This window comes from Acinetobacter seifertii, assembly GCF_000368065.1.
Classification (GTDB): domain Bacteria; phylum Pseudomonadota; class Gammaproteobacteria; order Pseudomonadales; family Moraxellaceae; genus Acinetobacter; species Acinetobacter seifertii.
Genome location: NZ_KB851200.1, coordinates 799204 through 1029889, shown reverse-complemented (window position 1 = coordinate 1029889; position 230686 = coordinate 799204). Strand labels below are relative to the sequence as shown.

Below are 230686 nucleotides of genomic sequence, written 5' to 3'. Positions count from 1 at the left end.
GTTGTTTGCTGGAGAAATACAACCTGTGTAATGGCTTAATTTTGTTTCTGTGCCATTAGGTTTAATCCAAGTAATGTAATAGCTAGACATGTCAGTTGCAGTTTGCTGGCAACCCGCAGTTTTTGATTGAGTTCCTGTTTGAGGACGATAAGTTTTTAATTCACTGGCAAGTTTTTGATAATCTTTTACGCTACCTTGGATTTCTTTAACACCAAGTGTTTTTGTATATTGTTTACCTTCAAATCGAATTAAACCAGTAGGTGTTACTTCTACAGAGTATATTGGACATGCACCAAAACATGGACTAGAAGCATAACGAATTGTTTCTTGTGTATTAGGTGCTTGCTGAACAGAAGCACAACCCATTAAAGCTAAACCAGATAAAGTTGCAAGAACTAAAAATCTCATTACATCACCTATTATTATCAAGTGGCTTTAATCTAACAAATCATATCTAAATTGTCATTAAAGACTCATTTTTCGTCTCTTTATTTAGTAATGCTTAGGCTATTTTCAGATTTTTATAAAATTAGGATAGAATGCACATAAAAAAAGGCCCATCTTTCGATGAGCCTTAAGCCAATTAAAGCTTAAATTCCTGAAATACAAATTATTACTGGGTAGTAATAACCTGCGCCAACCATTCTAGCGTAATGCAATAAATTATATAAATATAATATAAATATATATTTACGCTCGTTTTTCCAACAAAAAAAACTGGTTTTTGATGATTAAAAACTGAATAATGTTTATTTTTAATTAAAATTCACGATCTTAAGTTAAACAAAACTTAATAAATTTTTAAAGTTTATTTATAGTTAAAACATTATAAAAAATTGCTTAATAGTTAGGCTATGACTAGTGTTCGTGTCGAATCGTTTATAAGAATTTTCTAAGTTTAGTAATAACTTCAAGCACTTTTTTACTATTTGGTAAAGCTATCTAACTAAAAATATAGAATTTCCATAAATACCTTAATATAAAAAAGATATAAAAAAATAAGGGCAAAAGAAAATTTATCCTTTTGCCCTCTTTAATCACTTCTCTAAGCTATATGCGATTACATAATCACCGTGGTCAGGAGACTGACGTGCTCCTCCCGCAGAAACAACCACATACTGTTTACCTGTTTTAGGCGAAACATAGCTGATAGGTGTTCCTTGGCTACCAACAGGCATACGTGACTTCCAAAGTTCTTTACCTGTAGAAGAATCAAAAGCACGTAAATAGTAATCTTGAGTTGCAGCAAAGAATACTAAACCACCCTGAGTTGCCATTGGGCCACCAATAGTCGGCATTCCAATTGGTGCTTTCAAGCCCATCTTAATCCCCATAGGTCCCGTGTCTTCAACTGTACCCAATGGTACTTGCCATGCAACTTGACGAGTTTTCATGTCAATTGCCGTCATGGTACCAAATGGTGGTTTTTGACAAGGAATACTTAAAGCAGACATAAAGCGGTTTTTATTCACTTTATATGGTGTACCTTTCATTGGTACCGCGCCCATACCTGTATTTACTTTTTCACCGCCACTCGCCTGAATCTTAATATCTTCAGGGGTTTGTTTAAGAAGTTGAACCCACAAACCAAGACGCATATCGTTTACAAACATGTAACGATGTGTTGGATCGAAAGCAATACTACCCCAGTTCATACCACCTAAAGAACCTGGGAAACTTAATGAAATATCAGTACCCGGTGCAGTGAATAGACCTTCGTAACGCATTGACTTAAAGTTAATACGACACATAAGTTGGTCAAACGGCGTTGCGCCCCACATATCTGACTCAGTCAAAGTCTGATTGCCAATTTGAGGCATTTCAACAGAACGAGGTTGGGTTAAACTATATTGTTCACCCGGAATATTTGCAGCTTTAACAGGCTGCTCAATCACTTTAGTCAGTGGTTTGCCTGTAACTCGGTCAAGAACAAAGAATTGTCCAGATTTGGTTCCAATCACAACAGCTGGTTTCGTCGTACCATCTTTTAATGGGAAGTCGACTAGACTCGGTTGCATTGGTAAGTCAAAGTCCCATAAGTCATTATGAACAGTTTGATATACCCACTTCTCTTTACCAGTTGTTGCATCAAGTGCTAAAACTGAAGTGTTGTATTTATGGTCTAATGGATTACGGTTACCCCCCCAAATATCAACAGATGAACTACCCATAGGTAAGAAAACTGTATTCATTTGCGGGTCATAAGACATAGCAGCCCAAGAGTTTGCCGAGCTACGTTTATACGTTTCACCTGGTTTTAGAACATGATTAGGATCAGGATTACGAGGGTCAAATGCCCAGCGGAGTTTACCTGTAATCACATCATAACCACGAATAACACCACCCGGCATATCCGCTGCTACGTTATCAGCAATACGGCTACCCACCACAATGGTTGTACCTGCAATCGTTGGTGCAGAAGTGACTTCAAAACGTGGAGCTTTTGTTCCATCGCCTAAGCCTTCGAGTAGATTAACTGTTCCGTTCACACCAAAGTCTGCACAACGCTCACCAGTATCTGCATTCACTGCAATTAAACGAGCATCTGGAGTATTGGTATATATACGGCGTGGACAAGCTGTATTGGTCGCAACCGTAGTTACTGCATTCGCACCAGCCAAAGTTGGTTGAACAAGTGGTTTAGTCGAATCAAAGTATGCAACACCACGGCAACGTTCCCATGCATCGGCTTTAGAGTTTACTTCAGCTTTCCAGAGTTGCTTGCCCGAATCAGCATCGATTGCAAAAATATTGTTATGTGGTGTACATAAAAAGACTTTATTACCAATCTGTAGTGGTGTCATTTGGTCTTCAGCACCATTACCACTACCCGTTGTAAAATCACCTGTTCTAAAGCGCCATGCTTCTTTTAGCTTATGGACGTTGTCTCGGTTAATTTGATCGAGGGCAACAAAACGGCTACCACCCGTATCATTTCCATAATTTTCCCAATTCACCTGTTTTTTAGCTGGATCAACTGGTACTAAAGGTAGCTTTTCACCTGAACTTGCTACCGTTGGGTGCGGCTGGAACATTTGATAGAGCGCAATCAACATGCCTACAACAACTAGACCAGCAACACCATACGCTGGAGCTGCCGATCCATTTTGGAATTGATAACGTCGAATTGAAGGTAAGGTAAACAGTAACGCAGCAAAAAGACCAGCAGGAAACATTAAGCGTGAGAATAACGGCCAAAACTCCCAGCCGGCATCAACAAATGACCAGATTACCGTACCAACAAAAACAGCAGCAAAAATCCAAACACCCAGTGCTTTTTTACGGAAAATGCTAATTGCTGAAACCGTTATAAATAATCCTGAAATAAAGAAATACCAAGAACCACCAAGAGATACTAGCTTCCCACCACCTACAATGTAAAAAACACCGGTAGCTAATAAAACTAGACCTAATATAAAACACCATATTTTGAATAAGATATGAAACTTAGAATCTGACTCAGACATAGATCCTACTCCACATATACTGAACACAAATAGTTCAAGCATTTAGGCCAGTTAAACCATGTCTAACCAGCCATCATCATTGTTAAAAATTGACTTTCACACTCAGGCCCGCCACCCAAGCATCGTCAACCTCTTTTACACCAGCAGGTTGATGGATATATTGAATATTTGGACGCAACATGACAGCTGGAGACCATTGATAGGTATAGTTCAGCTCAATATTTAATTCGTCGTCTTGAATTGGAATATAGTTCGATGCGATCGGATCATAGCTATAATATCCACGGCTTTCGTTTGTTGCGATTTGCTTATCTTTAGCACGATCATTGACTACATAATTGGCAATACCAAATCCAATCGAATCATTTGGACGGCTGTCAAATGGCCCTTTATACCAAAGTGCAAGTTGTTGTGTACTTTGAACAAAAGTCGTTGCTTTATCATTTACAACGCCATTAAAAGTTACGTATAAACCACGTTTTGGATCTTGGCCAGCATGGCTAAGTTGTTGCTGTGCGTTAATCCAGAAACTTTGTTTCCCGTCATGAACCTTACCCGCAGTTTTAACATCATTCGCCTCTGCGGTTGAGTACAGTGCACCAACTTTATATTCACCCGGTAAACCATTAAATAGAGCAAGTTTTGGTTTCCATGCAAGCTCAACTGGTATGGTTGCACCTTTCACATTATTCATATCCAGATTAAAACCATCACTATTTGATGCTGTTTTAATATTGTCTGGATTGACCTCATACGCACCAATTCCAAAAGTCCACTCGGGTGCAAACTGATATTTAACGTTTGCACCCCAAATACCAACTGGTGAGTTATACCAAATTGAACCAATTGATTTTCCTAACTGTCCCCCACAAAGCAATAAGTTCTGAAACTCACATTGAGAACTATTAAAATCCTCTGACATACCCATACGGCCAACTTTGACTTGTACGGTATTATCAGCAAAACCCTTTTTGATCCATGCTTGAGATAAGCGCCAGATTTTTCCACGACCATAAATTTCTTGCGCGTTGCCTAGTTGGCTAGAGCGTGGGTCTTTAATACGCTCTAAAGTAAGCGCATTACCATCACGTTTAGTCACAACGAGACTCGCTGTTGTATCTTTCCACCCAGCGATTTTTTCTAAATCAAAGTTTGCACCTAAAGAAAGCTGTGCAGCATTTTCAAAAGTATTATTGTCGTTGTAGCCACCATCTAAGTTTGTAGCAGCTTGGCTCATGATAGAAGCTGTAAATTTATAGCCTTGTTGCTCTAGCTGTTGGCGCTCGCCATTCCAATCACCAAGTAACCATTGACGGTCTTGTGACCACGGTTCATTTGCAAGAACAAATTGGCTACCCATCACAGCAATCGTTAACACACTCAGTTTCATTAAATTTGGCATTTTAAATCCTTTTATCTTTTCTAAATGCGCCCCTGTTTGAGGCGCTTTATTTGTTGTTATTTAATTTGCGTAAAGCCAAGCTCAGAAGTGGCGCCAAAGTGATCTGTTACATTCGCTGTAATTGATGCAACTTTGACACTTGGTTTCCAATTGGCTTTTGCGTTGCCTTGTGTATCTGTAGCAACTGTTATTGTTCCTAAATATTGCTCAGCTTCTTTTGAAGTCGCTTTTTGGTTGCCAAAAAACTCAACTTGATAGCGCTGGTTTGGTAAACCATTAACCTCGATATTAACTGAACCATTATTTGCTGTTAACTTAGGTGCTTTAATACCCTGATTAGGTTGAGGATTACAGCCTTGTTCATTTGGTTGAGTACAAGTTTTTTGTAGTTTAGATGGCTCAATCACTACACCGCCACCACGTGAACCAACAAAACCTTCATGTTCAAGTGCAGGTACACCAAATACTATTGCACCTAAACGCTGATTTGGCACACATGATCCACCCGCTTCACAGCGTTTAATATCTTTAGAATTGTCCCAAATTAAGTTTTTAGTCAATGTAATTCTTGCATTTGCATCTTTTTCTGAGCGAATGGCAACACCAATACGGTTACCATGAACTTTATTGCTATCAAGAATATTGCCATCACCAGTCATATTTAGACCAATCGAGTTATTGGTCATTTCGTTGTAGGCAATATAGTTACGCTTGCCCCAATTAATCTGTAAGCCATCCGAATAATTTTCAAACTTATTACCAACTACAGCATTGTCGTTCCCCCACAAGATTTCAATACCTTGTGATGGCTCAGGGTTTACTTTAGTAGAAATAAAATGGTTATTTGCAATCAGGTTAAATGCAGCACCACGTGTTAGCTCTAAACCATCACCATTGTCTTGGAAAATGTTATCTAAAACTTTATTGTTATTTGTAGTGGTTGCTGTCGGATTACCTTTACCATCATCGCCCGTAATCATGACACCAGCACCACCATAGTTATTACTAATACGGTTATGCTGAATAAGGTTATTGCTTGAACGGTTAACCAATACCCCAATACAGAAGCGATGGATATCAAATCCTTTTAAAGTCACGTTATTGACATCACGTAGTACAAAACCCGGTAAAGTCATAGTACGGACATTGGTACCATACTGCTCAGGGTTTGCACCTGGGCATGCTTTTGCTCCTTCGCCTTTAATGTAATTTGAACCATCAATTGCGATGTATTCACCAGTTTTATCCCACTCTGTACCAATAATTTTGACAGGTGCTTTAATTTCAGGAAGTGCGCTATTTAATTTAATCGCATAAGGTGCTTTGCCTACCGCCTGGATCAAAATATCACTTGCTTCACTTGGGTTAGCATTAGCTTGCTCAATTGCCCAGCGTAAAGAACCTTTGTTGCTATCATCTTGATAACGGTCAACAACATAAGTTTGTGCTGCAGTTATTCCTGAAACCATTAAACCTAATGCAAGAGTAGTTAAACGTAATGTATTCATTTCATCATATCCTTATGATTTATGGGTTTGTTGGTTGAACGGTTTGTAAAATCTGTTTGAGCTTAGTCACATCGATTTGACCCGGCGCAGAAGCCTGACCAATCATGCCAAAGCTATAACTTCCGCCCATATTGGCAGTTGCAACACGAGAAATCGTACCTAATTGCCCCATCGACATTGTCAATAATGGCTTAGTGGTTTTCTGACTTACTTTTAAAGTGGCATTCATTAAAGTGAAGACGTCTTGTTTAGATTTCGGCATTACCGCAATTTTGAGAATATCTGCACCCATCTGATCTTGTTTTAACAAGCGTTTTTCAATTTCATCTTGGCTTGGTGTTTTTTGGAAGTCATGATTAGACATAACAACGAGCACTTTCTTTTGATGTGCTTTTTGAACAATTTCTGAAACTACTTTTTGATCACGGAACATTTCAACATCTAACCAGTCCATGAACGGATTTTTTAAATAAGCTTGATAAGTCTTCCCATAATCAGCATCGCTAATTTCGAGCTGACCACCTTCATTTTTAGTACGAATGGTGGCGATCATAGGCTTATGACCTAAAATCTTTTTCAATTCATGTCCTAATGCAATCACTTGTTTTGTATCACTTGCAAAACTGAGTAAATCGATACGAAACTCAGCTAAATCAGCATCCGCTGTATTTGCAATAACTTGAGCTTGAGCTAAAGCTTGCTCTTTAGTTTTTGCAGTGATCGGAACAATTGTTTTAACTGTTGTCATAGCAGGTTGTGTCTGGGCAGCCAAAGCAACAGGTTCAGCATTCACCTGTGCTACAAAAAATGGGAGTGTAAGCAAACTTAAGCTTAATAATGTTTTCATTTTCATATCATTCATCCTTAAAAAGGCTACACATATCCATGAATAATCAGGTGTAGCCTTAGGTGTTCCTTAAATATCAAAAAATACTGTTTCGTCATCGCCTTGAATACGAATATCAAAACGGTAAACAACTTCACCATTCTCTTCAGAACGTTTAGCAACAAGAGTTTGGCGACGCGGTGCCCACTCAATGCTATTTAAGATCGGATCATTAGCATTTGCCTCAGCTTCATCGTCAAAATAAACACGTGTATGAAGGCCTAAGTTAATACCGCGCGCAAAAATTACTAATGCAATATGCGGTGCCTGAGTTGAACCTTTACGACCTGCTGTTGCACCCGGTTTAATTGTATTAAAGCTCCAAACACCTGTTTCAAAGTCTGCCCCTGTGCGACCCCAACCTTGAAATGCTGGGTCAGCTTTTTGTTCACGCGTATCTGCCTGACTTGGGTAAATACCATTTGCATCGGCTTGCCAAATCTCAATGAGTACATCACGCAACGGCAACCCTAATCCGTCAAATACTTGACCTTCAAGACGAATACGCTCGCCTTTAGTCTGGTCTTGTACCAACTGGTTATTAAAGTTATTTTCAAATACTTCAATATTAGCCTGCTGTGGCAATAAACCAATGTGAACGTAAGGACCACCTGTTTGAGATGGAGTTTCTTTTAATTCCTGAAAATTCCAGTTGTTCATGCTCGTGCTCCCGATTAAGTCAATTCATTTTCGAAGTAAGTCGCTCGACGGCCACGTAAAGTGATGTCAAAACGGTAACAACGGCTATCGGCTTCGATAAAGTTGTTTTTATCTTCTAGTGCAATCAATGCACGACGTTGATCTTCAGAAGGAATTGTTTTTAAGATCGGGCAAGTGTCAATGAGCGTATCGCCTTCAAAATAAAACTGTGAAATCAGACGCTGAGCCCAACCATCAGCAATTAATGAGAAATGGATATGGGCAGGACGCCATTCATTAATACGGTTGCGCCATGGATATGGACCTGGTTTAATGGTACGGAAAATATAAAAACCGTTTTCGTCAGTTAAGGTACGGCCACAACCACCAAAGTTAGGATCCATTGCACCAATAAACTTGTCATTTGGATGGCGATAGCGACCAGAAGCATTGGCTTGCCATACTTCTAGAAGTGCATTTTTTACAGGACGACCAAATTGGTCACGAACATAGCCATGGACAATGACACGTTCACCAATTGGTAAACCATCTTTGGCATAGTTCAAAATCAAGTCGTTATCTTTTGGACCGAACAAGTTTGAAGAAAAATGCGGCGCAGTAACTTCGGTTAGAGTCTCGTTAATAGAGATCAATGCATTTTTTGGCGAACGCAATACACTTGTTTTATAACCTGGCGTATACGCTGGTGGATGATCATCTGTATTACGTTGGGCGTAAGCACCCCAGCTATGTTGTGACATCTTTATCTCCTTAATCCTGTTCTTTCGCTGCAATTGGGTTTACTTCTATTCCCAACTCTTTAAAGACTTCTTCAGCCATATGCATTGCAGCGTTTGCCGCAGGTAAACCTGCATAGAGTGAACTGTGTAAGATCAACTCTTTTAAATCTTCTTTAGTTACACCATTGTTGAAACAAGCGCGTAAATGCATGCGTAGTTCATCTTCACGGCCAAGCGACAATAAAATTGCGATAGTGACTAAACTACGTGTATGACGCGGTAGGCCCGGACGAGACCACACCTCACCCCATGCGTAACGGCTAATAAAGTTTTGAAAATCTTGGTTAAAGTCATTTAAGTTTTGCAAAGATCGACCAACATGCTTTTCACCCAAAACTTCCGTCCGCACCTCAATGCCTTGTTTATAGCGTTGTTCATCATTCATCGTGATAGACCTCTATTAAGTTGCATCGGTATGCGCAACAAGTGATTTAACAAATACAGCAACAGCAGCAGCAGACGCCGGAATTAGTAATAAGCTAAGAATGGCAGTAAATGACCAATCATTACCAAGTAATACAGCCCCAATCCAAGCACCAAATACCGCACCGAAACGACCAATACCTGTCATCCAAGACACACCGGTAGCACGGCATTGTGTTGGATAGAAACGAGCACTCAAAGCTGGCATTGAAGATTGTGCACCGTTAATTGCGATACCAGCACAAAGTACCAATACAGCAAGTAATGTTGAGTTTCCTAAGCTTTGACCAACAGCAATCGCAAATAGACCCGCTGCAAAGTAGAAAATGGCAATGACTCGGTTCGGGTTGAATTTGTCCATCGCCCAACCGATGAACAATGCACTCACCACACCACCGAACTGGAACAATCCACCGATAAATGCAGCACGTTCCATTGAAGCACCCGTTTCACGCATCAATGTTGGTAACCAGCTTGTAAGCAAGTAAACAACTACTAAGCCCATGAAATAGGTCAACCAAAGTAAAAGTGTTCCTTTCGCATAAGGTTTAGAAAACATAATTCCAAAGACATTTTTCTTTTGAGCTGTTTCAGTTTTCTCTTCAGGTACATGAAATGCAGTGGCATCTTGAACCTGAGTTGGTGCTATATGATTTAAAATTTTGCGTACTTTTTCTGGGTTTTTACCTTTAACAATCAAGAAGCGGTAAGATTCAGGTAAAACTAAAACCACTAGAACCATTAAAATTAAAGGTGACCAACCACCAAGTAAGAATAGACTGTGCCAACCATAGGTCGGAATGAGCCAACTACTAATAAAACCACCTGTTGCCATACCTAAGTTGTAACCACAGAACATACATGTCACAAGCAGTGAACGAATGCGAGTTGGACAGTATTCAGAAAACAATGTAGTGGCATTTGGCATCGCTGCGCCCAAACCAATACCTGTCAAAAAGCGTAAAATGACAAGACTATCTAAGTTGGTTGCATACGCAGATGCTAAAGTAAAACCACCAAACACAAGCATCGAAAAAGCTAAAACGATTTTTCGACCAAAACGGTCAGCTGTTGGGCCAGAAACCAAAGCTCCAATAATCATTCCACCAAGTGCAGCACTCATCACTGGGCCTAACTGAGAGCGATCAACACCCCAGTCTTGAGCCAAAGCTGGAGCGATAAAACCCATTGCAGCAGTATCGATACCATCAGTAAAAATAATTAAGAAACAGATGATTGCAATCATCCATTGATACTTACTGAGTGGAGCATCATTAATTAATGCTTGAGCATCGATACTTTTATTTGGTGCAGCGTAATCCTGAGACGCCATATTTGCCTCCTTAAGGCCAATTCCTTTTAAACTACTAAGCTATTAGATTTGCTGAATAAACCTAGTCAATTCCTGAGTAAATCTTTGCGGTTGCTCAATATTAGAAAGATGAGATGCTTCCAATTTAGCAATTTGACTGTTCTTAATAGCATTCTGCATAAACTCAGCATCTGCCACTGTTGTCACTGGATCTGCCGTTCCTGCAATGAGCAATACCGGCACTTGGATTTGCGTAATTTCATCTCTTAAATCAGCATGCGCTAAAGCACGACACGCATTGGCATAACCTTGTGCTGGTGTGTTTGCCAGACTTTGGATCGTCGTTTGTGCAACCACATTATGTTGATAGTCGAATTTTTCGCTAAACCAACGTGTATGCGTGGTTTTAACCAATTCAGCCAGTCCATTTTGCTCTACTGATTCTGCGCGACTCAACCACGCTTCAACCTGTCCAATTTTTGCCGCCGAATTTGCGACAGTAATGTTTAGAAAGCGCTCTGGGTAATGGATAGCTAACCAAAGCCCTGTAATTCCGCCCATAGAAATGCCACAAAAATGAGCTTTTTCAATATTTAAAGCATCTAAAATATCAGCAACATCTTCACCTAAATTTTGTAAAGATGTTTCAGCGATCACATCACTTTCGCCATGACCACGTGTGTCGTATGTAATGACATTAAAATGACTTTTAAGCTCATCTACTTGCGGCTTCCACATTCCATAATCTGTTCCTAACGAGTTAGATAGCACAAGTGCTGGAGCATCTTTTAATCCGTCGGTATATACAGCGAGCTGTTTACCTTGTCGATTGGTTATAAGCTGTTTCACTTTATGTCTCCTCCTTGTGCTTCTTGCAGAACAGCATCAATTTGAGCTTGAATGTTGCCCAAATAATTTTCTGCTTTAAATATTTCCAAAATTTCTGTTTGACTAAAATGTTCTTTTACTTCATCTAACTGACTAACAACTTCAGATAAATGCTGCTTTTGAGCCACGGCTGTTTTACAAGCGGCTTCAACAACATGATGAGCATTTAAACGTCCAATTTTTGGAGCAAGTGCCATCATCACAGCTTCTGCCATAATCAACCCGTTGGTACAGTCAAGGTTCTGCTGCATATGCTCAGCATTAACTTCGAAACCTTTTAAAACTTCACCAGTACGAGTTAATGCTCCAGCACAAAGCTGAAAAATTTCAGGGATTGCTAACCATTCTGCATGCCACGCACCTAAGCTACGCTCATGTTCCTGCACCATGCTTTGATAGATACTAGACATAAGTGCTGGTACACGATTTGCTGCTGCAAGTACTGAAGCTGCTGCAACTGGATTACGCTTATGCGGCATGGTTGATGAACCACCACGACCCTTTGCAGTTGGTTCAAATAACTCTGCAATTTCAGTTTGCATCATGAGTGACCAATCACGTGCCATCTTGCCGGTATTCCCGACAATCATGCCAAGCACACTTGCGATTTCTACAATACGATCACGCTCACCATGCCATGTGCTTGTCGGTACAGTCAGATTCAGTTGCTGAGCAAATGCACTGACTACAAGCGAACCTTGATCTTGCAAAGAAGCGAGTGAACCCACAGCACCACCTAACTGAGCAGTAAGTACACGTGATTTCATTGCATTTATACGATCTAAATCACGCTTAAATGCAGAAGCCCAACGAGCAAGCTTGTGTCCCAAGGTAATAGGCAAAGCTTGCTGTAACCATGTACGCCCAATCATGACTTGATAGCGATATTGCTTGGCTTGTTCTAATGCAGTCGCATAGCAGTGTTGAAGTTGAGCTTCTACAATATTCAACGCATCACGGCATTGCAAAATACAAGCTGTATCTAAAATATCCTGACTTGTTGCGCCCCAATGCACATAACGTGAAGCATCTTCATCAACATCTTTAACAATTGCCGTTAGTTGTTTTACGAACGGAATTGCAATGTTTCCAGCTAAGCCAGTTGCCACGGCTAAGGCTGAAAAGTCAAACTTTTCTATTGCTTGCTCAGCTACTTGGGTAATGGTGTTAGCCGCATTTTGAGGAATCACGCCAACTTGTGCCTGTGCTTGAGCTAACGCGACTTCAACCTCAATCATATATTTGATTAAAGATGAGTCACTAAAGATGTCGGTGACATCTTTTTGATAAAACAAACTGGCATATAACTGGCTCATGATTAGACTCTCTCAATAATCAAAGCAATACCTTGACCTACACCAATACACATTGAACATAAGGCATAACGACCACCTGTTTGTTCAAGCTGGTTTAATGCTGTAGTGACTAAGCGTGCACCTGATGCACCCAGTGGATGGCCCAATGCAATTGCACCACCATTTGGATTTACTTTGTTGCTATCGTCTGGCAAACCTAAATCACGGGTCACTGCTAAAGCTTGTGCAGCAAAGGCCTCATTCAGCTCAATCACATCCATCTGCTCTAAAGTCAGGTTGGCTTGTTTAAGTAGTTTTTTAATGGCTGGTGCTGGAGCAAACCCCATAATGCGTGGTTCTACACCCACCGCTGTTGAAGCAATGATCTTGGCACGAGGTTTGAGGTTATAAGCTTGAACTGCTTCATCAGAAGCAATCAGCAATGCTGCTGCACCATCATTAATGCCTGAAGCATTCCCCGCAGTGACTGTACCCTCTGCTTTAACCACAGGTTTAAGTTTGCTTAAAGCTTCAAGTGTGGTCGATGCACGTGGATGTTCATCAGTATCAATCACAACAGCATCACCCTTACGCTGAGGGATTTCAACTGCCACGATTTCTTTAGAAAAAAAGCCTTTGGCTTGCGCGCTTGCGGTGCGTTGTTGGCTCACCAAGGCAAACTGGTCCTGATCTGCACGATTGACGTTGAACTGTTCAGCTACGTTTTCGGCAGTCTGGGGCATGGTGTCTACACCATACAATTCTTTAAGTTTAGGGTTAATGAAACGCCAACCCATAGTGGTATCTTCAATCTTCTGGCTACGACCAAAAGCACTGTCAGACTTACCCATCACATAAGGTGCACGGCTCATGCTTTCCACACCACCTGCAATCACCAAGTTCGCTTCACCTGCTTTAATGGCACGGGCAGCAATAGCAATCGCATCGAGTGATGAACCACACAAACGATTAATGGTGGTTGCCGGCACCTGATACGGTAAACCAGCAAGTAGTGCTGACATACGGCCAACATTACGGTTATCTTCACCGGCTTGGTTGGCACAGCCATAGATCACATCATCGACGTGTTCCCAATCTACATTTGGGTTACGCTGCATGAGGGCTTTAATCGGTACAGCGCCAAGGTCATCGGCACGGACAGGTGCAAGGCCACCGGCATAACGGCCAAATGGTGTACGGATGGCATCGATGATATAAGCGTTTTTTAATGTCATTTCCCTACTTCCTTACCCTTGAGTGGCATCAATCAAAGTTGCACCAGTCAAAGCCTGTAACTCATCAAAGCTAAGACCTTCCACTTTCTCAATCACCTTTAAACCATCTTTGGTCACATCAATCACGCAAAGATCGGTGTAAATACGGTCAACACATTTTTTACCCGTAACCGGATAGCTCAGCTCAGCCACAATCTTCGGTTCACCTTGCTTAGTAACATGGTCTGTAGTGATAAATACTTTCTTGGCACCTACAGCTAAATCCATCGCACCACCCACGGCAGGAATCGCATCCGGTGCTCCCGTGTGCCAGTTCGCCAAGTCACCATTCGCTGCAACCTGAAAGGCGCCAAGCACTGCAATATCAAGGTGTCCACCACGCATCATGGCAAATGAGTCACCATGGTGGAAAAAGCTGCCGCCTTCAAGCATGGTCACGAACTCTTTACCCGCATTAATCAGTTCAGGGTCTTCTTCACCTGCCGCTGGTGGTGGACCAAAAGCCAACAGGCCATTTTCAGAATGAAGGAAAATATCTTTATCGTTAGGTAAGTAACTTGCAATCTTGGTTGGTAAGCCAATGCCTAAGTTTACATAGGCGCCATCGGGAATATCTTGTGCCACACGTTTTGCAATCTGGTCACGGCTGAGTTTCTGGTAGCTCATGTTCTTTCTCCTTATTGCTTACTGTGCTGGCGCTACTTGTACAACGTGTTGTACAAAAATACCTGGGGTAATGATGTGTTCTGGATCTAGTCCACCGAGTTCAACCACTTCAGAAACCTGAGCAATGGTGACATCTGCAGCCATGGCCATAATTGGCCCAAAGTTACGTGCAGATTTACGGTAAACCAGATTGCCCCAGCGGTCGCCCTTGTAAGCTTTAATCAAGGCAAAGTCTGCTTTGATTGGATATTCAAGTACGTAATCTTTACCATCAATCTCACGGGTTTCTTTGCCTTCAGCTAAAAGTGTTCCAAAGCCTGTTGGGGTAAATACAGCACCAAGTCCCATACCTGCTGCCTGAATACGACACGCCAGATTACCTTGTGGTACAACCTCAAGTTCCACCTTTCCGGCACGGTACAGTTCATCAAACACATAAGAGTCTGACTGACGTGGGAAAGAGCAAATCACTTTTTTAACTGAACCAGCTTTAAGAAGTTTAGCCAGACCGTAATCGCCATTACCTGCGTTATTGCTGACAATGGTTAAATCTTTAATACCCAGTTCAATAAGACCGTCAATGAGTTCAGCGGGTTGTCCTGCGGTACCAAAACCACCAATTAGAATGGTTGCACCATCTTTAATCTGCGATAGAACCTCGCTTAGTGAGGACTTACTTTTGTCAATCATTAGACAACTCCATTGTGCTCATTGAAGAAGAGAAAGGTAAGAGAATAGGCACACTGGGGTAATAAGATAGATAAATATTTCACTCAATCCCGAGTGTTTCCCTTAGATTTCCCTTTTGATTATTTTTGATAATTTTCAGATTTTGATCTAGTAAGCTACATACACTTTTGTTCGATTTAGGATTTTTTTGTTCGACTATCGAACATTATCTAATTAAATTACATAATGATGTTATCTACTTCCGCTATAAAAAAATATAAATTATTTCGAATAGATGTGTAGAAATGAAACGTATACTTAGGCTATTTTAAAATAAAATAGCCTGCTATTAAGTATATAAAATATTAAGATTGTGATTGCAGAATCAAACGCGCAAGTTCTAAATCATCGGGATAAGTAATTTTTATATTATCAGACCGTCCCATAACTACATGTACGCTCTCCCCCATAAACTCAAGCGCGCTTGCCTCATCAGTAATAGTCAAATTATTAATTAGCGCTTGTTCAATCGCCTTTTTAAGTGTCCCAATTTTTGCAATTTGAGGAGTTTGAGCCTGCCACAATAACTCTCGACTTACCGTTTTATTAATCTGCTGTTCTTTATCTACAAGCTTCAACGTATCGCGCACAGGAATTGCCAAAATAGCACTTTGATTTGAACTTATCGCATGCAAAACAAGAGCATTTAAGCAATCAAGGGTTACACAAGGTCGTGCAGCATCGTGTACCAACACCCAATCATCTTCATCTGTAATTTGTGACAGATAATTTAGCGCATTTAAAACCGAATGGACTCGCTCAGCACCACCATTACAAAAATGTGCCTTATGCTTTTCGCTAAAAGCTAAAGTAGAAGCAAGAGTATCCTGCGCACCAATTGCTAAGACATAGCCAGCTAAAGGAAGCTCAGCTAAACGCTTAACAGTATGCTCTAACACTGTCACATCTTGAATATATTGATATTGCTTTAATTCAGTTTTGGAAAAACGACTTCCTGAACCAGCAGCAGGAATAACTGCCCATAGTTTAGTCTGGGATATCTGGTGATGGAGGTGTCTCATTAGTTTCCAAATCTACTTTAGCGTTCGGGTCAATATAAATAGGTTTATAATTAGTACTGATCGTACTCATTTGAACAAATGTTTCGTGAGGCTTAACCAAACCAAGATCCAGACGAGCATGTTCTTCTATCGCTTCCGTACCATTTTTTAGGTCGAAAACCTCAGCTGCCAAAATACGGTTTCGCTCTTTAAGCTCATCATTTACTTCAGCTTGTTGTTGAATTTGCTGCATAAGTGCTTGATGAGGAAAATAACCACCCTCACCTAACCAGAACTGATATTGCAATATAGCTACTAAAACAATAACCAGTAGCAAAATAAGTTTGCTTGAAGTGGATCGAAATACTTCTAACATAGCATTAAGAGCTTTAATTAAAAACTTTATTAAGTTTTTGTATTGTATGACAATTTACAAGCGACATGCAAAATTCCTGCAACATTCCTGCAAAACTATGAATGGCCATATTACTTTAAATTGACCATTGTGACATGTTTCATTTTGTCAAAATTAAACTCAATTGGAAAGGAAAATAATGTTTATAAACACAACTGTTTATAAATCAATCTATGCATATAAAAGTTACTGTTAAGAATGATTAAAAACTGCCAATATCATCGAAAAACCAGCAACTACTAACATACAATCTAGCAATAAATCAAAAGTTTTCTCAGACATCTTTATTACAAAAGTTTTGCCAATATAATTGCCAATAATTAGAGAAAAACCAACAGCAACTCCCGCAATTAAAATATTTTGTTTTAAAACGCCTAGTGCACCAAAAGTTAAGCTTTTTGTTACGTAGATACCAAATGAAGCAGCAGCCTCTGTCGCCAAGAGAGCTCCCTTCGTTAAACCGAAACCATTAAAAACTGGGAGTAATAAGGGGCCTGTCGAAAAAACAACACCTGTGATATAGCCTAGCACTCCCCCAGCAATGACCATTTGCCATGAACTAAATTTAAAACTATGACGTTTGGCATAATGCCTAATCGGTATTAAACAGAAGAAAAATACACCTATACATAAGTTAGACAATACAGGTGACATCACCCATAATGTATTGGCTCCTAGTATCGTTGCTGGTATGCCCAAACTTGTAAATAAAAGAAATGCTCTAATATTAAGCTCTTTATGCCACATTATCACACGTGAAATGTTCCCCATAATTGCAGCAATTGCCATAATAGGTACAGCAAATTTGGCCCCAAAAATATAAGCAAGAATTGGTAATAAAATAATTGATGATCCAGTTCCAACCACTCCACTAATCAGCCCTGAAAGAACTCCAATAACAGCAAGTGCCACATAGATCATAGGCCAAACCAAAATAATTATTCTTAAGAGACTACAATAATCTATGTATTAAAATCGCACTACGAATTTCATTTATTTTTAATTAATACACGATCACACATCTTTTGTATTTTTAACCAATAACCACTTAAAAACTATAGTTTTTTGATTTTTATTTTGCTATGAATTTTAAATCTACCCTATCTGTAAAATTTGAAAAAGCGAGATAAAGATGGATCTTTCTAATATTTTTATTGGTGATACCACATGGAGCTTTGCTTTAGAAATTTTAATAAGATGCACTGTCATGTTCATTATTATCATTAGCTTTTTAAGACTATCTGGTAAACGTGGTATTCGACAACTCTCTTTATTCGAACTAGCTATCATTTTATGTTTAGGATCTGCAGCTGGTGACCCTATGTTTACTAAAGACGTTCCAATTGCACACGCTTTAGTGGTTTTTGTTGTAATCCTCTTTTTATATCGCCTTATCACTTGGGGTATGGTAAAGCACAAAAAAATTGAAACATTGTTAGAAGGAAGAGCTCTTTGCGTTGTCAAAGAGGGTCTTTTGGTCTACAAAGATTTTCAGAAACAAACATATTCTCACGATGAATTTTTCTCAGAAATGCGGCAACAGAATGTAGAACATTTAGGTCAAGTCAGAACGGCCTTACTTGAATCCGATGGGATTTTGAGCTTGCTTTATTATGAGGATGAAGACGTTAAATGGGGTCTTCCTTTATTTCCCGATGCCTATAACAAAGCTAAAATACTTAAGACGAATACTTTTTATTCTTGTATGAAATGCGGTGAAACTAAGGTTTTAAATAAACTCGATCAAGAATGTTCCCGTTGTCATCATCATAGTTGGGCTGAATCTTTAAAAACTCGGCGTTTAGGATAAATAAAAAAGTGCTATTTCTAAGAAGTAGAAATAGCACTTTATTTTAAATATTAATTTTTCATCAATATTTAAATAAGCAAAGCATTATTCAAAAGATTAGTTTAAACCTTTGAACTCAGCTTTACCGCGGTAAGCCGCTTTAGTCATTTCTTCAATACGAAGCAATTGGTTATATTTAGCAACACGGTCAGAACGGCAAAGTGAACCAGTTTTGATTTGACCAGCTGCAGTACCTACTGCCAAATCAGCAATAGTTGAATCTTCTGTTTCACCAGAACGGTGAGAAATAACAGTTGAGTAACCATTTGCTTTAGCAAGGTAGATTGCATCTAAAGTTTCAGTCAATGTACCAATCTGGTTGTATTTGATAAGAATCGAGTTACCAACTTTCTCATCAATACCACGTTGTAAAATCTTAGGATTAGTTACGAATAAATCGTCACCAACCAATTGGATTTTATCACCAAGGATTGAAGTTAAGTAGCTCCAACCTTCCCAATCAGATTCATCTAAACCATCTTCGATTGAAATAATCGGATATTGATTTACAAGACCAGCTAAGTAGTCTGCAAATTGATGACTTGTAAATGCACGGTTGCCTTCACCTTCTAAAACGTATTGACCGTTTTTGTAGAATTCTGAAGATGCACAGTCAAGTGCAAGCATCATATCTGAACCAGCTTTATAACCAGTTTGTTCAATTGCTTGAAGAATTACAGTAATTGCTTCTTCGTTTGAACGAAGGTTAGGCGCAAAACCACCTTCATCACCCACAGCAGTATTCAAACCTTGTTTCTTTAAAACTGATTTTAAAGAATGGAATACTTCAGCACCAGCACGCAAAGCTTCAGCAAATGAAGTGAAGCCTACTGGCTCAATCATAAACTCTTGAATATCAACAGTGTTATCTGCATGCTCACCACCGTTCAAGATGTTCATCATCGGTACAGGCATTGTCAAAATTGTTTGACCACGAAGATCTGCGATGTATTGGAAAAGAGGAAGTTTCTTTTCTTCAGCAGCAGCACGTGCAGCAGCCAATGACACAGCCAAAGTTGCGTTAGCACCTAATTTTTCTTTGTTTTCAGTACCATCAAGCGCGATCATTGTGTTATCAATGTCTTTTTGCTCAAAAACTGATTTACCCAACAAAGCATCACGAATCAACGTATTAACGTTATTAACTGCTGTACGAACGCCTTTACCTAAGTAACGTGATTTATCACCGTCACGCAGTTCTAAAGCTTCACGAGAACCAGTTGAAGCACCAGACGGTGCACATGCACGACCAACAACGCCAGATTCTAAAATTACGTCTGCTTCGATGGTTGGGTTACCACGAGAGTCCAAAATTTCACGTGCACGAATGTCAACGATTTGGCTCATGAACAATTCCTCTGTTGAATGAATAACGAGATGCAGATTACTGCATCAATGGGTGTCTAACTTTTTGAATCCTTTAACTAAAGTATCCAATTCTTTTATTTGCGCCAAGAATGGCTCAAGTTGTGACATACGTAATGCACAAGGTCCATCGCATTTTGCATGTTCTGGATCTGGATGAGCTTCCAAGAATAGCCCAGCCAAGCCAGTTGCCATTCCCGCACGTGCTAAAGTTGTAATTTGAGCACGACGACCACCTGCCGAATCAGCACGACCACCAGGAGTTTGCAATGCATGTGTCACATCAAAGAAAACTGGCACATTCATTTCTTTCATGATGTCAAAGCCAAGCATATCTACAACAAGATTGTTATAACCAAATGCTGAACCACGTTCACAAAGAATGAGTTTGTCATTTCCTGCTTCTAAACATTTGTGCAGAATATGACGCATTTCATGAGGTGCCAAAAACTGAGCTTTCTTAATATTAATGATAGCTTGTGTTTTTGCCATCGCTTCAACAAGATCAGTCTGACGACTTAAGAAAGCAGGTAACTGAATAATATCGGCTACTTCTGCAACTGGTGCAGCTTGATATGGCTCATGCACATCAGTAATGATCGGAACATTAAAATGCTTTTTAATATCACCTAACCATTCAATACCTTTTTCAAGTCCAGGGCCACGGAATGAATGTAGACTAGAACGATTTGCCTTATCGAAACTCGCTTTAAAAACATAAGGAATTTCTAAACGTTTGCAAATATCTACATACGTTTCTGCAATTTCAAAAGCTAAATCTTTTGATTCAAGTACGTTCATTCCGCCAAATAATACAAATGGCAAATGATTTGCCATTTGTATATCGCCTAAACGTACAACTTCTTGTGGTTTTAATTGTGACATTTAAACTTTCCCAGTTTATTTAAATCGCATTATTTACTTTTTTGATGCTGAGTTTTCGCAGCGTCAATAAAACTAGCAAATAATGGATGTCCATCACGTGGTGAACTTGTAAATTCCGGGTGGAATTGTACAGCAATAAACCAAGGATGTTCAGGAATTTCTACAGTTTCAACCAAATGTTGTGCTGAAGAATAACCAGAAATTTTCATACCAGCTTTTTCAATCGACTCGATGAAACGGTTATTCATTTCATAACGGTGACGATGACGTTCAGTGATCTCAGCTTTTCCGTAGACTTCACGTGTTTTTGTGCCTTCAACCAATTCTGATTTTTGTGCACCTAAACGCATTGTTCCGCCCAAATCAGATTCGAGACTACGTTGTTGTAATTCACCACGCTCATCCAACCATTCAGTGATTAAACCAATAAGTGGATATTTTGTAGAGCGGTTAAATTCTGTAGAAGAGGCTTCTGGCATACCTGCAACATGGCGAGCATATTCAATAACTGCCAATTGCATGCCTAAACAAATTCCTAAGAAAGGAATACGATTTTCACGAGCGTACTGAATAGCTTTCATTTTGCCTTCAGTACCACGTTCACCAAAACCACCCGGAACTAAAATTGCATCAGCTGTACTTAAAATAGATACATCTTGACTCTCAAGCTCTTCAGCATTGACGTAATCAATTTGTACTTTTACGCGATTCTTAATACCAGCATGTAATAATGCTTCATTTACAGACTTATAAGCATCTGGTAATTCAACATATTTACCAACCATAGCTACACGTAAAGTGTATTCAGGATTCAATAATGCTTCAACTACATTGTCCCAATCTTCTAGATTTGCTTCTGGAAGATCATTAAATCCAAAACGTTCACAGATCAAGTCGTCAACATTTTGCTCATAGAATGTACGTGGAATTTGATAAATTGTTTTCGCATCTTTACATACCACTACAGCACGCGCTTCGACGTTAGTGAACAATGCAATTTTGCGTTTAGTATCAACATCTACATCATATTCAGTACGGCAGATCAGAATATCTGGCTGAATACCAATTGAAAGTAACTCTTTTACAGAGTGCTGAGTTGGTTTAGTTTTTAACTCTGCTGCCGATTTAATATATGGCAACAAGGTTAAATGCATAAGCATGGTACGTTTATGACCAAGCTCAACCATTAACTGACGAACCGACTCCATGAACGGTAATGATTCGATATCACCTACGGTGCCACCAATTTCTACAATAGCAACATCATAGCCTTCGCCTGCGCGAAGAACACGTTCTTTAATATTATCGGTAATATGAGGAATAACCTGAACTGTACCACCCAAGTAATCACCACGACGCTCTTTATTTAAAACGTCTTGATATACGCGACCACTCGTAAAGTTGTTTAGCTTGGTCATTTTAGCGCGACGTAAGAAACGTTCGTAATAACCCAGATCGAGGTCGGTTTCTGCACCATCTTCGGTAACAAAAACTTCACCATGCTGGAATGGGCTCATTGTCCCTGGATCGACATTAATATAAGGATCCATTTTAACCATTGTGACTTTCAAGCCACGAGCTTCCAAAAGTGCAGCAACAGAAGCAGCAGAAATACCTTTACCTAGTGATGAAACCACACCACCAGTGACAAAAATAAAATGGGTCATTAAGTTTCTCATACAATCAAGCCGAAATCGGCCTACAATGTTTGGCAATTTTACTGTACTCTGCCCCTATAAAGCAAAGTCAAACCGCATCAATTCAAAGAACAATAAACAACTGGTTATTCTAGCAGCATTTTTAATAAAAAATTAGCTCAATCTCACATGATTTTTTCATTGCTATTTACTGTTATAATGTCAATTCCTCAATTAAATGTTGTTTAGGGCAATGGCAAATAAAAAACTTTTAATCTGTGCTGCAATTGCGGCTGGACTATTGTTAACCGCATGCGTTAAAAAAGAGACACCTAAAGAAGAAGAGCAAGACAAGGTTGAAACTGCTGTTTCAGAACCTCAACCAGCGAAGCCTGCAAAATTTGAGTCTTTAGAGAGTGTGGATACTCATCAAGAAGCTCAAGTTGAAGCACAACCACAAGTTGAAGTTCATCGTGAAGAAACAAACAACACTACAACTGAAATTCGCCGTGAAACTCGTCCTGCACATTCTGATGAATCTTCACAGACACAAGTTGCTGAACAACCTAAATCTGAGACACCAAAAGTAGAACCTAAACCAGAAAAGAAAACTGAGGCTAAAGCAGAACCTAAAGCTGAAAAAGCTCAGTCAAAACCAGCTAAGGCAACTGAATCTGCTAAGACAGAAGATGATGCAGTGGCTGCTGCAATTGCCGCTGCAACACCAGCGCTTAAGAACTAAGCGTGTCGTATAATGCCCAAATTAATTTTTTGATTTGGGCATTTATATAATATTCATAATAAAAATAAATTTAATTTCTTTGCTTTTATCTTCAAAACTTCTTTGTCTATCATTTCGGGACAATCTAGTTTCATCCATTCAAAAATCATTGACTCCAACCCTATCTACTTATACTTTTTATCAACAAGTTCCTTTTTGGAACTTACAAATAAAAAGATTGGAGCAAGAAAATGAAAACAGCTTTAAACCGTGCACCCGCCTCTTTTCCAGTACGTCGTATGGACTACAATTTTGAAAATATTCCACGTTATTGGTGCAATCACGATCCCTCACTCACCCATTATTTCACAGGTCTTTCTACTTTGTTTCCCGAAGGAGAATCATACTTTGTTAGATCTGTCCGCGCTTTACGTGCTAAGGCAAAAGAGAATGAAACTTTAGACAGAGAGATTGGTGCGTTCATTGGCCAAGAAGCAATGCATTCTAAGGAGCATCATGCTTTTCATGTTAGTGCACAGCAGCATGGTTTAAATCCTGAGTCTCTAGAAAAAGCAACAGGGATTATTCTTAAAGGTATTGAAAAAGTTTTTAGCAAAAAATGGAATTTACTCGTAACGGTTGGTTTAGAGCACTACACCGCAGTACTTGTAGTTAGCATGATGCAATCAGTAAATGAGCTTATGACTGATACAACTATTCGTAACTTATGGCTATGGCACAGCGTAGAAGAAACCGAACACAAAGCTGTTGCATTTGACTTATATCAGCATTTATATGGCAACGGATTAAGTGCTTATATTCCACGTATTTCAGTATTTACTTTTAGTTTAATCCTGATTACCGCTTTTTCGACCATTTACCAAATTGTTTTAATGAAACGCGACAAACAACTGACTAATTTTCAAACTTGGCGCAACTTTTTTGGTTTTGCAAGCACACAATATAAAACTTTAATTCCAAAGTTTCTTGAATATTATCGTTTTAACTTTCACCCCAACCAGACAGATGAGAAAGCTCTGGTTGCTGCTACCAAAGTAAAACTTGGAATAAATGATAGATCACTACTTTTATCTTAAAAAGTAAAAAAAAAAGCCCAAAGTCTGGGCTTTTTTATGCATCTGATGATTGCCTATTTATTACGTTCAATTAAAAAATAATCAGACATGAGACGTGCTGCCCATGAAGTGCTACGCCACCCTTCATAAAATGCACAATGACTCCCTTTTTTAGTTGTCACTACCGCTACAGTACTCATTTGTTGAATTGGCTCTTTATATGGCTCCAAATTTTTAATTGAACAAACTGGGTCATCTTCAGCATTCAGAATCATTAATGGAATTTTAATATTCTCGAAAACATAAATTGGATTAATAGATTTACAGTAAGTTTCGTAATCTTGAAAACCAGCCATTTCGAAGTATTCTTTTTCAAATTCTTCTAAATTGTTAGTTGATAAAACTTTTTCTAAAGATGCAATTTTGCTCCACGTATTTTGATACGGATAAATAAAATACTTAAAGAGCTTTTTGGTCATCATTTTACTGTAAAAAGGATGAACATTTTTAAAACCAATTTCCGTGTTATAACCTGGACACATCGCAAAGGCAGCTTTAAAAGGCGTATCTTCACCTTGCTCACCCAAATAGCGAACAAGCAAGCCTGTACCTGCCGATGAACCTACCGCATATAAATCTGATGCGGGAAATAAGCTTTGAATATGTTCAAGCTGTTCTTTTAAATCACGAGTAGAACCAAAAAGAGAAATTTGTGGCACAGGCATTGGTAAACCTGCGTGACCACGGCGAAGGCATAATGCAATTCGCCAGCCTGTATATTGATTTAAATCGCGTACCAACTCACGCATACTCTCAGGAGTACCTGTAATGGTATGCATGATTACAACCGTTGGTGTATCTGCTGGTAAATTATAGCCATACCAAGCAATTGCGGTAATACCGCCATCACTCATCGTAAGTTGATCAATCCGGTCATATTCCAATTTTATTGATTGTTTTCTAATAAGATCGAAATAGAGTAAATGAACATGATTATTCGTCAACCAAGGTGTAGGACGATATTTCTGCTTGAGTTGAGGGAGCTTCTCCAACACATCTTTTATTTGCCCTTGAGGATCATAATAAACTTTTGGATGCTCCGCCCCTAATACTAAATCGAACAACTCTGAACCGAAATCTTTAATTTTACTAAAAACAGATATGCCCATATCCAATGACTACCTATGACTATGAGTGAAATGATTGACGCACTAAAGCTGCAATCTGCCTTCCCCAAATTTCGTAAACTTCCTTACTAGGATGAAAACCATCACTTGCCATTGTCAAATTCATGGCTTGAAAAGTTTCAATATCATATTGAAGAAATTTAAACTGGCTCTGTGGTGCTAACCATTGCTATAATTTTTGATTCATTTGCTCTGCATATTGCCCAAATAACCAAGCCAATGGATTGGGTAAAGCTGGGAAATGTTGCATTGGAGGCACTCCAGAAACAATGATCAGTTTTGGTTGAAAACGTTTCTGAATATGCTCAAATAATTGTTTTTGTTGTTGGATCCATGATTTGGCAGAAGTCAACTTAGTAACATCATTTACACCAATAGATGTCACAATTACATCATACTTCCGCTCTTCCAAATGCTGTAAAGCATGAAAAACTTGTCGGGTCGTATCACCAGTTTTGGCATGAAGTTTCCATTGCAGGGAAAATTCATTTTGCAGTTCTTGAATAATAGCACCAGACAAAGCATCTTTCTGATTTTCTACACCAACACCTGCTGCTGCTGAATCTCCCAAAATAAGCAGAGATAAAGGCTTGCCTTGACCAATACCACCTTCTCGTTCACCTTTAGGCTCTAATAAACGTGGAGTATTCTTTCGGACTTTATTGCCTTGCACAAATAATATAGGCAATAAAAGCAATGTTGAAAGTTTTAACCACATTTAATATACCTCAAAAAACTTAGGCTATTTAATAAAAAACTATTGAGGTTTGAACTGAGTAATTCTTGCACCCATTTGCTCAGCCAATGCAGCTAAACCACTCATTGGACGAATCATTACTTCAAAGTCAATAATTTTACCGTGCTCATTAAAACGGATCATATCAATCCCTTTCAATGATTTGTCACCTACATTCGCACTAAACTCAAGCACTACATTTTCACCATCTTCTGTGTAGAATTCTCTGTGATAGGTAAAGCTTTCAAATACCTGAATCACGTTAGTAAGAATAAAGAAAACAACTTGTCTTCCCTCATAAGGTTTATAAGCAACCGGTGAACGGAAAACGACATCATCTGCGAGCAAATCATTTAAGTTCGATAAGTCGTTTGATTGAATCATGTGGTGCCATTTTTCTAATGACTGTTTCGTTGTTTCAAGTGTCATTTTTCTTTTCCTTCAAATTGGTTTTAATAGTAAGCATTCTCTTATTTAAGACAATGCTCACTTAACTCATTAAAGAACCGCTGCTAGTTCAGCACCTTGACGAATAGCACGTTTAGCATCCAACTCACCGGCTTCTTTAGCACCACCAATCAAATGAACATTCTTACCATCTGCTTTTAATTGGTCATACATTGCAGTAAATGATTCTTGGCCCGCGCAAATTACGACATTATCAACTTCAAGCACTGTTGGTTTTCCATCAACCGTAATATGAAGACCTTGATCATCGACTTTTTCGTAGTGTACGCCTGCTAACATTTTCACGTTTCTGTTCTTAAGCCCTGTACGGTGAATCCAACCAGTCGTTTTACCTAGTCCCGCACCTACTGAAGAAGCTTTACGTTGTAGCAAATAGATTTCTCGTTCAGAAGCTTCAACTTTCGGCTGCTTTAAACCACCAACGTGTTCATAGTGAGTATCAATACCCCATTCTTCATAGAACTTTTCAGGATTTAAACTACCACTTTCACCTTCATGGGTTAGGTATTCAGCTGTATCAAAACCGATACCACCTGCCCCAATAATGGCAACACGTTGACCTACTGGCACACGCTCTCTAAGTACTTGTAAGTAGCTCAGTACTTTTGGATGATCAATACCTTCAAATTGTAATTGACGAGGTGTTACACCAGTTGCAACTACAATTTCATCAAAGCCTGATTGGCTTAACTCTTCATAAGTCGCTTTATGATTTAATACAAGTTCAATGTTCGGACGTAATTCAATTTGACGATTAAAATAACGTAATGTTTCGTAGAACTCTTCTTTACCCGGTACAGTTTTAGCTATATTAAACTGACCACCAATTTGATGGCTTGCTTCAAAAATTTTAACTTGGTGTCCGCGATCTGCCGCATATACAGCAAAACTTAAACCTGCTGGTCCTGCACCAATGACAGCGATATTCTTCTGATTTTGTGCTTCTTTAAAAATCAGTTCTGTTTCATAACATGCACGAGGGTTCACTAGACATGTTGCGATTTTCATAGAGAAAATGTGATCGAGACAGGCTTGGTTACAGCCAATACAGGTATTGATTTCATCACTACGACCTTCACTTGCTTTTAAAACAAACTCAGGATCTGCAAGCATTGGACGTGCCATTGAAACCATATCAGCATGACCCGATGCTAATACATGCTCAGCCATTTCAGGTGTATTAATACGGTTTGAGGTAATTAATGGAACTGAAACTTCGCCTTTTAATTTTTCGGTGACCCAAGTAAATGCAGCTCTTGGTACTTTTGTGGCAATTGTTGGAATACGGGCTTCATGCCAGCCAATGCCCGTATTAATAATGGTAGCGCCTGCTTTTTCAATCGCTTTAGCAAGCTGAATAATTTCTTCTAAAGTAGAGCCACCTTCAACCAAATCAAGCATCGATAAACGATAAATAATAATAAAGTTTTCACCGACTATTTCACGTGTGCGTTTTACGATCTCGATAGGAAAACGAATGCGGTTTTCATAGCTACCACCCCATTCATCATCACGATGGTTTGTTCTGGCTGCTATAAACTCATTAATTAAATAACCTTCAGAGCCCATAATTTCAACGCCATCATAACCGGCATATTGCGCAAGTTTCGCACAGTTTGCAAAGTCATCAATGGTTTGTTGAACCTCAGCAGAAGTCATTGCTTTAGGTTTAATTGGGTTAATTGGTGCTTGAATTGCCGAAGGTGCAACAATTTCAGGCTGATAAGAATATCGGCCCGTATGTAATATTTGTAATGCAATTTTTCCACCAGCAGCATGGACGGCTTCGGTAATGACTTTATGTTTTTCAGCTTCTTCTGTGCTATCTAACTTAGAAGCATGAGCAAAGGTTAAACCTGCCTGATTGGGTGCAATACCGCCAGTAACAATGAGTCCAACATCCCCTTTAGCACGCTCTGCATAAAAAGCTGCCATACGTTCGTAACCACCTGGCGCCTCTTCTAGACCAACGTGCATAGATCCCATCAATACGCGATTTTTTAATGTCGTAAAACCTAAATCTAATGGTTTTAATAAATGTGGATATAACGACATAATAACTCCTTGGCTTGCTAATATGCTTGCTTAATGCAACTTGTTGCACAAATTTATAATCAAATTTTGACTTTTATGCAACATGTTGCATAATCTTATGAGTCACACTTTACTTTTGCTTACAAACGGATTGCCATGTCACTTCCCCATGTTTTACTAACCAGCTTACTAGAACGTCCAAGCACTGGCTTTGAACTCGCTCGCCGTTTTGACCGTTCTATGGGCTTTTTTTGGAATGCCACGCATCAGCAAATTTATCGTGAACTCAACAACATGCTTAAAAAAGGCTGGGTCTCTACTTTAGAAAATGAGATGGATAGTGGCCGAAAAAAAACTTATCAGGTCGAACAACTTGGGCGTATAGAACTGGCTTCATGGATGACACAGCAAAGTGAACCTGCACAGCTTAGAGATGACTTAATGGTAAGATTGCGTGCAGAAGCACAATTGAGCAATAATCAAATATTGCCCGAACTATTGCGACATCTTGGTTTACACAAAGAAAAGCTTAAGCTTTATCAAAGTATTTATGATAAAGATTTTAAAGATAACGATGACTTGAATAATCGAGTGCTATATATCCACAAAATGATTTTGGAGCTCGGTATTACCATGGAAACTGAATGGATCAAATGGTTAGAACAAGTCATTCCTCAATTAAAACTTTTTGCTCAAGATAACGTATCTGGAGAATAAACATGCCTTATTACACCATGCCCGATCAGGAAAGTTTATTTGTACGCCGTGTTGGTCGTGGTGAACCGGTATTAGTATTATCTGGATTAGGTATGCAGAGTTGGCAATGGCTACCTTTTATCTATGCAAATCGTAAAGAATACGAGTTTATTATTCCTGACTGGCGTGGTTTTGGCGGTTCAAAAAATTGTGCAATTCCCGAGCAAGATGCCATTTCTAGTCATTGGCAAGATGTCGCTCATTTAATTGAACAACTAAAACTTGATAACTTTATTTTAATGGGCTACTCAATGGGCGCTACCACAGCAATGCATGGTATGAAGCATGCTCATCTGGCGCAGCAATTAAAAGCTTATTTACATATCGATCAAACTCCAAAAATATCAGTAGATTCGACGTGGCAATATGGTTTATTTGGCCCGCTACATGTTCAATTTAAACAACTGCTCAATGATATTTATCAATTATTATCAAAACACAAAAATGCTAAATACCTTTATGAATTATCGCTTCCAGACCGTCAGGAACTTGTACGATTATGGGTAGATTTTATTGAATTGCAAAGCAACAATCCATTTAGCCCATTTGTTTTTAAAACGGCTTTAAAACAACCTTTTTTACAGAAGTATCTATTACCCATTCAACGTTTAGACTACTTATTTTGGTATGTCGAAAATTATCTTTTTCACAATGAAGATTATCGTGAGGCGCTTCAACAATTACAGTGCCCTACTACTTTCTTTATTGGTCGTAATTCGACACTTTACCCAGAAACTGGTCAAACACTTATTGCACACAGTGTTGAAAATGCAAAAGCAATTTATTTCGAGCGCTCAGGTCACACGCCATTATTAACCGAACCGAAAAAGTTCGGCCATGAAATCACTACATTTTTATCCGAACTGAAATATGCTTCTTAAAATAAAAAAAGGATCTGCTAAAACAGATCCTTTTTTTAAATCTATAAAATATTAAGCAGAATGAGCTAACTCATTTGCTTTTAATTGCTCAGCAACGCTTAACAAAAGCTGCTCCGTTTTATCCCAGCCTAAACAACCATCTGTCACTGACTGACCATAAGTCATTTCACATGAAATTTTCTGATTACCATCAACTAAATGGCTTTCAATCATGACACCCTTTACTTGAGTTTTTAAGCGCTCAGCAACGATTTGCTGTAAAACCTCTGGTTGACGTAAAGGATCTTTACCACTGTTGCCATGACTACAGTCAATAACTAAAGCAGGAAGATTTTGTTTATGTTTTTCACGTATTGCCTGAATTGAAGCTAAGTCATAATTAGGACCATGATTTGCTCCACGCAAAATCAAGTGCGGCAATGGGTTTCCAGCACTCTGAATGACAGAAGGCAAACCTTGCTGATTCATTCCTAAAAATTGATGCTCATTTTGTGCCGACTGAATAGCATCTAAAGCAATTTGAATTGAACCATCTGTGCCATTCTTGAAACCAATGCTGTATGACATGTGACTTGAGATTTCACGGTGAATCTGAGACTCGCTGGTACGAGCACCAATTGCTCCCCAAGCCAACAAATCATCGAAATAACCTGTTGCCATTGGACTTAAAATTTCGCTCGCAATTGGCAAACCCTTTTCAATAATTTGTAAATAAAGCTCACGTGATTTTTCTAAACCTAATTGTAGATTAGATGATCCATCAAGATTTGGATCATACATATAACCCTTCCAACCTACAGTTGTACGCGGCTTTTCAATATAAGCACGCATCACAATGAATATTTGATCTTTTACTTTTTCTTGTAATTTTTGCAGTTTTTCTGCGTATTCAAGAACCGCAACTGGGTCATGAATTGAACATGGTCCTGTAATAACCATTAAGCGCTGATCTTTACCAGCAAGAATATTTTGAATAATTTGGCGGTGTTCTGCAATTTGACGTGCGAAGGTCTGCACAAGCGGATATTTAGCTTTTAACTGGACAGGTAAACTAACTGGTGTTTCTTTTGTATTACTTTGAGTTAGTAGAGTATTTAAAGCATTCATTGGTCTTTTCCTTTGGACTGAAACCGAATCAGTCCGATCATTTATTTAAGCGTTTTGGATCTATTCGTTGGCAAAGGTAGGCAAAAGTAAAACCAATAAAAGTTGCTAAAGTATGAATAAGTCATGTTGTTCATTTTGAGTTCCTCGATTTGAAAAAGATAAAGCATAAAAAAACCTGATCGGGGTTGCCGATCAGGTATTAACTGTGATGGGCAACTTTCGTGCCCGAATACGCTCAGGCAACTATCTAAATTGCCAGAAATAAAAGTAAGCGTTAGAATTCACAGATTGATTTAACATCTTTATCTCAAATATTAAAAAATGTTCCTTAAATCTAAAATACGCATTGTTGATGAGTTTGACAAGTGTTTTTTGCGAAAATATTTCTTACTTTTTCACTTAAAACTTAACTGACCACTTTCATTTTTAGCGGATTAATCCTTGCGGCTGTAAAATAATCAAACTGGCACCACAAAGTACAATCAACCCACCTAAAATATCCCATCTCGTTAAAGCAACCTGATCGACAAAACGTAGCCACATCAGCGCGGTAAAAATATAAATACCACCATAGGCCGCATAAATTCGTCCAGAGGCTGCTGGATGTAATGTAAGTAACCAAACAAAGACAGCTAAACTTAAGACTGTCGGCAACCACAACCAAGCGGACTTCCCTTCTTTCAAAATAAGATAAGGAAAGTAACACCCTAAAATCTCAGCGATGGCAGTAATAATAAATAACCCGAACACACTGAGTATTCGGGTTATAGAAAGACTATCAATTAACATAAATTAAGCTGGTTCTGCCGTATGGTGATCTTCAAAAACTTCAAGTTTAAGACCAACTGCTTTGCCATCTTCTTTCTTCACTGATACCGCCACATTACCGCCATGATCTGCAAGTTCACCAAACAGAATCATTTCAGCTAATGGTTTCTTCAAGTGTTCTTGAATAAGACGTTGCATTGGGCGAGCACCCATTAAACGATCATAACCATTGGTTGCTAACCAGTCACGCGCACTTTGATCTACATCTAGAACCACACGTTTTTCATCTAACTGTGCTTGTAATTCTGTTAAGAATTTATCAACTACAGATTCAATTACTGTGGTTGGTAAAGCTTTAAACTGAATAACACTGTCTAAACGGTTACGGAACTCTGGTGAGAATGCACGCTTCATTGCATCTTGGTTATCTAAGCTATGGTCTTGCTCTGTAAATCCAATGCTTGCACGTGAAATACTTTCTGCACCAATGTTTGTGGTCAATACAATAATGACATTTCTGAAGTCTGACTTACGACCATTATTGTCTGTCAACGCACCATGGTCCATGATTTGCAACAACAGATTAAACACATCAGGATGTGCTTTCTCAATTTCATCAAGCAACAAGACACAATGCGGATTTTTATGGATCGCATCTGTGAGCAAACCACCTTGGTCATAACCTACATAACCTGGAGGAGCACCAATTAAACGAGAAACAGCATGACGTTCCATATACTCAGACATATCGAAACGAACAAGCTCAACGCCTAGCAATTTCGCTAATTGTTTAGTAACTTCAGTTTTACCAACACCCGTTGGGCCAGCAAACACAAAGCTACCAACAGGTTTATCTGGCGATTTCAAACCAGCACGTGACAACTTGATTGCAGAAGCCAAAGCAGTGATTGCTTCGTCTTGACCAAAGACAACACGTTTTAGGTCACGCTCAAGATTTTCAAGTACTGATTTATCATCTTTAGATACAGTCTTAGGCGGAATACGCGCAATTTTAGAAACGATGTCTTCAATATTTTCAACAGTAATTAAGCTGTCTTCACTTTCTGCTTTCAAGCGACGCTGAGCACCTGCTTCATCAATGACATCAATTGCTTTATCTGGCAAGAAACGATCATTAATAAATTTCGCAGAAAGCTCAACCGCAGAAACCAAAGCTTTGTCGTCATACTGTACGTGGTGGAAATCTTCAAACTTGGTTTTCAAGCCACGTAAAATATCGATAGTTTCAGAAATGCTTGGTTCATTTACGTCAATTTTTTGGAAACGACGAGATAACGCATGATCCTTTTCAAATACCTGACGATATTCTTGGAAAGTCGTTGAACCAATGCAACGTAAAGTACCATTTGCCAAAGCTGGTTTAATGAGATTCGATGCATCCATAGTGCTGCCCATACTTGAGCCTGCACCAATAATCATATGAATTTCATCAATGAATAAAATCGCGTTTGGATTTTTCTTCAAAGCATTCAGCAATTGTTTTAAACGTTTTTCAAAATCACCACGGTATTTTGTACCTGCTACCAATGCGCCAATGTCGAGACTATAGACTTCTGCATTGCTCAGTGGTTTTGGTGCTTTACCATTTACGATGAGCCAAGCAAGGCCTTCTGCAATGGAAGTTTTACCTACACCTGGATCACCCACTAGCAATGGGTTGTTTTTACGACGGCGGCAAAGAATTTGCGCTGTACGCTCAATTTCTTTTTCACGGCCAATAAGTGGGTCTGTTTTTCCTTTTTGCGCTTCAACATTTAAATTGAGCGTATAAAGTTCCAATGGCCCTGCATTGCCTGAATTGCTTTCACCCTCAATGTCTTCAACTTCTTCTTCAACCTGAACTTCGTCTTTACGCGTCCCATGAGACAAGTATTGAGTCAAAGTCAAACGATTAATTTGATGACGTTTAAGTAAATAAACAGCAAAAGAATCACGCTCTGAGTACATTGCGACCAAAACATCCGCACCTTCAACAGTACGATCACCACCACTCGATTGAACGTGGAAAATTGCACGTTGCAAAATGCGGTCGAAACTTTCAGTTGGATGTGGAGCTTGCTCGCTATTTTCGCCAAGCTTAGGAGTATGTTGTTCTACATATTCTTCTAATTCTTTACGTAAAGAAACAATATCAGCACCGCATGCCTTTAATGCATTCACAGCCGAATCGTTATCGAGTAAGGCTAATAGTAAGTGTTCAACTGTAAGAAACTCATGTCTCTTTTGACGAGCCATGCTAACAGCCAAACGTAATGATACTTCTAATTGACGACTGAGCATGTGACCCCCTTATGCTTTAGGCTCAATCTGGCAAAGTAATGGATGACCTTGCGATCGAGCGTAATTATTAACAAGGTTTGCCTTGGTTTCCGCGATGTCTCTTGGATATACCCCGGCAGTACCTTTACCTTCATAGTGTACTGTTAGCATTACTTGAGTTGCTTGGTCAAGATTCATTGCAAAGTATTGTTGTAAAATTTCAATTACAAAGTCCATTGGCGTGTAATCGTCGTTCAATAATACTACTGCATATAAGGGTGGACGCTTGAGTTCGGGAGGTGCTGTTTGAACAACAACCTCTCCGTCATGATCTTCGTTTTGCGAATCACTTAAGCGTGGATTGAAGTGCCAATCGACATAGCCAGACTGCTGAAAAGAAGCCTTAATATCTTTTAAATTTGTTTGACGCTTATTTGTTCGCATATGATGTTACTATTGTGAATTTGCTTCAGCTTGAGGAATTTCTGCAACAAAAGCAGAAGGTGTTTCGACAGGTTTACCACGCTGCCAACTAAAACGTTTAATCACTGGTGTCTCAGAACCACCTGTTAAACGCACTTCAATATATTGAGGTGTAAAGCCCTTAGGCATTGTCCAACGGCCAGTCAAACGCTCAAAATCAGTGAAGTTAAAGTTCTTATCTTCAAGTGGCACAACCAAGACTTCAGTATCTTTAATCAGTCTTATTTCAACTGAACCTGAAGCACGGCGTTTGCTCGGGCTAACTTGCACCAGATCAAGCTGATATTCATAAGCATTTTCTGGTAGTGGTTTAATTGCCAAATCCTGAATGGTTAAACTTAAACCACCACGTTGTCTTAAAATTTCACGGTAGATAGTACTCATACCTTGTTGTTGTGTTTTATCAGCATTGGCTTGATTAAGTGCTGTAAACAAGTCATTCGCATTTGTAACAGCAACATCACGCTCTTGTACTGCAGCATTCAGGCTTTTGTTAACTGCATCTAACGCTGTTTTTTGTTTTTGCACTACTTCAACCAATTGCTCTGCATCTGCATCGTAACCTACAACAGTTAAACCTTGACGGTGCCCAATTGTATAGCCGAGCGCAAAACAACCACTCATTAAAATAGCAGCACCAATAAACAAAGGCTTATTGGTGTTTAAAAATTTTTTCTTTTGCAACGAACTTTCTACAGAAGTCGTCTGTTCCGAGTTTTGCATCGTCATCTCAGTGTTTAAGATCAGAGTCAAGACACACATTTAAATCGAAATTTAAATGTGTGTGAAGCAAAAAAGAGTTTTTTATGGTAATAAACCAATCCCTTGTAAGCCTTCGTCTTCATTAAAGCCAAACATAAGGTTCATATTTTGTACAGCTTGACCAGATGCACCTTTTACAAGATTATCTTGAGCCGCCAAAATAATGAGTTTATTTGGTTGTGGTTTATACAAAGCAATACGTAATTCATTTGCTCCACGCACACTGCGTGTTTCAGGTGAACTATTCGCAGGCATGACATCTACAAATTTTTCATTTGCATAGAAGTTTTCATACAAAGCTTGTAAGTCTGCTTGCTTACCAGCCTCAGTCAAGTCCACATAAATTGTACTCAACATACCGCGAATCATTGGTACCAAATGCGGTACAAATAAAAGGCCATCAAACCCACCTTTTTGTCCAGCAATATTTTCTAATGCTTCGACAATTTCCGGATGATGACGGTGACCTGCAACACCATACGCTTTAAAGTTATCGGCATTTTCACTGTAAATCATGCCTAAGCTTGCTTTACGGCCAGCACCAGAAACACCTGATTTTGCATCAATAATAATATTCTTGGTTTCAATCAATGCTTGTGCAGATTTTAAAAGTGGAGCCAAACCTAATTGAACAGTTGTTGGATAACAACCTGGATTACCAATGACTTGAGCCTGTTTAATTTTTTCACGATTTAACTCAGTTAAACCATAAACAGAATCTTTTAGTACGTCTGGGCACGCATGTTCCATGCCATACCATTTTTCAAACTGTTCAAGATTTTGCAAGCGAAAGTCCGCTGCCAAATCAATAACTTTGGTCCCTGCTTCGATCAAATCTTTTGCATGCTGCATAGCAACACCGTGTGGAGTCGCAAAAAATACAACATCACATTCTTTTAATGCATCAATATTTAAATCTGAAAATTGAAGATCAGTATGCCCACGTAAATTTGGGAACATATCAGCAACTGGTTTACCTGCTTCTGTACGTGAAGTCAGAACTCGAACCTGCGCTTTTGGATGTCGTAATAAAATACGTAATAGTTCAACGCCTGTATAACCAGTTCCACCAACAATTCCGACAGAAATCACGTGCATTACCTCAAATATTGAATCTATACTTGCGGTAGTATGACAGGATGTCCAGGCTTACAAAACCATTTCATGCTTGGTAATTTTAATTTTTTTATTTTTAGCGCTAATTACATAGTGCTTGCTGGTCTGTCAGAACCAAACAAATATCAGTAAATAATGACCAGATTCATTTTTGGAGAGCTAGGATGCTTGATCAATCAAGAAAAATAAAGTTGTACACGTACCTCGGCCTGAGTACTTTAATTTTAAGTGCTGTCCTTGTCGGATGTGGAGGTGGCAGTAGTAGTGGAGGCTCATCTAGTACACCAACACCGACTACGCCCACTCCTGAAGTCATGACCGATTTTACATTGAAAACCCCTGTCGAACTACGCAATGTACAACTCAAGGTATATGACAACACTGACAATAGCATTTTGATAGATACCCAAGTTGCCAGCTTAACGAGTTACAACATTAAACTTCCAAGTACTAAATTGAATCGTCTTTATCGCGTTGACGTCATAACGCAAAGCTCATCTCAAGTATTTGATCCAATTAGCTCTACATACCAGAACATTGCTGGTACTTATCATGCTTTTATTACACCAAGTTCTATCAGCAATAAAACCCAGTTCATTAGCCCAAGTTCTGAAGCAATTTACCAACGTGCTATCATCAGATCAGGACAACTTCCCCAAGAAACTATAGATCCGACTCGTGTTGAACTATCACATGTTGATTTAGCCTCTCAAGATGTTTACACAGCTCTTATTAGCGCTTTTAAAGATGCTGCCATCCCAAGTTTAAGTCCTGCTAGCCCTCTTACAGTTTTAAATTTATTACAGTATTCCACCAAGCAACCGAGCACCTATGTTGATAGTTATCTTAGCTTTGGCTATTTACAGTACTGGAATACCATTCATGGCCGTACCAATGCATATCAAGAACTCACAAATAGCCTTGCGACTGATTTAAAAGATGGATATTTAGACGGTAAAAAGCTGATTGGTGACAATACGACCATGACACCTCTTTTTATTCCATCACCCGATAATATTGACCCTTCAAAAAACACCCTGTTAGATATGGCAGCTAATCAAAAAGTGACTCGCGATTATTTTGCGACTAATTTAAAAGTTGCCACATTACAATTAGCAGATTCACAAAGTCAGTCTAGTTTAGATCAAACTGGATATGCTCTTTTGCAGAAAAAACTCTATTCTGGTGTTGTGCCTTCTGGAAATACGACTGATTTTTTCCGTATAGATGGTGCGGGTGACTACCGACGTGCTGTTGGTTTTAGTGGTATTACGGCGACTTGTAATGGTTCGGCTTATCCGTGTAAACAAGGTTTAACCAGCATCAATATAGCTGACCCTAAACTCCCAGCCACAGACTATTTAGTTGGTCACTATGAAAACAATGCATCGGGCTGCCAACTCAATTTTCGTGCAAATGGCCAAATTGAGTTAATTCAAGGCTCACAAACTTATCGTTCTGCCTTAAGCGCAGATAGTACAGATAACTTACTGCAAACAGATGCTGCAAGTTATAGTTACTTACTTAACTCAAGCTCATCTGAACCCAACAATTCAACGCAGCAATATAATTTTATACAGCTACATATTAAAGCCAATAAAATTGTCAGTGCTCAAGCAGGCCTTGATAGCCGCAAAGCACCGGATGTATTACAAACAATACAATTAGAATGTAGCTTTAACTAAGCTGTGACATACCACCACGCAGGCAATGGATTACCTTTTAATTGTCTGCGATGCTGCATATAGTTGGGGTCGAACTTTGCAACTTCGGCCCAAAATGCAGGGCTATGATCGAAGTGTTTAGTGTGTGCTAACTCATGAATACAAACATAACGGGTAATTGGGGCAGGCATAAGAACCAGACCTGCATGCAGCATAATATTATGTTGACTACTACAACTTCCCCAACGTGTTTTAGGACGTCGGATCGCACACTCGGCATAACTCAGCCGAGTTTTTTGGCTAAGCTCAGACAAAAGAAGTGGTAACTCTTGTTTGGCATAAGCAATCACGGCATTTTGTAAAGCTTGGTAAGGTTGTTGATCTTTAATAAATAAATAATTATTTTCCCAATCAAACTGAAAAATGCGATGTTGCTTTTGTACAACAACTTGAAAAGGCTGTTCTCTGTTGAAAAAAGAAATTTCTGAAGGAATCTCAAACGATGTAGATTGAACGTGTTGCTGTTTACTCCACGTCTCAATCAACCATTGTTCAGACTGCGCCAAAAACTGCTGAATTTGTTTCTTACTACAAAATAACGGAACAGTCAGTCGTATAGACGCAGGCTCAACACGTAAGCGCAATTTTCTTGCCCTTACGTGACGAACAATTTTAATTTCTGGCATTTCCACAGACATTACTGTGCTGTACGCTCTTCAATACCATTATTTGTCGCAACAATAGCAATTGTTGCTGGGTTTAACGCAAAAATACCGTTAGTCACAACACCTGGGATATTATTAATGGTCTTTTCCAAATCAATTGCATTTAAGATGTTCAAATTAAATACATCTAAAATAACGTTTCCGTTATCTGTTACCACACCTTCACGATAAACCGGGTCACCACCTAAGCTGACCAATTTACGAGCTACAGCAGAGCGCGCCATTGGAATCACTTCTACTGGTAATGGGAAATCACGACCAAGTTGATCAACCCATTTCGAATCATCAACGATACATACAAATTTTTTAGCAATTGAAGCTACAATTTTTTCACGAGTTAATGCTGCGCCGCCGCCTTTAATCATATGCATGTGACGATCAATCTCATCTGCACCGTCAACATAAGCATCAAGGCTGCCTACATGATTCATATCAACCACTTCAATACCTAATTTTTTAAGACGATCTGCTGTTGCTTGCGAACTTGCCACAGCTGCCTCTAATTGTAGTTCAGGTAATAAATCAATTAAAAAATTTACAGTACTTCCAGTTCCTACCCCCAAAATGCCACCTTTGGGTAAGTGTTTTAAAGCAGCTTTAGCAGCAGCTTGTTTCTTTTCATCTTGGGTTGCATATAGGCTCATTACATCACTCAACTATTTTTTGACATTTATACGCCAATAATCGGCGCAAATGCACAAGGGTTTGCTACAATAATTTCCTATTTTAAACTGTTATAGGGAAGATGAACATGCTGTCTCGTGTGGTACGACAAATTTTACAAGCAACGGTTTATGATGTTGCAATTGAAACACCTCTCGAAGCAGCTCCACGAATTAGTCAAAAATTAAATAATACAATTCGTTTTAAGCGTGAAGATTTACAACCTGTTTTTTCTTTTAAATTACGCGGTGCTTATAACCGTATTAGTCAAATACCGAAAGATCAACTTGAGCGTGGTGTAATCTGTGCATCTGCGGGCAACCATGCGCAAGGCGTGGCATTGTCTGGTCAACGTTTAGGCATTCCTGCGATTATTGTTATGCCAAGTACAACTCCTGACATTAAAGTTCAAGCAGTTAAACGCTTGGGTGGTCAAGTTGTATTACATGGTGATAGTTTTGATGTAGCAAATAAATACGCTCAGCAACGTGCCGAAGTTGAAGGTCTTGTATTCATTCCACCCTATGACGATGAACTTGTTATTGCTGGTCAAGGCACAATTGCAAATGAAATCTTACGTCAATGGCGTGATGTAGAATATGTGTTTGTTGCTGTAGGTGGCGGTGGCCTAATTTCAGGTGTAGCAGCTTACCTTGGTGAAGTTGCACCCCATGTGAAAATTATTGGCGTTGAATATGAAGAGTCTGCTTGCTTAAAAGCAGCACTAGAAGCAAATGAACGCGTAATCTTGCCACATGTAGGCTTATTTGCAGACGGTACTGCTGTTGCACAAATTGGTGCTTTGCCGTTTGATATTATTCGTCTTCGCAAATCTGATAACTCAGGTCCAATTGTTGACCCAGACATTGTGACTGTAAATACAGATGAAATCTGTGCTGCAATTAAAGATACTTTTGATGAAAACCGTAGCATTGTTGAACCATCAGGTGCAATGGCGTTAGCTGGTATTAAAAAATATGTAGCTGAGCATAAAATTAGCGGTAAAAACATGGTGTCGATTGTTTGTGGTGCCAACATGAACTTTGACCGCTTACGTTACATTGCAGAGCGTACTGAACTCGGTGAACAACGTGAAGCAATTTACGCGGTTACACTTTCTGAAGAAAAAGGAGCATTCTTAGGTTTCTGCCGTGCCCTACAAGGCCGCAATATTACCGAGTTTAACTACCGCGCAAATAACACAGAAGAAGCACAAGTTTTTGTGGGTATTAGCTTAAAAGGTGGTGATGCTGAACGCCATGAAATTTTAGAGCAGCTTAAACAGCAAAATTATGTTGTCGATGACTTATCTGATGATGAAGTTGCTAAATTGCATATTCGTTACTTGATTGGTGGTCATGCCAATCTTGACGATGAAAGATTGTTCCGTGTTGAGTTCCCTGAGCGTCCAGGTGCATTACTCACCTTCTTAACTCGTTTAGGCCCAACCCACAATATTACCCTGTTCCATTACCGTAACCACGGTGCTGCTGAAGGTCGCGTATTGGTTGGCTTACAAGCAACAGATGCGAAACAGAATCCAGATGGCCTAATCGAAACTCTAGAGCAAATTAGCTATCCATATGCAGAAATTACTGACAATGTGGGTTATAAGCGTTTCTTGAAATAATCTTTTATTTTGATAAAAAAGCCGGCAAATTTGTCGGCTTTTTTATGATTTAAGCTCAATATTTTTTATATTTACATTGCTTGTCTTTATCTCAAAGAAAATTTCATTAAAAATAAAGCCCTAATTAAGTATAAAAGGTTATTTATGGCACAGTTCGCGGTCATCGGCTTGGGAAGTTTTGGAGCAACAGTTGCTCAAGAACTCACAAAATTAAATCATGATGTTATTGGCATTGATACAGTCAAAAAGAATGTAGAGAACCTTGCCGATGTTTTAACTCATGCTGTCATTGCTGATGCTACAGATGAACATGTACTAGATGAATTAAACATTCAAAATTGTGATGCAGTTGTCGTTGCAATTGGTGAAGATATTGAAGCCAGTATTTTATGTGTGCTGAATTTAAAAAATCTCGGTATTGATAAAATTTGGGTAAAGGCAAAAACTAAAGCCCACCACACAATTTTATCCCACCTCAATATCAATAAAATCATTCATCCTGAAGAAGACATGGGCGTACGTGTTGCGCAAGCACTCAATTACCCTATGGTGAGTCGTTACATGTCTTTAGATGATGATCACTATATTGTGAAAATTGATATTCCCGAGAAATTAAATGGTATTAACTTGTATGGAATTATGCAGCAAGCACCACAGGTTAAAACACTACTTGTAAAAAGACAGCAGCAAATTCTATTTGAAACTGATGAGACTTTTACCTTAAAAATGCATGATATTATTATTTTGGAAGGTCATTTACAGCAACTTAAAAAACTCTCACATTGTTTCTCATAAGAAAACGAACTAGAAAATATGTCTCTTAAACCTAAGCCACACAAAACACTAAATTTAAGTCCTCCATCTTTATTAGCCTTAGGGTTTCTAGCATTTATTATATTCGGCACATTGTTGCTTAAGCTTCCTATTGCCAATAACGGACATGTAAGTTGGATGGATGCATTATTTACAGCAACCTCAGCGGTTACCATTACAGGTTTATCTGTTTTAAATATTCATCAATCTTTTACACTTTTTGGGCAAGTCATTATTTTATTACTGATTCAGTCAGGTGGTTTAGGCTTCATGACTTTTGCAATTTTGGCTGCACTAAGTCTATCGCCGAAAGTAGGCCTTAAGCAGCAAATGATGGCTCAAGACAGTCTTGGTCAAACTAGCCTCTCTAAAGTGACCTTTGTTGCAAAAGGTGTTGTCGCCTATACTTTTCTTTTTGAATTGATCGGAACCATAATTCTTACGACTGCATTTACACCTGCGTTTGGTTTTGCTCGCGGTTTGTATTATGCAATTTTTTATAGTATTTCTTCATTTAATAATGCGGGTTTTTCTTTATTTAATAATAGTTTAATGGGATTCCAAAACAACTATGTAATCTGCCTTACAGTGAGTTTACTTTATATCTTAGGTGGACTTGGCTTTTTAGTTTTGATGGATATCAAGCAGAATAAAAAGTGGAAAAAACTAAACCCTAATAGCAAACTAATACTTACAACAATAGCGATTATTAATTTAGTCGCCTTCATATTAATCTGGGCTCTAGAAGCGCAGAACCCACATACATTAGGAATGCTGAGTGTAGGCGATCAAGCTTTACATGCTTGGTTCCAAGCAACTGTTCCACGATCTTCAGGGTTTAATACTATTGATACAGGTGCAATGACTAATAGTAGTTCCTTGGTTATGATGCTACTCATGTTTATTGGTGGCGGCTCACTGAGTACCGCTGGTGGTATTAAGGTAGGAACCTTTGCGATATTGGTTTTAAGTGTACTTTCATTTCTAAGACGTACAGATGAAATTAGAGTCTTCAATCATTCTGTTTCTCATGAAACTACTTATAAGGCCTTAGCAGTTACTGCAATTACCAGTATTCTTATATTTATTGGGTTCTTCATACTTTTGCTTTTAGAACCGAAAGCTGACTTTATGAACTTATTATTTGAAGTGGTATCGGCAGCCTGCACAGTTGGACTTTCTCGTGGTATTACCCCAGATTTACACAATTGTAGCCTGTTTATCTTAAGCCTACTTATGTTTGCAGGAAGACTTGGACCTTTAACTCTGGCATATTTGATCGCCACCCCTAAAAAGAGTCGTCTCAAACATCCTCAGGCCAACATTCAAATTGGTTAATAAAAAAAGCCGCTTTTACAGCGGCATTTTTATCAGCTTGAACTTAGTACCAGTTCATGAGTGAAACACCCAAACCTGCATAAGTTGCGCGGTGGTTATAGTCAATTAAGCTTTCACCATATCCATTAAATAGCTGAAAGTGACCACGTAACTTACCACTAATTGGGAACGCCCAGTCAAACTGAACTGCACCATGAGAGTCATCACCACCTTTTAAAGAGTGACGTAGCATTAGCGAGAAATCGTTATCTTTCCACTTATAAAAAGCAGTTAAATCCCCACGCCCAACATAGTCTTCAATATCAGGGTTGTTATCATCTTTGGCAGCCTCATTAATGCGTAGCCAAGGACGAAGCATGACAGCAAAGTTACCACGCTCTAAGCCCACATTAAAAATGACACGGTTCCAGCTACGAGATAAAGGATCTGAACGACCATTTGACTGGTGATTTAAAGTTACACCTAATAAACGACCATCTAAACCGAGCAACTCATAGTTTGTTCTAAACATTAAACTTGCTTCAGGCTCATAGTTCGTTTCACGGAAAGGACGAGATTCTTTAGCATTAAATGTCTGCCAACGTGAAGATTGCGTATACCCCACCCACAAATCACCATTGTTGCCAAAAATATTTTCCCAAGCTTTAGTTTTCAAAGAAATTTGAAATTTAGTTTCCGTCGATTTCAAATCTTGAGCTTCTTTAACAGTGTTATTGGGATTTGGACTACTTGGAAATTCATTTTTATCACTAGTCCAAAATACAGGTAGTAAATAAACAGGCTGATAAGCACGAATATTCCAAACACCGAGCTTACTCTTTTCAGATAACTCCCACCGTTGGTCTAGTAAAGAAGTAGTAGGCTCAATTTTTGGAGCCTTCCCTATTACTTTAATATTACTAACCGTATCTACAACCTTCTCTTTAAATGTTTCAGGTTGAACAGCAGGCTGATCAACTTTTTTAACAGGCTCTGGGACTGCTGCAGCTTGCAGAGCGGGCAAAGCCGAGGGTTTAAATACAGAGTCATAACAAGCTAGGCGATCAGCATTTGAAGCAAGGGCAACACATGCATCTACGGTCGCAGGTTTTACAGGGGCTAAGGTGTCAGCATATGCCACCGACGCACATAAACAGCTAAGCAGGGTTCCCATACTTAGCTGTAATGATGTGCGTTCAAATTGTCTGAACGCCATGTTCATCTCCAATTTTTATTTTAATTAACTTGTTTAATTGTAAAGCCCAGTTGCTGCAATTCATCACGTTTTGCAAAAGGTGCAACCACAGCTTTTACAGGTGTTTGTTCAACTAAATATTGACGCGCAACACGCTGTAAGTCTTCTAGAGTCACATGCAATAGTCTTTCACGTAAGGTACGGCGGAAAGCTGGAGTTCTTGCATGTAACAGTGCATAACATGCAGTAATTGCTTCACCTGCCGGTGAACCAGGTTTGTCCATACTCGCCACCAGACCAAGAATTGCTTCTTCTAGTTGATGAGGTTGTTGCTCCGTAGTTAGCAACCATTGCACGCTCGCTTCAAAGTCTTTAAACGTCTCAGCTAAACGTGGGTCACGGTAACTAAAGAAACGGAATGAACATGCATTTCCATCATAACTAGCACCACCACCATAAGCACCACCTTTTTCACGAATAGCGCTGTGTAAGAAACCATTACGCAAGTAGGCTGCCAACACCATTAAAGGTGCTGCATCTGGATGAGACACTTCAACTGCTTGATATGCAGAAGCACAGAACTGAACATTGGATTGAATTAACCATGCTTCATGTTCGTTCGTAATTTCTTGCTCAACTTGAGTTAACTCAGTTGCTGCTTTATCAACGTTTAGCTTATCCCAAACATTTTGAATTTCTTCAACTAAACGCTCTGACTGATGCTCTTCACATACCAATAAGAACTGTTTAGGTGCTTGCAATAATTTGGTATGGATATGCTTCAATTCAGCAATAAGTGCATTGTAAGCAGCATCGTCTTGAGTAATTTTAGTAACAAGCTCACCTAACCAGTTCAATGCCCCTAAGCCAGTGTTTTGATAGTCGCGTTGAGCTAATGCACTCATATTACGAGAAGCAATCTGCATCGCATAACTATGACCAGCTCCTGATAAACGAGACTGCCAGCGTGTCTTACGTTGCTGTAACAACTCAATAATTCGCTCTTTCTCATCGAAGCGAAGTTGTTCAAATGCTAGTTTTAATAAATGAATCGCATCGAACTTCTGAGTTAAAGACTTAGTGGTTAAAGTTAACCAAGCACTAATTTTGTTTTTATCATCAACTTTACTGCGTAACGAAGCACCCATTCCCAAACCACCACTTACAGCTGTTTGTAAGTTTTGTAGTTCAAGATAGTCATACTCACCTGCACCAACTTCACCCATTAAGATAGAGAGTAAATTAAAGTAAGGTGAGCTAACAACATCATCAGGAATCTGAATGAGGACTTGTTGATAGTAAATACCATTCGTTCCGGCATGATACAAATTCAACGGCGTATCCATTCGATTACAGATAATTTCACGCAATTGACCTTGTACAATATGCAAGTCAGCAGGAACGTCTTCTAGACCAACTTTAGGTAATAGCTCAAGATTGTCTGGTGTATCTTGACGTTCTTGTAATGCTTTGGTTTTAGCAACAATCTCTGCTTTGTCTTCTTCAGTGAGTTTTTCACCAATCGCAGCTAAACGTGCTTTTTCAGCTTCTTGCTCTTTTACAGACTTGGTTGCATCAGGTACTAAAGTCATTTGGACACGGTGCGGATTATCTAACAAATGTGTTTGAATTAAATTAGATAACCACATTGGGTCTTGTAGTTCTTCTTTGACTTGAGCAATGGCACTATCAACATCCCAAATCTGAATTGGGTCATTATGGTGAATAGCACCACTTAAACCATTTAAGATCAGGCTTAAGCCATATGGTGTACCGTCACCATTAATTTCACGTTGATGCAATTCGATTTGATGCAAAATCGCATCAACCAAAGCCGAATCAATTGGTTTTGCAGCTACTTCACGTAAAATATTTAAAACACCATCTTTAAAGCTTTCTGCATACTCAGGGTTTGAACCTTGAACGCCACAATAGAATGTCATTTCAAAGTTACTGTCATCTACGCCCATTAATGGACCAGTCGACTGAGCATAACCACAGGTTTCTAAATAATGACGTAGTGGTGACGCTGAGTTTTCAAGTAAAACACCTTCGACCAAACGCATACCTAGACGTAGTTTGATATCACTCGCTTGCGGTAACAACCAAGACAATACATGGTAAGTTTTATCTTTTAACTCATCGCCATCAACAGCATAGTTTTCTGTAACTTCTACAGGTGCTGTTAAACGTTTTTCTGGTTTTGAATATAAAGTTGTACCCGCAGCAAACTTATGTAGAGCTAGTTTTTCAAATTGCTCTTGTAACTCATATGCCGTTTGGTTACCGAAGGTCATAAATACCGCATTACTTGGATGGTAATGAGTTTTATAAAATTCGACTAACTGTTCATACGTTAAATCAGGAATATCTTTAGGATCACCACCTGAGTTGTAGTGATATGTAGTTTCAGGGAATAAATGATGAGCCAACTGGTGATAAAGCTGATCAGACGGTGCACTCATCGCACCTTTCATTTCATTGAACACTACGCCTTTATATACGGGCTGACCGTTTTCAAGTTCAATACGAATACCTTCTTGAGCAAAATCAAGAGGATTTAAATTTGCTGAAAAAGCCGCATCAAGATAAACAGAGAGTAAGTTTTGGAAATCTTTCTTATTTTGAGTTGCAAATGGATAGGCTGTCCAATCTGCTGCTGTAAACGCGTTCATAAATGTATTTAATGAACGGCGAATCATTAAAAAGAATGGGTCACGAACAGGAAACTTTTCAGAACCACATAAAGCTGTATGCTCTAAAATATGTGCAGTTCCTTTAGAATCCATCGGTTGTGTTCTGAACGCAACAAGGAATACATTTTCATCATAATCAGTTGCCAAGTGATAATGCACCGCACCTGTGATTTTATGCTTATATTCAGACACTAAAATATCTAATGCTTCAACATGGTGCTGACGTAGCAACTGAAACGCAGGGTGAACAGTTTGAGAAATGGTTTCAGTGACATCTACAGTCATGTGATCTCCTAACATATCGGATAAGTGAATAAGTCTCATTATAGCCTGAGTCGGCTTGAGATTGGCGAACAAAAGCCAAGTAAAATACTATGTTTTTGTTGAGTATTAGTTTTCATGGGCATAGCTTTGATATCAAACACATAGCCCACGTGGTTGTATCCTAGCAGAACAAAACCTTTTAATACTATCTATATGCTATACAACACACAAAAAAGCTCATCATTTCGATGAGCTTTTTTGATATTTGTTAATTAAAAACGATAGCGAAGTGCGACTTGTGCATTTAGCGGGTCACCCATCATGTTTGAATCATTTGCTCCACTATGACCTGAAACAAAGTAATCACGATCAAACAAGTTATTAAGGTTCAAGTTCACATCATAACGTTCACTTTGATAACCTAAGGCCGCATTTACAACAGCATAACCTGGTAAAACGTTTTTGTTGTCTGGCGCGCTAAAACGTGATGATTCACCACGACCACCTACAGCTGCATACCAATGATCATTAATTTGGTATTTTAACCACAGGTTAGCTGTATTGTTTGGCGTAAGCGCTGAGTGATTACCCGTAAATCCAATGGTCGATTTTTCAATCTTACCATTCATATAAGAATAGCCAGCTAGCACGGACAATTGATCAGTCAACTGACCTGTTAATGAAAGTTCAACACCTTTGGTTTTTTGTTCGCCTGCTAACAGTGCTTGCGTTGGATTAGCTGGATCTTGATTTTGAATATTGGTTTGGCTCATTTCAAATAAAGCCAATGTCACATTCAATTGATCATTTACATCCCACTTTGCACCCACCTCATAATTTTCGGTTTTTGTTGGCTTTAAATCATCACTGTTTTGATAAAAAACAAATGAATCAGCCAAAGGCTGAAAAGAACGGTTATAAGAAGTATAGAGTGAAAGATTGCTTATTGGCTGATAGACCACTCCAATTCGTGGAGAATAAGTATTGTCAGTACGGTTTAAGTCTAAATTCGCGCTTGTTTTATCATCACGATCTTGAGATAGATTGTCATAACGTAAACCAACTAAAACTTTAAGCTGGTCTGTAACAGTCATTAAGTCTTGCAGATACACGCCGTAATTTTCAAAAGTATTGCTATTGTTATTACGTGCAGCTGTAGTTCCTGTATTAATAGGCGCCCAGTACTCTAATTTAGGGTCATATAAATCAGTAGTTGTTTTAGCACCTTGCCAAAGTATCTCATCTTTATGCTGCTTGCTATATTCAGCACCTATTAAGATATTATGCTTTAAGAAACCTGTATTAAATAAAGCGCTCAACTCTTGTTGAACATACACACCATCTTCATTACGCAAGCGTTTATTTTGACTTAATTGAATTTGATCAGCAGGCAATTTATTTTTTGCAGAATCTTGATGGGATACAACACTATATTGACGGTCTAATGAATAATTATAGTGGCGAACTGCACCATGATATTTGAGTTGATCATTAAACTCATGGTCTAAGCTGATAGTTTGACTTGAGATTTCAGTGTCAACATCCCCAACTTCTTTACCGTTTAATGCACCATAAAAAGTTTTAGGATTTGTTTTAACAGGTTTACCTGTAATTGGATCTGTCGGGAAGCCTTGATCCGCTAAACGATCATCATGCAAATAGTCAGCCTGTAGTAAAAGTTTAGTTTTATCGCTAATATCCCACTGTATTGATGGAGCCACCGCCTGACGTTTTAAAAAGGCCTGATCACGATAACCATCTGAGTCTTCAACTGCACCAGTTAAACGAACCTTAACATTCTCTGCCACTTTTTCATTCACATCGACTTCTGCACGGCGTTGACCTGTAGTACTACCAATCAGGCTCACTTCACGCAAAGATTGATCCATTGGTTTTTTATTAATTTTATTGACCAAACCACCCGCTGAACCACGTCCATAAAGTACAGAAGCAGGTCCTTTTAGTACCTCAACTCGTTCAACATTCGACATATCACGAAAATACAATGCATCATCGCGAATACCATCTACATAGTTATCTGTGATTGCTGAGAAACCACGAATCATGACCTGATCACGTTGTCCATCACCAACACTAAAGCTTAAACCAGCAACGTTTTGCAAGGCACCTTGCATAGATGTCACTGTCTGCTCTCTTAAAATTTGATTCGGTACAACATTTACAATTTGAGGAACATCTTTTAATTGCATAAGTCCCTTAGTGGCACTGGATGCTTGACCTACTTCTTGTTTTAAACTTTTTTCCTTCTCAGCCTTTACTGAAATTGTTGGAAGGTTGGTTACAGCCTGTGAGTCTGCCTCTGCGGCATATACATGGCCTGTTATAACCCCAAATGATGAAATAAATAAAATAGAACGCTTCATGTAAGTTCGCTATGAATAATTTCACGCGAAGTTTCAATGAAATACTATACCTTTGTAAATATTATCAAGAATCATTATTAATTGATAATATTTATTAAAAGGATTATTTCAATAGCCTAGCCAAAACATACTTTGTCTGCTAACCGCTGAATTACCTGAATTTTATTCAACAAACTACAGCAAAGGTGAGCAATGGTGTAAACTTATAAATCTGATTTTTTACTCTGTGACAACACATATGGCAACTGTAGATCTTTTTGCAATTGGTAATGCATTAATCGACCAAGAATTTAAAGTGTCTGATGATTTTCTTAGTCAGCAAGGCTTACAAAAAGGCACCATGCAGTTGTCTGACGGTGAAACACAATCTGCTTTATATGAAAAATTAAAGCAAACTCAAGATTACAAAGGCCAAGCAAGTGGTGGTTCTGCAGCAAATACAACTGTAGCCTTTACTGCATTAGGCGGTAGCGCTTTTTATGGGTGTCGTGTTGGTCATGATCAGTTAGGTGAAATTTACCTACAAGGTCTAAACGAAGCTGGCATCCAAACCACTCCTAAGTCAATCAGTGAAGGTGTAACAGGTACCTGTATGGTACTTATTAGCCCAGACTCTGAGCGTACCATGCATACCTATTTAGGTATTACGGCTGAACTTTCTCAAGATCAAATCGATTTTGAGCCGTTAAAAACAGCAAAATGGCTCTATATTGAAGGTTATCTCTCTACAAGTGAAACAGCTCGTAAAGCAGTAAAACAAGCACGAGAAATTGCAAAAGCTCACGGCGTTAAAATCGCTTTATCTTTATCAGATCCTGCAATGGTTCAATATGCCCGTGAAGGTCTAGAAGAGCTGATGGATGATGGTGTAGATTTATTGTTCTGTAATGAACAAGAAGCTTTAATGTATACCAATACGACTACCGTAGAAGATGCACTTGCTCAATTACGCTTTAAAAACCACACCATTGTGATTACACAAAGTGCAAAAGGTGCTTTAGTTGCAAACCCTACGCAACATTTTCATGTGGCAGGTCGTCACGTAGAAGCTGTAGATACAAATGGCGCTGGTGATGCTTTTGCAGGCGCATTCCTCTATGCATTAAACCATCACGAAGATTTAAATTCTGCTGCACAGTTAGCTATCCTAATTTCTAGTGAAGTTGTGTCTCAATTTGGTCCTCGTTTAGCCATTAATGACTATGCTAAACTTCTTGAAAATTTTCAGAAGGAATGTGCTTGAAATGGAAAGGATCTGTATGACGGAAGAAGTTCCTGAGCGTGAAGCTAGAGCTTTTGACACTTTACAAGGAACAACTATTTTCATTACACAGCGTGATGGCTCATTCTATGCTTATCAGAATTTATGCCCACATTTGCAAACAGAACTTGAATACTTAGAAAATCAATTTCTAGATCAAGACCAAGAATATATTCAATGTTCTACTCACGGTGCTTTATTTAACGTGGAAACTGGTGAATGTATATCAGGTCCTTGTTTAGGTGATTTTTTAAATAAAGTTGAGATTAAAGTCCATTCAGATGGCGGTATTTATATCGTAGACTAAGATCATCAACATTAGAGTTTCTACCATGGCTGATTTCTTTTTTAATTATTATCTTATGCCATTTCATTTAAGTGTTGTGGCTTTGATATTGCTCAGCGTGGTAGAAACCATTGGTATGTATATTGGGTTACGTCCAAGCCAACTACTTAAAAAAATTGCACCCGACTGGCTTACTAACTCGCCATTACTAAATGTTAAATTTTCTAAAGCTCTAATTTTCGTTTTTTTACTTATTAATTTCAGCTTTGCAGGTTATTTCTTACAACTCTCTTTCTTTGCAATACAGCATTACTTTATAACTCCTTTTTATTTAATTATTCCTGCACTGGTCATCGCAATCTTTTTTACTGTATTCATGATCCACTGTCTTGACCAAGTAATTAAACCAAAGCTCACTCACACCAATTACAATCTGTTAGGACGACTAGCAACTATCTCAAGCGGCAGTGCTAGACCAGGTTTTTCAGCTCAAGCACGCGTAAGAGATGAATTTGGTCAACTACATTATGTTCAAGTTGAACCAGAATATGGTGAATTAGAATTATATTCACAAGTGATTTTAGTGAGAGTTCAAAAAAGCCACTATCTTGCAAAAAAGATTTCGATGTCCAACGACTTATTTGCACCAGACTAATTTTTATACTTTTATACCCTTCTTAAGATTTATCAAAACAATATTTTTTTTATGGATGCTCTTTCTTAACTGAGTCATATCCACTCCCTTCTATTTGTTCAATTTTTATTTTAAACCAACCAAAATACTCAGAATAAAAAATAACCAAGTATTTTAGTTGGATTTAATTTTTATTATTTACAAGTGTTTTAGTTGGATTTAACAATCAATTCAAACCATTTTAGTAAGATATTTTATTTTAAATTATTTAAACATCCAAGTTATTGTTTTAAATAATAAATATAATTAAGTTTTTATTTAAAATATATTTATTGTTTATTTTTAATATATTTTGATTAATAATAAAATTAATATGTATCGAGGTTTATTTTATGAGCCTTAAAAATCTAGATATTAATGCCAAATTAGTTAGAGAAATCACGATTATTCTAATAATTAAAGTCGTGCTTCTCTTAACAATCAAACATATTTGGTTTGATGCTCCCACCATCCCCAAAAATTTCGACAATCAAGTCGCTGAGCATATTGCTGGCGATAATACTTCCCATATTAAGGAGACACGTTGATGATTTCTGAAAGCGTGGTTGATCTTTCGCGGTTCCAGTTTGCGATGACCGCAATGTATCACTTTCTTTTCGTACCCTTGACCCTAGGCCTTGCATTCATTCTGGCTATTATGGAAACCACTTACGTTATATCGGGTAAAGAAATTTACAAGGATATGACTAAATTTTGGGGAAAACTATTCGGTATTAACTTTGCCTTAGGCGTAACTACTGGCCTCACCATGGAGTTCCAATTCGGAACAAACTGGGCATATTACTCACACTATGTTGGTGATATTTTCGGTGCCCCATTAGCAATTGAAGGCTTGATGGCATTTTTCCTTGAGTCAACATTTATCGGTTTATTCTTCTTCGGATGGGACCGTCTGAGTAAAGTACAGCATTTAGGGGTTACTTGGTTAGTTGCCCTTGGCTCTAATATGTCAGCTCTCTGGATTTTAGTTGCCAATGGCTGGATGCAAAACCCTGTAGGTGCAGCATTTAACTTTGAAACAATGCGTATGGAGCTTGTAGATTTCGGTGCACTTATTTTTAACCCTGTAGCACAGGTTAAGTTTGTACATACTGTTTCTGCTGGGTACGTAACAGGTGCAATTTTCGTACTCGCAATTTCAAGTTACTACTTACTTAAAAAACGTGATCTGCCTTTTGCCCGCCGTTCATTCGCGATTGCTGCCATTTTTGGTCTTGCCTCTACACTTTCAGTGATTTTGCTTGGTGATGAGTCTGGTTATGAACTAGGTGATGTACAAAAAACTAAACTCGCTGCAATTGAAGCAGAATGGGATACTCACCCTGCTCCAGCTCCATTTACTTTATTTGGTGTGCCAAACCATGAAGAAATGCGAACAGACTATGCAGTTAAAATTCCTTATGCATTAGGTCTAATTGCAACTCGCTCAACAACCAAAGAAGTCACTGGTCTAAAAGACTTAATGCAACAGCACGAAGTCCGTATTCGTAACGGTATGCTTGCTTATGCTGAACTTGAAAAACTACGTGCTGGAGACCGCTCACCAGAATTATTAGCTTCATTTGAAAAAAATCAAAAAGATTTAGGCTATGGCTTACTTCTTAAGAAATACGCACCAAATGTCGTGGATGCAAGTGAACAAAACATTCAAGCCGCTGTTAAAGACACCATTCCAAATGTAACTGCTCTATTCTTCTCATTCCGTGCAATGGTGGCCTCTGGTTTCTTAATGTTGCTTCTTTTCATTTTGGCCACTTGGGCTGTAGCAAAAAGAAATGCTGAAAATAAACCGTGGTTACTCAAATATGCATTGTTTGCGTTACCACTTCCATGGATTGCAGCTCAAACAGGCTGGTTCGTTGCTGAAGGTGGCCGTCAACCTTGGTCTATTGGTGAAATTCTACCAACTCACTTATCAACTTCGAGTTTAAGTACAGGTGATGTATGGGGCTCTATCCTCGCGTTAGCAGCGTTCTACACTGTCCTGCTTATTATTGAAATGTACTTAATGATTAAATTTGCTCGCTTAGGACCAAGCTCACTTCATACTGGTAAATATCATTTTGAAAAGCAAGAGACAAAAGCAGCTGTTAATGGGGAGGCTTTATCATGATTGAATACGAACTCCTAAAAATCATATGGTGGGTGTTAGTTGGAGTCTTACTCATCGGGTTTGCTTTAACCGATGGCTTCGATATGGGCTCAATGGCACTTATGCCTTTTGTTGGTAAAACTGATAATGAACGCCGTGCGGCTATTAATACTATTGCACCGCACTGGGATGGAAATCAGGTTTGGTTTATTACTGCAGGTGGTGCCTTATTTGCTGCATGGCCAATGGTTTATGCAGTTGCATTCTCGGGAATGTATTGGGCCTTATTACTTGTGCTATTTGCCTTATTCTTACGCCCAGTAGGTTTTGACTATCGTTCTAAACTTGAAAATACAAAATGGCGTAACTCTTGGGATTGGGGGCTATGTATAGGTGGTGCAGTGCCTGCTCTAGTTTTCGGTGTAGCGTTCGGTAATTTATTCTTAGGTATCCCTTTTAGTTTAGATAGCACATTGCGCTCTGAATATTCAGGTAGCTTCTTTGCTCTTCTTAACCCATTTGCCTTAGTTTGCGGTATTGTTAGTTTATCTATGTTGTGTGCGCATGGTGGTGCTTGGCTAATGCTACGTACAGACGGCGCTTTAAAACAACGTTCTGCTAAAGCCACACAAATTATGGCAGCAGTATTCTTAATTTGTTTCCTTGTCATTGGTGCATGGTTGTACTTCGGTCAAGTACCAGGTTATAGCTATGCTGCAGCAATTAATCCAAACGCTGCTCTTAATCCTTTAGCTAAACAAGTCGTCACAAATAACAACCCAGGCTGGATGAACAACTACACTAGCTATCCAATCACTAAGGTTGCTCCAATTGTCGCAATTTTAGGGGCAATTCTTGCCTTCTTTACAGCATCAAGAGCAAAAGCAGGCTTGAGCTTTGCTGGTACAAGCTTAATGATTGTTGGTGCGATCTTAACTGCTGGGTTTGCTCTCTTCCCATTTTTATTGCCATCGAGTATTAACCCGAACTCGAGCTTAACAATGTGGGATGCTGTATCAAGTCACCGTACTTTAGGTGTTATGACAGTTGCTGCTTGTATATTTGTTCCAATCATTTTGATATATACCACTTGGTCGTATTACAAAATGTGGGGCGTGATTACCAATAAACATATCGAGTCAAACTCGCACAGCTTGTACTAATAAGGAGAAGCATATGTGGTATTTCGCATGGATTCTTGGAATTTTGATGGCATGTTTTGCGGGTGTACTCAGTGCGCTTTATATCGAACATCATCAAGATTTAGATGAGGAATAGATCATGGCAAATGCAATGACAACATCAAATCAACGAAAAGCTCAAGCATTTGCAATGGCCATTTCATTTCTGTTGGCATTGCCGCTTGCTGCAATTTTATTGGTTCATCCTTCACTGATGCTAGATGCAAACGGACACTACAACCATAGTCAGCTTATGCAGGTTATGGTGGGAATTTCCGGAGGGTTTATCTACGGTGTTGGTTTCGTACCCCACTTCTGGTTATGGAAATGGTTATTTAGCCCATGGATAGCTTGGCCTCTTATGCTGTTAGGCTATTACATCTGGTTTTTAACCTAAAAAAAGGACCTCATTTGAGGTCCTTTTTCATTTCAATCAGTTGTATAGGCACAAGAGGAACTCCAACATCTGCTTCATATGGATATGGTTCTACATGGCCTGTTTTTGTATATCCGCGTCTTTCATAATAAGCAATCAGTTCTGAACGAACATCTAATACATACATGATCGCACTATCTAATTCAGGGACTTTTTGTAAAGCAAGCTGTTCAGCATATTCCAAAACACAGCGGCCAACTTTCATGTTCTGTAGATTAGGATCGGTACAGAACGTTCCAATCTCAACATTATTATCCTGAAAATTTAATCCGATACACGCAACAATTTTAGAAGAATCTATTTCTGCAACTATTAGTAATGAATTAGACAACTCTAATTGCTGTTGTAGTTGCTCTTGGCTAATACGTTGCCCTTTTAAAAATTCAATTTCAGTTGTCCAGCTTCTACCTTGTTGCTCTCTATACGATTGATTAATTAAATCGACCAATGATGTTATGTCACTCAATTCTGCTAGACGGAAATTTAAGTTCATCATAAATATGCTTAGGCTATTTAAAATATTATAAAAATAAAGCCGATATTAAATCGGCTTTATTTTGAATAGCAATAATTTAATTTGATTGTTCTGCCAACCAAGCCATAAATTTTTGACGCTCAGCTTTAGAAGATTTCTGCCACACTTCAACCAACCGTTGATCATTGCTTTGCGCAGCACCTGTCGAAGGAACCGTTGCAGCAACAGATGTAGTAACTTGAGAAGTAGATGGCTTGGCAGCAGCATAAACAGCTTGAGGCTGAGGTTTAGAAGGTTTTGTTGTAAAGTCAGCGACCTTACCCAACAAGCCAGTTGCAAACCAAGGTTTTGCTTCGTTGTTTGCACCAGTTTGCTGAACAACTAGTTCATTATTTGAATTATATAAAGCCACTGTTGGTTGCTCAGCATATTTCTTTGCTTGCTCATATTTTTTTGGCACATCAACCATCGCCAGCTTATAAGTTTGGCCGTCTTTTAATGTTGGTGTTTGAATAGTAACCACGCCCGACTTAACAATATCGTGCTCACCATTCAAATGTTCAAAATATTCTTGATAACGTACACTTAAGTTTGTTTCGCCGGCATCGACTTTGTAACTATTTTTAGAAGAACGAAATAATCCAGAATTGACTTCTTGACCATTCACCGCGAGGATTACAATTTCCTCTGGTGCTTTAATTGTAACTGCTGAAAATACTGAACCGCTGAGTAATAAACCAATCGCAGCAACACTTAATCTTAAAGTCATCTGTTCACGTCTCTATAATATTTAATAGTTTGTAAAAACATGAGCAATATGCAACATGATTATGACCATTTTATGACAAGCTTTATTTATACAAACTTAGCCTTAATTTTTTTAAAATATATTATTGAATTTTAGTCATTATCTATTTTAAAACAAAGTTACAACCCATTTTTCAAGCATAAAAAAAAGAGCACCTACAAGGTACTCTTTTCATCAACTAAACTTAGTTGAATGTTTTAAAACGATCTTCATCGCTAATAAACGCTTTCTCACCAGCAGGTGCTTCAACAGAACCAAATACTAGCTGAGCACGTAATTTCCAATTTGCAGGTACATCAAATGCAGCAGCAGCATCTGCGTCAACAATTGGATTATAGTGCTGCAAAGAAGCACCTAAGCCTAGCTCTGAAAGTGCTGTCCAAGTTGCGAACTGAGCAATTGCAGTTGAATGTTCAGACCAAACTGGGAAGTTGTCTGCATATAATTCAAATTGCTCTTGTAAGCTTTTAATAACAGCTTGATCTTCATAAAACAGTACAGTACCAACACCTGCCACAAAGCTATCAATCTTAGCATTTGTACCAGCAAAAGAATCTGCAGGAACAATTTTACGTAATGCTTCACGAACTAAATTCCAGAATTTAGCATGTGATTCACCATAAAGTGTCACTACACGTGAAGATTGTGAGTTGAATGATGATGGACTATGTTTAACCGCTTCACGAATTGTTTCTTCAATTTTAGTGCGATCTAATGCAACATTTTTACCAATTGCATAAATAGTACGACGGTTTTTAATTTTATCTAAGAAAGTAGACATTTTGTTATTTCCTACGTATTTGATTGACCATTGGCCGTTGTTTGGGAATGAATATAGTCTATGAAACTCACTTCTTATAATCAGCATTAAAAATATGACAGTTCGTTTTATTTTCGCAACAATAAAAAAAGATATTTATATAAAAAAAGCCTCACGATGAAGTAAGGCTTTTTAAAAATCTATAGGCAATTATTTATCAGTCTCAAACAATGCTGCTACAAATGATTTCGCCGAGAACGGTCTCAAATCATCAATTTTTTCACCTACCCCAATGAAACGGATCGGTACATGAGTACGACTGGCAATATTAAAGAGTACGCCACCTTTCGCTGTACCATCTAACTTAGTAATAGTAATACCTGTTAGACCTACAGCTTGGTCAAATTCTTGTACTTGGTTAATTGCATTTTGCCCAGTACCTGCATCGACCACCAACATAATTTCATGCGGTGCTGTTGCATCAATTTTTTGCATCACACGCTTAACTTTCTTAAGCTCTTCCATCAAGTTGCTTTTGTTATGTAAACGACCCGCGGTATCTGCAATCAATACATCAATACCTTTAGCGCGCGCACTTTCAAAAGCATCAAAAATAACCGAAGCACTGTCTGCACCGTGGCCTTGAGCAACAACAGAAATATCGTTACGCTCACCCCAAATTTGCAATTGTTCAGTAGCAGCTGCTCGGAATGTATCACCTGCAGCTAGCATTACTTTTTTACCTTCGCCTTGTAAACGCTTAGCAAGTTTACCAATTGTCGTTGTTTTACCTACACCATTCACACCCACCATTAAAATCACATATGGCGATTTATTTGGGTCAATATGTAAAGGCTTCACACGTGGAGCAAGTAAAGCAACCAACTCTTCTTGTAAAGCTTTATAAAGCGAATGTGAATAAATCAAATCGCCACGAGCGGTACGTTCAGTCAAGTTGGTAATAATTGTTTTGGTTGCTTCAACACCAATATCAGCAACCAATAACTGCTCTTCTACTTCTTCAAGCAACTCATCATCAATTTCTTTACCACCAATTAAGATGTTGACCATACCATCAGTGAAATTACGACGGGTTTTAGTCAAACCATCTTTCATTCGCCCAAAGAAACCAGATTTTGGCTTTTCTGACTCTAAAGAAGGTGCAGTTTCAATAGCTTCTTCAACTTTTACTTCTTGCTTAACAGGTGATTCAACGATAGGAACATCGATAGCAGGTAAATTAGGCAATGTGACATCGTCATCCCCGATCTCAGCATCTATCAAGAATTTATTTTGCATATTCGATTGTTGTTGCATGCCGATTCCTTGAAAAGCAGCGTGTTAAAAAACGGAAAGTTTAGCATAAATTCAAGTTTTTGCCTGCTCCAATAGCGAGCAAAACCTTGTTGAAATAAAGACAATACTTATTGAGTATCTTCTTGCGCTAATGCTGGATATTCTTTGATATGATTGTGTTCAAATTGATAAGCATGCATTAATTTCAAATACTCTGCTCGATGAATCTCAGATTGAGTCATAATCAACTCAGCCATATCCTGAGTTCTAGGATAAGTCGCCTGCCGAGAAAGTTGTACAATTCTTTGGTATTGCTCTGAATTGACAGGACGAAGTAATGCTAAATAAGAAAGTACAAAAATACAGGCAATAATAATAATCACAACTAGATTAAAACATTGCTCTGCCTTTAACTCAGACTTTAATTTAAGAAAATTTTGTTTGAATGTGAGCATGACCTACCTCTAATTTATGTAGTGTAGGGTTCAATGCACTTCAGCACAAGATCAAAATCCAGTAAGGCTAATATTCTTTATCCCTACTGGATCGCAAACTTTAGCTGATTAGAGATCGAATTACAGAGAAGTATAAAATTGCAGCAATAATCACTAAAACAAGGAACATAGCAAAAATGCTCAAACCTTCTTCTGCATCTGCCGGGTGCAATTCATCTTCATCTGCAATTTTTCTGAGCTCACCATCATATATATTATAGAACTGAGCTTTTTGACTAGGATCTAATTGGCTAGCGTAATCAAAAACGCGTTTCCTTTGTGCCAAACAATAATCACCTAAATGTATTTCTTGATGAAAAATTGCTTCGTCTAATAATTTACGATGATAATGAGCAAGCTCTATTATTTGGTCCTCTTTAGGAGGAGTATCAAAAACAAAGCCATCGATTGTATTTGTCATAGTTATTCTCCTTGTCTTTTATTCTCATATTGATTTTACTCAAAATTATTTGCGAATAATGTTTAATCATGTATCCTAATAGTGAAATAAAGAAAGCTGATCAATAGTTGACAAATCAATTAATCTGTAATATTAGTTTAACAATTCTAAGTTAAATTAGATTAAAGGCAGCGACCTTTAGAAAAAGTAATCATAATTACAATAAGGAGTTTTATATGATTCAACGTATCTCTCATCATGATTTAGAACATGTATACGCAACTGCGGTTAACACAATTCACTCTCAAATGAATTTCCAAGATGCAGTTGCACAGTTAGAAGAAGTTGCTCGTGCTGGTCACGGTAAAGCTGCACTATTCTTAGCAGAATTATACTATCAAGGTTTCCGTGTTGAACGTGACTCCCTGAAAGCACAATATTGGCAGAAACTGGCCACCATGCAAGCATAAAGAAACGTCACTTAGGTGGCGTTTTTTTATACCTGTAAAAATTCGATATAGACAAATTTAGCTGTTGTTTTTCTTGCGCTTCGCCAAAGCTTTAGTCGCTTTATCTTGCTCAGGTGGCGTTTTTTTACGTCTATAAAAAACCAAAGTTATCAATTTTTTAGAAGCCTTACTTCACCACTTTAGTCGTGGCTCTGATGGCGTTTTTTTGCCTGTGAAAAATTTGATATAGAGAAATTCATCTGTTCTTTTTCTTGCGCTTCGCCAAAGCTTCAGTCGCTTTATCTTGCTCAGGTGGCGTTTTTATACCCGTAAAAACTAAATGGATCATAAGCCTAATAAGCTTCTTCAATAACTAGGAAAACAATATTTTTATTTGGTATTTATCGTTGATATTTCTAGTCATCAATATTTGTTTACGTTTTGACACCTGTTTAAACTGAAATGTCATGTGATTCTCTTATAATAAGCTAGATAAGTTAAAACCTTTAAATTGAAAAATGAATAATTTAAGTAATCTACAACCAGTTTCTAAAGACTTGATGATCAAGATTTATATTTTAAGAACCATGATGTACTGCGGGGTTCTTTGGGGACTATTTGATGAAGGATGGGCCATTAAATCGGATCAGGAAGATTTCATTTTCCCGTTTTGGTTAAATGGAGTTCAGGCGCATCGATATGCTAAAACTCACTGGCCTAATTACAAACCTAGAAAAATCACTCCAAAAGACTTCCATGAATCTCTACTACCAACCTTAACACGGTTAAAAGTTACCCCTGCTTTATTTAATTCATCTCACCGCAAGTTAAAGCTTTCTACTCAGCAAATGCATCATTTCTTTTTTAATCATCCTAAATGGCAGGTAGCTTAATTTTTAAGCAACCAAATATAGAGTACTTTTTGAACGCTTGAGCATAAAACTTGTATTTGAGTGACTATGGAGTCTTTGCAATTTTCTAAAATCAGGCTAATTTAAATCAAAATGATAAAACAACAGGACAGAAGAAATGACTATCGTTGCACAAGTAATTAAGAACAAATCACAACAAGCTATTTTCACAATCTCACCCGAAGCAACTGTCCTTGAAGCAATCACGATTATGGCTGAAAAAGGAATTGGAGCTTTAGTCGTAGCAGAGGGTGAAACAGTAGTTGGAATACTATCTGAGCGTGATTACACTCGAAAAGTAACTCTAATGGAACGCTCGTCTTATAGCACAACAGTTGCTGAAATTATGACAGCAAAAGTAATCACTGTAGGCCTAAACAATACAGTTGAAGAATGTTTACAGCTCATGACCGATCGTCATTTACGTCACTTACCTGTATTAGAAAATGGAAAACTAGTTGGTTTTATTTCAATCGGTGACTTAGTTAAAGCAGCAATGGAAGACCAAAAAGTTTTAATTGAACAATTAAAGCAATATATTTCTGGCTAAACGTACAAAATAAAAATGGGCGTTAATCGCCCATTTTTATTTCTTTTAAAACTTAAAGATAATTGGTAATTAAAGCAACTAAACGTTCTAGCAAAATATCAGCTTGAGCTTGAGTCATATTAATTGGAGGTAATAAGCGAACTACAGAACCTGCTGTTACATTAATAATAAGTTTGTATTCATCACGAGCAATCGCAACGAGTTCAGCACAATCTTTAGGCAATTGAATACCAATCATCATACCAAAACCACGCACTTGTACGCCTTTATCTGCTAATTGAACACGTAATTGATCAACAATATAGTTACCAACTACTGCTGCATTCTCTACTGCATTTTCCTTCTGGATCGTATCAATTACCGTATAAACCACACGAGAACCCAATACAGTACCACCATAAGTCGAACCATGGCTGCCAGGCCCTAATAACCCTACAGCTTTACCTTGGGTCATTACAGCCCCCACAGGAAAACCATTCCCTAATCCCTTAGCAGTGGTTAAAACATCTGGAATAATATTGGTATGTTGATATGCAAAGTATTTACCAGTACGACCATTACCAGTTTGAATTTCATCTAACATCATCAACCAGTTGTGCTGATTACAAAGGTAGCGAACTTCTTCTAAATAGCTAAATCCCTGTGGCGCAGTATTAATACCACCTTCACCTTGGATCGGCTCAATCAAAATAGCAACAATATCTGGATGTTGTAGAGCAGCTTCTTGAATCGCTTCGATATCACCAAATGGCACTCGAATAAAGCCTTCTACTAAAGGAGCAAAACCATCTTGTACTTTCTTGTTACCAGTTGCAGAAAGTGTCGCCAAAGTACGACCGTGAAATGATTGTTCAGCTACAATAATCTTTGGCAGACTTATACCTTGTTGAGTACCAAATTTACGAGCAATTTTGATTGCACCTTCATTTGACTCGGCACCACTATTTGAAAAGAAGATTTCTTCCATACCAGAAACTTCAGCAAGCTTCTGAGCAGCAGCAGTTTGCCAAGGAATTTCAAATAAATTACTGGTATGTACGAGCGTTGCTGCTTGTTCAGCAATTGCTTCAGCAATAGCAGGATGAGCATGTCCTAAACCACAGACAGCAATACCCGTTAATGCATCTAAATATTCTGTACCATCTTGTGTGTATAGATATGCCCCTCGGCCTCGGACAAAACTGATCGCTTGGCGACCATAAGTAGCCATTAAGTGTGTTGGTTGATCAGGTTGTACTGGAGCTAGGGTAATATCAGTCATCACGAACTCTGTCTGTATGAGGTTTTAAGAAGGGTTTATATAAACAAAAACTTGCGCTGATGGAAAGTCTCATCATTCATTTATCTAAAATTTCGTCTGCTTTTTACTATCACTTCGGTTTATACAATAAAATATTGAATATTCTATGCAACTTTAGACAGCAAGGTGGTTTGCAAACCAATGTGAACACCCCCTATAATGCTGCAAGATTAGTTGAGGATCTACATATGACTGAACAAGCACGTGATACTGAAGCGTTAATTCGCGATCAAATTGCGAAGCATCCCGTTTTACTTTACATGAAAGGCACTCCACAGTTTCCACAATGTGGTTTCTCTGCACGTGCAGTAGAGGCGCTCAGTCAAATTGGTCGTCCATTCGCATATGTGAACATCTTAGAAAACCCTGATATTCGTGCAACTTTACCAAAAATTGCAAACTGGCCTACTTTCCCACAGCTATGGGTAAATGGCGAACTTATCGGTGGTAGCGATATCATGCTTGAAATGTTCCAAAATGGCGAATTAAAACCATTAGTTGAACAATATAGCGCAGCTCCAGAAGCTTAATAATAAAAAAGCCAATCGAAAGATTGGCTTTTTTATACCCATCAAATTAACAATCACTTATGCCGACATAACGGAACAAACCATCAACACCAAGATCTGATTTTAAAATAGTCAAATTTTTATATGATGTGCTGGTTATCGCTTCAAAAACATTCATATTTGGATCTTCATGTAACTCATCTACATTTTGAGTCATAGATTCTTCAAAACGGTCAGCCACAAATTCAAAGCCTAAATCCATTGCAATAAACAATGTATGTTCACAAGGTTGAACGTATTGCTCTTGTGACCAATCAATAACTGCAAGCTTACAAATTGGGCAAAGAATATTTGCAGTCGCATCTTTTAATTCAACTAACTGGTAAGACATACTTTAAAAAAATTTGATAAAAATATATTTTATGAAAAATAACGTATGAACACCATATTTGATTTTTAATTCGAAAAACGACACACAAAACAATTTCAATGTCATTACATTTGCATTTCAAACCATCTAAATTTGCTTTTCGAGTCCTTTTTATATACTTTTTACAAAAAATTAAAATCAAACTTTATCGTTGCAAAAATAATAATGTAAAATCTTTAGTGTTGCATAAATAGGATATTTTAATGCTCACCGATCTTGATGATTTTTATTGTTTTGCCCTTGTTGTTGAGCATGGTGGATTTAGCGCCGCTGAACGTGTTACTGACATCCCAAAATCAAAATTAAGTCGTCGTGTTTATAATTTAGAAGAAAATTTAGGAGTCCGGTTAATACAGCGCAGCTCACGCCATTTCGCCGTTACTGATATTGGTATGGATATCTATAGACATGCTCAAGTCATGATGAATGCTGCTCAAGCTGCTCATGATCTAGTCGACCACTTAAGTATTCAACCTAGAGGTGTGGTCAAAGTAAGTGTTCCTGTAGATATTGCCCAAAACCAACTCCCTAAAATTTTGCCGGCATTTTTAAAAAAATATCCTGAAATACGCTTACAACTTATCGTAAGTAACCGCCGAGTTGATGTTATTAATGAAGGTATTGATGTTGCTTTACGTGTCAGATCTAAATTAGATGATGATCCAAGCTTAGTGTTAAGGCAATTTTCACTTATAGAGCAGAGTCTATTTGCAAGTCAGGCTTATTTAAATGAATTTGGCAATATCAAGACACCAGAACAATTGAGTGAGCATCGTATTTTAAGCCTATCTGAAGAGCATTTAGATCAACAATTCACTTTACATGGACCAGACAACCAATTGAAAAAAGTCAAAGTCAGTCCAACTGTAATGGGAACCAACCTTTATATGCTTGCCCAACTTGCAAGTCAAAATTGCGGTATTGCCTTATTACCAGAAACAGCTGCTGAAGATTTTGTGAAATCCGGCCAGCTTGTACAAATTTTGCCAGACTGGAAAGCTGCTCATGGTATATTTCATGCAGTTTATCCGTCTCGTAGAGGATTGCTTCCAGCGGTACGCGTATTCATTGACTATTTGGTAGAGCATCTTTCTGAGCATTGATAATATTAAAAAATAAAAAAGTTCGATGAGACATCGAACTTTTTATACTTTTAGCGATTAAATTTTCGGATAGCTTCCCACACCTTCTGGCCACGGTGTCAACAATTCAAAACCTGTATCTGTAACAGCGACCATATGTTCCCATTGGGCAGATAAAGAAAGATCTTGAGTAATAACCGTCCAACCATCGTTTAATTCTTTAACTTGAGGTTTCCCTGCATTCACCATAGGTTCAATCGTAAAGACCATACCTTTCTTCAAAACTAATCCTTGTCCACGTTGCCCATAATGCAGAATATTAGGCTGCTCATGATAGACTTTACCAATCCCATGCCCACAATATTCACGAACAATGCTATACCCTTCGCGATGAGCAACGGATTGAATAGCGTAACCAATATCACCTAAAGTCGCCCCAGGTTTAACTGTGTGGATACCGGCAACCATTGCCTCATAAGTTGTTTCAACTAGTTTTTTTGCATGTGGATTGACATTGCCCACATAATACATACGGCTTGTATCACCAAAGTAGCCATCTTTAATAATCGCTACATCAATATTAATAATGTCACCATCTTTTAAAATTTTATTTGGTGAAGGAATACCATGACAAACCACCTCGTTAACTGAGGTACATATTGTTTTTGTGAAACCGTGGTAACCCACATTGGCAGGAATCACTTTTAAGGTATTTACGATGTAATCATTACAAATATTATCTAAATATTCGGTTGTTACACCGGGTTTAATATACTCACCTATCATTTCTAAAACTTGTGCAGCCAAACGGCCAGAAATCCGCAATTTTTCCAGGTCTTGTTCGGTTTTAATTGTAACAGTAGAAGCTCTCATTCAATTTTATCCTCGTAGACATTGCTTTTACCATGTCTACAAAAATGTAAGTTAATTTCGAATATTTTAGAACGGATGTAGAGTAGGCAGGAAGCTGTAAATGCCCAAATATTCAACATTCATAATAGAAATTGATATTTTTATTTTTACATAATTTTCTTAAAAAGTCAGATCTAAAAAATCTTTTCTTTATTTCTTTCAAAGGTTTTTCAACTACATAACTTAACCACTTGATATTTTTCATATCTCTGAATGATTTATAAGGTCGGAAAAAAAGCTTTTTCACATAAAATAGCGCTTGATCATGCTCTCGTTTGCTCTAAAATTCTTTCTTTTTTGTTAAATTTGATTTATGCAACAACTTCGTACTGGAGATATTATTGCTTTAGGTTTTATGACCTTTGCGCTCTTTATTGGAGCTGGCAATATTATCTTTCCTCCCATTGTCGCTCAACAAGCAGGTGATCATGTATGGTTGGCAGCCATAGGATTTTTGATTACCGCAGTTGGCCTACCTGTCATTACGATTATGGCACTCTCTCGCATGCAGGGTTCCATTGAAATTATTAGTTCTCCTTTAGGCCGAATAGCAAGTCTGATTTTAACTGTTGTTTGTTATTTGTCAGTAGGTCCTTTATTTGCCACTCCACGTACTGCAACTGTTTCATATGAAATCGGTTTTTCATCATATTTTGGAACATCAAGTAGTAGCCTTTTAATCTATAGCGCAATCTATTTTTCCTTTGTAACTGTAGTTTCGTTATATCCAAACAAGCTTTTAGATACTGTTGGACATGTACTCGCTCCCCTAAAAATTATTGCTCTCGCAATTTTAGGAATTGCAGCGGTTATGATTCCTTCGGGCTATGTTCCTGCTCCAATCAATCATTACGTGAACTCACCTGTTTCAGAAGGTTTCGTAAATGGTTATTTGACGATGGATACTTTAGGCGCTTTAGTATTTGGTATTGTAATTATTCAAGCAATTTACTCGCGTGGCGTTACCGATAACAAACTAGTAACCAAATATGCCATTATTGCTAGCCTTATTTCAGGTGTTGGTCTTACTTTAGTTTACTTAAGCTTATTTAAATTAGGTTTGGGTAGCCACGAAGTTGCACCAAATGCAGCAAATGGTGCTGTAATCTTACATGCCTATGTTCAACATGCTTTTGGTAATATGGGTTCATTATTCCTAACTGGCCTCATTTTCTTAGCATGTATGGTGACTGCAATTGGTTTAACTTGTGCATGTGGTGAATATTTTGCCCAATTGACCAAGTTACCTTATAAGCTTTTAGTTTTCATTCTGGTTGGTTTCTCTTTCATTATTTCTAATCTTGGATTGACCAAACTGATTGCCGTATCTGTTCCAGTTTTAAGTGCAATTTATCCACCTGCTATTGTGGTGATTATGCTTAGCTTCTTCTGGAAATTTTGGCATAAACCGTCTTTTATTGTCGGTTCAGTAACAAGTATTGCTTTCATTTTCGGAATCATCGATGGGCTTAAAGTTGCAGGTTTTGGGGATAATCTTCCTACGTTCCTTCAGCATTTACCATTAAATGAACAAAACCTAGCATGGCTGATCCCAGCTTTAATTGTTCTTGCAGTAACAACCCTTATCGACAAAGTTAAACATAAAAACATTTAATCTGGTGTTTTTTTGAAATCGAGTTTTACCCAAACATGATTTTATATATCGAATAAAATGCTGCGTTTACCCAACCAGCATTTTATTTCAAACACCAGTATTTGATGACAATTCAACTATAGATATAATTAATTTTTACTGTAATATTACACTAAAATAATTTTTAGCTTACTCAGGAAAGAAGAGCATAAATGAAAAGTAAATATTATCTGACATTAGCAGATGCAGAGTTTTTAATGGAAGAAGCTCAAAAATATGCAATAGAACATAACTTTAAAGTTAGTATCGCTATTGTTGATGAAACAAGTTCTTTATTACTTATGAAACGTCTAGATGGCGCTTCTCCTCTCAGTACACATATCTGTCTAGAAAAAGCTAAATGCTCATCAATGAGCGGCCGCCCTTCAAAATTTTACGAAGAACTTCTTCAAAATGGCCGTCTTGGTTTCTTAAGTCTGCCAAGTGCTAAAGGTATGCTAGAAGGCGGAAAAGCGATTATTTATGAAGGCCAGATTTTAGGCGCAATTGGTGTTTCTGGTGTCCAATCTTTTGAAGATGCTGAAATTGCACAACACGCAATTGATGTGTTTTTAAAGAAACAAAGCAACTAAAGTAAATTTAAAGAAAAGAGAAATTATTTTACTTTTCACCTAAAAATTTCTCTTTTCTAAAATATTAAGTATTTTATACAAAAATATTTAATATTTACCTTTCTTATACCTTAACTATTTATAAATATAGAGGTTTTCATAAAACTGTTCAAAAAATTTTCAATTGACTATTGAATTAAGCTAAAAATACAAGTACAACATTAAACTTATTCTTGACTAAAACATTTGGTTTTAGCGCAACCACAAGGAGGGATGGAGATGTTATCATTACATTTCAACAAACAAGTCTTCATTAACACTCTGAACAGTAAAGATTCAGTTGTGTATGGAGTAACCACGCTTGCTCTTATGCTCACTTTACTGTTTCAAGGTATGATTAAAGGGAATCTGAAACCCGAGTACTTTGTATACGCCATGGTTGTTTCTTTTGTATTTTGTGTATGGGCCTTTGTCGATCACAAAATGCGAAAATTAGCTAAAAGACGAATGAGTCGACAGAAATAATAGAATTTTAAAAAATGGATGAGCGATCATCCATTTTTTATTTACCTAAAAATAATAGAATGGTTCCCATTAGTAAAATAGCAGTGGCTAATAACTCAGTAATAATTAAAGCAATCATCATTAAAGTCATCAACCATGTCGGTAAACTTAAATGCCCTAACCTATGTGGTTGTTTAAACTGATTGCTCGTATCCTGCAAAAAACCATGAATGATATAAACTAAAATTGAGAAACTAAAAAATAGTATATTTGCCAATACACACCATAGAGCTATATCTTCACTTAAAACCGTGAAATAGCTTAATGCAGCCAAAGTAAGTGTAGCAGCTGCATAAAGCAAACTACTTCTATGTGCAATGTCTACATAATAATGTGCACGGCTTAATTCCGAACGGCGAATTTGCCAATATTTCCATACTCCTGTTAACATTCCTATCCATAAAAAGACACCGCTAAAGACAATAGCCAACTGTATAGCTTTCGATATTTCCATCATTTCCTTTATTCGTTTTATTAAAATTTGAAGAGCTGTATAACATAAATCTTGACTTTATAGTCACATTTTAATCAAGTACCTTTTCAGAACTCATGTACATTAAGATGAATGATTAAATAATTAGCTTTAAATATATGGATAAGACTTTTGAATCTTTTTGGATTACCTGTAGAGATGGCTATCAACTTGCAGCACAATTTTATCCTGCTCAAGAAAAGAAAGCTGACCACCCTATTCTTATTTGTCCAGCAACGGGTATTACTAAAAACTTTTATCACTCCTTTGCGGCATGGTTAAGCCAACAAGGCCACGATGTATTGAGTTTTGACTTCCGAGGAATTGGTGAATCATTACATGGTACTTTAAAGCAAAGTAGCGCAAGCATTACCGATTGGGGCATATTCGATATACCAGCTGCCATTGATGCTCTATTAATTAAAACTGGAGCAGAACAGGTTATTCTTATTGGACACAGTGCTGGCGGACAATTACTTGGAGTCGTGCCTAATTATAATAAAGTCGCAAAAGTTATAGCCGTTGCATGTTCAACAGGAAACATTAAAGGTCTTAAAGGAAAAACTAAGTTTCTAGCGCCAGTGATGTTTAATCTTATCTTCCCTATTTCTAATCTCGTTAAAGGCTATGGCGCAACTCAATTCATTGGTATGGGAGAAAACCTACCTAAAAAAGTTGCTCAACAATGGCGAGAGTTTTGTAGCCATCCCGGATATGTCAAAAATGCCATCGGCAAGACTATTTTTCATGATTTTCATTCAGAAATTCAGTGTTCAATTACTGCGATTTGGGCTGATGACGATGAGATTGCAACCAAATACAATGTAAAAGAATTATTAAGTCTATATCCAAATGCAAATAAAAAAATGATTGAACTTAATCCAAAAGATTTAGGATATAAATCAATTGGCCATATGTTGTTATTTAAAAAATCACATCAAAAACTTTGGTCTATTTTAGAACAAGAAATTAATCATTAATCACTAGTTTTATTTTCGCCTCTAAGTCAGTAATCCTACTTAGAGGTTTTTTTGTATTAAAAACGAACTACTTTTTACTTAAATGCGTCGATATACATTTAAAGTTCTGCTAAGGTAATTCATCTGAAGCTGTTGTCAAAAATAAGTAAATATACTTGTTTAATGCATACAGCTTCTTTTTTTCTGTTTTAGCTAAAGCCAAAGAAATTGTTCAAGGATAATTATGCTAGCACTAGAGCCTCAACATATTCATATGAATCAACATGCTGTTGATAAAACACATGCATTAAAGTGTCTAGTAGATATATTAGAAAATGATGGGTTAGTTACACCTGAATATATAACAGGACTCATCAATCGTGAACAACAAAGCGCGACTTATTTAGGCCAAGGTATTGCTATTCCCCACGGTACTCCCCAATCACGTGAATATATTTTAAAAACAGGTATTCGCTTAGCCCATTTTCCGGAAGGCGTAATTTGGGATGGAGAAAATAAAATCTATTTAGCTGTCGTTATTGCAGCAAAATCTGATGAACATTTGCAAGTTTTGCAAATTCTTACTCGCGCATTAATGCATGATGTGAGTGAACAAGTAAAAAATGCTTCTAAACCTGAACAAATTATTGAATTACTACAAGCTCAGCCTCTATCTTTAGCACTTCATGAAAATCTCATTCAAACTGAAATTGATGCGCAAGATATCGAAGACTTATTTTGGACAGCTTCTCAGACACTAAAAAAACATAATTTTGTAAAATGTGGTTTCTTAAGTTCACTCAATCCAGAACAAGCCATCCAATTACAAGATCAAATTTGGTCTATTTCTAGCAATGAATTTGTTCAACAACCTGCTATTAGTATTACTAAACCATCAAACGTTTTAGAACTAAATGGGAAAAAGCTAAATACATTAGTTTGTATAGCAGCGAATGATCAGCTCGATAATGCAAGATTTAATCGTTTAATTGATATTTTATTCAACCCAGAACAAGTTGCAGAGCTAGATAAAACCCAAACTCCAAACGAAATTGCCAAAATTATTGGGGCTGATGTTATTCCAGACTGGCCTCAACGTTCAGTTGTATTAGCAAATGCACATGGTTTACATGCTCGACCAGCTACGCACTTAGTCAATTTGACCAAAACTTTTCAAGGCGACATCCAAGTTGCTGTAGATGATGGCAACTTTGTTTCCGCTAAAAGTTTAACTCGTCTTTTAGCCTTAGGTTGTAAACGTGGTCAAACTCTACGTTTTATTGCAGAACCAGAAACCGATGCAGTAGATGCTTTAAATAAAGTGATTTTTGCAGTAGAGCAAGGCTTAGGCGAAGAAGTCGAGGCAATAGCAATAACCAGTCAAGTATCCGACCAGGTTTCTTTACAACCATCTACATCAAGCGTAAAAATACTAGGAAACAACAACACAGGAATCGCGGCATCGAGCGGTTTGGCTTTTGGACCAGTACATGTGATTAAACCAAAGGTTTATCAATATGAGCGTATGGGATTAAGCGTAAAAGCTGAAAAAGAAAATTTAGATATTGCATTACATGCAGTAAAAAACAATATCCATCAAGTTATTGCCAAATCCGATGTTTCTGAAATTAAGCAAATCTTTCAAGCTCATTTAGAAATGCTTGATGACCCTGATTTGATTAATGGTGTCTATCAAAAAATTAACCACAATCTATCAGCGCCAGCTGCTTGGCATGAGCACATTGAGGCTGCAGCTAAAGCGCAGGAAGCATTACCAGATCGTTTACTCGCTGAACGTGCAACAGACTTACGTGATATTGGTGACCGTGTTTTAACACAACTATGTGGTGAAGTGGTTATTGAAGAGCCTAAAGAGCCGTATATTTTAATTATGCATGATGTTGGGCCAAGCGATGTCGCTCGTCTTAACAAAGACCGCGTTGCAGGCATTTTGACTGCTATAGGCGGTGCAAGTGCTCATAGTGCAATTGTGGCACGTGCTTTAGGTATTCCAGCTATTGTTGGTGCTGGTGAACAAGTCTTGGAAATTGATCAGAAAAGTACCCTACTCATTAATGGTGACACGGGAACTTTTGTTTTAAATCCAGATACAGTTCAAATCGAACAAGCTAAGCAAGAGCGTGAGCAACAGCGTCAAATTCGTGAAGAAGCCGAACGTCATAGCCAAGAACCTGCTATTACTTTAGATCAACACCAAATCGAAATTGCGGCAAATTTAGGTAAAGTTCAAGCAACAGCACAAGCAGTAGAATGTGGTGCAGAAGCGATTGGATTACTTCGTACAGAGCTGGTTTTCATGTCTCATAGCAGTGCACCGAGTGAAACTGTTCAAGAAGCAGACTACCGCGTGGTATTAGATGCACTTGCTGGCCGCCCACTTGTAGTACGTACATTAGATGTAGGTGGTGACAAGCCCTTACCTTATCTGCCAATTGCTGAGGAAGAGAACCCATTCTTAGGATTAAGAGGAATTCGTTTAACTTTAAGACGCCCTGAGCTTTTAAGACAGCAATTAACTGCTTTATTAAAAGCATCGGATAATCGTCCATTACGAATTATGTTCCCTATGATTGGGCGCGTTGAAGAATGGCGTGCTGCGAAAGCGATTCTTGATGAAGTAAGAGCTCAACATCCATGTGACAATTTACAAGTTGGCATTATGATTGAAGTTCCTTCTGCTGCTTTACTTGCACCAATTCTTGCACAAGAAGTCGACTTTTTCAGTATCGGAACAAATGATCTAACTCAATATACTTTAGCGATTGACAGAGGCCACCCAATCCTCTCAGCAGAAGCAGACGGGTTACACCCAAGTATTCTAAACTTGATTGATCAAACTGTTAAGGCTGCCCACAAACACGGCAAATGGGTGGGGATCTGTGGTGAGCTTGCAGCAGATCCGAAAGCTGTACCTATTCTCATGGGATTGGGCGTGGACGAACTGAGTATGTCGCCAAATAGCATTCCATTAGTAAAAGCCCAAATTCGTACGCTGAGCTATAGTGATGCTCAAAAACTTGCGCAACAAGCTTTACTGTGTGATAGCGCCCCTGCTGTACGCCAGCTCTCTGAACAAGACTTATAAAATTGGGAATAGTAATGGCTAAAATTTTAACAGTTACTTTAAACCCTGCAATTGATGTAACCATCCAACTAAATGAGTTACAGGTAGGTGAAGTGAACCGACAAGAGTCGGTAGAAATTCATGCGGCTGGTAAAGGCCTTAATGTTGCTCAAGTATTAAAAGACTTAGGTCACGATGTCATCGTAACTGGTTTTTTAGGCGAACGTAATCGACAAATTTTCGATACACATTTTGCCCAAGCTCAATTTCAATCAGAATTTATTTATATTGATGGCGAAACACGTCAAAATATAAAAATTGCTGAGCAGTCTGGGCAGATGACCGATTTAAATGGGAAAGGTTTCTTTGTTTCTGAAACAAACAAACAAAGCCTATTTAATAAGATTGAATCTCTATTACCCCAAGTTGAGGTGGTTGCAATAGCTGGTAGCCTACCCCAAGGTTTTAGTATTGATGAGTTACAACAACTTATTCAACTAATCAAAAAACAGAATAAAAAAGTTGCATTAGATACCAGCGGTAAAGCTTTGGTTGCCGCAATTGCATGTCAACCTTGGATGATCAAACCTAATACTGATGAGCTCTTAGAAAGTTATCAACGTCCTGCAACAAGCTATGCTGAACAAAGAAAACTTTTTGACAGCTTAAGCGATATTGAGCATGTGGTTATTTCAATGGGTGAAGGTGGCGTAAATTGGCTGCATGCCTCACACCCTCTACATGCTCAAGCACCGAAAGTTATTGTAAAAAGTACAGTCGGTGCTGGTGACTCCCTCTTAGCAGGTATGATTCACGGACTTGTAAGCCAACTTTCTCCTGAAGAAACTTTAAAAACTGCGACAGCAATTGCAAGCCATGCTGTAACACAAATTGGTTTTCGAATTCCTAATCCAGAAGTTCTAGACCAATTAAAAGCACAAACTACTATCAATTCATTGAGTGAATCTGATGCAAACTGCTAAACATTTATTATTTGTCACGAATAGTCCGCAACAGCAAGTCAATGCTTTGATTTTAGCTCGTAAACTTGCTTTAGTCGCAACACAACATGGCTATAAACACAGTATTATTTCACTCGATGAATTTGAATCAAGTGATGACTTTAATCATGTGATTATTATTGGGCAAGAGCCTAAAAACTTAAATATTTTTGGTCAAAGTACTTTATCTCTAGTTTCTATTGAAGATATTAAAGAAGATGCAGATAAAGCATTTTTAACAGCACTTGAACACTCGAAACCAACGAATGAATGGGTTCAAAAACCTAAACAGACTTCAAATGCAGCAACTCACTTTGTTGCAATTACTGCTTGCCCAACCGGAGTTGCCCATACATTTATGGCAGCCGAAGCGTTACAGCAAGGTGCAGAGAGACTTGGATATCAAATCGATGTAGAAACTCAAGGTTCAGTGGGTGCGAAGAATATTTTGTCAGCTCAAACGATTGAGGATGCTGATATTGTTATTCTTGCAACTGACATTGAAGTCAATACAGACCGCTTTGTAGGCAAACGTGTTTATCGATGCAGTACTGGCTTTGCATTAAAACAAACTGACAAGGCTTTTGCCGAAGCAATTGTAAATGCACAAGTTTTAGAACAAGGTAAACAACAAGCTAAAACGGAAAATAAAGAGAAAACTGAAAAAGTTGGAGTATATAAACACTTATTAACTGGTGTTTCTTATATGCTACCTATGGTTGTTGCAGGTGGTCTGTTAATTGCACTTTCTTTATGTTTTGGCCTGAATGCAGCAGAACAAGCTGGTAGCCTACCAGCTATATTAAAACAGATTGGTGCAGCAGCATTTATGCTGATGGTACCGATGCTATCAGGTTACATTGCATATTCCATAGCAGACCGTCCTGGTCTTGCCCCTGGTTTAATTGGTGGATTATTAGCTGCACAGCTACAAGCGGGCTTTTTAGGAGGCATTGTTTCTGGCTTCCTTGCTGGTTATATCGCATTATTTATTGCTAAAAAACTTAAACTACCAACTAGCTTAGAGTCTCTTAAACCTATTTTAATTATTCCATTATTAGGAACGTTATTTGTTGGTCTCATTATGTTCTATGTGGTTGGCCAACCTGTAGCACATATTTTTGAGTTAATGAAAGATTTCCTCAATAACATGGGCACCACAAATGCCATATTAATGGGAATTATTCTGGCAAGTATGATGTGTATTGATTTAGGTGGCCCAATTAACAAAGCAGCTTATGCTTTTACGGTTGGTTTACTTACAACCAATACCTATATGCCAATGGCAGCCACTATGGCAGGTGGTATGGTTCCTGCAATAGGTATGGCAATTGCAACCTTCCTCGCTAGAAATAAATTTAGTACAGGCGAGAAAGATGCTGGCAAAGCTGCTTTCGTGCTTGGTTTATGCTTTATTTCAGAAGGTGCAATCCCATTTGCAGCAAAAGACCCAATGCGTGTTATTCCAACTTGTATTTTAGGTGGCGCAGTAACTGGAGCACTGGTTGCTTTATTTCACTGTGAACTCGTTACCCCACACGGCGGTGTATTTGTACTTCTAATTCCAAATGCAATTAATCATGCTTGGTTATATCTAGCAGCAATTGCAGCTGGAAGCATCGTAACAGGTGTAAGTTATGCCATCCTAAAAAGGAACCAAGAAGAAAAACTATTAACAAACTCATAAGTTAATAAAAAGGGAGAATATTAATTCTCCCTTTTTATTACTAGCTAATTTTTAATGTTGAATTTGAACTGCTCGCGCCATAATTTCTTCTGGAAGATCTTGGGCTAATACCACTGCAAGAGTTGGTTTTTGGTTAGACTCATCTTTCAAGTTTTGAGCTTCTAAAACTGCATTTACGTCTTTAGGAGCTAGCCTAAACATTGCGCCAGTAAATGGGTCGACAATTAAAATTCCAATTAAGCCACCAAAAAGAATGTTACCTAAATACCACCCACTTAATGTTCCAGTTACTTCTACGGTTTTAGTTTGATAACCAGCTTTACTGAATGTTATTTCGTATTTTTCAGGCTTAAAGTATCCAGCTCCCTTTTTCAAACTAACCGTAACAGGTGTTTGACCAGTATGTATTTTCACACCTTTTCTGTTTTTTATCTCTATAGATGCTGATTCAGGCACACTCGTAAACGTAACGATCTGTGAAGGGCCAGTTATGATACTCGCACAGCCATTCAAACCGATAGTGAAAGCTAATATTGAACTGACTAATATTTTTTTCATCATGAATACGCAAAAATTTTCATTGCTAATTTGAACGCGCACTATACCAAAAATAAACAAAAAAACAACAATGAAACAAAACTTAATTGTCAAAAAATTAATCTAATATTCAAGTTAAAATAATTAATCAAAAAAGTTAAAACCTTTAAAATATAATAAAAATTAAATTAATTAATAATCAACTATTTATGAAGATATTTTTTTATTTAGTTAAGTTAGTGAATGAATAATGTTAAATGTCTGGTAAATTTTTTAGCCGCAAATATAGAATAATTATTTGATTATATTAAATATTTCTTTATTAAATGCATTTATTTTTTATGGTTATGACTTTGTAGACAAAAAATATTTAGAGAAATGTCACGTTCAAAACAAATTTTTTTTTCTAGGATTCTCTGGCAAAGAGATATCGCTCATTTTACGAACAAGCGAGCAGCCAAGTTCAAATCAACGGTAAGAAATAAGTTTTATCAGATTAGTAAAATTTATAGTTTGTCCTTGTTAAATCAAACAATATAAATTTTGCTCACGACCTAAAGTCCTGATATAACTTGCTTAGTGAAACTATATTTTTCAACTATTAAGATTAGTTTCATAAAATGCGATCCACCAAGGTATGGGGAAAAGTCAATGACAAAGAAGTATGCGCGTTTTTTACCTACAACAGAATCTTTCACTCTTGAAGATTTTCCATATTATTGGATTACTCAGGTCCATGCTCAATATGTTCAAAATATTGATAATGCCCTTAAAAAATATGGCTTAGATAACTCACGTAGACGCATTATGCTTGCGCTAAGTAGTAAACCTCACGCTAGCGTGTCTGAGCTATCTGACATGATTATTTCAAAGATGTCGACTACAACTAAAATTGTTTATCGCTTAAAAGATGAAGGTTTAGTTGAAACATATTCTTGCCAAACAGATGGTCGTATTACACGCGTATATCTTACTGAACGTGGTACTGAAATGATTAATAAAATTAATGATCTAACCAGCGTAGTACTTGAGCAATCATTTGAAGGTATTACCCCTCTACAGTTAGAAAAAATGATGGAAAGCTTAAAAATGCTTTTAAAGAATCTATCTCGTTAATTACTTTCTATAATTTACTGAATTTTAAAGCCCTCTTATGAGGGCTTTTTTACATTTATTGACCATGACTAGAAACTTAAATTTCATAAATTAGTCAATTAAACACTATGCGTGTTGACTTGTTCTTTCAACTCCAGTAGAAACTCTCTTCTATTATCTACATCGTAATTTTTGGAAAAATGGCTAAAAGAAAATATAAAAGTGATAAGTTTCAGGTACGTCGTATTAACCGTCAATGGTGGGTACTTGAGAAGGATTTAGAAACTAATTGTTATAATAAGCATGAACAGGTAGCTACAAAAACTTTAGCTAACAATTATGCTGATGACTATATAGAGCAGTATTATATGAACCTTTATATTCAACAACAATTGAAAAAACCAGAAACCGTATAAAAAGCCATCATGGCTTTTTTTATATAATTTAAAAGTTAATAAACAGTAACATGATAAAATTATGGCATAAAAAAAACCTACATCTTGGGGAAAATGTAGGCTATAAAATGCACAAAAAGGATGTATATATCCTTTTCGACAAAAAGAATTCTACGATAATATAAGGCCTTATTTTATGTTACTTTTGTAAACTTAATAGTAGTTATTGTATTTGTACTTAATAATTTAAATTAATTATTTATATAAATTTTTTTAAGTAAAATATTGAATCTAACCTAACTTGCGCCTTAAAAAATATTTTATCTCATTTATATATCTCCATAATCTCTTCTTTTTTCTAATATATAAACAACTGTTTATAACAATTTTTTTACAAAAATAAGCATAATTTTTTAAAGTTAAAACTCTATTTTTAGCAACCTAAATAGAATTAAAAATTAATAAATAACATACGCATACATGAGTAATTACAATTATATTTTTAGAAAAATATTTATTTAAGCTCAAAAAAACACCAAATGTCGAGTTTTTATAGCTTTTGTGCTGACGACACAACTATTACAATACAGTTTATAAATAGTTTAATTCTTCAGCAATTTTTAGGCATGTTATGACTTCAATGTCGAACACTACCCAAAAGCATTTTATTGTTGAGCAGATTCCTCTACCGACATGGGTTAGTGATGAAAAAGGCTTAATTTTATATTGCAATACGGAGTGTACAAAATACTGGCACGATACTTCTCCCCCATTATCTCAACAATGGCTAGATTTCGTGTACCCTGCCGATTTAGAAGAAGTTAAAAACAAATGGTTAGATGCTATAAGACTCCTATCAAGAATCGAATTTAAATGTCGTCTTTTACATAAAAGCCATGACTATCGATGGTGTAAGCTTTCAATTCAATTGTCAAAATATCATGAATCTTTGCCTAAAAATGAATGGTTTATTAGTTTTTTAGATATTGATCAAGACATTCAAGAACAACAAAACTTACGTAAAGATATTGATATACAAAATCAAATGCTTGATATCAGTGTCGATTGTATTAAAGTTTTAAATACAGATGGCACAGTCTCTCATATGAATAAATCAGGATGCGTTGCTCTAGGCGTGCCTGAAAATGAAAAAAAATTTGGAATGCCATGGTTAGACCTTTTACCGCCTCATATACGTAAACGTGGAAGAGTTGCTTTAAAAAAAGCCTTACAAGGTAAAGTAGCTCGATTCGCTGGCATGAGTTCTTTACCCAATCAGGATCCTGAACATTGGGACAATATACTTACCCCAATCCAACATACAAACGGCGAAATTATTCAAATATTGTGTGTTTCTCGGAACGTTACTCAGCAACATATTACTGAAAACCGATTAAGAGATATTAGTGAGCGTGATGAACTTACCGGATTATTTAACCGACGCTCATTTAAGCTTCAACTAAAACGTACCCTAGCCTACTCACGAGAAACTCAAACCAGCGTAGGGTTACTTTTAATTGATTTAGATCATTTCAAACACATTAATGACACTATAGGTCATAGTGCTGGTGATCACTTGCTAAAAATTCTATCGAAACGTTTTAATCAGTGCGTAGATCATGAAAGATGTATTGTTGCTAGATTAGGTGGAGACGAATTTGCGGTCATTATTAGTCATTTAAAAGATGAAGATGATATTCGAGGTATCGCTGAAGTATTACTTCAACAACTCAATCACCCTATTACATATGCTGGCAATGTGCTCAACGGTGGAATGAGTATCGGCTGTGCCATTTACCCGCAAGATGCTGTTGATCAGTCGAGTTTATTAAGCTGTGCAGACATGGCATTACATGACTTAAAAGCTCGAGGTCGTGGTGGTATACGTATGTATAACCCCAGTATGATGCAATTAACCGAAGCAATCGCATCTCAGCTTAACATTGCTCGGCAGCTTATTCGTCACCATACCATCCAACCTTACTATCAACCCAAAGTTGATTTAAAAACTCATGCTGTCCTAGGATTTGAAGCATTATTACGTTGGCACACAACATCAGCTCAAACAGGATTACCCTCCCAGATTGCTGAAGCTTTTAAAGATTATGATTTAGCGAGTAAAATTGGTGAAATCATGCAACATCAAGTTTTGCATGATATGGCTAAATGGATAAAATTAGGTTTTCAGCCGCTTCCTGTATCTCTAAATGCAGCGCCAGTTGAATTTTTAAGAGACAATTACGCTGAACGCCTATTAAAAAAGATTTATCAGTTTGAAGTTCCTACACATTTAATTGAAATAGAAGTTACTGAGCATATGCTTGGTGATCGTGGTTCTGAATATGTTATTCGTGCACTCAATAAACTAAAACAACATGGGGTACGCATTGCTTTAGATGATTTCGGAACAGGATCTTCTTCTCTAACGCATATACGAGACTATCCAATTGATTGCCTAAAAGTCGATTGTAGCTTTATACAAAAGATGCAACATGACCCATCAATTTATGCAATCGTCCAAGCAATCGGCTTACTTGCACCTAATCTTTCCCTTAGGCTAATAGCAGAAGGTATTGAAACACCAGAACAACAAGAGTTACTGCTCCAGTTCGGATATAACATTGGACAAGGTTTCTTATTTGAACAAGCTATTGATGCGAATCAGGTTATATCTATTCTTAAACAAGGTCAGGCTTATATAGAAAGCCACTATTCTATGAATTAGTCTGAATATTTAAAAGAAGTCGCTCGCTTTACACACTAAAAACACACAATAAAAACCATAAAATTGACGATAATATAATCATAACGATAACTAATTTTTAGTTCTTCAACAATAAATATTGTCACAAGGCAATAAGGAGCAATATATGAGTTATCACCATATTTTAGTTCCAGTCGATGGTTCTCCTACTTCACTTATTGCGGTTAATCATGCTGCAAGTCTTGCAAAAGCATTTAACAGTAAAGTCACTTTAGTATATGCGCTCACTATTGATCCTTTTATTTCAGTTGAAATCATTGATAGTACAGAAATTGCGCAAGATTACTTTAATAAAGCGAGAGCTTCGATTCAGGGCATTTTAGATCAAGCTAAAGAACAATTTAGTCAACACGGAATTTCTGTTGAAACAAAGATTGTTGAAGGTCAAACAATTCACACAGAAATTATCAAAGCAGCAACTGAGCTAAAAGCTGATTTATTGGTAATTGGTTCTCATGGGCGAAAAGGTTTTAAAAAGTTCTTCTTAGGAAGTGTGACTCAAGCACTGTTAGGAGAAATCCATGTACCAGTATTGGTCGTAACTGAATAAATAAATCTAAACTTGTATAAAAAACCCAGCTATAGAGCTGGGTTTTTTGCATAAACTACTTTCCGTTATACGTAAATTTAATAAGAGAACCAGGATTCTCTAAAGTATGCGTTACAGAACCATCGTCTTTTTGCACATTCCCCGCTGTATCGGTCAGTACATATAAAACATTGCCCTCTGGACTTGCAATCACGTCACGATAGCGGTTATTGCTTTTAAACATCGGGATAGCATCATCCAAAGTCGCACTATATGTCGGATCTAGCTTAATACGGAAAATTACCCCACGTTTTAAAGATGGTACCAATAATGTATTTTCCCATCCCGGAATCGCTTTTTTGCCTCCCGTATATACATATGCCGATGACGGTGCAACCGTTGGCCAGCAGACATAAGTCATATCGCCACACGTTGGATCATTGTAGTTATAGGTATCTTGTACGGTATATAACGTTTTTAAAGGTGCTACAAAGTTTTTCCCAGTCCATTCAGATTCTTTAGTCACGGGAACGCCTTCGGCTACTTTTACCCCGTTTTGGCCCAAATCTTTAATTTGAGATTTATTAGTTGCAGCTGAATAGTTGGCATATGCATAGCCACTGTCATCTTTGTAACCCGCTACATTTGGCCAACCATAGTTCCCACCTTTTAAAATGAGATTAATTTCATCATCAGAATTTGGGCCTTGCTCAGACTGTAAAAGCTTTCCATTCGGAGCAAATGCTAAACCTTGTGGATTACGATGCCCTAAAGTATAGATATGGCTAACTACCCCATTAAAGCTCGGATTATCTTTAGGAATACTTCCATCCAAATTTAAGCGCAATACCTTGCCCATATAGGTATGATAGTCTTTACTGTTCAGCTCTTGCTGAGTTGGAGTATGCTGCGCCTGATTTGGTAAAAACAAATAAGCCAGTTGATTTCGACCTTGGTCACCAATTGTATAATAGATTTTTTGGTCGGGGCCAATAACAAGACGACCAGACTGGTGATCTTTCGATGATGGTAAACCTGCAATCAAATCGACAGGTTTTTCAAATGTATCTGTTGTTTTATTATAGGTATACCTACGGATAATCGTTTGGTTTGGTAGTTCTTTATCTGTAGATTTTGGATTTTTAAAAGTACCCGAAATATAGATATAAGGGTTATGTTTAAAATCAGGATGAAAGGCAAAGCCTAATAAACCATTTTGTCCATCTGCATCATTCACAATTTCAGGAACCTGAAACACTGTTTTTGCACTACCAGACTCAGGATTGACTCTTATAATCTTTCCCGTTGCTCGTTCAGTTAACCAAATCTGATTGTCTGGCCCCCATAACAAAGCATGCGGTTTATTTAAGTTAGACAAAATAACTTTTTTATCAAAATTTTCTGTTTTTGCTTTAGCAAATTGTGCAGGAGTAAGAGGAATATCAGCAAACGCTGTATTGAATGTAAATAGCTGGGCAGCACCCACTAAAGCAATTTTAGTCAATAAATGTTTATTCATATGTCCACCTTATAAATTTTCAAAATTTACGAGCATTTTTAAACTTTTAGCAAAAGTTTGGTACATGCTCTCTATATGATTTGTATTATGATGAATAGCACATTTATTAAAATCCAAATTTATGAAAGGCTCTGTTGCATAAAAGTAGCTATTAAAAAGAGCTCAACATCTTTATAAACTTCTTTTAAGTTAAACAACTTAAATTTATTCTTATCTCTTTTATTAATTTTTAGATCTTATGCTATTCCTCAAACACTTTTAAATACTTCAAACTCTATATCCATGATGCTTACGCCACCTTAAGTTTACATCCTCTTATTTCTTGTAAATAACTCATCACTGTTTAGTGATGTCGTGTAGTTACGTGTGAAGGGATTGCTATATTGCTTCAGGTTTTGGGTGGTATGGCCGGTTGTGCCATGATTGGTCAATCAATGATTAATGTAAAATCGGGTGGCCGCACACGTTTATCTACTTTCTGCTGTGGAGTTCACTAACACAATTTCAAAACAATCCTAAAAGCAGTAATGTTGTTATGATTGCTACAGTTATCATGGTAGTTGCCACTCATAACTTAGCGTTAGGCGTATTGACGGGCGTATTACTTTCAGCACTTTTCTTAGCAAATAAACTTGAAAATGATATTCGTATAGAAACCTCCTTAGAAGGTGAAGCTCGTCTGTATAAGTTAAGTGGTCAAATATTTTTTAGTTCATCTGAAAAACTTATGCAAAGCTTTAACTTTAAAGAAGATATTAAAGAAGCCATTATTGACCTTACCCATTCTCATATTTGGGATGTGACTTCAGTTGCTATGCTAGATTCTGTAGTAAATAAATTTCAAAAAAACAATATTAAAGTAACTGTTCGCGGTCTAAATGAAGACAGCTCAATCATGATAGATAAATATGGTACTCATGCAAAAATTTAAAGAAGGTCCTTCGGGACCTTTCTTTTTACGTTTGAGGAGCAATTATATAAAAATATAAAAGCATACTTATTAAAACAATAAGCATAACAGTCAAATAAGTACCAACTGTATTAAAACTTTTTAGAAACTTCAAAATATCCATAAAATCATAGAAAAAACCAAACTTTTAAAAATTATTTAAAAATTCAATCAAATTATCAACCATAAGAATTTTACAATTTATTCAACTACAAATTTTTCGTATCAGAAATGTATAAATATATTAATTATTGATTTAGTTCTTAATAAAAAATACCCCCATATTAAAAAATATGAGGGTATTAAAAAATAAATAACTTTACAGACGCAGTATATGCTTGAACTACTATAATCGCTTAAAGATGTATTTTCAATACCTCTTTGATAAATTTAGTGACTTATGACTATAAGTATGAGCAAATTTGATGATTTTATGTACTAAAATATTTTTCAAAAGAAAGTTTAAAAATAAAAAAGTCCGTATCTTGGGAAGCTACGGACTATAAAACTCATCTAAGCAACAGCTAAACAATTTGTCGCGTAGAGAGAAAACACTATCTTTTTAATCTAATCGAGATATTAGTTTAGGTCAACTCTAAAGCATATATATCAATAAAAAAGTTAATTAAATGTGAAAAAGTTCACAGTTCAATCCACATATAATAAACAATGAATATATATCATTAAAATTTAAATAAATATATATAATCTAGCTCTAGGTTCAAGTAATTGATTTACCACATAAGGTCTAACAATCACTTAAAATCGTCTATACACTTAAATTAACAATTGAGATGGAGGTATTCTCTTTTATAGAGCAAGGATAAGTTTTTGATTTTTAAAATCTATAATTTATCCAATTTAATTCCCGAAGTTTTCTATTTCGCATTTTTCGATTTTATTAAAATATATACTTAAAGTAATAATCTAAAATAGAATAATGATTAACTTCTGAAATAATATCTAATGACATAAGATTCTGATTTTGTTTGCACTTATGATCAAAATAGTTTTGGCTTTGCCATTTCAACTCACTTAGCTCCAACTCTCCACACAAAAGCGTACAAGGAATATCAACATTCTCTTCCCGATGAATAGGGCTATATTTTAAAATATCGTCTTGTGATAACTTTAATGCATGGTTTAAATGAGTCGCTTGTATAGGTGCTAAATCATATATTCCACTTAATAAAGCCACCTCAGATAACAAAGGGTGGCTTAAACATAATGCTCCGAGATGCGCCCCTGCTGAATGACCCACTAATAAAACCTCATCCGTTTTCCAATTCTGCTGTGCAATAAAATCTAGGGCTTTTTGAGTCTGATCCACAATTTGCGAAATATGGCTTTGAGGAGCCAAGTCATATTCTACAAGTACACACTGCGCTCCTTTTGCCAAAATATACGGTGCTATAAAGGCAAAGTCCGATTTATCACACCACTGCCAATATCCTCCATGTATAAAAATCACGGTTTTATTGGCATGTTCTAAAGGGAAAAAATCCATCATTGATCGGTTCTGTGAACCATACTTAATATCTTTTATATGATGATAGGCCTGATAAATTAGCAAGCTTCTAGATTGAAAGCTTGCTAATATTTCACCTTCATTTGCTACCGTTGTAGCATTGTCATATTTTCTCATATCGCGATTACTTCAATGTCTCTTCAGTAGACTTAAGACTTACTTTTAAGGTTGAACGTTTTAAGTAAAAGCAAAATATCAGAACAAGCACCAAAGGTACGCCAAACTGTAAAGTAGACTTAAACTCATTGGTAAACCAAGTAGTTACTGTAATACTCAAAATCGCAATAAAACCAAATAATGAGATGAATCGACTAGCAGGAATTTTAAATTTTAGCTGTATGTTTTGCTGAGCCATATGCTTTCTAAAAAACATATGTGTTACAAAGATGGTGCCCCACGTGAATAATGCACCGAACATTGATAGTGCAATCATGATTGGAAACGCAGAAGCCGGATTAATCGTATAAACAATGCTAGCGATACCAATGCCCACCGCTGATAACAATAGTGCATTTACTGGCACACCGTTGCTACTGATTCGGCCAAAAGCTCTTGGTGCATCACCTGCACGGGACAAGCTAAACAACATACGAGTTGAAATATAAAGCATGCTATTCATTGCAGATAAGGCAGCTACAATTACAATAAAATTTAAAATGCTATCGGCGTATGGAATACCAACAATCTTCATGACCATAACAAAAGGACTTGTTGCATCTGCTCCAATCAAAACCGTCCATGGCACCAAAGTAACGATGAGAAATAAGGACAATAAATAGAACAAAATGAGTCGAAGTGCTGTGCTTTTAAATGCCTTTTTTACTGCTTTTTCAGGGTCTTTTGCTTCACCAGCTGCGACGGCGATCATTTCTATACTTAAATAACTAAATATTGAAATAATGACACCAATCCATACCCCACTAAAGCCATTGGGGAAAAAGCCTCCATGCCCTGACAAATTAGTCACAACTTGATTCATTCCCTGATTGCTTTGAGTCAAGATACCAATAGCCAAAAGAATAAACACAATAATGGCAAAAACTTTAATTGTAGAAAACCAGTACTCAACTAGTCCAAAGGCTTTAACACTATAGGCATTTATAACAAGTAAGGTCAGTGAAAAAAAACCAATCCAGATCCAAGAGCCTACATTGGGGAACCAAAGCTTCATATAGTCAGCTACAGCGGTAATCTCGGTACCTACAGCCAGCACAATACAAGCCCAATAACAGTAGCGAACTAAAAAGCCAGCAAGTGGACTCATATAATGTTCTGCATACGCCCCAAAGGAGCCCGAAGTAGGATGCTGAACCGTCATTTCAGCTAAGCAAGCCATAAGTGCAAATGCAATTAAACCACCAATCGCATAGCTGACGATGACTGCGGGACCTGCAAAGCTAATTGCAAATTTGCTTCCCATAAATAATCCGGTTCCAATTGCTCCACCAATGGCAATCATACCCATCTGTTTTGCAGATAACTTTTTATGCAGCCCAGCTTCTCTATTTTGTATTTCATCAAAACTACTCATAGGCCCCCCTAGCCATTTGTTTTATTTTGATTCCTTAAAATCAGGTCACTTCACCACGAACTAAATAGCGCTTGTTTTTCCATTCACTATTCAGCATGGTTTCTTTTAAATGCTGTACTGCATTCCAAATATCTTCAAATCCTAAGTACAAAGGTGTAATACCAAATCTTAAGACCGCTGGTTCCCGATAATCACCAATCACACCACGTGCAATAAGCGCTTGAATAATTTCATAACCGAATTCATGGCGATAACTGATATGACTACCACGATATTTATGTTCTAAAGGCGTAATTAACTCAAAACCAAATTCAGAGCATTCTTGCTGTACCAGTTGAATGAATAAATCAGTTAATTTCAGAGATTTCTCACGGATTTTTTGCATATCGGCATGTAGGAAAATATCTACGCCGCATTCAATAAGACTCATAGAGATAATTGGCTGTGTTCCACATAAATAGCGACGAATGCTATTAGTAGGCTCATAATGCTGTGCCATATCAAATGGTTTCTTGTGACTCCACCAGCCAGATAAAGGTTGCCAAAACTGATCACGGTGCTTTTCATTGACCCACAACATTGCTGGAGAACCAGGACCACCATTTAAATATTTGTAGGTACAACCAATCGCAAAATCACTGCCGCTTTGGTTCAGGTCCATTGGAACAGCACCAACGGAGTGACATAAATCCCAAATCAACAAAGCGTCTTTAGAGTGAATCTGCTCATTAATAGATGACATATCGTAGAAATACCCAGTACGGTAATTCACGTGAGAAAGTACCACTACAGCAACATCTTTCTCTAACGCTCGAGCTAAGTCTTCTACGCCATCAATCAATTCAACTTGATAGCCCTTTTGAATTAAATCAATGAAACCTTCAATAATATAAATATCTGTTGGAAAAGCATCTTTTTCCGCAATGATAATTTTGCGTTCAGGAAATTTTTCAGCTTGAATTTTTACCGCTGCTGATAAAACTTTAAATAAGTTCAGTGTAGTTGAATCTGAAATAACAACTTCGCCTTGGTCAGCACCAATCAGTTTTGCGACTTTGTCACCCAATCTTGTTGGTAGCCCCCACCAATCAGCCTTATTCCAGCTATTGATCAAATCTTCTCCCCATTCTTGGGAAATAATATGCTGGGCGACAGCCATAGATTTCTTTGGTCTAGCACCTAAAGAGTTACCATCTAAATAAATGACACCTTCTGGCAATGCAAATTCATCTTTAAATTTTTTGAGTTCATCTTCCTGATCCCAATATAGACACTGTTCACGAGTAATCATTTGGTATTGCACCTATTTCAACATTTCCTTTGTATTTGAATTTTATCACGCCAATTCTTGCGATTTATTCGATAATATTTGATAAAAAATTACTAATTTCGTATAAAATTCTAATTAAAATTAAAAAATATGGATGGAATTCGAAAATGAATGTCGATGCAATCGATCTAAAAATTTTGAAGTATTTACAAGATAATGCCCGCTTAAGTAACCAAGAACTTGCTGATCTAGTCAATCTCTCAGCATCTGCTTGTCACCGACGTGTCAAGATTTTAGAAACCAACGGCATCATTGAAAAATATCAAGCGAAAGTTAACTACGAAAAATTAGGTATAAAAATTGAGGCCATAGTTGAAATTAAACTTGCTCAACTCACTGAAAATGATCACCAGTTTTTTTTAAGCCAGATCAAGAATTTTGATGAAGTTATTAATGCTTATATCATTACAGGCGAATCTAATTATGTCCTGCATGTCGCCACTAAAGATCTAGATTCTTTTTCTCACTTTGTTATTAATACACTCAATAAAATTAAAGGAGTGGTAAGCATTAATTCTAAGATTATCTTACAGAAAATTATACAAAAGCCACTGTAGACTATATGGTTAAATTAAAATTATATTTAAAGAGCTTTTACTATGATCGAAACCGAACGTTTAATCTTAAGACAATGGAAAGAAACTGATGCTGCCCCCTTTATCGAAATGGGATTGGATAAAGATGTTATGCGTTTTTTTCCAAAGCTTTTATCTGCTACTGAAAGTATAAATTTAATTCAAAGAGCATCGGCCCTTATTGATGAAAAAGGTTGGGGATTTTGGGCTGTAGAATTAAAAGAAAGCCATGACTTTATTGGTTTTATTGGCCTACACGACCAACCAGAACAATTTGATTTTTCCCCTTGCATTGAAATTGGCTGGAGGATTGCTACAAAATACTGGAAAAAAGGTTATGCCACAGAAGGAGCAAAAGCAGCATTAGACTATGCCTTCAATGTGCTTAATAAAGATAAAGTGGTTTCTTTTACAGCAACAGTGAATAAGCCTTCTCAAGCTGTAATGGAAAGACTAGGAATGCGTAAAGTTAAACACTTCAATCATCCCAAGCTTCCAGATGGGCACGCACTTCAAGAACACGTTCTTTATGAAATATACAATCCTTAATTTGAGTTATGAGTATATGAAATAGTGATATGATCAAAGATTACTAATAAATTTAAACCAGAGCTATTCATCAAAGTCATAACCTACCGAAGTTGAATGCTCCCAATACTCATTAATTTTATCTGCAATAGCTTCTTTGTCCATTGTAGTTAAAACATAGAAAAGTTTTGCCTCTTTGTTTTTTCTCAAAATTAATAAATTGTAATAGTCATATTCAGGACCATTTAGCCCTAGTGATGGTTCTTGACAGTGCTTTTCAGCCTTGTAATGCCATTCAAGTTTATAAGTATCAATGCCATTTGCGGCATTGATAACTATGCCATCATTGGCTCCTCCAATAAATCCAATTTTCATTGCCTACTCTAAATTATTATTCGGATAATTTTTAATATAACTTTAAACATGCACAGTTCAATTTATAAAATGTTCGCCAATACGTACACTATGTAAATCAAAATAGTGCGATTACTACTTTTATAGACATAAGAGTACTATTGATAGATTCCCATCATTTAAAGTTCCATTTATTATTTTGAATAAATTGATCAGAATTGCGATCACTCAATTTTCATTAGACTCTCCATCTAAAAAATAACAATCAAGTCCTTGGCAGCATTTGAATTTATCACTTTTAACAATCATTATTAATCAGCCTCGATAGACCTCTAAATGATGAAATAATAACAAATCAATCCGTTTTTATAGGCTTTAATGCTTATAATCTTAGCCTAACTTTCTTCCTTGTCTATTCAAATTGGAGTCCTTAAAACATGGCTAAAATAGTGCTTTTCGATATGGACGGAACTTTGTTAGATTTGGCTTTTGACGACTTTATCTGGAACGAATGTCTACCTGTACGGCATTCTCAGACGCATCAACTCTCTTTAACAAAAAGCCAAGAAATATTGACTCAGTTTTATCTTAGTAATAAGCACACTCTTTCATGGTACTCCTCAAATTATTGGACGAAAACTACTGGAGTAGATGTTTTAAATCTTCAGAAAGAATTTCAACACAAAATTAAAACACGATCAGGATGTATGGAGCTACTTAATGCTCTAAAAGAACAAGGTTATCAATGTTGGTTAGTGACCAATGCAGACTGCGCAAGTTTACAATTAAAACTTGATAACATCCCTATTCAAGATTTTTTTGATGTGATTGTATCTAGTGAACAAATGGGTTATGCGAAGGAAGATCTTCAGTTTTGGCAAGAGTTACAACGCTTGCATTATTTTGAACCCAAAACCACTATTTTTTTAGACGATACTCTTCAAGTTTTAAAAACTGCAGAAAAATTTGGTATAAGACACTTGTTTACTATATTACAGCCCTCAACTCTTAAGAGTAAAAGACAGCCACAAGATTTAGAGTATAAAGCTCTAGATCAGCTTACAGAGCTACTGTCTGTTTTGAATCAAACTGATAGAAAGGATAATGATGTCAAAATTGCATGAAAACGATGCTGTAGACACGATGCGTGTCGACAAATGGTTATGGGCAGCACGTTTTTTTAAGACTCGTTCTATTGCTAAAGCTGCAATTGAAGGTGGTAAAGTACATCACAATAATGAGCGTGTAAAAGTTTCTAAAGAAATTCGTGTTGGAATGGAACTTGTTGTTCAACAAGGTTTTGAAAAAAAGACAGTTGTTGTCAAAGCACTTTCCAACACCCGAGGACCAGCTCCAGTTGCGCAGCAACTTTATGAAGAAACTGAAGTAAGTATTGCGAGACGGGAGTTGATTGCGTCCCAACGAAAATTGCATAATCTAGCTCGACCTGACCATAGACCAAGTAAGAAAGATCGACGACAAATCAATCGGTTTAAACAGGATAACGATCAACATTATGAAGATCATTGGTCTTATGATGATGAATAGAAACGTCGAGTTATGTCGCACTCACATATATAAGATATAGAAGCTAAAGAAAAAATCTGTCACTATTAGCCCTGTGAAACAAGTTGAGATTCAATGCATCCACTTGGGTTAAACGTGATGAACATAGAGTATTGAGGTTTTTGAGATGGATGAGAATAAAAGCAAAGCATTACAAGCCGCTTTGAGTCAAATTGAAAAGCAATTTGGCAAAAATACGGTTATGCGTCTCGGTGATAACACTGTTCAAGCAGTTGAAGCCGTATCTACAGGTTCTTTAACTTTAGACATCGCATTGGGGATTGGTGGTTTACCAAAAGGCCGTATTATCGAAATTTATGGTCCTGAATCTTCTGGTAAAACCACAATGACATTGCAAGCAATCGCCCAATGTCAAAAGTCTGGTGGTACATGTGCATTCATCGATGCCGAGCATGCCCTAGATCCTCAATATGCACGTAAACTTGGTGTAGATATTGACAACCTACTTGTTTCACAACCTGATAATGGTGAACAAGCACTTGAAATCGCCGATATGCTTGTCCGTTCAGGCGCAATTGATTTAATCGTTGTGGACTCGGTAGCTGCCCTTACACCTAAAGCGGAGATCGAAGGTGAGATGGGTGATTCTCACATGGGTCTACAAGCTCGTCTTATGAGCCAAGCGCTTCGTAAAATTACGGGTAACGCTAAACGTTCAAACTGTATGGTTATCTTCATTAACCAAATTCGTATGAAAATTGGTGTTATGTTTGGTAGCCCAGAAACTACAACGGGTGGTAACGCTCTTAAGTTCTATGCGTCAGTTCGTTTAGATATTCGTCGTATCGGTCAAGTAAAAGAAGGCGACGAAATCGTTGGTTCAGAAACTAAAGTTAAAGTCGTTAAAAACAAAATGGCTCCTCCATTTAGAGAAGCTATTTTCCAAATCTTATACGGCAAAGGCACTAACCAACTTGGTGAACTTGTAGATTTGGCAGTTCAACAAGATATCGTTCAAAAAGCTGGTGCATGGTATTCATATCAAGGTAATAAAATTGGCCAAGGTAAGAATAACGTGATTCGTTATTTTGAAGAAAATAAGCAAATCGCTGAAGAGATTGAACGCAATATTCGAGAGCAATTGCTGACCACAGGTACAAATGGCGCAGTACAAGTTGAAGATGACGAAGAAGAGCCAGATCTATTATTAGAATCTTAATTATAGATGAGTCATAAAACGCCCTTCGGGGCGTTTTTTACAAGGAAACCTATATGTTCAAAAGAAACGACGAGCAATCTCGACAGCGTCCCCCACTTACTGGCCAGCGTTTACGATCATATGCTTTTGCTTTACTTACTCGCCGAGACTACTCTAAATCAGAACTGATTGAAAAATTAGCCCGTTATGCACAAAATATAGAAGAAGTGAAACAACTCGTTGAAGAGTTATCTGAGCAAAACTATCAAAGCGACCAACGTGTTGCAGAGCAAATGCTTGCAAGTCAGATTCGTAAAGGTAAAGGTCCAAAACGCATTCAACAAGCTTTAAAAACCAAACAGATTGAGAACGATTTAATCGCTGATGAAATTCACGAAATTGATTGGGTAGAGCAAGCTTATCAGCTTAAAGTTAAGAAATTTGGAGAAGTTGTCGAAAAGGATCCAAAGCTTAAAGCAAAACAAATTAGATTCTTACAGTATAGAGGGTTTGATTTAGATGTAATTTTAAAAGCAATCCAAAGAAAATTGGATTAAAAGAAAGGTGGCAGCCCCACTAGCAAAACTTCGGCACATCATAGATCTGCTACCGTTGCTACCTTCCGGTCCTGGCGGGGTTCACAGAGTACAATTGCGAAGCCACCAGCGGGGCTACCATTGCAAAACAAAGTATAGAGATTTTTAAAAGAGATGCAACCCTTCTATCCCATTTTCAGCAAGTTTTTGTTTCGATTGATTAATTCATCAACAATAATCGCTTAAAATTTGAAAATGTAATTTTATGAGCTTAAGTTCCTTTTTCATTTTGCATAAAATATGCTTGAAGATTGTAAACTATCCTTGCATTTAAACTGTTAACTGTTTTAATTGCATTGATCAATGAAAAACCTTAGATATTTAGTGAATTGATTTTTATATTCCGGTGTTCAAGGTGGCTTTTATATAAAATTATGGATTTATACACATGCAAATGAAGAAGCATTCTTTATTATTTATTGCCTTAATGAGTACCACTTCTCTATACGCAAATATTCCTATCGAGTCTCGTGGTTTAAGTCAAAATGATGGTAGTGCATCTAATACTTCTTCAAGCAATATTTCAGTTCCCACCAATTTAAACTGGGAGTTGATGCAAAAAAATCAACAATTAGAGAATGATATCCGCACATTAAGAGGTCAATTAGAAGAACAAGCAAATGATATTGAGCAACTAAAGAAAGATCTAGCCAACCGCTATACAGACCTAGATCAACGTTTAGAGCTACTACATCAAAAAGTTGACCCAGACAGTGCGACCCAAGATGATAGCTCAAATACGACTGCCGATAGTAGCGCCACTACAAATACATCAGCACCTTCTTCTCAGCCTACAGATGGCAACAAAGTAGTTGCAGCTCCGCCTACTCCAACCACCTCTGAACAACAACCTAGCGCACCAGTAACAAACGCTCAACCAACCACTGCTGCTCAAAACCAGTCAAATCCACTTGAATTAGAAAAAGCCGCTTATACAGTAGCTTTAGATGCTTACAAACAGGGTGGAGCGAAAAAAGCTATTGCCCCAATGCAAAACTTTATTAAAAACCACCCTAATAGTATTTATACAGGTAATGCTTACTTTTGGTTAGCTGAATTTCATTTAGCCACAGACCCTGTGAACTACAATGAAGCGAAGAAAAACTATAATATTGTTGCGAATCAATATCCAAACTCTAGTAAAGCTCCTCGAGCATTGTATCAACTGTATAGTATTGCAAAGGATGTTGATAAGAATACTGCATCAGCAAACCAATATAAGAACAAATTACTTACGCAATATCCTAAATCTGAAGAAGTTAAATTCTTTAAAAAATAATTTAGACATAAAAAAAGACACTGTTAAACAGTGTCTTTTTTATGTCTTATTAATTAGCGTACAATGTAAGCGTCCGCTGAACCCCACTTTTTCTAACTCATTAATACCGCGATAGTGTCCACTTAAATTTAAGTGGACACCTATTTATGGATTTAAAGACAGTTATAGACAGTGCACCAACGCTAAAAAAGCCCCGTCGAACCTTCACAGCTGAATTTAAACATCAACTTATTCAGCAATGCCAGCAGCCAGATACATCAGTGGCCAAGGTAGCAATGCAACATCAGATCAATGCCAATCTGCTACATAAATGGATTCGTCAGTCCAGATCAATGCCCCCTGCATTAAAAACCCCATCCATTCCACAGACTGACTTTCTTCCGGTCATTCTTCACCCGACTCCAGTCAAACAAGAAGCACCTCTACCACCTGTGCCAGAGAAGAAAGCTGTCGCTCATATCAGGATTCCATTACATGAGGCACCAAGTTCCGCAAGGGATCAGATGATCGAGATCGACTGGCCGGTGGAGTCAGTAACTGAATTACTGTTGCTGATCCAGGGTTTGACTCAATGATTCGTATTGATGAGATCTGGTTGTCTACCCAGCCGATGGACATGCGTGCAGGGATGGATACAGCCATGGCTCAGGTGCTGAGAGCCTTTGGCTACATCAAACCGCATTGCGCTTACCTGTTCTGTAATAAGCGTGGCCATCGTATGAAAGTGCTGGTGCATGATGGACTGGGTATCTGGCTGTGTGCCCGGCGGCTGGAACAGGGGAAATTCCACTGGGCTAAAGTTCACCAGGGTGAAAGTATGGCGATCAGCCCGGAGCAGTTACAGGCACTGATCCAGGGTTTGCCCTGGCAAAGAATCGGACTGCAGCAAGTGGTAACAATGCTCTAAACCAGGCTCATCCATTCTGCTATTCTCCAAACGTTCTATTTCCTCTGCATCATGACCTCAGGCATACTGCGGTCATGAATACGCTGCCTGATTTAAGCCAACTGACCCATGAACAACTGCTGGAATTTACCAGACAGTTGGCGATGCAGCATCAGTCTCTGGCACAATCTAAACAACAACTGGAACAATCAAATCAGCAATTAGATGCCAGAGTTCAACATCTTGAAGTCACCAATCAGCAATTAGATTCTAAAGTTCAACATCTTTCTATTCTCAATCAAAAATACGAGCATGAGCTTGCACTATTTAAACAGCATAAATTCGGCAGTAAAAACGAACATCTAACCGCAAAACAAATCCATCTCTGGGATGAAGCGGTTGAAGAAGATATTGCAGCGGTTGATCTGGAACTGGAACGACTGAATGCAGATAAAACCAATGCAGCTGCACAGAAAGCCCCAGTCAACAAACCTAAACGTCGGCTGTTGCCAGATCATCTACACACCCTCCGTATTGAGCATGAACCTGAATCAACACAATGCAGTTGTGGCTGTACCTTGCGTCGTATCGGTGAAGATGTCAGTGAAAAACTGAATTTCAGACCGGCACAGTTCTATAAGGAACAGCATGTGCGTGGTAAATGGGTCTGTGATCAGTGTGACACTCTGACTCAGCAAGCGATGCCAGCCTATGTGATTGATAAAGGCATTGCTTCACCTGAATTGCTTAGCCATGTGCTGGTGTCAAAGTATGCCGATCATTTGCCTTTGTACCGTCAACGTCAAATCTTTCTACGCGCAGGTGTTGATCTGTCTAGATCAACGTTATCTGACTGGATTGGCCGCTGTGGGGTGGAACTGGAACCTCTGGCCAATGCCTTAAAACAGGTGGTACTGCAACAGCAGGTGATCCATGCAGATGAAACACCGGTGACGGTCATGCAGATGGGTGAAAATGAGAAAAAGCCCAAAAAAGGTTATGTCTGGGCCTATGCCAGCACACAGTACAATCCAGTTCAGGCAGTGATCTATGACTTTCAAGATAGCCGTTCTGGCCAGCATGCTGAAGACTTCCTGAAAGGCTGGCAGGGTCATTTGGTCTGTGATGATTACAGTGGTTATAAAGCACGCTTTAGATCAGGTCAGGTCATTGAGGTGGGCTGCATGGCACATGCACGTCGTAAATTCCATGAACTACATGTGACCAAGAAAAGTCAGGTCGCTGAACAGGCATTAGTGCTGATTCAGAAATTATATGCGATAGAAGCAGAATTAAGAAAAAAGACGGATGGTACAGCGGAAGACCGCTGCGAATACCGACAACAGCATAGTCAACCGGTCATGCAACAACTATATGAATGGCTCAACCAACATCAGCTGACGGTGCCATCGAGTTCTCCAACCGCCCGGGCGATCAATTACAGCCTAAAACGTTGGACTGCTTTAAGCCGCTATCTGGATGATGGCAATCTACCCATTGACAATAATTGGATAGAGAACCAAATGCGTCCCTGGGCCTTGGGGCGTAAGAACTGGCTATTTGCAGGTTCGCTGCGCAGTGGTCAACGAGCTGCCAATATCATGACTTTAATCCAGTCAGCAAAGCTGAATGGCTTGGATCCGTATGCCTATTTAAGTGATGTGCTGAAAAGGTTGCCAACACATAAAGTGCCCCAAATAGAAGAATTACTACCTCACCGCTGGAAACCTGAACCCCGTTAAAACTTGGCGATGGCGTTCAGCGGATGCTTACCGTACAATTCCACGCTCTGATTGCTCAATAGAATCAATTAATAATTGAGCTTCTGGAACAGAAGGCAAAATTTCACTTTTAATTTGTTCAACAGCTTGAACAGAAGTCAGTCCAGACTTAAATATCAATTTATAAGCTTCTCTTAAACCCTGAATTGTATTTTTAGACCAACCTTTTCTTCGCATACCTTCAGTATTTATACCAAAAGCATGAGCAGGATTACCAGAAGCCATCACATAGGCAGGTACATCTTTAAGAATTAATGAAGCACCACCAATCATGCTGTAAGAATCAATTTTACAGAATTGATGTATCCCAGAATTCCCACCCACAATAACGTGATCACCAATATGTACATGCCCAGCGACACCAACATTATTAGCAAAAATATTATGGTCACCTACAATACAGTCATGTGCAATATGCGTGTTTACCATCAATAGATTATGGCTACCTATTTTGGTTAATGCATTATCCTGCACTGTGCCTCTATGTAAGCTGCAATGTTCGCGAATTAAATTATTGTTACCAATTTCAAGCCAAGTTTCTTCACCTTTATATTTGAGGTCTTGGCAAACTTCACCAACACTTGCAAATTGAAAGATTTCATTATTTTGGCCTATTCTGGTAAAACCACCTACTACCACATGAGAATGTAATTTAGTACCAGCACCAATAGTCACTTGAGGACCAATAACACAATAAGGTCCTATTTGAACATCTGCAGCAATTACTGCAGATGGATCAATAATGGCGGTAGAATGGATTAAATCGTGATTGCTCATGCCTGCTCTGTTTTTTGGTGTGAAATCATAATCTCAGCGGTTGCTGCTACAATGCCATCAACGCTAGCTGTACAATTATATTTGTAAATGCCGCGCTTCTGCATTACCAACTCAGATTTTAATACAAGTTGGTCACCTGCAACTACTTGTTTTTTAAATCTAACTCTTTCAGCACCAGCAAACAGGAACAAAGAACCTGGTTTTGGCGTTTCATTGTTCATAATAAAACCAAGAACACCTGAAACTTGAGCAAGTGCTTCAACAATTAGAACACCAGGCATAATTGGATATTCTGGGAAATGTCCTTGTAAGAACTCTTCATTGATAGAAACATTTTTATAACCAACAATACTATTGTCAGTAACTTCAGTCACACGATCAACCAACAAGAATGGATAACGATGCGGCAAATATTGACGAATCGTTTGAATCTGCATTGGTAATTCAGGGATGGCAAATTTAGGGGTAGTTGACTCGGTCATAATATTCTATTTACGCAAATTAAAAGTTGATTCAAGAGACTCTATTTGAGCTTGTATATGATCAAGTCGTTTAGTGATTTGGGTCAATGGCACATCTGCTAATTGTCGCAAGCGTACAACAGTCTTTTTCCAATGACTATTTTCAAATAATCCAATTCCCGATGAATAAGTTCCTGCAACAGAAATATTTTTTGTGACCATTGACATTGCAGTAAAAGTCACATTATCGGTAATTGAAAGGTGACCTGATACTCCACATGCACCACCTAGAATACAGTTTTTGCCAATTTTTGTACTTCCAGCAATACCGCACTTGGCTGCAATAGCAGTATTTGAACCAATATGAACGTTATGTGCAATTTGCACAAGGTTATCAATAATTACTCCATCTTCTAAAATTGTATTATCAAGTGCACCTCTATCAATACTACAATTTGATCCAATTCGAACATCATTTCCAATTAAGACCGAACCTAGCTGCGCAATACGATGCCACTTACCTTGATATGGCGCAAAGCCAAAGCCCTCACCTCCAATCACAGTACTCGAGTGTACACGCACACGATCTTGTAATTTAGAGCTCCCCGTAATGGTGACATGAGAATCGATAAAACAATCTTTTCCAACTTCTACATAATCATCAAGTTTAGTATGTGACTCAATGATCGTATTATCACCTACCACACAATTTTCACCAATAACCACATAGTGACCAATATATGCCGTTTCCGAAATAATAGCAGATGGATGAATTTGAGCAGTGCTTTCTATCCCCGTTATGGAAACCTTTTTATCAAACACATGAGTCAAAATTGCAAATGCAAGGTAAGGATTTTCAACAATAATGAAATTATGTTTTTCTGGAAGAAGTTCTTTTAAAGTAGCTGTAACAATGAAGGCACCAGCATTACTCATTTTGGCTTGCTCAAGATATTTCTCACCATTTATAAAAGTAATATGGTTTGAATTAGCTTTTTCTAAACTTGCCAAGTTCGAAAGTTGAAGACTGCCTTCACCAATTAGCTCACCTTGAACCAGATGAGCTAATTCATCTAAACGATATTGTTGCACTTTCATTAATTTATTTCATTGAATTAACCTTTTGAATCATTTTATCAGTTAAATCGTACTTAGGGTCATAGGCAACAGTTGAATTTTTATTCAAAACAAAGTCAAGATTATTTTCTTTTCGTAACTGTTCGGCAGCTTGCTTAACTCTTGTTTCAAACGTTGTATTCATACTTTGTAAGCTAGTTTGAACTCTAGATTGTAAGCCTTGCTGTGTAGAATTAAATTCATTTAATTTCGATTGATACTGAGATTGCAATTTCTTAATATCATCTTCTTTCATTTTTTGGCCTTGAGTTTGGGCCTGACGTTGAAGTCCCTCTAACTCTTTACCAAGTTGTTCAAGCTTAGTTGTCGTTGGTTTCACAGACTGGTTTAAGCTTGCATTTTGTTGTTTCAAATAAGTACTACTTTCAACAACTTTAGCTAGATCAATTACGCCATAACCAGCTGCATTAGCTGCCACTGAAGCTACCGTTAAACCCAATCCTAACATTAATGCATTTAATTTTTTCATATAATCACTTTCCTTATTTCGTTGTTCAATGAAGTCGTACTTAGAAAGTACGACCAATTTCAAACTGGATTTCTTTAGTTTCATCACCCGGTTTATCATTTAACGGGAATGCATAGCTAAGTGACAATGGTCCAATCATAGTAATCCAGGTTACACCCACACCCACGCTATAACGTAAGTTACCTAAATCGAAACCATAATTATCTTCACAATACTTCTTAACGTCTGTAATTGTCTGACCATTAATCCTCATGCCTTTATCGCCATATACAGAGTTATTAATGTTACACTTAGTATCAAAGACCTGACCACCTTCAGCAAACAGTACAGGACGTACTTGACGAGTCCAATCTCCTTTAAATGGCATAGGTAATGCTAACTCAGTACCAAATTGAACTAGAGCATTACCACCCACATTTTCAGGTGAAGAATCATTTTGTTGTGTTTCTTGTAAGTTTACACTAGCATACTTAGGGCCTAAGGTACTGTTGTCATAACCACGAACAGAGCCGTAACCACCAGCATAGAAGTTTTTATAGAACGGCAAATCATTACCATAACCAAGCTTACCATAGCCACGAAGTACAAAGCCCGAACTACCAATTGGTAAGAAAGCTTGTGTATCATAAGTTACTTTTTGGTAATCAACATCACTACCTGGTAAACCAATTTCGAGGCCTAAACGGTGAGACATACCAGATGTTGGGAAAATCGGTCTATTTAATGTGTTATATGACCAACCTAGGTTTAAGTTATAGGTAAAGAATTCACCATCAAATGCACTTCCATACGGTTTAGAAGTTTGACCATCTGGACAGTTCCCACTCGTGTCGAGATCTACCAAACAATACGTGCTGGTTGAAGTAGTTTTACCACCATTTGCTAATAAATAATCACGTACATAGGTAGAAACATAAGGACCAGTGGTGACTTTAGTATTATCAACACCAACTGAAGCACTTAAACTTTGGTTTTCATCAATAGGATAACCAAAACTTAAACTACCACCCACACTATCGGTTACATAGTTATTAACGTTATAGTTATCATTTAGCTTAGTTTTACGATAATAAACGTTATAACCACGGCTTACACCATCAATGGTGAAGTATGGGTCAGTGACACTTAAATTATAATAATCTTGAGTTTCTGAACGAGACAAATCAATTGCAACTCGGTTACCAGTACCCATGAAGTTGGTTTGACTAAGTCCTGCTTGGAACGTGATACCACCATTTTGCGAATAACCTACCGCCAATGTTGTGGTACCTGAATGTTGTTCTTCAACATTTACATTCAAATCGACTTGATCAGGTGAGTTTGGAATTCGGGCAGGTTTAATATCAACAGTTTTAAAGAAACCTGTACGCTCCAATCGAACTTTAGACAAGTCAATTTTTTCATTACTTGCCAAAGCGCCTTCCATCTGACGCATTTCACGACGTAATACTTCATCAGAAGTTTTACTATTACCAGTGAAATTAATACGACGTACGGTAACTTGCTGACCCGGATTAACATAATAATTTAGATCAACAACACCAGTTTCATTATTAATTTGCGGAACAATATTTACATCAGCAAAGTAATAACCTGCATTACCATACTTGCGCAAAAGTAATTGCTTAACAGCGTTTACCTTTTCTTGAGAATAAGTATCGCCATCTTTATAAATTTTTAAGGCTTGTAATTCTTCAGGCTTATACAGTGCATCACCCAAAAATTTAGTTTGGCCAAATTTAAACTGATTACCTTCCTCAACTGCAACTTCAATAAAGATATGTTTTTTATCTTCACTAATATTAAGCTGAGAGTTATTAATATTGAAATTAATATAACCCTTGTTAAGGTACATAGCACGTAATGCTTCAAGGCTTGCAGCCATTTTTTCACGCGCATAGCGGTCATTACGTGTAACGATTGAAGCCCAGCCGCTTTCTTTAAGAGCAAATGCTTGCTTGATTTCACTATCTTTAAAAACAGTATTACCAATTACATTGATATCAAAAACTTTTGCTGCCGTTCCTTCGTTGAAATTAATTTTTAATTCAACGCGGTTATTTGGTCGCGCAACGGTATCAACAGTAACGCTAGCATCATAACGACCTTGTTGAGTGTATTGCTGCTCTAATTCTGTTTGAATGGTTTGCAAAGCAGATTTCTTAAAAACCTCACCCTCTGCAATACCCATTTTTTTAAGGCCTTGTTCTAACGCCTCTTTAGGAATAAGTTTATTACCCTTAAATTCAAGTTTTGAAATAATAGGGCGTTCAATAACATTAAAAACCAAAGTATCGTTATCTTTCGATGCTTTAATATCATCAAAAAGACCAGTGGCATACAATGTTCGAATTGCTTCGGCGATCATCGGCTCATTAACGCGATCGCCACTGTTGATTGGCAACATGGTATAAACATTTGCAGGAGTAAGACGGACTAAACCGTTTACACGAATATCTCTAACGACGAAATCATCAGCTGCATATGCTTGTTGTACCGCTGCCATAGCGCTAACAAGTGCCAAAGGCATTAAAAAATGTGTGTGCCGCATGCCAGTTTTTTCCAGTAAGTTATAAATCCATACACGTTTACAAACGCATAAAATCATTAAATAAAGCTAAAAGCATCATACTACCGAGCAGTACCATACCAATTTTCAGACCAAACATTTGTATTTGTTCAGAAACAGGCTTTCCTCGAATAGCTTCAATGATGTAATACACTAGATGGCCACCATCTAACATTGGAATTGGTAATAAATTTAAAATTCCAAGACTTACACTCATCAATGCCATGAAAGAGATAAAAGTTTGCCATCCCATTTCTGCACTTTGCCCAGCTACTTTTGCAATAGTGATAGGTCCAGAAAGATTTTCTAATCCAATAAGTCCTTTTACCATTTTCACTATTGAGTTCAAAATCATGCTAGAGATCTGGCCAGTTTTATCAAGAGCCATTTCAAAAGCTTGTATTGGAGTATATTGGATTGTTTGCTTATATTCGTCAGGAATTGTAATTTTTCCAGCGTCACTTTTTACACCAAGAACACCATTTACTTGTCCCATGTTATCGCGTTTTCCTTGTGGCATCACTTGTAAATGAACCAACTGTTGATGACGCAACACATCAATATTAAGTAACTTTTCTGGAGAGCGCTGAACAATCTCAACAACATCAAACCAATCTTTCATAGGCTGACCGTCAATCGCAACAATACGATCACCCACTTTCATTCCTTGACGAATCGCAGCACCATCTGCTGTTAAATCTGTTACAACAGCAGGAATTACAGGTCGATAAGGTAAGAAGCCTAATACATCGAGTGCAGATTCATTTTGGTTTTTTAAAAAATCTTTTATCGGTAATACAAAATTTTTCTCAGTGCCTGCACGATTTACATCGATATTTACAGTACCTGTTTCTCCTACACGATCGATCAAAGCAAAATTTAGCTTTTCCCAAGTTGCTGTTTCTTTACCATCAACAGCAATAATTTTATCACCCACATGTAACTGAGCAGCTGCAGCTGGAGAGTTTGGTATAATTTTACCGATTTTAGTATTTAATTGTTGTTGCGCTGGCAAAAATAAAACCCAAAAAAGCAATACGGCAAAAATTAAGTTAATTAATGGCCCTGCCGCAACAATAGCAATACGTTTCCATGGTTTTTGACGGTTAAAAGCATATGGTAAATCTTGTTCTGCCACATTGCCTTCTCGCTCGTCTAACATTTTAACGTAGCCACCTAAAGGTAAAGCAGAAAGCTGATATTTAATGCCGGACTTTTTAGAGGTCCATTTGAGTAAAGTTGGACCAAAACCAATTGAATAAACTAAAACTTTAACACCAAGTTTACGAGCAACCCAGTAATGACCAAACTCATGAATTGCAATTAACGGACCAAGTAAAAGAGCCGCTGCTGCAATCATAAAAAGAGCATTCATTTCAGCCTCCAATACTTGATATATATTGTTGAGCTACTGAGCGAGCCATTTTATCTTTATCTAAAATGCACTCAATGCTCTCAGCGGCTGCATTCTCTAAATCTTGCAAAGTATGCTCTACCACTTGCGGAATATGTGTAAATCCAATCCTTTCCTTTAAGAATGCTTCAACAGCAATTTCATTCGCTGCATTCAAAATGGTAGGCGCCAAACCTCCTGCACGCATTGCTTGTCTTGCAAGATTTAGTGCAGGAAATTTTTGGGTATCCGGATCTTGAAAATTAAGTTGAGAATACTCAAATAAATCTAAAGCAGGAACACTTGTTTGTAAACGCTCAGGCCATGCTAATGCATGTGCAATTGGCGTACACATATCAGGATTACCCATTTGTGCTAATGTTGAACCATCAACATACTGCACCATAGAGTGAATAATACTTTGTGGGTGAACAACAACTGTAACAAAATGTTCAGATATTGAAAACAAATGACACGCTTCAATTAACTCCAACCCTTTATTCATAAGAGTAGCTGAGTCAACTGAGATTTTTTGGCCCATAGACCAGTTTGGATGTTTACATGCTTGCTGTGGTGTTACATGTTCCAATTGTTCTAGGGAATGATTTAAAAAGGGACCACCAGATGCCGTCAGTAGTATTTTGGATACACCTAATTGTGGTTGCCCAGTTCTCTCAACTTCTAAATAATTATGAGGTAATGACTGGAAAATAGCATTATGTTCTGAATCCACTGGCAATAACAATGCTTGATGATCAAGAGCAGCTTGCATCATGATTTCACCAGACATCACCAATGCTTCTTTATTTGCAAGCAATACTCGTTTACCTGCTTTAACAGCTGCCAAAGTAGGTAAAAGACCTGCAGCACCTACAATTGCAGCCATTACAATATCAACGTCAGCATGTGATGCAATATCAATCAGACCATCTTGCCCAACTAAAATCTCAATGTCTTGTATGTTTTGTTGCGCAAATAATGTTTTTAATTCAGCTATCTTCAGTTCAGGAACAACAACAACTTTAGGGCGAAACTGTTTGCAGATTTCAACAAGTTCAGAAATTCGACTATGTGCCGAAACTGCAAAGACTGAATACTTATCTGGATGCTGACTTAAAATTTTTAAGGTACTTTGTCCAATAGAACCAGTTACACCCAATATGCAAACAGATTGTGTCATCTATAAATCTACACCAATAAGCTTTAATATATACATTCCCGTTGCAAAAATCGGGGCTGCTGCGAGTAAAGAATCAATACGATCCAACACACCACCATGACCAGGCAACACACGGCCAGAGTCTTTAATACCAGCACGACGTTTGATCATTGATTCAAACAAATCACCTAATACTGAACCAAATACTGTAATTAAAGATAAGATCAGGAATAAAAGTTGTTGAACCCAAGTTAGGTTTAAATATTGATATTGCACTACAAGCATGACAATCACTGTAGTTAAAATACCACCATACAATCCTTCTACCGATTTATTTGGACTTACTGTGGGTGCCAATTTTCTTTTACCAAATTTGCGACCTACAAAGTAAGCTCCACTATCTGCACCCCATACAAGCAAGAACAAATACATCAACCACCATGGTGAGCTTTGCCATACTACAAAGATTGCAGTCACTGCTGCACAGATAAGAATTAAACCAATAATATAGAGAGTCGCGTTATACCAACCATCAAATTCAGGAAAAGACTTAACCCAATATACACTAACGAGCCAAGTTAAAATTGAAGCAGACCATAGCAACAATGCAATGTCATGAAAGAATAAGGCAACACCAGAAACAAAGGCAACAAGTAGACCATAACCCCATGCTTTAGGCTTTACTACCGCACCAGCTTCATGAGGCATTAACTTATACCATTCATACCCCGCAACAGCTGCCGCCACAATCATAAGTACCAACATTGGATAATGTGATTGCGTAGCAAACATACAGCCCAAAACAACTGCAACAAGTACCAATGCGGTAACAATCCGCTCTAACATTATAATTTCTCGATTTTCTCTTGCTGAATTTGTTCAGATGTTTTACCGAAACGACGTTCACGCCCTGAAAATACATTCAGTGCATGATCGAATTCCTCGACTGTAAATTCCGGCCATAATGTATCCGTAAAATACAGTTCCGCATAAGCTGCTTGCCACAACAGGAAGTTAGATATACGAAAATCTCCACCTGTACGGATCAACAAGTCCACAGCTGGCAGATCGTTTAGACTGACATATTTTCCGAACAAATCAACATTTATTTGATCAGCGTCAATTTCACCACGAGAAACTGCTTGTACAACCTCTTTAGCTGCATTTGCAATATCCCACATACCACCATAGCTAATCGCAATAGTTAATGTCATGGCATCATGATGTACTGTTTGTTGCTCTGCATCTTCCATTAAGGCAACTAAATGTGAAGGTAATCTAGAACGATCCCCTATAAAACGCAAAGCAATATTGAATTTTTTCATGCGAGGTATTTGCTCATGAATCGTTTCTTCAAGAAGCTTCATAAGCAGATCGACTTCATATTGTGGTCGATTCCAATTTTCACTCGAAAATGCAAAAACAGTTAAAGCACGGACGCTAGTTTTTATACAATGCTCAACAATAGGATCAAGAATATTTTTACCTTCTCGATGCCCATCGCCTTTTTGCATTTGATTTTTCTTGGCAAAGCGGTTGTTGCCATCCATGATGATGGCAACATGCTGAGGAAGATGATACTCTTCTGATTCGGTCATAAAATTAGACCTTCATCAATTCTGCTTCTTTCGCTGCAAGACGTTTATCTACTTCTGCAACATATTTATCAGTGATTTTCTGAATATCATCACCTGCACGACGTTCATCATCTTCAGAGATTTCTTTCTCTTTCAACAGTGCCTTGATATCACCTAAAACATCACGACGAATGTTACGAATAGCAACTTTTGCATTTTCAGCTTCACTGCGTGCAACTTTTTGCATATCACGGCGTGTTTCTTCAGTTAAAGCTGGTAAAGGCACACGAATTGAATCAGCAGTAATAGGGTTTAAACCTAAATCACTTTCACGAATTGCCTTATCAATTGCAGAAACCATTGTACGTTCAAATGGTTGAACGATAAGCGTACGCGAATCTTCAACACCAACGTTCGCTACTTGGTTTAAAGGCACATCAGAACCATAGTAAGGAACCATTACCCCATTTAAAATTGATGGGTGTGCACGGCCGGTACGAACTTTATTAAACCCTTGCTCCAAAGACTCAAGAGTTTTCATCATACGCTGTTCGCTGTCTTTTTTCAGATCGTTAATCATATGATCTTCCTTACTTATTTATTCAAGGATGTATATAACAAATTTAATTTAGCGCTAGTATAAAGAGCTTTGCAGCACACGTACATTATTTAGTAACGCGTGTACCCTCTTTTTCACCCATTACGACTGATAAAAGCGCACCAGATTTATTCATATCAAATACTTGCAATGGCACATTGTGATCACGGCATAGACAAATTGCTGTTAAATCCATAACGCCTAGCTTCTCATCTAACACTTGATCAAATGTTAAATGATCATATTTGACTGCATCTTCGTATTTGCTAGGGTCTTTATTATAAACACCGTCTACTTTGGTTGCTTTCAAAATTAAATTTGCTTCAATTTCAATACCACGTAGACATGCTGCTGTATCAGTTGTAAAGAATGGATTACCTGTTCCCGCAACGAAAACACAAACTTCGCCCTGGCTTAAATGACGGATTGCATCACGACTTGAATATGACTCTACAACAGTACCAATTGGTAATGCAGACATAAGACGAGTTCTAATGTTTCGACGCACTAATGCATCACGCATTGCCAAACCATTCATGACAGTTGCAAGCATACCCATCTGGTCACCTGTTACACGGCCAACCAAGCCATCTTTTTGTAACTGGCTACCACGATATAAGTTACCGCCACCAACAACGATACCTACTTGCACACCCAAGCCCACCAAATGTGCAATAGAAAGTGACATCTGATCTAAAACTTGAGCATCAATACCCATATCTTTATTACCTGATAATGCCTCACCAGATAATTTTAATAAAATTCGTGAATAACGGGGGCTTATTGTTTCCGCCATGATTTTGCTCCAAGACCTCTTAAACTGAATGCTTTTTGAATCGTGATTCGATTAGACCGATTTAATTTTAATTAACTTTGCAAATAAGTCATATTCATCCGCATCGGTAATTTCGACTTCCAACATATCGCCTGGTTGAATCGTGCTCTTATCGATATCTTCTACGAAGACATTACCGTCAATTTCCGGAGCATCGGCATAAGAACGTGCAACAGCAACAGGATATTCATCTTCCAAGCCATCGACTAATACAGTCATCGTTTGACCGATACGTTTTTGTAATTTGGCAGCAGATATTTGCTGCTGCACTTGCATAAAGCGCTCGTAACGCTCTTGCTTAATTTCTTCTGGCACATGATCTGGTAAATCATTGGCCGTAGCGCCTTCTACTGGTGAGTAAGTAAAGCAGCCTACACGATCAAGTTGAGCTTCAACTAACCAATCTAACAAAATCTGGAAATCTTCTTCAGTTTCGCCTGGAAAACCAACCACAAAAGTAGAACGGATAACAAGATCCGGGCATTTTTCACGCCACAATTTAATTTTTTCTAGGGTATTTTCACTATGCGCCGGACGTTTCATTAATTTAAGAACACGTGGGCTCGCATGTTGGAATGGAATATCGAGATAAGGCAGGATTTTACCCTGAGCCATCAAATCGATCACTGCATCAACATGTGGATACGGATATACATAATGTAGACGCACCCAAATTCCAAGCTGACCAAGTGCTTCACACATGTCAAAGAATTTGGTTTTTACTGGCTGTCCGTTCCAAAAATCCAACTTATATTTAGTATCTACACCATAAGCTGAAGTATCTTGTGAAATAACCAATATTTCTTTCACACCTGCACGTTTTAACGCAGCTGCTTCTTCTAACACGCTACCAACCGGACGTGATACTAAATCACCACGCATGCTCGGGATAATACAGAAGGTACAACGGTGGTTACAGCCTTCAGATATTTTTAAATAAGCATAATGCTTAGGCGTTAAACGGATACCTTGTTCAGGAACAAGATCAATAAAAGGATTATGTTTCGGCGGTGCTGGCACATATTCATGTACAGCTTCCATCACATCTTGATAAGCTGCCGCACCAGTAACCTTTAAAACGTTCGGATGCATTTGACGAATTTTATCTTCGTCTTTACCTAAGCATCCTGTAACGATTACTCGACCATTTTCACTCATGGCCTCGCCAATTGCATCTAGCGACTCTTGTACCGCAGATTCAATAAAACCACAGGTATTAACAACTACTAAATCAGCACCATCATAATCTGATGCAACTTGATAACCTTCAGTCTTTAACTGAGTTAAAATTCGTTCAGAATCTACCAATGCCTTAGGACAACCTAAAGAAACAAAACCGACTTTGGGGGTCTTCATGAATCTGCGCTCCACTTGAATGCGCGTATTGTATGTCTTTTCTCGTCTCACGCATAGGTGGAAACCCCACTCTTTGTGTAATGCACCAAAATACAACCAATATTTGCACCAAAACCCAATATTGCACCAAGTTGGAACATGTTATTATTAGCAAGCAGGCTGCTATTTTTGACCAAAAGATATTAAGAACGATTTTAGCGCGCTTTAATTACGCTTGAAACCTCAAAATAATCCATAAACAAAGTTGGCGTACATTTTGCATCATTCATGTTCTATAACGGTGAATACCGATAACCAATGAAGATGCCATTGCGCCATTTTAAGACAGGAACGATTCGCTAATGGATCAACACGCACCTATCGACTATCGCCTTTTGGTAGACAATTTAACTACTGCGATTTTATTAATCGATAGTAATTTTAATATTTTTTATTTGAATTCAGCTTGCGAAGCACTTTTCGACATTAGTTTGCTCCGTGCTTCTGGGCAGCCGGTTTTAAATTTACTTCATGCGCCCGATGATACCTTTAATACACATGAAGCTTTACTCAATACTTTAAAAACAGGACAACCTTATACACGTCGTGAAGCTGTAATTAATGTCAACTTTAAAGACTTACATGTTGATTATACGGTTTCACAATTAAATGCAGGTAAAAGTTATCATCCACTTTTACTTATTGAGTTAAATCCAATTGACCGTATGTTGAAAATTTCTAAAGAAGAAAACTTAATTCAACAACATCAAGTGGCTAGACAGTTGGTTCGAGGCGTTGCTCACGAAATTAAAAATCCACTGGCTGGGATACGAGGTGCTACTCAATTACTTGCTCGGAGCTTGAATGACGAGAGTTATGCAGAATTTACAGATGTTATTATCAATGAAGTAGATCGTCTTACCAATTTGGCTGACACCATGTTGGGTTCAAGACAACTGCCGAGTTATGAGAACGTAAATGTTCATGAACCTTTGGAACGAGTTCGGTCTTTAATTGCAAACCAAACCAAGAAAAAAATTAAAATTACGCGTGACTATGATTTGTCTTTGCCAGATGTGAATGCTGACCGAGATCAATTAATTCAAGTTATGCTTAATATTAGCGTTAATGCCATTCAAGCGATTACAGAAAATAAGTCATTTTTTATAGATCAAGAACCCGAATTAATTTTACGTACCCGAATTCAACGTCTAGTCACTATTAATGGTGTGCTCAACCGCTCTGCTGTACGAGTTGATATTGAAGACAATGGACCGGGTATTCCAGAAAGCATTTTAGAATCTGTGTTTTACCCGTTGGTTACAGGGCGAGCAAAAGGTACAGGGCTTGGCCTGAGTATTGCACAGAACATTATGCATCAACATAACGGAATGATTGAATGCCAATCAGTTCCTGGAAAAACAATGTTTAGCTTATATTTACCTTGGGAGTCAGACCGTGTCGCGAAATAAAATATGGGTTATTGATGACGATCGCGCCATGCGATGGGTACTTGAAAAAACCTTTAAAGAAGAAGGATTTGACGTCACCAATTTTGAAGAAGCTCAAACAGCACTCGAACGTTTACATCATGATGCGCCCGATGTCATCTTAACTGACATCCGTATGCCTGGTATCGATGGGTTGACTTTTTTATCCAAAGTAAAAAACACACACCCCGACTTACCCGTCATTATTATGACAGCTCATTCAGACTTAGAGTCAGCTGTATCAAGCTATCAAACTGGTGCGTTTGAATATTTACCAAAGCCATTTGACATTGATGAAGCTTTAGCTTTAGTCAATCGTGCGATTTTGCATATCAATAAATTGCAGCAGCAAGAAGCTACAAAAACTGCTTCTCCGCTACAATCGACAGAAATTATTGGTGAATCTCCTGCCATGCAAGAGGTTTTCCGAGCAATTGGGCGGTTATCGCAATCACACATTACCGTTTTAATTAATGGCGAGTCAGGAACTGGCAAAGAGCTCGTTGCACATGCTTTACACAAGCACTCACCGCGCCGTGCCAAACCATTTATTGCACTAAACATGGCAGCAATTCCGAAAGACTTAATCGAAACGGAATTATTTGGTCATGAAAAAGGTGCTTTTACTGGCGCAAATACTCAACATCAAGGTCGTTTTGAACAAGCCAATGGCGGAACATTATTCCTTGATGAAATTGGTGATATGCCTTTTGAAACACAGACTCGTTTACTTCGCGTACTTGCAGATGGTGAATTTTATCGAGTTGGTGGACATATCCCTGTTAAAGTTGATGTCCGAATTGTCGCTGCGACACACCAAGATTTAGAAAAATTGGTGAATGAAGGTCGATTCCGTGAAGACTTATATCACCGTTTAAATGTAATTCGTATTCATATTCCTAAGCTTGCGCATCGTAGCGAAGATATACCAATGCTTGCTCAACACTTCTTGGCCCGTGCAGGCAAAGAGTTAGGTGTAAGTCCAAAGATTTTACGTACTGAAACAACAGACTATATGCAACAACTGCCATGGCCAGGTAACGTGCGTCAGCTTGAAAATACCTGTCGTTGGTTAACTGTCATGATTACTGGTCGTGAAGTTTATCCAGAAGATTTACCTTCTGAACTAAAACAAGTGCCACTTCAAAAAACTAGTGAAACTAGTCAGCCAGCCCCGTCTTTTGAGCGTATTTCTTTACATCATTGGGATGAATTGCTAAACCAATGGGCAATTCAAAAGCTCAAAAATGGCGAAATGAAGATTTTGGATATTGCAACACCGATGTTTGAACGCACATTAATTAATGCTGCCCTACAACAAACTCGTGGACGCAAACGTCATGCAGCTGAACTATTAGGTTGGGGACGGAACACCCTAACCCGAAAGTTAAAGGAACTAGGAATGGATTCTGCTGATGACGATGATGAGGACGAACATAAAGCAACTTTGTCTGAAGCTTAATTGTAAAATACACAACAAGAGCGGCTAATTGATTTTAGCCGCTTTTTATTTATATCTATTGATAAGGAAATTAATTTTTAAATTAAAGCGTGAACATATAGTTACATCACTAAAAAACTCCAAAAGATCGTGTAAGCTTTTATATTTTAAAATATTTATTCAGTTTCATACTTATATGATTGTTTAGCAGACAATCTAAGAATATAGCAATGTCCATCGGTAAAGATAGTTTTGATATACTAGCTAAGCAGTATTAATCGTTGTTATTAAATTTTATGCATGATCCAGTCCTTGAGTCACATCATCCTATATGTGACAAACCTCAGACGCGCCGCGGTATCGAACGTCGTTTAGCTTTATTGCTAAGCGCAACCGAGCTGTTTTTGGAAAAAGGATATGATGCCGTATCTCTGGACGATATCGTAAATCATGCAGGTGGTTCAAAGGCCTCTATTTATAAATATTTTGGAAACAAAGAAGGACTTTTTACCGCTATTTGTGACTATAAGCGTGAGATGTTTTTTAAAGATGTGTGTATTCCATTTAATCCTGAAAAAAGTACTTTAAAAGAATATCTAATTCAAACGCTCGAACGTGTTTACGTTCATATCATTCAACCAGAACATATCGCGTTTTTACGACTTATTATCGAACAGACAGAATGTAATACGGTCCTCATACAATACCTTTATGACAAATGGGTACACAACTTACAGAATACTCTTACTCAAGCATTAGAGTTTGCACATAATGCAGGAGAAATCACATGTCCTTCTCCTTATCATTCTTCACTCATGTACTTTGGGATTTTACGCGATATTGAGTGGCGTATGATTATGGGTATGCCAGCTCTACCCAATGAGAAAGAAGCTTTTGATTATATTGAATATTGTGTAGACATTTTCTTAAAAGGCCACCATAAAGTCTAATTCTTTTGCATTTTGAAATGCTTATAGTATAGTAGACTTCTTTTTCTCCACATCCACCCAGCCAACAACAGATAATTGTTGTATTTCAAAGACAATTATTATGGAGTAGCTACATGGCTCTAAGACATTTCCTGACTTTACGTGATCTATCCACATTAGAACTTAACCGCATCTTGGAACGCGCAAGTGAACTAAAAAAAATGCAACAAGGCAATAAGGTTTATCAGCCTTTTGTTGGTAAAGTATTGGGAATGATTTTTGAAAAATCGAGCACACGCACTCGTATTTCTTTTGAGGCTGGTATTAACCAATTTGGTGGCAGTGCCATCTTTTTGTCACCTCGCGACACACAACTAGGTCGTGGTGAGCCTATTGAAGACTCAGCACGTGTTATATCAAGCATGCTTGATATTGTGATGATTCGTACTTTTGGTCACGACATTGTTGAACGGTTTGCATCTTACTCAAAAGTTCCTGTGATTAACGGCCTAACTGATGACCACCACCCTTGTCAGTTACTTGCAGATTTACAAACTTATATTGAGCATCGCGGTAGTATTGAAGGTAAAACCGTAGCTTGGATTGGTGATGGCAATAATATGTGTAATTCATATATTGAAGCTGCACATTTAATGGGTTTTAAATTAAAAATTGCTTCGCCAAAGGGTTTTGAACCTAAACCTGAATTTTTAGCAGAGTTTGGTCATTGTGTTGAGCTTTTTGACAATGCTGAAGATGCTGCTGTAAATGCTGACCTTATCGTTACAGACGTATGGGCAAGCATGGGGCAAGAAGAAGAACAAAAATTACGTAAGAATGCTTTTTCAGCTTTTCAGGTCAATGAAAAACTGATGAGTCTTGCACATCCAGACTGTTTGTTTATGCATTGTTTGCCAGCACATCGTGGTGAAGAAATTTCAGAAACCATGCTTGATCATAAAAATTCAGTCGTATGGGATGAAGCAGAAAACCGCCTACATGCTCAGAAAGCTTTAATGGAATTTTTATTGAATGAAAATTTGAAAAAAGCTTAATCTCGATAGAAAAACAGCATCTTTAAGGTGCTGTTTTTTTTATTTCCATAAAACTCTTATTTTTCTTGTTTATTTTTTAAAATTTTTCACGATGTTGCTGAATATATAAACAGTCTATATTTCAACTACACTCTAGAATCGTGTATAACATTCTACACAATAAGCCAAGCCTACTCTTGTAGAGTGCGATTATGACAACCCTTGAAGAATCACTATCTCAAATCCCTGCATTTTCAATTATTCACGAACACTTATTTAGTTCAGCACAACCCTCTGTTGAACAGCTCAAACTCATTAAAGAGTATGGCTGTAGTACTGTTATCAATTTAGCTTTGACAAATTCATCGAATTGTATTGAAAATGAAGATCAGGTTTGTCTTGAGCATGGTTTAAATTACATTCATATTCCAATTGATTGGGAAACACCTTCTTCTGACCAATGCTTATTGGTTTTAGATTTAATTGATCATTTGGTTCAAAATGAAATCGTTTGGTTACATTGTGCCAAAAACAAACGTGTAAGTTGTCTCATGTACGTATACAGACAATTTTATATGAATATGGACATGCCAACTTCTCAGGATTTACTACACGAAATTTGGGAACCAAATGAAACCTGGACAGGACTGATCCATAGTATTACCTTACAGCTACAAGGCCGTAAGGCTACCTTAGAACTCCAACAGTCTTTGCAACAAACTGATGATTTAGTTTAATTAGAGATTAATACTGTCGCTGTTGCTAAAATTCCTTCTTGGCGACCCGTAAACCCAAGTTTTTCGGTAGTGGTCGCTTTGATACTAATTTGATTTAAATCCACATTCAAAACATCTGCAATGCTTTGGCGCATCTCTAAATTATGTTTCGCTAATTTAGGACGTTCGCAAGCTACAGTAATATCAGCATTATTCAAACGATAACCACGGTCTAATATTAATTGATAAACGTGTTTTAGCAGTACACGGCTATCCGCTCCTTTAAACTCTGGATCGGTATCTGGAAAATGCTGACCAATATCACCAAGCGCCAGTGCACCGAGTAAAGCATCACATAGCGCATGTAACACAACATCGCCATCAGAATGTGCTTTCAAGCCATGCGTATGTGGAATCTGAACGCCAGCCAAAGTTACGAAGTTACCCTCTTCAAAGGCATGTACATCCATTCCTTGTCCAATACGAATTTGAGCAACCATATCAACTCTTCCCTTTTATAAAAACTTAAGAAATCTTGTATTCAGCTGTTGTGTTTCGCTATAGTACACTTAGCAAAGTAGACTGAAAGTATAAGCGATCATGCCGTCGAATACTGATATGAATCAATTGAAATTAAGTTTTGTCGTGACATTGAGTTGTTTATGCTCACCATTTGTTTTTGCGGAATCTATCGACTGCTCAAATTCAAAATCTGAGCTCAAAATCTGCTCAAAAACCTTTAGTGAAGCGCGTAAGCAACTCAACAATCAATATCTTTCTGCATACTTAGTTACAGATGCCCCCTTAAAACTTCTACAAGATACGCAGACTTTGTGGTTTAAACATACTCAACAATGCAAAAACACTTCATGTTTTCAACAACAGTTTGATATACGTGGGGATGATTTAAACTTTTATGCATCACTTAAGCAAACCCTAACACAGCATTATCTTAAATTTGAAAATGGGCATATTGCAGCTCAACCTGTTCATTTACAAATTCATCAACTTGCTAAAGATAAAATCAAAATCGAAGGATTAGCTTACCGTAATCCGAATAACCGAAAAGATACTCAAACTATTTCACTAATGGCTTATAGCTCTCCTGAACAGAAAAGTGAAATTTTAGACAACGAACATAACTGCAAATATAAGTTCGATTTCCAAAAAGCTTTACTTGTAGTGAAAACCCAACAAAAAGGCTGTGAACGATTTACTGGTGTTTATAGACTATATGATTAGTTGATATAAAACAAAAAAGCCAGTGAATCTACACTGGCTTTTCTTTTTTAAGTTGGATATTTTTGTAGAATATCTTGACTCACCAAAACAGCTGTCGCTGCTGATAAAGTCCAACCTAAATGGCCATGTCCGGTATTATAAAAAACTCGTGGCTGTTTAGACTGTTTTACGACTGGCAGCATATTAGGCATCATCGGCCTTAAACCTGCCCATGGAACAACATGCTCAGTTGAAATGTCAAAATTACGATTCACCCAATTCACTAGGGGTTGAATACGATCCGCTCGAATATCTCGATTATAGCCGTTAAATTCAGCTGTACCTGCAATACGTAAACGATCTTGGCCTAAACGAGACGTTACAATTTTGGCGCTTTCATCAAGCAAACTCACCCATGGCGCATTTTTAATACTTTTCTCATCTTTCAATTGGACAGTAATTGAATAGCCTTTAACTGGATAAACATTTACACGCTCACCGACCATATCAGCCAACTGATAACTTCCGACACCACCACAAACAACCAGAACATCACCTTCCAATTGAAAGCTATCTGATTGAGAAAGATGAGGATGTTCAGCACTTGGCTGACAATTCAACACTACTTTATCTGTGTGACACTTAATATCAGTCACTTCAAGTCCAAATTTATACTGAACACCATATTGTTTAGTCTTTTCAGCTAAAGCTGTTGAATATTTATGAATGTCTCCAGTTGCATCACTTGGAGTGTAATAACCCCCAAAGTAATCACCAGTTAAAGATGGCTCGATTGTCTTCATTTCCTCTGGTGAAACTGAATAGCGCTCCAAAGTACCTTTGTTTAAGACGTCATTCACCTGTTTAGCAACGTCATAATCAGCCTTACTGTGATACATATGAAGAATACCGCGTTTCTCCAAATCAAATTGAAGCTGCTCTTTTTCAGCGACTTCAAACAAGCGCTTACGAGCGAGCAATGCTAAGCGAACAGTTTCTATGGTGTTAGCCTCATAATTTTTAATATGAGATAGAAACTCAACTAACCAGCTATATTTGTGCAAACTAAAAGAAGGGTTAAGTAATAGAGGAGCATCTTTTTGCCTCATCCATTTAAAACCTTTTATAACAGTCGCTTTCTGGTTCCAGACTTCTGCATTACAAGCAGATAATTGCCCTCCATTTGCAAATGATGTTTCCATAGCTGGATAAAGATGGCGATCAATCACTGTGACTTGGTAACCTAATTGAGATAATTCATAGGCTGAAGTAACCCCTGTGATTCCTGCACCAATCACAATAACATGTGGCATAACAGACTCCTCTGAAATGCAAAAACATTTCATCAGTACAGCCCATCTGTCATTTGTACCTGAGAGTTTCGACCTAAACACTACCTTTTAGCATTTCGATCTTCCCCTTCGGTGAGTTTATGACTTATAAGTTTTTATTCTTCATGCTTATAAATCTTAAGCTGCTCTCCAGATTTTTTAATTATTACAGTCCTTTTGCCTGAGAGTTTCCGGGCCTGTTGCTCCTTCGGCGGGTTCCTAAGAACCTCTCTCCCGCAATAATTTTGTATTTATATAAGCAATGTATCTGCCACTTTTAAAAAAACGCATTCTTTTCTTGTAAACTTTTGTACAACAATTTAATTAAATAAGAAAGTATTTGATTTAATTATAAAAAAAGGTGAATTATTTAAATTCACCTTTTGCTATTTATTAGAGCTTTCCTTCAAGCACTTGGTCAGAAACTAGACCTTTCCATTGCTCTCGCAAGGTTGGTAAATAAAACTTCTCACCAATTGTGACCAACTCAGCATCAATTAGTGCATGAATTTCGTGCATAAAAATATAATCCAACGCGACTAAAGACAGTTGATGATTTTTTTGTGCTACTTTTTTACGTTTAGATTGAGCTTGTTTAATGAGCTCATTTGCAAAATTTTTATCTTTATATGTTGTGATTGCATTTAAACGAAGCTCAATAACACCCCAACCTGCCAACAATTTTTTGAAGATTTCAAAGTCTTTTGTCGTTGATTCCCAAGTTACGTTTTCCAGATTATTATCTTCGGGTAAAACAGGTAACAGTAAATCACCAGTACTTGGAAAAATCTTTTTAAGATTTAACAGAAATTTAACAGACTGATCACTTGGGTAATCATTAAACTGCACATGTTGTTCGGTATCTGTTAAATAAATCGAGAGCATTCAAAAATCCTTAGCTAAGCAACTGTTTATTATGTGTTTAATTTCCATATCGCAAAATAAATGCAAATTAAAAACAATACAAAAACAGGATAAGGTGGGCATTTTAACAATTATGACAGCTTATTCAACTCTAAGTTAGTTTGATTAAGCTATATAAGAACAATTAAATTCAATTAACTTTGTAAAGAGCGCAGATATGAATTAATAGCTCAAAAAGTGAGTGATCATTAAATATACTACAACTCAGCCTCTTATTAAGATTTAATGTTACAATACAGTGATTTACTCAATTTCATCTGGCTCCCAAAGAAATGAATAGATCACAGTTAATTTTATTATTTTTAAGTATTGCTACTTTTTGTTCTTCTGTATTTTCTGAAACGATTACCTTCCCAACTGAACAAGAGTTTTATGACCAAAAATCGAATCGCCATAGAAGTATGCTTGAGATAAACAATTCAAATCATAAGTTTAACGAATCACAATACAATCCTTTTCGTTCCGATTCGAACAAGAAAGCAGTAGATTTTTTTAAAATTGCCAAACAATACCAAGATGAGAAACCACAAAATACATACTCTCACTCTCCAGATCCAACTGTGAATATGAGTGATCATGACCGAAGTCTCTACTACATTAGAAATCATGATGATATAGGTCTCAAAAGAGATATTCGTATTCAACAATATAGATCATTAAAACAGCAATACGATAAAGGAGTCATTTCCAACGACGAATACAAAGAGAAAGTTTACAAAATTTTAAAATAAGCTTTTATATATTCTGAAGCCTTCTTTTAATGGAAGGCTTCTATAAGAAACTTTGAGATAGAGGGTTAAAAATTATAAAAAACAAAGATTCATAGTAAATAAACAATAAAAATTAAACAGTTTTAACAGTTAAAAGACACCAAACTATTGATGTCTTCCCTACAAATAAAGGAGAGATCAATGAAGATTCGAGCTTCACGTACCTATTCAACTTATTCAAATCACTATTTTATTTCAAAAGAATATGAATGCAGCGTTATTCCAGTAAAAGGAATGTGCTTTACCGATCTTGGTTTGACCGAAAATGGTGTGATTGAACCGATAGAAATTACAGAGGTCACTATAGATCCGACCTCTAATTCTTATCATGTTCTTTTAGCAAAAGATGCTCATGAATACACGAAAGAAGAACTAAAAAGAAAATTTGAAGAAATGAAAGTAAATGGTTGGGAATATATAGAAGATCTACTGATGTAGCTTTTATTCTCAACCTAATAAGTTAGAGCACATATCAAAAGCTATAGATTTAATGCGTACATATAATAGCCATCAGTAGTTTATCTGTACATTCAGTACAAAATGGCACTACTGATGGCTATATAGACTGCTTATTTACTATTTGGCGAAACCATTTTTTCAGGTTTAACGACCTCGTCAAACTGTTCTGCTGTTACTAAACCAAGCTCAACAGCCACTTGTTTTAAAGTCTTATTCTCTTTATACGCAGTTTTCGCTACTTTTGCAGAGTTTTCATAACCAATAACTGGATTTAATGCAGTAACTAACATGAGAGAGTTATGCAAGAAGTGGTCAATTTTATCGCGATTAGGTTCAATTCCAACCGCACAGTGATCATTAAAACTATTACATGCATCGCCAAGAAGCTGAATAGATTGCAATAAATTATAAGCAATCACTGGCATAAATACGTTTAATTCGAAGTTACCCGAAGCACCAGCGATATTAATAGTGGTATCGTTACCAAGCACTTGTGCAACCACCATGGTCATTGCTTCACTTTGAGTTGGGTTCACTTTACCTGGCATAATACTTGAGCCTGGTTCATTTTCAGGAATGCGAATTTCCCCAAAACCACAGCGTGGCCCACTTGCTAACCAACGAATATCGTTAGCAATCTTATTTAAGCTTACTGCAAGCGTTTTTAATGCACCTGATGCAAAAACAGCGGCATCACGCCCTGCAAGTGCTTCAAATTTATTAGGAGCAGTAACAAATGGCAAACCTGTTAAAGCTGCAAGCTGAGTTGCTGCCTTAACAGCATAGTCAGGATGAGCATTTAACCCTGTTCCTACTGCTGTGCCGCCCAATGGCAACTCATATAAACCAGTTAAAGCTTGTTGTAGACGTACTAAACCGTGCTCAAGCTGAGAAACATAACCACTAAATTCTTGGCCTAAGGTTAATGGTGTAGCATCTTGCAAATGAGTACGGCCAATTTTAACAATATCGTGAAACTCATCGGACTTCTTCTGCAAAGTCGCTTTAAGCTGCTCTACAGCTGGAATCAGCAATTCATTAATTTGCAAACTTGCTGCTACGTGAATAGCTGTTGGAAATGAGTCATTGGTAGATTGCGCACGATTGACATGATCATTTGGATGTACTGGTTTTTGTGCGCCCAGCACTTCACCTAATTTTTGGTTGGCAATATTGGCAATCACTTCATTACAGTTCATGTTGCTTTGTGTACCAGAACCTGTTTGCCAAACTACGAGTGGGAACTGTGAGTCCCATTTTCCTGCAATCACTTCTTCGGCAGCGCCCACAATATATTGACTTAAATCTTGTGGTAACTGTCCTAACTCTGCATTGGTTATTGCTGCTGCTTTTTTTACCAATCCCATCGCTCGAATCATGGCACGGGGTAAACGCTCCTGCCCGATTTTGAAGTTCTGTAAGCTACGTTGGGTTTGTGCTCCCCATAGCGCTTCATTTGGAACTTCAATCTCACCCATAGTGTCATGTTCAATTCGTGTTTGCATAGAAACCTCGGTTATCTGGTTAAAGAACTCACGGGCTGAAGCAATTTTTGCTTTGGCTAGTTAATTTTAATATCGTACTCAAGCATTCCATTATTGTAAATAAGAATCATTATCTTATCTTCCATTTAATGTGTTTTGATAGAATCTCCATTCATCTTCAATCATTTGCTTTAAAGTTCGTTTCGGATTCCATTGTAATAAAGTTTTTGCTTTTCCTACATTTGCACCAAGTTGAGCCAATTCTTCATGTTTATAAATTGCCGATTGTGTCGGAATTTCAGCTTGGGTCACTTGTGAAATTTCATCTAATAACTGACGAATTGAATGTACTTGGTCATGTGCAATATTAAATGCTTCACAGCAATGGGTTTGATCACGTAGCCATAGTAGAGTTGCACTTACAGCTTCGCATACATCTAAGACATGTAGAAAACTACGCTCTACAGTATGGTCTTCGGTAGACACTTGGTCTTGTAATTCAATTAAATCACGCTGCATGGCTGCTACTTGCAATGCAAGCGGTACAATATTTTTAGGAAGCTGCGCAACATACTCACCTAATACACCATGCTCAAAAGCACCTACAATATTTGATAGGCGTAAGATCGCAATTTTCCATTCATGATCAATTTTATAGGTATCACGGATGATTTCTTCAATCATCTGTTGAGATTTTATATATGGATTTGGATAAGCGTAGTTGAAATCTTGTGTTTCACTCAGTTCTAAATCAGATTTCCCATAGACAGCCAAGCTAGATAAATGGATAAAATGACGAACTCCTGTACGTTGCATCGCACGTAATAGACTCATGATGCAACTGACATTATCGTTATAATATTCGAGCGGTTTTAAGTTAGATTCTTCAATGGATTTAAAACCAGCGGTGTGAATGACTGCATCAATTGAGTATTGTTCAAATACCTTATTCAATGCAGGTGTATTACGTACATCAAGTTTAACAAACGGAACGTACATACCAGAGATGTATTCTAACCGCTCAAGCGTTTGCAAGGTCGAGTTAGCCAAATTATCGACAATAACCACTTCTTGGCGTTGAGCCAACAGACTCAATGCAATGTGTGAACCGATAAAGCCTAAACCACCTGTCACTAAAATCATTGTATACTTACCTTTCTCTTAATGTATCTACGCCCATTTAGACGTATGACCATAGTGAATTCTCAATGAGTACATTACTACTAATAACCTCTGCTCCTACTTCAATCCATGCTTGGCATGCACTGGGCCTTGCTCAGGCACTCAAAAGTAAAAATGAAGACTTTCGTGTATTCTTTTACCAAGATGGCGTTCAGGTTGCGAATGATTTTCAGTGGGTTCCTGACGACCAGCGTAATTTAACGCATGAATGGCAAAAGCTCTCGATCCGACTTCCTGTCTGTGTCAGCGCCGCCCTTGCACGTGGTATTACCGATGCAGAAAATGCGAGTCGCCATCAACTTAGTCATCACAACCTAGCAGACAACTTTGAGTTAGTTGGACTAGGTGAACTTGCTGATGCAGTACAGTCAGCCTCTCGTCTTCTTCAATTCTAAGTTACTTTGTTAACTTAGATTGTTGCTTTTAAAAGGTATATTGTGTGAAAACTGTACTCGTTATTTTGACCCAAGCCAATCTAACCAGCCTACAAGTCAATGAAAGCCTCGCCGCTACTATGGTTTTAGCAACCTTTGGCTCACCAGTCAAAGTATTATTGAAAGATGCAGCTCTTAGCCTCTTACAAAATGAACATAACTTTGACCAGTTGCAACATGCTTTTAAAATTGCTTCAAACATGGTGGATAGCTTTGAGTTTTATGACTTGAGTCCCATTCTTGTTGAGACCAAAAATAAACAGCATCCTTTTGTTCAAAACAGTGAGCAGGAGCTAGAGTTTGTTCAGTTAGATACTGAACTCATCCAATCTTTCGATCATGTCTTATATTGGTAGATAAAGGTGTAAATTTAATGACGCAATCAACACTTTATCTGGTGCAAGCTTCTTATCACCATACCCCTCGTATTATTGAAGAACTTGAAAAGCTTTTTCATCAAGACGATCAGATTGTTTTTATGGGCGATTCAACCGCACAGCTTTCCCTAAGCATTTGTAAGCAGTTTGGCTCAGTTTCTTGTTTGTCTCATGAAAAAGATTTAATTGATTCAGAAACCTTAGCTCACGTTAAGATATTAAATTATGACCAGTTTGCGGATCTGGTTTTACAATTTAATCGATGTATTTCTTTGAAATAATATAGTTAGGCTCATTTTTATGAATTTAGAATTAGATCAAGATGGTCATTTAGTCGACTATACGATTTGGAATCCAGAAGTCGCACAGGAACTTGCCAAATCTCTCGATCTTGAATTAACAGACTGGCATTTTGAAGTTTTAACTGCGGTTCGCCAATTTTATCAGCAATTTGGGCATTCTCCAGCGACTCGTCCCCTCATTAAATTCTTAATGAAAACTGTCAATCCTGATATCAATAATGCTGTTTTACAGCAAAAATTTAATACTGGTTTAGTTGCGCGCCATCTCAGTCGTTTAGCAGGCATTCCTAAACCAGCAAATTGTTTATAACTTTTTTATGCGAACTTTTTAGCGGCAGCGACACATAGAATTGTTACTGCCGTTACCATTAACATCGACCAACTTACATGTTCATGTAATAACAGTGCGGCAATCGCGAGTCCCATTAAAGGTTGTAAAAGCTGTAGCTGGCTAATTGCAGCAATACCGCCTTGTGCAAGCCCTTTGTACCAGAAAAAGAACCCGATAAGCATACTAAATAACGATACATAAACCAGCCCTGCTATCGCCGATGTAGATACATCTTGGAAAGAAACAGGCATGTAAAAAATAGTAGCAAATAACATAATCGGTAAAGCTAAAATAAGCGCCCAACAAATCACCTGCCACCCACCTATTTTTTTCGAAAGTACTCCGCCTTCTGCATAGCCAAATCCACATAGAATAATTGCAATAAGCATGTATAAATCGCCGATGCCAAAAGAAGCTTCACCTGACAAAAAAAACATGTAGGTAAAGACAACCAGGCTGCCTAAAATTGCAAATATCCAAAAAAATAAATTTGGTTTTTCTCCGCCTCTCACTACTGCAAATATCGCTGTTGCAAGCGGTAGAAGACTAACAAAGACAATTGAATGTGCTGCATTCATATATTGCAAAGCAAGTGCCGTAAATAAGGGAAAACCCACCACAACACCTAAAGCAACTATAGCAAGTGCCCCCCAATATTGTTTAGCCGGTCTTTTTTCTTTAAGCAAAAAGATAAGAATTAAACCTAAAATACCCGCAATGGCTGCTCTTGCCGCCGTAAGAAAACCAGGATCAAAACTGGTAACCGCAACACGGGTGGCTGGTAATGAGCCTGCAAAAATCGCAACCCCAATAAAACCATTTACCCAACCATTCATAAACTTTTGCATATTATTCTCCGCAACTATACGAAGAATTTAAGCTGTGATATGGTGTCAAAACCAGATACAAAGCAGTACAATTTCAAAAAACTGTTATGTATAAATAAGCAGTACAGTTAGAGATGGTTAACGTGAATCAGTCAAAAACAAAAATCGAGCTTGTTATTTCACAGATTGAACAGCAAATTAAAAATCGTTCTTTAACGCCAGGCTCCCGTTTACCTTCTGTACGTAAACTATCCAAAGATTTAGGTTTTTCTGTTTCTACTATTGTTGAAGCTTATGAGCGGTTAATTGCCGTAGGTAAAATTGAATCTCGTAGTGGCTCCGGTTTTTATGTCGTAGGACCGCTTGCCCCTTTGGCTTTAAGTGAATTAGGCCCTAAATTAGATCGTTCTATAGATCCGTTATGGATTTCGCGTCAGTCTTTGGAAGCAAAACCCGATGCATTTAAACCTGGTTGTGGCTGGTTACCAAATGACTGGATGCCACTTGAAAGTATTCGTAAAGCTTTAAGATCTGCTACACGTAACGAAGATGATAACTTAATGGGCTATTCGTCACCTTTAGGGCTACCAGCATTAAGAGATTTACTCGCTAGGCGAGCGCAAAGTAAAGGTATAGAAGCAAACTTAAACCAAGTTCTTTTAACTGATTCTGGTACTCAAGCAATTGATCTGGTTTGTCGTTTTTTACTTAAACCAGATGATGTTGTTTTGATTGATGACCCTTGTTACTTTAACTTTCATGCTTTACTTAAAGTTCATCAAGTTAAAGTTATTGGCATTCCTTATACATCAAGCGGACCAGATTTAGAAACATTTAAAGAAGCGATTGAGACCCATAATCCACGGCTCTACATTACAAATTCTGGAATACACAACCCCACTGGTGCAACACTCTCACTTTCGATCGCTCATCAATTATTAAAACTGATTGAGCAGTCTAATTTGATTGTGATTGAAGACGATATATTTTCAGATTTTGAACATACTTCAGCGCCACGACTTGCGGCCCTAGACAACCTTTCACGCGTGATTTTTATTGGAAGTTTCTCTAAAACACTCTCTGCCTCTATTCGCTGCGGGTATATTATTGCTAAACCAGAATGGATTGATCAAATTACCGATTTAAAAATAGCTACCAGTTTTTCTCACAATGGCCTTTCAGCCAAAATATTACATACAGCTTTAACAGACGGTTCATACCGTAAGCATCTAGATGTGTTAAAAGTTCGTTTATCTCAAGCCATGCAGGAAACGATAGTAAAGCTTAAAGCGATTGGAATAGAACCGTGGATTGAACCAAAGGCTGGAATTTTTGTGTGGTGTCGGTTACCCGAAGGAATAGATGCAGCGAAGATTGCTCAGTTTTGTCTGAATCGAGAAGTAATTCTTGCTCCGGGTAATGCCTTTAGCCAAGCACAATCGGCAGGCCAATTTATTCGTTTTAATATTACCCAATCAAATCATGATTATATTTATAAGACTCTTACAGAGGCACTTCAGCAAGAGTCTTTAAAGAAAATGCTTTAAGCTTCTTTTTGCTTTTGTTCTATATAAGCAAAATAGCCCGGTCCAGCCGTAACTTGAACTTGTTTTGCATGTAAAGGTTCACGGCAGACCGAACATACCATGATTGGTTCAAATTTATGACCACAAGCTTTATGACGATATTCCAACGGTTTACCTAAACCTTGATCCATCCATTTATCTGCCCAGTTCGCCATAGATAATATAATTGGATAAAGCTCAAATCCTTTATCTGTGAGACGATATTCAAAGCGTTCCTGACGGTCAAAATAAGGAGCTTTGACTAAAATTTCGTATTCAACCAAACGCTTTAAACGATCCGATAGGACATGACGAGTGACACCTAGCGATTTTTGAAAATCATCAAAACGGCGAATTCCCATAAAAGCATTACGTAATATTAGCATCGTCCATCGATCACCAATTACTGATAGCATACGGGCAACAGAACAAGGTTGATCACCGATGTCATCCCATTTCATCTTTATGCTTACCTCAATATATAACTGGCCTACTTGCCTTATTATTTATACCCTAAACCACTTAATATGTTATATGCAATATTCAGCTTAAAAATAAGTTTTTAATGTACTTATGATGCTTATTTTTTAAATAACCATGAATAGAAATACTTATAAAATATGATTAACTTATAAGTATAAATTAATCATATTCAGCTTATTTATAGGCTAATTTGAAATAAAGATTCCTTTTAATAATGTACCTGACTCTAGTTTTGTAATCGCAGGAATACGGACTAAACAATTGGCTTGCATAAGGTTACTCAGCATATGAGACTGCTGCTTAGCCAAACTTTTTACTCTAAGTTGTCCTGCATCAAAATAAGCATACATTCGTAAAAAACGTTCACGTGCATCTTCTTTTAAATCATGCTCTAAAATCGCAGTAAACCATTCTGGTCCGCGTCTATTGCCCTGCAATGCATCAAGCAAAGATTTTCCGTAAATTTGCATTGCGACATATACCGCAGCTGGATTGCCCGGTAGGCCTAGCAAACAGCAAGAATGGCTAACTTGTGAATTATGATATTCGGCAAAGAATAAAGGTTTACCCGGTTTTTGCTTAACTTTCCAAAAGATTTGCTCAAACCCAACTTCGAAAGCGCATGGTCGAACAAAGTCGTAGTCTCCGACTGAAACTCCGCCAGTCGTTATAACAACATCATGGCTGTCTTTTAACTGGTTAAAGTATTGAGTGACCTGTTCAGCTTCATCTGCAACATGAATGAGTTCGATATCTAAACCATAATCTATAAACCAAGCTTTTAATAAAGGCCCATTTGCATCAAAGACTTTTCCATCAATTAAATCATCTACCGTTTGAGCAACTTCATCACCTGTGACTAGTACTGCAACTTTTGGTCTACGATAAACAGTAAGCTCTTGCACTCCCGCCATACTTAAAGCAGCCAAGCTTCCAATATTTAGAAACTGTCCAACTTGAGCAAGCAACTGCCCCTGCTGGATTTCTTCACCAGTAAAACGGATATCAGCTTGAGGGCGTATATGTTCCGTTAAACAAATTTCATGAGCCGAAATAACCGATACAATTTCTTGCCGAGCTATATGTGTTGTCCCTTCAGGAATTTTGCCGCCCGTAAATATTCGTATTGCCTGTCCTTCAATCAAAATATCATGACTTTCACTTCCGGCACGAATCTCACCTGTAACTTGGAACTTTTGATTATTTAAGTCTTCTGCATGGCTACAAAGTGCATAACCATCTACCGCACTTTGAGAAAAGCTTGGTAGATTAATTTCAGAGTAAATCTCTTTTGCAAGATAACTACCTAGGCTATTTGTCAGAGTCTTTTGAATAGAGTTTAAGTTTTTAGGTTTATTAATAACTAAATCTAGCGCTTCATCTATACTGATTAAGCCACGCTCAGCATCACAACCTGACATTATTCATAGCCTCCCGGATGCGGTAAATCACGACAAACATCAAAAATATGGACTAAGGCAGGTAAAATAGCTGCCATTGATTCGCTTGCTCCACCACGGCTTCCCGGTAACGTCACCACTAACGAACGGTCAATAAAACCTGCCACTCCACGTGACATAGCAGCATACGGTGTACGCTTTTGTCCAAATGAGCGAGCAGCTTCCATTAAGCCATCTAATTTACGTTCTAAAAGAGGCTCTAGCGTATCAACTGTAATATCACGCTTGCCAATTCCTGTACCACCAACAGTCATAATGCAAGCATATGATTTGCTCAACTCAAGCACTAAGTTTTTTAAAGTATCCGCTTCATCTGGCAAAATCTGGTAGTGAATCGGATCAAATCCTGCTTCAGTTAACGTTTCAACCACAGATTTTCCGGCAGTATCCGGCTTTCTACCCACTGCTACGGTATCTGACAATACAATGACCGCAGCCGAAACAGGTTGACGCAATACCCGTTTAAAATGGGATTTTCCGCCTTTTTTCTTCAGTAATTTACATTGATCCATCCAGAGTTCTTCTGGTTCACAATGTGGCTTTAACATGTCGTAAATGGTTAAACCGGCCAAACTTGCCGCCGTTAAAGCTTCCATTTCTACGCCAGTTGGTCCAATGGTCTCAACGACCGTAATAATTTTTACAAAATCATGTTCTAATTCATATTCAACATCTGCCCGATAAATCGGTAGCGGATGACATAATGGAATCAGCTCATCAGTTCGTTTTGCTGCCAAAATTCCTGCAACACGTGCTGTTTTTAATGCATCACCTTTTTCCGTGTTTCCTTGTCTTAATAGTTCAATACAGTGCGGTGGTGCATATAAAATCGCTTGTGCTTCGGCAACACGATAACTTTCCGGCTTCATTCCAACGTTTTTCATTATTTATCCTAGTATTACATATTTCAGTGTGAGTGTTCATGGCCGGCATGATGATGGTGATGCTTATGGTCATGTGGTGCATCCTTACGAATACAACAGCCCTCTACGTAATGACTTGTGCCATCGGTAAAGAACTCTTCTTTAAAGACAGGTACTTCATGTTTTACCCGTTCGACTGCTTCCTCACATGCTTGAAAAGCTTCACGGCGATGGGCTGCGTACGCAATCGCAATAATGGCTGTTTCACCGACATCTAGATATCCAATCCGATGAACCACTCGCACATAAGATACCTGATACTTTTTCTCAATTTCTAGTTCAATTTCACGTATCATTTTTTCTGCAAGCGGTTTATACGATGTATATTTCAGCGCCTTTACCGCTTTACCTTCGTGGTGATTACGAACCGTACCCATAAAAATATCGATACCACCGCATTCAGGAAAAGATTGAATCGGATCAAAAGTATCAAGGCTTAAAGCTTGCTCTTGTATTCTTGCGAACTCTTTCATGATTCATCCTCCAGCAACGGGTGATAATAAAACCAAAGTGCATGCCTCACTTAAGGTAGCTTGTCTGGTGATGACATTATCACCAATCGCACATGCACATTTTTCCATGGCTTTTGTAGATTCCGGATGCAATAAAACAATTTCATCTAATACATCTTTAACCAAGCTATGGTTAGGACAAACTAGCGAAAGATTTTCAGGAAGCAATTTTTCAATTGCACCAAATGCTTCGACTTTAATTTGGATAGATTTTTGCATTTATCCCCCAAGCATATGCATGCTGATTTTACGGGTTTGTTGATGTTGTAAGGCATGGAAACCTTTGGCTTTGTGCCAGATATAAGGATGAACCAAATGATTTAAATTTTGGACCGTCATATCGTATTCTGGCGTATGTTGTTTACTTACCAATGCTTCAAGCTGAGGCTTAATATTTAAACCTTGCGGTGCAAACAAACAGTTATATAGTTCGCCTTTTGCTGTAATTCGTATGCGGTCACACTGATGACAAAATGAATGCGTAATTGTGGAAATAATTCCTAAATGGTAGCTACCGTTAATTAGATATTGACGCGCTGGCTCATGTTGCTGCTCGATGACTTGTAGCGAATAATACTGTTGCAATACCTGTAAAATTTCAGCCTCGCTTACCACATCTTTATTTGACCAATGTCCATCACCATCAAGCGGCATAAACTCGATAAAACGTAAAGGAATATGGTTGGAGATTGACCACTTCACCATGGGTAAGATTTGATCATCATTTTTATCTTTCATTAATACGCAGTTAATTTTAAAAGGTAGTCCTGCATCTTTAGCAGCTTGAATACCCTCAAGAACTGGTTCTAACTTTTTCTTAGTGAGCTCTTTAAATTGAATTGAATCAAGACTATCTAAACTAATGTTTAAATCATCTAATCCAGCGTCTTTTAGTTGTTTAGCGTATTTAGCAAGGTAATGACCATTTGTAGTCATCGATATACGTTTTAAACCTAATGCTTTTAAGGCCTGCAAATCACGAACAAAATGAACTATGCCTTGACGCATTAATGGTTCACCACCCGTAATGCGAATACTCTCGATACCTTGCTGCACCATAAAATGACAAAATTGAAAGAGCGCTTCAAAACTAAGCAAGTCCTGTTTATTTAACCATTCTGGATGCTCAGGCATGCAATATACACACTTAAAATTACAGCGATCAGTTACAGAAATTCGTAACTTACGCTTGATACGCCCATATTGATCTTGCAGAAGGCTTGGCGCATTTTCAGAGTGATATTGTTTCATCATTTGCACTCATATCGAGAACATTTCAAATCTTGCGAGCACCGATTATGAACAATCAAATACAAAAAATTGCATCTTAATAGTGCTTTGTTTTTTAATTGCAAAATTCGTTCCAGCTCTACTTATTTTCCATAATATTTAAATTTTTTATAGACTTTTCATCGCACTACCTTAAGAAAAATTAAAAAATAAATCCCAAGTTAGCGCGGTAAAATCTATGTTTTACTTGATTCTATTTCTAACACTTTTCTAGACGGATGGGTACATATTTATGGTACGGCGTTTTCGACAATGGATCACAATGTTCATCAGAAATAAGTAAGTTTAATTGTGGCCCAATCGGTTCTCCATTTCGAAAGCGCATACCGTAGCCATGTGGCAGTGATACAACACCTCTTCTCATCCCATCATCTAACTCAATAGCTACCTGAATTTGTCCATGCTGTGAGATACATTTAAGCTGCTCTCCTGTATCTACATTTAAGTGCCTTGCATCTTCGGGATGAATACGTAGTGCACCTTCTGCATCTACTTTTCGCCAAGCAGGGTCACGGTAAATTTGGTTGGCGTTGTAACTACGGCGTTCACCTGACAAAAGGATGAAAGGAAACTCTTCAATATTAACGTTATGGCTTTTCAAGCTTGCGAGTTCACTTAACATCTCGGGAATTGCAAGACGTATTTTCTTATCTTTATAGGCCACCAGTTTCCAGACTTCGTCATATTCATGTTGCGATAAAACCATACCTGAACGTTGCTTTAATATCTGCTCAAATAGTTTGACACCTTGTGTTAACGGATTACCTTTATAACCTGCACGGCGTACCGCTTTGGTATGTAAAACAGCATATTGAATAGATAGCGGCAATAAAAAAGCAACTGAATCTGCAGAATTGCCAAGTCGTTTGCCAAGAGTTCGATAAATAATAGAGGCAGCAAAAGGGATATATTTTTTATGCCGTGCCAAGGTAAGTCCTAGCGCAGACAAGTAGGGTAAGTAGGCTGTTTTTTTCGAGTCGACCGCAGCTATTTTTTCTAAAATTGGAAAACGTTTTGGAATCACCTGCATGGCTTCAAGTAATCGTGTATAAATTTCTGCCTCTGGCAAAGTATTCGCTTGAGCGGTCAATACAGGATGACGTAGGTGAAAACCATTTTTAGGAAATTCCAAATTAAAACCAGTAAATTCCCATTTTTCAAACTGGGTATGTGCTGGCAAAATGTAGTCCGCAAGCCTAGCGGTTTCCGTCATCGCAACATCAACTACAACCAATAAATCTAATGCTTTAAAGGCTTTTTCATAGGCAGGTGTATCAGGGTAAGTTAATAGTGGATTACAACTATCTACAAACACCGCACGAATTTGTTTTTCCCCTGCTTTTAGGATTTCATCGGGTAAAATATTAGGCGGGAAAAACCCTGAAATCGGGAACATTTTATGATAAACGCTACGTCGATATTTTGGATTTCTTTCATCTGTATCACTTAAAATTGGAATAAACATGGTATGCAAATTATTGGTACCCTGTTTTCCAAAGTTCCCTGTCAGCAAGTATAAAAGCTTTTCTAAATAACCATTTAATGTTGTATTCAAAGTATGTTGAATACCTAAATCGATACGTACACAGCCTCTTTTTGCCTTGGCAAAATCTCGAACAATCTGATAAATCAAATCAATAGGTACATCAGCTTTAGCAATATAGTCTTCAATCGGGACATGGTTAAATGCAGCTTTTACTTCTTCAAACCCATGTGTGTGCTGCTCAATAAATGCTGTATCATAAAGTTTTTCTTCAATAATGATCGCAATCATGGCCGACATTAAAAAAGCATCTGTTCCCGGTTTTAGCTGTACGTGAATGTCTGCTTGTTTTGCCGTTTCGGTAACACGCGGGTCGAACACCACCATGGTTCGGTTCGGATCTTTCTTAATATGTTTTAGCGTGTCTCGTGCGTTAGGAATACCGTGTGCTTGAAATGGATTTGTTCCAATAAAAAGTACGTAATCTGCATGTTCAACATCTTCTGTCGTATGGCAAGCCTGACTACCGAACAGGCGGCCATTGAGCCAGAAATCACCTGTTTTTTCTTGGGCAAGTGAGTTATATGCATAATAACTTTTCATAGCCAATAAAAGTTGTCGACCATAAGCTGCACCGAGGTGGTTACCCTGACCACCGCCCCCAACAGAGGCAAAAGCTGTACCTCCAAATTTATCTCTAATCTGAACCAATTGATCGGCAATTTCTTGTATAGCCTCGTCCCAACTAATTTCTTGAAATGAGCCATCTGGTTGGCGTTTTAAAGGTGCGGTTAAACGGTCTGCATGTTTCTGGTAATGCTGTAATCTTGCGGCTTTTTGGCAAATGTAACCTTGAGAAAATGGATGCTCAGGATTACCTTTAATTTTGACAAATTGGTTATCTTTAATTTCCACACTTAAGCCGCAGTTTCTTGAACATAAAATACATGCGGTCACATCTGTTTTACTTTGCTGAGCTGCGTCCATCATTTTCTGGCTCCGTTTATTTTTATACATCTGGCTAGAATGAAAATAACAAGTTCCAAAATAGAACTTAAATTCTAAACAGTCAATAACTCAAAATTTAAAAATTGATTTCAGATTATCAATGTAAATTTTAAATCGATATGATTGAAGTTCTAATTTGTCGAAAAAATCTCTTTAAATGCTTTAATTTGTTTGTATTGTTGAAGTTCATCTAAAGAATTAATGCTATGGAAAAATAAGTTTTGCTTTTGAAATATAGCGACTTGCGCATGCAAAAGCTTAAAGCATTCTTTCAAACTTAATCGTTGCTTTTCAATTTGCTCCGTTATGGTGATGAGACTTTCACGTTTTAATAAGCAAAATGGATATAAGGCATCTCCGTTAATTGAAACGTAAGCTGCCTGAGCCTGTTTATTTTTGCGAAGAGCGCTATGTAATTTCGCAACGACTTGCGTAGGTATGTAGGTCACATCACAAGGGATAAACAAAACATAATCTGCTTTTACATGTGACCATGCACTTTTCATTCCCATAAGTGGGCCGAAAAAACCGGAAGCATCATCTTGAAAACATTTAATATCAGGCACAATACTTTGATAAATCGAATAATCACGATGACTATTCACCCAAATTTCAGATACCGAAGATTTTAGTTTTTGATGAATTTTGAGTAGTTGCGTATCGCCATCGAATTGTTGCAACAGCTTATTTAAACCATTCATACGGCGGGCTTGTCCACCCGCGAGAATGACCAAATCAGTTACGGGATATCCCTTATTCACACTTCCACCTCTTGCTGGCAAGCTTTAATCAAGCCTCGGATTTCAGGTAAACATGAACCACAGTTTCCACCTGCTTTTAAACATGCAGTAACCTGTTTTTCATGGGTAATGTTTTGTGTTTTTATCACGTCGATAATTTTATTCTTACCTACTTTAAAACAACTACAAACTAAAGGCCCATCATTATTAGTAGCCGACATTGGCATACCTGCTAGTAAAGCTTTACGGTGCAAGGCGCTTAAACGTTCGCGTTTAAACAGACTTACTACCCAGTCACGGTCTGGCAATAAATCTGGCGGTGCAATATATAGACTTGCAATTACAATGCCATCTTTCAAAATAACACTATGGCTCAGTTGTGAAGAAATATCTTCTATGCTTAACCATTCAAAGGTTTCATCGGCAAATGGCAAAAAGCTTTTCAGATTCTTTTGAGTATCATGAAAAGTTTGGCGGTCTGCAAGTTCATAACGATTGGTTTTCACCATTTTGACTTTAGTCCACCATGCACAGTGATGTAGCGATTCTTGAATGTGCGAATCGTATCCTTCACGAATATAGAGCACGCCTTGCCAAGTGGTATAGAACGGCTGAATAGTTACAGGCGTATGTTTGAACTCGGGCTCACCTGAAATTGCATCAACTTCCGGATTAACGACTTTACCAATACGGGCGTCGGATGCGACCTGTTCAGTCCAGTGAATCGGTGCAAAAATTTGCCCACGACGGACACCTGATGAGAATGTCACGCGCAGTACACAACTGCCCCATTTCGAACGAACTTCTACTAAACCTTGATCACGTACACCAAACTTCAATGCATCACTTGGATGAATCTCACAGAATGGTTCAGCACGGTGACTGGTTAAATTTGGCGACAAACCAGTACGTGTCATGGTATGCCATTGATCGCGAATACGCCCCGTGTTCAAAATGAGCGGATAATCTTCTGAAATTGCATGTACCGGATTAATTGCAACAGTCGGAATTAGTTTTGCCTTGGTGTTTTTGTGACTAAACGTGCCTTTGCCAAACAGTTGTTGAACAGCTTTAGCGTCTTGGTTTTTACTCCAGACTGGCCATTGCACTGGTTGTAGAGTGTCGTACTCAGCAGTACTTAGGTTCATTAAACCTTTTAAGTTGAAATAACGGAACGTATCAGTTTGCTCACGTGCTTCAATGTCCGCGTTATCTTGTGCTGACAAAGCCGCATGTTCATTAAAAATATCAACAGTACTCGTAAAGTCAAAACCTTTAAAGCCTAATTTTTTCGCAACTTGGCTCACTGACCACCAATCTGCTTTTGCTTCACCCGGCGCAGGTAAAAAAGCACGTTGACGTGAAATACGACGCTCAGAGTTAGTAACGGTTCCGTCTTTTTCACCCCAACCTAAAGCTGGAAGCAAAATATCGGCGTAAGCCGTAGTATCCGTATCGGCACAAATATCTGACACAACGACCAATTCGCATTTTTCTAAAGCACGTTTCACCTGATCAGCATCTGGTAAACTTACCACCGGATTGGTTGCCATAATCCAGATGGCTTTAATTTTTCCAGCTTCAACAGCACGGAACAAATCAACTGCTTTTAAGCCAGCTTGAGTTGCAATAAATGGACTGTCCCAAAAGGTTTGCACTACTTTTTGATGTAAAGGGCTATCTAAGTCCATGTGTGCCGCTAGCATGTTGGCTAAGCCACCCACTTCTCGACCACCCATAGCATTGGGCTGGCCTGTCATTGAAAATGGTGCAGCGCCGAGCTTTCCAATTTTGCCTGTCAGCAAGTGGCAATTAATAATGCTGTTGGCTTTATTCACGCCCTGACTTGATTGGTTCACACCCATTGAAAATAGCGTGATTACCTTTTCAGTCTGCGCAAATTTCTCAAAGAACTGTTGCATCTTATCGAGTGCAATTCCTGTACGCTTTGCCACATATTCCACATTAGTTTCTGGCTCGCTGCTTGCCAAAACCTCTTGCAAACCTTCGGTATAAGCATCTACAAAAGCCTGATCGGCATGACCATTTTGATATAAATATTGGAATAGACCGTTAAACAATGCGACATCTTGGCCCGGTAAAATCGGTAAATGTAAATCCGCTTGTTCACAAGTACTGGTAAAACGTGGGTCAATCACCACAACAAACATATCGGGATTGTGGCTTTTAGCCTGCATAATCCGTTGATACAGCACAGGATGGCACCATGCGGTATTGGAACCAACCAAAACTACCATGTCTGCATGTTCAAAATCTTCATAACTTGCAGGGACAAGGTCTTCACCAAAGCTACGTTTATGACCTGCCACCGCAGATGACATACAAAGCCGTGAGTTGGTGTCGATATTTGCAGTGCCCAAATAGCCTTTTACAAACTTGTTCACCACATAATAGTCTTCAGTCAAAAGCTGACCTGAAACATAAAATGCAATGCTGTCACGACCATATTTATCGATACAAGACTGGAATTTATCGGCAATTTTATTGATTGCTGCATCCCATGTCGTTACCTCCCGATCAGCTTTTCGCCCCATCATTGGTTGTAAAACACGTGTTTCTAACCCCAAAGTATCCGCAAGACGGCTACCTTTAATACATAAGCGTCCAAAGTTGGAAGGATGCTCAGCATCCCCCTCAACTTGTACAAGAGGTCCTTGCGGTTTTTGTTGAACGTTTACACTAACACCGCAACCTACACCACAATATGGACATGTTGTTTTGATTGTTTTTGCAACATGATCGGAGCTATCGACTTCAACGCTTGGAATACTGTTCATAACTGCTCCTTTCCCTATTTAGCCTGCATTTTTTAATGCAAAATCTCGACCAAATAGCAGCTTATTTCTAAATGAAGAAACAGGGGTTTGATCTGCAATTAACTCTGCATACCACATGCCATCTTCAGTATCTCCAAACAATACTGCACCGATTACCCGATCGCTTTGAATGATAATACGCTTATAAATCTGGCGTTTTTCATCGTTTAAAATAATGTCTTCATAATCATCTTTCGGTTCAAAATTGCCCGCAGAGAATACATCGACTCCACTCACCTTTAACTGAGTCGGTACGGTTGGCGCTTTAAAAGTTAAGCTGCCGTGCTCTGCTAAATGGGTCGCGCAAATAAAAGCTTGCCCCCATAGTGGCTCAACTAAACCAAAGGTCTGTCCACGATGTTCGATACACTCACCCACCGCGTAAATACTTGGGTCAAATGTTTGCATGGTGTCATTGACCAACACACCTCGATTACAGCGTAGACCAGCACTTTGGGCCAAAGCAATATTCGGACGGATACCTACAGCAAACACCACAAGGTCAGCATCTAACACTGTGCCATCTTTCAAGCGTATTTGTTTGACATGACCGTTTTCATCACCAATTAACGCTTCAGTATTGGCTTCGGTAATGATTTGAATGCCTTTTTGTTCAATACTATGGCGCAGTAACTGGCTCGCACGACCATCAAGTTGACGTTCCATAATACGGTCCATCAAATGCAATACTGTCACATTCATACCGCGTTGTTTTAAACCGTAGGCCGCTTCCAAACCGAGTAAACCGCCACCAATCACCACTGCATTGGTTTTTGAACTGCAGTACTCAATCATGGTGTTAACATCATAAATATCACGGAAAGTTAACACGCCCTTTAAGTCGACACCTTGAACTGGTGGAATAAATGGTGCCGAGCCTGTTGCCAGAATCAAACGGTCATAATCAATTGTCTGGCCTTTTTCGGTGTAAACCACTTTACGCGGACGATCAATTTTTACGGCTTTATCACCAGCAATAAATTTAATGCCTTTATCGTCGTACCACTTCGGTGGATGCAACATAATGTCTTCAATAGTTTTTTCACCCGATAAAACCGGAGACAACATAATACGGTTATAGTTACCCCATGGTTCTTCACCAATCACTGTAACTTCATAACGGTCTGGTGCCATATCAAGTAAATCTTCCAGACAACGCATTCCTGCCAAACCATTCCCGATCAGCACCAGTTTAAGTTTGTCTTGTGATACACCTGTATTGGTAATATAAGTTTTTTGCGGTATTGCATTGACCCAAACACGACCATCAACAATTTTGCTCGGATAAACCGAAAGTTTTTGGTCTTTATCTTCTAAACAACGGCCCGTTGCCAAACTAAAATGTTGTTTATAGATTGGCGATGCAATGACACGCTCACCTTGCAAATCACCAATAATTCCGCGGCTCATGACATTGGCTTGGCTAAACGGATCTTTATTGCTGAGCACATAAACACGTTTTTCATGTCCCACTCGAAATATAGCCACTGCTTGACCATCCACTAGCGCACCTGCGCCAGTGTTAGGAGTTAAGTCATCAAGTGCACACACATCAATCCATTGACCATCAGGAAGCATATTTTTATCATGTACAATATTCATAGAAATTCTCCTGCTTATGCTTCAACCATTGGAATACGGTCTTCTGAACGCTCAACATCTGATAATGGGCGGATTTGACCGCGTTCAGTTGTAAATTGAATGTGTGGATCGGCCTGCTCACTTGCGCCTGCATTGATATAAGTCTGGAAACGTTTACGAACTTCTGGGTTCTCGACAGCTGTACGCCATTCATCTTGATATGTACCAATAATGTGTTCCATACGGCGCTCGAGCTCAGCAGCTAAACCAAGAGAATCGTCCACAACGACAGATTTAAGGTAATCTAGACCACCTTCCATGTTGTCACGCCATACACTCGTACGTTGTAAACGGTCTGCGGTTTGAATGTAGAACATATAGAAACGGTCGATGTAACGGATGAGCGTTGCTTTATCAAGGTCAGAGGCAAGTAACTCTGCATGGCGTGGTTTCATACCACCGTTACCACATACATAAAGGTTCCAACCTTTTTCAGTCGCGATAATACCTACGTCTTTACCTTGCGCTTCTGCACACTCACGCGTACAGCCAGACACTGCCATTTTTAATTTATGTGGTGAACGTAAACCTTTGTAACGGTTTTCAAGCTCAATCGCTAAACCAACTGAGTTGTCTACCCCGTAACGGCACCATGTGCTACCCACACAAGATTTCACGGTTCGCAATGACTTACCGTAAGCATGACCAGACTCAAAGCCAGCAGCATTTAACTCTTCCCAAATGAATGGAAGCTCATGAACTTGCGCACCAAACATGTCTACACGTTGACCGCCAGTAATTTTGGTATATAGGTTATATTTCTTCGCGATTTGACCAATGGCAATCAAACCATCTGGAGTCACTTCACCACCAGCCATACGTGGTACAACTGAGTAAGAACCATCTTTTTGAATATTGCCCAAATAGTAGTCGTTACTGTCTTGCAGACCTGCATGGCTTGGCTCAAGTACGAAATCGTTCCAACAAGAAGCCAAGATATTTGCAGCAGTCGGTTTGCAGATGTCACAACCCAAACCATGGCCGTGTTGGTGAATTAAATCATCAAAAGTTTTGATTTCATTGACACGAACCAAGTGATACAACTCTTGACGCGAGTACGGGAAGTGTTCGCAAATGTGGTTATTTACAGTCACACCTTGACGTTGCAACTCTGACTTTAAAACTTGCGTCACTAATGGTGCACAGCCACCACATGCAGTTGCTGCTTTGGTGCATTTCTTCAATGCACCTAAAGAGGTCGAACCATCGCTAATTGCTTGGCAGATGTCTGCTTTTGATACGTTGTTACACGAACAAATGGTCGCGCTGTCTGGAAGCAAATCTACACCGCTACCTCCAGACTTACCTGCCAACTGTTCAAAGCCCGGCATAATCAAGCTTTCAGGTACTTCCGGTAAAGCCAGACCGTTTAACATCATTTGTAAAAGGTCGTTGTACTCTTTCGCATCGCCCACCAAAACCGCGCCCAGCAATTTGGTTTTATCTGCATTTACAACAATCTTTTTATAAACCAGTGCATGCTCATCTGCATAGAAGTAGCTTAATGCACCCGGAGTCATGGCATGTGCATCACCTACAGAGGCAACGTCCACACCCATCAACTTCAACTTGGTGCTCATGTCTGCGCCAGCAAAGCAATGACACTCTTCATCTAAAATATGTTTTGCTGCAATACGTGCCATGTCATAGCCCGGTGCAACCAAGCCATAAATTTTATTTTGCCAAAGCGCACATTCACCAATGGCATAAATGTTGTTATCTGATGTTTGGCAATAATCATTAATGACAATACCGCCACGCTCACCAATCGCAAGCCCACTGTTGCGCGCAAGCTCATCACGTGGGCGGATCCCCGCAGAGAATAAAATCACATCAGTTTCAAGTTCACTACCGTCGGCAAACTTCATCACATGATTGGTATTTACACCAGACTCAATAGACTGAGTCGCTTTTTGTGTATGAACTTTTACACCGAGGTCTTCAATTTTACGGCGTAAAACTTTACCACCCAAGTCATCAATTTGAACTGCCATTAAACGTGGTGCAAATTCAACAACATGCGTTTCTAACTCTAAGTCACGCAATGCTTTCGCTGCTTCAAGACCGAGCAAACCACCGCCAATCACGACACCTGTTTTTGCATTTAAACTCGCTGCACGAATCGCGTCTAAGTCTTCAATCGTACGGTAAACAAAACAGTTTTCACGGTCATTACCCGGAATTGGTGGAACAAAGGCATACGAACCAGTTGCTAACACCAATTTGTCATAGCTAATCACATCACCATGGTTGGTTGTGACTGTTTGCGCAGCTGTATCAATTGCAGTTGCTTTCGTATTAAGACGTAAGTCAATGCCATGAGCATCGGCAAAGTCAAAACGAGCTAAAGATAAATCTTTTGCCGATTTCCCAGAGAAATATTCTGTCAAATGTACGCGGTCATACGCGATACGAGGCTCTTCCGCGAGAATCGTGACTTCCAGTTCATCATCTGCTTTTTCTAAAATGGCTTCGATGAATTTGTGGCCCACCATACCATGACCAATCATTACCAATTTCATAGTGCTTCTCCTCAAATCACGTTGCTTTTAAGCTGCGTTATTCCATTCTCAAATAGACGTTGTTCTTTTGCTTTGTGCTCTATCGAGAAGCGAATCAAGCTCACAAGGCATCTAGCTGCTTGAAACCAATTCTTTTCACTCGTTAACGACACCCAATGCACAGCAAAGTCATAAAAAGAAATAAAAAAAGCGAGCCCCCTCATAGAGAAGGCCCGCATCGCTGGAACTGAAAAATTAGATAATTCAGATGTAACTTTTTTATGCAATAAAAATAAAGACATGACCTTCACTCCGACTGAACGTAACTTCTTTGTGTGTACAGTTGCACTCACAAACTCGATCAGAACGGACATCGTTGGCCGTCTTTAAAACTCATGGTCGTCTTCGACCTGTAATTAAGTAAGCACTTTGCATGCCAATTCTTTTTAAGATTAATATTAATAATTTTTTATTATTATTTTCAAATGTTTAAATTAAAACCTATTTTCATCTATAAAGAGTATTTAATTTTACCTGCACTATTACTGCTCCTCTATATGGTTTAAATAAAAATAAGTTTTGCCACAAAATGAATCGCAGTTTTGCACCAATATCGATCAAAACAACTTTTTAGCCTCCTAGATTGTCAACAACTCCTGATTTTTGGTTTAATTTTGGATGGCACTAATCTTGCTTAAAACTCAATAACAAAAAACGCGTCGAATTGGCGCATTTTCTTAGCCTGATTTTCTGAACTTATGCCAAAACTCAAAATAGCTCTTATCGATGATGATCATGCGCGAGCCGACTATATAAAAAATAGTTTGCTTGAAAATGACTTTGAAGTGGTGGCCTGCCTTACTTTGGATCACTTGAATATTTTTCGTCTTGAAGATTTACAAGCCGATGTCATCTTGCTCGACATGGATCATCCCCATCGTGACATTATTGAAAGTTGTGTGAGTAGCTATGACCTACCAACTGTTCTATTCACTAAAAATTCAGATAAAGACACCATCAAACAAGCCATCGATGCAGGTGTAACTGCTTATATTGTAGATGGCATAGATCCTACCCGCTTACATACCATTTTAGAAATCTCGATCGAGCAATATAAAAAGCACAAAAAACTCGAAGGTGATTTAAAAGAAGCTCAAACCAAACTTGCTGACCGTAAGGATGTTGAGAAAGCTAAAGTTCTACTCATGCAACTGCATGGCTTACCTGAAGAAACTGCATTTCAACTTCTTAGAAAAAATGCCATGAGCCACCGGATCACGATTGGAGAAATGGCACGCCGTTTACTTGACGCTCAAAAACTACTAAATGATCAACTAAAGGACGAATAAATGAGCACATTAGAAAAGACTCAATTGCAACTCGGCTATATTCCTTTACTTGATTGTCTTGCATTGCTTTGGGCAAAACAGCAAGGTTTTTTCGAAGAAGTCGGTTTAGATGTTACTTTAGTTAAAGAAGCATCATGGGCAAGTCTTCGAGACCGTTTAGCTTTTGGTTTATTAGATGCTGCACATTGTTTATCGGCCATGCTGCCTGCAGCAGCTGTGGGTGCAGACCAAATTGGTATTGCACTGCAAACCCCTCTTATTTTAAGTAAAAACCGTGCTTTTATAAGCTTAAGCCAAAAATTAACTCATCAACTGGCTATTCAAGAAAACGATAATGCACAAACTACTGCCCAAAAAGTGACGAGCTATATTGAAGCAGATCATTCTTTGTCCTTAGCTCATGTATTTAAACATTCAATTCATCATTATTGTTTAAGAGAATGGCTTGCTTTGGCAGACTCAAAAATAGCTCAAACACTTAAGCTCAAAGCCCTTCCACCACCGTATATGGTCGAAGCTTTAGATAATCATGTCATTGATGGTTTTTGTGTAGGAGAACCGTGGAATACACAGGGCGAACTTTTAGGCTTAAGTAAAATCGTATGTTCAAGTCAAGACATTATTCCCAATGTGCCAGATAAAGTTCTTGCAGTAACTCAAGAATGGGCTGAACAACATCCTCAAACTTTAATTGCACTCACCACAGCAATTATAAAAGCTCAAAAGGAATTGAGTGATTTGAAAGACTTTTCACCTGTCTTAAAGTTGTTGGTCGATTTTGGAATTGTCCGCTTTCACTGTTCTGAAGAAGTACATGTAGATAAATACTATATGATTCAAAATATTGTAAAAAACTTAGTTGAAGAAAATGCTGCCCCACAACCTGAAGATTTCCATTGGCTATTTGAACAAATGCAAAAGTGGGATGAACTTCAAATTGACCAAGCACAAATCACAAGCTTGGGAGCTCAATGTATTAATCTTGAGGCTTATGAACAAGCCAAACAGCTATATTCTTCATAAGCTATCCAAGAGTCAAATCATCATAAAAAAAAGCTGTCTTTTTTAAAAAAGACAGCTTGAAAGACCCATAAGACAAATGCGTTATACGCATTACTATATTTAAAGGCCACAACCCATCCATTAAATATAGCTCTTATGGTTTTGATCATAACCAACTAAAACTTATCATTTTCAGACATTTCCATATCAATAACTGACAATTCATTACTTTTGCATCCTTTTCATAATTTCGACGAACAACCAGAACTCCCCTAGATATCTGTGCATAATTTTGTTAACTTGATTATGTTACAAATTCAAAAATATATTTTGAGTTGATAAATTGGGGGATGAAATAATGAGAGATATCTCACACCGCGAAGTTTATGCGCTGGTTGATATTAACAATTGTTATGTCAGCTGTGAGCGACTTTTCAACCCCAAACTCATTGATAAACCTGTAGTTGTTTTATCCAATAACGATGGTTGTGTGGTATCACGTAGTGAAGAAGCAAAACTCTTAGGTATTAAGATGGGAGTACCGTGGTTTCAAATTGAGAAAGATGCCGTGCAAGCTGGTGTTCAAGTCTATTCAAGCAATTACACTTTATATGCCGAGATGTCTCGTCGTTTTTTTGCTGTTCTCGGTGAATTTTTCTCTCCAGATGATATAGAAGCTTACTCTATAGATGAGTGCTTTATTCATCTCACTCCTTACCTTCAATCTATTGATATATCTGACTACTGCTTTAAGGTGAAAGAGACTCTCCTCCAATGGTTAGGTCTACCTTGTTGTATTGGAATTGGATATTCAAAAACACAAGCAAAACTTGCCAATCATTTTGCTAAGAAAATTAAAAGTTTTAAGGGAATCTGTAATTTCATCACCTTAGATCCATTAATTATGGAAGACCTCATGCAACAGACATCGGTCAAAGAAGTATGGGGAATTGGTTATCAACTGGTCAAACAACTACAAAGTTATGAAGTATATTCATGCCTAGACTTAACTTTTGCCAATGAACACCATATGGCAAAGGCATTTTCTGTGGTCATGGCACGCACTATTCGTGAGCTAAAAGGCCAATCATGTATTGAACTTGATGATCCTAGTATTCCAACTAAACGGATTTTAGCGTCACGAAGTTTTGCTCAAGCTTTATCCAGTATCGAGATTATTAAACAAGCACTTATTTTTCATCTTAATCGAGCGCATCGCCGCTTAATGAAACAAGAACAATTGTGTGCCTGTATTCAAGTCATGCTTTATGAGAAAACCGATAAGCCACCTTATAAAAAAGCCACTTCTCAGGCCATTGGTCTTCACTATGCAACAGATGATTTATGCATAATCACGAAAGCAGCAATGCATCAAATTGATGTTTTATATAAAGAAAATAAAAGTTATATAAAAATTGGAGTATTATTTTGTGGTCTACACGCGCGTCAACAACATATTGATGATTTATGGCAACCTTTGGAACTTATTCATCAAAGACAACAATTAATGGAAACTTTAGGTACAGTTCGTAAGCGTTTTGGTAGTCATTATTTACAAGTCGGATATCACTCGCGTAACCCATCTTGGCAAATGAAACAATGCCATCGCTCAAAAAACTACCTAACTCGCTGGAATGAAATGTTAACAATTGAAGATGCCCATACCGTCGTTACACAAAATACATGAACTGTTTTTGTCAATTCGGTTTAAAATGAGCCTTGTTAAATTACTTGAAATTTTGTCATTTTTTAACATTGCTAATTCGTCGCAAAATTTACAATATATAAGCCGAATTTGGTGTACCCTTTCTGCGACAATTAAAAGAAATTATAAAAAACTTGTAGAAACATATGCCATAATAAGCAAACTTTGCAGACATCTTGCAAAGACTATTTGCAACTTTAGAGCTGGAGCAATCTGAATGAGTTCGACCATTTTGGTAATTCATGGACCGAATTTGAATTTGCTGGGAAAACGCGAACCAGAAGTATATGGTCATCTTACCCTAGACAATATCAACCAACAACTTATTGCTCAAGCTAAACAAGCCTCTATTACACTCGATACTTTTCAAAGCAATTGGGAAGGTGCCATTGTTGACCGCATTCATCAGGCACAAACAGAAGGCGTAAAACTTATTATTATTAACCCTGCTGCTCTTACTCATACCTCAGTTGCTTTACGTGATGCTCTACTTGGCGTTGCCATTCCATTTATTGAAGTGCATTTGTCAAATGTTCACGCACGTGAAGCGTTTAGACACCACTCTTATTTATCAGACAAAGCAATTGGCGTGATTTGTGGTCTAGGTGCAAAAGGTTATAGCTTTGCACTCGATTACGCCATTGAAAAAATTCAACCATCTAACCCAAACTAGTTCAGGAATAGTCGCCCATGGATATCCGCAAAATTAAAAAACTCATCGATTTAATGATTGAGTCTGACTTGCAAGCGATTGAAGTTAAAGAAGGTGATCAATCAATCGCTTTAACTCGTCGTAATCCTGTCGTTGCTGCGGCTGGTGTAGCACTTCCAGCAGCTCCTGTTGCTGAAGCACCTGTTGCAAAAACCCCACGTGGAGCAGTTGAAACTTCTCCTATGGTTGGTGTGTTCTATGCTGCTCCAAGCCCAGGTGAAGCACCATTTGTTAAAGTAGGTCAAACTGTATCTGCTGGTGAGACTTTGGGTATTATCGAAGCAATGAAAATCATGAACCCGATTGAAGCAACTCAAAGCGGCGTGATTGAAGAAATTTTAGTGAAAAATGGTGATGTGATCCAATTCGGTCAACCTTTATTCCGTTATCGCGCGTAATACCCCGGGGACAACTATGTTGCAAAAAGTTTTAATTGCAAACCGTGGTGAAATCGCTTTACGAATTACCCGGGCTTGCAAAACATTAGGAATCAAAACTGTCGGTATCTATTCAGATGCAGATAAAGATTTGATGCATTTACGTTTCGTTGATGAAGCAGTATGTATTGGTCCGGGTGCAAGTAGTGACAGCTATTTAAACATCCCAGCAATTATTACTGCTGCAGAAATTACTGGTGCTGATGCAATTCACCCAGGCTATGGCTTTCTTTCAGAAAATGCTGAGTTTGCCGAAATTGTAGAAAGCTCGGGTTTCACATTCATTGGCCCTCGCCCAGAACATATTCGTTTAATGGGTAACAAGGTTTCTGCAATTGTTGCAATGAAAAAAGCTGGTGTACCTACAGTACCTGGTTGCGACCATGCTGTAACTATCCACAACGCTTTAGCAGAAGCTAAAGAAATCGGTTTCCCGCTCATTGTTAAAGCGGCAGCTGGTGGTGGTGGCCGTGGTATGCGTATTGTTGAGCGCGTAGATACATTACTTGAGTCAGTTCAAGCGGCTCAACGTGATGCAGAAATGTGGTTCGGTGATGACACCGTATACATGGAACGCTTCTTACAAAAACCTCGCCATGTCGAAGTTCAAGTTTTAGGTGATGGTAATGGTCATGCAATTCATTTATATGATCGCGACTGTTCATTACAACGTCGTCATCAAAAAGTTTTAGAAGAAGCCCCTGCTCCAAATCTACCAGAAAAAGCACGTGCTGATATTTTAGAAGCTTGTGTTAACGCATGTCAGTTAATGCAATATCGTGGTGCTGGTACATTTGAGTTCTTGTTCGAAGATGGTGAATTCTTCTTTATCGAAATGAACACTCGTGTTCAGGTTGAGCACCCTGTAACTGAAATGGTTACTGGTGTTGATATCATTGAGCAACAATTACGTATTGCAGCTGGTTTAGGTCTAGAGCTTCAACAAAAAGATATTGAAGTTCGTGGTCATGCTATTGAATGTCGTATTAATGCAGAAGATCCAACAACTTTCTTACCTTCACCAGGTAAAATTGAGAGCTTCTATGCGCCAGGCGGTGCAGGTATTCGTTTAGATTCTCATATCTATCCTGGATATAGTATTCCTCCATACTACGACTCAATGATTGCAAAATTAATTTCTCATGGTAAAGATCGCGAAACTTCGCTTGCTCGTATGCGTCAAGCGTTAGACGAAATGATTCTTACTGGAATTAAAACCAACATTCCTTTGCATAAAGATCTTATCTTGCAAGACAAAAGCTTCTGTGAACAGGCAATGGACATCCATTACCTTGAAAAGCACTTGTTGAAACAATTGGAAGAAAAGAAGAAAGCTGAAACTGCATAACATGCATAATAAAAAAGCCTCTTAAATAAGAGGCTTTTTTATATCTATTTAGATTTATGGCAACATTCGACGTAAAGTTGCAAAACATTGCTCACCTTTGGCAGTTGAGCAGAAATTAATAGTATGGTCATTTTTCCACTGCACAAAATATTGGGAAACATCACCAGTCTGATCTTGCTGCTGACCAGAGCAATCTACTTTATTATTATCAAACTTAATCTGCATAACTAAAGCAGATAACTGCTCTTTAGGGTCATCAGATGGCTGATATTCATAAATACCATATGACCATTCCTCACCACTTTTGATCACTACATCATTACTACTGCGGAAGTTATAGTACTCTACACATTTCTTATTATTTGGAATCTCCATTCCCCATAATCCCATAATCTCAGGACGCGTAACAATACGTATAGCATTAGGATTACTTGCAGTTCGAACAGGCTGTTCAGCAGGCTTTTGCGTTGCTGTTTCAGCCATAGCAAAACCAGAAAAAGCTAATAATAATCCCATAATATAAATATTTTTCATAGATTTATTAATCATTAAACGCATGAGTTTAAGTTAGCACATTTTTTTAGAAAAACATTGCTTCATAACCATATAAAAACAATATTTTTCAACCGTAACGAATAGATACTTTCCATAAAACAATTTAGCCGCTTAACCACGTAATGTTAACAATGTTAGTGATGTTTCGATTAAGAAGCTGGCTTTTCAATTTGTTTAGGTAACCAAAATACAAAACATAAACCGAATAGCACAACGAGCGCAGCAATCATAAAAATATGCTCACCCGTCAGAGTTTTCCAATAATGACCCGCTAAAATACTTCCAAATGCCACTCCCAATCCCCACATGGTACTGTATAAAGCCTGTCCACGACCTTGTTGTCCTATTGAAAAGTTTTGGAAAATAAGCCGCATTGCAATAAGGTGAAATAGGCCAAAACTAAAAGCATGCAAACATTGTGCAAATAGCTGACCTATAAAATAATGAGAAAAGAGAGCGACTAGCAACCAACGTATGCTGGTTAAAACCAAACATATGGCAACAAGACTACGCCAAGAAAAATATTTGAAGAAAGTAGCCGCACATGCAAACATTATGATTTCAGAGACAACCCCCATTGCCCATAAGAAGCCAATTTCAGTCGTACTGTAATTTAAAGATTTTAGAAAGTTACTATAAAAACTATAAAAAGGCGCATGCGAAAAAAGGAGAATAAATTCGATTGTAAAAAAAGCAGCAACTTCAGGACGCTTTAACACAGGTAATAAAGGCTCTAAATGCTTTTGAGAAGTTGGAGCTCCCTCAGGCTCACGAATCGTAAAAGCCCAAATAAAAGCAAGTGAAGCTATAACAAGCAATAAAATAGGCAGCATAGAAATTGGAATAATTTCTAAAATGGCACCTATAGTAAATACACCTACAATAAATCCAACTGATCCCCATTTTCGAATCTTCCCATAGAGTTTTGCTCTTTGATCACCTAACCAAAATAAGGTTACCCCCTCAAACTGAGCTAAAATTGCATTTTGGAAAAAACTAAAAATAAGCATGAGTAAAGCGACAGATTGAAAGGTATTAGGAACTATAAAAATAGCCAACCATATACAGGCCTCCATCCAAGTTGCCAGTCGCACCAAAAGCATTCTTTTACCAGATTTATCTGCGATCCACCCCCAAACTAAAGGTGCAAAAAATCGTGTCACAATCGCAATAGATGATAAAATGCCTATTTGTTGATAATTAAACCCTTGATCTTGAAGATATAAATTCCAATACGGCATGAATGTACCAACAATGGAATAATAGAAAAAGTAGAATCCACCAAGTCTGGTTTGGATTGTAAGTGATGGGAGCAAGTGATAAACCTTTGTATTTTCAATAGGTTAAAATTTTAGATGGTTGCATATGTATATCTACATTTACCCTCACTTGTAGTTCAACAGTCTACAAACTTAATCTTAAACATTTTGTAGACTGTACATTAGTTAGACAAAGTAGATATCAACTTACCGACCGTCGCAATTCTATCATTTACATAAAAAACTCATAGCGTTATTCATAATAGAAAATATGGAATTACAAGATTTTCATTTAATAAATATTGATTAAATTTTGTCTTAATTTTCATAAATAAGTGTTTGTCCATCATCGGGTACTTGTACACGGTCAACTGCATTCATTTCATGCAGAATTTGCTTTATTTCATCTCGTTTTACTGGACAATGATTTAATGCTTCAAGATGATTAGCAATAATATATTTAGGCGAAAGCTCAATAAATTCGCGCACTTCTTCTTTCGACATAAGAATCGGCTGCCCCACATCCATTTGCGCTTGTCCCGCAGCAACTACCGCAATATCAGGTCGAAATTTAAGTAAGGCATTTTTAACATCATGAGTAAGTACGGTATCACCACTAATATATAAAGAAGGTTCATTTGGCAATTCTAAATAGAAGCCACAACCATTCGCCATCAATTTACTAATCCAGCCATGCCCATGGTGCGCCGGTATCGCGACCAATCTTCCACCTAAAAACTCGATTTCTTTCCAGTAATCAATACCTGCCTGAACATTTATCCCATATTTAGATAAATACGACACATCATTTTGAAAGGAATAAACAGGAATTTGCTTTTGAATAAGAAAATCCTCACCCTTTTGATCTAGATGATCAGTATGTTGAAATGCTTTGATTCCAAAAGTTTGGCTATGAGTAATTAAACAATGGGTAACTTTGTTTAATAATTCTTGGGCATTCAAAGGTAGATCAACTAAAGGATTCTTTTTAGCCTTAAAGCGGAGGTATGAAAAAGCAGGAAGCGAACCTTTATCACCCAACATCGGATCAATTAAAATAAAATAAGGGCCAGCTTCAATAATAAAAGTAGCACTTCGCAAATGATGAATTTTCATAGCTATATAAATTATTTAATTATATAAAATGCAATTATAAACTATTAGGTTAGTAGAAATTTAATAGCTGTTAAGTTATTTCTATTAGTCGTTTGATCAATCTATTGCTTAAGCCATCCATCATAAAGATATCTGAATATCTTTTTGCCTTAACTGACTATAGTCAATCTTATCCAATTTTCATAAAAATCATGATAACAAAACCTTATATCAACCATCTAATCTATTTATTTAAAAAAGCCTTTCTTACAAGTGCTTAGATATACAAAACACCCTCATCCCTTAATTATTTTAAAATTTAAGAATAAAGTAGATATACTTCACACCAAAGTTTGTTTGATACTCCTCAACATGCCTCATACCCCTAGCTTTTGGCGTAGTCTTTTTCGTCTTGTGCATATTTATGCTGGTATTTTTATTGCCCCATTTATATTCATTGCGGCATTTACAGGTCTTCTATATGCAATTACTCCTCAGATAGAACAATCTATCTATAAAGATACATTGTATGTTCAGCCTTTAAATAAAGATCCCTACTCACTAAGCCAACAGGTTGAGACAGCAAAAAAAGTGATGCCCGAATCTGCACAAATTACAGAAGTTAGGCCAGCTCCAAGCTCCACACAAACAACACGAGTTATTTTTTCTGACAAGGCTCATCATTTAAATAATGAAGCTGTTTTTGTAGACCCTTATACACTCTCTATAAAAGGTCAACTTGCAGTATATGGGACCAGTGGGGTACTTCCATTTCGTACATTCTTAGATCAATTACATAGTAATTTATTATTAGGGAAATGGGGTCGTTTTTATAGTGAGCTTGCAGCAAGCTGGCTGGGCATTTTAACCCTAACGGGCCTATATAGTTGGTGGAAGCGTCGTCAAAATTTTAAAATCAGACAAACATCTAAAAATCGTTTATTAAAATGGCATAGTTCTATCGGCTTGACCCTATTACCACTTTTATTGTTCATTTCGATTACTGGTCTTACATGGTCCCAATGGGCTGGTGATAATATTCGTATCGCTCGTCAATGGTTAAATTGGCAAACACCAACATTAGCCACAACTTTAAATAATGCTCCATTACCCCAAATGTCTCGTGATGAGCATAAAGAACATCATGGTATGGTCATGGAAACTTCGGATTTAGAAATCATACCAACTGAATTCGACTCTGCATTAGCAATTGCTAGAGCAAATGGAATTCATTCAGCCCAAATACAAATCAAACCACCAGTTGATGCAAATCAGGCTTGGACTGTTACTGAACTAAAGCGCAAATGGCCAACTCAAGCGGACAGTGTAGCGATTGATGTACATCAACACAAAGTCATCGACAAACTAGCTTTTAAAGATTACTCGTTATTTGCAAAACTTACACGCTGGGGGGTCGATGCTCATATTGGAGTGTTATTCGGTTGGATCAATCAATTGATACTCGCCTTATATGCTCTTGGGCTATGTATCATGATTATTTACGCATATAAAGCTTGGTTTAAAACATCTAATTTAAAACTTACGACTAGCCATTTTGTTCGCCAAACTTTATTGGTCTGGAAGCGTGCAACTAATCAACAAAAAATATTAACTATACTTACTTTTACTATTTTAGGAATTAGTTTGCCTATTTTCGGATTTAGCTTATTAATCACACTGTTTATATTGCTAATACGAAAACAAAGCTCTCTACAAACTAAATAAGATTCTTAACAAACATACACTTACCAACTCACCATCTGCTTACTTTAAGTGAATAGTGAGTTGGTAAATAATTAATAGGTCACTGTAACAACTATGCTATCTGAATAGTTACCGGGCGTACTTGAAATAGCTGTTCCTTGTGGAATTATTCCGTATACATTTGAAATTTGACTAGTGCCAGATCCTGTCTTTGACACTCCACCAGAACCACCCACCGCTGTTGTACCACCTGTAGCATCCCACACTGTACCATAAGCAGAATCTTTGTATAACTGATAAGGAATATATTGACTGCTTCCATTGGTCATACGTCTAAATCCACCGCTTATACGGTTATTGCCGTCACCCAAATAAATGCTATAAGGTGTTCCATTGTTGCAAGTTGCATTAATCGCACCTTGAGCCGTGTAGTCACGACTTGTTGTACCAATATCACTAATATTGCCAAAATCGACATTTGATGTTGAATCTAGCTGACAGAAACTTGGTACTACATAGTTAGCTGTAATCGTCATATTACCCGAGTCCCAGCCACCACCACTATCACCCTCACATACACTGCTCGAATTTGCTTGCATGTCCCAAAATACTTGAATGGAGCCAATATAAGTCCCTACCGGATAGGCTGTTAAAGAGCCCGATCTTGCTGGAACTTTAACACTTACTGAGTAACTAATAATATTACTCGGTGCCACCGTAGTAACAGGACCATACCAAACATTTGAAGTTTGATTTGTAGTAGAAGAACCTGCTCCACCTACAGTTGCAATAACCGTATAAGGTAATGAAACATTACTATTTGAAGTAGTTGCACCAGTAAATACCGTTTTCATGCACATATATTTTGATATTTGAGCAGTAGTTCCACCGTTCGTACAGCGAATAGTTCCTGTATAAGTAATGGTAGCGTCACTATTAATCGTTGCTGCTGTATAATTATAAGTACTATTTGTGATTCCAGTTACCGTACAGGCAGCATGTGCTGAACTAAAAAAAGCATAAAGTACAAATAACAATAAACTAGCTAAAACATACTTTAAAGTAGATGAAAACTTTTTGGCTAGCATGTAGGAACTATGACTTACAATACTTATTGACATACATAAGGCCCCAATTTTTTAGCACTGTATTGCTGACTTTCGTAAGTGAAATTAACTTGACATGAACCATGATCAAGAAGGTCTATTTCAAGTTTATTTTGCTTTAATAGGTTTGGAACGAAGACCTCACCATCATAGCCCACTACGGCATCTTGTTGTCCATTAATTCGGACGCTATAACCCGGTAACAATGGCGAGTTATTTTTATCTACAACTTTGACTAATCCTGAAACAACTCGATGAGCACCAAAGTCAACTAAAGTTCCTTGGCGATAGCCCACAAGTGCTGTTCGATTGGTCGTTGTCACATCCCATTCGAGTGGTAAATAAGATGGGTCTAGATAGATATGATGAGATTGATACGGTCTTAAATTCGCAATTAAGAATCTTCCTGACTTATCTGTCTCTCCTAAATTTACTCCACCATTTATAATTTGGCTTTTCGGTCCAGCATTGGTGACAACAGCATAACCATCTCCAATTTCATTGGCCGCAAATATACGGCCTGCTGCTGCAACTAAAGATCCTGTCGCTGAAAGTGCAACTTGGTCATTATCTCCAATTCGGTTATAGCGACCTGTCAGGTACGCAGCCCGTGCTCGATAAGATCCATAGACCGATGCATTGTTAGCATGTGCATCTTGATCCCGCTCAACATAACCACCCCATCCGAATGAACCAATTTGCGGATCTGTAAATCCATTGATTTCTTGTCTGTAGGTTGTTTTACCACTGTCATTAGATACACTTGTAATTGCATTGACTCTGCTAGATGGCGTATAGCGCAGCGCAAAGTAAATGCCATAGTCCTTATGGTTTTCATAGTCTTTATAAGCTGAACTATAAAAGCCCCAGTTCTTGTTTAAACTTCCGCTTAAGTTAGCAGACAGTAACTTATATGAGTTATCACTGTATTTAATCTGGTTATAGCCGACATAAACACCATAACCCGGATAGAAGTTATAATTAATCCCTACCCTAATAATCTCGTCTGCCAGCGCGCTGTGGTTTAAATAGTTTTGTGATTCAGCATTAATCTGATTTTCTTTTAAATATCGAATTTGCGACACCCGTGCCAAGTCAAAATAGTTATCGAATACTTTACGGTAACTGGTATTAAACGAAATATTTTTGCTAATTCGCCCTTCTAAACCAAGCAGAGCCGAATAGCCGTTTTCATCTTTATACTGACTTGCAGCAATGTCGGCATTAATCACCCCAACACCAAACAGGTTCTTGGCAAAGCCCGTTCCCACGTTGGAAAGACCATCTGTGGAAGCTTCTGCACCACCACTTAAAGTCAGTGAGTTGCTATAACCATAACGAATTGCACCAGAGGCAAAGGTGGCATCATCATAATCATTTGAGTACAGTCCGTAGTTGTAGCGCGGAACCCCAACATCGACTGAAAACTCATTTATACCTTTTGCCAAAATCTTCGATGAAAAGTAATAAGGTTTCTTAGTAATGGTTTGCTGACCTGTTGCATCGGTAGTGACTAGTGTAACTTCATTCCCTGAAATAAACGGGAGCTGCTTCACATCAAATGGACCTGAAGGAACAAGGCCTGAATAAATCTTTTGCTGGTTAACATATAAGTCCAGTGTAGAAGGCAGCGCCGCTGAACCGGAAAACTGTGGCAGCGCCGAGGTAACAATATCACCACGCTGGGTATAGGCACTCGACCACTGCAAACCAGCCAGACGCACACTACTGCCCCAATCAGAACTATTGGAAATAAAATCACCTAGGGTATATATCCTGACTTTTTCAGGGTCTACATATTGCCACTTAGTTTCCAGTCGTACCCATTTTTCATGGCTATAGCTCGTTTCATTACTACCGTTATATAAAACGCCTGATGAAAAATTACCAAGCGCGCTGTTGAAAATCCCTTCTGCCGAACCTGAGAAAATACTCTCATCATTGGTAATGGTGTGATACATGCTGTAATTCAGAATTGCAGCATTTAATGGTTTCATTTTTAGTAAGTTGGTGTTTGTAGTCGGCTGACCAGTTAAGTCAACAGAATAATCACTCAGCATACTCGCAGGAACTTGTAAGTTTAGAGACTGCTCATTTTCCAGATACTTAAACTGGATTCCTTTCAGTTCGTTAATACATACCCATTGGCTGTCAGGGATATGTTCATCCATTTTCAGTCTTAAGGCTTTTAGGTCATGGACGCGTATATATAATTTTCTATCTTGGTCTTGATGTACCGATATTAAGTCGGTAGAAGTATTAGAATTGATAGAAATATTTAAAAATAGTTGTATATAGCCTTTATCAGAACCAGAGGTCTGAAAAGCGGAGTTTGTAACTTCCGGAATATTAGGCAAAGCGGCATTAGTGTTGTCTTGTAATGATTCAGCAAAAGCATGAACCGGCAAGTACATAACACACAAAGCACTTACGAGATATTTCATATGTGCCTCTTTAAAGAGATGCTGGCTTACCGTTAATATTCAATGAAATATTATATTTATGATCAGCTTGGAATTTAAAATCCGGGCTAATATTAAAGTTTCTTGACTTTCCAGAAAGAATATAACCATTTACGGTATTTACTTTAATCGGATAACTTTTATTAGAAGTAGTATCCACAAGTGTTAAATTATTTAAAAGCGCATGGCGATTGCCAACATTACTAATAGTAAGATAAGCATTGTTTTGTTCTTGCTGTATTGACCAACTCAGTTTTGTAATCGCATCTTTATTCACTACAAATACAGGTAATGATGAGCGAAGTAATACATTTACACCTTGAGATGCTTTACGACTATCGATAGGTTTTGGTAATTCATCAAGAATAATACGATAAGTTTTTTCACCAGAAATTGGTTCTGGCTTAATACGGACTACACGCAAATTATAAGAATCATTCGGTTTTAATTTTAAGAAAGGCGGACTAATTGCAATATCATCTGTTGGAATTAATTGATCTTGTCCAGCATTCTGAGTCCATTCAAATATACGTATTTGTAAATCAGCACTTTCATTTGACTGGTTATATAAACTAATTGAGGACGCAGATTGATCACTCAATATTTCAACATTCACAGGAGAAAGACGTATTGAGGCAGCATTTAACACACTAGGCAAAAATAACAATAAACTTGTAGCAACAAAGATATTTTTTTTCATAACTTGCCCAGAATTACTTTTCTCAAATTAAGCTAGAGCTAGCTCTTACAAAAGAGCTAGCGACAACAATGAACAGAACTTATTTAAAAATTAATAAGTCACAGTCACAGTTACTGTATCAACATAGCTACCAGCACTTGGCAAAACTGAACCAGCAGGGATACGGCCATATACGTTCACTGTTTGTACTGAACCAGTACCAGTTCCGCTATAAGCTGTTGTTGCAATACCAATTGCTGTTGCACGGTTAGTATCAGAGAAAAGGTTATAAGGGATATATTCGTTACTTGTTGCTCCGCCAATCATACGGCGTTGAGTAGTCTGAGCATTTTTACCTGCGTCAAACGCCAGCGTCCATGGCACAGTGTTGTTACAAAGGACTTTAATTGCTGTACCACCTGTCGTTGTGGTATCTGCATCTACATTGCTCGCAAGAGAACTTAAAGTACCGAAGTCTAAGATTGCATTTGCAGTTGTGCCTGTAGCTGAAGTATTAAGTACACAGCTATTCGTAATAGTGGCTTTAACAGTTAATGTACCAGTAGCCGTTGCAGCATTTGCGGCGGTGATAGACATTAAACCCATAGCAATTGCAGATAAACCGATGAGAGATTTTTTCATGATTGAAAACCTTTTTACATTACGCCAATAAGAATTAATAGATGTAAAAACTAGCCTTCCCCAATCCAATCACTAGCTTCTTTGACTGTTTTTTCAAAGCGTCTTTTTTTTTACTCTACTGTGCCCGCATCATACAAAAAAACAACAAAAATACAGCTATTCATTTCATTTTAAATATCTATTAACAAGTTAAATTTCGATGGATATCTCAATTATGAGTATTTATATGGTATATACCACTTTTTAAAGAAATTTCCGGTAATTTTATTCAATTTTTTTATTAGTTTTATTAAAAAATCATAAAAATTCACTAGTTAAATTTTACCATCATTTTTTATATTTTATTATTTTTAGAACTAATCCTAGATTAAAAGATTAAAAAATAGACATATTTATAATTCTATATATTTTAAATGAATAAGAAATTAAAATTTAATGAATAAGAATTCTAAGAGTTTAGAACATACTTTGATTGATTTCCTTAACTTTAGAACAAGAGAAAACTATTTATAAAGAAAGAAATACTTGCTTAAGTATTTCTGAATACCAAATGAAAAATGAACCCCAACACACCACCTACCATCGCAAAGCTAAGTTGAACATAAGCCTTTCCGTACCAAGCCAACTTATTAAATTGATAATTTTCACTATATTCATCAATGATCAAAATATTTTTTATGTCCCAAGTATGAAATCCTTTAGGTCTTACTGCAAAAAAATCAAGAATAGGTGTGAAGCCTAAAATAAATAAAATACCTAACAAGGGATAGACAATACTTCCTGGAAAAATAGGTTTCTTTTTTTGTTCCATAGCATCAAAAATGATAGCAACTGCAACTAGACAAGATTCAACTAAAGCAACTTTTTTAAAAGTTTCAAAATCATAACCTAGATAAAACATTAAAACTAATAAAAATACATCAGTAAAAAAAACAGAAATTGTTAATAATTTCCAGCTCATCCCAATTCCCTACTTAATTTTTAGAGTGCTATATAGTTGTAATAAGATCGGTCTAAAATACTATATCAATCTACAAATATTACCAAAAAACAAATCTAAAAAATATCAGATCAACAAGTCAAAATTTACACTTATGATCAAATTACAAGCAAACAAGGCTCTAAGAGCCTAGCTAAATATTTAAGAAAACAGCAATAAGCATAAAAAACTATTTTTTATAATATTAAAGCTCGGTTTAAAAAAATTTATTTCTGTAATTATTCACATATTTAAAATTAATAAACGCTCATATTAAAAGTATAATATATAAATATTATTAAAATTATTCCTAATCTAAAACTTAATAATATCTAAAATATCCAAATTTAAAAAAATGAGTAAATAGTGCTCTGGGCATATAAGAATATTAAACTTTTTAATCTTAAGCATCATCGACTACTTTTGACCTCCACGTCATTGAAACTAACAATTCCATACTTGTAGTTTAAGTTTCTTCTTGGCAAGGTATCTACCAGTAAAACATTAGGAATTTGTTCACATATGGCGAGTCCAGCACAAATTATTCGACATAAATTTCTCAATACATTTTTTTCACGCCATTCTCTCTGGTTCTTATGTATTTTTACTGCACTTAGTATCACTTGGTTCAGAACTGTATATACCCCACATAGTATCTATTATTTTATTTCTGATACTTTACTCAATGGATTATGGGTGCTTACAGGTGTATTAAGTCTACTAGGCTTATATGATGTATTACAGAATAGGCACTCTATCTTAAGAAATTACCCGATCATGGGCCATTTTCGTTTTCTATTTGAAGACATACGTCCTGAAATTCGCCAATATTTCATTGAAGCCGACCAAGATGCACTACCCTTCTCGCGCATGCAAAGAAGTTTAGTTTATCAACGTGCTAAAAATGAAAATGCAGATAAACCTTTTGGTTCAATTATTAACGTATATCAAGAAGATTACCGATTTATTGTTCATTCAATTAGCCCATGTCCACCGGCAGACCCAAAGAGCTTTCGGATTCAAATTGGTAATAGCCAATGCCTTCAACCGTATAGCGCTTCTATTATGAATATTTCTGCCATGAGTTTCGGTAGTTTAAGTGCAAATGCAATACGCGCATTAAACAAAGGAGCACAATTAGGCGGGTTTTATCACGATACAGGTGAAGGTAGCCTCAGTCCTTATCATTTAGAAAATGGTGGTGATATTGTTTGGCAAATTGCCAGTGGCTATTTTGGTTGCCGTACTTTAGATGGAAAATTTGACGAGCAAAAATTTGCTAAACAATCTCAACTACCACAAATCAAGATGATTGAGTTAAAGCTTTCACAAGGTGCTAAACCCGGGCATGGCGGCATTTTACCTAAGCATAAAATTACTGCTGAAATTGCCGAAATTCGTGGTGTCTCACGGGATCACGATTGTATTTCTCCAGCAAAACATTCAAGTTTTTCTACACCAATTGAAATGATGCACTTTTTGCAAAAGTTACGCACTTTATCTGGCGGCAAACCTGTTGGTTTTAAACTGTGTATTGGGCAACCTTGGCAATTTATGAGCATTGTGAAAGCAATGCTTGAAACCAAAATTGTTCCTGATTTTATTGTAGTAGATGGCTCTGAAGGTGGAACTGGCGCAGCGCCAATTGAGTTTAGTGATTATATTGGAACACCGTTACGTGAAGGCCTACGTTTTGTACATAATACACTTGTAGGTGCAGGGTTAAGAGACCAAGTTAAAATTGGTGCAAGTGGTAAAATTATTAGTGCATTTGATATTGCTAGCACATTTGCATTAGGTGCAGATTGGGTCAATTCAGCACGAGGATTCATGTTCGCAGTTGGATGTATTCAAGCTCAAAGTTGCCATACGAATCAGTGTCCTGTAGGTGTAGCAACCCAAGATAAAGATCGCCAAAAAGCCTTACATGTGCCCACTAAAGCAGAACGTGTATTTAATTTTCATAAAAATACATTACATGCTTTATCTGAAATGATTGCTGCTGCTGGCTTACGCCATCCTTCGGATATTAAAGCCCACCATTTGGCACAACGTGTAAATGACCGTGAAATTAAGAATTATGCTCAATTGCACTTTTTCTTAAAAGATGGAGAGCTTTTACAATCTGAACTTAATAATGATGGTGATAATTTTTATTACCGAATGTGGAATATGGCTGATGCCAACCATTTTTAATTTATATTAACTTGATAATTTGAGCATCATAGTTAAGTGTGATGCTCTTTTCTATTTTAAACTTATATGTGATTTCTACTTAAATTAGTTTCTTATTTTAGTTTGTATTTAATGTATTTTTCACCTACTATAAAAGTATAAATAATACACATACTTTAATTTTATTAAATAAATATCCTCAAATTGTTATAACAAGAAGGTGTATTCTCATGTTAAAGAAAACATTCATTTCATCTTTTGTCGCATTGGCTGTAGGTTTAAGTAGCTATGCAGTTGCTTGTACACGTGCAGTTTATTTAGGCAATAATCAACATGTTATTACTGCTCGCTCGATGGACTGGAAGGTTGATACGGGTACAAATTTATGGATTTTGCCAAGTGGTGTTGCCCGTGATGGAAGTGCAGGATCTAAATCAATAAAATGGACTTCTAAGTATGGCAGCGTTATTGCAACCGGTTACGAAGTCTCTACGACCGATGGAATGAATGAGGCTGGTTTAGTTGCAAATGTATTATGGCTAGTTGAATCTCAATATCCCGATGTAAAAAAATCAAATAAACCACTGTTAAGTATTGCCGCTTGGGCACAATATGTACTTGATAATTTCGCAACCGTAGATGAAGCTGTTAAAGCCCTTGAGAAAGAACCTTATACAATTGTGACAGATAGCGTTCCAGGTGAAACGAGATTAACGACACTACATTTATCTATTTCAGATAAAACGGGTGATAGCGCAATTATTGAATACATTGGTGGCAAGCAAGTTATTCACCACAGCCGAAGTTATCAAATCATGACTAACTCACCTACTTTTGATAAACAATTGGCATTGGCAGAATATTGGAAACAAATTGGTGGTACCGTTATGCTTCCTGGTACAAACCGAGCTTCTGACCGTTTTGCTCGCGCTTCATTCTATATCAATGCAATTCCTAAAAATGATGATATGAAACAAGCGCAGGCTTCTGTCTTTAGCGTAATTCGTAATGCATCGGTTCCATACGGTTTAAACACACAAGAAGAGCCTAATATTTCATCGACTCGCTGGAGAACTGTTGCAGACCATAAACAGATGCTTTATTTTTTTGAGTCAGCCTTATCACCAAATGTATTTTGGGTTGACTTAAAGAAAATAAATTTTAAAGACGGTAAAACGCGAAGACTTGATCTTGGACCTGAGCAGAGCCATATCTATGCAGGTGACGCGACATCTGAATTTAAAGTTACGAAACCATTTGCTTTTTTAAGTCCAAAAACTCTTTAATGAGGGGTAAAATTTATCATCTTTAAGATAAATAATATTAAACGTGCTTTCTTGGAATTACATTATGAAAAAAGCCCTATTTTTATTAGGTACTTGTTTACTTACAGCAGCTTGTAGCACAACCTCGTATAAGTCTAATACCACGACAGCAACATCTGAGCTAAAAACAGCTGGTCAGCTTAATTGCTTACCTACAGAACTTTGTCCAAGCGTAAGCGTCCGCTGAACCCCACTTTTTCTAACTCATTAATACCGCGATAGTGTCCACTTAAATTTAAGTGGACACCTATTTATGGATTTAAAGACAGTTATAGACAGTGCACCAACGCTAAAAAAGCCCCGTCGAACCTTCACAGCTGAATTTAAACATCAACTTATTCAGCAATGCCAGCAGCCAGATACATCAGTGGCCAAGGTAGCAATGCAACATCAGATCAATGCCAATCTGCTACATAAATGGATTCGTCAGTCCAGATCAATGCCCCCTGCATTAAAAACCCCATCCATTCCACAGACTGACTTTCTTCCGGTCATTCTTCACCCGACTCCAGTCAAACAAGAAGCACCTCTACCACCTGTGCCAGAGAAGAAAGCTGTCGCTCATATCAGGATTCCATTACATGAGGCACCAAGTTCCGCAAGGGATCAGATGATCGAGATCGACTGGCCGGTGGAGTCAGTAACTGAATTACTGTTGCTGATCCAGGGTTTGACTCAATGATTCGTATTGATGAGATCTGGTTGTCTACCCAGCCGATGGACATGCGTGCAGGGATGGATACAGCCATGGCTCAGGTGCTGAGAGCCTTTGGCTACATCAAACCGCATTGCGCTTACCTGTTCTGTAATAAGCGTGGCCATCGTATGAAAGTGCTGGTGCATGATGGACTGGGTATCTGGCTGTGTGCCCGGCGGCTGGAACAGGGGAAATTCCACTGGGCTAAAGTTCACCAGGGTGAAAGTATGGCGATCAGCCCGGAGCAGTTACAGGCACTGATCCAGGGTTTGCCCTGGCAAAGAATCGGACTGCAGCAAGTGGTAACAATGCTCTAAACCAGGCTCATCCATTCTGCTATTCTCCAAACGTTCTATTTCCTCTGCATCATGACCTCAGGCATACTGCGGTCATGAATACGCTGCCTGATTTAAGCCAACTGACCCATGAACAACTGCTGGAATTTACCAGACAGTTGGCGATGCAGCATCAGTCTCTGGCACAATCTAAACAACAACTGGAACAATCAAATCAGCAATTAGATGCCAGAGTTCAACATCTTGAAGTCACCAATCAGCAATTAGATTCTAAAGTTCAACATCTTTCTATTCTCAATCAAAAATACGAGCATGAGCTTGCACTATTTAAACAGCATAAATTCGGCAGTAAAAACGAACATCTAACCGCAAAACAAATCCATCTCTGGGATGAAGCGGTTGAAGAAGATATTGCAGCGGTTGATCTGGAACTGGAACGACTGAATGCAGATAAAACCAATGCAGCTGCACAGAAAGCCCCAGTCAACAAACCTAAACGTCGGCTGTTGCCAGATCATCTACACACCCTCCGTATTGAGCATGAACCTGAATCAACACAATGCAGTTGTGGCTGTACCTTGCGTCGTATCGGTGAAGATGTCAGTGAAAAACTGAATTTCAGACCGGCACAGTTCTATAAGGAACAGCATGTGCGTGGTAAATGGGTCTGTGATCAGTGTGACACTCTGACTCAGCAAGCGATGCCAGCCTATGTGATTGATAAAGGCATTGCTTCACCTGAATTGCTTAGCCATGTGCTGGTGTCAAAGTATGCCGATCATTTGCCTTTGTACCGTCAACGTCAAATCTTTCTACGCGCAGGTGTTGATCTGTCTAGATCAACGTTATCTGACTGGATTGGCCGCTGTGGGGTGGAACTGGAACCTCTGGCCAATGCCTTAAAACAGGTGGTACTGCAACAGCAGGTGATCCATGCAGATGAAACACCGGTGACGGTCATGCAGATGGGTGAAAATGAGAAAAAGCCCAAAAAAGGTTATGTCTGGGCCTATGCCAGCACACAGTACAATCCAGTTCAGGCAGTGATCTATGACTTTCAAGATAGCCGTTCTGGCCAGCATGCTGAAGACTTCCTGAAAGGCTGGCAGGGTCATTTGGTCTGTGATGATTACAGTGGTTATAAAGCACGCTTTAGATCAGGTCAGGTCATTGAGGTGGGCTGCATGGCACATGCACGTCGTAAATTCCATGAACTACATGTGACCAAGAAAAGTCAGGTCGCTGAACAGGCATTAGTGCTGATTCAGAAATTATATGCGATAGAAGCAGAATTAAGAAAAAAGACGGATGGTACAGCGGAAGACCGCTGCGAATACCGACAACAGCATAGTCAACCGGTCATGCAACAACTATATGAATGGCTCAACCAACATCAGCTGACGGTGCCATCGAGTTCTCCAACCGCCCGGGCGATCAATTACAGCCTAAAACGTTGGACTGCTTTAAGCCGCTATCTGGATGATGGCAATCTACCCATTGACAATAATTGGATAGAGAACCAAATGCGTCCCTGGGCCTTGGGGCGTAAGAACTGGCTATTTGCAGGTTCGCTGCGCAGTGGTCAACGAGCTGCCAATATCATGACTTTAATCCAGTCAGCAAAGCTGAATGGCTTGGATCCGTATGCCTATTTAAGTGATGTGCTGAAAAGGTTGCCAACACATAAAGTGCCCCAAATAGAAGAATTACTACCTCACCGCTGGAAACCTGAACCCCGTTAAAACTTGGCGATGGCGTTCAGCGGATGCTTACATAAATCCGAGAATTATCGTATGATTTAAAAAATTCAAAAGAATAAACGGTAGTCGACGCTTTTTATGCCTAAATACATCCGTAGCACCTTGATGATGACCACTCTCGTTTCGCTTTTGAGTGGTTGCCAAGTGGTCAGTGTGAAAAATCAATCACTGAACGTCACGATTACCAATGAGCGTGAGAGTATTTTAACGCGGGATAAGCTCAGTGAAGCGAGTCTAAACGTGCTGTCTATGACGGGTAGAGAAGCCAAAATCTGTTCAGAGCAACCTGAAGAATGTGTCAGCGAACTCAAACAGATTCCACAAATTCAGGATGAACAGCTCCTCTCTACTGCCAGCGAGCTGTATCTCGCTAAAGCACTTTCCTTAGAAAAATCATCTGCCTGTAAAGTCAGTATTTTAGCCAAGACACAGTCTGAAGAAAAACAGGCACTGCAAAAACAAAACTACCAAAGCTGCCTAGATCAACAACTCGGCATGCTGGATAAAAGCATTCGCTACAGTTATGCCTACATGTTTAACACCAAACGTGGCCCCCAAGACCGTATTTTTGATAACCGACAAGTCCAACTCCGTGACTTTTATAACCAAGCTATCGCTAAGCTTGTAAATAGTTATCGCTTACGCCATGGGCCATCTGAAGTCGGCAATCAAATAAAAGTGGGGCAAAGTATTTACCGCATAAATTATGACAACTACCCACTTTTAAAAAACCGTCAAGTTGAACAACTGATGTCAACTTACAATATGAACTTTTCAGGCCTACGCTCTATCACACGTCGCGATGGTTTTGGTTCAGAGTTTCTGATTGTCCTCCCACCCGAGCACAATGACACCTCACCAGAAAAAGCCAAATATATTGTCGATCCACTGCATTATCAGTACACCAATGGTCGTAATCCTAACATTCACAATGCCCGTTATTTAGCAGCGACTATTACCGCACAACCACGCTCTGCATCCAATATCGATGAGATCTTAAACAACCCTGAGTTTGAAATCTCAGCTTATGATCCCTATAAGTTTGAATCTGCGAAAATTGCAGGCAAAAGTTACCCTCTTGCTGCAAACTTTTCTGCGCCTTATGGCTTATGGTTGGCACAAAACAATTTAGGTAAAGCCGCGTATTTATCACTGATTGATCGTGATGCACGCCTCACTATGCCGCACCTATACATGCTTGAGCCGTACAACCCAAATAAAAAAGTGGTGGTGCTCGTTCACGGACTAGCCAGTAGTCCAGAGGCATGGATTCGTTTGACGAATGATGTCATGGGCGATCCCGTGCTACGTGAACACTATCAAGTCTGGCAAGTGTTCTACTCGACCAATATGCCAATTTTGGAAAGTCGTTTCCAAATCTATGCAATCATTCAACAAAGTTTTAATTTGGTCGATAGCAAAGCGCCTGCCAAAAAGGATGCCGTGCTAGTGGGTCATAGTATGGGCGGTATTATTGCGCGGCTTTTGGTAAGCGATGCTGACTTAACCCCTGCGGCAATGAAACTGCTACCCAATCGACGTGTGCAACAATTTAAAAATGATCCTCTGTTTAAATCGCGCCTCGACATTCAACCGATTCCAAATTTCAGTCGGGCCATTTTCTTAGCAGCGCCACATCGTGGGACAGAGTTTGCTGACCGCTGGTTTACCCTCGCGGCGCGTAAAGTCATTCGTCTACCAGGTGCATTTTTGGGGGCACTGACCGATGTTATACAAAGTAGTGACCCTGACCTACAAGAATTTATTAAAGATGTAGATAATGGACTCATACAAAATGGGCCAAGTGATCTCAGCAAGAACTCTAACTTCACTCGGTTAACTAAAAACGTCGTTCCATACAAAGGCATGAAATTCCACAGCATCATGGGGAATGCGACCAAAAGTGATGACATCAATATCATTACAGACGATGTCGTGCCTTATACGAGTGCCCATCTAGATGGTGCATTGTCTGAGAAGATTATTAAAGGTGGACATTCTATTCAAGAAACGCCTGAAGCTGTTCTTGAGTTACGTCGTATCCTACGGTTGCAGCTGACTGAACTCGGTCTGTATAAGCCTTAAATCTTAAAAAGCCTAAACAGATGTTTAGGCTTTTTTATTTTTGCTTTACACCTAATGCCTACAGCAATAATCACTTGGCTGTTTAACAACTGTTCGCTTTATAGATGATTTATTGTTTAGTCGTTTTCAATTTTGCTAAGATATTGCCATTCATACAATAGCTGTTCATAGCGCATAAATACACACGGTAAGCGGTGTCGCTCGGTCTATTTTTATATTGTGCATTTTCAAAGATTTAAGGATTTCACCTACATGAGCAATTCGGGAATCATAACTGATTTGTCCACACTCACACCCATGATGCAACAGTACATGGGCGTCAAAATGCAACATCCGCACTCTTTGATGTTCTATCGTATGGGTGACTTCTACGAGCTGTTCTTTGAAGATGCACACAAGGCCGCTAAACTTCTCGGGATTACCCTGACCCATCGTGGCAAAGCCAATGGTGAACCCATCCCTATGGCAGGTGTTCCTTACCATGCAGCTGAAGGCTACCTTGCTCGCTTGGTGAAAAAAGGCGAAACCGTCGTCATTTGCGAGCAAATTGGTGAGGTTACAGGTAAGGCCCCTGTTGAACGTGGCGTTGTCCGGATTATTACGTCCAAGCTTACTGGTTAAATGGAATGAAAAACAGAAAAATCAAGTTCGTGTAGATGTTCATTTAAGTAGTAGTTACAACTTCTATGATATTAATTCGTTAGTATTTGATATCGATGGAAAGCAGTTTAGTTATAAACCAGCTCAAGCTACTGAGAAAACGAATGTTAGTCGACTTGTTCCTAAGCACTCGACGACATACTTTATTATTCCAAGTCAATTCTTACAGGAATTTAAAAATGCTCAAAACATTAATGTTCTAGTTAAAACTGACAAAGGTATTATTGAGCGCAATATGTATTCTCCACAGAAACAATCTTCGGTCTATAAAAACTTCGTTGAGCTTTATCAGAGTTTAAAATAATCATCTGATTTAATTAACTGATGCACTCAATCTATTGACTAGATTGAGTGCATTACTTTTTTAATAATAAAAATGCTTTGGCTTTGCATGTAAAAAGGCTGGAATCAAACCTGTTAAAGCTGCACGTATATCTGCACGCTCATTAATTAATTGATGAGACCCTTCTTCAAGCATTAATAAGGTTTGAAGCCTAAACTTACGGCGAATAAACTCAATGTTATAACGCCAATCTACTGTTTGATCTAATGCACCTTGCGCCAACCAGACAGGAATACGACAAGCAGGTCGTTCTTCCATTTCCTGCATCCATTTCGACATTGCCAAAATCCAGTCCATCCCCATCATGCGTGGCTGCAATGGGTCTTTTAAACGAATAAAACGTAAAAATTCAGGATTATGATTATTACGTCTAAAGTGTCTTGGTACTTGGCGTTTAATGCGGCGAATAATGCCAAGTCCCACTGGATTATGCCACCATGCTGTTTTAGCTGGGCGAATTAAAGGTGAAAGTAATAAAACTCTGTCAACAATTGGATCTTGGCGTTTTTCTGCATACTCAAGCAAATGATGCATCCAAATTGCACCACCCGTACTTTGACCTATCCCTACCCAAGGTTTAGGTAACTGATCTGCATGTTTAACATATCGATAAACAGCCATCAGAACTTGTTGGTAATGATCAAAATTTTGAATACTTGCTGGTGAACCATTACTTAAACCATGACCAGGTAAGTCATAGGTAATTACACTAAAACCCTGTTCAAGTATTTCACGAATAATTGGCTGATATATTCCACTATGTTCAAGATAACCATGTAATAAACAGACAGTTCCTTGTACTTTGTCTAATTTAGGCTTAAAAACTTGAACATGCAGACGGAATAAAGGCATTTGGACATAGCCTTGCCAGTGATCACAGTCGAGTAAATGTAAACCGTATAATTTGCGATATGCTAAAAGTTCACGAGAAGGTTCTTCTAATGTATTTAAATTAAGAGGGCTTAAAACTTGCGGAGTGAGATCACGGTTAGGTACCGGTAAATCTAATTGTTTTAATACGGCAGGATTGAGAAATGGGATCTCAGACATTAAGGCACCTCTCGACAATCACTTGAACCAAATAGCATGTCACGAATTGTCGCAAGTAATTCATAATTTGCACGACGACTATGATCGTAGTTTTGTACACTCGGTTGCCAACGTGTAAGTGCTGTTGGCATTGGGGCAATAACAGGAATCGTTTCAATACCATTCAAAGCAAATAAGCGACGTGTACGCGGCATATGATATTCATCTGTGACTAACATTACCGTAGGAGCACCACCTTTCTTTTGAAGCAGTAACGAACTAAAACGAGTATTTTCACAAGTATTCATACTTTTTTGTTCTAATAACTTTGCATCGACCCCACGCTTTTTTAGCCATGTCTGCATATAGGGTGCCTCAACACCACTCAACACAATCGGGAGGTCATTTTGTTGCTCAACTTCTAACGTTTTTTCCAGTCTTAAACGTGTATAACTATTAACTACAATGTCTTTGCCATTTTTATCTAAAGTTAAACCACCACCTAACACCACAATTGCATAAGGTTCTGACATTTTTTTTGGTTGAGGTTGAAGTGTATTTTTACTGACATCTTCAACTTTCTGCTCAGGCTCGCTTACCGCTTTTTGATGCTCGGGTACTACAGGTTTTCTTGTCAAAAACTCTGTGTATTGTTCTGTAAGCGCTTTATTTTCTGAGCTGTTAATAAAAAGTGCTTCATCAATAGGACCACTTGTTTCATCAGCTGCATCTATTTCTGAGTTTTTAGCAACTAAAGGAACACTTACAGCTGAAGTTTCTTGCTCTTCTTCCATTTCTTGTTCTTTTTCTTCTAAAAGAATAATTTGCTGCAAAGCTTTATAGTTTTCTTGTATGTAGCCCAAATCTGCTGCTTTTTTCTCACGTAAAGCATCTTCGGTCAACTTTAAATAAGCTTGACGAGCAATCCATAAATTTGAACCTGGCTCTAAGTTATCATGTTCACTTAAGGCAGCTTTTCTCTGGCTTTCCGCAGCCACTTCATTCACATCCACAGGCACAAAATAGTTAAGCCCAGCTACAATAAGTTTTGAATAAAATGGTGAATATAAAAAAACTACGAAACAGCCTAATAGTACAAATAGCACAGTGACTACTTGTACAAAACGTACCATTAAATGTACTTTTGGCATAAAACTATTCCGTATGATTTTCAATTAAACCTAAACTGTTATAAAGCACAGGTTCTGGTTCTAACATAACATGGAAATGCTGATCAACATCATGCTGTACAGCCTGATAAGTTTTCTTCACATCAGCAAGAGATGCATTGGCATAATTCACCAAAACCAATGCTTGTTTGTGAAACATACCCACCACACCCAACTGCTTACCTTTCCAACCTGCTTGATCAATTAACCAACCAGCTGCAATTTTAACGTTACCGTTAGCTTGAGGATAATGTGGAATTGTTGAAAATTGTGTGATTAAACGTTCAAATTCTTGCGCATTTACTATTGGGTTTTTAAAGAAACTTCCTACATTTGGATATTCTTTAGGATCAGGAAGTTTACTTTGTCGAATGTTAATAACCTGATTTTGTAAATTTTCAGCAGTTAGATTGTCTCCAACTGCCTGCTTTAAATCACCATAATTTAACTTTAAATGAGGCTGCTTAGGTAATTTAAAGGTGACATGCGTAATGATGTAGCGTGTCGGATCATCTTTAAAAATGCTATGTCTATAAGAAAAATGACAGTCTGCTGCTAAAATTGATTTGATCTCTTTAAATTGCCGGTCATAAACTTGCACTGACTCAATGAACTCACCAACTTCAACGCCATAAGCACCAATGTTCTGTACTGGTGAAGCACCAACTAATCCAGGAATAAGTGCTAAATTTTGCAATCCATACCAGTTCTGCTTAGTACTATATAAAACAAAATCGTGCCAAACCTGCCCTGCACCTACTTTGACTTGAACAAAATCCTGATTTTCAGATAAAACTTCTATACCTTGAATATCAAGATGTATAACTAGCGCATTAATTTGCTGCGGCAACAACATATTACTACCGCCAGACAAAACAAGTACGTTTAACTCATGCTGTTTAGCAAAATCCAAAGCAGCTTTAATATCTTCGATAGATGTGATTTTAGTGTAATGAGAAGCTGTCACATCTAAACTTAAAGTGTTGAATGGCTTAAGCTGTACTTGATTTTGAATTTGCATTGTATTGAAAAACCTATTCCTAAACATTCAACTGTTTTTTTAAGATATTAACCCACGCTAAAGTACTTGATTCACATTGGTCAAGTACACGCTCAAAGCCTTCCTCACCACCATAATAAGGATCAGGCAAAGCTTGTTTTGGATATTGCGGATCATGCTCACTCATTAATGCAATTTTTGCTCGAATTTGATGACTGCCAAATTGAAATATAGCGTTTTGTAGCAAATCATGAATATCTTCAAAGTTTTGATGATCCATTGCCAAAATCAAATCAAAATCTAAAAAATCTCGAGTTGAAAGTTGTCTAGCACGTAAAGACGACAAATCATAGCCTCTTTTTTTAGCATGCATTTGGCTACGCTGATCAGGTGCTTTATTTGGATGATAATTGCTCGTTCCAGCCGAATCGACGATTACATTGAGTTGATGCTTATCACAATAATGTCTGAAAACCACTTCAGCGGTGGGTGAGCGGCAAATATTTCCTAAACAGACACATAAAACCTTATATTGTGTTTCCATTAGAAATTAGTTCCAAACATTTGAATTACATAAAAATAAACAGATTGCTTGCAAAATTACTGCAAAATTCCCACAAGCTACATATCTGGTCAAGTCTTTCTTGACCCTAATGGCCTGTTGCATTTTGTCAAAACTCAGTTGGGTTGAAAAGGAAAATAATGTTTATCAATAGATTAAAAGTTGATAAATCAGGCGATAAAGTCGCTAAACTTTTATTTTGAATTTAATTAGAAATAGCAATCATATTTTGAATAAAATCATATTCAATTATAAAAGCCCTACTCATAGGGCTTTTGATAAATCATTTTGCTGAAGTCATTAACTCGATCATTTCCTTCGTTGGCCTTAAGCTCCCTAATTGCCACTGCTCAGGTGGATATTCATCAATTCGAATCCAGACATGTTCCCGAAAAGCAGGATTACCTTTACCTTCTATTTCTACAAATAAGTCTGTTATGCGTTTAAAAAGTTCAGCCTTACTGTCTTTATCGAGTAAACCTTCTATAGTTTGTATATTTATAAATGGCATAATGCTACCTGAATTAATGCTGGGTCTTAATTAAAGACCCATCCTAATTGGAGCCTTCTCTAATGTCAAATCAATTTATTCCAGAACATAAATTTCCCGTAGACGTCTGTGGGATATTCAAAATTACAGAAATATTGAATGACAGATGGACGATCTTATTATTAAGAGAAGCTTTCTATGGGGTAACGAAATTTAATGATTTTTTAGAAAATACAGGTATATCAAAGCAAGTTTTAACCGATCGTCTCAAACATCTTGTCCAATTAGAAATATTCGAGCTATCAATTTATAAAGAAGTTGGCGTACGAGAGCGTAAAGAATATTTACTCACTAAAAAAGGTAAAAGCCTAAATATTGTTCTACTCGCGATGCTTGAGTCAGGTGGTAATTTTATTGAAGAAGGTAAAGATGTAGTCAAAGTTTTTGCTAAAAGTACCGATGAAGAACTGAAATTAAAACTTGTTGATTCATCTAATCAAGTTATAGATTTGAAGAATTTGGAACTTAAACTCATCCATTCTAAAAAATAAATTTCTACATCTTAAGTTCAGTGATGCAAGTTCGGAAAGCTATCATATTAAAAATAAAAAAAGCCTACTCTTTCAAGTAGGCTTCCCCTTATGACTTTTGCGCTGATCATTAAGGTTTATTGTTGTTTAAAGCAACCCCATGATCTTACAGAAATACTTAAAAATAAAAAAGACATTTTGAGTTTGCTAAATCATGCCCTTGTAAGACTATTCAAACACCTATCAGAGCACTTATCTTTACGATTTTATTTATAAATTAAAACTAACAGATAAGCTCTTCTGTAGTGTTTACCTTAGCGAAAGCATTCCTAAAAATCTGGTTGTGATGATCAATTATATATTGGGCACTTAAATGTATTGAATCAAATGTAGTATGTGCATCAGAGGCTACCTGAACCGTACCGGGTTTGTCGGAGACCACTTTTCTTGAGAGAATGTCCCGATGAAAAAAGTAAAATACACCCCTGAAATCAGAGATAGAGCGGTTCAATTATTGATTGAATCCGAAAAAGATTATCCTTCTACTTGGGCTGCAATCACAGCAATTGCTCCCAAGATTGGCTGTACTCCTGAAACACTACGTTCCTGGCATCAGAAGCATTTGAATCAACAGAATCCAATTAAAGTACAGCAGCTTTCAGACCAAGAACGCATTAAACAACTTGAACGCGAAAATAAAGAACTGCAGCGAGCCAATGAAATTCTACGTAAAGCAGCTGCTTTTTTCGCCCAGGCGGAGCTCGACCGCCCACACAAATAATGGTGGATTTCATTCATAACCATAAAGACCTATACGGTGTTGAGGCGATTTGTAGAATTCTACCAATCGCAACTTCAACCTATTATCGAACTTTAGATCTTGCGGACAATCCAGAACATCGAGCGAAAAGAGATCTACATGACCTGCATCATGCTGAACAAATTAAACGAATTTGGCAGGAAAGTTCAGGTCGGTATGGTGTACGTAAAGTCTGGCAAAAACTGAAACGGGAAGGTTATATTGTTGCGCGCTGTACAGTTGCTCGATTGATGCAACAGCTAGGAATACAAGGTGTTTGGCGTGGTAAGAACAAACAAACGACACGTAGCAGAGATGATCAAAAACGAGCAGCCGACTTGGTGAAACGGAATTTTAGTGCTGATCATCCAGATCAGCTGTGGGTCGCAGACTTCACATATATTCAAACCCATTCAGGCTGGGTGTATACCGCCTTTATGATTGATGTTTTCTCACGGGCAATTGTTGGCTGGAAAGTATCAACACGGATGAATACAGACATGGTCCTTGATGCACTGGAACAAGCGTTACATGCTCGCGGTATGCCAAAGAATGTAATTCATCATTCCGACAGAGGCGTGCAATACCTTTCTATTCGTTACACCCATCGTTTGGAAGCAGCAAATTTACGAGCATCAGTCGGTACAACTGGTGATTCATACGATAATGCTTTGGCTGAAACGGTGAATGGCTTATACAAAACAGAGGTGATTGAATATTTAAAAGCAGATTGGCAAGGTTTAGCAGATGTACAACTTGCGACACTAAACTGGGTAGATTGGTTCAATAAAAAGCGTGTACACAGTGCACTGGGTTATGTATCGCCTTTTGAGTTTGAAGCAATGTACTATGATAAGATTAACCCGTTAGGTCAGGTGGCCTAACTTAAATAAAAAAGTCTCCGACAAACCCGGTACGGTTCAACCATTACTTTATATCCAGCCTCTGAGGCAGCTCTAATAGTCGTGTCTATACAATATTCAGTTTTCATTCCAGTTACTATAATTTGTTCAATATCAAGTCTCTCTAACAGTTCTTTTAAGTCCGTATTCTTAAAGCTACTCGGATAAGTTTTCTCAATAACAAAATCTTTATCTGAATTAAAAGATAAGTCTGCTATTAGTTGAGTATTCGGACTATCTGGATCTAAGGGTGTATTTTTGTCACCCACATGACGGACAAAAATAATAGGTCTGTTATTCAATCGGTGATGTTCTATCAGCTTAAGAATATTTGAAAGTATGAGTTGATGGTTACAAGGTTTCGACTTTGCATTGAATAGGCCATTTTGCATATCAATAACAAGTAAAGCTGATTTTGAGTTATGACTTTTATCCATAATCTTTCTCTGTAAAAAACCAATAATGTGCAGAGAAAAATAAACCCAGCCATTATTGGCTGGGTTTGGTTATCTTATTAAGTCGCTCTAATAAAAAATCACACGCAGCCTTTTCTGAAGGTCGTGGTGGTGGTATTGATTTTTTTTAGTAAACAGTTCATGAATTAAACTTGCTCATCATTAAAGCGCAAAATAAACATAGCATAGTTTTTTCTAAAAAAACAAAGCTTATTTACTTAATTAAATGTAAGTACTCATAGGCTCCTTTTTCATTACTCTCCAGCTTAATAACTGCATCCGTTTCGTCATTTAGTGTCAAATTAAATATTGTCCCATTCTCATAAGAAATTTGATGGCCCATTCGGAACTCTGAATCAAGTGATTCAAAAATAATAAATTTTCCCTCGCTATTTGAAGCGATATAGTAAGTATTGTTCCGATGAACATATCTAATTGTATACATCAACATGTAAATCCCATCTCAAATCAATTATGCTTTTTCTTAAAAATAAAAAGACCCATTTTCACTTTTCATTAAAAAGTCCTAATGGAAAAGACGCTTAAACCTAAAATAAGAAGCAGTTACTTGATCATATTTCCTAGTTATTAACGTCTATACAACCTCAACGCGAATTAAGATAAATAATTATTTAATTCAAACTATTAAAAAATGAACTCCTCCCTTTTACTTTCTAAAATCAATTATTTGGCTTTTTCCAACTTATACTATTAAATTGATATTACAGAAATACTTAATAATAAAAAACCCCACCATTAGTCGATAGTTAGCAGGGTACATGGTAAAAAATTTGCTTTTAGCAGGTTATTTTAATTCAGAATTTTATATAATTTTTTAAAAAATTTATTTATTTTTAAATAACTTATCAGTCGTATTTCTATCAATTTTACTACGATGTCCATTTTCAAAGTATCGATCGACATGACATAGTTTTGTTTTGGTATCACAGAACACACCATTTGAGAGTGTAAATGCTGAAGTATCAAAATCGCCTTGAGAGAAAGCCTTATTCGCCTTATAAGGACCTAAGTATTTAGTTGTAAGTTTTTTTGAGATACCTTTTTTGTCTGCGCATATGTATTTGTCACAAATTACACCCTTTTGAGGTGAAAATACACCAGAGTTGTTTTTTGCCAACGCTACTGAGCTAAACATGAAGCAACCACATCCAATGACACTAAGTAAAATTTTAGAAATTTTCATTTTTAGAACCGAATAAAGTTATTAATTGTTAAGGCATTATATAAATTAGAAGCTTGCCAGAAAATCTCTACCAGCCTATAAATAACAAAAAGCCCACCATTCAATGCCTTTTTAAATAACTTATGCATCATCTGCACATCCTTCTCGATCCCAAACAGATAACAATAGTGTTTATGTCATCTAACACCCAACATAATTGCCCTAGAACTACTTTATTTTAAGGTGTCCTGTGCTAAGTTATTTAAAGATTGAATCTTATAGAACCATTCAACAATAATGTTCAAGAATAAGGAAATAACGTATATGAGCCATTTTCAGTTTCAAACCGTTCCAAATATCATCTCTGGCTTAGGTTCTATACAAGAATTACAAAATGTTTTGTCTTCAAAAGCTTACCGTAAGTTATTACTGGTTACAGATGCTGGCATGATCAAAAATCAATTACATCTACCCATTCTTCAAATTTTAGATACGCTCAATATTGAATATGACATTTATGCAGATGTTCAAGCTGACCCACCAGAACAAGTCGTTTTAGATGCAGCTAACTATGCAAAACAGCAAAATGTAGATGCCATTATTGGCTTTGGTGGTGGTAGTTCTTTAGATGTTGCAAAAGTAATCGCTTTACTCGCCCACCCCGACCAGACTCAAAGTTTGCAAGACATGTATGGCGTAAACCAAGTCACCACAGCTCGCCTTCCGCTTATTTTAATTCCAACGACGGCGGGTACAGGTTCAGAAGTAACACCTATTTCAATTGTGACTACTGGAGAGACAACAAAAATGGGGATTGTCTCTCCAGTACTGTACGCCGACACTGCGATTCTTGATGCTATTTTTACTCAAAACCTTCCAGCGCATATTACTGCTGCAACAGGTATCGATGCGATGGTGCATGCCATTGAGGCATATACTTCTAAACACAAAAAAAATGTTTATACCGATATTTTAGCTAAGAATGCTTTGAAGCTACTAAATCATAACTTACCGAAAGTTCTTAAAGATGGTAATGATTTAGAAGCACGTCAAAACATGCTTTTTGGTTCAATGCTCGCGGGGCAAGCATTTGCAAACTCGCCCGTTGCTGCGGTACATGCTTTAGCTTATCCACTGGGCGGGCATTTTCATTTATCGCATGGGCATACCAATGCCTTAGTCCTAGTTGAAGTTTTAAAATTTAATGCGCCGAATGCAAAAAAATACTATGCAGAGCTTATGCAATGGCTAGATCCATATAGTAATGGTAGCACCGATGGGTTATGTGATCTGTTTATTGACCATATGCAGAACCATTTAGACCGTAGTGGCTTGACCTTAAAACTTAGAGATTTGGGTATTGATGAGTCCAGCTTACCTCGACTTGCTCAAGATGCCATGTTGCAAACCCGCTTACTACAAAATAACCCACGTGACATGACAGAAGCCGCTGCTTTGGCAATTTATCAGGCGATTCATTAATGACTAAACCAGTTTTAAAAAACCGAGATCAATTTAATTTCTTTTTAGACATTCAAACGCGTTGGGCAGATAACGACATCTATGGTCATGTGAATAATGTGACTTACTATAGTTACTTTGATACAGCAGCCAATGCTTTACTCATTCAAAAAACAGGTTTTGATATTCATGAAGCAAAATCAATTGGCTTAGTCGTTGATTCAGCTTGTAGCTTTTTACAAGAGTTATCATTTCCAGAAATTATTCAAGTAGGTGTTGCGATTGGTAAAATTGGTACGACTTCTCTACGTTATGAATTAGCGATCTTTAAACAAGGTCAAGATCAAGCCTCAGCTCAAGGACATTTTGTGCATGTGTTTGTAGATCGTGGAACGCGTAAGACTGTGCCTATTTCTGAGTCAGTTCGTGAAGCTTTAAAAAGTTATTTATTATAAAAAATGGGGCAAAAAGAAAATGATCTGTTCTTTTTGCCCTCTTCAAACTTACATCATTGCGGGATCACTAAAAGAGTCTTCACCCGTTTCGACTCGACCAGCAAAACGTCGATAATAATATGAATCACTTTGACTAGTTACTTCAAAATCATACCAATGCCCGACGTCAGCCAGAGCCCAATGTTGTTTAACCACTTGTCCTGCTTTTACGGTCACTTGTAATGGCGCATCTTGTCGATATGCACAAGGTTTTACCGTCAATATTGCATCCTTGGTTCCTTCATTCATGAGCTCTACGTATACATCACCATTGGCGATGTCATAGCACACTCGAATTTCAGGTTTAACGCCACTATCAACAATACGTTGAGTATCCCCTTTAAAGTGGCGATGGTAGCCATTTGGACCGAGTACCCATAAGTCGTAACGGCCCAAGTTATCTTTTAAAGCATCCCATTCATCATCTAAAGTTTTATTCGGCTCGACAATATAACGCTTTGGAATACGGTCTAAGTTGAGCTTGTCATAAACATGAAAAACCGCAGCTTGCGTACCTGTATTAGAGAATATCAATTGCACTTTACCATCAGCATTACAGCGTGCGCTGGTGTGCAACTCGTAAGGTAGCGCACGTGACAGACGTATGCCACTTTGCTGAATTGGTAATTTAATATCAGTTGGTACAGGAACAGCAGGCAAAGCTTCTTGGTTTACCCTTAATGTATCTGCCTGCATACGTGTTTGTTTGCCATTAAGCTCTGGTAAAACATCTGCATTTGGTGTTTTAAAGTTAAATGCACTAGTCAAATCACCACACACTGCACGGCGGTACGCACTAATATTCGGCTCTTTAACCCCAAAACGTTTTTCTAAAAACATGAGCACGGACGTATGGTCAAACACTTGCGAGTTCACCCAGCCACCACGACTCCATGGGGAAATCACATATAAAGGAACACGAGGACCCGGACCATAAACACGTCCATCAGGTGTAGGCTGAGAATGGCTTCCTTCAGGCGCAGCGTGGTCAAAATATTCATCCTGCATATCGACACTACTTAATGTCGATTTACCAGCATACTGACCATTTGCAAGTCGCGATGGTGCAGATGGTGACGGTACATGGTCAAAGTAACCATCATTTTCATCGAAATTGATAATAAGTGCGGTTTTACTCCAAACTTCTGGCACAGCAGTTAATGCATCAATAATTTCTTGAATAAACCAAGCCCCTTGAACTGGGCTTGAAGGGTCTGGATGTTCACAGTAAATTGATGGTGCATTAATCCAAGAGACTTGCGGTAATTTACTCTCACGAATGTCTCTTTTAAAAGCGTCAAGGTACTCTTCAGGCTTATTGCCCGGTAGTGTATTTGCAATGCCTTTATAGAGTGGATTTTTGGCATTATCGGTCGCAGCATCATAGGCTTTATAGGGTAGCTTTTGACCTGTATCGGCGTAGGGTTTGTTTGGTTCACCACCACTTGCAACTGGGTAGCCAGAAGCAATGTTTGCCTTTCTAAAGGAACGAAATGCACCAAGCATATTATCGCCCCATTCATCTGGCATATTTTGATAACAAATCCAGCTTACCCCTGCTTCTTCTAATCTTTCGGCATAGGTCTTCCATGTGTAACCACGATCTGCCGTAGCGGGGTTACCATCAATCCAGTCCCATTCATTGTTTACAAATGAACGCTTGGTCGGTGTTGCTCCATTGGTACCGGTTAAATGAAAAGATCGGTTTGCGTCGGTTCCAGTATGCATGGAACAATGATAGGCATCACAAATCGTAAAGGCATTGGCAAGCGCAAACTGATATGGAATTTCTTTTTCTTTAAAGTAGCCCATAGATATATCAGTCTTATGAGTTGGCCAGTTCACCATACGCCCATTATCCCATGCCAACTGACTATCGTTCCATGTATGCGGTGTGCCATCTGCACGCTGTGCATTATTGGCTGTACCGTCTAAATGAAAAGGCGTTAGAACTTGCCCATTACGTCTAAGCTGTTCCCAAACCTTACGACCATTTGGCAAAGGAATTGTAAAGCGGTCAGCAAAACCTCGAACGCCTTTTAACGTACCAAAGTAATGATCAAAAGATCGATTTTCCTGCATTAAAATAATAACGTGCTCAATATCTTGAATGGTACCCGTTTTATTATTTGCAGGAATTGCTAAAGCTTTTTGAATACTAGATGGAAAAGCTGCCAATGCCGCAGCACCAAAACCCATATTTAAAGAGTAATTTAAAAATTTACGACGTGTAATCATGATCAGGTTCTTTTTATTATTTAAGTTTAAGGAGCACAGCGCATTACAGGCTTTTTACCTGTCTCTGGTGTATTTGAATTATCATTTGATGAGTCGTTACAACCACTCAGCAGAATGGCGCCGATTAATAAAAAATAAGAATATTTAAAGGAAGGTGTTCCTGTGCATTGCCTTTTCATGACGATATATAGTCCATTTAAAATCTAAAATGGCTAACATAGAAAAGTACAATGACAGTGGCGTGACTTGAATATTTCAATCCAGTGAAAAATATGAAAATTCTATTATTTTCACATTTCTCACCAGATCAAAATTTATGTAAATTTAAGGCTTTAATTGAATATTTTGGAGTTCGCCATCAAAAGTATCAATCAGGCTTTTTATAACGGGTTGTTGCTGTAATAGCTCTGTCGCTCTATGGAAAGCTTTTTCTTTACGAATGCTTTGCATGACATAAGGTGTAGATGTATTAACTGCACCATACTCAACCGTAAATTGTGTATTTGGCCATTGTTGTTTTAAAGCATCAATGAGGCCTTGCTGTAATTGGGTCAGCATATTTTCATATTCTTGAGGAATATGGAAAACCGTGTTACCACCAATTTCCCCAGTCATTACACCATGTTGAGCAAGTTCTTGGACGGCTGGAGAAAGCTGGCTGTTTCTAAACCAGTATTCCCATTTTTCAAGTGTCCACTCACCTTCCAAAACTTGAGCAGAAAGCTTCAAAATATCCTGAGGCATCAACTGCCCGTTATCAATTGCGCTAGATTCTTTTACAACTGTAACAGTTTCAACAACCACTTCGGGTTGTACTAATGGTTGCTGCTCAATAATAGGTTCAGAAACCAGGTCATGAGTTAAAGGCGCATCCTGACGAAGAGAAAACTCAGTATCAGATGCTTCAAATAAACCTTGCGGCTCAGCAGTAAAAGCTGGTTCTGGTTCAATTTGTTTGGCTTGGTTTTCAGCCTGAACGTGTACTGACTTCTGTTCTGGTACCGGTATGAAATCTTCTTCTAGAACACTAACGGTCTCTTGAACAACTGCTGACTCAAGTCCAATCAGCTCATGATGATTTGGATCAAATACCATTAAATCCTGATTAGACTGAGGTTCAGGTTCAGGTTCAGGTTCAGGTTCAGGTTCAGGTTCAGGTTCAGGTTCAGGTTCAGGTTCAGGTTCAGGTTCAGGTTCAGGTTCAGGTTCAACCATAGCGGGTTGATTAATAACTTCAACCGGCTGAACAGTACTTACAGGTGGAATCTCTTGAACTGTTTGCTGAGCTTGTTGATTTAGCCCTACTACTGCTTGCTCATTTTGTTGAACAGGCTCTGATACTAAAATTTCATTTGGCGCTAAAGGACGGAATGCCAATAAGCGTAAAATACACATTTCAAAACCTTGCTCTTGCGTTACGGCAAGTTGCAAGTCTGAACGACCTTTACATGCAATTTGGTAATAAAGCTGCAAATCTTGAGCAGAAATCAGCTTAGACAGTTGCATGATTTTGCGATTGATTTCATCGCTATATTTCAAACTCAAATCAGGTAGATATTGCAAAATTGCCAATTCATGCAATGTCGAAATCAACTGATCAAGCACCAGTGAAACATCTAACGCTTGATGTCTAAATTGCAATAAAAGCTGACTAACTTTCTCACGTTGGTTCTGATGAATCGCTAAAATCAAATCATAAATAATCGTACGGTCAATCAAGCCAAGCATTTCTTTAACATCTTGGTGATGTACCGCACCCTGTCCATAAGCAATGGCTTGGTCAGTTAAAGATAGTGCATCTCGCAGTGAACCTTGGGCAGATTCGGCAATTTGCCAAATTGCATCTTGATCAGCAGTAATTTGCTCTTTTTCAAGAATAGCACCAAGATGTTTAGTAATTTCATCTACAGCTAAAGGTCGTAGAGTAAATTGCAGACACCGTGAAATAACCGTAATCGGTAGCTTTTGTGGGTCAGTCGTAGCAAACAGAAACTTAACGTGTTCTGGTGGTTCTTCTAGTGTTTTTAATAACGCATTAAAAGAATGCGTCGATAACATATGTACTTCGTCAATCAGGTAAACTTTAAAACGACCTTGCGTTGGCGCATAAGGAACGTTGTCTAAAAGTTCACGCGTATCTTCTACTTTTGTTCTTGAAGCAGCATCAATTTCAATTAAGTCAATAAAACGGCCTTCATTTACCGCCTTGCAGGTTGCACAGACTTCACATGGTGTAGCAGTCACACCTGTTTCACAGTTCAAACACTTGGCTAAAATACGGGCAATTGTAGTTTTACCTACACCACGCGTTCCTGTAAATAAATAAGCATGGTGAAGACGACCGCGTTCCAATGCACTACTTAATGCACGAGAAACATGGTTTTGTCCCACTAACTCATTGAAATTACGTGGACGGTATTTTCTAGCAAGTACTTGATACATGTATGCTCCTTGTTACAGGCATAAGCATACTTTGTTTTTAAAAGAGTGTGAACGCATAAAGCTCATATCCGTACAGATAAACTGCGAACCACATTCTTTTTCAAAGCCAGAAGCGTTTATTTGTCTACGGATGATCATGATGAAGCTCTTGATCAGTTACGCCTTCATCCATCGTTTGCACTAGCCCCACGCCATCCTTAATTTCAGCCGAATAATTTCCCTTCTCGGTAAAAATCTGCATGATCGTATAATGGTCTTTTTGACTTTGAGTAATGGTAAAGAAATTCTGATTCGGATCGCCCTGATCAAATTTTCCAGTCCATCGAACAATATCTTGGTCAACAGGTTCGATCTCTACAATTTTACCTGTGAAATTAATGCCATATTCCAACATTTGAAACTTAACAGTGTCACCCACTTTTTTAAGCTCAATCACATTTGGATCATATTTAATGACCATACCTTTCGCATTTTTAAGTAGCGGAAAATTAACATTAGAAGGAAGCTGATCTTTTTCTATTTCATTAAAAACAATTTGTTGCTGAGATAATTTTTCCTTTTCTGACGGGCTCAAATTCAGCATATTTTGACGGACCAAACCATTTTGATTATCTGCTATTTTTGGCCCAGACTCTTGCCGACCGTTTAAAGGCGACGTTAAAGCAGAAGAACTTTGCTGTGAAAAAGCAAACCAGATTAAAACTGCTAACGCCACACAAGCGATAGCAGTTCCTATTAACAATTTATTTTTGTTCATTCGTTACAGCTAAAAATAGAGATTAGTTATATAGAGAAATTTTCTGTGCATTTAAGTTAATGACACTGACAGCATCAATTTTTCCTTCTACACCTAAACGTACACCATATTTAGGGTTATACAGATACGGGCTAGAGTAAAAATTAATATTATTACCACCCATTGCGGTACTTCCTAACGGATGGGCAAAACCTGAACCAATATTGGTTGAACCATTATGGTACAGGCCAAGATTGTGCCCGACTTCATGACGCATAGCGGCAAAAGAACAACCTGCAATATCATTTGCACCAATCATGTTATATGCAGAAGCATTAATCCAAGCCCAGCCACAACCACCGTCACCAGGTTCATTACCTTGATAATAAACACCGTCTGCCAATACACGTTTACGCTCATTTTGTACCGTCGTGTCATCTCGTCCAGTCGAGATCGCTTCTTTTAAAGTGGCAGCAGGAATTTTATAAGTCAGATAACCTACATCTCTTAAGTAAAAACGTGCATTCGAGTTTTCAGCAGTTAAATTTGTTAAATTTACGCCTTCAATCATTCTAAGTTTTGCAGCACTCTCTCCTAAAATTGAGTTTACTTCTGGGCTAGAAACCAACAACATATCAATTGTATAACTATCTACTGTCCAGCCTTGGGCAGTGTAAATAAAACGGCGATTTTCACCATTTTTAATTGCTGTCGACAAACCATTAGCAGCATTAATATAGGTGTCTGCCGATGCATTCGACACAATAACCACCTTATCCCCGACTTGAGCTTGAGCGGGTAGCTGCAAAGTCGGCTGCCAATTTGATGTAGAAAGTTTTACCTTTAAAGTGGGCTGAGTCATATTCGGTAAAGTTGCAGGGATTGTTGCCGTTGAATCAATCACCTTTGTTGGTGAAGAGATCAGCTGCCAATAGCCTTTATCACTTACATACATAAACTCATATTGATCACCTGTTTTAAGCGTTAAAGTCGCTTGGCTATTAATATTGGTGTTATTAATTTTTGCAGACCAAGTCGCTGTAGACTTGATAATAATTCTTTCTCGATCACTTGCAGTGGTAGGCAAAGTGAAATTGGAAACCCAGTTCCCATCTCCAAATGCAATTTCGGTAAGTGGACTACTTACCGCGGCTAAAGATGTTCCGATTTGCTGAACATTTAGCTTCTGAGGTTTTATATATTCTGGAACCCATTTTCCTAAAGCAGAATAATATTTAAACCAATATTCCGAACCATTTTTTAATGTAAAACTGCTCGGGAAAAGTAAGTTGGTTTTATCAATCTCTGAGCTTGCACTTGCCGTAGAAACAACTTGTACGGTTGTTCCGTCACGTACATCACTTGGTAATGCAATCGTTTGTGCCCATTTGTCATTTTGAATGAGTACTTTTTGCATGGTTGCAGTCGTTAACGGTATTAACTCATAGTTAGCCCCAGTAGTAGGACTAACCGTCGCTAGCTGAGCAATCCATTTATTTTGACTGCTATTGAAGATGAATTGATAGATATCTCCGCTATTTATCTTCAACACTTCTAACGGAATATTCGTATTAGAAGTATCTAAATAACTACTATAGGCGGCACTAGAACGAATTGTAATTTTGTCCGAATTATTAGCACTCGCCGGTAAAGAGAGATTTTTGACCCAATTCCCATTTGCTAAAGAAAATTCTAAATCTGAATAACCAGATGGAATGGATCCACTATTATTATTCTGATTTGGTGAAAGTACAGTTGCGGCATACACAAGGGAAGACGCAACAATTGCTCCAATAATAAGTGATGTTTTTAATTTAAAATTCACAGCAGCCTCTTTTATTTGTTTTTAGATTTTCGAATAGCAGGTTAACAAACCATTTTTTTACAGTCAATTTTCGATAAAATAATTTTTCATTAAATTTCAATTACATGAATATTTAATCATTTTGAAATAAAAACATGAAACCTATTAAAGAATAGTTTGTTTATGAGAATTAAATAACTAAATTTATTATAAAGAAAATATTAAAAAAGATATTTAAGGATAAAAAGAAAGATCATCTCGCTTTTTATCCTTTATTTTAGTTTACTTTCTTTGGAAAGCTAAACCAGACAAATACCGTTAAAAGGAAGAAACAAATGGCGGAGATTGTAAGCACCCAACTATGCGCATAGCTAAAAGCTTGCTGAGCAACTGCAATTAATTGCCCTCCCAAAGGGCTTTCAAGGTTAGAAGCTAATTGCATGGTTTCACCAATCGAGATACTCGCTTTTTCAATTAAGTGGGGCGGAAGCTCTGCTGGTAAAATAATTGAGCGGCTATAAAACCAAGACAACATTAATCCGAAAATAGCGACACCTAAACCAGCACCAAGCTCATAGGCCATACCTTCAATCGCACCTGCTGCACTTGCCTTTTGAGGCGGTACAGATGACATAATCGCAGCAGTTGAAGCAAGTAAAGCAATTTCAATGCTAAAGCCTAAAAAGACCATACACATCCATGCTAAAAAGTGATCGGTCGAAAAGTTAAGCTGGGCAAGCCCCCATAGACTAAATCCACTTATTAAAATACCAACAGTAGATACAAGTCTAAGCCCCCATTTATTTAAACAAATTCCTGCTAATGGACCACCTAAACTAATCGCGATCATGAACGGAATAATAAACATGGCTGCCTGCAAGGGAGAAAACCCATGCACAAACTGCAACTCTTGAGACAAGAGTAATTCAAAGCCAACCAAAGCAATCATGGAAACAATAGCCATAACAATGCTGGTAGAAATCACTGGATGTTTAAATAACTCCAAATCAATCATTGGCGTGGTCGTTCTTTTTTGGCTTCGAATGAAGTGGATTAAAGTACTTATACCAACCACAAACATCACGACTGTAAGTACCGAGAAGTTGTACATCGCCGATTTGATTGAATAGATCAGGCTTAAAATTGCCACGACTAAAATTAAAGCTTGCCCTAAGTTAATTGGCTGATCCGTTTTCTCTTGTTGTTTCGGAATGATCATCGCAATCATGACCAGAACGACTAAAATAATTGGGATATTGATGAGGAATACTGCTCCCCAATGGAAATGTTCTAGTACAAAACCACCAACCAATGGACCAAAAGCTGCTCCGCCACCACCCACTGTAGACCAAAGACCAAGTGCAAAATTTCTCTGCTTTTCTTCGGTAAAAGCATTACGAATGCCTGATAAAGTGGCAGGAATAAGCATCGCTGCCCCTAGACCTAAAACAGCACGGGAAGCAATTAACGCGTAAGCTGTTGGAGAAAAAGCCGCAGCTAAGGAACCGACTCCAAAAATTGCAGTTCCAATAAATAATAATTTTTTAAAGCCAATACGATCACCCAGTGCACCCATCGGCAAAATTAAACCCGCCATAATCAGTGAATAAATATCAATGACCCATAAAAGCTGATTGGCAGTTAAATTCAATGCTGCACTTAAAGATGGTGTTGCAACATGCATCACCGTTGCATCAATCGTAACTGGTAAATATATAAGGACGATAATTGTCAGGATTAACCATTTTTTTTGCATAACGCTCTTCAATATCCAAAACTTGGACACGTGTTCAAATCATGGTTATTATATACACAATTGGACACTTGTCCAACTTTTAGTTTTAATGTAATTTGTGTCGAATTCAGTCAGGTGAAAGAAACATGGCCTATCTTAATCGCGATCAACGCAGAGAAATGATTCTGCAAGCTGCCATGCAAGTTGCTTTGGCTGAAGGTTTTACAGCCATGACGGTACGCCGAATCGCAACAGAAGCACAAACATCAACTGGACAAGTTCACCACCACTTTTCTTCAGCATCTCATTTAAAAGCTGAAGCTTTTTTAAAGCTCATGGAACAACTTGATGAAATTGAACAAGCCCTAAAAACCACTAGCCAATTTCAAAGGCTATTCATTTTGTTAGGTGCAGAAAATATCGACAGACTTCAGCCTTATTTACGATTATGGAATGAAGCTGAACTCTTGATTGAACAAGATGCAGAAATACGAAAGGCGTATAACCTTGCCATGCAAAGTTGGCATCAAACAATTGTGCACGCGATTGAATCTGGCAAAAAAGAAGGTGAATTTAAAAATATATCTAATTCAACAGATATAGCTTGGCGACTCATTGCTTTTGTGTGCGGATTAGAAGGTATTTATCAACTTGGTTTACAAGGTTTAGCTGAAAAAGACTTCAAGCGTCATACTGAAGCAATTATTCGCCTAGAATTATTATAAATATAAAAGCTGGCATTAATTAGAATACCAGCTTTAAAACACTAAAATTAGAACCAACCTTTACGGCCTTTTAAAATTTGGTCAGTGCAACGCAAGGCTTCTTGAGTAAGCCCCCACAAACGGTAATCACCCGTGATTGAACCAATTTGAAAGTTATGGGTATAAGCAAAGCTAAGATCACGCTCCGGATCGCACCATGCGCCTGAACCATTGTAACCAATATGCCCAAAGCCATTTTTAGCGCGTTTACCCATGGTAATAATACGATGATATCCTAAGCGCCAATTCATCGGTATTGGCATAACACGATCACGTGCATAACTTTGAATGGTACTGAGCTCTTTAAATATTTCTGGGCGAATGAGTTGCTTTCCATCCCAATCACCTTGATTTGCTAGCATCGCATAAATTTTAGCAAGACTATTTGCAGTAAATGTACCGTTTGCTGCCGGAATAACTGCTTGTAATCCCTCATCACTAAAAAAACTAAAATTCTTCATTCCTTTTGGAATCATGGCATCCTGAAAATCTTGCGGGTCCTGCCCAGTCCACGTAATCATTTTTTCAGAAAGTGAACTTTTCCGCGGCTGAGGTTTGTTAGGTTTTTCAGCTTGAGTAGGTGCTGGTTTTTCTGGTTTAGGTTGAATAATTAACCGTGCTACTCGATCCAGTTCGCTTGCAGGTGTACCAAAATAAGCACCGTCTAACTGCAACGGTTCAACAAGATATTTTTGCATGAGCTGATCTAAAGATTGACCAGTTGCTTTTTCAAGCACGCCACCGACAAGCCAACCAAATGTTAAGGCTTGATATGCATTGCCCTGTCCTGCAAGGAATCTTGGCTTGGTGGCTGCCATCACATCTAACATATGTGACCAGTCGAGCATTTCCCTCGCACTTTCGATGACATTTCGAATATCAAACATACCACTTTGATGGCTTAGCACATGGCGTAAAGTCATTTGCTCTTTACCATTTTGAGCAAACTCAGGCCAATAAGTCGCAATCGGTTTATCGTATTCTAAAAAACCTTCACTGACTAAAATATGCGCCAAGGTTGCAAGTACACCTTTACCTGTAGAGTAGCAAACTGCCAAAGTATCGGGTTGCCAAGCTGCATTTTGTGATTTTAGACCGGTGTAGATATCTACAACTTTCTGGCCTCTAAAATAAACCGCTAATGCAGCACCACCTTGTCCTGTTCTAGCATCTTGAAGACGGCTAAACTGGTGGGCTAAATCAATAAAACGTTCATCTAAAATACCGTGATAGTTATGGGTATCGGCCAGTAAAATTTCTTTAATCACATGAAGTTCCTTGCATTTTTTGTTATTTTGCTCAAAAGCAGCCCAAACCTCTGTTCAGGCTGCTGATATTTTTATAATGCTTTTACAGTTCCTGCAACATGCGGTTTTTGTGACTTCGCATTACGAATCAAGAAATCAGTCTTTTTGTCTGTATTAGCAGTTAAAAACTCAACTTTTGATGGTAAGAACATTGGGAGCTTAAACCAGACATCTGCTTCATAAGCATTTGGTAATTCGAGGTTCGCTAGCGCTTTAGCCTTGCTCCACATACCATGCGCAATGGCCTGTTTAAAGCCAAATGCTTTTGCTGTAATGGCATGAATATGAATTAAGTTAAAATCACCAGACACTTTCGCGTAACGGCGGCCTGTGTTTTCTAAAATATCCCACTCTGCCTTTGGAACATAAGCTGGCGCTTGTTCTTCTTTAGCTTTCTCACCTACTCTTTTCTCGACTTTTTGGCGAGATAAATAAGTCGTTAAACCTTCCATCACTACTTCATTGCCAACTTTTGCCGTAGTAATAAAGTCAAACTGAACACCTTTATCATGTGGTTTTAGTTCCCCAAATTTACATGACAGAGTGAGTTTTTCAGTTACACCAATTGGTCTGGTTTGTTTAATCTGGTTACGGATATGTACTAAACCTAAAATTGGAAATGGAAAGGCTTCTGCTGTCATCATGTGCATTTGTAAACTTTGAGAAAGCACAGCCAGATAAATTGCCGGTACAAAACCATTATTTTGGAAGCCACATACTTCGTTATAAGCTTTGAGATGGCTCTGATCAATTTCAAGACGGTCTACCACATATTCAACTTGTGGCAAGATTTTTGGCCCCTGAGGCTTTTTAAAAATTAAGCCTTGTACTACTTTTGGATAAGCCAATGCCGCTTTTGGTAGTTGGCTAAAATGACGAGTATTCATACCTAACCTTTTATAATTTATAGATTCTTGAATAAAAAAGGGATGCACAAGCACCCCTATTTAGCTAAAAGTGCTTAAGCGCCCAACAAGCTTTGTCCACACACACGTACAACGTTACCGTTTACACCAGTAGACGCAGTTGATGCAAACCATGCAATTGTTTCTGCTACATCAACAGGTAAACCACCTTGTTGCATTGAATTCATACGGCGACCAGCTTCACGAATTGCAAATGGAATTGCCGCAGTCATTTGAGTCTCGATAAAGCCAGGTGCTACTGCGTTAATGGTAATACCATTTTTTAAGATAGGCGCAGTAAATTTCACTAGACCAATCACACCAGCTTTAGATGCAGCATAGTTGGTTTGACCAAGGTTACCCGCAATACCACTAATTGATGATACACAAACAATGCGGCCATTTGCATTTAGACCATCGTTTTCTAACAAGTAGTCATTTACACGTTCAGCAGCAGACAAGTTAATGTTAATTACCAAGTCCCAAAGCTCTGGCTTCATGTTTGCCAAAGTTTTGTCACGAGTAATACCTGCGTTATGAACGATAATATCTAAACCGCCTTGTTTAGCCGCAGCAGTTTTAATTTTTTCGCCTGCATCGGCAGCAGTAATGTCAATTGCCAATGTAGAACCACCAATGTCAGCAGCTACACGGTCAAGGTCAGCTTGTTGTTGTGGTACATCTAAACAAATAACATGAGCGCCATCACGCGCCAACACATGTGCAATTGCTTCACCAATACCACGGCTCGCACCAGTTACCAATGCAGTTTTACCAGCAAGTGGTTTTGCCCAATCAACATCAACTACATCTGCTTTAGATACACGAATTACTTGACCAGACACATAAGCTGAACGTGGAGAAAGCAAGAAACGTAAAGTTGATTCAAGGTTTGCAGCAGCACCTTCGTCTACATAAACAACTTGTGCAGTAATACCCTTTTTAAACTCTTTACCTACAGATTTGATAAAACCTTCAAGTGCACGCTGAGCAATCGCCTGTTTTACAGTTTTTGCAGTTTCAGGCGTTGTACCAATCACAATTACACGACCAGAAGTTGCAACTTGACGTGCAATCGGATTAAAGAATTTATAAAGTTCGTTTAACTGTTCTGAGTTTTGAATACCAGAAGCATCAAATACTACTGCTTTGAATTTTGATTCTTTGTCGCCTGCATTGAATGGGCGTAAATTTAAACCAACTTTTGCAGCTTCTTGCTGTAATGCAACATTATTCCCTACATAGCTGTCAGCATGAATATTGCTAAGTACTTGTGCAATCTCACCAGACAATACACTTGATGGCGCTGCGCCAACCAATACTGCACCATTCACTATTGGCTGAGCACTTTCAAAACGCTCTAATGCAACTGGTGATGGTAAACCCAGATTTTTAACAACGAATTTACCAATAGGAGATTGCGTAAATGCTTGGTATTGATCAGTCATGATTATTATCTCTCAAAGAAATGAATTTTCTACGACAGGCTTCATTATGTTATGAGATGGACAGAAACAATATGAAATCAGTCGTTCATTAGAGTTACTCCAAATCATACTTGAGTTCATCTTTGGATGTCTTGACCTGAATGCTATCTACAATGTCATTCTAGTCAATACAGGTCTATTTGAATTGTGTTAAGGTAGCTAGCAAGAATATCGTTATTATGCTTGGAAAAGCCTTATGAGCAAAACAACTCAAGAAAATCCAGCAGTCGAGAATTCTGCTCAGGAAAAAGTGTCAAATACATCAAAGTCGGCTTCTAACACGGCTAAGCGTAACAGCACTACTCCTAAAGCAGCAACTAATACACAAAAAACGACACGTACTCGTTCAACGACTGCACCTGCACGTAGCCCTCGTAGTAAGAGTGCTGCTTCAGCAACCCCGTCTACATCTTCAAATGTAGCTGCAGCACCAAAAGCAACAAAAACCAAACCTTCTGTTCAACAGGATAAAACCATGAGTCAAAACACTGTTCGCCGCGTTGCAATTATTGGTGGCAACCGTATTCCATTTGCACGTTCAAATACTGCTTATTTCAAAGCGTCTAATTCTGACATGCTGACAGCAGCATTGAATGGTTTGGTTGAACGCTTTAATTTACAAGGTAAGCGTATTGGTGAAGTTGTTGCGGGCGCTGTTTTAAAACACAGCCGTGATTTCAACATGACTCGTGAAGTTGTACTGAGCACAGATCTTGCTCCTGAAACTCCTGCTTATGACATTCAAATTGCATGTGGTACAGGTTTACAAGCAGCTTTTGTAGTTGCCAACAAAATTGCACTTGGTCAAATCGATGTAGGTATTGCAGGTGGTGTAGATACAACTTCTGACGCGCCGATTGCTGTAGGTGATGGCTTACGTAAAGTTTTACTTGAGCTCAATGTTGCTAAAACGGGTAAAGACCGCCTTAAAGCTTTAACAAAAATTGATTTTAAAAAGCTTCTTGATGCACCAAGCAACGGTGAACCACGTACTGGTCTTTCAATGGGTGAGCACCAAGCAATTACTGCATTAGAATGGGGTATCACTCGTGAAGCACAAGACGAGCTAGCTGCAAGCAGCCATCAAAAACTTGCTGCTGCTTATGAGCGTGGTTTCTTTGATGACTTAATGACTCCTTTCTTGGGTCTTAACCGTGATAACAACTTACGTGCAGACAGTACAGTTGAAAAACTTGCTAAGTTAAAACCAGTTTTCGGTAAAGGCGAAACTGCAACAATGACTGCAGGTAACTCAACTCCGTTAACTGACGGTGCTTCTGTTGTATTGCTTGCATCTGAAGAATGGGCAAAAGAAAACGGTCATGAAGTTTTAGCTTACCTTTCTTTCTCTGAAACAGCAGCTGTTGACTTCATTGGTAAGAACGGCCCTAAAGAAGGTTTGTTAATGGCTCCTGCTTATGCAGTACCTCGTATGCTTAAGCGCGCTAACCTTAAACTTCAAGATTTCGATTTCTACGAAATCCATGAAGCATTTGCATCTCAAGTGTTATCTACATTGAAAGCTTGGGAAGATGAAAAATTCTGTAAAGAACGTCTTGGTTTAGATGCACCTTTAGGTTCAATTGACCGCTCTAAACTTAACGTAAATGGTTCATCTTTAGGTGCAGGTCACCCATTTGCTGCAACTGGTGGTCGTATCTTGGCTACTGCTGCGAAATTGATTAATCAAAAAGGTTCAGGTCGTGCATTAATCTCGATCTGTACAGCAGGTGGTGAAGGCGTTGTAGCAATCGTAGAGAAATAATTTTACGACTCACCTAAAAAAGCACCCTGATGGGTGCTTTTTTACTTTAACTAGTTAATTTTAATGAAGTGATGCAGCTTTAGCATTTGGGAAAAACTTATCTTCAATATGGTCATAGCACCACTGGAAAATAAAGGTATAAACCAAAATACATAAGGTTAAGCCAATATCTAAAATAAATGCATCAATCACTGTCATCTGCATCATATATGCAATCATTGGAACAGTCGCAATCAGCAAACCACCCTCAAAACCAATTGCATGTAAAATCCGCACAGGGATCGTTCTTTCCCAATTATATTTATGCTCTACTTTTTCGAAATAGTGGTTAAAAATCATATTCCAGAAAACTGAAACCACTGCCATAAACACACCAAGTGTTCCGGTCACTTCCATCGGCATGTCAAAAATAAAACTTAATGCAATCGCAATGATGACCAATAAAATTCCTTCATAACTGATTGCATGAATGAGTCTTCTCTTGGAAATCAACATTTTTAAATACTCAATAATTACTTGGATAATGTGCATTTTATTTTTATAATTTTGATTAATCCAATTAGGTTCTTTCAGTTTTTTTGACAGATGAATATTAATCAAGAACAATTGCTCATGTTCCAAGCCGTTATGGAAACAGGTTCATTTTCAGCAGCAGCACGCAAACTTGGAAAAGTTCCTTCTGCTGTAAGCATGTCTATTGCTAATTTAGAAATCGATCTGGACTTAACTTTATTTGAACGTAAAGGCCGTGAACCTACCCCAACAGCTGAAGCACGAGTGCTATATGAAAAAACGGCGCAACTATTAATTGAAATGAATCAATGGAAACAACACGCCCATGCATTAAGTACTGGTCTAGAACCAAACCTCACTATTGTTGTGGTGTCTGAGCTGCTACATACCAATTGGACCGACTATGTTTGCCTATTAGAAAGCCGCTTCCCTGACCTACAAATTAATATTGTGTCTGCCCCTCAAGAGGATGCACTTCACATGTTACTAGATGGCTCTGCCCAACTGGCCCTTATGTTTGAACGTGAACATTTAGACAATAGAGAGCAGTTTGTAGAACTCAAACGTGAAGCTTTAATTCCTGTTATTTCAAAAACCCATCCGCTCGCAAGCCAAGAGCATGTTTCTTATGAGCAGATTTTGGGTACGAGACAAATTGTGGTGGCAAGTCGAGATGAGACGTTAAAACCCGAATTATTATTTTCAAAACACTACTGGCGTACAGACAACCACCACTCCGCATGCCTAATGATTTTACGTAATTTGGGTTGGGGGGTACTGCCACAAGAAATGTTTAAAGAAAACCCTGAGTTAAACAACAAGCTAAAAGCATTAGATGTATTTGATTTTACAGCGCGTTTTGAATATTACGTCGACTTAGTTTGGAGCCGTGAAAATGAACTTGGTGCTGCTGCACGATTCCTCATTGACCATATTCGTAATAAGCGAATGCAGCAGGTCCCTTAAAATAATTTCAATTTAGATGCACAACATAAACGTTTTTCTTTGAAACATAACAATTGATATATCGACAGTATGGATAGAGTTTGTGCTATAAAGAAAACATAAGATTTATTACTGAAGATGTTGAATATCAATGACTCATACAGCACTTGACCAATTAAAAACATTAACGACCGTTGTTGCCGATAGTAGTGACCTTGATGCAATTCGTAAATTTCGTCCATTAGACGCTACGACAAATCCTTCATTGATTACGGCAGCGGCAGAACAACCAGAAAGTAAAGAGCTCATTGAAGATGCTTATTATCAAGCCAAAGAAGAAGGCTATAAAAGTGATGAGTTGATTGAAAGAACCATTGATATTTTAACCGTAAAATTTGGCGTAGAAATTTTAAAACTCATTGAAGGCCGTGTTTCGACAGAAGTTGATGCTGCCCTTTCATATGACACCGAAGCAACCATTAAAAAAGCGCATGAATTATGTGAACTTTACAAAGGTTATGGTATTGATCAGTCACGTATTTTGATTAAAATCGCGTCGACTTGGGAAGGTATTCAAGCTGCTAAGGTACTTGAAGCTGAAGGGATTGCTTGTAACCTTACTCTGCTTTTCGGTTTACACCAAGCACAAGCATGTGCAGATGCAAAAGTGACTTTAATCTCACCATTTGTCGGCCGTATTTTAGACTGGTACAAAAAGGCTGAAGGTGTAGATGCCTACCCAATCGAAAAAGACCCAGGCGTAGTTTCAGTTAAGAAAATCTACACTTACTACAAGCAGCAAAATATTCCAACTCAAGTGATGGGTGCGAGCTTCCGTAGCATTGATCAAGTGCTTGGCCTTGCAGGATGTGATTTGCTAACGATTTCACCGGGGCTACTTACCCAGCTTGAGCAAGATACACGTACAGTTGATGCAGCTCTTGATGCGACTAGATCAAAACAAGCAGAGGCTATTGTTAGACCTGCTCAAAACGAACAAAGCTTTAAAGACGAACTTAATCATGACTTAATGGCATTCCAACTTTTACAAGGTGGTGTTGATGGCTTTATTAAAGCTCGTGACCAATTAAGTTTTTTATTACGTCAATCTTTTGGAATTGATGCAGAAATTAAACCTTAAAAAAACTGCACTTTTCATACAAAATTGCCGATTTTTGTTATCATGACAAAAATCGGTTTTTTATTAGGTTTCTTGTGTTCGGCATAACAGATATAACAACATATATTATTGGTACATTCCTAATTGTGTTATTACCCGGACCCAATTCCCTTTATGTGATGTCAATTGCTTCACGCTATGGGATTAAAACCGGATATATGGGTGCACTTGGTATTTTTACTGGTGATCTTATTTTGATGCTCTGTACCGTACTGGGTGCTGCTTCTTTATTAAAAGCATTTCCTTGGGTTTTTATTATTCTTAAACTCGTTGGTGCACTTTATTTGTCCTATTTAGGGTTTAAGCTTTTACAAGGCAGTATTCAACGCTGGAAACTACGTAATCAACCACAACCAGAAATGGCTGATTTACCTACTTTAGATAAAATTCACCCGTATAAAACTGCCTTAAGTATTAGTTTACTTAACCCTAAAGCGATTTTATTTTTCTTATCTTTCTTTGTTCAGTTTATTAATCCAGATTACGCTTATCCAGCTTTAAGTTTTTTAATTTTAGCGGTTATTTTACAAATTATTAGCTTTAGCTATTTAACAGCGCTTATTTTCTCTGGAATTAAGCTCTCGGCATTTTTTAAACAAAACCATAAAATTGCAGCAAGTAGTATTTTCTTGGTTGGCATTTTATTTTTTGGATTTGGTTTAAAGTTGGCAACTTCAACGATGTAATCTGCCTAGCCTATAAAAATGAACATACTGAACTTTTAAAATGCCAGCATGCCATCTGTTTTGACTTCATTGAGTACAAAGAATGTTCTAACCTGCCTTACTCCTGGTAAAGCAATAATTTTCTCACTATGAAATCGGTTAAAAGCAGCCAAATCTTTAACACGAATTTTTAGAAAATAATCGACTTCTCCAGCAACTAGATAACATTCTAAAACATTCTCCAAACCACCCGATGCCTGTTCAAACGCTTGAAAGCTATCGGGTGTTGAACGGTCTAGTACTACGCCCACTAATACAATTGTTTCACGCTGTACTGTAGCCGGATTAATTCGCGCACGAACATCCAAGATTGCCCCTATTTTAAAAAGACGCTGGGTATGATTCCAACAAGATGAGGTGCTTATACCTACAAGTTTTGCCAGTTCGGCGTTACTTAAGCGTCCATTTTCTTGTAAACAACGCATAATTTTCAGATCAAGCGGTGTTAAATTTTCAGCTTGTTCATCCATAAGAACAATATCCAGTATTCATTAATTTTTATGAAATGAATAATAGCATTTATAGCTATTTAAAAAATATTATTTCATTTTTAAGATAAAAATAGAAAGCACCTTCTTAAAAAAAATTGTTAGATTTACCTAGCTGAAAATGTAGGCAGAAACATATTAATTTTTCAGGGATTTAGAACATTTAGCCATGCAAAAGATTCTTCAAGATTTTTCTATTCCAGCTGTATTCGCGGGTTTCATTACCTTTCTTATTGGTATTAGTGTTTCGGCTATTTTAGTGATTCAGGCTGCCCAAGCTTTAGGTGCTTCACCTGAACAAATCACCTCATGGTTTTGGGCTTTAGGTTTGGGTCTTGGTTTATCAGGATTTATTCTTTCGTGGAAATTTAAATACCCTGTAGCAACAGCTTGGTCTACTGCTGGTCTCGCCTTAATTATTGCAACTGGCGGTGGATATAGCATAAATGAAGCAATTGGTGCTTTTTTAGTTGTTGGTGTACTGACTGCGATTTTAGGTTTTTCAGGAATTTTTCAAAAAGCACTTTCATATATTCCTCAAAGCTTGACCAGTGCCATGCTTGCAGGCGTTTTACTCAAATTTGGTATTTCACTTTTCGCAAGTTTACAAAATGATTGGGCATTCGTTTTATCTTTGCTCGTCATTTATATCATTACAAAAAGATTATGGCCGCGTTATAGCATCGTGTTCACAGCACTTGCTGGTGTTTTGCTCTGTCCTGTGTTTTTAGACTTTCATATGCCTACACTTCACTGGTCTTTGGCTAAACCTGTTTGGATTAGTCCTGTCTTTAGCTGGTCGGCTCTTTTGGGCTTAGCGTTACCTCTTTTTGTGATTAGTATGGCTTCGCAGTATTTACCCGGTATTGCCATGATTAAGAGTTATGGCTATCAACCACATGTTAACCAACTCATTGGCTGGACCGGTTTAACCCAAGTTTTGCTTGCACCTTTTGGTTGTTATAGCGTTAATATTGCCGCGATTAGTGCGGCTGTATGCCTTGACGATCAAGTTCATCCTGACCCAAGTAAACGTTATATCGCTGGCATAAGCTCTGGTTTTTTCTATGCATTGATGGGACTATTTGCAGCAACACTGACAAGCTTGCTCATGTCTTTTCCTCATATTTTTATTGTAGCTTTAGCAGGTATTGCATTACTTGGTACCATCAGCCATAACATTGCACTTGCATTTGGACCTGTTGAAGACCGTGAGGCCGCATTATTTACCTTTTTATGTAGTGCTTCGGGTATCCAATTTTTCGGTATAGGTTCGGCATTTTGGGGTCTGATTGTCGGTATTATTGTATTTGTAGTTCTTAAATTTAAGGCTAGAAAATAAGGCCTAAAATAAAAACTTTGCGCTTAACCATTTAGAGCATTTCATAAACAGTTAAGTGCAAAGTCGCAGTAAATTAATTAATTGCGTTTTTATCCCAAAAAGCTTGGCGTATTTGTGGCATTGCATTTAAGTGGTTAATAATATGCTGTGCTTCTTCTGTCTCAATTGAAGTCGCAATAAGCGTCACCTCTATCTCAACTTCTTTCTCTCCAAAAGGTGTCACATCAATGTCTTTAGCAGGATAATTGTGATGCTTCAACGTTAGGTTTAATTCATCCATAACCACTTTACTCTGACTGCGGTCACATATGATGTAAATGACATGCAAGACTTCTGTGTCATCGTCTAATGGACGGCGGTCAATGATATGAACAATCGGTCTCAATAGCGTATTGGCAGATAAAATAAAAGCTGTTGCCAGTATAGCTTCAATAATTAAATCGGAACCTGCCGCCGCTCCAACCGCAGCAGAACACCACAAAGTCGCTGCGGTATTTAAGCCATGGATATTACCTTCTTGACGCATAATCACACCTGCGCCCAAGAAACCAATCCCTGAAACCACATAAGCAATGACCCGAACAGCGCCATCTGCTCCAGTAAGATTTGTTGCAACATCCACAAAAATTGCAGCGCCTACAGCGACGAGTACATTGGTTCGAAGACCAGCAGTCCGTTGCCTATATTGACGTTCAAATCCAATTAATGCTCCTAAAACAAAAGCAACTGAGAGACTAATTAAAGTATCAACGATATTGGATAAATCTGCATGTTGTAGAAATTGCAACTTCATCTTGCACCTATAGTTTTATTGCCAACCGTAACGGCGGATGTAGATTTTTTTTACCCATTGAGTAATACACATATAAGCAATCAAAATGAATGGCAAATATAAGAAATAACTTAATGGTAGAGCTTGTAGTTTTAAATAACTTGCTAAAGGCCCCATTGGTAAGAAAATACCAATACACATAATCACCACTGTCATGACTAACAATGGGGTTGCAGCACGACTCTGAATGAATGGAATCTTAGCCGTACGAATCATATGAACAATCAATGTTTGGGTGAGTAAACCTACAACGAACCAACCAGACTGGAATAAAGTCTGATGTTCGGGCGTATTTGCCGAAAACACAAACCACATCAAACAAAAAGTGATAATGTCAAAGATTGAGCTAATTGGTCCAAATACCACCATAAAACGACCAACTTCTTCAGGCTGCCAACGCTGTGGTTTTGCTATTAATTCTTCATCAACATTATCAAAAGGAATCACGATTTGTGATACATCATAAAGTAAGTTTTGGATGAGTAAATGAATAGGCAGCATTGGTAAAAATGGAATAAAAGCACTCGCAATTAATACCGAAAAAACGTTACCGAAATTTGAACTCGCCGTCATTTTGATGTATTTCAACATATTGGCAAAAGTTCGACGACCCTCAATTACACCCTTTTCAAGTACCATTAAGCTTTTTTCGAGCAAAATTAAATCTGCTGATTCTTTAGCAATGTCTACAGCAGTATCTACAGAAATACCAATATCGGCAGCACGTATTGCAGCAGCATCATTAATACCGTCTCCCAAGAAGCCAACCACATGACCATTTGCTTTTAACTGATCAACAATACGCTCTTTATGTACTGGACTAAGCTTCGCAAAAATATGGTATTGCTCCACTGCTCTTTTGAGCTGCTCATCGGTTAAGGTTTCAACTACACCACCTAACAGAACTTGATCATAATTCAGACCAATTTCTCGGCACACTTTTTGAGTTACAAACTCATTATCACCTGTAAGTACTTTTACGGTTACACCATGAGCATGCAAACTTTGCACTGCTTCTCGAGCAGACTCTTTAGGTGGATCAAGAAACGCAACATAACCAATTAAAATGAGATCACTTTCATCAATAACCGAATAATTTTCCTGATTATTATCAAACTCACGATACGCTACAGCAACAACACGTAAGCCATCACGGTTATAACGTTGAATTAATGCTTCAATTGCCACTTCACGTTGTTTTATTAAAGGTTCTACTTTGCCATTTACTTCAACATAACGGCAAACTTTCAACATTTCCTCAACTGCGCCTTTAGTAATCATACGCACTTTTTCTTGAGGCGTTTGTACCACGACTGACATACGGCGGCGATCAAAATCAAAAGGAACTTCATCTAACTTCTTATAACGTAACTTTTGCGTTTTGATCTGGTCATCTACAGCTTCTAATACAGCCACATCAAGCAAATTTTTCAAACCAGTTTGATAGTAACTGTTTAAAAAAGCCTGCATGAGCACAAAGTCTGATTTTTCACCATTTACATCAATATGTTGAGATAAAAAGATTTTGTCTTGAGTGAGCGTTCCAGTTTTATCGGTACATAAAACATCCATCGCACCAAAGTTTTGGATCGCATCTAGACGTTTAACAATCACTTTCTTTTTAGATAAGAAAACCGCACCCTTGGCTAAAGTTGAAGTCACAATCATCGGTAGCATTTCTGGAGTAAGACCAACAGCAACTGATAGCGCGAATAAAAATGCCTCAGTCCAATCACCTTTGGTAAAGCCATTAATGAACAGTACAACAGGTGCCATCACCAACATAAAGCGAATGAGTAACCAACTGACTTTGTTAACACCCATTTGAAATGCTGTGTTGCTTCGATCAGTAGCCGTAACTCGGTGAGCAAGTGCACCAAAATATGTTTGAATACCAGTACTTAAAACAACTGCTTGAGCCGAACCAGAAACAATATTGGTTCCCATAAATACAATGTTATCTAGCTCTAAAGCACTCGTTTCTTCGAGATTTTTCTGTAAAGGAAATTTCTCGACAGGCATCGATTCACCAGTCATTGCAGCTTGAGAAACAAACAAATCTTTGGCATTTAAAATTCTGCAATCAGCAGGAATCATATCTCCCGCCGATAGTAAAATCACATCACCTGGCACCAAATATTGAATTGGCATTTCAAATTGATGGTTGGTTTGATTCTTAACATCAATACCATAGCGCTCATGCATAAGCGCTAAATCTTCTGCACTGACTTGATGACGAAGTACTGTAGCAGTATTGCTCACCATTGCCTTTAAGGCATCCGCAGCTTGATTTGATTTTGCTTCTTGCCAATAACGAAGTAACGTCGAGAGAATAACCATCACACTAATGATAGTTGAACCCGTTAAATCATCGGTAAAAAAAGCAATTAGTGCCAAAAGGCTAAGCAAAATATTGAACGGATTGCGGTAACAATACCAAAGATGTTGCCACCAAGTTAATGGTTTCTCATGAGTAATCTCATTAAGCCCCACTGCCATTTGCTGGGTATGTGCTTGCTCTTCTGTAAGCCCTGTGAAGTGAGTATCGAATTGTTTTAATAAGTCACCTGTTTGGGCTCTTGATGCATCGAGCAGACGCATAGATAAGTTTTTGCTAATTTCTTGAGCATAGCTTGATTGATGTAGCTCTTTAAAAGATCGATTACGACCAAAAAAACGCATCAAATGAAATCTTTGTAAAAATGCTGTGAAGAGTCGTTGCCAGAATTTCATCACGAAATCCTCCATTTTTTAGGCGTACAAAGCTCTCGACCTTATTGAGAAATAAAGTCTATAAAAATTTAAAATTTAGAAAGGAATTGGAGATCGTAGACTTACGATGAAGAAGAGAAAATTAGCCCAAAGCCAAACCAACGCTGACGAAAAGTCACAGGTTTGAACATAGCTCGGATACTTTGAATCGTATGAGACGAATTATTTACCAACATTGAAGTTTGGTAGGCATAGCTGTGTGTGGAAGCATATAAAAACATTGGCTTCTCCCCATTTCTAGCGAGAAACTAAACAGATAAGCGCTTGAAGTACTTGATTACAAATAAAGTAATTTGTATAGGTTTAATCTAATTTTTTACAAAGCTATCTCGTTGCAAGATAGCCCTTCCTAAAGGTGATCTTGCTCAGAATTGGCTTTGGTTTAATTGATAATTAAACTCGAACCTCGAACAACTACCCATTTAGGATCTCCATTAAATAAACTCGCGGCAAGTATATGTTTTACTCTCTAGTACACAAGTTTATTTTTGTAATTTTTTATTAACAAAAATTTTAATCAAGCCCTATAGCTCTCTTACAACTACTGTTTTCGCCATCTTGTCATGCCATCCTTGTTTTTTCGGATCAAACGCCACCCAAAAAAGACCGATACAAAACACTAAAATGGATGGAATATATCCAATATAACGAATGATAGATTGCATCAAAGTTAACTTATTGCCTGTTTTTTCATCGAGAACCTTTAAACGCATTAAACGTTTTCCAGGGGTACCCGCAAGATAGATCCAACATAAAACGGTGTATAAAAACGGAAAAGCATAATTCACGATCAAATCAAAACCATAATTTTGAGGTTTACTGCTCAAACCAGTAGAAAATATCAAATCATAATCGCCATGATAAAAAATCCATGCTGCAGGTATAATTGCTAAAAACATGATAAGGCTATCTATAATCATTGCCCCAAATCTTAGCCAGAACCCTGCATATTCGTATTTATAACTCATGCATACACCTCACTTTTCTTATGTTTTTACTTTACACCAAACACATAACTTCATTTTAGTTTCATCGTAAAGGAAACGTTTTTATTTTTAAATACTTGAAGTAATTTTTTAATTTTTAATTTTATTAAGAATTGCCCTAAATTTTTTCGAGACCATGCGTCCATAACATTAAAATAACATAGATCATTTTTAAGTATTTTATAAACACAAAACTCTAAATAAAGTAGCTTAATTATTTTCATTCGATTAGGCATATATAACACCTAACTATTTCCAATAGAAAAACATCGATTTTACGTTCTTTTTTAAATAATAAAGCAGCACAAAAAAGCCCTAAACTAATAATAATTTAAAGAGGCTTGAAGTTAATATGCTATTAAATTTTTCAGAATGTTAAATACCCCCAAAAACATGATAAAGATCATATTTCTTATTTAACTTCAAAATAATGCTTTTCAGTAACGAGTTTTATTTTTAGATTTTTATATAATCGATCCTTGGCATTCTCGAGCGAAGGTACTACTTTTTCTGCAAATTTATCATCAGCCATAAGCCTTGCATAAGTTTTGTAGCCGATTACTAATTTTTCTGGCTCTTTACCTGTTTGTTTAAATTCTTCAATAAGCTTACTTACTTTCTTTGCTGTTAAATCTGCCATATGGTCGCTCCCCCTCGATATACTATTTGGTTATACGAGCTCAGTGTGACAAAAATATGAAAAAGTAATTTATTGTAAAGTTCAGCTAAAAAATAAGTTTTCAGTTTAATCTTTACCACCTTAATAGTTATATTTAAAAACCTTATAAAACAATGAAATAATTAAATTTAATTTGATTGCGACTTAATTGAATTGATTTGTACCTTTAAACAAATGTGTTACTCTTAAAGTAAGAAAAGCTTCATACATATAACAACTTGTAAATAAGAGGAATAACATTATGAATTATCAACATATTATTGTACCTGTAGATGGTTCAGAAATTTCTTTGGCAGCAGCACGTCAAGCTGCCCATATTGCTAAGGCTTTTGGTAGTAAACTTACAGCGATTAGTCTTGTTGCAGTAGACCCATTTAGCGGTGTCGATTTTTATTACATCTCCCCTGTTGTAAAAGATTATTTTGTTGAAGCTCGTGCAAATGCTGAAAAAACACTGGCTAAAGTAAAAGCTTTATGTGCTGAAGAAGGTGTTGATATTGATACAGAAATTATTCAGGGTGAAATTTCATCTGACGGTATTTTAAAAGCTGTAGAAGACTTAAAATCAGACTTAATTGTTATTGGTTCACATGGCCGTAAAGGTTTCCAAAAACTTATTTTAGGTAGTTTTGCGCAAGATGTTCTTAACAGCACCAAAATTCAAGTTTTGGTCGTAAAAGAATAATTTCTTGATGTTAAGGAAAAGCCTAATCTATATCTATGGATTGGGCTTTTCTTTTTAAACTGCATAAATTTTACACAGACTAAAAATCATTATAGAATACCAAGCTCGTTTCCTATTCTTTGTGAGTCACGCCAATGAAGTAAGTCCTTTTTCTCATCAATTTTCCTTTTTTGATGTGCAAAATAGACTATTTCTTAGTGGCTTAACGTCTTTATTTAAAGTTTAACTTTCCTATTTTGTACATCCTGTATTTATGAGGTTTTAATGACTCAGCAGGCATGTGTAATATCACAACTCACTCTAGAATTTCCTTCGAAAGTGATGTTTAAACAATTGAATTTCTCACTAGAGTATCGCCAAGTATCCGCTTTAATTGGTCGTAATGGTCAAGGTAAGTCCTTACTTATGCAATTGCTCCAAGAAGTTTGTCCCACTGAGGAAATGCACATCAGCGGTCAAATTACTTGGCAAACGAAGCATGCATATTTATCTCAATTAATGCGTCTTTCTTCATCCACCATTGCAGAAGCTTTAGAGATCGATCATCTCTACAATGCCTTGCAAAGAGTAGAACGAGGCGAAGCTGAATATGATGATTATGATTTATTAGAGGGCAAATGGGATCTTCCTTCAGTTTGGGAAACTTTATTGCGATCGGCACAACTACCAACCGACTTAAAATTTCCAGTTCATCAATTAAGTGAAGGACAAAAAACCAAGTTAGCGTTAGCAGCATTATTTTTAAAAACCGACCACTATCTATTGCTTGATGAACCAAGTAACCATCTCGATCAAGATGCTAGACAATGGTTGATTGCTCACTTAAAAAATCATCCGGCAGGTGCTCTTATTATTAGCCACGATCTGACTTTACTCAATGAAGTAGACCATATTTACTATTTAAATGAACATGGTTTACATCACACTACTGGAAACTATGATTTCTTTTATGAGCAATATCAAGATCAAATTGAGTCTTTAGAGCAGTCGGTGCATCAACATCAACGTGAAGTTAAACACATGAAGCAGAAGCAACATGATGTCTTAATGAAAGCACAAAAACGTGAACGTGCTGGTAATAAGCTTCGTGATTCAAATTCACAAGCCAAAATTTTACTCGACTTTAAAAAAGAACAGGCTGGACAAAGCTTAGGAGCAATACATTCTCAACATCAGCGTCAAATTGATCAAAGCCAGCAAGACTTAAAGAATAAAAAAGTACTTCTGGAAACCGTTAAGCCCCAGCAATTTGTCTTCCCCTCTTTTCAAAAAAGGTCAGGAGAAATTCTCAGGGTTCATAACCTAAAACTCAAGTATGGCACACAGCAGTCAATTAATTTCGCACTCAAAGCTTCTCAAAAACTTCACTTAGTTGGTCGCAATGGTATTGGTAAATCAACTTTGTTGAAACAGATTGTTAAAAGTAGTTTATTGCCTACCGACGAAATTAGCCTATTTGTAAATTGTTTTTATCTTGATCAGAACTTTAGCTTTTTGTTAGATCATCTATCAGCAGTTGAAAACCTAAGGAATATTAATTCGAATATTTCCGAATTGGAGTGGAGAAATTTACTAGGTCAACTCAGGCTCCGTGGTGATAAAGGTACCCATCCTTTAACTCAACTGAGCGGCGGTGAAAAGTTAAAAGTAGCTTTATTAGGTTTGAGTCATGCAGAGACTATGCCTGAACTTTTATTACTCGATGAACCAGAAAATCATTTAGACATCGAATCAAGAGAACTTTTCGCGAAAGCAATTTCAAGCTATGAAGGTGCTGTATTACTTGTTTCTCATGATTCAAATTTTGTTGATAAATGCGGAATTGTAGAAAAACTTTATTTAAGCTGATTCTATTTTTAATCTATACATAGGCTCGATAGTTTAGAGCTTATGTATAGATTATCTCTGTCATTTTATATTTTTATTATCTAATATTTGCAAATCTAAATTAAAGGACACTGTTCTATTTTTACGTGCACTATTTCGCATTTGATAAACTTGGATAATATAATCACCATCGACGGGCAATACTATTTCTCCGGAAAAACCTAATGTCGAACCCACTAACAAGGCTTGATCTTTGCCTGGCTTTTTACCTGGAGCAAAAATATTAACATAAGCTAAATTATTATAACTATTAATATTGAATTTTAAAACTTGCCCACTTTTTGCAAACACTCTATATCTAACATCATCATAACCTTGAAACTTTCCAGTTAATGTCGTTTGATGTAAACCTTTTAAAAAACTTACTTTTGTTTCAACATTCTTAGCAAGAACTGATAATGGTACAGATAAAATTAAACCAGATAATAATATAGTTTTAATGATTTTTTTCATTTTTAATCCTCAACATTATTTTGAATAATTATATGAAATATACTTTTTATTAAGTTTTAATTTATGTATAAATTTGATGTGTAGCGTTTGAGTTTGTAAATCATTTTCTTATAGCCTTAAAAAATAGATGTCACTAAACTTTAACTTGCCAGCCCAATAAAACCAATTTAGAATCCGCCCAACGAATTTCTGGGGGCTTCATTGTGAGTACTTGCTCGATTGATAGAATTAAATCATCGACTCATATCTAAGTATCCACTACAGCCCTCTGGCTCTCTTGTGGATCTAAGAGAGTCCCCACCTTATTTTATTCTTATTCATCAGTTTTGTTTACAAACTAGCAAATACTTACATGTGCTCTTTGCTGTATTGGAGTCATCAATGCTATTTCTGAACTTAAAAAAATCTATTGTCTTTGTGAGTACTTGCTTAGCCTTTATTTCAAGTTATGCTGGTCGACCAATGGTTGTCGATGATGCTTCTTTAGTTCCTGCCCACACCTGTCAGCTTGACTCATGGATGCAGAATAACCCTAACGATAAGGAATATTGGGTCATCCCTTCTTGTAATATTGGTGGTAATTTTGAATTTGGTATAGGCATGGGCCGTCATTTTTCTGACGACACTGGCAATGCGACTTATACAACTGTGCAAGGGAAAACACTCTTAAAACCACTTGAGACGAATAACTGGGGGATTGGTTTTTCATTTTCGACTCAAATGAGTAACAACCATACTTCTGAAAAAGATTGGACTGTGAATGTTCCCTTAAGTATTTCTATGTTAGATGACCATTTTTTGGTACATACAAATGTGGGTTGGCTTAAAGAACATACCACTCACCGCGAACAAACTACTTGGGGTGTGGGTACAGAAACATTCATTACGAAACCATTAACATTTACTGCCGAAATTTATGGAAATGATCGAGACGATTCATTTTATCAAACCGGCATTAAATATATGTTGTACAAAGATAATGTCCAGTTCAATGCAAGTTATGGTAACCGTTTAAATAAAACAAAAGATGACTCATTTTTCTCTGTCGGCCTAATCTTTGTGACTAATCCACTTTTTTCTAAATGAAATGATCATTAAAAAAGCCCATCTCAGGGTGGGCTTTTGTTTTTATGAATCTTTATCTAGTGAATGTGGCGTTGTAGTTTTATCTTGCTGCTTCGTATCATTCTCGCCTTGGCAACCTATAACAGAGATTGATACGATTGCTACTAAGCTTAGAATAGCTATTATTTTAGTCATATTTTACCTCATACAATTTCCATTGATTAGCTAATAAATACTGGCTATCAATATTACGATCAGCATAGGTTTATAGACTTTTTTGTTTTATCTACATAGAAATGTAAACTGAAACAATCTACTGTAGCCAAAGTAAGACACTATTTTAGAAATTGTATAAAGCCACTACTTATAACTTTTCACTAATCCGAGTAATGCAATTCGTTCTGTTCTAATCGTAAGAAACACAAAAATCTAGCTTATCGTGAGGTTGTTTAAAGCATGTCCATGCATCTTTTTCAGGTTTATCAACAATTTTTTTTGTCTTTAAATTACGATAATAAATGTGTGCATCTTTTAAATTAGATAAGTTACTTCCGACAGAAACACATGGGTCCTCGTTTGAACAAATATTTGATTCTTTAATAAATACTTTAGTGTTAGGAAAAATTAATCTTTCAAAGTTAGATGTTGAGTTATTTGTAGAAGAGAGTAAGCAAGTCTCTGTAGTATTTTTACCCTTTACGACAAAACAACTTTTACTGACCTCGAAGGGCTCTTGAGCGAATGTCCCCGTTGCATAAGGCAATAGAAATAAAGTAATAAGGCGCTTCATGTTCTTTCTCTCTGTATATTCGATATTTAGCCTAAAACTGCCTATTAATATTTAGACTATATTTAACTGAGTTGCCTATAATACCTCTATTAAGTTTAGTTAAATATTTACTATTTGATAAATTTTACAAAATATTGAAAAAACAGCTAAACAACTGATATATCAAATCAAAAAATTATTGATCTAAAATTTCCCAATCAGTTCCAATTTGTGCCAAAGCAGGTAGTTCATCACTATTAAAAACATTATTTTTACTATCAATAGCGAATCGATAGAGTGGAATTGAATCTGCCTCTGTTTTTTTAAAAAAACTAAAATCTTCGTTGATATGGATTAAGTCCTCTGAGCTATTATCTACTGCTATTTTACTTTTACCCACACCTAAAGGTATGTGTATATAACTTTCACAAGTAACATGAACTCTATTGCCATCCAAATCTTGATATGAACATTTCATATTTAAGCCTTTCCATAATTTTTATAGATGTGTAGGAAAACTTAACATGCTATGCACATAAGTTATGGATTTTTTTATGATGTAATTGTTTAAGTATGTATATCATGTTGAAAAGTGAACTGTTTTCTCTAATTAGGATTGATAGAAATTTTCAAAAAAAGCACCGTTATCGGTGCTTATTGTTATTTACACTTTCCATGAGGACTGTTTATTTCTTCTTTTAAAGAATCAATATCCATTTTAATTAATTCTTTATCATTTGCTAGTTCTCGACCAGATTTCTTCATGAAGGTTTTATACTCCTTAAATCTAGCAATAAGAAATTCATTATATTGTAGTTCAGATTGCATATAAGTACATTCTATTGAATCTAGCTTTTTTCTTTGTGCACCAGTTAGATTTTTATTCGCATTCTTTTTGATAAAAGCGTCTCTTTCTGCCTGAACTACATGAATTTTCTCTATAAGATTATAATACTCGTCTTCAAAACTTGTGTTTGAAGCAGCCATACTATTAGTACAAATAAGTAAGCCCAAGATAAAAACTCTTAATTTCATAATATATAATATTCACTTATCATAATTAAAAAGTGCATATTATAAGACAATCATGATCAAATAAAGTAAATAAGTTATATAAAGAAAACCGCCCCAGAAGGCGGTTGCTGAAATTTTCCAGCGATTATAAAAGTGCGGTGGATACACACTTTTATAGGACTTTAGACTAGATTTATTTTTTTATTATTTTTCTTATACTCTTAAGAATTAAAATAATTTTCGATCATTCTGACATTTTCTTCGGATACTGCTTTTTTATTTTCCAGTACCCTCTGGGCTTCTTTTTTTACATTAAAGTCTGTGGCCATAATACTTGAAAGTGGTGGAAGTTTTGGCTGCCCACCTATCGTAATTTTTTCAATAAAGCTTGCTAACCACATAATATATTCACCCTTATTTTTATATTTAGGCATTAAGCTCATGTCGATTTTAATGCTGCATTCATTTAAAGGTTTACTTAAGCACTCTTCAAAATCTATAAAATTATATTTCAGTTTACAGGGAGTACCCTTTATCTCTTTTCGAATAATGCTGACTAAATTATTCAGTTGTTCAATCAGGTTGTCAGAAAATAATTTATCTTCTTCAAATCTTTTATAGATCTTTTCGGCAATTGTTATAAATTTTGGCATGGTTCCTTCCCTCTTATTCTAACTTTGTTTGTTAGACTGATTTTTAAGGAAGTATGATGGATATATCATTTCAGTATGTAAGTGTTGAAATGGCAAGTGTAATCAATAAGAGTGTTATGAAACTTGTGCCCATAACTCACCACAGCAAATAATTAAAATGCAAAACTCATCACAATTTATATGCGGAAAAATTTTATATTTGGTAATAATTTTCTAAAAAAATTAAGCTCATCAATAATATTATTTGACCCAAGTTTTTTCTGATATGTTAGCTAAAAATAGAATATAGGAATATTTGAATTATTTTTATTTACTGCCTTGCTGAATAACGAGATGATTTAGTCGAAGAATAAAAGTTAACCCTATATTCAGCAAGGTCTTCTATGGTTTATATTTTAGATTGATGCAGCTTATGCACTACTTAGTGCTGCTTCAAACATTTCAATAATTGCTTTGGCTCCTTCAGCCTTTTGCCTTGCGTCTTGATCATCGAAGATAATCGTTTCATCATTGAGTTCACTCACATATCGCCGGGCTTCGTCTAGAGCTCTCCTTAATTTTTGTACTTTGTGTTTGTTTACGTCTTTGGCAATGGTTGGCGCATATCCTCCACGTTTTGCGTTTTTAAGTTGTCTAGCTCTGTTCTCTATTGCTGTAGCCATTCAAACACTCCAACTCACCTAACAAATTTTATTAAAGCAACTTTATTGTTTGTTATTCTTAAACATTTAGTATTTTCTTTGTTCAAAGTGTCAAATTCGTTACTTAAGCCTCACTCCTTAAAAATTTTGGATCGAGTTTGCTCAAAAATCATTCTTTTCTAAGTTATGAAACGCGCATAACTCATATAGTCAATTTATACCGCTATTTAATAATAATTTTCCAAAAATTTTTATAAATTAATGTATAAAAATATTAAAAAAATGCTATCTACTTGAAAATTCAAAGAAGATAGCATTCTTGTCCCACTTACTCTACTGTAAGTTTTTGAAAATCATGGCCTGATGGTGCCTGATACACTCTTAAACCAAACTCAGGCAAAATCGCGATGAGATGGTCAAAAATGTCGGACTGAATTGCTTCATAAGAAACCCATGCAGTGGTATTAGTAAAGGCATAAATCTCTAGTGGTAGACCTTCACTCGTCGGTTGTAATTGACGAACAATTAAGGTTTGATTTTGTGCAATTCCTTTGTGCTGACGTAAATAGAATTCAACATACGCTCTAAATGTTCCGATATTGGTTAAACGTCTTTTGTTATAGCGAGACTGACTACCTAAATGCTTATTGAACTCATCAATCTCAGATTGTTTAGCATTGAGGTATTGATCTAACAATAGAAAATCTTTTAGCTTTTGCTGCTCTTCTTCAGTCATGAAGTGCACACTACTCTGGTCAATGAAAAGCGAACGCTTCATACGACGGCATCCAGCGTTACTCATACCGCGCCAGTTTTTAAAAGTGTCTGTAACAAGTTTATTGGTTGGAATAGTGGTATAGGTTTTATCAAAGTTTTGTACGGTTACAGTATGTAGTGAAATATCAATCACATCACCATCGGCATTTAGCGACGGCATTTCAATCCAGTCCCCTATACGTACCATGTCATAAGAAGCAATTTGTACACTCGCGACCAATGACAAAATCGTATTTTGGAAAACCAACATTAATACGGCTGCCATCGCACCAAAACCAGCAAGCAAGGTAAATACATCCTTTTTAAGGAATGTACCTAAAATCATTAAACCACAGACTACAAACAAGATGAGTTTAACGAGTTGCAAATAGCCCTTAATCGGCTTGTTTCTAGATTTTGGATTACGTTGATAGATTAAATTAAATATATTTAATAATTCACTGATCGTGAGCGCAATAGTCAGGAAAATAAATGCTTGCGCACCCATCTGTACCAAAGCAATTGCTTTTTCAGATAAGTGTGGAACGGTGGTAATACCATTCATAATCACAATAGCAGGAACAATATTGGCAAACCGCTTTATGACACTATGTTGAGCAAAGACAGATTGATTAAGTGACTTGATTTTAGTCACTAAATGACGAATACCCCGAACAATAATTCGCTTAGCAATGAAGTTTGCCAATGCAGCAAATAGAATTAAAATTGTGAGTGAAACTATCATTTCTAGCCAAGGATAATTGCTTAACTCAGCCTGAAGATCTCGATAATAATTAAAAAAATTCAAACCTCTACACCTTAAAACTTTATTTTCAATAATTTTAAAGTGTTCGTGTGCTATAGATTAAGACTTGTTTACATATGTCGTCATAAATACAACACGTCTATAATACTTAATCGCTAAATTAGATTAATTTATGGAAATATGATTCATACAGGCAATAAGCTTAAATTTTTAGAAAGTTCTTAAATAATTTCTAACTCAAAGCCGCTTTTATCTTTGTAGACCATCTAAATCAGATTTTTGTCCTTTAAGCACATGGTGAATAAATTTACCTAATGCTAAAAATTAGCCATTCGCATTAAATCAAAAATTATGAATGGAGTGACATCTATGCTCACAGGGAATCATCAACTTAAAGCAAGAAAAGTATATTTCGACTTTTCAGAGTCATCTGTATGTTGGATGCCAAATGACCCTCTGTGTTCACATGTTGCTAATGGCATAAATATGCTTTTGCCTGCGGGTGAGTTTTGGTTCTGCCGAGTGTTCAATAAAACTCTACCCTACATTAAGGATGAAAAATTAAAACAAGAGGTCGTTGGTTTTGTACGTCAAGAAGCAGCTCATGCTCGTGCCCATGAAAAAGCACAAGACTTTTTAAGGGAACATGGCTACGACATTCAAGATCCTCTCAATCGTGCTCATCTGGTTTTTAATATTTTATTAGGTGACAAGCCTCTTGGTATTCCTTTTTTAAAAGGTGAGAAAGTTGAGGAGTATTGGTTACTATTCCGAGTCGGTGTAATTGCTGCAATTGAGCACTTTACCGGAACAATTGGTCAATGGACTCTCGATAGTAAGTCGTGGGATAAGGCAGATCCTGCGATGGCAGATTTATTCCGTTGGCATCTTGCAGAAGAAGTCGAGCATCGCTGTGTTGCCTATGACTTATTTGAGCATTTATTAACAAATAAATTTGGTTTTTATATTTCTAGGCAAGCCATCATGATGGCAGTTTTCCCATTATTTATTTATTTTCTTGCCGATTTCGCCCGTAGTCTTGGGCGACAAGATTTGGAACACCAAGATATTCAAAAATTGATGCGTCGGGGTTACATTAATATTATTCGTGAGTTTGAAAAAACTGCTACTCAATCAGATAACCTACCAACAATCAAATATTTATGGAAAGCGACATTAAGATGGTTGTCTCCAAAATTTAATCCGATCCATGAAGGTGACACCGAACAAGCTTTAGCGTATATGGCTCGCTCACCTGCCGTTCAATACTTTGAACAAATGACACAACATCCTGCTACGGCTTCAACATTAAGCTAAATGCTGACCTATTTTTTGTTTTAATCAGCGCCCCTTTATAGGGGCTTTTTTTATGTAAAAAGCATTATTCACAAAATATATCCGTCATTTTTTCCAAAAGATTACTTTTTGTTAGTGTGATCATTTTTTATAAAATAGTAAGTTCCTGCCTATCTGCTTATATTTAAAAACTTAATTTATTTAGCCTTTTACAAAATATAGATTTTATTATTCAAAGAATTAGATCAAAAAAATTAGTGAAAATTCCTATAACTCATTCTACTTTTTCTTTACAAACCGCAACAATCTTGGAATAAATCGTAATAATAATTTAATTAATAATAATTATCATTTACAACACATAAAAACCTGAGAAGATCTGCCATGATCCACGAAAATATTCTCGAATGCATAGGTAAAACGCCACTATTACAACTATCAAGGCTATTCACGCATCAATCAGTCTCAGTGATTGCGAAAATGGAATTGTTAAACCCAGGAGGAAGTATTAAAGACCGTCCAGCATTATTCATGCTACGAGAAGGCTTAAAATCTGGAGTAATTCGTCAAGATAGTCACATTGTTGAAAGTTCGTCAGGAAACTTAGCGATTGCCCTTGCAATGGCTTGCAAAATATATGGATTAAAATTTACTGCCGTTATTGACCCCAAAATTGCCTCAGCAAATCTACAAATGCTGAAGCTTTACAAAGCCAATATTGAAATGGTCTCTGAAAAAGACCAAAACGGCGGTTATTTAAAAACCCGAATTGACACCGTAAAACGACTCTGCCAACAACTACCAAATGCTGTTTGGATTAATCAATACGCCAATCCAAACAACTGGAAAAGTCACTATTTTGGTGAAGCAGAAGAAATCTTAAATCAAATTGATCGCAAGATTGATTACCTTGTGATTGGAGCAAGTACCTCCGGCACGATTATGGGCGTGTCTCGTCGCCTTAAAGAAAGATTTCCAGAATTAAAAGTCATCGCTGTCGATATTGTCGGCTCTGTGCTGTTCGGTGGTACATCTGGTCCACGCGAAATTCCCGGGATTGGGGCAAGTACAGTCCCACCGCTGCTCTCCCCCGATGAAATTGATGATGTCATTTATGTAGATGACTATGAGTCGGCACTCGGTTGCAGAGAACTTCTTGAACATGAAGGAATCTTTGCAGGTGGCTCGAGCGGCTCATCTATTTCAGCCATCAAAAAACTGATTCCAACCATTCCAAAAGGTTCATGCGTCTTAACGCTGTTGCCCGATCGCGGAGACCGTTATCTCGATCTGGTTTATGAAGATGAATGGTTCGAAATGATCAAGAAGCGTCACTTCAATCGAAACACACGACGCCAAGAAAACCTTACTTTACAAAATGTTGTTTAACCTTCTCCTTAGGACATATTCATGAGCAATTTGGCTACCCTTCGCTATTTAAGTCAATCAGATTTATTAAATCTTGGCGCAAATCATAGTAATTCATTTATTGAAGCGATTACTGAAGGTTTAACCCTGCATGCAAATAAACAGTTTGTACAACCCTTAAAACCATACCTTCGCTGGCAAGGTGCAGACCATATTGCAGACCGTATTATCGCTATGCCTTGTTATTTAGGCGGCAATGACCCGATTGCCGGAATTAAGTGGATTGGTTCAAGACAACATAACCCTAAAAAATTCAATATTCCACGTGCCAGCGCACTGATTGTTTTAAATGACTCAGAAACAAATTATCCGGTTGCGGTGATGGAAGGTAGCCTCATCAGTGCTATGCGAACTGCTGCAATTACGGGTGTTTCGATTAAATATCTAGCGAAAAAAGACTTTTCTGACATTACTGTAATTGGCTGCGGTCCAATTGCTCAAATGCAGATTAAGACGGTGCTTGAACAATATGCTCAAGTGAAAAAAATCCATTTATTTGATGTGAACCCTGAAGCGGCTGAAAAACTCAAAGCGTTGTTCTTATCAGAATACCCACATCTAGAAATTGAAATTCATGACAGCGCCAAGTCTGCGATTCAGCAAGCCGATGTCCTCATTACCTGCACAGTTTCAGATAAACCTTACATTCCATTTGAGTGGCTTAAAAAAGGCTGCTTTGTTTCAAATATTTCAATTATGGACATTGAGCCTGAAGTCTTCTTAAAAGTGGACAAAGTGATTGTGGATGACTGGGACCAATCAAACCGAGAAAAGAAAGTTATCAATGTGCTGGTTGAAGATGGCTTATTTAGCCGTGAAAAACTACATGCTGAACTTGGCGACATCATTATTGGTCATAAAAACGGCCGCGAACACGAAGATGAAATCATTTTGCTCAACCCAATGGGCATGGCGATTGATGACATTGTCTGCGCTAAATGGTTCTTCAATGCTGCCCAAGAACAAAACGTTGGCACGGTTCTACCGCTTTTATAAGAATAGGAATAACTAAAATGATAGATCGGATTTACACAGCACAACTACAAAAAACGATAGATGCACTCTACATGGAGAATTATGGAGATTTTAAAGATCATATTTCCTATAAAAAGCCTTATCTGGCAATTACTCTCAATGATGAGTTGGAACTCTATTTCAACTGTTTAAAAGTAGATGGTGTAAATCCTTTCTATATTACTCAACCCGAAGTTTTGCTTGATAACCTCTTAAACAATACAACGTCTAAAATTTCTATTTCTGAAGTTTTTACCTATTTAACCAAAGCAACTTGGTGGCCATCGCCACACCATCAAAAAGCGATTAATTATTGGCTCGACAACTTAGTGACGGCTGAAAAAGTTCCTCAAATTGTACAGTCAGCCCTTTCATTTTCTTCGCCTTTGATTACTAGTGAATTGCTATCACTGGTAGCTGATCGTCCATTTCATCCATTCGCTCACTCAAAAGGTGAACTTGCACCACTCACAACTCAAAAAGAAATTGAGGTGTACTGGTGGGCATTTAAGAAAGATGACGTGATTAATAATATGGAGTCGATTCCTCACAAAGAGCTTCTGTTATCAGAAGTTGAGGAAAGTCTTATTGCTGACAAAATGGCTCAGCTTTCAGATGATTACTTAGCCCTGCCGTTGTTAGAGACGCAACATCGCTATTTAAAGTTTGAAGAAAATAAGTACGACGGTATTGACCTAAACCATGTCACCACCATTGGTTTACCGACCTCTTCTTTAAGAACGCTTATTCACAACACAAACCCGACTCTGCATTTAAAACTTTCAACCAATGCCAAAACATTAGGTGCAATCCGCTCCATGCCAGGTCGTTATTTAATGAATGGTCATACGGCTTATGATTTTTTAAATGACGTCATTAATGAAACTGCTTTATTAAAAAATCGTCTCTTTTTGAGTAATGAAACACATTGGTGGGTACTCGGTAAACAAGAGCCGATTGTAAAAAATTTAGGTGTAATCGGTTGCCAAGTCCGACATTTACCGGATATTTGCCGAGACCAAAACGTTACTCCAATCACTATGTCAGCTTTAAGCTGTACCTATGTTGACCCTTGGGAAACATTGGGCATTGAAGGCGACAAATGGACATTATTAAAAGACTTAAGTGTTCATTTTATTCAAACATTCTTAACGCTTTGGGCAAAAGGCATCATGCCTGAATGCCACGGGCAAAACACGATGGTGTGTTATGAAAATAATAAGTTGAAATGCTTTATTTTACGTGACCACGATACCTTAAGAATATGTACCACAGCCATTGAAGAAAGTGGTTTTACACCTCCGGTTTATACCATTGATACCAGCACACCGAACAATCTTATCTTTACTAAAAATGAAGACTTATTTAATTACTTCATTACTTTAGGGATTCAAATTAACCTCTACCCAATTGCTTTAGCTACTTTGAAATATACGGAGCATACGGAAAGCGATTTTTGGGAAATGGTTCAAGACATTATTCAAGATTTTGTAGAAACCCAACCTATTTCAGAACAAACAAAATCGCAAATTCAAACCTATCTTTTTGACAATAAGACTTGGCCATTCAAACAGCTACTTACGCCTTTACTTGCGCAAGAAAGCGACTCAACAGGCATGCCAAGTAAAATCGGAACTACGCCAAACCCTTATCACAGCTTATCTGTTTCTAGCTATGAGACCATGGATATCTAAATCATGCGCTCATCTCGCCTAGATCATTTCATTATTTTGCTCTGTCAGTTTTTTTCCACTTTTGGGCTTATGGTGCTGATTCCAATCATGCCGCTCTATATGGAAAAACTGACGGCGCATATGAGTGCTCCCACTATCTGGGCAGGTTTGGCACTCGCGGCTCCGGCTATTGGCAGTTTATTTACCGCACCGATTGTAGGTCATCTATCCGACACATTCGGCCATAAAAAAGCCTTGTTACTTTCACTGGCTGGGTTCTGTATTTCAATACTGCTCATGGCGAGCGCCCAGCATTTATACCTATTTATTTTCGCGCGAATTTTACTCGGCTTTTGCGGTCTTTCGGTCATTTTAAATGCCTATGTTTCATATCTTTCTAATGAACAACAACGTGGTGCCGCTTTTGGGCAACTACAAAGTAGTGTTGCGTTAGCTTGCCTATGTGGCCCCGTGCTCGGCGGGATATTTATGGATCAATGGCGGGTTGAAGTATTACTCAACGCGACAGCATTTGTTGTGATGACACTCATTATGATCGCGTCATTTGTACTAACCAAGCCCGTTAAAACCGAGGCGCCAAAAACCAAAGAGAAATCTAAGCTTCCAGCTTTCTTTGATAAAACGATTTTTTCATGGTTAAGCGCTGGCATTTTGGTTCAAGCCGGTGGCTTTGGTTTGGTGTCTTGCTTCGTTTTATACATTAGTGAAATAAGCCAAAGCACTCACTCTTCGTTATCTGCTGCAAGCTTAACAGGCACCATTCATGCACTTTCATGGGGAGCCGCTTTTATTGCTGCAACCTATTGGGGAAAAAGAAATGATGATAAAGGAGATTCTTTTAATAACTTCATTTACGCATCTTTAATTTGCGGTATCACGATTTTCGCATTGATCTGGGTTTCGAATATTTGGCTAGTTCTTGTATTACGACTCATACAAGGCTTTTGTTTTGCAGCCCTGATTCCTTCAATCTTACACACCATTTCTCTAAAAGCTGGCGCTCAAAGCCAAGGAAAAGTGATTGGCATTTCAAATAGTGCCTTTGTCTTAGGACAGCTTATTGGCCCAATCACCATCACGCTCACCTACTCATTTTTCAATATTACCGCGGCATTAATCTGCACCTCACTATTTTTTATCGGTGCGGGATTAGTGGTGATTTTGAACAGATTCTTAATGGACACAATTTTAGAAGAGGCACAAGAATGAACTCAATTATTACAACAGATGCATGGTCTTATAAACTTTTCGAACAGTACCTGAATACTTTCTTTCGTGAACTCAAAGTGAATCTTGAAGAATGCATTATTCCAGCTCAAGACTCTCCTTTATTCACCCTATATGCAGAGCAACCAGACACCCTATGTTTTGCTTATACATTTCATGCATCTAACACGGTTGTTTATGGCGTAGTTCAGCACTTATCAACTACGGGTTATCATAGATATCAACGTGGTTTTGTTCTGCAAAATTTAAGCGACAATACATTTGACTCGCTCACCGACCCTAAAAGTTTAGTGAAGCTGATTACAGATGAACTGAATAGCTTATTTAAAGATAAAAACCAAAATAAAAATCTGTACTCCGATATTGCCAATAGTATCGAGAACACAAAATTCTTTTTAGAAAATAAGCCATCTCAAACAGCAACTAAAGCATTGAGTGGCTTTCAGGCTACTGAACAAGGCATGCTATATGGGCACCCTTTTCATGTGACCTCTAAAGCCAATTTAGGTTTTTCTAAAGAGGACATGAAAAAGTATAGCCCTGAGCTAGGCGCAAGTTTCCAACTCCACTACTTTGCAATTCATTCTTCTTTAATCCAAAAGTTAGTTAGCGAAACCGAACCTTCTCACCGTATTGAAGATGAAGTTTTAGAAGTTGCAAAAGATCGTTTGCAAGAAAACTTCACAAATTATGAACTCATGCCAACGCATCCGTGGCAAGCCAATTTCTTACTTCAACATCCATCGTTAAAGAAACATTTAGACAGCCAAGACGTAATATATCTGGGCGCTTTAGGTCAAACCGTATGGCCAACCTCATCTGTTCGCACAGTGTGGCTACCTCAATCGAACCTATTCTTAAAACTCTCTATTGATGTACGCATTACCAGTTTCATTCGTAATAACCCAATGGATGAAATGGAACGCGCGATTGATGCGAGCAAAATTATTATTAATCACAAGATTAATGAGCAATATCCCGACCTTGTGATTCTGCCAGAGTTAGAAGCAAAAACAGTCAAAATTCCTGAGCTTGAGAGTTCATTCGGCATTATTTATAGAGCTGGGCTCACTCCTGATGTATTAGAAAATACCCGAATGCTAGGCGGCTTGGTTGAAGAAAACGAAAACCATGAAATCCCACTTTTAAGCTTTATCCAACAAGCAGCACCAAATCAAAACTTACAATCGAACGATGCCAAAGACTTCATTACTTTTTGGTGGAAACAGTACATTAAAGTTTCGCTCATTCCATTAATTGAGTTGTTTGCAAATAAAGGCATTAGCGTAGAAGCGCACATGCAAAACAGCTTAATGGAATTTAAAAATGGCTATCCACATCGTCTTATTCTGCGAGATATGGAAGGCATTAGCATTGTTCCAGAAATGATAGAAGATGACTCATCTATTTCTGAAGATAGTACCGTTTGGTTCTCTCAAAAAGATGCTTGGACCTTTTTAAAATATTACCTCGTAATCAATCACATTGCTCATCTCATCAGTGCAATTGCACGAGTTACAGCAATTGATGAATCTGAGCTTTGGCAAGCCACACGCCTTACACTCACACAAGAAAACTTTAGCGCCAAAGGCCAGCAATACCGCGATTTATTAATTAATTCACTCACATTACCAATTAAGGCAAATATGTTAAATACGCTCTACCACAGTGGTGGCAATCCTATCTGGATTGAAGTTGAAAACCCTATTTATAAATATCGCGGCGCAGAAGCGCTTTGCCCTCTTCAACCAACACAACAAACCAATTATAAAACCCTCGCGGAAAACCGCGTGATGGGCCAATTATTAGAAGCACTCATTTTTGAAAATACTTTTAAATACGAGTTTTCTAAAGGTCAAATCAAGTTCTATATTTCCGATACCGTTTTTTATACCTGTGCGGCCAAACGACATTTTAGTTTTAAACGAATTAAGTTAGATCCTTCAAGCTTAGTTCGTTCTGATATTACTTTAGGCACTGAAACTCGCCCTAACTTAAAAACGCTACTTGCCGACCTCAAAAATATTATTGAAGCTGACCCAGTTAAATGGCAAAACTTTAATGATGAGCTGAATTTAACTTACGTTAAACATGCGCAGACTTTGAGCCAAGCCCCTGCTCAACCTTTAAGAACTTTGCCTTACCTAGAACAAGAGGCACGCATCACCAACGCGCATTTATATCACCCAAGTTTTAAGTCTCGTATCGGCTTCGATTTAAAAGAAAACCAGAAATACGCACCAGAGCTTTCTGAAGGTTTTACGGTTCAATGGGTGGCAACTCATAATAGTTTATGCAAACTGGTTTTGAGTGAAACCATTAACTTAGAGCAGCTCTATAAACAGCATTTTTCAGAAAAAGATCTACAAGCCATTAATGATCAACTGAAAGAACAAAATGTAGATTTTAAAGATTATATCCTTACTCCAATTCACCCGTGGCAGTGGGATAAAATTATTGAATTATATTATCAAGATGCAATTAGCAACCAACTGATCATACCGTTAGATATTGAAGGTCCGACTTATTTACCGCAGCAGTCGATTCGAACTTTATCAAATATTAGCGATATTTCGGCGCTTTCTCTTAAGTTGGCCATGAACTTGGTCAATACCTCTACCTCTCGTGTATTAGCACCACATACCGTTCAAAATGCAGCAAAAATGAGTGACTGGCTGTATAACATTGTTGAGCAAGACCCTATTTTAGAAAAACAGCGCAAGCCTGTTATTTTAAGAGAGATTGGCGGCCTTTCAGTGAACCAGCAGATTGCGCTACCTGTTCAATACGGCGCTCTCGCCTGCATTTGGCGTGAAAGTATTTACAGCTACTTAAAAGAAGGCGAATCAGCAACGCCTGTAACAGGGTTGATGCAAGTTGATACGGACCAAAAACCTCTTATTGATGAGTGGATTCAAGAGTACGGTATTGAGTTCTGGTTAGAAAAATTACTCAGCAATGCCTATTTACCAATCATGCATATTTTATGGTGCCACGGCCTCGCTTTAGAGTCACATGCGCAAAACATGGTACTGATTCATAAAAATGGCTTACCTGTTAAAGCGGCCTTGAAAGATTTCCATGATGGAATCCGTTTTAGTCGTCATCTTTTACGTGAGCCGAACCTTTTACCTAACTTGCAAGATGCTCCAAAGGAACATGCCAAAATTAACCCGAACTCATTCTTAGAAACCCACTCTCCAAATGAGTTAAGAGACTTTACTCAAGATGCGCTTTGGTTTGTAAATCTGGCTGAGTTAGCAATTTTCTTAAATGAACATTATGACTTCGATGAAATCAAATTCTGGACCATGTTAAGAACCATCATCAATCAGCATAAAGAAGCTCATCCAGAGTTTAGCGAACGATATGAATTGTTTAACTTTACAGATGACACCATCGATATTGAACAGCTCGCAAGCCGCCGTTTTCTTCCGGAAATTCGCTTAAGAGTACAAACCACGCCAAACCCGCTCAGCCTAATTAAGGAAATTGAATATGAATAAGCATTCGATTTCTTTTAAGAAACGAATAGCAAATGGTGAGACGCTCTACGGAATATTTTGTTCCGTAGCTTCGCCAATTAATGTCGAGCAACTGGCACTAGCGGGCTATGACTTTATTATTATCGACTTGGAACATACTTTATTTAGTACGTCTCAAGTCGAGACTATGATTTTAGCTGCTAGAGCCATGCCTCTTGATGTGTTTGTAAGAGTGCCGTTAAACGCGAACCACCTCTTACTACCTCTGCTCGATGCAGGGGTAACAGGCATTGTGTTTCCACGTATTGAAAATGCTCAGCAAGCTCAAGAAGCTGTGAACTATTGCCACTATATGCCGCTTGGGCAAAGAGGACTCAACTCAACAAGATTAAATCGATATGGCATGGACGATTTAGCGAGTTTTGTTCAACAAGCCTCAAACGAAACGGTTGTCGTTGCCATGATTGAAAGCTTAGAAGGACTACAACAACTAGATGAAATTTTAAAAGTCGAAGGTATTGATATTATTCTGGAAGGTGCTGCCGACCTTTCTCAATCGATGGGAATACCGTGGCAAACTAGCCATCCAAAGGTGAAAGAAAAAGTTCAAGAGATGTATTTAAAGACTAAAAATAGTCAAAAGCATTTTTGTGCTATTCCCCGACAACCTGAAGATATCGCGGCATGGAAACAGCAATCTGTTCAGCTTTTTGTACTCGGCGATGACCGCAGCATTATTCGCCGTGCCCATCAAAACCATCTAAACACCTTTAAAGACAACTCATAACTGTTCAAATCTTTTTAGGGGAATAAAAGCCTATTCCCCTAATTCATTGAATAAATTTCAAATATATTTTTTTAAAGCAATTAATAATATTGTTAATTACAATGATTCTCATTTATAATTCGGTCAATTTAAAATCACTCTCAGGGCGAGACAATGAGAAATAAGAAAAGTAATAAGCTTTTAACGAGGAAATCTGAAGTTAAAAATATCATTCCACTTCTTTCACTTGGTGGAGCCATTATTCTTTCAAACTCAGCATTTGCAGCTTCAACTTCTGACACCGCAGAAACAGAAAAAAAGCCTGAAGCCCTCCCTACTATTACAATTGCCGCTTCACGTGCAGATGAACTTTCTACCTCTGCTAAGCAAGTCACTAAGCTCGATGAAAAACAAATTGAACTTTTAAAAAATGGATCGTCTGGCAACATTGCGACTGTTTTAGCCAAAGCCGTACCGGGCCTATCGGACTCAAGCCGAACCATTACCGATTATGGACAAACTTTACGTGGCCGTAATGCGCTTATTTTGGTCGATGGTGTTCCTATGAACCTTACACGTGATACAGCGAGAGGACTTTCAGCCATTGACCCTGAAAGTATTGCCAACATTGAAGTGATTCGCGGTAGTAACGCAATTTATGGTGGCGGCGCAGCGGGCGGTATTATTTCAATTACTACAAAAGCTGCGGGCGGTGAACCTACGGCTAAAACCGTCGTTGGACTTCAAACACCACTTACAAATCTGCGTTCTAATGCTTTAAGTGGTGATATTCACCAGTATTTTACGGGCAGTTTTAACGCTTTTGACTATGCGCTCGACTTTGGTTATCAACGTATTGGTAGCCCGTACGATGCAAGTGGCGACCGTGTTGCACCAGAACCAAGTCAGGGCGACCTTTACGACTCAAATGGATATAGCATCGGTGGTAAGCTGGGTTACCACATTGATGACAACCAATACCTACAGTTTGCTGCAAACTACTATAATGCCGAGCAAGACTCAGACTATGCATCTGACCCAAGTGTTAAAAAAGCTCCAGCTGGTACAGTGCCAGCCAAAGCCATTAAAGGCTTAAAGCTCAAAGACCAAAATAAAAATGAAAACCAGATCTACAATTTGACCTATACCAATAAAGACTTATTAGGTAATAAGGTTGATGCTCAAATTTATTACCGTGATTTCTTTACCCGTTTTTCACCGTTTGATGCCCGTGCAAATGCCAACCGTGGTAAACAAGTCGACCAGATTTATCAAGAAAATAACGTACTCGGTAGCCGCTTAACCGTGACCACTCCCCTTGAGTTTTTAGGTGATACATCATTGGTTTGGGGTGGTGACTTTAGCCGCGAAAAAAGCGAAATGCCTTTAGATATTTTCGACCCTAATATTTATGATCAATCTGGCGGTTTAGAGTTTGTAAAAATCGGAAAACTGATTTATCTACCTGAACTGACCACGCAAAGTGTCGGTGGTTTTGTACAGTTAAAACACCGCTTTACTGACCAATGGTCAGCAGAAGCTGGTACACGCTATGAAGATAGCTATGCCCAAATTGATAGCTTTGTTCCATTATCACAATTAGGCAAAACCAATCCTTACACGGTTCCAGGCGGAAAAGTAAAAGCTGATGCATGGTTATACAATGCCAATGTGACTTTCTCACCAAACGACCAGCACTCGATCTATGCATCGTTTAACCAAGGTTTTCAGTTACCTGATGTTGGTTTAATTATTCGTAATGCTGGTGAAGGTTTTAACCTTGGATCATCATTCTTAGAGCCTGTAAAAGTTGATAACTACGAGCTTGGCTGGAAAGGTAACTTTAATAACTTCTCTTCAAGCTTAGCGGTATTCCACTCTACTTCTGACTTAGGTGCTGTGCAATCATTCAACAATGGTTTAGTGCTGGCTCGAACGAAAGAGAAAGTTACTGGGGTTGAAGCAACACTTGATTATCTTGATGATGCAAATGTGTGGGGAACTGGCGGTAGTGTTACGTGGATGAAAGGCCGTGAAAAACCTCAAAACGGTTCTGAACAAGACATGACGGGCTTCCGTATTCCACCATTAAAACTCACAGCTTATGTTTCTTATAGTCCAACTGAAACTTGGACGAACCGATTACAAGCAACTTACTTCGGTTCAGAAGATTACCGTCTAAATGGTGTAAACAGTTTTGGTCGCTACGATGTAAAATCTTATACCACAGCAGATTTAATCAGTAGCTTTGCGCTGAACAAGAAAGACACCATGACCATTGGTTTAGAAAACATGTTTAACCGCAAGTACTACCCGCTTTATAGCCAATTACTAAGAACAAGCGATAACACTAGCCACTTACTCGCAAATGGTATAACGCTTAAAGTGACTTATAGTCATAAGTGGTAAGAACTTTGCTTAGTTCCTAATACAGTAAAAGCCCCGACCTCGGGGCTTTTATTATCTTGAGTATTTTATAAAAACATCGCTATAAAATATTGGAATTGCTTGTCTCTTTCATCTACATCGTTATGACTCAGCCTTTGAATAATAGCACCTTCAATCATCTGTAAAAATAGTTTAGCCTCATCATAAGAAGTATACGCTTTAAGCATTCTTAGCTGACTATAGATTTCATTGGTGAGCCACATTCTATATCTCACTGCAGTTTGATAAGCGTTTGGATAATTATTTTTAGTTTCAAAAATGGTTTTCAATAACAGGTAATACGGCCCTTCCAAGTCTGTATGTAAGTCATATAGTGTTTTGAGTTTGTCTCTCACGTTTGAGTCTTGGTCATATTCCACCATTGCAACGACTTTGTCTTGAAGACGTTGTTTTTGCACAAGTAGGCAGATTTCAATAAACCGCGCTTTGGATTGGAAGTAATGATAAAACGTCATTTTTGTAATTTCAGACTCTTTCACTATTCTGTCGACACCCACTAAATGGAATCCGTGGTGGTGAAATAAATCAATCGCCTTATTAATAACTTTTAAAGCACGTGTAGAAAGTACTAAAGGTGACATAGTTGTACCGTTTAAAATAATTTTTTGTTGTATATAAAAGAGATAGAAATGCCATCACTCTTAAATTGAGCGCTAAAAACAGGCATGTAAAAGCGACACAACAAAGGTGTGCTCGCCTATCTCGGGTTTATTGTTGCTATGATTTTTGAGTCGTAACGATTCTTAAGGTGCAGAAAACCTAGAGTCGATTAAACCGATTTATAGAATGTTTAAATAGTATGGACAGATAGACTTTGGCAAAGGCCAATAAATGAGAAGAAATAGTACGCATAGCGAACTCCTAGATGAAATAGAAGTTCTACCCAATCACTGTCAAATGATTATGGTGGTAGAACGAAGGCGGGTTGACAGACCAGTCATCTAGGAACTGGCACGCCCGAAGGCGTCCCTCCTCCGTCCTACCGCTACGAAGGGAGACGAACGAGTTCAACACCAAAAAATTACTTTCTTGATGTTCTAGATGATGGCGACCTGTCAAAGTCGACTGGCAATGTAGGCCAGCAGGCAAAGGATAATCGGAGAGATTTGGGGTGTCAATGTGATATTGGCTAGAAAATGGATAAATAATTTTTGTTTTTCATTAGATTAGATTCGTTAATCTGTTGAATAGAATATATTATATTTGCTTAACGCACATTAACTTATAAATATGAATACGATCTCAGCTACTCTTTTACGTGAACATCTGATTGAAGGATGTATAAAAGATGCTAATGGTAATTTTAAACCATTCCCTATTCTTGCAATTGATAATATTCCATTAAATATATGGGTGCACCAGAATACCCAAATTATTGATCGTGCAGAAACTTTAGTTCCAGCTCAAGGTTGGTTATATGATTATGATAGTGAGTTAGCATTAAGTAATGCATGGAAACTTCTTAAGCCTGAAGTTTATAAAAATGGAGCTGTTTCAACAGTGGTTCCAATATTAATTTGCTCTGATGATTTAGATCTAGCATGCAGCGTAATTATGGTTGAACAAGTTGTTTCAGCAGATCAAGTCGTATGGGCTCGTTTTGGTCTTGCATTTAACCATATTCACGATGTTGTGACATCCGTAGTTTGGGAAACCTCACCTTCTGCTCCGCGGTTAAGTTTTTCGTTGAGCGAATTTGAAAAAGCATATAATGATTTAAAAGAATTAGACAAAAAATGGAGTGAAGGTTTTATCTAGTTTTTTTAAATATGACCACATATTGAAAGATGCTGCTCTTACCTTCTCTAAATATCATGTAATAAATTTAGGTTAAATAAATGTCTAATAGTTATAAATTTCAATTAAAAATGGAGCTAGATCTAAAATTAATCACGCCTGAAGAGATTCAGAACTGGGCCGTGCATGCACTAGAGAATGATCCAACAAATGAGCTAGCTTTAGACATCTGTTTTTTATCAAACACTGAGCAAATATTACAATATTTCAGACTCACAGAAAAAAGTGAATTTAGTGAAACTTCGGTAGATGAAATAACAAGGAAAGTTTTAGAAAATTTTATTTTTAAGTATATAAATATTGTGAATCATAAAGACCAGATATATTCTTTTTTTCAAAATATTGTTTCCATACATCCTTACTTAGAAAAAGAAGAATTACGGTTTTTAATTTACTCATATGAGACTCAACTAGATATGGCATTAGAAGGCTTTTCAGAATTAGAGCCTGAAACACTATGGGAAAATTTTAAATTAGAGTTAAAAGAACACCTCTCATCTTCGACTCATTCTCATACCTAAAATATGATCACCAATAGATCTAAAAATAGATGGTTTTTATATTGATTAGGTTATTAGTGATTATTTTCTGATTTAACTGATAGTTATATACTGTGATACACCGATAAAATGAATCATAAAATCCATTTTATCGGCTTGCCTACAGAGGCTTTTTAAGATCCCATTTTATTTTCTAATATAGTTTGGAAACTCTTTTAAAACCGTGCTACATAATTGACCTTTCATATCTTCACGTTTGCGTGCTTCAAATTGGTCCATACCTAATCTCATAACTTCTTTACCATACTTTTCACCTAGTTCATGTTTGGTACATTTGTCAGATTCATGAACTAATTCTTGTGAAGTATAGTGATAATTACAATCAAGTTGAGCACGGCTTAAAAAACCATGTAGTTGTACTGTTCTCTCGCAAGTTGTTCGCTGTATATAAGTTTTAGGCTCTTGAGCAGCATAAACTGATGACCCTACCAATAAAGTGAAAGCTGTTACTAAAAAATTACGCATTATTTCCCCGATAAAATTATTAAAAGTATAAGTGGCAATGTTGCGGGTGTATTAAATAATAATTGTTTATAAGTGTCTATTAATAATAAGAAAGTTAGATAAATCCTCTTATCTTTTGAATATTTCATCACCTTATTAAAATTATGGAATTAAGTTTAATGAATAAGTGATATAAGTTTTTATAATTATCTTTATTAGTTAAATTAAATCTTTATTCTAGTTAGGCATTCTATTAAGCTTAATAAAAGAGATTATAAAGCTATATAAGAATAGCTATAAAATAAAAATGAGAATTAACTTCATTAAATCAGTTCATTTAGTCTTTTGAAAGAATATGCGATAGACATGCAAATAGATTTTTTTAAATAAAACTAAGATATATGTGAAATTTTTTTTTAAAGCAATTTTAGAAGCAAAAAATACGCATCTTTAAATTTTTATAAGATCCGCAAAGAGCACTGTTTAGTCACCCTTACTGAAACAGTGCTCTTTGCTCCATCACAACTCCTATCCAGTAGAGTCCGATGCATAGAAATAGTGTATGGCTGTCTCACTTAAAATGTTGACTGTATTTTCAGTTTTTTTAAATGATATCAGCATAAAAATCACGTATATTAAAAATTAACAGAAGAATCTTCTTTGGTTTATATTTTGAACAGCACAGAATACACACTAGATCGCATAGATCGGAAAATATTATCTGCCCTTCGTGGAAATGGCCGCTTAACAGTTGCACAGCTCGCCGAAGAAGTTGGGCTTTCATCCTCGCCCTGCTGGACTCGACTCAAACGTTTAGAAACTCTAAAAATTATTGAAGGCTATACGGTAAACGTAAACCCAAAAGCGATTGGCATTCATGAGTTATTCTTTATTGAAATTACGCTAGAACGCCACGACGACGAAATGCTAGAAAACTTTAGTGAAGCTTTGGCAGATATTCCTGAAGTGGTCGAGGCGCATTTAGTTACGGGTGACTATGATTACTTGGTGAAAGTGGCCGTAAAAGATGCCGAACATTACGAACGCTTTTTACGTAAAAAGCTCTATTCGATTAAAGGTATTCGGCACACGCGTTCAACCTTTGCCCTACGACCACTTAAATCTGCCAACACTGCAGACTTAATGTTGATTGAATAATTGACTTATATGAGCCGCTTTAGGTGCTTCATTGTTTTAATTTGATTTTATTCAATGTTGCACATAAAGCCTTCTTATCGGCTTCTTTTAGCTGAGGGTGCTGAACTGGCCACATATAGCTACAGCCATGCGGTGCCTTGTTATTATTTTTCTTAAGTTCATAGGCAATATTTTTTAAAAGTTCGGTGTTTAAAGAACTAATTTTTAAACGCACTTCGCTTAAGTCCTGAGGCTTCCAGTTGGTTTCAGGGCTAGACAACCAATCTGCTCTATATCGGTACTGAATAGCTTTTGCTACATTCATTTGTGTCACTATAAACGGCTTTACCGTTTCGCTATTCAGTCCAAAAGACTCGGCTTCAGAAAGTGATTGGTCAAGTACTTTCTTTTCTTGAGCTAAATCTTCAATCGGTAAATGCTGCTCTGCTTTATAGCCTGCGACATCTTTCATATAAGATAAGCGCTCGTTAACTAAACGTGCTGTTTGATCATATTGATATGCTTGTGCCAATGAAGAAAAGCACATCAAAGCTGCCACTGTAGTCGCTACTTTAACCGTTTGTTGAACGTTCTTAATATTTAACATTTAAGTACCTATCGAAATCATTGTTGTGCTGTCATTCCAAAGCAGTACTCTATTTTAAGAACCCTCAAAAGTAAAATCTCACGATATGCTAAGCTCTTGGCTCCATGCAGAGTCAGATTGGTGATAGATGTGCTGACATACGTGTTTAACAGATGAAATAAAGTGCGGGTTTTGTCCATCCCATTTTTCTACCATGCAATACGTCACATGTATGCCTTTGGGCTGAAACTCTCTTGCCAATGACTGTGATAACGCTCGAATACCCGCAAACATACTTTGGCTTAATACATCGTGGTGAGGTGAACTGTGAGATGGTGCTCCAAGAAAAATAACTGTACCTCTTTGCTGCTTTAACATCGGTTTCAGCACTAGTTGCGACACGCTCACTGCACTTAAACCTGTAGTCTGCCAACTGTGCTCAATTTCTTCTAAAGATAAAGATTCAATATTTGGCGCAGATGAAAAATTTGGCTGAAAGACGCATAACTCAATGGTATGGCGATGCTCTGTTATATATTTCAGCAGACTTTTTAAATGCTTAGTATTTACCAAGTTTAAGCGAACACTTGTTATGAACCGTACCGGGTTTGTCGGAGACCACTTTTCTTGAGAGAATGTCCCGATGAAAAAAGTAAAATACACCCCTGAAATCAGAGATAGAGCGGTT

217 protein-coding genes, 1 other RNA gene, 6 pseudogenes, 1 riboswitch and 1 other annotated feature (1 of these 226 cut by a window edge) are annotated in these 230686 nt (G+C 37.8%); of the genes and pseudogenes, 97 read left to right on the top strand and 127 right to left on the bottom strand.

Annotation, left to right across the window (positions count from 1 at the left end):
- From F985_RS12290 to F985_RS12210, 17 genes are all read right to left on the bottom strand, one after another.
- Nucleotides 1-408, bottom strand: the 5' portion of a protein-coding gene (locus F985_RS12290; protein WP_004701369.1) for a DUF6438 domain-containing protein. 60 nt of this gene lie to the left of the window's left edge; 408 of the gene's 468 nt are visible here — the first part of the coding sequence; its start codon is at nucleotides 406-408; its stop codon lies beyond the left edge, outside the window.
- Between the two features lie 629 nt (nucleotides 409-1037).
- Nucleotides 1038-3467: a glucose/quinate/shikimate family membrane-bound PQQ-dependent dehydrogenase gene (locus tag F985_RS12285; protein ID WP_004701367.1), complete on the bottom strand. Its 2430-nt coding sequence runs from the start codon at nucleotides 3465-3467 to the stop codon at nucleotides 1038-1040.
- Nucleotides 3468-3549: 82 nt separating this feature from the next.
- Nucleotides 3550-4869 carry a carbohydrate porin gene (locus F985_RS12280; RefSeq protein ID WP_004701365.1) on the bottom strand — a complete coding sequence of 440 codons (1320 nt, stop codon included), beginning with the start codon at nucleotides 4867-4869 and terminating at the stop codon, nucleotides 3550-3552.
- 56 nt (nucleotides 4870-4925) lie between these two features.
- Nucleotides 4926-6377 carry a NosD domain-containing protein gene (locus F985_RS12275; protein WP_004701363.1) on the bottom strand — a complete coding sequence of 484 codons (1452 nt, stop codon included), beginning with the start codon at nucleotides 6375-6377 and terminating at the stop codon, nucleotides 4926-4928.
- Between the two features lie 19 nt (nucleotides 6378-6396).
- The gene (gene aroD / locus F985_RS12270) at nucleotides 6397-7224 is read right to left on the bottom strand and encodes a type I 3-dehydroquinate dehydratase (RefSeq protein ID WP_081401362.1); all 828 of its coding nucleotides are present in this window, start codon (nucleotides 7222-7224) and stop codon (nucleotides 6397-6399) included.
- Between the two features lie 69 nt (nucleotides 7225-7293).
- Nucleotides 7294-7923 carry a protocatechuate 3,4-dioxygenase subunit alpha gene (gene pcaG / locus F985_RS12265; RefSeq protein WP_004701359.1) on the bottom strand — a complete coding sequence of 210 codons (630 nt, stop codon included), beginning with the start codon at nucleotides 7921-7923 and terminating at the stop codon, nucleotides 7294-7296.
- 14 nt (nucleotides 7924-7937) lie between these two features.
- The gene (gene pcaH, locus F985_RS12260; RefSeq protein ID WP_000077913.1) at nucleotides 7938-8663 is read right to left on the bottom strand and encodes a protocatechuate 3,4-dioxygenase subunit beta; all 726 of its coding nucleotides are present in this window, start codon (nucleotides 8661-8663) and stop codon (nucleotides 7938-7940) included.
- 10 nt (nucleotides 8664-8673) lie between these two features.
- The gene (pcaC, locus tag F985_RS12255; RefSeq protein WP_004701356.1) at nucleotides 8674-9087 is read right to left on the bottom strand and encodes a 4-carboxymuconolactone decarboxylase; all 414 of its coding nucleotides are present in this window, start codon (nucleotides 9085-9087) and stop codon (nucleotides 8674-8676) included.
- 15 nt (nucleotides 9088-9102) lie between these two features.
- Entirely contained in the window at nucleotides 9103-10458 is a 1356-nt protein-coding gene (locus F985_RS12250; RefSeq protein ID WP_004701354.1) for a 4-hydroxybenzoate transporter PcaK, read from the bottom strand.
- A gap of 42 nt (nucleotides 10459-10500) precedes the next feature.
- Nucleotides 10501-11286 (bottom strand): 3-oxoadipate enol-lactonase, encoded by a 786-nt coding sequence (gene pcaD / locus F985_RS12245; protein WP_004701351.1) that lies wholly within the window; start codon nucleotides 11284-11286, stop codon nucleotides 10501-10503.
- Nucleotides 11283-12641: a 3-carboxy-cis,cis-muconate cycloisomerase gene (locus F985_RS12240; RefSeq protein ID WP_004701350.1), complete on the bottom strand. Its 1359-nt coding sequence runs from the start codon at nucleotides 12639-12641 to the stop codon at nucleotides 11283-11285. Before F985_RS12240 ends, pcaD begins: the two co-directional genes overlap by 4 nt.
- Before the next feature lie 2 nt (nucleotides 12642-12643).
- Nucleotides 12644-13855: a 3-oxoadipyl-CoA thiolase gene (pcaF, locus tag F985_RS12235; protein ID WP_004701347.1), complete on the bottom strand. Its 1212-nt coding sequence runs from the start codon at nucleotides 13853-13855 to the stop codon at nucleotides 12644-12646.
- Between the two features lie 12 nt (nucleotides 13856-13867).
- Entirely contained in the window at nucleotides 13868-14521 is a 654-nt protein-coding gene (locus tag F985_RS12230) for a 3-oxoacid CoA-transferase subunit B (RefSeq protein WP_000121765.1), read from the bottom strand.
- Nucleotides 14522-14539: 18 nt separating this feature from the next.
- Complete coding sequence (locus F985_RS12225) at nucleotides 14540-15211, bottom strand: 3-oxoacid CoA-transferase subunit A (RefSeq protein WP_004701345.1); 672 nt, start codon at nucleotides 15209-15211, stop codon at nucleotides 14540-14542.
- Between the two features lie 344 nt (nucleotides 15212-15555).
- Nucleotides 15556-16272, bottom strand: a complete 717-nt coding sequence (gene ispD / locus F985_RS12220; protein WP_004701344.1) for a 2-C-methyl-D-erythritol 4-phosphate cytidylyltransferase — start codon at nucleotides 16270-16272, stop codon at nucleotides 15556-15558.
- The gene (gene ftsB, locus F985_RS12215) at nucleotides 16238-16627 is read right to left on the bottom strand and encodes a cell division protein FtsB (RefSeq protein ID WP_004701341.1); all 390 of its coding nucleotides are present in this window, start codon (nucleotides 16625-16627) and stop codon (nucleotides 16238-16240) included. The genes ispD and ftsB overlap by 35 nt, the downstream gene beginning before the upstream one ends.
- Nucleotides 16628-16858: 231 nt before the next feature.
- Nucleotides 16859-17587, bottom strand: coding sequence for a sulfite exporter TauE/SafE family protein (locus F985_RS12210; RefSeq protein ID WP_004701339.1), 729 nt, complete (start codon nucleotides 17585-17587; stop codon nucleotides 16859-16861).
- Nucleotides 17588-17798: 211 nt separating this feature from the next.
- Between F985_RS12210 and F985_RS12205 the strand changes: the two genes are divergently transcribed.
- Nucleotides 17799-18476 (top strand): DUF421 domain-containing protein, encoded by a 678-nt coding sequence (locus F985_RS12205; protein WP_004701337.1) that lies wholly within the window; start codon nucleotides 17799-17801, stop codon nucleotides 18474-18476.
- Nucleotides 18477-18572: 96 nt separating this feature from the next.
- Here the strand turns inward: F985_RS12205 and eno are convergent, their stop codons facing one another.
- Genes eno through F985_RS12190 form a run of 3 tightly spaced genes read right to left on the bottom strand, consistent with a single transcriptional unit; the run spans nucleotide 18573 to nucleotide 22432 of the window.
- A complete protein-coding gene (gene eno, locus F985_RS12200; protein WP_004701335.1) occupies nucleotides 18573-19862 on the bottom strand; it encodes a phosphopyruvate hydratase in 1290 nt (429 codons plus the stop codon).
- A 45-nt stretch (nucleotides 19863-19907) separates the two neighbouring features.
- On the bottom strand, nucleotides 19908-20765 hold the full coding sequence (kdsA, locus tag F985_RS12195) for a 3-deoxy-8-phosphooctulonate synthase (protein WP_004701333.1): 858 nt from the start codon (nucleotides 20763-20765) through the stop codon (nucleotides 19908-19910).
- A 29-nt stretch (nucleotides 20766-20794) separates the two neighbouring features.
- Nucleotides 20795-22432 carry a CTP synthase gene (locus F985_RS12190; RefSeq protein WP_004701331.1) on the bottom strand — a complete coding sequence of 546 codons (1638 nt, stop codon included), beginning with the start codon at nucleotides 22430-22432 and terminating at the stop codon, nucleotides 20795-20797.
- A 223-nt stretch (nucleotides 22433-22655) separates the two neighbouring features.
- On the opposite strand from F985_RS12190, the gene F985_RS12185 reads away from it, so the two are divergent.
- Both F985_RS12185 and F985_RS12180 read left to right on the top strand, forming a co-directional pair.
- Nucleotides 22656-23144: a prolipoprotein diacylglyceryl transferase gene (locus F985_RS12185; protein WP_004701329.1), complete on the top strand. Its 489-nt coding sequence runs from the start codon at nucleotides 22656-22658 to the stop codon at nucleotides 23142-23144.
- Between the two features lie 230 nt (nucleotides 23145-23374).
- Nucleotides 23375-24220: a metal-dependent hydrolase gene (locus F985_RS12180; RefSeq protein WP_004701327.1), complete on the top strand. Its 846-nt coding sequence runs from the start codon at nucleotides 23375-23377 to the stop codon at nucleotides 24218-24220.
- 53 nt (nucleotides 24221-24273) lie between these two features.
- On the opposite strand, the gene F985_RS12175 is transcribed toward F985_RS12180, so the two are convergent.
- From F985_RS12175 to F985_RS12165, 4 genes and pseudogenes are all read right to left on the bottom strand, one after another.
- A complete protein-coding gene (locus tag F985_RS12175) occupies nucleotides 24274-25368 on the bottom strand; it encodes a YheT family hydrolase (RefSeq protein ID WP_004701324.1) in 1095 nt (364 codons plus the stop codon).
- 19 nt (nucleotides 25369-25387) lie between these two features.
- Nucleotides 25388-26104: pseudogene (locus tag F985_RS0104350) on the bottom strand (SGNH/GDSL hydrolase family protein).
- A 39-nt stretch (nucleotides 26105-26143) separates the two neighbouring features.
- Nucleotides 26144-26551 carry a nuclear transport factor 2 family protein gene (locus F985_RS12170; protein WP_004701321.1) on the bottom strand — a complete coding sequence of 136 codons (408 nt, stop codon included), beginning with the start codon at nucleotides 26549-26551 and terminating at the stop codon, nucleotides 26144-26146.
- A 69-nt stretch (nucleotides 26552-26620) separates the two neighbouring features.
- On the bottom strand, nucleotides 26621-28645 hold the full coding sequence (locus F985_RS12165) for an NADPH-dependent 2,4-dienoyl-CoA reductase (protein ID WP_004701318.1): 2025 nt from the start codon (nucleotides 28643-28645) through the stop codon (nucleotides 26621-26623).
- Between the two features lie 135 nt (nucleotides 28646-28780).
- Here F985_RS12165 and F985_RS12160 point away from each other — a divergent pair, with 135 nt between their 5' ends.
- Complete coding sequence (locus F985_RS12160; RefSeq protein ID WP_004701316.1) at nucleotides 28781-29341, top strand: PadR family transcriptional regulator; 561 nt, start codon at nucleotides 28781-28783, stop codon at nucleotides 29339-29341.
- Between the two features lie 2 nt (nucleotides 29342-29343).
- A complete protein-coding gene (locus F985_RS12155; protein ID WP_004701315.1) occupies nucleotides 29344-30261 on the top strand; it encodes an alpha/beta fold hydrolase in 918 nt (305 codons plus the stop codon).
- A 51-nt stretch (nucleotides 30262-30312) separates the two neighbouring features.
- Here F985_RS12155 and F985_RS12150 read toward each other — a convergent pair whose 3' ends face one another.
- From F985_RS12150 to argC, 6 genes are all read right to left on the bottom strand, one after another.
- Nucleotides 30313-31368, bottom strand: a complete 1056-nt coding sequence (locus F985_RS12150; RefSeq protein WP_004701313.1) for a 3-deoxy-7-phosphoheptulonate synthase — start codon at nucleotides 31366-31368, stop codon at nucleotides 30313-30315.
- Between the two features lie 426 nt (nucleotides 31369-31794).
- Nucleotides 31795-32157 (bottom strand): YnfA family protein, encoded by a 363-nt coding sequence (locus F985_RS12145; RefSeq protein ID WP_004701312.1) that lies wholly within the window; start codon nucleotides 32155-32157, stop codon nucleotides 31795-31797.
- Between the two features lie 3 nt (nucleotides 32158-32160).
- Nucleotides 32161-34437, bottom strand: coding sequence for an ATP-dependent Clp protease ATP-binding subunit ClpA (clpA, locus tag F985_RS12140; RefSeq protein ID WP_004701310.1), 2277 nt, complete (start codon nucleotides 34435-34437; stop codon nucleotides 32161-32163).
- A 9-nt stretch (nucleotides 34438-34446) separates the two neighbouring features.
- A complete protein-coding gene (gene clpS, locus F985_RS12135; protein ID WP_001260033.1) occupies nucleotides 34447-34860 on the bottom strand; it encodes an ATP-dependent Clp protease adapter ClpS in 414 nt (137 codons plus the stop codon).
- Nucleotides 34861-34869: 9 nt separating this feature from the next.
- The gene (locus F985_RS12130; protein ID WP_081401276.1) at nucleotides 34870-35628 is read right to left on the bottom strand and encodes a DUF6776 family protein; all 759 of its coding nucleotides are present in this window, start codon (nucleotides 35626-35628) and stop codon (nucleotides 34870-34872) included.
- Between the two features lie 75 nt (nucleotides 35629-35703).
- Nucleotides 35704-36759: an N-acetyl-gamma-glutamyl-phosphate reductase gene (argC, locus tag F985_RS12125; RefSeq protein ID WP_081401274.1), complete on the bottom strand. Its 1056-nt coding sequence runs from the start codon at nucleotides 36757-36759 to the stop codon at nucleotides 35704-35706.
- A 182-nt stretch (nucleotides 36760-36941) separates the two neighbouring features.
- On the opposite strand from argC, the gene F985_RS12120 reads away from it, so the two are divergent.
- Nucleotides 36942-38462, top strand: coding sequence for a hypothetical protein (locus tag F985_RS12120; protein ID WP_004701304.1), 1521 nt, complete (start codon nucleotides 36942-36944; stop codon nucleotides 38460-38462).
- Here F985_RS12120 and F985_RS12115 read toward each other — a convergent pair.
- Both F985_RS12115 and rpiA read right to left on the bottom strand, forming a co-directional pair.
- Entirely contained in the window at nucleotides 38459-39139 is a 681-nt protein-coding gene (locus F985_RS12115; RefSeq protein ID WP_004701303.1) for a YgjP family zinc-dependent metalloprotease, read from the bottom strand. The two genes, F985_RS12120 and F985_RS12115, sit on opposite strands and share 4 nt — an antisense overlap.
- Entirely contained in the window at nucleotides 39139-39810 is a 672-nt protein-coding gene (gene rpiA / locus F985_RS12110) for a ribose-5-phosphate isomerase RpiA (protein ID WP_000061060.1), read from the bottom strand. Before rpiA ends, F985_RS12115 begins: the two co-directional genes overlap by 1 nt.
- A 101-nt stretch (nucleotides 39811-39911) precedes the next feature.
- On the opposite strand from rpiA, the gene ilvA reads away from it, so the two are divergent.
- From ilvA to F985_RS12095, 3 genes are all read left to right on the top strand, one after another.
- Nucleotides 39912-41459, top strand: a complete 1548-nt coding sequence (gene ilvA / locus F985_RS12105) for a threonine ammonia-lyase, biosynthetic (RefSeq protein WP_171063662.1) — start codon at nucleotides 39912-39914, stop codon at nucleotides 41457-41459.
- 144 nt (nucleotides 41460-41603) lie between these two features.
- Nucleotides 41604-42254: a potassium channel family protein gene (locus F985_RS12100; RefSeq protein WP_004701301.1), complete on the top strand. Its 651-nt coding sequence runs from the start codon at nucleotides 41604-41606 to the stop codon at nucleotides 42252-42254.
- Between the two features lie 18 nt (nucleotides 42255-42272).
- Nucleotides 42273-43610 (top strand): TrkH family potassium uptake protein, encoded by a 1338-nt coding sequence (locus tag F985_RS12095; protein WP_004701300.1) that lies wholly within the window; start codon nucleotides 42273-42275, stop codon nucleotides 43608-43610.
- A gap of 43 nt (nucleotides 43611-43653) precedes the next feature.
- Here F985_RS12095 and F985_RS12090 read toward each other — a convergent pair whose 3' ends face one another.
- The 3 genes from F985_RS12090 to F985_RS12080 all read right to left on the bottom strand — a co-directional run bounded on the left by F985_RS12090 (nucleotide 43654) and on the right by F985_RS12080 (nucleotide 50128).
- Nucleotides 43654-44805, bottom strand: coding sequence for a phospholipase A (locus F985_RS12090; RefSeq protein ID WP_004701299.1), 1152 nt, complete (start codon nucleotides 44803-44805; stop codon nucleotides 43654-43656).
- A gap of 20 nt (nucleotides 44806-44825) precedes the next feature.
- The gene (locus tag F985_RS12085) at nucleotides 44826-47765 is read right to left on the bottom strand and encodes an insulinase family protein (protein WP_004701298.1); all 2940 of its coding nucleotides are present in this window, start codon (nucleotides 47763-47765) and stop codon (nucleotides 44826-44828) included.
- A 251-nt stretch (nucleotides 47766-48016) separates the two neighbouring features.
- Entirely contained in the window at nucleotides 48017-50128 is a 2112-nt protein-coding gene (locus tag F985_RS12080) for a TonB-dependent receptor (protein ID WP_004701297.1), read from the bottom strand.
- Nucleotides 50129-50366: 238 nt separating this feature from the next.
- On the opposite strand from F985_RS12080, the gene F985_RS12075 reads away from it, so the two are divergent.
- From F985_RS12075 to F985_RS12040, 8 genes are all read left to right on the top strand, one after another.
- Nucleotides 50367-51371 carry an adenosine kinase gene (locus F985_RS12075; protein WP_004701296.1) on the top strand — a complete coding sequence of 335 codons (1005 nt, stop codon included), beginning with the start codon at nucleotides 50367-50369 and terminating at the stop codon, nucleotides 51369-51371.
- Between the two features lie 16 nt (nucleotides 51372-51387).
- On the top strand, nucleotides 51388-51696 hold the full coding sequence (locus F985_RS12070; protein WP_004701295.1) for a Rieske (2Fe-2S) protein: 309 nt from the start codon (nucleotides 51388-51390) through the stop codon (nucleotides 51694-51696).
- A gap of 25 nt (nucleotides 51697-51721) precedes the next feature.
- Complete coding sequence (locus tag F985_RS12065) at nucleotides 51722-52330, top strand: OB-fold-containig protein (protein WP_004701294.1); 609 nt, start codon at nucleotides 51722-51724, stop codon at nucleotides 52328-52330.
- A 371-nt stretch (nucleotides 52331-52701) separates the two neighbouring features.
- A complete protein-coding gene (cydP, locus tag F985_RS12060) occupies nucleotides 52702-52896 on the top strand; it encodes a cytochrome oxidase putative small subunit CydP (RefSeq protein ID WP_004701293.1) in 195 nt (64 codons plus the stop codon).
- Nucleotides 52896-54482 carry a cytochrome ubiquinol oxidase subunit I gene (locus tag F985_RS12055; RefSeq protein WP_004701290.1) on the top strand — a complete coding sequence of 529 codons (1587 nt, stop codon included), beginning with the start codon at nucleotides 52896-52898 and terminating at the stop codon, nucleotides 54480-54482. Before cydP ends, F985_RS12055 begins: the two co-directional genes overlap by 1 nt.
- Complete coding sequence (gene cydB, locus F985_RS12050) at nucleotides 54479-55624, top strand: cytochrome d ubiquinol oxidase subunit II (RefSeq protein WP_004701289.1); 1146 nt, start codon at nucleotides 54479-54481, stop codon at nucleotides 55622-55624. Before F985_RS12055 ends, cydB begins: the two co-directional genes overlap by 4 nt.
- Nucleotides 55625-55637: 13 nt before the next feature.
- A complete protein-coding gene (gene cydX, locus F985_RS12045) occupies nucleotides 55638-55739 on the top strand; it encodes a cytochrome bd-I oxidase subunit CydX (protein ID WP_002120988.1) in 102 nt (33 codons plus the stop codon).
- Nucleotides 55740-56039 (top strand): cyd operon YbgE family protein, encoded by a 300-nt coding sequence (locus F985_RS12040; protein WP_081401271.1) that lies wholly within the window; start codon nucleotides 55740-55742, stop codon nucleotides 56037-56039.
- A 10-nt stretch (nucleotides 56040-56049) separates the two neighbouring features.
- Here F985_RS12040 and F985_RS12035 read toward each other — a convergent pair whose 3' ends face one another.
- From F985_RS12035 to F985_RS12010, 6 genes are all read right to left on the bottom strand, one after another.
- Nucleotides 56050-56574 (bottom strand): GNAT family N-acetyltransferase, encoded by a 525-nt coding sequence (locus F985_RS12035; RefSeq protein WP_004701285.1) that lies wholly within the window; start codon nucleotides 56572-56574, stop codon nucleotides 56050-56052.
- Nucleotides 56575-56650: 76 nt separating this feature from the next.
- Nucleotides 56651-57322 carry a YccT family protein gene (locus F985_RS12030; RefSeq protein ID WP_004701283.1) on the bottom strand — a complete coding sequence of 224 codons (672 nt, stop codon included), beginning with the start codon at nucleotides 57320-57322 and terminating at the stop codon, nucleotides 56651-56653.
- Nucleotides 57323-57545: 223 nt separating this feature from the next.
- Nucleotides 57546-58142 (bottom strand): nitroreductase family protein, encoded by a 597-nt coding sequence (locus F985_RS12025; RefSeq protein ID WP_004701282.1) that lies wholly within the window; start codon nucleotides 58140-58142, stop codon nucleotides 57546-57548.
- 189 nt (nucleotides 58143-58331) lie between these two features.
- Nucleotides 58332-59438, bottom strand: coding sequence for a signal recognition particle-docking protein FtsY (ftsY, locus tag F985_RS12020; protein ID WP_004701279.1), 1107 nt, complete (start codon nucleotides 59436-59438; stop codon nucleotides 58332-58334).
- A gap of 107 nt (nucleotides 59439-59545) precedes the next feature.
- On the bottom strand, nucleotides 59546-59872 hold the full coding sequence (locus tag F985_RS12015) for a hypothetical protein (protein WP_004701277.1): 327 nt from the start codon (nucleotides 59870-59872) through the stop codon (nucleotides 59546-59548).
- 100 nt (nucleotides 59873-59972) lie between these two features.
- The gene (locus tag F985_RS12010) at nucleotides 59973-60332 is read right to left on the bottom strand and encodes a hypothetical protein (protein ID WP_004701275.1); all 360 of its coding nucleotides are present in this window, start codon (nucleotides 60330-60332) and stop codon (nucleotides 59973-59975) included.
- A 215-nt stretch (nucleotides 60333-60547) separates the two neighbouring features.
- Here F985_RS12010 and F985_RS12005 point away from each other — a divergent pair, with 215 nt between their 5' ends.
- From F985_RS12005 to F985_RS11995, 3 genes are all read left to right on the top strand, one after another.
- Nucleotides 60548-60781: an SEL1-like repeat protein gene (locus tag F985_RS12005; RefSeq protein WP_002121063.1), complete on the top strand. Its 234-nt coding sequence runs from the start codon at nucleotides 60548-60550 to the stop codon at nucleotides 60779-60781.
- Nucleotides 60782-61278: 497 nt separating this feature from the next.
- Entirely contained in the window at nucleotides 61279-61653 is a 375-nt protein-coding gene (locus F985_RS12000; RefSeq protein ID WP_004701273.1) for a DUF2750 domain-containing protein, read from the top strand.
- Between the two features lie 136 nt (nucleotides 61654-61789).
- Nucleotides 61790-62221 (top strand): CBS domain-containing protein, encoded by a 432-nt coding sequence (locus tag F985_RS11995; protein WP_004701271.1) that lies wholly within the window; start codon nucleotides 61790-61792, stop codon nucleotides 62219-62221.
- 52 nt (nucleotides 62222-62273) lie between these two features.
- On the opposite strand, the gene F985_RS11990 is transcribed toward F985_RS11995, so the two are convergent.
- Nucleotides 62274-63482, bottom strand: a complete 1209-nt coding sequence (locus tag F985_RS11990; RefSeq protein WP_004701269.1) for an aspartate aminotransferase family protein — start codon at nucleotides 63480-63482, stop codon at nucleotides 62274-62276.
- A 227-nt stretch (nucleotides 63483-63709) separates the two neighbouring features.
- Here F985_RS11990 and grxD point away from each other — a divergent pair, with 227 nt between their 5' ends.
- A complete protein-coding gene (gene grxD / locus F985_RS0104340; protein ID WP_002120913.1) occupies nucleotides 63710-64051 on the top strand; it encodes a Grx4 family monothiol glutaredoxin in 342 nt (113 codons plus the stop codon).
- 46 nt (nucleotides 64052-64097) lie between these two features.
- On the opposite strand, the gene F985_RS11985 is transcribed toward grxD, so the two are convergent.
- Nucleotides 64098-64421: a hypothetical protein gene (locus F985_RS11985; protein ID WP_004701265.1), complete on the bottom strand. Its 324-nt coding sequence runs from the start codon at nucleotides 64419-64421 to the stop codon at nucleotides 64098-64100.
- 242 nt (nucleotides 64422-64663) lie between these two features.
- Between F985_RS11985 and F985_RS11980 the strand changes: the two genes are divergently transcribed.
- Nucleotides 64664-65563 carry a LysR family transcriptional regulator gene (locus F985_RS11980; protein ID WP_004701263.1) on the top strand — a complete coding sequence of 300 codons (900 nt, stop codon included), beginning with the start codon at nucleotides 64664-64666 and terminating at the stop codon, nucleotides 65561-65563.
- Between the two features lie 57 nt (nucleotides 65564-65620).
- Here F985_RS11980 and map read toward each other — a convergent pair whose 3' ends face one another.
- A complete protein-coding gene (gene map, locus F985_RS11975; protein ID WP_004701262.1) occupies nucleotides 65621-66415 on the bottom strand; it encodes a type I methionyl aminopeptidase in 795 nt (264 codons plus the stop codon).
- A 352-nt stretch (nucleotides 66416-66767) separates the two neighbouring features.
- Between map and brnQ the strand changes: the two genes are divergently transcribed.
- The 3 genes from brnQ to F985_RS11960 all read left to right on the top strand — a co-directional run bounded on the left by brnQ (nucleotide 66768) and on the right by F985_RS11960 (nucleotide 69184).
- Nucleotides 66768-68069 (top strand): branched-chain amino acid transport system II carrier protein, encoded by a 1302-nt coding sequence (gene brnQ / locus F985_RS11970; protein ID WP_004701260.1) that lies wholly within the window; start codon nucleotides 66768-66770, stop codon nucleotides 68067-68069.
- A 191-nt stretch (nucleotides 68070-68260) separates the two neighbouring features.
- Nucleotides 68261-68680, top strand: coding sequence for a GlcG/HbpS family heme-binding protein (locus F985_RS11965; protein ID WP_002050687.1), 420 nt, complete (start codon nucleotides 68261-68263; stop codon nucleotides 68678-68680).
- Between the two features lie 258 nt (nucleotides 68681-68938).
- Nucleotides 68939-69184, top strand: coding sequence for a hypothetical protein (locus F985_RS11960; protein WP_004701257.1), 246 nt, complete (start codon nucleotides 68939-68941; stop codon nucleotides 69182-69184).
- A gap of 37 nt (nucleotides 69185-69221) precedes the next feature.
- Here F985_RS11960 and F985_RS11955 read toward each other — a convergent pair whose 3' ends face one another.
- Entirely contained in the window at nucleotides 69222-69677 is a 456-nt protein-coding gene (locus tag F985_RS11955) for a hypothetical protein (RefSeq protein ID WP_004701254.1), read from the bottom strand.
- 137 nt (nucleotides 69678-69814) lie between these two features.
- Between F985_RS11955 and F985_RS11950 the strand changes: the two genes are divergently transcribed.
- From F985_RS11950 to F985_RS11935, 4 genes are all read left to right on the top strand, one after another.
- Nucleotides 69815-70675, top strand: coding sequence for an alpha/beta hydrolase family protein (locus F985_RS11950; RefSeq protein WP_004701251.1), 861 nt, complete (start codon nucleotides 69815-69817; stop codon nucleotides 70673-70675).
- Nucleotides 70676-70898: 223 nt separating this feature from the next.
- Nucleotides 70899-73760, top strand: coding sequence for a phosphoenolpyruvate--protein phosphotransferase (ptsP, locus tag F985_RS11945; protein ID WP_004701249.1), 2862 nt, complete (start codon nucleotides 70899-70901; stop codon nucleotides 73758-73760).
- Nucleotides 73761-73774: 14 nt separating this feature from the next.
- Nucleotides 73775-74722 carry a 1-phosphofructokinase gene (gene pfkB, locus F985_RS11940; protein ID WP_004701247.1) on the top strand — a complete coding sequence of 316 codons (948 nt, stop codon included), beginning with the start codon at nucleotides 73775-73777 and terminating at the stop codon, nucleotides 74720-74722.
- Nucleotides 74709-76427 carry a fructose-specific PTS transporter subunit EIIC gene (locus F985_RS11935; RefSeq protein ID WP_004701245.1) on the top strand — a complete coding sequence of 573 codons (1719 nt, stop codon included), beginning with the start codon at nucleotides 74709-74711 and terminating at the stop codon, nucleotides 76425-76427. Before pfkB ends, F985_RS11935 begins: the two co-directional genes overlap by 14 nt.
- Nucleotides 76428-76478: 51 nt before the next feature.
- On the opposite strand, the gene F985_RS11930 is transcribed toward F985_RS11935, so the two are convergent.
- Nucleotides 76479-76985, bottom strand: a complete 507-nt coding sequence (locus F985_RS11930; RefSeq protein ID WP_025469124.1) for a peptidase associated/transthyretin-like domain-containing protein — start codon at nucleotides 76983-76985, stop codon at nucleotides 76479-76481.
- Between the two features lie 630 nt (nucleotides 76986-77615).
- Here F985_RS11930 and F985_RS11925 point away from each other — a divergent pair.
- The 4 genes from F985_RS11925 to F985_RS11910 all read left to right on the top strand — a co-directional run bounded on the left by F985_RS11925 (nucleotide 77616) and on the right by F985_RS11910 (nucleotide 81768).
- The gene (locus tag F985_RS11925) at nucleotides 77616-78080 is read left to right on the top strand and encodes a MarR family winged helix-turn-helix transcriptional regulator (RefSeq protein WP_002050629.1); all 465 of its coding nucleotides are present in this window, start codon (nucleotides 77616-77618) and stop codon (nucleotides 78078-78080) included.
- Nucleotides 78081-78259: 179 nt separating this feature from the next.
- Nucleotides 78260-78475, top strand: coding sequence for a hypothetical protein (locus tag F985_RS11920; protein WP_004701241.1), 216 nt, complete (start codon nucleotides 78260-78262; stop codon nucleotides 78473-78475).
- Nucleotides 78476-79085: 610 nt separating this feature from the next.
- Nucleotides 79086-81179, top strand: a complete 2094-nt coding sequence (locus F985_RS11915) for an EAL domain-containing protein (protein WP_004701239.1) — start codon at nucleotides 79086-79088, stop codon at nucleotides 81177-81179.
- Between the two features lie 145 nt (nucleotides 81180-81324).
- Nucleotides 81325-81768: a universal stress protein gene (locus tag F985_RS11910; RefSeq protein ID WP_002050707.1), complete on the top strand. Its 444-nt coding sequence runs from the start codon at nucleotides 81325-81327 to the stop codon at nucleotides 81766-81768.
- A 55-nt stretch (nucleotides 81769-81823) separates the two neighbouring features.
- Here the strand turns inward: F985_RS11910 and F985_RS11905 are convergent, their stop codons facing one another.
- A complete protein-coding gene (locus F985_RS11905; RefSeq protein WP_004701237.1) occupies nucleotides 81824-83266 on the bottom strand; it encodes a glucose/sorbosone family PQQ-dependent dehydrogenase in 1443 nt (480 codons plus the stop codon).
- Between the two features lie 368 nt (nucleotides 83267-83634).
- Here F985_RS11905 and F985_RS0104335 point away from each other — a divergent pair.
- Nucleotides 83635-84197 (top strand): annotated as a pseudogene (locus F985_RS0104335) (STAS domain-containing protein); the annotation flags it as partial.
- Nucleotides 84198-84222: 25 nt separating this feature from the next.
- On the opposite strand, the gene F985_RS26125 reads toward F985_RS0104335, so the two are convergent.
- The 4 genes from F985_RS26125 to kynU form a co-directional block, all read right to left on the bottom strand.
- Nucleotides 84223-84339 carry a hypothetical protein gene (locus F985_RS26125; protein ID WP_081400414.1) on the bottom strand — a complete coding sequence of 39 codons (117 nt, stop codon included), beginning with the start codon at nucleotides 84337-84339 and terminating at the stop codon, nucleotides 84223-84225.
- 777 nt (nucleotides 84340-85116) lie between these two features.
- Nucleotides 85117-85860, bottom strand: a complete 744-nt coding sequence (locus tag F985_RS11900; protein ID WP_004701233.1) for an alpha/beta hydrolase — start codon at nucleotides 85858-85860, stop codon at nucleotides 85117-85119.
- Between the two features lie 7 nt (nucleotides 85861-85867).
- Nucleotides 85868-87274: an amino acid permease gene (locus F985_RS11895; RefSeq protein WP_004701231.1), complete on the bottom strand. Its 1407-nt coding sequence runs from the start codon at nucleotides 87272-87274 to the stop codon at nucleotides 85868-85870.
- A gap of 40 nt (nucleotides 87275-87314) precedes the next feature.
- Nucleotides 87315-88565: a kynureninase gene (kynU, locus tag F985_RS11890; protein WP_004701230.1), complete on the bottom strand. Its 1251-nt coding sequence runs from the start codon at nucleotides 88563-88565 to the stop codon at nucleotides 87315-87317.
- 146 nt (nucleotides 88566-88711) lie between these two features.
- Here kynU and gigD point away from each other — a divergent pair, with 146 nt between their 5' ends.
- Together gigD and F985_RS11880 are read left to right on the top strand one after the other, a co-directional pair.
- Nucleotides 88712-89161, top strand: a complete 450-nt coding sequence (gene gigD / locus F985_RS11885) for an Lrp/AsnC family transcriptional regulator GigD (RefSeq protein WP_004701228.1) — start codon at nucleotides 88712-88714, stop codon at nucleotides 89159-89161.
- A gap of 42 nt (nucleotides 89162-89203) precedes the next feature.
- A complete protein-coding gene (locus tag F985_RS11880; RefSeq protein ID WP_004701226.1) occupies nucleotides 89204-89728 on the top strand; it encodes a GNAT family N-acetyltransferase in 525 nt (174 codons plus the stop codon).
- Between the two features lie 63 nt (nucleotides 89729-89791).
- On the opposite strand, the gene F985_RS11875 is transcribed toward F985_RS11880, so the two are convergent.
- Entirely contained in the window at nucleotides 89792-90082 is a 291-nt protein-coding gene (locus tag F985_RS11875) for a hypothetical protein (protein ID WP_004701224.1), read from the bottom strand.
- A gap of 416 nt (nucleotides 90083-90498) precedes the next feature.
- Between F985_RS11875 and F985_RS11870 the strand changes: the two genes are divergently transcribed.
- From F985_RS11870 to F985_RS11855, 4 genes are all read left to right on the top strand, one after another.
- On the top strand, nucleotides 90499-91185 hold the full coding sequence (locus F985_RS11870) for an HAD-IA family hydrolase (protein WP_004701221.1): 687 nt from the start codon (nucleotides 90499-90501) through the stop codon (nucleotides 91183-91185).
- On the top strand, nucleotides 91169-91609 hold the full coding sequence (locus F985_RS11865) for an RNA-binding S4 domain-containing protein (RefSeq protein WP_004701218.1): 441 nt from the start codon (nucleotides 91169-91171) through the stop codon (nucleotides 91607-91609). The genes F985_RS11870 and F985_RS11865 overlap by 17 nt, the downstream gene beginning before the upstream one ends.
- Before the next feature lie 145 nt (nucleotides 91610-91754).
- Nucleotides 91755-92807 (top strand): recombinase RecA, encoded by a 1053-nt coding sequence (gene recA / locus F985_RS11860; protein WP_004701217.1) that lies wholly within the window; start codon nucleotides 91755-91757, stop codon nucleotides 92805-92807.
- Nucleotides 92808-92860: 53 nt separating this feature from the next.
- A complete protein-coding gene (locus F985_RS11855; protein WP_004701215.1) occupies nucleotides 92861-93343 on the top strand; it encodes a regulatory protein RecX in 483 nt (160 codons plus the stop codon).
- A 14-nt stretch (nucleotides 93344-93357) separates the two neighbouring features.
- Here F985_RS11855 and ffs read toward each other — a convergent pair.
- Nucleotides 93358-93454: signal recognition particle sRNA small type (ffs, locus tag F985_RS25190), an RNA gene on the bottom strand.
- 316 nt (nucleotides 93455-93770) lie between these two features.
- Between ffs and F985_RS11850 the strand changes: the two genes are divergently transcribed.
- From F985_RS11850 to F985_RS11835, 4 genes are all read left to right on the top strand, one after another.
- The gene (locus F985_RS11850) at nucleotides 93771-94661 is read left to right on the top strand and encodes a YbgF trimerization domain-containing protein (RefSeq protein ID WP_004701214.1); all 891 of its coding nucleotides are present in this window, start codon (nucleotides 93771-93773) and stop codon (nucleotides 94659-94661) included.
- A 146-nt stretch (nucleotides 94662-94807) separates the two neighbouring features.
- On the top strand, nucleotides 94808-95236 hold the full coding sequence (tnpA, locus tag F985_RS11845) for an IS66-like element accessory protein TnpA (RefSeq protein ID WP_000364662.1): 429 nt from the start codon (nucleotides 94808-94810) through the stop codon (nucleotides 95234-95236).
- The gene (gene tnpB, locus F985_RS11840) at nucleotides 95233-95568 is read left to right on the top strand and encodes an IS66 family insertion sequence element accessory protein TnpB (protein ID WP_000618090.1); all 336 of its coding nucleotides are present in this window, start codon (nucleotides 95233-95235) and stop codon (nucleotides 95566-95568) included. The genes tnpA (F985_RS11845) and tnpB (F985_RS11840) overlap by 4 nt, the downstream gene beginning before the upstream one ends.
- A gap of 74 nt (nucleotides 95569-95642) precedes the next feature.
- On the top strand, nucleotides 95643-97289 hold the full coding sequence (locus F985_RS11835; protein ID WP_001094416.1) for an IS66-like element ISAba17 family transposase: 1647 nt from the start codon (nucleotides 95643-95645) through the stop codon (nucleotides 97287-97289).
- 27 nt (nucleotides 97290-97316) lie between these two features.
- Here F985_RS11835 and lpxA read toward each other — a convergent pair whose 3' ends face one another.
- The 12 genes from lpxA to rimO form a co-directional block, all read right to left on the bottom strand.
- Complete coding sequence (gene lpxA, locus F985_RS11830) at nucleotides 97317-98105, bottom strand: acyl-ACP--UDP-N-acetylglucosamine O-acyltransferase (protein WP_004701211.1); 789 nt, start codon at nucleotides 98103-98105, stop codon at nucleotides 97317-97319.
- Nucleotides 98102-98587, bottom strand: a complete 486-nt coding sequence (gene fabZ, locus F985_RS11825) for a 3-hydroxyacyl-ACP dehydratase FabZ (RefSeq protein WP_000140523.1) — start codon at nucleotides 98585-98587, stop codon at nucleotides 98102-98104. Before fabZ ends, lpxA begins: the two co-directional genes overlap by 4 nt.
- Nucleotides 98588-98593: 6 nt before the next feature.
- Nucleotides 98594-99664 (bottom strand): UDP-3-O-(3-hydroxymyristoyl)glucosamine N-acyltransferase, encoded by a 1071-nt coding sequence (gene lpxD, locus F985_RS11820; protein ID WP_004701209.1) that lies wholly within the window; start codon nucleotides 99662-99664, stop codon nucleotides 98594-98596.
- 4 nt (nucleotides 99665-99668) lie between these two features.
- Entirely contained in the window at nucleotides 99669-100172 is a 504-nt protein-coding gene (locus F985_RS11815; protein ID WP_004701206.1) for an OmpH/Skp family outer membrane protein, read from the bottom strand.
- Between the two features lie 40 nt (nucleotides 100173-100212).
- Nucleotides 100213-102723 (bottom strand): outer membrane protein assembly factor BamA, encoded by a 2511-nt coding sequence (bamA, locus tag F985_RS11810; RefSeq protein WP_004701205.1) that lies wholly within the window; start codon nucleotides 102721-102723, stop codon nucleotides 100213-100215.
- A gap of 37 nt (nucleotides 102724-102760) precedes the next feature.
- Nucleotides 102761-104116 carry an RIP metalloprotease RseP gene (rseP, locus tag F985_RS11805; protein ID WP_004701202.1) on the bottom strand — a complete coding sequence of 452 codons (1356 nt, stop codon included), beginning with the start codon at nucleotides 104114-104116 and terminating at the stop codon, nucleotides 102761-102763.
- 1 nt (nucleotide 104117) lies between these two features.
- Nucleotides 104118-105314, bottom strand: a complete 1197-nt coding sequence (gene ispC, locus F985_RS11800) for a 1-deoxy-D-xylulose-5-phosphate reductoisomerase (protein ID WP_004701200.1) — start codon at nucleotides 105312-105314, stop codon at nucleotides 104118-104120.
- Nucleotides 105315-106139: a phosphatidate cytidylyltransferase gene (locus F985_RS11795; protein WP_004701199.1), complete on the bottom strand. Its 825-nt coding sequence runs from the start codon at nucleotides 106137-106139 to the stop codon at nucleotides 105315-105317.
- On the bottom strand, nucleotides 106139-106891 hold the full coding sequence (uppS, locus tag F985_RS11790) for a polyprenyl diphosphate synthase (RefSeq protein WP_004701197.1): 753 nt from the start codon (nucleotides 106889-106891) through the stop codon (nucleotides 106139-106141). The genes F985_RS11795 and uppS overlap by 1 nt, the downstream gene beginning before the upstream one ends.
- A 4-nt stretch (nucleotides 106892-106895) precedes the next feature.
- Nucleotides 106896-107450, bottom strand: coding sequence for a ribosome recycling factor (frr, locus tag F985_RS11785; protein WP_004701195.1), 555 nt, complete (start codon nucleotides 107448-107450; stop codon nucleotides 106896-106898).
- Nucleotides 107451-107535: 85 nt separating this feature from the next.
- Nucleotides 107536-108264 carry a UMP kinase gene (gene pyrH, locus F985_RS11780; protein ID WP_000852257.1) on the bottom strand — a complete coding sequence of 243 codons (729 nt, stop codon included), beginning with the start codon at nucleotides 108262-108264 and terminating at the stop codon, nucleotides 107536-107538.
- 51 nt (nucleotides 108265-108315) lie between these two features.
- Nucleotides 108316-109659: a 30S ribosomal protein S12 methylthiotransferase RimO gene (gene rimO, locus F985_RS11775; RefSeq protein WP_004701193.1), complete on the bottom strand. Its 1344-nt coding sequence runs from the start codon at nucleotides 109657-109659 to the stop codon at nucleotides 108316-108318.
- Nucleotides 109660-110000: 341 nt separating this feature from the next.
- Here rimO and glnL point away from each other — a divergent pair, with 341 nt between their 5' ends.
- The 5 genes from glnL to F985_RS11750 all read left to right on the top strand — a co-directional run bounded on the left by glnL (nucleotide 110001) and on the right by F985_RS11750 (nucleotide 115269).
- Nucleotides 110001-111110, top strand: a complete 1110-nt coding sequence (gene glnL, locus F985_RS11770; RefSeq protein ID WP_004701192.1) for a nitrogen regulation protein NR(II) — start codon at nucleotides 110001-110003, stop codon at nucleotides 111108-111110.
- On the top strand, nucleotides 111097-112590 hold the full coding sequence (gene glnG / locus F985_RS11765) for a nitrogen regulation protein NR(I) (protein ID WP_004701189.1): 1494 nt from the start codon (nucleotides 111097-111099) through the stop codon (nucleotides 112588-112590). Before glnL ends, glnG begins: the two co-directional genes overlap by 14 nt.
- A 275-nt stretch (nucleotides 112591-112865) precedes the next feature.
- Nucleotides 112866-113519 (top strand): TetR/AcrR family transcriptional regulator, encoded by a 654-nt coding sequence (locus tag F985_RS11760; RefSeq protein ID WP_004701188.1) that lies wholly within the window; start codon nucleotides 112866-112868, stop codon nucleotides 113517-113519.
- A 113-nt stretch (nucleotides 113520-113632) separates the two neighbouring features.
- Nucleotides 113633-114553 (top strand): ornithine carbamoyltransferase, encoded by a 921-nt coding sequence (gene argF / locus F985_RS11755; RefSeq protein ID WP_004701186.1) that lies wholly within the window; start codon nucleotides 113633-113635, stop codon nucleotides 114551-114553.
- A gap of 191 nt (nucleotides 114554-114744) precedes the next feature.
- Nucleotides 114745-115269, top strand: a complete 525-nt coding sequence (locus tag F985_RS11750) for a protein tyrosine phosphatase family protein (RefSeq protein ID WP_004701184.1) — start codon at nucleotides 114745-114747, stop codon at nucleotides 115267-115269.
- Here the strand turns inward: F985_RS11750 and ispF are convergent.
- Nucleotides 115266-115748, bottom strand: a complete 483-nt coding sequence (gene ispF / locus F985_RS11745; protein WP_004701182.1) for a 2-C-methyl-D-erythritol 2,4-cyclodiphosphate synthase — start codon at nucleotides 115746-115748, stop codon at nucleotides 115266-115268. The genes F985_RS11750 and ispF overlap by 4 nt on opposite strands.
- Nucleotides 115749-115848: 100 nt before the next feature.
- Here ispF and F985_RS11740 point away from each other — a divergent pair, with 100 nt between their 5' ends.
- On the top strand, nucleotides 115849-116490 hold the full coding sequence (locus F985_RS11740) for an A1S_1983 family putative colistin resistance protein (RefSeq protein WP_004701180.1): 642 nt from the start codon (nucleotides 115849-115851) through the stop codon (nucleotides 116488-116490).
- A 47-nt stretch (nucleotides 116491-116537) separates the two neighbouring features.
- Here F985_RS11740 and F985_RS11735 read toward each other — a convergent pair whose 3' ends face one another.
- Together F985_RS11735 and F985_RS11730 are read right to left on the bottom strand one after the other, a co-directional pair.
- Nucleotides 116538-117782 carry a D-amino acid dehydrogenase gene (locus F985_RS11735; RefSeq protein ID WP_004701177.1) on the bottom strand — a complete coding sequence of 415 codons (1245 nt, stop codon included), beginning with the start codon at nucleotides 117780-117782 and terminating at the stop codon, nucleotides 116538-116540.
- 177 nt (nucleotides 117783-117959) lie between these two features.
- Nucleotides 117960-118047, bottom strand: a riboswitch (glycine riboswitch).
- A 146-nt stretch (nucleotides 118048-118193) separates the two neighbouring features.
- Nucleotides 118194-118685 carry a hypothetical protein gene (locus F985_RS11730; RefSeq protein WP_004701176.1) on the bottom strand — a complete coding sequence of 164 codons (492 nt, stop codon included), beginning with the start codon at nucleotides 118683-118685 and terminating at the stop codon, nucleotides 118194-118196.
- A gap of 311 nt (nucleotides 118686-118996) precedes the next feature.
- On the opposite strand from F985_RS11730, the gene F985_RS11725 reads away from it, so the two are divergent.
- Together F985_RS11725 and F985_RS11720 are read left to right on the top strand one after the other, a co-directional pair.
- Entirely contained in the window at nucleotides 118997-119455 is a 459-nt protein-coding gene (locus tag F985_RS11725; RefSeq protein ID WP_004701173.1) for a hypothetical protein, read from the top strand.
- Nucleotides 119456-119635: 180 nt separating this feature from the next.
- Nucleotides 119636-119932 carry a hypothetical protein gene (locus tag F985_RS11720; protein ID WP_004701171.1) on the top strand — a complete coding sequence of 99 codons (297 nt, stop codon included), beginning with the start codon at nucleotides 119636-119638 and terminating at the stop codon, nucleotides 119930-119932.
- Nucleotides 119933-120063: 131 nt separating this feature from the next.
- Here F985_RS11720 and fumC read toward each other — a convergent pair whose 3' ends face one another.
- Complete coding sequence (gene fumC, locus F985_RS11715; RefSeq protein ID WP_004701169.1) at nucleotides 120064-121458, bottom strand: class II fumarate hydratase; 1395 nt, start codon at nucleotides 121456-121458, stop codon at nucleotides 120064-120066.
- 114 nt (nucleotides 121459-121572) lie between these two features.
- Nucleotides 121573-122580: a UDP-glucose 4-epimerase GalE gene (gene galE, locus F985_RS11710; protein ID WP_004701167.1), complete on the bottom strand. Its 1008-nt coding sequence runs from the start codon at nucleotides 122578-122580 to the stop codon at nucleotides 121573-121575.
- 65 nt (nucleotides 122581-122645) lie between these two features.
- Between galE and tusD the strand changes: the two genes are divergently transcribed.
- From tusD to F985_RS11690, 4 genes are read left to right on the top strand one after another with little or no spacing between them, the layout of a single operon-like run.
- The gene (gene tusD, locus F985_RS11705; protein WP_004701165.1) at nucleotides 122646-123014 is read left to right on the top strand and encodes a sulfurtransferase complex subunit TusD; all 369 of its coding nucleotides are present in this window, start codon (nucleotides 122646-122648) and stop codon (nucleotides 123012-123014) included.
- Nucleotides 123015-123058: 44 nt separating this feature from the next.
- Nucleotides 123059-123409: a hypothetical protein gene (locus tag F985_RS11700; RefSeq protein ID WP_000859776.1), complete on the top strand. Its 351-nt coding sequence runs from the start codon at nucleotides 123059-123061 to the stop codon at nucleotides 123407-123409.
- A 17-nt stretch (nucleotides 123410-123426) separates the two neighbouring features.
- Complete coding sequence (locus tag F985_RS11695) at nucleotides 123427-123711, top strand: hypothetical protein (protein WP_004701162.1); 285 nt, start codon at nucleotides 123427-123429, stop codon at nucleotides 123709-123711.
- A gap of 19 nt (nucleotides 123712-123730) precedes the next feature.
- On the top strand, nucleotides 123731-124042 hold the full coding sequence (locus F985_RS11690) for a TusE/DsrC/DsvC family sulfur relay protein (protein ID WP_004701160.1): 312 nt from the start codon (nucleotides 123731-123733) through the stop codon (nucleotides 124040-124042).
- Nucleotides 124043-124047: 5 nt separating this feature from the next.
- On the opposite strand, the gene F985_RS11685 is transcribed toward F985_RS11690, so the two are convergent.
- A complete protein-coding gene (locus tag F985_RS11685) occupies nucleotides 124048-124911 on the bottom strand; it encodes a DMT family transporter (protein WP_004701158.1) in 864 nt (287 codons plus the stop codon).
- A 122-nt stretch (nucleotides 124912-125033) separates the two neighbouring features.
- On the opposite strand from F985_RS11685, the gene F985_RS11680 reads away from it, so the two are divergent.
- Entirely contained in the window at nucleotides 125034-126437 is a 1404-nt protein-coding gene (locus F985_RS11680) for an aminotransferase-like domain-containing protein (protein WP_025469123.1), read from the top strand.
- On the opposite strand, the gene F985_RS11675 is transcribed toward F985_RS11680, so the two are convergent.
- The 12 genes from F985_RS11675 to F985_RS0104330 form a co-directional block, all read right to left on the bottom strand.
- Nucleotides 126434-126916, bottom strand: a complete 483-nt coding sequence (locus F985_RS11675) for a winged helix-turn-helix transcriptional regulator (RefSeq protein WP_004701154.1) — start codon at nucleotides 126914-126916, stop codon at nucleotides 126434-126436. The two genes, F985_RS11680 and F985_RS11675, sit on opposite strands and share 4 nt — an antisense overlap.
- Before the next feature lie 207 nt (nucleotides 126917-127123).
- Entirely contained in the window at nucleotides 127124-128359 is a 1236-nt protein-coding gene (locus F985_RS11670; RefSeq protein WP_004701152.1) for a molybdopterin molybdotransferase MoeA, read from the bottom strand.
- Nucleotides 128359-129282 carry a bifunctional molybdenum cofactor biosynthesis protein MoaC/MoaB gene (moaCB, locus tag F985_RS11665; RefSeq protein ID WP_004701151.1) on the bottom strand — a complete coding sequence of 308 codons (924 nt, stop codon included), beginning with the start codon at nucleotides 129280-129282 and terminating at the stop codon, nucleotides 128359-128361. The genes F985_RS11670 and moaCB overlap by 1 nt, the downstream gene beginning before the upstream one ends.
- Before the next feature lie 23 nt (nucleotides 129283-129305).
- The gene (locus F985_RS11660) at nucleotides 129306-129794 is read right to left on the bottom strand and encodes a molybdenum cofactor biosynthesis protein MoaE (RefSeq protein WP_000657202.1); all 489 of its coding nucleotides are present in this window, start codon (nucleotides 129792-129794) and stop codon (nucleotides 129306-129308) included.
- Between the two features lie 3 nt (nucleotides 129795-129797).
- Nucleotides 129798-130052 carry a MoaD/ThiS family protein gene (locus tag F985_RS11655; protein ID WP_004701148.1) on the bottom strand — a complete coding sequence of 85 codons (255 nt, stop codon included), beginning with the start codon at nucleotides 130050-130052 and terminating at the stop codon, nucleotides 129798-129800.
- Nucleotides 130053-131093 carry a GTP 3',8-cyclase MoaA gene (gene moaA, locus F985_RS11650; RefSeq protein WP_081401270.1) on the bottom strand — a complete coding sequence of 347 codons (1041 nt, stop codon included), beginning with the start codon at nucleotides 131091-131093 and terminating at the stop codon, nucleotides 130053-130055.
- 229 nt (nucleotides 131094-131322) lie between these two features.
- Nucleotides 131323-133596, bottom strand: coding sequence for a molybdopterin-dependent oxidoreductase (locus F985_RS11645; RefSeq protein WP_004701143.1), 2274 nt, complete (start codon nucleotides 133594-133596; stop codon nucleotides 131323-131325).
- 149 nt (nucleotides 133597-133745) lie between these two features.
- Complete coding sequence (gene mobA, locus F985_RS11640; protein WP_004701141.1) at nucleotides 133746-134375, bottom strand: molybdenum cofactor guanylyltransferase; 630 nt, start codon at nucleotides 134373-134375, stop codon at nucleotides 133746-133748.
- Nucleotides 134372-137152, bottom strand: coding sequence for a nitrate reductase (locus F985_RS11635; protein ID WP_004701138.1), 2781 nt, complete (start codon nucleotides 137150-137152; stop codon nucleotides 134372-134374). The genes mobA and F985_RS11635 overlap by 4 nt, the downstream gene beginning before the upstream one ends.
- Before the next feature lie 18 nt (nucleotides 137153-137170).
- Nucleotides 137171-138793 carry a nitrite reductase small subunit NirD gene (gene nirD / locus F985_RS11630; protein ID WP_004701137.1) on the bottom strand — a complete coding sequence of 541 codons (1623 nt, stop codon included), beginning with the start codon at nucleotides 138791-138793 and terminating at the stop codon, nucleotides 137171-137173.
- 14 nt (nucleotides 138794-138807) lie between these two features.
- Nucleotides 138808-141354 carry a nitrite reductase large subunit NirB gene (nirB, locus tag F985_RS11625; RefSeq protein WP_004701135.1) on the bottom strand — a complete coding sequence of 849 codons (2547 nt, stop codon included), beginning with the start codon at nucleotides 141352-141354 and terminating at the stop codon, nucleotides 138808-138810.
- A gap of 11 nt (nucleotides 141355-141365) precedes the next feature.
- Entirely contained in the window at nucleotides 141366-141707 is a 342-nt protein-coding gene (locus tag F985_RS0104330; RefSeq protein ID WP_025469121.1) for a hypothetical protein, read from the bottom strand.
- Nucleotides 141708-142091: 384 nt separating this feature from the next.
- On the opposite strand from F985_RS0104330, the gene F985_RS11620 reads away from it, so the two are divergent.
- The 6 genes from F985_RS11620 to accC all read left to right on the top strand — a co-directional run bounded on the left by F985_RS11620 (nucleotide 142092) and on the right by accC (nucleotide 147886).
- On the top strand, nucleotides 142092-142682 hold the full coding sequence (locus tag F985_RS11620) for an ANTAR domain-containing response regulator (protein WP_004701132.1): 591 nt from the start codon (nucleotides 142092-142094) through the stop codon (nucleotides 142680-142682).
- On the top strand, nucleotides 142683-143705 hold the full coding sequence (locus F985_RS11615) for an ABC transporter substrate-binding protein (RefSeq protein WP_004701130.1): 1023 nt from the start codon (nucleotides 142683-142685) through the stop codon (nucleotides 143703-143705).
- Nucleotides 143706-144042: 337 nt separating this feature from the next.
- Nucleotides 144043-145371 (top strand): Y-family DNA polymerase, encoded by a 1329-nt coding sequence (locus F985_RS11610; RefSeq protein WP_004701128.1) that lies wholly within the window; start codon nucleotides 144043-144045, stop codon nucleotides 145369-145371.
- 235 nt (nucleotides 145372-145606) lie between these two features.
- Nucleotides 145607-146062, top strand: a complete 456-nt coding sequence (aroQ, locus tag F985_RS11605) for a type II 3-dehydroquinate dehydratase (RefSeq protein WP_004701126.1) — start codon at nucleotides 145607-145609, stop codon at nucleotides 146060-146062.
- A gap of 17 nt (nucleotides 146063-146079) precedes the next feature.
- The gene (gene accB, locus F985_RS11600) at nucleotides 146080-146499 is read left to right on the top strand and encodes an acetyl-CoA carboxylase biotin carboxyl carrier protein (RefSeq protein WP_004701124.1); all 420 of its coding nucleotides are present in this window, start codon (nucleotides 146080-146082) and stop codon (nucleotides 146497-146499) included.
- A gap of 16 nt (nucleotides 146500-146515) precedes the next feature.
- Nucleotides 146516-147886, top strand: a complete 1371-nt coding sequence (gene accC, locus F985_RS11595) for an acetyl-CoA carboxylase biotin carboxylase subunit (protein WP_004701123.1) — start codon at nucleotides 146516-146518, stop codon at nucleotides 147884-147886.
- Between the two features lie 54 nt (nucleotides 147887-147940).
- Here accC and F985_RS11590 read toward each other — a convergent pair whose 3' ends face one another.
- The 3 genes from F985_RS11590 to F985_RS11580 form a co-directional block, all read right to left on the bottom strand.
- A complete protein-coding gene (locus F985_RS11590; RefSeq protein ID WP_004701120.1) occupies nucleotides 147941-148444 on the bottom strand; it encodes a hypothetical protein in 504 nt (167 codons plus the stop codon).
- A gap of 146 nt (nucleotides 148445-148590) precedes the next feature.
- Nucleotides 148591-149757: an MFS transporter gene (locus F985_RS11585; protein ID WP_212749716.1), complete on the bottom strand. Its 1167-nt coding sequence runs from the start codon at nucleotides 149755-149757 to the stop codon at nucleotides 148591-148593.
- Nucleotides 149758-150018: 261 nt separating this feature from the next.
- Entirely contained in the window at nucleotides 150019-150801 is a 783-nt protein-coding gene (locus tag F985_RS11580) for an MBL fold metallo-hydrolase (protein WP_265596894.1), read from the bottom strand.
- Nucleotides 150802-151167: 366 nt separating this feature from the next.
- On the opposite strand from F985_RS11580, the gene F985_RS11575 reads away from it, so the two are divergent.
- Nucleotides 151168-152520, top strand: a complete 1353-nt coding sequence (locus F985_RS11575; protein WP_004701115.1) for a PepSY-associated TM helix domain-containing protein — start codon at nucleotides 151168-151170, stop codon at nucleotides 152518-152520.
- Between the two features lie 71 nt (nucleotides 152521-152591).
- On the opposite strand, the gene F985_RS11570 is transcribed toward F985_RS11575, so the two are convergent.
- The 5 genes from F985_RS11570 to F985_RS11550 form a co-directional block, all read right to left on the bottom strand.
- Nucleotides 152592-153620 carry a Csu type fimbrial protein gene (locus F985_RS11570; RefSeq protein WP_025469120.1) on the bottom strand — a complete coding sequence of 343 codons (1029 nt, stop codon included), beginning with the start codon at nucleotides 153618-153620 and terminating at the stop codon, nucleotides 152592-152594.
- On the bottom strand, nucleotides 153611-156019 hold the full coding sequence (locus F985_RS11565) for a fimbria/pilus outer membrane usher protein (protein ID WP_081401356.1): 2409 nt from the start codon (nucleotides 156017-156019) through the stop codon (nucleotides 153611-153613). Before F985_RS11565 ends, F985_RS11570 begins: the two co-directional genes overlap by 10 nt.
- A 40-nt stretch (nucleotides 156020-156059) precedes the next feature.
- A complete protein-coding gene (locus tag F985_RS11560; RefSeq protein WP_004701109.1) occupies nucleotides 156060-156767 on the bottom strand; it encodes a fimbrial biogenesis chaperone in 708 nt (235 codons plus the stop codon).
- A 90-nt stretch (nucleotides 156768-156857) separates the two neighbouring features.
- A complete protein-coding gene (locus F985_RS11555; RefSeq protein ID WP_004701106.1) occupies nucleotides 156858-157388 on the bottom strand; it encodes a Csu type fimbrial protein in 531 nt (176 codons plus the stop codon).
- Nucleotides 157389-157917: 529 nt separating this feature from the next.
- The gene (locus F985_RS11550) at nucleotides 157918-158349 is read right to left on the bottom strand and encodes a hypothetical protein (protein ID WP_004701104.1); all 432 of its coding nucleotides are present in this window, start codon (nucleotides 158347-158349) and stop codon (nucleotides 157918-157920) included.
- 540 nt (nucleotides 158350-158889) lie between these two features.
- Here F985_RS11550 and F985_RS11545 point away from each other — a divergent pair.
- The 9 genes and pseudogenes from F985_RS11545 to F985_RS11510 all read left to right on the top strand — a co-directional run.
- On the top strand, nucleotides 158890-160563 hold the full coding sequence (locus tag F985_RS11545) for an FMN-binding glutamate synthase family protein (RefSeq protein WP_004701102.1): 1674 nt from the start codon (nucleotides 158890-158892) through the stop codon (nucleotides 160561-160563).
- A gap of 209 nt (nucleotides 160564-160772) precedes the next feature.
- Entirely contained in the window at nucleotides 160773-161828 is a 1056-nt protein-coding gene (locus F985_RS11540) for a linear amide C-N hydrolase (RefSeq protein WP_004701100.1), read from the top strand.
- 64 nt (nucleotides 161829-161892) lie between these two features.
- A pseudogene (locus tag F985_RS25695) lies at nucleotides 161893-162051 on the top strand (hypothetical protein); the annotation flags it as partial.
- Nucleotides 162052-162120: 69 nt separating this feature from the next.
- Nucleotides 162121-162549: an IS66-like element accessory protein TnpA gene (gene tnpA, locus F985_RS11535; RefSeq protein WP_000364662.1), complete on the top strand. Its 429-nt coding sequence runs from the start codon at nucleotides 162121-162123 to the stop codon at nucleotides 162547-162549.
- On the top strand, nucleotides 162546-162881 hold the full coding sequence (tnpB, locus tag F985_RS11530) for an IS66 family insertion sequence element accessory protein TnpB (RefSeq protein WP_000618090.1): 336 nt from the start codon (nucleotides 162546-162548) through the stop codon (nucleotides 162879-162881). Before tnpA (F985_RS11535) ends, tnpB (F985_RS11530) begins: the two co-directional genes overlap by 4 nt.
- 74 nt (nucleotides 162882-162955) lie before the next feature.
- A complete protein-coding gene (locus tag F985_RS11525) occupies nucleotides 162956-164602 on the top strand; it encodes an IS66-like element ISAba17 family transposase (protein WP_001094416.1) in 1647 nt (548 codons plus the stop codon).
- A gap of 96 nt (nucleotides 164603-164698) precedes the next feature.
- Nucleotides 164699-166705: an esterase/lipase family protein gene (locus tag F985_RS11520; protein WP_004701098.1), complete on the top strand. Its 2007-nt coding sequence runs from the start codon at nucleotides 164699-164701 to the stop codon at nucleotides 166703-166705.
- Between the two features lie 252 nt (nucleotides 166706-166957).
- Nucleotides 166958-167308, top strand: a pseudogene (locus tag F985_RS11515) (MutS N-terminal domain-containing protein); the annotation flags it as partial.
- Nucleotides 167304-167669: pseudogene (locus F985_RS11510) on the top strand (hypothetical protein); the annotation flags it as partial. The pseudogenes F985_RS11515 and F985_RS11510, both read left to right, overlap by 5 nt.
- Before the next feature lie 60 nt (nucleotides 167670-167729).
- Here F985_RS11510 and F985_RS11505 read toward each other — a convergent pair.
- From F985_RS11505 to F985_RS11485, 5 genes are all read right to left on the bottom strand, one after another.
- Nucleotides 167730-168758, bottom strand: coding sequence for an alpha/beta hydrolase (locus F985_RS11505; RefSeq protein ID WP_004701095.1), 1029 nt, complete (start codon nucleotides 168756-168758; stop codon nucleotides 167730-167732).
- Nucleotides 168758-169888, bottom strand: coding sequence for a YdcF family protein (locus tag F985_RS11500; protein WP_004701094.1), 1131 nt, complete (start codon nucleotides 169886-169888; stop codon nucleotides 168758-168760). Before F985_RS11500 ends, F985_RS11505 begins: the two co-directional genes overlap by 1 nt.
- Before the next feature lie 4 nt (nucleotides 169889-169892).
- Nucleotides 169893-170927 (bottom strand): UDP-N-acetylmuramate dehydrogenase, encoded by a 1035-nt coding sequence (gene murB / locus F985_RS11495; protein WP_004701093.1) that lies wholly within the window; start codon nucleotides 170925-170927, stop codon nucleotides 169893-169895.
- Between the two features lie 19 nt (nucleotides 170928-170946).
- Complete coding sequence (locus F985_RS11490; protein WP_004701092.1) at nucleotides 170947-171450, bottom strand: low molecular weight protein-tyrosine-phosphatase; 504 nt, start codon at nucleotides 171448-171450, stop codon at nucleotides 170947-170949.
- A gap of 301 nt (nucleotides 171451-171751) precedes the next feature.
- Entirely contained in the window at nucleotides 171752-171979 is a 228-nt protein-coding gene (locus F985_RS11485) for a tautomerase family protein (protein ID WP_004701091.1), read from the bottom strand.
- A 62-nt stretch (nucleotides 171980-172041) separates the two neighbouring features.
- Between F985_RS11485 and F985_RS11480 the strand changes: the two genes are divergently transcribed.
- Nucleotides 172042-172509: a winged helix-turn-helix transcriptional regulator gene (locus F985_RS11480; protein WP_004701090.1), complete on the top strand. Its 468-nt coding sequence runs from the start codon at nucleotides 172042-172044 to the stop codon at nucleotides 172507-172509.
- Between the two features lie 262 nt (nucleotides 172510-172771).
- Here F985_RS11480 and F985_RS26120 read toward each other — a convergent pair.
- Nucleotides 172772-172906: pseudogene (locus tag F985_RS26120) on the bottom strand (cysteine hydrolase family protein); the annotation flags it as partial.
- A gap of 45 nt (nucleotides 172907-172951) precedes the next feature.
- Between F985_RS26120 and F985_RS11470 the strand changes: the two are divergent.
- A protein-coding gene (locus F985_RS11470; RefSeq protein WP_085945696.1) for an IS3 family transposase occupies nucleotides 172952-174171 on the top strand; the annotation gives its coding sequence in 2 pieces (ribosomal slippage) (nucleotides 172952-173228 and nucleotides 173228-174171; 1221 coding nt in all).
- Nucleotides 173227-173343 (top strand) — a sequence feature (AL1L pseudoknot). It overlaps the preceding gene by 117 nt.
- Here F985_RS11470 and F985_RS11465 read toward each other — a convergent pair.
- The 3 genes from F985_RS11465 to F985_RS11455 form a co-directional block, all read right to left on the bottom strand.
- Nucleotides 174168-174626, bottom strand: coding sequence for a cysteine hydrolase family protein (locus F985_RS11465; RefSeq protein WP_004701089.1), 459 nt, complete (start codon nucleotides 174624-174626; stop codon nucleotides 174168-174170). The two genes, F985_RS11470 and F985_RS11465, sit on opposite strands and share 4 nt — an antisense overlap.
- 232 nt (nucleotides 174627-174858) lie before the next feature.
- Nucleotides 174859-175089, bottom strand: coding sequence for a hypothetical protein (locus tag F985_RS26115; protein ID WP_031944457.1), 231 nt, complete (start codon nucleotides 175087-175089; stop codon nucleotides 174859-174861).
- Nucleotides 175090-175488: 399 nt separating this feature from the next.
- On the bottom strand, nucleotides 175489-175848 hold the full coding sequence (locus F985_RS11455) for a YcgJ family protein (protein ID WP_025469117.1): 360 nt from the start codon (nucleotides 175846-175848) through the stop codon (nucleotides 175489-175491).
- Nucleotides 175849-176151: 303 nt separating this feature from the next.
- Between F985_RS11455 and F985_RS11450 the strand changes: the two genes are divergently transcribed.
- Nucleotides 176152-177309 carry an iron-containing alcohol dehydrogenase gene (locus tag F985_RS11450; RefSeq protein WP_004701086.1) on the top strand — a complete coding sequence of 386 codons (1158 nt, stop codon included), beginning with the start codon at nucleotides 176152-176154 and terminating at the stop codon, nucleotides 177307-177309.
- Entirely contained in the window at nucleotides 177309-177743 is a 435-nt protein-coding gene (locus F985_RS11445) for an acyl-CoA thioesterase (RefSeq protein ID WP_004701084.1), read from the top strand. The genes F985_RS11450 and F985_RS11445 overlap by 1 nt, the downstream gene beginning before the upstream one ends.
- Nucleotides 177744-177791: 48 nt before the next feature.
- Here the strand turns inward: F985_RS11445 and F985_RS11440 are convergent, their stop codons facing one another.
- The 5 genes from F985_RS11440 to amvA form a co-directional block, all read right to left on the bottom strand.
- Entirely contained in the window at nucleotides 177792-180020 is a 2229-nt protein-coding gene (locus tag F985_RS11440) for a phosphocholine-specific phospholipase C (protein ID WP_004701082.1), read from the bottom strand.
- Between the two features lie 324 nt (nucleotides 180021-180344).
- Entirely contained in the window at nucleotides 180345-182462 is a 2118-nt protein-coding gene (locus F985_RS11435; protein WP_004701080.1) for a DNA polymerase III subunit gamma/tau, read from the bottom strand.
- A gap of 124 nt (nucleotides 182463-182586) precedes the next feature.
- Entirely contained in the window at nucleotides 182587-183219 is a 633-nt protein-coding gene (gene cpaB / locus F985_RS11430; protein WP_004701078.1) for a metalloprotease secretion chaperone CpaB, read from the bottom strand.
- 22 nt (nucleotides 183220-183241) lie between these two features.
- On the bottom strand, nucleotides 183242-185023 hold the full coding sequence (cpaA, locus tag F985_RS11425; RefSeq protein ID WP_004701077.1) for a metalloendopeptidase CpaA: 1782 nt from the start codon (nucleotides 185021-185023) through the stop codon (nucleotides 183242-183244).
- Between the two features lie 256 nt (nucleotides 185024-185279).
- Nucleotides 185280-186758, bottom strand: coding sequence for a multidrug efflux MFS transporter AmvA (gene amvA, locus F985_RS11420; RefSeq protein WP_004701075.1), 1479 nt, complete (start codon nucleotides 186756-186758; stop codon nucleotides 185280-185282).
- A 125-nt stretch (nucleotides 186759-186883) separates the two neighbouring features.
- Here amvA and F985_RS11415 point away from each other — a divergent pair, with 125 nt between their 5' ends.
- The gene (locus tag F985_RS11415) at nucleotides 186884-187462 is read left to right on the top strand and encodes a TetR family transcriptional regulator (protein ID WP_004701073.1); all 579 of its coding nucleotides are present in this window, start codon (nucleotides 186884-186886) and stop codon (nucleotides 187460-187462) included.
- Nucleotides 187463-187509: 47 nt separating this feature from the next.
- Here the strand turns inward: F985_RS11415 and F985_RS11410 are convergent, their stop codons facing one another.
- The 3 genes from F985_RS11410 to F985_RS11400 form a co-directional block, all read right to left on the bottom strand.
- A complete protein-coding gene (locus F985_RS11410) occupies nucleotides 187510-188769 on the bottom strand; it encodes a serine hydrolase domain-containing protein (protein WP_004701068.1) in 1260 nt (419 codons plus the stop codon).
- A gap of 71 nt (nucleotides 188770-188840) precedes the next feature.
- Complete coding sequence (locus F985_RS11405; protein WP_004701066.1) at nucleotides 188841-189695, bottom strand: MaoC family dehydratase; 855 nt, start codon at nucleotides 189693-189695, stop codon at nucleotides 188841-188843.
- Between the two features lie 74 nt (nucleotides 189696-189769).
- Complete coding sequence (locus F985_RS11400) at nucleotides 189770-191161, bottom strand: 3-oxoacyl-ACP reductase (RefSeq protein WP_004701064.1); 1392 nt, start codon at nucleotides 191159-191161, stop codon at nucleotides 189770-189772.
- A gap of 235 nt (nucleotides 191162-191396) precedes the next feature.
- On the opposite strand from F985_RS11400, the gene F985_RS11395 reads away from it, so the two are divergent.
- Nucleotides 191397-192965, top strand: coding sequence for an acetyl-CoA C-acetyltransferase (locus F985_RS11395; protein WP_004701062.1), 1569 nt, complete (start codon nucleotides 191397-191399; stop codon nucleotides 192963-192965).
- Nucleotides 192966-193025: 60 nt separating this feature from the next.
- Here F985_RS11395 and aceI read toward each other — a convergent pair whose 3' ends face one another.
- Nucleotides 193026-193460, bottom strand: coding sequence for a chlorhexidine efflux PACE transporter AceI (gene aceI / locus F985_RS11390; protein ID WP_004701059.1), 435 nt, complete (start codon nucleotides 193458-193460; stop codon nucleotides 193026-193028).
- 90 nt (nucleotides 193461-193550) lie between these two features.
- On the opposite strand from aceI, the gene aceR reads away from it, so the two are divergent.
- The 3 genes from aceR to leuE all read left to right on the top strand — a co-directional run bounded on the left by aceR (nucleotide 193551) and on the right by leuE (nucleotide 196289).
- Nucleotides 193551-194444, top strand: a complete 894-nt coding sequence (aceR, locus tag F985_RS11385; protein ID WP_004701057.1) for an HTH-type transcriptional regulator AceR — start codon at nucleotides 193551-193553, stop codon at nucleotides 194442-194444.
- A 130-nt stretch (nucleotides 194445-194574) separates the two neighbouring features.
- Nucleotides 194575-195564, top strand: coding sequence for a transaldolase (tal, locus tag F985_RS11380; RefSeq protein WP_004701056.1), 990 nt, complete (start codon nucleotides 194575-194577; stop codon nucleotides 195562-195564).
- 74 nt (nucleotides 195565-195638) lie between these two features.
- Complete coding sequence (leuE, locus tag F985_RS11375; protein WP_004701054.1) at nucleotides 195639-196289, top strand: leucine efflux protein LeuE; 651 nt, start codon at nucleotides 195639-195641, stop codon at nucleotides 196287-196289.
- 35 nt (nucleotides 196290-196324) lie between these two features.
- On the opposite strand, the gene F985_RS11370 is transcribed toward leuE, so the two are convergent.
- Nucleotides 196325-196798, bottom strand: a complete 474-nt coding sequence (locus tag F985_RS11370) for an Lrp/AsnC family transcriptional regulator (RefSeq protein WP_004701051.1) — start codon at nucleotides 196796-196798, stop codon at nucleotides 196325-196327.
- A gap of 187 nt (nucleotides 196799-196985) precedes the next feature.
- Here F985_RS11370 and F985_RS11365 point away from each other — a divergent pair, with 187 nt between their 5' ends.
- The gene (locus F985_RS11365; protein WP_004701049.1) at nucleotides 196986-198158 is read left to right on the top strand and encodes a benzoate/H(+) symporter BenE family transporter; all 1173 of its coding nucleotides are present in this window, start codon (nucleotides 196986-196988) and stop codon (nucleotides 198156-198158) included.
- Between the two features lie 73 nt (nucleotides 198159-198231).
- Here the strand turns inward: F985_RS11365 and F985_RS11360 are convergent, their stop codons facing one another.
- The 5 genes from F985_RS11360 to F985_RS11340 form a co-directional block, all read right to left on the bottom strand.
- Complete coding sequence (locus F985_RS11360) at nucleotides 198232-198951, bottom strand: MgtC/SapB family protein (protein WP_004701047.1); 720 nt, start codon at nucleotides 198949-198951, stop codon at nucleotides 198232-198234.
- A gap of 15 nt (nucleotides 198952-198966) precedes the next feature.
- The gene (gene mgtA / locus F985_RS11355) at nucleotides 198967-201723 is read right to left on the bottom strand and encodes a magnesium-translocating P-type ATPase (RefSeq protein ID WP_004701045.1); all 2757 of its coding nucleotides are present in this window, start codon (nucleotides 201721-201723) and stop codon (nucleotides 198967-198969) included.
- A gap of 101 nt (nucleotides 201724-201824) precedes the next feature.
- On the bottom strand, nucleotides 201825-201983 hold the full coding sequence (locus F985_RS25905) for a hypothetical protein (RefSeq protein WP_004701042.1): 159 nt from the start codon (nucleotides 201981-201983) through the stop codon (nucleotides 201825-201827).
- 303 nt (nucleotides 201984-202286) lie between these two features.
- A complete protein-coding gene (locus tag F985_RS11350) occupies nucleotides 202287-202730 on the bottom strand; it encodes an RDD family protein (RefSeq protein WP_004701040.1) in 444 nt (147 codons plus the stop codon).
- A gap of 430 nt (nucleotides 202731-203160) precedes the next feature.
- Nucleotides 203161-203388, bottom strand: coding sequence for a hypothetical protein (locus F985_RS11340; RefSeq protein WP_004701036.1), 228 nt, complete (start codon nucleotides 203386-203388; stop codon nucleotides 203161-203163).
- A 280-nt stretch (nucleotides 203389-203668) separates the two neighbouring features.
- Here F985_RS11340 and F985_RS11335 point away from each other — a divergent pair, with 280 nt between their 5' ends.
- Nucleotides 203669-204112, top strand: a complete 444-nt coding sequence (locus F985_RS11335; RefSeq protein WP_004701033.1) for a universal stress protein — start codon at nucleotides 203669-203671, stop codon at nucleotides 204110-204112.
- A gap of 264 nt (nucleotides 204113-204376) precedes the next feature.
- Nucleotides 204377-205960 (top strand): ATP-binding cassette domain-containing protein, encoded by a 1584-nt coding sequence (locus F985_RS11330; RefSeq protein WP_004701031.1) that lies wholly within the window; start codon nucleotides 204377-204379, stop codon nucleotides 205958-205960.
- A 60-nt stretch (nucleotides 205961-206020) separates the two neighbouring features.
- Here F985_RS11330 and F985_RS11325 read toward each other — a convergent pair whose 3' ends face one another.
- Complete coding sequence (locus F985_RS11325) at nucleotides 206021-206452, bottom strand: hypothetical protein (protein ID WP_004701029.1); 432 nt, start codon at nucleotides 206450-206452, stop codon at nucleotides 206021-206023.
- A 381-nt stretch (nucleotides 206453-206833) separates the two neighbouring features.
- Between F985_RS11325 and F985_RS11320 the strand changes: the two genes are divergently transcribed.
- Nucleotides 206834-207538, top strand: coding sequence for a hypothetical protein (locus F985_RS11320; protein WP_004701027.1), 705 nt, complete (start codon nucleotides 206834-206836; stop codon nucleotides 207536-207538).
- Between the two features lie 42 nt (nucleotides 207539-207580).
- Here the strand turns inward: F985_RS11320 and F985_RS11315 are convergent, their stop codons facing one another.
- The 7 genes from F985_RS11315 to F985_RS11285 form a co-directional block, all read right to left on the bottom strand.
- Nucleotides 207581-207712, bottom strand: a complete 132-nt coding sequence (locus tag F985_RS11315) for a hypothetical protein (protein WP_004701025.1) — start codon at nucleotides 207710-207712, stop codon at nucleotides 207581-207583.
- Between the two features lie 211 nt (nucleotides 207713-207923).
- The gene (locus F985_RS11310) at nucleotides 207924-208307 is read right to left on the bottom strand and encodes a hypothetical protein (RefSeq protein ID WP_004701023.1); all 384 of its coding nucleotides are present in this window, start codon (nucleotides 208305-208307) and stop codon (nucleotides 207924-207926) included.
- A 175-nt stretch (nucleotides 208308-208482) separates the two neighbouring features.
- The gene (locus F985_RS11305) at nucleotides 208483-208764 is read right to left on the bottom strand and encodes a hypothetical protein (protein ID WP_004701021.1); all 282 of its coding nucleotides are present in this window, start codon (nucleotides 208762-208764) and stop codon (nucleotides 208483-208485) included.
- Nucleotides 208765-208946: 182 nt separating this feature from the next.
- The gene (locus F985_RS11300; protein ID WP_004701019.1) at nucleotides 208947-209300 is read right to left on the bottom strand and encodes a hypothetical protein; all 354 of its coding nucleotides are present in this window, start codon (nucleotides 209298-209300) and stop codon (nucleotides 208947-208949) included.
- Nucleotides 209301-209521: 221 nt separating this feature from the next.
- Entirely contained in the window at nucleotides 209522-209953 is a 432-nt protein-coding gene (locus F985_RS11295) for a hypothetical protein (protein WP_004701016.1), read from the bottom strand.
- A gap of 410 nt (nucleotides 209954-210363) precedes the next feature.
- A complete protein-coding gene (locus F985_RS11290) occupies nucleotides 210364-210615 on the bottom strand; it encodes a hypothetical protein (RefSeq protein WP_004701014.1) in 252 nt (83 codons plus the stop codon).
- Between the two features lie 307 nt (nucleotides 210616-210922).
- Complete coding sequence (locus F985_RS11285) at nucleotides 210923-212158, bottom strand: mechanosensitive ion channel family protein (RefSeq protein ID WP_004701012.1); 1236 nt, start codon at nucleotides 212156-212158, stop codon at nucleotides 210923-210925.
- A gap of 327 nt (nucleotides 212159-212485) precedes the next feature.
- On the opposite strand from F985_RS11285, the gene F985_RS11280 reads away from it, so the two are divergent.
- From F985_RS11280 to F985_RS11245, 8 genes are all read left to right on the top strand, one after another.
- A complete protein-coding gene (locus F985_RS11280) occupies nucleotides 212486-213433 on the top strand; it encodes a metal-dependent hydrolase (RefSeq protein ID WP_004701010.1) in 948 nt (315 codons plus the stop codon).
- Nucleotides 213434-213796: 363 nt separating this feature from the next.
- The gene (sbnA, locus tag F985_RS11275) at nucleotides 213797-214801 is read left to right on the top strand and encodes a 2,3-diaminopropionate biosynthesis protein SbnA (protein WP_004701008.1); all 1005 of its coding nucleotides are present in this window, start codon (nucleotides 213797-213799) and stop codon (nucleotides 214799-214801) included.
- A gap of 21 nt (nucleotides 214802-214822) precedes the next feature.
- A complete protein-coding gene (gene sbnB / locus F985_RS11270) occupies nucleotides 214823-215836 on the top strand; it encodes a 2,3-diaminopropionate biosynthesis protein SbnB (protein ID WP_003652251.1) in 1014 nt (337 codons plus the stop codon).
- Between the two features lie 71 nt (nucleotides 215837-215907).
- Nucleotides 215908-217548 carry an IucA/IucC family protein gene (locus F985_RS11265; RefSeq protein ID WP_081401354.1) on the top strand — a complete coding sequence of 547 codons (1641 nt, stop codon included), beginning with the start codon at nucleotides 215908-215910 and terminating at the stop codon, nucleotides 217546-217548.
- A gap of 3 nt (nucleotides 217549-217551) precedes the next feature.
- A complete protein-coding gene (locus F985_RS11260; RefSeq protein WP_004701005.1) occupies nucleotides 217552-218757 on the top strand; it encodes an MFS transporter in 1206 nt (401 codons plus the stop codon).
- Nucleotides 218754-222281: an IucA/IucC family protein gene (locus F985_RS11255; RefSeq protein WP_004701003.1), complete on the top strand. Its 3528-nt coding sequence runs from the start codon at nucleotides 218754-218756 to the stop codon at nucleotides 222279-222281. The genes F985_RS11260 and F985_RS11255 overlap by 4 nt, the downstream gene beginning before the upstream one ends.
- Entirely contained in the window at nucleotides 222274-223047 is a 774-nt protein-coding gene (locus F985_RS11250) for an HpcH/HpaI aldolase family protein (RefSeq protein ID WP_004701000.1), read from the top strand. The genes F985_RS11255 and F985_RS11250 overlap by 8 nt, the downstream gene beginning before the upstream one ends.
- A 153-nt stretch (nucleotides 223048-223200) precedes the next feature.
- A complete protein-coding gene (locus F985_RS11245) occupies nucleotides 223201-225435 on the top strand; it encodes a TonB-dependent receptor (RefSeq protein WP_004700999.1) in 2235 nt (744 codons plus the stop codon).
- A 65-nt stretch (nucleotides 225436-225500) separates the two neighbouring features.
- On the opposite strand, the gene F985_RS11240 is transcribed toward F985_RS11245, so the two are convergent.
- Nucleotides 225501-226055: a TetR/AcrR family transcriptional regulator gene (locus F985_RS11240; protein WP_004700997.1), complete on the bottom strand. Its 555-nt coding sequence runs from the start codon at nucleotides 226053-226055 to the stop codon at nucleotides 225501-225503.
- Nucleotides 226056-226704: 649 nt separating this feature from the next.
- Here F985_RS11240 and F985_RS11235 point away from each other — a divergent pair.
- Both F985_RS11235 and F985_RS11230 read left to right on the top strand, forming a co-directional pair.
- Nucleotides 226705-227232 carry a hypothetical protein gene (locus tag F985_RS11235; protein WP_004700995.1) on the top strand — a complete coding sequence of 176 codons (528 nt, stop codon included), beginning with the start codon at nucleotides 226705-226707 and terminating at the stop codon, nucleotides 227230-227232.
- Nucleotides 227233-227312: 80 nt separating this feature from the next.
- Complete coding sequence (locus F985_RS11230; RefSeq protein WP_004700994.1) at nucleotides 227313-227792, top strand: hypothetical protein; 480 nt, start codon at nucleotides 227313-227315, stop codon at nucleotides 227790-227792.
- Between the two features lie 165 nt (nucleotides 227793-227957).
- Here the strand turns inward: F985_RS11230 and F985_RS11225 are convergent, their stop codons facing one another.
- On the bottom strand, nucleotides 227958-228296 hold the full coding sequence (locus F985_RS11225) for a hypothetical protein (protein WP_002048670.1): 339 nt from the start codon (nucleotides 228294-228296) through the stop codon (nucleotides 227958-227960).
- 651 nt (nucleotides 228297-228947) lie between these two features.
- On the opposite strand from F985_RS11225, the gene F985_RS11220 reads away from it, so the two are divergent.
- The gene (locus tag F985_RS11220) at nucleotides 228948-229433 is read left to right on the top strand and encodes an Lrp/AsnC family transcriptional regulator (protein WP_031944456.1); all 486 of its coding nucleotides are present in this window, start codon (nucleotides 228948-228950) and stop codon (nucleotides 229431-229433) included.
- Between the two features lie 28 nt (nucleotides 229434-229461).
- Here the strand turns inward: F985_RS11220 and F985_RS11215 are convergent, their stop codons facing one another.
- On the bottom strand, nucleotides 229462-230019 hold the full coding sequence (locus tag F985_RS11215; protein ID WP_004700988.1) for a chorismate mutase: 558 nt from the start codon (nucleotides 230017-230019) through the stop codon (nucleotides 229462-229464).
- Nucleotides 230020-230097: 78 nt separating this feature from the next.
- A partial coding sequence (locus tag F985_RS11210) for an SDR family NAD(P)-dependent oxidoreductase (protein ID WP_004700986.1) occupies nucleotides 230098-230686 on the bottom strand: 589 nt, incomplete at its 5' end.

Coding starts and splice junctions, on each gene's coding strand:
- F985_RS12285 (WP_004701367.1), bottom strand. CDS start 3,467: ATGTCTGAGTCAGATTCTAAGTTTCATATCTTATTCAAAATATGGTGT.
- F985_RS12280 (WP_004701365.1), bottom strand. CDS start 4,869: ATGCCAAATTTAATGAAACTGAGTGTGTTAACGATTGCTGTGATGGGT.
- F985_RS12275 (WP_004701363.1), bottom strand. CDS start 6,377: ATGAATACATTACGTTTAACTACTCTTGCATTAGGTTTAATGGTTTCA.
- aroD (WP_081401362.1), bottom strand. CDS start 7,224: ATGAAAACATTATTAAGCTTAAGTTTGCTTACACTCCCATTTTTTGTA.
- pcaG (WP_004701359.1), bottom strand. CDS start 7,923: ATGAACAACTGGAATTTTCAGGAATTAAAAGAAACTCCATCTCAAACA.
- pcaH (WP_000077913.1), bottom strand. CDS start 8,663: ATGTCACAACATAGCTGGGGTGCTTACGCCCAACGTAATACAGATGAT.
- pcaC (WP_004701356.1), bottom strand. CDS start 9,087: ATGAATGATGAACAACGCTATAAACAAGGCATTGAGGTGCGGACGGAA.
- F985_RS12250 (WP_004701354.1), bottom strand. CDS start 10,458: ATGGCGTCTCAGGATTACGCTGCACCAAATAAAAGTATCGATGCTCAA.
- F985_RS12240 (WP_004701350.1), bottom strand. CDS start 12,641: ATGAGCCAGTTATATGCCAGTTTGTTTTATCAAAAAGATGTCACCGAC.
- pcaF (WP_004701347.1), bottom strand. CDS start 13,855: ATGACATTAAAAAACGCTTATATCATCGATGCCATCCGTACACCATTT.
- F985_RS12230 (WP_000121765.1), bottom strand. CDS start 14,521: ATGAGCTACCAGAAACTCAGCCGTGACCAGATTGCAAAACGTGTGGCA.
- F985_RS12225 (WP_004701345.1), bottom strand. CDS start 15,211: ATGATTGACAAAAGTAAGTCCTCACTAAGCGAGGTTCTATCGCAGATT.
- ispD (WP_004701344.1), bottom strand. CDS start 16,272: ATGAGACACCTCCATCACCAGATATCCCAGACTAAACTATGGGCAGTT.
- ftsB (WP_004701341.1), bottom strand. CDS start 16,627: ATGTTAGAAGTATTTCGATCCACTTCAAGCAAACTTATTTTGCTACTG.
- F985_RS12210 (WP_004701339.1), bottom strand. CDS start 17,587: ATGATCTATGTGGCACTTGCTGTTATTGGAGTTCTTTCAGGGCTGATT.
- F985_RS12205 (WP_004701337.1), top strand. CDS start 17,799: ATGGATCTTTCTAATATTTTTATTGGTGATACCACATGGAGCTTTGCT.
- eno (WP_004701335.1), bottom strand. CDS start 19,862: ATGAGCCAAATCGTTGACATTCGTGCACGTGAAATTTTGGACTCTCGT.
- kdsA (WP_004701333.1), bottom strand. CDS start 20,765: ATGTCACAATTAAAACCACAAGAAGTTGTACGTTTAGGCGATATACAA.
- F985_RS12190 (WP_004701331.1), bottom strand. CDS start 22,432: ATGACCCATTTTATTTTTGTCACTGGTGGTGTGGTTTCATCACTAGGT.
- F985_RS12185 (WP_004701329.1), top strand. CDS start 22,656: ATGGCAAATAAAAAACTTTTAATCTGTGCTGCAATTGCGGCTGGACTA.
- F985_RS12180 (WP_004701327.1), top strand. CDS start 23,375: ATGAAAACAGCTTTAAACCGTGCACCCGCCTCTTTTCCAGTACGTCGT.
- F985_RS12175 (WP_004701324.1), bottom strand. CDS start 25,368: ATGGGCATATCTGTTTTTAGTAAAATTAAAGATTTCGGTTCAGAGTTG.
- F985_RS12170 (WP_004701321.1), bottom strand. CDS start 26,551: ATGACACTTGAAACAACGAAACAGTCATTAGAAAAATGGCACCACATG.
- F985_RS12165 (WP_004701318.1), bottom strand. CDS start 28,645: ATGTCGTTATATCCACATTTATTAAAACCATTAGATTTAGGTTTTACG.
- F985_RS12160 (WP_004701316.1), top strand. CDS start 28,781: ATGTCACTTCCCCATGTTTTACTAACCAGCTTACTAGAACGTCCAAGC.
- F985_RS12155 (WP_004701315.1), top strand. CDS start 29,344: ATGCCTTATTACACCATGCCCGATCAGGAAAGTTTATTTGTACGCCGT.
- F985_RS12150 (WP_004701313.1), bottom strand. CDS start 31,368: ATGAATGCTTTAAATACTCTACTAACTCAAAGTAATACAAAAGAAACA.
- F985_RS12145 (WP_004701312.1), bottom strand. CDS start 32,157: ATGTTAATTGATAGTCTTTCTATAACCCGAATACTCAGTGTGTTCGGG.
- clpA (WP_004701310.1), bottom strand. CDS start 34,437: ATGCTCAGTCGTCAATTAGAAGTATCATTACGTTTGGCTGTTAGCATG.
- clpS (WP_001260033.1), bottom strand. CDS start 34,860: ATGCGAACAAATAAGCGTCAAACAAATTTAAAAGATATTAAGGCTTCT.
- F985_RS12130 (WP_081401276.1), bottom strand. CDS start 35,628: ATGACGATGCAAAACTCGGAACAGACGACTTCTGTAGAAAGTTCGTTG.
- argC (WP_081401274.1), bottom strand. CDS start 36,759: ATGCACGTGATTTCTGTCGGAATTGTTGGTGGAACTGGTTATACAGGC.
- F985_RS12120 (WP_004701304.1), top strand. CDS start 36,942: ATGCTTGATCAATCAAGAAAAATAAAGTTGTACACGTACCTCGGCCTG.
- F985_RS12115 (WP_004701303.1), bottom strand. CDS start 39,139: ATGTCTGTGGAAATGCCAGAAATTAAAATTGTTCGTCACGTAAGGGCA.
- rpiA (WP_000061060.1), bottom strand. CDS start 39,810: ATGAGCCTATATGCAACCCAAGATGAAAAGAAACAAGCTGCTGCTAAA.
- ilvA (WP_171063662.1), top strand. CDS start 39,912: ATGAACATGCTGTCTCGTGTGGTACGACAAATTTTACAAGCAACGGTT.
- F985_RS12100 (WP_004701301.1), top strand. CDS start 41,604: ATGGCACAGTTCGCGGTCATCGGCTTGGGAAGTTTTGGAGCAACAGTT.
- F985_RS12095 (WP_004701300.1), top strand. CDS start 42,273: ATGTCTCTTAAACCTAAGCCACACAAAACACTAAATTTAAGTCCTCCA.
- F985_RS12090 (WP_004701299.1), bottom strand. CDS start 44,805: ATGGCGTTCAGACAATTTGAACGCACATCATTACAGCTAAGTATGGGA.
- F985_RS12085 (WP_004701298.1), bottom strand. CDS start 47,765: ATGACTGTAGATGTCACTGAAACCATTTCTCAAACTGTTCACCCTGCG.
- F985_RS12080 (WP_004701297.1), bottom strand. CDS start 50,128: ATGAAGCGTTCTATTTTATTTATTTCATCATTTGGGGTTATAACAGGC.
- F985_RS12075 (WP_004701296.1), top strand. CDS start 50,367: ATGGCAACTGTAGATCTTTTTGCAATTGGTAATGCATTAATCGACCAA.
- F985_RS12070 (WP_004701295.1), top strand. CDS start 51,388: ATGACGGAAGAAGTTCCTGAGCGTGAAGCTAGAGCTTTTGACACTTTA.
- F985_RS12065 (WP_004701294.1), top strand. CDS start 51,722: ATGGCTGATTTCTTTTTTAATTATTATCTTATGCCATTTCATTTAAGT.
- cydP (WP_004701293.1), top strand. CDS start 52,702: ATGAGCCTTAAAAATCTAGATATTAATGCCAAATTAGTTAGAGAAATC.
- F985_RS12055 (WP_004701290.1), top strand. CDS start 52,896: ATGATTTCTGAAAGCGTGGTTGATCTTTCGCGGTTCCAGTTTGCGATG.
- cydB (WP_004701289.1), top strand. CDS start 54,479: ATGATTGAATACGAACTCCTAAAAATCATATGGTGGGTGTTAGTTGGA.
- cydX (WP_002120988.1), top strand. CDS start 55,638: ATGTGGTATTTCGCATGGATTCTTGGAATTTTGATGGCATGTTTTGCG.
- F985_RS12035 (WP_004701285.1), bottom strand. CDS start 56,574: ATGATGAACTTAAATTTCCGTCTAGCAGAATTGAGTGACATAACATCA.
- F985_RS12030 (WP_004701283.1), bottom strand. CDS start 57,322: ATGACTTTAAGATTAAGTGTTGCTGCGATTGGTTTATTACTCAGCGGT.
- F985_RS12025 (WP_004701282.1), bottom strand. CDS start 58,142: ATGTCTACTTTCTTAGATAAAATTAAAAACCGTCGTACTATTTATGCA.
- ftsY (WP_004701279.1), bottom strand. CDS start 59,438: ATGCAACAACAATCGAATATGCAAAATAAATTCTTGATAGATGCTGAG.
- F985_RS12015 (WP_004701277.1), bottom strand. CDS start 59,872: ATGCTCACATTCAAACAAAATTTTCTTAAATTAAAGTCTGAGTTAAAG.
- F985_RS12010 (WP_004701275.1), bottom strand. CDS start 60,332: ATGACAAATACAATCGATGGCTTTGTTTTTGATACTCCTCCTAAAGAG.
- F985_RS12005 (WP_002121063.1), top strand. CDS start 60,548: ATGATTCAACGTATCTCTCATCATGATTTAGAACATGTATACGCAACT.
- F985_RS12000 (WP_004701273.1), top strand. CDS start 61,279: ATGAATAATTTAAGTAATCTACAACCAGTTTCTAAAGACTTGATGATC.
- F985_RS11995 (WP_004701271.1), top strand. CDS start 61,790: ATGACTATCGTTGCACAAGTAATTAAGAACAAATCACAACAAGCTATT.
- F985_RS11990 (WP_004701269.1), bottom strand. CDS start 63,482: ATGACTGATATTACCCTAGCTCCAGTACAACCTGATCAACCAACACAC.
- grxD (WP_002120913.1), top strand. CDS start 63,710: ATGACTGAACAAGCACGTGATACTGAAGCGTTAATTCGCGATCAAATT.
- F985_RS11985 (WP_004701265.1), bottom strand. CDS start 64,421: ATGTCTTACCAGTTAGTTGAATTAAAAGATGCGACTGCAAATATTCTT.
- F985_RS11980 (WP_004701263.1), top strand. CDS start 64,664: ATGCTCACCGATCTTGATGATTTTTATTGTTTTGCCCTTGTTGTTGAG.
- map (WP_004701262.1), bottom strand. CDS start 66,415: ATGAGAGCTTCTACTGTTACAATTAAAACCGAACAAGACCTGGAAAAA.
- brnQ (WP_004701260.1), top strand. CDS start 66,768: ATGCAACAACTTCGTACTGGAGATATTATTGCTTTAGGTTTTATGACC.
- F985_RS11965 (WP_002050687.1), top strand. CDS start 68,261: ATGAAAAGTAAATATTATCTGACATTAGCAGATGCAGAGTTTTTAATG.
- F985_RS11960 (WP_004701257.1), top strand. CDS start 68,939: ATGTTATCATTACATTTCAACAAACAAGTCTTCATTAACACTCTGAAC.
- F985_RS11955 (WP_004701254.1), bottom strand. CDS start 69,677: ATGGAAATATCGAAAGCTATACAGTTGGCTATTGTCTTTAGCGGTGTC.
- F985_RS11950 (WP_004701251.1), top strand. CDS start 69,815: ATGGATAAGACTTTTGAATCTTTTTGGATTACCTGTAGAGATGGCTAT.
- ptsP (WP_004701249.1), top strand. CDS start 70,899: ATGCTAGCACTAGAGCCTCAACATATTCATATGAATCAACATGCTGTT.
- pfkB (WP_004701247.1), top strand. CDS start 73,775: ATGGCTAAAATTTTAACAGTTACTTTAAACCCTGCAATTGATGTAACC.
- F985_RS11935 (WP_004701245.1), top strand. CDS start 74,709: ATGCAAACTGCTAAACATTTATTATTTGTCACGAATAGTCCGCAACAG.
- F985_RS11930 (WP_025469124.1), bottom strand. CDS start 76,985: ATGAAAAAAATATTAGTCAGTTCAATATTAGCTTTCACTATCGGTTTG.
- F985_RS11925 (WP_002050629.1), top strand. CDS start 77,616: ATGACAAAGAAGTATGCGCGTTTTTTACCTACAACAGAATCTTTCACT.
- F985_RS11920 (WP_004701241.1), top strand. CDS start 78,260: ATGGCTAAAAGAAAATATAAAAGTGATAAGTTTCAGGTACGTCGTATT.
- F985_RS11915 (WP_004701239.1), top strand. CDS start 79,086: ATGACTTCAATGTCGAACACTACCCAAAAGCATTTTATTGTTGAGCAG.
- F985_RS11910 (WP_002050707.1), top strand. CDS start 81,325: ATGAGTTATCACCATATTTTAGTTCCAGTCGATGGTTCTCCTACTTCA.
- F985_RS11905 (WP_004701237.1), bottom strand. CDS start 83,266: ATGAATAAACATTTATTGACTAAAATTGCTTTAGTGGGTGCTGCCCAG.
- F985_RS26125 (WP_081400414.1), bottom strand. CDS start 84,339: ATGGATATTTTGAAGTTTCTAAAAAGTTTTAATACAGTTGGTACTTAT.
- F985_RS11900 (WP_004701233.1), bottom strand. CDS start 85,860: ATGAGAAAATATGACAATGCTACAACGGTAGCAAATGAAGGTGAAATA.
- F985_RS11895 (WP_004701231.1), bottom strand. CDS start 87,274: ATGAGTAGTTTTGATGAAATACAAAATAGAGAAGCTGGGCTGCATAAA.
- kynU (WP_004701230.1), bottom strand. CDS start 88,565: ATGATTACTCGTGAACAGTGTCTATATTGGGATCAGGAAGATGAACTC.
- gigD (WP_004701228.1), top strand. CDS start 88,712: ATGAATGTCGATGCAATCGATCTAAAAATTTTGAAGTATTTACAAGAT.
- F985_RS11880 (WP_004701226.1), top strand. CDS start 89,204: ATGATCGAAACCGAACGTTTAATCTTAAGACAATGGAAAGAAACTGAT.
- F985_RS11875 (WP_004701224.1), bottom strand. CDS start 90,082: ATGAAAATTGGATTTATTGGAGGAGCCAATGATGGCATAGTTATCAAT.
- F985_RS11870 (WP_004701221.1), top strand. CDS start 90,499: ATGGCTAAAATAGTGCTTTTCGATATGGACGGAACTTTGTTAGATTTG.
- F985_RS11865 (WP_004701218.1), top strand. CDS start 91,169: ATGTCAAAATTGCATGAAAACGATGCTGTAGACACGATGCGTGTCGAC.
- recA (WP_004701217.1), top strand. CDS start 91,755: ATGGATGAGAATAAAAGCAAAGCATTACAAGCCGCTTTGAGTCAAATT.
- F985_RS11855 (WP_004701215.1), top strand. CDS start 92,861: ATGTTCAAAAGAAACGACGAGCAATCTCGACAGCGTCCCCCACTTACT.
- F985_RS11850 (WP_004701214.1), top strand. CDS start 93,771: ATGCAAATGAAGAAGCATTCTTTATTATTTATTGCCTTAATGAGTACC.
- tnpA (WP_000364662.1), top strand. CDS start 94,808: ATGGATTTAAAGACAGTTATAGACAGTGCACCAACGCTAAAAAAGCCC.
- tnpB (WP_000618090.1), top strand. CDS start 95,233: ATGATTCGTATTGATGAGATCTGGTTGTCTACCCAGCCGATGGACATG.
- F985_RS11835 (WP_001094416.1), top strand. CDS start 95,643: ATGAATACGCTGCCTGATTTAAGCCAACTGACCCATGAACAACTGCTG.
- lpxA (WP_004701211.1), bottom strand. CDS start 98,105: ATGAGCAATCACGATTTAATCCATTCTACCGCCATTATTGATCCATCT.
- fabZ (WP_000140523.1), bottom strand. CDS start 98,587: ATGACCGAGTCAACTACCCCTAAATTTGCCATCCCTGAATTACCAATG.
- lpxD (WP_004701209.1), bottom strand. CDS start 99,664: ATGAAAGTGCAACAATATCGTTTAGATGAATTAGCTCATCTGGTTCAA.
- F985_RS11815 (WP_004701206.1), bottom strand. CDS start 100,172: ATGAAAAAATTAAATGCATTAATGTTAGGATTGGGTTTAACGGTAGCT.
- bamA (WP_004701205.1), bottom strand. CDS start 102,723: ATGCGGCACACACATTTTTTAATGCCTTTGGCACTTGTTAGCGCTATG.
- rseP (WP_004701202.1), bottom strand. CDS start 104,116: ATGAATGCTCTTTTTATGATTGCAGCAGCGGCTCTTTTACTTGGTCCG.
- ispC (WP_004701200.1), bottom strand. CDS start 105,314: ATGACACAATCTGTTTGCATATTGGGTGTAACTGGTTCTATTGGACAA.
- F985_RS11795 (WP_004701199.1), bottom strand. CDS start 106,139: ATGTTAGAGCGGATTGTTACCGCATTGGTACTTGTTGCAGTTGTTTTG.
- uppS (WP_004701197.1), bottom strand. CDS start 106,891: ATGACCGAATCAGAAGAGTATCATCTTCCTCAGCATGTTGCCATCATC.
- frr (WP_004701195.1), bottom strand. CDS start 107,450: ATGATTAACGATCTGAAAAAAGACAGCGAACAGCGTATGATGAAAACT.
- pyrH (WP_000852257.1), bottom strand. CDS start 108,264: ATGGCGGAAACAATAAGCCCCCGTTATTCACGAATTTTATTAAAATTA.
- rimO (WP_004701193.1), bottom strand. CDS start 109,659: ATGAAGACCCCCAAAGTCGGTTTTGTTTCTTTAGGTTGTCCTAAGGCA.
- glnL (WP_004701192.1), top strand. CDS start 110,001: ATGGATCAACACGCACCTATCGACTATCGCCTTTTGGTAGACAATTTA.
- F985_RS11760 (WP_004701188.1), top strand. CDS start 112,866: ATGCATGATCCAGTCCTTGAGTCACATCATCCTATATGTGACAAACCT.
- argF (WP_004701186.1), top strand. CDS start 113,633: ATGGCTCTAAGACATTTCCTGACTTTACGTGATCTATCCACATTAGAA.
- F985_RS11750 (WP_004701184.1), top strand. CDS start 114,745: ATGACAACCCTTGAAGAATCACTATCTCAAATCCCTGCATTTTCAATT.
- ispF (WP_004701182.1), bottom strand. CDS start 115,748: ATGGTTGCTCAAATTCGTATTGGACAAGGAATGGATGTACATGCCTTT.
- F985_RS11740 (WP_004701180.1), top strand. CDS start 115,849: ATGCCGTCGAATACTGATATGAATCAATTGAAATTAAGTTTTGTCGTG.
- F985_RS11735 (WP_004701177.1), bottom strand. CDS start 117,782: ATGCCACATGTTATTGTGATTGGTGCAGGAATCACAGGGGTTACTTCA.
- F985_RS11730 (WP_004701176.1), bottom strand. CDS start 118,685: ATGCTCTCGATTTATTTAACAGATACCGAACAACATGTGCAGTTTAAT.
- F985_RS11725 (WP_004701173.1), top strand. CDS start 118,997: ATGAATAGATCACAGTTAATTTTATTATTTTTAAGTATTGCTACTTTT.
- F985_RS11720 (WP_004701171.1), top strand. CDS start 119,636: ATGAAGATTCGAGCTTCACGTACCTATTCAACTTATTCAAATCACTAT.
- fumC (WP_004701169.1), bottom strand. CDS start 121,458: ATGCAAACACGAATTGAACATGACACTATGGGTGAGATTGAAGTTCCA.
- galE (WP_004701167.1), bottom strand. CDS start 122,580: ATGATTTTAGTGACAGGTGGTTTAGGCTTTATCGGTTCACACATTGCA.
- tusD (WP_004701165.1), top strand. CDS start 122,646: ATGAGTACATTACTACTAATAACCTCTGCTCCTACTTCAATCCATGCT.
- F985_RS11695 (WP_004701162.1), top strand. CDS start 123,427: ATGACGCAATCAACACTTTATCTGGTGCAAGCTTCTTATCACCATACC.
- F985_RS11690 (WP_004701160.1), top strand. CDS start 123,731: ATGAATTTAGAATTAGATCAAGATGGTCATTTAGTCGACTATACGATT.
- F985_RS11685 (WP_004701158.1), bottom strand. CDS start 124,911: ATGCAAAAGTTTATGAATGGTTGGGTAAATGGTTTTATTGGGGTTGCG.
- F985_RS11675 (WP_004701154.1), bottom strand. CDS start 126,916: ATGAAATGGGATGACATCGGTGATCAACCTTGTTCTGTTGCCCGTATG.
- F985_RS11670 (WP_004701152.1), bottom strand. CDS start 128,359: ATGTCAGGTTGTGATGCTGAGCGTGGCTTAATCAGTATAGATGAAGCG.
- moaCB (WP_004701151.1), bottom strand. CDS start 129,282: ATGAAAAACGTTGGAATGAAGCCGGAAAGTTATCGTGTTGCCGAAGCA.
- F985_RS11660 (WP_000657202.1), bottom strand. CDS start 129,794: ATGAAAGAGTTCGCAAGAATACAAGAGCAAGCTTTAAGCCTTGATACT.
- F985_RS11655 (WP_004701148.1), bottom strand. CDS start 130,052: ATGCAAAAATCTATCCAAATTAAAGTCGAAGCATTTGGTGCAATTGAA.
- F985_RS11645 (WP_004701143.1), bottom strand. CDS start 133,596: ATGATGGACGCAGCTCAGCAAAGTAAAACAGATGTGACCGCATGTATT.
- F985_RS11635 (WP_004701138.1), bottom strand. CDS start 137,152: ATGAACAGTATTCCAAGCGTTGAAGTCGATAGCTCCGATCATGTTGCA.
- nirD (WP_004701137.1), bottom strand. CDS start 138,793: ATGAATATTGTACATGATAAAAATATGCTTCCTGATGGTCAATGGATT.
- nirB (WP_004701135.1), bottom strand. CDS start 141,354: ATGAAATTGGTAATGATTGGTCATGGTATGGTGGGCCACAAATTCATC.
- F985_RS0104330 (WP_025469121.1), bottom strand. CDS start 141,707: ATGTCCGTTCTGATCGAGTTTGTGAGTGCAACTGTACACACAAAGAAG.
- F985_RS11620 (WP_004701132.1), top strand. CDS start 142,092: ATGCCAAAACTCAAAATAGCTCTTATCGATGATGATCATGCGCGAGCC.
- F985_RS11615 (WP_004701130.1), top strand. CDS start 142,683: ATGAGCACATTAGAAAAGACTCAATTGCAACTCGGCTATATTCCTTTA.
- F985_RS11610 (WP_004701128.1), top strand. CDS start 144,043: ATGAGAGATATCTCACACCGCGAAGTTTATGCGCTGGTTGATATTAAC.
- aroQ (WP_004701126.1), top strand. CDS start 145,607: ATGAGTTCGACCATTTTGGTAATTCATGGACCGAATTTGAATTTGCTG.
- accB (WP_004701124.1), top strand. CDS start 146,080: ATGGATATCCGCAAAATTAAAAAACTCATCGATTTAATGATTGAGTCT.
- accC (WP_004701123.1), top strand. CDS start 146,516: ATGTTGCAAAAAGTTTTAATTGCAAACCGTGGTGAAATCGCTTTACGA.
- F985_RS11590 (WP_004701120.1), bottom strand. CDS start 148,444: ATGCGTTTAATGATTAATAAATCTATGAAAAATATTTATATTATGGGA.
- F985_RS11575 (WP_004701115.1), top strand. CDS start 151,168: ATGCCTCATACCCCTAGCTTTTGGCGTAGTCTTTTTCGTCTTGTGCAT.
- F985_RS11570 (WP_025469120.1), bottom strand. CDS start 153,620: ATGTCAATAAGTATTGTAAGTCATAGTTCCTACATGCTAGCCAAAAAG.
- F985_RS11565 (WP_081401356.1), bottom strand. CDS start 156,019: ATGTACTTGCCGGTTCATGCTTTTGCTGAATCATTACAAGACAACACT.
- F985_RS11560 (WP_004701109.1), bottom strand. CDS start 156,767: ATGAAAAAAAATATCTTTGTTGCTACAAGTTTATTGTTATTTTTGCCT.
- F985_RS11555 (WP_004701106.1), bottom strand. CDS start 157,388: ATGAAAAAATCTCTCATCGGTTTATCTGCAATTGCTATGGGTTTAATG.
- F985_RS11550 (WP_004701104.1), bottom strand. CDS start 158,349: ATGAGCTGGAAATTATTAACAATTTCTGTTTTTTTTACTGATGTATTT.
- F985_RS11545 (WP_004701102.1), top strand. CDS start 158,890: ATGGCGAGTCCAGCACAAATTATTCGACATAAATTTCTCAATACATTT.
- F985_RS11540 (WP_004701100.1), top strand. CDS start 160,773: ATGTTAAAGAAAACATTCATTTCATCTTTTGTCGCATTGGCTGTAGGT.
- tnpA (WP_000364662.1), top strand. CDS start 162,121: ATGGATTTAAAGACAGTTATAGACAGTGCACCAACGCTAAAAAAGCCC.
- tnpB (WP_000618090.1), top strand. CDS start 162,546: ATGATTCGTATTGATGAGATCTGGTTGTCTACCCAGCCGATGGACATG.
- F985_RS11525 (WP_001094416.1), top strand. CDS start 162,956: ATGAATACGCTGCCTGATTTAAGCCAACTGACCCATGAACAACTGCTG.
- F985_RS11520 (WP_004701098.1), top strand. CDS start 164,699: ATGCCTAAATACATCCGTAGCACCTTGATGATGACCACTCTCGTTTCG.
- F985_RS11505 (WP_004701095.1), bottom strand. CDS start 168,758: ATGTCTGAGATCCCATTTCTCAATCCTGCCGTATTAAAACAATTAGAT.
- F985_RS11500 (WP_004701094.1), bottom strand. CDS start 169,888: ATGCCAAAAGTACATTTAATGGTACGTTTTGTACAAGTAGTCACTGTG.
- murB (WP_004701093.1), bottom strand. CDS start 170,927: ATGCAAATTCAAAATCAAGTACAGCTTAAGCCATTCAACACTTTAAGT.
- F985_RS11490 (WP_004701092.1), bottom strand. CDS start 171,450: ATGGAAACACAATATAAGGTTTTATGTGTCTGTTTAGGAAATATTTGC.
- F985_RS11485 (WP_004701091.1), bottom strand. CDS start 171,979: ATGCCATTTATAAATATACAAACTATAGAAGGTTTACTCGATAAAGAC.
- F985_RS11480 (WP_004701090.1), top strand. CDS start 172,042: ATGTCAAATCAATTTATTCCAGAACATAAATTTCCCGTAGACGTCTGT.
- F985_RS11465 (WP_004701089.1), bottom strand. CDS start 174,626: ATGGATAAAAGTCATAACTCAAAATCAGCTTTACTTGTTATTGATATG.
- F985_RS26115 (WP_031944457.1), bottom strand. CDS start 175,089: ATGTATACAATTAGATATGTTCATCGGAACAATACTTACTATATCGCT.
- F985_RS11455 (WP_025469117.1), bottom strand. CDS start 175,848: ATGAAAATTTCTAAAATTTTACTTAGTGTCATTGGATGTGGTTGCTTC.
- F985_RS11450 (WP_004701086.1), top strand. CDS start 176,152: ATGAGCCATTTTCAGTTTCAAACCGTTCCAAATATCATCTCTGGCTTA.
- F985_RS11445 (WP_004701084.1), top strand. CDS start 177,309: ATGACTAAACCAGTTTTAAAAAACCGAGATCAATTTAATTTCTTTTTA.
- F985_RS11440 (WP_004701082.1), bottom strand. CDS start 180,020: ATGATTACACGTCGTAAATTTTTAAATTACTCTTTAAATATGGGTTTT.
- F985_RS11435 (WP_004701080.1), bottom strand. CDS start 182,462: ATGTATCAAGTACTTGCTAGAAAATACCGTCCACGTAATTTCAATGAG.
- cpaB (WP_004701078.1), bottom strand. CDS start 183,219: ATGAACAAAAATAAATTGTTAATAGGAACTGCTATCGCTTGTGTGGCG.
- amvA (WP_004701075.1), bottom strand. CDS start 186,758: ATGCAAAAAAAATGGTTAATCCTGACAATTATCGTCCTTATATATTTA.
- F985_RS11415 (WP_004701073.1), top strand. CDS start 186,884: ATGGCCTATCTTAATCGCGATCAACGCAGAGAAATGATTCTGCAAGCT.
- F985_RS11405 (WP_004701066.1), bottom strand. CDS start 189,695: ATGAATACTCGTCATTTTAGCCAACTACCAAAAGCGGCATTGGCTTAT.
- F985_RS11400 (WP_004701064.1), bottom strand. CDS start 191,161: ATGACTGATCAATACCAAGCATTTACGCAATCTCCTATTGGTAAATTC.
- F985_RS11395 (WP_004701062.1), top strand. CDS start 191,397: ATGAGCAAAACAACTCAAGAAAATCCAGCAGTCGAGAATTCTGCTCAG.
- aceI (WP_004701059.1), bottom strand. CDS start 193,460: ATGTTGATTTCCAAGAGAAGACTCATTCATGCAATCAGTTATGAAGGA.
- aceR (WP_004701057.1), top strand. CDS start 193,551: ATGAATATTAATCAAGAACAATTGCTCATGTTCCAAGCCGTTATGGAA.
- tal (WP_004701056.1), top strand. CDS start 194,575: ATGACTCATACAGCACTTGACCAATTAAAAACATTAACGACCGTTGTT.
- F985_RS11370 (WP_004701051.1), bottom strand. CDS start 196,798: ATGGATGAACAAGCTGAAAATTTAACACCGCTTGATCTGAAAATTATG.
- F985_RS11365 (WP_004701049.1), top strand. CDS start 196,986: ATGCAAAAGATTCTTCAAGATTTTTCTATTCCAGCTGTATTCGCGGGT.
- F985_RS11360 (WP_004701047.1), bottom strand. CDS start 198,951: ATGAAGTTGCAATTTCTACAACATGCAGATTTATCCAATATCGTTGAT.
- mgtA (WP_004701045.1), bottom strand. CDS start 201,723: ATGAAATTCTGGCAACGACTCTTCACAGCATTTTTACAAAGATTTCAT.
- F985_RS25905 (WP_004701042.1), bottom strand. CDS start 201,983: ATGTTTTTATATGCTTCCACACACAGCTATGCCTACCAAACTTCAATG.
- F985_RS11350 (WP_004701040.1), bottom strand. CDS start 202,730: ATGAGTTATAAATACGAATATGCAGGGTTCTGGCTAAGATTTGGGGCA.
- F985_RS11340 (WP_004701036.1), bottom strand. CDS start 203,388: ATGGCAGATTTAACAGCAAAGAAAGTAAGTAAGCTTATTGAAGAATTT.
- F985_RS11335 (WP_004701033.1), top strand. CDS start 203,669: ATGAATTATCAACATATTATTGTACCTGTAGATGGTTCAGAAATTTCT.
- F985_RS11330 (WP_004701031.1), top strand. CDS start 204,377: ATGACTCAGCAGGCATGTGTAATATCACAACTCACTCTAGAATTTCCT.
- F985_RS11325 (WP_004701029.1), bottom strand. CDS start 206,452: ATGAAAAAAATCATTAAAACTATATTATTATCTGGTTTAATTTTATCT.
- F985_RS11320 (WP_004701027.1), top strand. CDS start 206,834: ATGCTATTTCTGAACTTAAAAAAATCTATTGTCTTTGTGAGTACTTGC.
- F985_RS11315 (WP_004701025.1), bottom strand. CDS start 207,712: ATGACTAAAATAATAGCTATTCTAAGCTTAGTAGCAATCGTATCAATC.
- F985_RS11310 (WP_004701023.1), bottom strand. CDS start 208,307: ATGAAGCGCCTTATTACTTTATTTCTATTGCCTTATGCAACGGGGACA.
- F985_RS11305 (WP_004701021.1), bottom strand. CDS start 208,764: ATGAAATGTTCATATCAAGATTTGGATGGCAATAGAGTTCATGTTACT.
- F985_RS11295 (WP_004701016.1), bottom strand. CDS start 209,953: ATGCCAAAATTTATAACAATTGCCGAAAAGATCTATAAAAGATTTGAA.
- F985_RS11290 (WP_004701014.1), bottom strand. CDS start 210,615: ATGGCTACAGCAATAGAGAACAGAGCTAGACAACTTAAAAACGCAAAA.
- F985_RS11280 (WP_004701010.1), top strand. CDS start 212,486: ATGCTCACAGGGAATCATCAACTTAAAGCAAGAAAAGTATATTTCGAC.
- sbnA (WP_004701008.1), top strand. CDS start 213,797: ATGATCCACGAAAATATTCTCGAATGCATAGGTAAAACGCCACTATTA.
- sbnB (WP_003652251.1), top strand. CDS start 214,823: ATGAGCAATTTGGCTACCCTTCGCTATTTAAGTCAATCAGATTTATTA.
- F985_RS11265 (WP_081401354.1), top strand. CDS start 215,908: ATGGAGAATTATGGAGATTTTAAAGATCATATTTCCTATAAAAAGCCT.
- F985_RS11260 (WP_004701005.1), top strand. CDS start 217,552: ATGCGCTCATCTCGCCTAGATCATTTCATTATTTTGCTCTGTCAGTTT.
- F985_RS11255 (WP_004701003.1), top strand. CDS start 218,754: ATGAACTCAATTATTACAACAGATGCATGGTCTTATAAACTTTTCGAA.
- F985_RS11250 (WP_004701000.1), top strand. CDS start 222,274: ATGAATAAGCATTCGATTTCTTTTAAGAAACGAATAGCAAATGGTGAG.
- F985_RS11245 (WP_004700999.1), top strand. CDS start 223,201: ATGAGAAATAAGAAAAGTAATAAGCTTTTAACGAGGAAATCTGAAGTT.
- F985_RS11240 (WP_004700997.1), bottom strand. CDS start 226,055: ATGTCACCTTTAGTACTTTCTACACGTGCTTTAAAAGTTATTAATAAG.
- F985_RS11235 (WP_004700995.1), top strand. CDS start 226,705: ATGAATACGATCTCAGCTACTCTTTTACGTGAACATCTGATTGAAGGA.
- F985_RS11230 (WP_004700994.1), top strand. CDS start 227,313: ATGTCTAATAGTTATAAATTTCAATTAAAAATGGAGCTAGATCTAAAA.
- F985_RS11225 (WP_002048670.1), bottom strand. CDS start 228,296: ATGCGTAATTTTTTAGTAACAGCTTTCACTTTATTGGTAGGGTCATCA.
- F985_RS11215 (WP_004700988.1), bottom strand. CDS start 230,019: ATGTTAAATATTAAGAACGTTCAACAAACGGTTAAAGTAGCGACTACA.